The sequence below is a fragment of the Bradyrhizobium niftali genome (assembly GCF_004571025.1).
GTDB classification, from domain to species: Bacteria; Pseudomonadota; Alphaproteobacteria; order Rhizobiales; family Xanthobacteraceae; genus Bradyrhizobium; species Bradyrhizobium niftali.
The window spans coordinates 634388-865073 of the sequence record NZ_SPQT01000001.1; the positions used below are offsets into that span (position 1 = coordinate 634388).

The window sequence follows — 230686 nt, forward strand, 5'->3', positions numbered from 1 at the left end:
CGCCGATGCTGCTGACCCAGGCGGCGCTGGAGGGGATGCGGTCGCGCCGCTTCGGGCGCATCGTGTTCGTCAGCTCGCGCGCCGCGATGGGCGCGGCGACGCGCTCGGCCTATTCGGCCACCAAGGCCGGCGTGCACGGCATGGCGCGGACCTGGGCGCTGGAGCTTGCCGCGAGCGGCATCACCGTGAACGTGGTCGCGCCGGGGCCGATCCTGACCGACAATTTCTGGGGCGTCATTCCCAAGGGCTCCGAGCAGCAGGAGCGGATGGCGCGCAACGTCCCGGTCGGGCGGCTCGGCTCGCGCGAGGATGTCGCGCACGCCATCACCTTCTTCCTCGACGAGCGCTCGGACTTCGTCACCGGCCAGGTGCTCTATGTCTGCGGCGGCACCAGCCTCGTCGGCCTCGGTCCGTAACTCGTCAGATCTGGTTCTGGCGGATGTTCTCGACCATCCTGGCCAGCACGCGCGCGCAGACCTCGATGTCATCAGGATCGATGCCTTCGATCAGCTTGTCGTAGTTGTCCGCCATGACCGGCCAGATCTTGCGCAGCAGTGCCTCGCCGTCCGGCGTCAAACCCACGACGCGGCGGCGCTGGTCTTCCTCCGCGATCTCGCGCTTGACGAGCCCGGACGACACCATGGACTCGACCATGCGGCTCGCCGTCGACTGCTCGGTCACCGCGAGCACGGCGATCTCGTTGACGGTGAGGGTCTTGTAGATGAACAGGACCGACAGTGTCCGGAACACGACATTGTTGACGCCGTGTTCGCTGAGGTCGCGGTTCTGGTCGAGGTTCCAGCGATTGGCGAGCCGGTTGAACAGATACGGGATGTAGGTTTGCAGCTGGTCCCTGGTCCTCGGCGGACCCGACTTCCATCTGCTCTTGGATTCTCTGGCCATTATCTCTTGCGACTTTGCTTCTTGCTCTCGGTACGAAGTTTTGACGAGAGCGATTTCAACACGGACAGGGCGATGTCCAGCTCCTGGGCCGAAACGTTATCGAGCCGTTTGCCGAGATGCTTCTTGTGGACGTCGGCCGCCTTCCTGAACAGCGCTTCGCCCTTCGGCGTCAGACGCACGATGAAAGAGCGCCGGTCCTCGCTCGACATCTCCTTGCTGATGAGGTCGTCGGCGAGAAGACGCTGCACGAGGCCCGAGACATTGCCGCCGGTCACTTTCAGGTTTTGCGACAGCTGCCCGAGCGCAAGTCCGTCCCTGTAGCGATCGAGCAGGGCCAGCACGTCGAATTTTGCGAGCGACAGGCCGAACTCGGAGTTCAGCATCGAATTCAGCGAGGCGAACAGCTCGCCATGCAGCGACAGCAATTGAAGCCAGAGCCGGGTCTCGATCTGCCCAGGGACGGGAACAATGTTCTCTTTGAGTGCTGCCGGCATCGCATGACCATCGAGTACAGAATGTCTCGTCGATTGGGGTGAATTATCGCGGGTCTTTCGCTCCGATTAGCAACCTGAGAATCGTAGTCAAGATTGATCCTGACGTCCTGCGAGGCGAACGGCAATCCAATCCTGCGTCCCGCGCCGATGGAATCATGCAAAAGTCTTGATGGTCTGGATCACGCCGTCGAGCTCCTTGCCGGCGCTGTCCTTGAGCGCGGCCTCGCGAAGGCGGCGCGCCCAGTCGGCGGCATCCTCGCGTCGCTCCACCAGCTTGATCGCCGCCAGCGTCTTGTCGAATTTCGACAGCCCCCGGCTGTGGGTATCGGAATAGCCTTTCACGAGGCGGCGGCATTGCAGGATCTCGACACCCAGCTGGTAGTTGGTGCCGACCGCGTCGGTCGCGGCCTTGAGCCATCCGTCCCGGTGAGCCGTCTCGATGGCGTGACGCAGCGAGCGGCGGCGCAGGCCGCGCAGGCCGCCCACGACATAAAGCGCCAGGAACCACGGCAGCGAGTAGGTCCGCACCCGGCGCCCCCGGTTGACACGGCGATCGAGCCAGCCGAGCAGGCGAGGCTTTCCGCCAAGCCAGCGGCCGAAGCCCGCGGGCAGCACGCCCATGACCTCCTCCATGCGCGGATGCATGAATTCGGTGGTCTGGAGCAGCTGTCCTCCCGACATCTCGAGCTCGGTCTCGATGCGCGCGCGGCGACCGGCGCGCGTCTTGAGGTCGGCGACGCGGATGACGTCGTCATACGTCATGGCGTTGGCGAGGTACTTTGCCGCGGCTTCCGTGAAGGCATAGGCCCGCGCGCCACCGCCGGCGTTCCGGTCGGCCATGTGCAGCGTCTTGAGAATGTCGAGATACTCGGTGCCATAGGCGACGTCCTGGAAGTCGACCACCTTCTTCAGGCCGGCGCGGGCCATGGTGAGCGCGGGCTCGGGGAGCTCCTGCTTCAGTCTTGCGACGAGCGCGGCAAGATCCGGATCGGGCGTTGCGGGAGAGGGGGGATTGCCAGCCTGTTTCGGTTGCGGCGGCGCTGCAACGTCGGCAGCGCCGGTCTTGACCCGGTCGAAGGCGGCCTCGAACGTCTCGACGCTGGCCTTCGCGCCTTTCCCGACCGCACGGATCACGTCGAGATAGCTGTCGCGGCTGAAGGGCAGCACACCGGCTGCCGCGAGCGCGCCGAACATCGCGGCCGAGATGACGCTGCCATGCGCGATCGCCAGTGCGTTGAGGTCGAAGATGATCTCGGTCTTGGCGGCAACCCCGATGGCGCCGGTGACGGCGCCGCCGTCGGCGATGCCGTTGCCGGGCGCGATCTTCTCGCCGATCGCAAAGGACCGGTGGTTTGAGGCGATCAGCGTGGTGCGGTCCGGCGTCACCAGGCCGCGCAGGATGGAGCGGCCGGCCTCCATGAACTCCGCCGCCATCACCACGTCGACGTCGCCGGGCGTCGGCATCAGCGACAGGATCGGCTTGCGGCCGTCGAGCGGCGGCATCGCCTCGATATAGTAGATCGTGGCGCCGGTGCGCTGCGCGACGCCGGGCACCGAGGTCGACTGCGCGACCCAGCCGTGGTTCTCGGCAAGCTGCACGATCCAGTCGGTCAGGACGCCGCCGCCCTGGCCGCCCATCGCGACGATCGCGATCGAGATCGGCCGCTCGGTTGCCTCGCCCGCGGCGGGGAGGGCCAGCCGGATCGTCTCGTCCCTCATGCCAGTGCCTCGAGTGCCGGGCGCCGGCGATCACGCCGCCGTTGCAGCCAGCCGATCACGGCCATGGCGACCCTGGATTTGAAAATGTCCCAGCGGGTCGGATTGTGGATGACGTCGGCGCGGTAGAACGAGGGGCAGAGCACGGCGGCCTCGGCGACCTCGCCGCAATTGCCGCAGCCGACGCAGGTATTGTCGATCGCCGCGACCGGATCGTCGCGCAAGGGATCGTCGAGCTGCTTCACCGACAGCGACGGGCAGCCGGAGAGCCGGATGCAGGCATGGTCGCCGGTGCACACGTCCTCGTCGACGCCGAAGCGCTCCTTGACGATGCGTACCCCGTCCTTGATCGCCTTGTTGATCTGCGGCTTCACCCGGCGCTGCTTGTTCAGCATGCATTCGGAGGACGCGACGATGACCTTGGGGCCTTCGTCCTTGGTCGTCAGCGCTTCCTTCAGCGTGTCGCGCATCTTGCCGACGTCATAGGTGCGGTCGAGCTGACGCACCCACTGGCCGCCGATGCCCTTCACGGCCTTGACGATCGAATTGTTGGTGTCTCGCCGCTTGTTGACCGCGCGCGACGACAGGATGTCCTGACCGCCGGTCGCCGAGGTGTAGAAATTGTCGACGATGACGAACACGCCATCATGCTTGTTGAAGACGGCATTGCCGATGCCGCTCGTCAGTCCGTTGTGCCAGAAGCCGCCGTCGCCCATCACCGCGATCGAGCGCTTGTCGGCCTTGACGTTGAAGGCCGAGGTCGAGGCCGGGCCGAGGCCGAAGCCCATGGTGGTCGCGCCGATGTTGAAGGGCGGCAGGATCGAGAACAAATGGCAGCCGATGTCGGCGGAGACGTGGTGCTGGCCGAGCTCTTCCTCGACCAGCTTCATGGCGGCGAAGATCGGCCGCTCCGGACAGCCGGTGCAGAGCCCCGGCGGGCGCGCCGGCACGACCTGCTTGAGCTTCTCGACCGCGGGGTGATTGAGCACGGGCGCTGCGTCCGGCGCCGGCGGCCGGTTGCCGAGCAGCCGCGGCTCGGTCTTCTCCAGGAACTCCCTGACGCCGCCGAGCAGGACCTGCGCGGTGTAGTCGCCGCCCATCGGCAGCACGTCCTTGCCATGGACACGCGCCTGGATGTCCCTGCGGCGCAGCACCGTGTTGATCGCCTGCTCCAGATATTCCGGCTGGCCCTCCTCGACGATGAGCACGGCATCCTTGTCGACGCAGAATTCCGCGACCTCGGTGTCGATCACGGGGTAGGTGACGTTCATGACGTAGAGCGGGACTTGCGTGTTGCCATAGGCATCCGACAGTCCGAGATATTGCAGCGCGCGGATGACGTTGTTGTACATCCCGCCCTGCATGATGATGCCGACCTTGCCGTGCTTCGGTCCCATCCACTCGTTCAACTTGTTGTCCCGGATGAATCCCATAGCCGCGGGCATCCGCGTCTTGATCTTCTCCTGCTCGTGCTCATAGGCCGCCGGCGGCAGCACGATGCGATTGACGTCGCGCTTGGGATTGTTGAGCGCATCCTTGATGGTATGCGCCGGCTTGACGTTGTCCTTGCAGGCGAAGCTGCCGTGCATGTGACAGGCGCGGACGCGAACTTCGAGCATCACGGGCGTGTTCGAGAATTCGGAGAGCTCGAAGCCCTTCTCGATCAGGTTGACGATGCATTCATGGTCGGGGCGCGGGTCGAGCAGCCACATCTGCGATTTCATCGCGAAGGCGTGGGTCCGCTCCTGCATGATGGAGGAGCCTTCGCCGTAGTCCTCGCCGACGATGATCATGGTGCCGCCGGTGACGCCGCCCGAGGCGAGATTGGCCAGCGCGTCGGAGGCCACGTTGGTGCCGACGGTCGACTTCCACGCCACCGCGCCGCGCAGGGGATACATCACCGAGGCCGACAGCATCGCCGCCGCGGCCGCCTCGTTGGCGGAGCTCTGGAACACGACGCCGAGATCGTCGAGCACGTCCTTGGCGTCGGCGAGCACGTCCATCAGATGCGAGATCGGCGAGCCCTGGTAGCCGCCGACATAGGCGACGCCCGATTGCAGCAGCGCCTTGGTGATGGCGAGAATGCCTTCGCCGCGGAACGTATCGCCGTCGCCGAGCCGGAGATCCTCGACTTCGCGAGCAAAAGACCGTTCAGCCATTGCACCCTCCAGAAATATGCGATAGCATACGTTTACATGTGAAGTAAGTCAACGCCGCGCCATGCTAACACGCTTGCGGACCTCTTCTCCGACAAGGCGGTCATGAGCCGGCGACAGGGTAGGGCCAATGCTGAAGCCGCCTCGCTTTAGAGCTGCCGCCGTCCAGGCTTCACCTGTCTATCTCAACGCCGGCGCGACAGCGACAAGGCGGCTTCACTGGTCCGTGAAGCCGCAGCGAATGGACGATATCGTCGATCTGCGGGTCAATCGGCGTCCGCTGGCGCCGCTTGGCCCGCGCAAACCGGAATGAAAGTTCGGGACGCGTCGCACGGACGACGCCACGAGACAGGACTTGGAGGATAGGATGCGCGAAAACACCGTCGGCCGGGCCAATGTCGAGGACACCCCCGAGCTCAAGGCCTATTACAAGGACCTCGAAAAGTACGAAGCCGGCGCCCTGTGGACGGTCGCCAACAAGATCGAGCCGTGGGCGCCGCAATCGGCATCGGTTCCCGTGCTCTGGCGCTACAACGATCTGCGCGAGCACGTGCTGCGCTCGGTCGAGCTGGTCTCGCCGGAGAAGGCGGGGCGGCGGGTGATCTATCTCAACAATCCCGGCCGCCGCGACGTCTCGGCCGCGGTCGGCTGGCTCTATTCGGGATTGCAGGTGATGCACCCCGGCGAAGTCGCGACCGCGCACGCGCACTCGGCCTCGGCCCTGCGCTTCATCATGGAGGGGGCGGGCGCCTACACCATCGTCGACGGTCACAAGATGACCCTGGGGGCTCGGGATTTCGTGCTCACGCCGAACGGCACCTGGCACGAGCACGGCGTCGAAGGCAATGGCACCGTCTGCATCTGGCAGGATGGCCTCGACATCCCGCTGGTCAATGCGCTGGAGGCGAATTTTTTCGCGGTCCATCCCAAGGTACAGCAGGAAGACTCCGGCTATCCCGTGGACGACATGACCAAGACCTGGGGCAATCCCGGTCTGCGGCCGGCGGATTCGCGATGGTCGAAGGGCTATTCCCCGATGTTCAAATACGAGTGGGAGCCGACCTACGAGTCCTTGCGGAAGTATGCCGCCGCGACCGATGGCTCACCCTATGACGGCATTCTCATGAACTACGTCAACCCGATCACCGGCGGGCACGTGATGCAGACGATCGGCGCCAGCATGCAGCTGCTGCGGCCGGGCGAGAAGACGAAGTCGCATCGGCACACCGGCAGCTTCATCTACCAAGTCGCCAAGGGCCGCGGCTATTCGATCATCGCCGGCAAGCGTTTCGACTGGCAAGAGCGCGACATCTTCTGCGTTCCCTCCTGGGCCTGGCACGAGCACGGCAACGCCTCGGACAGTGAGGACGCCTGCCTGTTCTGCTTCAATGACCTGCCCGTCATCGAGGGCCTCGGCTTCTACCGGGAAGAGGCCTATGGCGACAATGCGGGCCACCAGCCAGTGGCGGCCTGACGTCACCCGCAATTCAACCGAAAGAGCCGGATAGAGATTCGATGCGCCTTGTTACCTACACTTTGGGCTCCAGCGGTGCCCGCCTCGGGGTCCTCGTTGATGGATTGGTCGTGGACGTCGAGCACCTCGGTGCGTCGCAAGGCTTTGCATGGCCGAGCGACATGCTGTCGTTCATCGACAACAGCGTGACACTGTTGCCGGCGCTCAGGGAATGCCTGGACAATACCGATGGACGCTTGCCGGCCGGCTCCGCCGTTCCGGTCGAGGACGTCAAGCTGCAGGCGCCGATCCCGCGTCCGCGAAAGAACATCTTCGGCATCGGGCTGAACTATCGCGCGCATGTCGCGGAATCCGCCAAGAGCCTGGATACCGACAAGGACCTGCCGAAGCAGCCGGTCGTCTTCTCCAAGCCGCCGACCTCGGTGATCGGCCCGGGCGCGGCGATCCAGCACAACGCGAAGATGACGCAGCAGCTCGACTGGGAGGTCGAGCTCGCCGTCATCATCGGCAAGACCGCGACCCGCATCGCGACCGAGAAAGCGATGGAGCACGTCTTCGGCTATTCGGTGATGATCGACATTTCCGCGCGCGACAATCGCCGCGCCGGCCAGTGGATCTTTTCCAAGGGCATGGACACCTATGCACCGTTCGGCCCGTGCATCGTCACCGCGGACGAAATTCCGGATCCGCATGATCTGCGGCTGTGGCTGACCAAGAACGGGGTCATGAAGCAGGACTCCAACACCAAATACATGATCTTCGACATCCCGGTGCTGATATCGGACATTTCGTCGGGCATGACGCTCGAGCCCGGCGACATCATCGCGACCGGAACGCCCGAAGGCGTCGGCGCCGGCATGAGCCCGCAGGAATGGCTGTGGCCGGGCGACGTGGTGGAAGCGGGGGTCGACGGCGTCGGTGTCATCAGGCACCCTGTCGTCGCGATCTGATGACGAATTTCTCGTTCGATCGCGAGCTGAGGTTCGGCGATTGCGATCCCTCGGGCATTGCGTACTTTCCGTCTTATCTGAACATCCTCAACGGCGTCGTCGAAGACTTCTGGGCGGCGGTCGGTTTTCCCTGGCCGGAATTGATCACGGTCCGGAAGATCGGAACGCCCACGGTGCATCTGACCTGCGACTTTTCCCGACCGTCGATGTTCGGCGATCGCCTGACGTTCGGATTGCGCATCGACCGGGTGGGCGGATCGTCGCTCCATCTGGAGCATGTCGTCGCTGGCGTGAATGGCATGCGCTGGCGGGCCCGCCAGGTCCTTGCCGCGACCTCGCTGGTGGATCACCATGCGATCCCATGGCCCGATGACATTCGCGCCGCGCTCACGGCGCACGTGAGCGCGGGCGAGGGCGCTGAGGCAACGCCGGCATGATCTCGCTCTTCATGACGTTCTCCGCTTCCACAGGCGAATGGCGGATTCATCCCGACGAGGTTGCCGCCGTGGCGGAGCTGGTCGGATCGATCCCTGACATGACCGAGGCCCTGCTGTTCACGCCGCTGGAGGAGTCGGTCGATCATCCCTACAAGGCCGACGGCTCAGGCCCCGTGTTTGCGCTTCAACTGCGCTTTCCAGACCTGTTCGCGTGCGAGGCGGCGATGGATCGCAGCGGAATCCTTGCCCGCCTCGCGACGGGTGCAGGCTTGTCAGGCCTTGCCGGCCTGGATGTCACGCACCAGGTGATGCTGACGCGCTCCTTTCCCGTGGACGTCGCGGCGCATCCGGAAGGCGCCAGCGCCCCGTGCAGCTACCTCGTCCACTATCCCGGTCCGGCCGAGGACATGAACGCCTGGAACCTGCACTATCTGGAGCACCATCCATCGATCATGCAAACCTTCCCGGATGTTCGCCAGATCGAGATCTACACCCGCATCGATTGGGTCGACCGGCTGCCGTCGCAGCGGGTCGAGCACATGCAGCGCAACAAGCTGGTGTTCGACAGCCCGCAAGCCCTCGCGCACGCGCTCGGCTCCGACGTGATCAAGCGCATGCGCGCAGACTTCGTCCAGTTCCCGCCTTTCGCAGGCGGCAACAAGCATTTTCCGATGCTGACGCGGGCGGTCAGGCCGAAGGCTTGGAGAACCGGGAGCTAAAAAGTAGGGCGCGAGCGCACAAATTCAGAGTGATCGCCAGATGAATCGAGCTAGTTGCACTCCTCTTGTGGCTGACCGGTGCTAACGGACCCGTGCTTGAACTGTTGATAGGGCACCACCCGGCATCCAGGCTTTACCGGACGGCAGCCCGCACTATTGCAAATCAACTGCCCAGTCGCCTGCGGCCTCGAGGACGAGGCCTCGCTCTTCTTTCTCTCGTCGTCGCGCGGCTTGGCGTCCTCGCGGGTCGCGACGGGCTTCTTATCCTGAACCTTCTCGCACTCATTGTCGCTGTTGACGCGATAGCCCGCGCGGCAGGTGATCTTTACGCAAGCGTCGCCATCAGCCCTGAAGCCGCGGTCGCAGACCAGCGGGCAGACGCGGCCTTGCTTGCTCTTGATGGCATCGAGCACGTCGAAGCTGGCCAACTTGGTGTCGTACATCGTCCCGGCATGCTGGTTGAACAGCGTCAGCGAGCGCTGTGAGGCTGCGTTCCAATCTCCGTCAGCGGCGCCAGTCAGACACCCGACCCGACGGAGTTCTGACTGCACCAGTTTGGCAGTCTCCTGCGGCGAGAGGCTGGGCGCCGATTGCGTTGGGGCAACTGCGGCGACCTTCTGCTCACCCTGATCGCCGTCACGCTGAGCCTTCTCAGTCGCCTGCTTTGCTGCCTGCTCGGAAGCCGCCTTGTCATTCGCGATCTTGTCGGCGAGCGCCTTCTCGGCAGCCTGCTTGTCGGCCAGCGCCTTGGCGACGGCGGCCTCGGCATCCTTCCTGCGCTGCTCGGCTGCGGCAGCCTTGGCTTCCTCGACCTGCTTGGCCTTCTCGGCCGCCAGCCGGGCATCCTCGGCGGCCTTGGCGGCGGCCGCCGCCTTGTCCTGCTCGGCCTTCTTGGCGCGGTCGGATGCCAGCCTTGTCTTCTCCTCCTCGGCCAGCCGCGCCTTCTCAACCGCTGCGGCGCGGGTCTCTTCCGCGGCGATCCGGTTCAACTGCCCCTTGGCCAAGCTGGCGTAGAATCCGTCTGCGTACTTTGCGAGGAATGCGGTCCAGACCTCGCGAGTGCCGATTTGCAGGGCCAGCTCATAGTCGCGACGGACCGCCTCATCGGGGTTCGCCTGTGGTCCCGTCGCAACCGGCTTCGCTACAACCAACGGCACGTCATCGCCGCCGAGCGAGCCGTAGACATAGGGCTCCTGCTTGTTGCCGGTATTTTTCAAGACATCGTCGCGGACGAAGCGGAACGCCTTGCCCAGGTCGAGCCCCGGCGTCGGGAGGCGCTCGACCAAGGCCGCTGCGAACGGACTGTTCTTGGAGTCGCCGTCTGACGCGGTCGATCCCGCCTTCGCCGCGAAAGCAATCATCGTGTTCGGGCTCGTCGGCTCGATCTTGGCGAGGCCGCGCCCGATGGCGCGCGAGGCGATCGTCCGCTTCATCGTCTTGGCAAACGGATTGTCGCGGCAGGCATCGAGAATGATGAGGCGGAGCTTCTTCGCGGGGTCGACCGCGAACAGCGCGCGGTCCAGAGCAATCGTCTCGTCGAGAACGTCGCTATCCCTCTCCAGCGTTGCGTCCGTGGGGATCAGATAGTTGGTGCCATCAAGTTCGATGCCGTGACCGGCGTAATAGATCACGGCGACCTCGGCATCCTTCGTCTTGTCGCCAAAGTCACGCAGTGCCCTGCGCATCTCCGCGACATTGAGGTCGAGCTTGATGTCGACAGCATCGAAACCTGCCTTCTTGAACATGCTGCCGACTAAGGTGGCATCGTTCGCTGGGTTGGTTAGCCGGGCCACGCTCTTGTACGCCGAATTTCCGATCACCAGCGCCACGCGCCGTTCGGCCATCGCCGGTCCGCATCCGAGCCACACGGCAAAAATGATCAAAAGAAAACGAAGCTTGCCCATTTCCGCCCCAAATCAAACGTGAGCAGCGTATTCACAGCCTGCCTAAAGGCAAGGGGAGGGTATGTGAGGTTGGTCACAAAGGCGCGGCGTTGCGGTTCAGGAGCAGCGGCGGAACACACTGAATTGGAATGATTGATCGGTGCCCCAAGGCGTCGCATGAGCGTGCCGCCGGGTCTCAACGAGTTGGAACGCGCTCCCGAGGGTCTGACCGAGGCTCGCAGCATCATACCTCACGACGGGAAGGCCGCTGCATCGTTCAGGTCCGTCGAGCGCAAAGGTGGCAATGATTGCGTGCCCTCCGACTTTCAAGGCCCGTCCGAGACGCGCGACATACGCAGCACGGTCACGCTCCTCGGTCAGGAAATGAAAGGCCGCCCGATCGTGCCAAACATCGTAAGCCTTCGGCGGCTCCCAGGCTGTTGCATCCGCGACGATCCAATGAACCTGTGCGGCGCGGCCCCCAAGGCGGGCTTTCGCGGCCTCGAGTGCGGCCCCGGACAAATCGAGGACGGTTACATCCTCAAAGCCCCGATCGATGAGATTGTCGGCCAGGCGTGAAGCGCCCCCACCGATGTCGATGATGGCCGAAGCGCGAGCCGCGCCAACCCGGGCAATCAACTCGAGCGAAGGAGCCGGTCTTTCCTGAAACCAGCTTACTTCGTTCTCGCCCTTCTTGGTGTAGACGCCTTCCCAATGGGCTTGACGGCTCTCACTCTCCATTGCGTGTTCCTCCGCCCAAGGGTCCGCGATTAGTTCAGAATATGGCAATTCCCCCAATCCTGGACAATAAGCCCACAGCGGCCCTGGACCATTTGCCCGTACCTCCGAAGTGCGAGTGCTTTGCCTCGCCCATGTCACCAACACCATGGGGCAGACGGATGACGACATCGAGAAGGGCGAAGCGGACGGCACACGTGAAGCCTTGGCCGCGCGTGCGAGGCGGCGATGGATCGCAGCGGAATCCTTGCCAGCCTCGCGACGGGTGCCAGGATTGTCAGGCCTCACCGGACTGGATGTCACGCAACAGGCGATGCTGACGCGCTCCTTTCCCGTCGATGTCGCGGCGCATCCGGAAGGCACCACCGCCCCGTGCAGGTACCTCGTCCACTATCCCGGCCCGGAGGAGGACATGAACGCCTGAAACCTGCACTATCTGGAGCACCTCGGTCACCTACGTCCGAACAGTCCCCCCACCACGCCGCCAATCAGTCCGCCGGGACCGCCCCCGCTGTGCTGATGGTGAGCACCTGTGCGACGACGGGTTGGACGATCGTCATCGGATTTGTCGCTGCCGCTGAAGCCGGCATGCGCCGCCGAGGCGGATTCGGTCAGAAGCGCCTGATGCTGCAGCGGATTTAGGAAGCCTGTCCTGGGGTAGCCGCGTGCCGCCTGCCAGCGCGTGATGACGGCGCGGGTCGACCCGTCGAACCGTCCGTTGACCTTGGTGTCGAAACCGAGACCGGTCAGCCGGCGCTGCACGTCGCGACGCTTTTCCTTGTTGAGGCCGATCTGATCTTCGGTTTCCTGAGTTGCCTCGCCGGCAACGATCGTCGGATCGACGGATGCGATCAGCTCGCGGTCGGTCGTGCTCGGACCGGCTGCGGCACCATTTGCACCGACGAGAATTCCCAAGACTGACAATGCGAGGATGAAGACGCGCAATGGCATATCCTTCGCTGATCTTAAGTCTCGCGATGATTTCGCGTTGAACGCCTATCGGTTCAAATGCACCGCTGTGACACTCGAACGTCCAGCGGCGTCCAAATCAAAGGTCGACTCCGGGTTCTGTCGCTGGCAACTGTTACGGGGGGACACTTGTTCCCTGGCGGGCGTTGATTGTTGCACGGCATCGCACCGAGATGGACCGACAGGAAGGACAGGGACATGATCATCGGCTGGACAGGCCGTTCAGTTATTGACGTAGGTCAGGGTTGCGTACCCGGCTCTGTCGCGAAGCAAGGGCGGACTCGCGGACGAACGTTGCAATGCTCGTCCCCCAGACGAGCGCCATGCCGAGCAGCACCCATTTGAAATCCGATTGGATCATGAAGTTGACGGCGGCCATCAACCCGATCGAGAGCCCGCCAGCAACCCCGGCGCCGACCGCAGCCACGGGGCGATGGTCGCGGAAGGACGTCGTGGCCAAGGTGAGCGCGAGCATTCCCGTGGCCGCCACGTAGCCGCCCATCACACGAAAGACGTAGGTCAGCCATGACATGAGTCTGGGCCCGACCGACTGCAATTCGGCCGGGGTGAGGCTCATGTACCGGATGTCCTCCGGCAGCAATGGAGGGCGGAGGAACAGGAAGTAGATGCCGACGCCGACCAACAGGGTGCCGGAGACCGCCAGGAGCATCGAGGATAGATGCCAGCGGTCCCGCGTGTCGCGCATCGTTGCCCCCGGATCAGCACGGCGCCCAACCAGCCAACGACCAGGGTGAGCGCGGCGATGATGGCATCATGCCCCTGTTTTGCCCGACGGGTCAAACGATTTCGAAAAATCAGCAGGCGTTGCGCCGGGCCGTCAAGCCGTTGATTTCGCTATCCCCGGCTACTGTGCATGGGGTTGTTTTTCGACTTTTTGTTGTGCGGCCTGCAAGGGCCGGTCCTAATGTCCGCCGAGATAGGCCGTGATCAGCCTGGGATCGTGGATGAGATCCTTGGCGGGGCCGGACTGCACGATCTCGCCGGTTTCGAGCACGTAGCCGTAGTCGGCCGTCTCCAGCGCGGCGCGGGCGTTCTGCTCCACCAGCAGGATCGACACGCCGAGGTCGCGCAACGACGCGATAGTGCGAAAGATCTCGCGCACGATCAGCGGCGCGAGGCCGAGGCTTGGTTCGTCCAGCATGAGCAGCTTCGGCTTGGCCATCAGCGCGCGCCCGAGCGCGAGCATCTGGCGCTCGCCGCCGGAAAGCGTGCCGGCGGCCTGGCGCTGCCGCTCCTTCAGGCGGGGAAAGCGATCATAGACCTCGTCCAGCGTCTTCTGGACGCCCGAGCGGTCGCGCAGGCTGTAGGAGCCGAGCAGGAGATTGTCGGCGACCGACATGTCGGAGAACAGCTCGCGCTTTTCCGGGACGAGGCATAGCCGCCGCTCGACGCGATCCTCGACGGACATCTTCCCGATGTCATTGCCCTGAAACACCATGCGGCCGCGGGATGCGAGCAGCCCGATGACGGCCATCAGCAGCGTGGTCTTGCCGGCGCCGTTCGGACCGATGACGGTGACGATCTGGCCTTCCTCGACCGACAGCGAGACGTTGCGGACCGCCTCGACATTGTCGTAGCAGACGGTCACGTCCGTCATGGAAAACATCTCGCTCACGCGACGCCTCCAAGATAGGCCTCTTGAACCCGCTCGTCGCTGCGGATCGCGGCGGGAGCGCCTTCGCAGAGCTTGGATCCGAAATCGAGCACCACGATACGGTCGACCAGCGACATCACGAACTCCATGTCGTGCTCGACGATCAGGATGGTCAGGTGATCCGACCGCAGCGATCTGAGCAGCTCCGCAAGCCGCAGCTTCTCCTGGCGGCGAAGGCCGGCCGCCGGCTCGTCCAGCACCAGCAGCGCCGGGTCTGCGGCGAGCGCACGGGCGATCTCCAGGATGCGCTGGTTGCCGAGCGGCAGGTTGCCTGCGAGCTCGAACGGTTTTTCGCCGAGCCCGACGCGCTCGAGCTGCGTCAGCGCCTCGTGCCGCGCGCTGGCTTCCTCGCGCTGGTTGAGACGGAAGGCGCTGGCGAACAGGCCTGTGCTCGTGCGGGCGTAGGTGCCGAGCATGACGTTTTCGAGCAAGCTCATGCGCGGCCGCAGCTTCACATGCTGGAAGGTCCGCGCGATCCCGGCCTTGGCGATGCGGGATTGCGGATCGCGCGTGATCGGGCGTCCCGCGAAGACGATCTCGCCCTTGTTGACCCGGAGCGCGCCGGTCAGGCAGTTGAACATCGTGCTCTTGCCGGCGCCGTTCGGACCGATGACGGCAAGGATCTCGCCGGAGCGTACCTCGAAGCTGACATTGTTGACGGCGACGAGGCCGCCAAACCGGCGCTCGGCGCCGTCGACCTTCAAAAGTAGTTCGCCCGGTGCCGGTTGTGCGCGGCGGGGCAGGGGAGCCGCCGGCTCCGGACGCTCGCGTTTGATCTTCGGTAGAAAGCGCGCAACGAATGGCACGATGCCCTGCCGCGCCCATTGCAGGAACAGGATGAACAGCGCCGAGAAGGCGACGATCTCCAGCTGCCCGGAAGCGCCCTTGGCGATCAGCGGCAGATAATCCTGCACGCTGTTCTTGAGCAAGGTGACGACCGCGGCACCGACGACACCGCCGAGAAGGCTGCCGGCGCCGCCGACCATCGACATCATCAGATATTCGATGCCCATGCCGGCATCGAACGGGCCCGGGCTGATGAAGCGGCTCATATGGGCGTAGAGCCAGCCGGAGAGCGAGGCCAGGAAGGCCGCGATCACGAAGGTCACGAGCTTGATCCGGAAGGCGTTGATGCCGAGGCTCTCGACCAGCGTGTTGCCGCCGCGGAGTGCCCGCATGGCACGGCCGAGCCGGGAGTCCAGTAGATTATATCCGAGCAGGAGGACGGCGGCGACGATGCCCCAGATCAGGAAATAGATCTGCGCGCTCGAGACCAGCGCGAACGATCCGATGCTGATCGGCGGGATCGACGAGATGCCGTTGAAGCGGCCGAGCCCCTCGACATTGCCGAACAGGAAGCCAATCGCGAGGCCCCATGCGACGGTCGAGAGCGACAGGAAATGGCCCTGAAGCCGCAAGGTGACGACGCCGAGGATGGACGCGACGCAGCAGGTCAGCGCCACCCCGAACAGGAGGCCGAGCCACGGGGAGTATCCGTTCAGCGCGGAGACCCACGCGGTCGCATAGGCCGCGACGCCCACGAACGCTGCCTGTCCGAACGATACGATGCCGCCGACGCCCGTGAGCAGGGCAAGGCCAATGGCGACCAGTGAATAGATGCCAATGTAGTTCATCAGCGTGATGCTGAAGGGGCTGAGAACGAAGGGGGCTACCGCCAGGCACGCCAGCGCTACCATTGACACGAGCTGAATTTGGAAGCGCGTCATTCCTCGATCTCCTCCTCGGAATGCAGCGAGGCGAGGGAACGCCAGATCAGGATCGGGATCAGAAGCGAGAACACGATGACATCCTTCAGCGCGCTGCTCTCGAAGGATGCGAAGCTCTCGAGGATGCCGACGCCGACGGCGCCGATCGCCGCGCCGGGATAGCTGGTCATGCCGCCGACGATGGCGCCGACGAAGGCCTTGAGGCCGATCAGGAAGCCGGAATCGTAGAACACGGTGTTCACAGGCGCGATCAGGATGCCGGATACGCCGGCCATCAGCGAGCCCAGCAGGTAGGCGATCGTGCCGGCGCGGGCCGGCCGTATTCCCATCAGGCGGGAGCCGGTCCGGTTCACGGCTGTGGCGCGCAGCGATTTTCCGACCAGCGTGAAGTCGAAGAAGAGATAGAGCAGGCCGCTGAAGACGAGCGCTGCGATCACGATCAGCATGGTCTGGCCCGAGACCAGCACACCGGCGAACTCGGTCGAGAGCGACGTCAGCGGTTCGGTTCTTACGCCTTCAGGTCCGAAGAAGAGCAGGCCGAGGCCGACCAGCGCGAAATGCAGTGCGACCGAGACCGTCAGGAGCAACAGCACCGTTCCGTCCGCGATGGGGCGGAAGACGATCCGGTCCAGAAGCGGGGCGATCGGCGTGATCAGCATCAGCGCGAGCACGAGCCTGACGGCGAGCGGAGGATCGGCGCGCATCGTCACCCAGGCGAGGCCGACCACGGCCAGCGGAAGCGCGAGGTAGAAGAAGAGCGCGCGTGGCAGCAGCCGAAGCTCGCCGGCGCGCATGAGCGAGACGATCTCGATCAGGGTCGCAAGGCAGGCCAGGATGACGACCAGCGCCCCCGTGCCCGGAAAGCGCTTCGCATCGAGGGCCGCCAGCGTCAGCGCGGTGAATGCGGCGATGTCGCCGAAGGGAATGAAGATGACCCGTGTCACCGTGAAGATGAGGACGGTCCCGATCGCCACCAGCGCGTAGACTGCGCCGGTGGCGATCCCGTCGATCGCAAGAATGGCTGCGATATCACTCGTCATTGAGACGCCGTTCCCCCGTTCTGACTGTCTGCCGCCTTCCGACTACGGCGCGTACTTCCAGGCGCCCCCGGTCAGGCGCACCACGACGAGCGCGCGCTCGTCGACGCCGGTCACCGCACCGGGCTTGAAGTTGTAGACGGCATGCACGCCCGGCAGCTCCTTGGTGCTGAGGATCGCGTCCCGCAGCGCCGTGCGGAATTCCGCCGTTCCGGGTTTCGCAGTCTTGAGCGCGCGCTCGGCGGCGTTGGCGAAGATCAGCCAGGCGTCGAAGGAGTAGGCCGAGAAGCCGTCGGTGGTCGGGATGTTATGGGTCTTCTGGTAGACCGCGCGGAAGTCGAGCGCGATCTTCTTGGCGAAGTGCTCGTCGGGAAGCTGCTCGGCGACGATCACGGGACCCGCGGAGACCTGGATGCCGTCGGCCGCCTTGCCGCCGACGTTGACGAAATCCGGATTGACCAGCGCCACGGTGCCGTAGGTGTTGCCCTTGAAGCCGCGCTCGGCGAGGCTGAGCAGAGGCAGCGCGCCTTGCGTCCCGGAGCCGCCGTCCAGCACCGCGTCCGGCCGCGCGGCAAGCACCTTCAGGATCTGCGCGGTGACCGAGGTGTCGGTGCGGGCATAGCGCTCGTTGGTCTGGATCTTGATGTCGCCGGCGGCTTCGGCGGCCTTGGCGCCGTTGTAGACGAGGTCGCCCCACGCGTCCGAGAAGCCGATATAGCCGATGTTCATCTTGCCGTCGCGCTTCATGCGGTCGGCGACGATCTTGACGAGGAGGGAGGCCGGCTGCGGCACCGACACCACCCATTGCTCGGGCGTATCAGGCAGCTTGCCGATCGGCGAGACCGCGATCATCGGCACCTTCAGCTCGCTCGCCACCGCCGCCATGGCGATGGTCGAGGGGGCCGTCGCGGTGCCGATCAGGAGGTCCACCTTCTCTTCTTCCACCAGCTTGCGGGCATTGCGGGTCGCGGCCGACGGGTCGGAGCCGTCGTCGAGCTGGATGAGGCGAACGGTCTCGCCGTTGATGGTCTTCTTGTATTCATAGGCGGCGTTGATGCCGCGCCCGTAGGGGATGCCGATCGACGAGCCGTTGCCGCTGAGCGAGGTGACGAAGCCGATGGTGATGTCGGCCTGCGCCGCCGGGGCTGCGACGATGCCGGCGACAAGTGCAAGTAGGCTCAGAGTCTTGCGCATTTGCGTTCTCCTCCGTTGATGCTGGATAGGAATGCTTTGATGCCGCCGCGCGGGGAGCCCGAACGACGGACGAACCGATTGAAAGCATTGCTGCAGCGCCAAATCATGGGCGCGGCCGACGCGAGTCTGCTCGGCCGGGCGTCAGCAGCCATGATGTTGCTTGCCGCTCGAACAACGGGCCCATCGGCGAATGCGGGCGGGCCTTATCTGAAGCGATGAAAGGTCGTTGGCCCTGCCGCGATGCGCGACCGGCGGTGCTGCTGCTGCCGGCTGTCCGAGCACGGCGACTGTCCACACGATCGAGTCTCTCAAAATCGGTGCCCTGCAACATCATTGTCATGGCCACCGGTCCCTGACCGGCGAGGAATTACTTAAAGCCTAAAGTATTATCGGTGGGGCCGTCAACACGTGTCACGGTGCTGTCAGAAAAAAATGTCGTTGCATACAATTTCGTCAGAGCGCGGCGCTTCTTTGCCATTGGGCCGGACGAAATGGCCGTGCCTGCCCTGTCGTGACGGGGCCCGTCGGCGGCGCCGCCGCGCGCATTTGACGCGTGAATTAGTTTATGATTGAAATATATTCATCGGCAGCCGACGACCGATCCTCCGATCACCGCTTGAGGAGAAGGACGATGCGCATCTTCTGGCAGAGCTTCGTTGATGCGAGCGTGAACGCGCCCTACATGGCGCGGCTGTCGGAATACCTCAACAACATCGCTGCATCGGGCACGACGGTTCATGTCGAGGGCATTACGCCGCCGGACCGGGAGTTCGGGCGGCTCGCGGAATTGCGCTGCGCCGTCCAGGCGATCGACAACGGCATCGCGGCCGAGGAGGGCGGGTTCGACGCCTTCGTGATGGGGCATTTCCAGGATCCCGGACTCTACGAGCTGCGCTCGGCGCTCGACATTCCCGTGATCGGGACCGGCGAGGCGACGTTGCTGGCGGCCTCGCAGCTGGGCCGGCGATTAGGCCTTGTCACGCTCGATCCTGTCTTCGAGGTCTGGCACTATGAGCAGGCCGAGCGTTACGGCCTCGGCGGCCGCGTGGTCCACGTGACTGGTCTTGGCTGCAGGCCGGAGGATTTCGCCGATGCGTTCGCCGGAGACGATGCCGCGCAAGCCCGCATGATCGAGGATTTTGTCGCCTGTGCACGTCCGCTGGTCGAGCGCGGCGCGGATGTCGTGATTCCGGCCGGCGTGCTGCCGGGTCTCCTGATCGGCAGGGAGCATGGCCTGAAGATCGGCCACGCGCCGGTGGTCAACTGTGCGGCCGTGGCGCTGAAGAGTGCCGAGATGTGGGTGCAGCTCCGGAAGCTCAATGGCACCGAGCCCAGCCGGGGGCCGAGCTTCAAGCGGGCCAGCGCCCAGGCGCGCGACGATTTCCGCGCGCTGCTTGCCCGCAACAGCCGCTAGTCCTGGAGAATAATCATGATGGTTCCCGAGAAGATCCTGTACGAGACCGAGGTGACGGCGACCGGAGGTCGGGATGGCAAGGCTGCCAGCGCCGACGGTCTCCTGTCGGTATCGCTGTCCTTGCCGAAATCGATGGGGGGCCCCGGCGGCGAAGGCACCAATCCCGAGCAGCTCTTTGCGGCCGGCTATGCCGCGTGCTTTCTCGGTGCGGTCAAGCTCGTCGCGCGCACCCGCAAGGTTGCGCCAGCCGCCGAGCCATCCGTGACGGCAAAGGTTGCGATGGGGCCGGTTCCGGTCGGATATGCGCTCGCTGTCGAGCTGAAGGTCAATCTGCCCGGTGTCGAGAAATCAGTGGCCGAAGAGGTCGTCGCCGGCGCGCACGAGCGTTGCCCCTATTCGAACGCAACCCGCGGCAATATTGCCGTGAAGCTGACGGTGGTCTGAGGCGGATGAACGAGGCGGGCGGTCGGTGACCAATTCCTTACGCACACCGTACGACGGCGTCGTGATTGCGGCTCCCGTCACGATTCCCTATGTGCGCTACTCCATCGAAAGCGCGCAGTGGTGGATCGGCCGTGCGCTCAGTGCGCTCGTCGCGCAGGCCGGCATCAAAGCCTCCGACATCGACGGCCTGTGCGTCTCCAGCTTCACCATGGGCACCGACAGCGGGATCGGGTTGACGCAGCATTTCGGGCTCTGCGTGCGATGGCTGGATACGATTCCGCTCGGTGGCGCCAGCGCCGTCGCCGGATTGCGAAAGGCGGCGCGCGCGGTTCAGGCTCATGACGCCGACATCGTGGCGTGCGTGGCGGGTGACACCAACCACGTCGATTCCTTCCGGCTGACGCTCGAGAACTTCTCGCGCTTCAACCAGGATGCCGTCTATCCCTACGGCGCGGGTGGCGCCAATGCGAGCTTCGCGCTGATTGCGCGCAACTATATGCGCACCTTCGGCGTCACGCGGGAGGATGTCGGTCGGATCGCGGTCGCACAGCGCGCCAATGCGCTGCGCAATCCGCACGCATTGATGAAGGCGCCGTTGACGCTCGAACAGTATCTCGCGGCCCGGCCGATCTCCGATCCCATCCATCTCTTCGACTGCGTGATGCCCTGCGCCGGCGCGGAAGCGTTCCTAGTCATGCGCGAAGACACCGCGGCATCGCTCGGGCTGCCTGCGGCGCGACTGCTGTCGACGATCGAGCGGCACAACGCCTTTGCCGACGACCCCATGCAGGTGCGCGGCGGCTGGGCGATGGATATCGGCGAGCTCTATGCGATGGCCGGCGTGAAGCCTGACGATCTCGATGTCGTCCAGACCTACGACGACTATCCCGTCATCACGATGATGCAGTTCGAGGATCTCGGCTTCTGCAAGAAGGGGGAGGGGGCCGAGTTCGTGCGCCAGCACGACCTCACCATCGACGGTGACTTTCCGCACAACACCTCGGGCGGACAACTCTCGGCCGGGCAGGCCGGCGCTGCCGGCGCCTATCTCGGCCTCGTCGAAGGACTGCGGCAGGTTCTGGGGACTGCAGGCCCCACCCAGGTCAGGAATGCGAGCCTCGCCTTGGCCTCGGGGTTCGGTATGATCAACTACGATCGCGGTCTCGCCTCGGGCGCCGCGATCTTTGCAGGGCCGTCGCGATGATAGAGCCGATCAAGCCGCCCCGGCGCAAGAACCCGCTGCTGCGGACGCGGCTGCCTGCGTCGCCGCCTAGGCCGCGCAGCAGGACGTCGCATGGGTTCACGCGGGCAGCCGCCGAAGGCCGCTTCATGCTGCAACGCTGCGAGGCTTGCGGTGCCTTTGCCTATCCGGCGCGGGAGGCATGTCCGTCCTGCCTGTCGTCCGGCCTCACCTTCGTCGATGCGCCGCGCCGGGGCATGCTTCTTTCCGAGGCCACGGCGCGCGTGCCGAGCGACGTCTATTTCCGCGAACGGGCGCCCTGGCGCATCGGCCTCGTCAGGATGGACTGCGGTCCGACGATCGTCGCACATCTCCATGCCGACTGCGTGGAGGGCGCGCCGGTTCGCATGTCGCTTCAGCTCGACAAGAGCGGTCAGGCGGTGGCCTTTGCCCATCCCGAGGGGGAGACTCCCAACATGGCAGACGACAAGCAGTGGCGGGAAATGACGGCCGATCCGAAATTCCGGCGCGTGCTCGTGACCAACGGCCGCAGCGTGATCGGCCAGGAAGCCGTCGCCGCCTTGAAGGCCGCGGGCGCCAGGACGGTCTTCGTCGGCGTTGCCGAGCCGTGGCGGCCTTTCGCCGGCGAGAAGCTGCTGCGCGGCCAGGACGGGATCGAGATCGTGACCCTTGACGCGGCCGACGAAAAATCCGCGGCCGATCTCGCCGCCGACATCGGCGGCAAGGTCGATATCCTCGTCAACACGACGGAATATGTGCGGCCGGGCGGCCTGCTCGACCGCAGGGGCACGAGCATCGCACGGGACGAGATCGACCAGGCCTATCTCGGCTTCATCAACCTCGCGCAGGCCTTTGGCCTCGCCATGCGGATGCGGGGTGCCGATGGCATCAACAACAGTGCGGCGTGGGTCAACATTCTCTCGGTCTATGCGCTGTCGAACTGGCCTGCCTTTGGCGCCTACTCGGCCTCGCAAGCGGCGTGCCTGTCGCTCTCGCACTGTCTTCGTGCCGAGCTCAGGCCCGGCGGCGTCAGGGTGATGAATCTGTTCACCGGGCCCGTCGACACCGAATGGTTCCAGACCGTGCCGCCGCCGAAGGTCGCGCCGCGCGCCATCGCGCAGGCGATCGTGTCGGGGCTCAAAGGCGGGCTCGAGGAGATGTATGTCGGGGATGTCGCCGAGGAGATCCGGCAGCGTCTGGCGGCCAATCCGAAAGCGCTCGAGCGCGAGCTCGACAGGTGACATCGAGATTTCAACCAAGCCGGAGGACGTGACGATGCAAGGCAACAATCTCCTGGAGCTGGCGGGTGCGATTTCTTCCGGCGCGGTGCGCGTCGTCGATCTGACCTTCACGCTCAGTCCGGACTTTCCGGTCATCGTGCTGCCGCCGGAGTTCGGCCAGGCGGCGCCGGTCCGCATCCAGGAAATCTCGCGATACGACGGTCGCGGCCCGGCCTGGTACTGGAATAACATTACGTTTGGCGAACACACCGGCACGCATTTCGATGCGCCGATTCACTGGTTCACCGGCAAGAACCTGCCGAACAATGCCGTCGACACGATGCCGGCCAAGGACATGATCGCGCCGGCCTGCGTCATCGATTGCTCCGCGCAGGCGGCCCAGGATCCCGATTTCCTGCTGACCGTCCCGCTCGTCGAAGCCTGGGAAGCCAAGCACGGTCGGATCCCCGAGCGGAATTGGGTGCTGCTCAGGACCGACTGGTCGAAGAAGGGCTGGCGCGACTACTCCAATCTCGGGGACGACGGCGCGCACACGCCGGGCCCGAACCCTGATGTCATGAAGTGGCTGGTGGAGGAGCGCGGCATCATCGGGTTTGGCACCGAGACCATCGGCACGGATGCGGGGCAGGCCGGGCATTTCGAGCCGCCTTATCCCGCGCATCACTTCCTGCACGGCGGGGGTCGCTACGGCCTGCAATGCCTGTGCAACCTGGATCAGCTTCCGGCCACCGGGGCCGTCATCGTGGCCTCGCCGCTGAAGATCCAGAACGGCTCCGGCAGTCCGCTTCGCGTCATCGCGCTGGTCTCGTCGACCTGAAGCGAATCCATGGCGCTTGCCAATCGGAACAAGAAGTCCTCACGAAAGACAGGTGCCATGAACTTGATCAAGAGCCTGCTGGCCTCCACTGCATTGCTTCTTGCCGTCCCTCAGGCCGTCCAAGCCGAGATCCTCGTCGGCTTCGTCACCGGTCTCAGCGGGCCGGTGTCGTCGATTGGAATTCCGAACGGGAAGGGGATCGCGGCGGGCCAAGTCTATCTCGGTGAGATCGGTGGCGAGAAGGTCCGCGTCATCCAGTTGGACGACGGCTCCGATCCGACCGCGTCGGCGCGCAACGCCCGCAAGCTCGTCGAGCAGGAAAAAGTCGATGTCCTCATGGGCACGTCCGGTGCGCCCCAGACGCTCGCGATGGCGACCGCGGCCATCGAGATGAGGATTCCGATGATCGCGGTGTCCCCGATCGCGCCGGTGCCGCCGGGCGAGGGCGGTCCCTGGGTCGTGCAGACGCCGCAACCGACGCCGCTGCTGTTGCAGGGCATCGTCGACAACATGAAGGCGAAGGGATTGAAGAGCGTCGCGTTCATCGGCTTCTCCGACGCGTTAGGTGACCTCTTCTACGATTCCCTGGTGCAGGCCGCCAAGTCGGCGGACATCAAGGTGATCGCCAATGAGCGCTACGCGCGTTCGGACTCTTCGGTCACGGCGCAGGTGCTGCGCGTCGTCGCCGCGCATCCCGATGCGATCATGTTGGGTGGGACGGGAACGCCCGGTGCGCTGCCGGTGATCGCGCTGTCTGAGCGCGGCTACAAGGGGCCGCTCTATGGCAATCACGGCATGATCAGCGCCGATTTCCTTCGTCTTGCCGGCAAGGCCGCCAACGGCATCATCTGCCCGACCGGGCCGGTGACCGCGGCGGAGCAGCTTCCGGCCAGCAATCCGATCCAGAAGGTTGCACTGGATTTCCGCGCGGCCTTCGCGAAGGCGAACGGCGAGGCGCCGACGGATTCATTCTCGTCCTATTCCTTCGACGGCTGGCTGGTCTTCGCCGATGCTGCCAAGCGCGCGATGGCGACCGGCGCCAAGCCCGGTTCGCCGGAATTCCGGACCGCGCTTCGTCAGGCGCTGTTCACGACCAAGGAGGTCGTCGGGACGCAGGGCGTCTACACCTACACGCCGGCGGACCGCCATGGCGTCGACGATCGCTCACGCGTCATGGTCCAGATCGAGGACGGTAAATACAAGCTGTTGCCCTGAGGTCGGAGCATGAGCGTGACGGAGAACGTGACGCCGGCCTGGGCGCGTGCGGTGACGTCGTTTCCGCCGTCGGACCGGATTCTGTCCACCATTCTCACGCGCCAGGCCGAGCGCTATGGCGATCGCACCCTGCTGGTTGCGGGTGAGACGCGCTGGACCTTTGCGCAGACCGCGGCGATCGCGGCCGCGTCGGCCCAGGCGCTCGTCGATGCGGGGATCAAGCCGGGCGATCGGGTCGCGCTGATGTGTTCGAACCGTCCGGAGTTTTTGCAGGTCTATCTCGGCTGCGCATGGCTCGGGGCCATCGCAGTCCCGATCAATACCGCGCTCCGCGGTTTCCAGCTCTCCCACATCTTCCGCAACTCGCGTCCCGCGCTCCTCGTCGTCGAGGCTCAGTTCGTTGTCGCGATCGAGAGTGTCGAGGCGGGTGTCGAGCTGCCGCCCCGGACCTGGATCATCGGGGCTGCCGCCGACGCAATCGACGCCGGGCTTTCCGCGTTACCGTTGCCGGCGCTCGGAGCCGCGGCGCCGGCGGCTGCCGTCCGCCCCGGCGACACCGTTGCGATCCTCTACACATCGGGCACCACGGGGCCTGCAAAGGGTGTGTGCTGTCCGCAGGCGCAGCTGTTCTGGTGGGGCATCTATTCGGCGCGAGCGCTCGGCGTCCGCGAGGGCGATGTGCTGTTCACGACGCTGCCCCTGTTCCACACCAACGCGCTGAATGCGTTCTATCAGGCGCTTCTGAACGGGTGCACCTATGTGCTGGAGCCGAAATTCTCCGCCTCCGGCTTCTGGGCCGCCGCCCAGCGGCACAATGCGACGGTCGGCTATCTGCTCGGCGCGATGGCGTCGATGCTTCTGGCGCAGCCGAAGAATGCGAACGATTCGGCCCATCGTCTGCGCGTTGCGCTTGGCGGCGGCGTGCCGCCGCAAATCCACGGTCCTTTCCTCGCGCGGTTTGGCGTGCCGCTGGTCGACGGCTACGGGTCGACCGAGACAAACTTCGTGTTCGCAGGCACGATCCCGTCCGATCGTCCGGGAACGATGGGCTATCTCGCCGACGGAATCGAGGCGCGGGTCGTCGACGAGAATGATTCAGCACTTCCGGATGGACAGGCCGGGGAACTGCTGCTTCGCGCAAGAGAGCCCTTTGCCTTCGCCGCCGGCTATTTCGGCATGCCGGAGAAGACGGTCGAGGCGTGGCGAAATCTGTGGTTTCACTCGGGCGATCGGGTCGTTCGGGATTCTGACGGACACTATCGCTTCATCGACCGCATGAAGGATTCCATCCGCAGGCGCGGCGAGAACGTATCCTCATGGGAGGTCGAGCAGGCCATCCAGTCCCATCCCGCGGTCGCCGCCTGCGCGATCTACCCGCTGCCGTCGGAATTGGGAGAGGACGAGGTTGCGGCTGCGATCCTGCTGGAACCGGGCCAGTTGCTGGAGCCCGTCGACATCGTCAGGCATTGCGAAGGGCAGATCGCCTATTTCGCCATCCCGCGCTATGTGCGCATTCTGAGCCAGATGCCGTTGACGGAGAACGGCAAGATCAAGAAGGGCGTGCTGCGCGAGGCGGGCGTCACCACGGACACATGGGATCGCGAGGCGGCCGGAGTGAGGTTGCGGCGCTAGAGCATGGTCCGGAAAAGCGCGCAGCAGTTTTCCGAAAAGACCATGCTCAAACGATAACCCAAAGCGCGATGACGATTCATGCCAATCTCATCGCGCTTTAACCGTCGGTCCGCTCAGGGTTTTTGCAGCGCGTCCTTGACGGCGCCCTTGAGTTCGTCGAGCTCGCCGATCAATCCGTCGAACCGGTCCGCCGGGAAATCCGCCAGCAGCTCGGCAAGCCAAGCGCCGTGGCTCTTGGCCATTCGCCTGAAGGCCTTGCGGCCTTCGACCGTCATGCAGACGATCTGCACGCGGCGGTCGAGGTTCGACGGCGTGCGGGTGATGTATCCGTCTTCGACCAGGCGGTCCACGATCGGCGTCAGGTTCCCGGCCGAGACCATCAGGCGCTTGGGCAGCTCTCCCAGCACGAGTCCGCTCGGCTCGCGGTCGAGCTGCGCGAGAACGTCGAAGCGAGGCATCGTGAAATCGAATTCTTCGCGAAACCGGCGCCGCAGCTCCCCCTCGATCAGGGTCGTGCAGGCGAGCAGCCGGAGCCAAACTCGCGTTTGAGCCCTGTACTCGGCCTCTTGATCTGCCCCATTCTTGGCTGAAACAGGCGTGGACTCCTTCGCGAGCGCCAATCGAATCTCCCGGGCTTGGTGGCCTGACGAAAGCTGATGCAGCTTTCGCGGATGCTGGCAAGATAGTTCGTGCCAAAAGTAAATTCAAGGCTGAGCCCGGGGGCCCCGGAATCTGCTCTGCCGTGTAGCCAATTTGATTGTATCTCAAGATCGACGCTGCGGCGCCGGGGGCGCCGCCCGGGCTCCTTGCAGAACCCACCTTGACAAGGCCCGTGCCGACAAATTACTTTATGCTTAAAATAATTCGGGCGAGAGCTCGGCACACGGCGCGGCGCGCGAAAGCGAGGGATCATGCGCATAGTCTGTATCGGCGGCGGCCCGGCGGGTCTCTATCTGGGTCTGCTGATGAAGCGCCAGCATCCGGAGCACGTCATCTCGGTCGTCGAGCGCAACAAGCCCTACGATACGTTCGGCTGGGGGGTCGTGTTCTCCGATGCCATGATGTCCGCGATGCGGCTTGCCGACCCCGAGAGCGCCGCCGAGATCGAGGACGCCTTCAATCACTGGGACGATATCGAGCTCGTCTTCAAGGGCACGCGCCAGCGTACGACCGGCCATGGCTTCATCGGTATCGGGCGCAAGCATCTGCTCAACATCCTTCAGAGGCGCTGCGAGGCGCTGGGTGTCGAGCTCGTCTTCGAGCGCGACGTCGAGTCCGATCTCGAATTTCCCGACGCCGACCTGATCGTCGCCTGCGACGGCGTCAATTCCAGAATCCGCGCCCGCTATTCCGATCAATTCCAGCCCGACATGGTGATCCGGCCGAACCGCTACATCTGGCTCGGCACCAAGAAGGCGTTCGACGCCTTCACGTTCGATTTTCAGAGGACCGAGCACGGCTGGTTCCAGGCGCACATCTACAAGTTCGACGCAGAGACCTCGACCTTCATCGTCGAGACCACGGAAGAGGCCTACAACGCCCACGGGCTTGGCGAGCTCGATCAGCAGGCGTCGATCGATTTCTGCGAAAAGATCTTCGCCGAGACGCTCGATGGCGCGAAGCTCCTCACCAATGCCCGCCATCTGCGCGGCTCGGCCTGGCTCAATTTCAGCCGCCTGATCTGCGGCAAATGGAGCGTGTTCAACGGCAAGTCTCATGTCGTGCTGATGGGAGATGCCGCGCACACCGCGCATTTCGCGATCGGGTCGGGCACCAAGCTCGCGCTCGACGACGCCATCGAGCTCGCCAACCAGTTCGATCGCCATGGTCACGGTCGCGCCGGCATCGAAACCGTGCTCGAGGCCTATGAGGAGGTGCGCCGTGTCGACGTGGCGCGCATCCAGAACGCGGCGCGCAACGCCATGGAATGGTTCGAGGTGGTCGGCCGGCGTTATGCCGACACGCTCGAGCCGCCGCAATTCTTCTATTCGATGCTGACGCGCTCTCAGCGTATCAGCCACGAAAACCTTCGCCTGCGCGACCGCACCTGGCTGGAAGGTTTTGAGCGCTGGTTTGCCGCGCGCTCGGGCATCGCCGTCAAGGACGGCGAGCGGGTGCCGCCGCCGATGCTGACGCCGCACCGCGTGCGCGGCCTTTCGCTCGCGAACCGCATCATGGTGTCGCCGATGGCGATGTATTCGGCCGAAGACGGGCTCATCAACGACTTCCACATCGCTCATCTCGGCGCGCGTGCCATGGGCGGCGCTGCGCTGATCTTTGCCGAGATGACCTGCGTCTCGCCGGATGCGCGGATCACGCCGGGCTGCCTCGGGCTCTGGAACGATGCGCAAGAAGCGCAGTGGCGCCGGCTGGTCGAGCTGGTCCACAGTCTCGGGCACGCCAAGGTCGGAATCCAGCTTGGCCATGCCGGGCGCAAGGGCGCGACCAGAGTGCCCTGGGAAGGGATCGATCAACCACTTGAATCCGGAGAATGGCCTCTGATCTCCGCGTCGGCGTTGCCGTATCTGGCCCACAGCCAGTTGCCGCGGGCGATGGATCGCAGCGACATGGACCGCGTGCGCGACGATTTCGTCGCGGCGACACATCGCGCCGCTGCCGCCGGCGTCGAGTGGCTCGAGCTGCATTGCGCCCACGGTTATCTTCTGTCGAGCTTCCTGTCGCCGCTGACCAACCGGCGCACGGACGAATACGGCGGCAGCCACGAGAACCGCGCGCGCTTTCCGCTGGAGGTGTTCGAGGCGATGCGCGCGGTCTGGCCGTCCGATCGGCCGATGTCGGTGCGTCTGTCCTGCCATGACTGGACCGAAGGCGGCAACATCCCGGCCGATGCGGCGATCTTCGCCGCGATGTTCAAGGAGGCGGGGGCGGACGTGATCGATTGTTCGTCAGGACAGGTCTGGAAGGAGGAGCGGCCGATCTATGGGCGCCTGTTCCAGACGCCGTTCGCCGACCTGATCCGCAACGAGGTCGGCATCGAGACCATCGCAGTCGGCGCGATCTCCGAGGCCGATCACGCCAACTCGATCCTCGCGGCCGGCCGCGCCGACCTCTGCGCCATTGCGCGGCCGCATCTTGCCGACCCGGCCTGGACGTTGCACGAAGCCGCGCGCATCGGCATCACGTCGGTCAGTTGGCCGAAGCAGTATCTGTCCGCCAAGGGGCAATACGAAACCAATCTGGCGCGCGCCGCGGCAGCTAGCGCGCAGTGAGCGGAGGAGGGATCAGATGAGCTCCGTGGCAAAGGTCATCAAGCGGGACTGGCTGGACTGGCCGTTCTTCGAACAACGCCACCACACGATCGGCGAGCGGCTCGACCGCTTCGTGCAGTCGGGGGTTCTCGACACAATCGATCACGGCGATGTCGACGCCGCCTGCCGCAAGCTCGTGCGCGCGATGGGCGAGGCGGGGGTGCTCGATTGCGCGGTTGCGGCGCCCGACGGCGATGCGACGACGATCGATTCCCGCTCGATCTGCCTGTCGCGCGAGTCGCTGGCCTATGCCGATGGCCTCGCCGATTTCGCCTTCGCCATGCAGGGGCTCGGCTCCGGCGCGATCGCGCTCGGCGGTTCGGCTGAGCTGCGCAAGGCCGTGCTGCCGAAGGTTCGCTCCGGCGAATGGCTTGCGGCCTTCGCGCTGTCCGAGAAGGAGGCGGGATCGGACGTCGCGGCGATGTCCTGCACCGCGCGTGCCGACGGCAACGACTACGTCATCGACGGCGAGAAGACCTGGATCTCCAACGGCGGCATTGCCGACGTCTACACGCTGTTTGCGCGAACCGGCGAGGCGCCGGGCGCGCGCGGCATCTCGGCGTTCGTCGTTTTTCCCGATGATCCCGGCTTCGGCATCGCCGACCGCATCGACGTCATCGCGCCGCATCCGCTGGCGACGTTGCGCTTTGCCAATTGCCGGATCCCGGCGGGCCGTCGCCTCGGCGCGCCGGGCGGCGGGTTCAAGCTCGCGATGCAGACGCTGGATATTTTTCGCGCGTCGGTCGCGGCCGCAGCGCTCGGCTTTGCCCGGCGGGCGCTCGACGAGGCGCTGTCGCACGCGCGCAGCCGGCGCATGTTCGGCGCGACGCTGGGAGATCTCCAATTGACCCAGGCCGCGCTCGGCGACATGGCGACCGACACCGACGCCGCCGCGCTCCTGACCTATCGCGCGGCCTGGCGCCGCGATGTCCAGAAGCTTCCGACGACGCGCGAAGCTGCAATGGCGAAGCTGACGGCGACCGAGACCGCCCAGCGCGTCATCGATCGCGCGGTCCAGATGTTCGGCGGACGCGGCGTGCGCAAGGGTGAGGTCGTCGAAAGCCTCTACCGCGAAATCCGGGCGTTGCGCATCTACGAGGGCGCGACCGAGGTGCAGAAACTGATTGTGGCGCGCGATTTACTGAAGTCGCGCTGAGACGATAGAGAGAGACCGATGAGTGTGATGAGACAGCCGGGCGCAGCGGCTCCCGAAATGGCGAACGGTTTGCAGGTACTCCAGCCCGGCGGCTGGCCGCAGCCAAAGGGATATGCGAACGGCATGATGGCCGACGGGCGCCTCGTCGTGACCGGCGGCGTCGTCGGCTGGGACGTTTCAGGCCGGTTTGGCGACGGATTTGTTGCGCAGGTCCGCCAGGCGCTCGAAAACATCGTCGCGATCCTGGCCGAAGGCGGCGCGCGTCCGGATCATCTGGTTCGCCTGACCTGGTATGTCGTGGACATGGACGAATACGTCTCCAATCTCAAGGCGCTCGGCAAAGCCTATCGGGAGGTGATCGGCACCCACTATCCCAGCATGGCGCTCGTTCAGGTCGTGCGTCTTGTCGAGCCGGCAGCGCGCGTCGAGATAGAAGCGACGGCTGTCGTCCCGCGTTGAAGGACTGCGGCCTCGAGTGCCCGTTCGACATGGGCCCGGATCGCATTTCGCGCGTTGTGGATCCAGCCATGCCAGAGTTTCGCTGGGGCAACTCAGCGGCTGGATGTTGACGTCGTCTTCATCCGCTCCCGCAGACGCTGGAACGTCACGTAGAGCGTCGGGACGAGAAAGATGCCGATTGAGCTTGCCGCAAGCATGCCCGCAAATACGGCCGTCCCGACGGCTCTGCGGCTGAGCTCCGCAGCACCGGTTGCAATCACGAGCGGCAGGAGGCCAAGGATGAAGGCGACCGACGTCATCATGACCGCGCGAAAGCGCATATGCGCGCCCTGTATCGCGGCGTCGTCGAGCGCCACGCCCGCTTCGCGTTGCTCCTTGGCAAATTCGACGATCAGAATGCCGTTCTTGGCGGCGAGCGCGATCAGGACCACGAGCCCGATCTGGCCGTAGAGGTCGAGATTGAGGCCGGCGAGCTTGATGCCGATATAGGACCCGAGCACGCCGACGACGACCGACAGCAGCACCGGGATCGGGATCACCGTGCTCTCATAGAGCGCCACCAGGAACAGGTAGGCAAACAGCACCGCGAGCATGAGCACGATGCCGGTCTGGCCGGCGGCCTCTTGCTCCTGATAGGCGGTTCCGGTCCACGCGAAACTGTAGCCCGCAGGCAGCACGGTGTTGGAGATTTCCGCCATTGCGGCCATCGCGGTTCCCGAGGAGATGCCCGGCGACGGGCTGCCGTTTACCGTCACCGAGCGATAATTGTTGTAGCGGGTGATCACCTGAGGCCCGGTCACGATCTTGATCCCGGCGAGCGACCTGATCGGGACCATCTGGCCGGCGCCGTTGCGCAGATAGATCCGCCAGATGTCCGAAATATCGGCGCGATCGAACGCTTCGCCCTGAACGTTGACCTGCCAGGTGCGGCCGAACAGGTTGAAGTTGTTGACATAGATGCCGCCGAGCGTCGCTTGCAAGGCGGTGAAGATGTCGCTGACCGTCACGCCGAGCGCCTGCGCCTTGCGGCGGTCGATGTCGAGATAGACGGACGGATTGGTCGCAGTGAAGGTCGAAAACACACGCGCAAGCCGTGGATCGGCGTTGGCTGCACCGATCAGCGCCCCCGTGACGCTGGAGATCGCGGCCGGGCTCTGTCCTTCCAGCGCCTGAAGCTGGTATTCGAACCCGCCTCCGGTGGAGAGCCCAATGATCGGCGGCAGGTTGAACGGCAACACGTTGGCCTGTCGAATCTGTGCGCCGGCTGCGAAGGTTTGCCGGATCAGCGCCTGCACGGAATCGGCTGCCGCCTTGCGATCGGAAAACGGCTTCAGGCGCGTGACCACCAATGCGCTGTTCGGCTCGGATGCGCCGTCGAGCAGGGAAAAGCCTACGATGGCGAGGACGTGATCGACGGCGGGGATCTGTTTCAGGATATCCTCGATCTGTTGGGTGACCTCGCTGGTTCGCGCCACTGATGCGCCGTCTGGCAGTTGCACCGAGGTGAAGAAGGCGCCCTGGTCTTCCTCAGGGAGGAAACCGGTTGGCGTGATCAGCGACATGCCGAAGATACCGGCGGCAAGAACGGCGACGAGCGGCAGTGAGAGGCCCGCTACGCGCAAAAGCCGGCGGACGCCGCCGCTGTAGCGGTCGCGCAGCCAGTCGACGAAGCCGAGGACGCGCCCCATGATGCCGCGCCTGGGGCCGGTGTGGCGCAAGAACAGCGCGCACAAGGCGGGCGATAGCGTCAGCGCGTTCAACGCCGAGATCATCATCGCGGCGCTGATCGTCACCGCAAACTGGCGAAACAGCGTTCCGGAAATGCCAGGAATGAATGCGATCGGTACGAAGACGGAGAGCAGCACCAGGGTGATCGCGATGATCGGCGCGGTGATCTGGGTCATGGCCTTCTTGCTGGCCTCGGCGGGGGAAAGGCCCGGCTCCTCCTCCATCACCCGCTCGACGTTCTCGACGACGACGATGGCGTCGTCCACCACGATGCCGATGGCGAGCACCATGGCCAGCAGGGACACCGTGTTGGCCGAATAGCCCAGCACCAGCAGGACGGCGAACGTGCCGATCAGGCTCACCGGAACGGCAACGGCCGGGATCACCGTGGCGCGCAGATTGCCGAGGAACAGGTACACCACGATCACGACCAGAATGAAGGCCTCGCCCAGCGTCCGCAAGACCTCCGTGATCGTGTCGCGCACGAAGCTCGTGGAATCGTATTGCACGAGATAGCTCAGGCCGGTGGGGAAACGCAGCGACAGCCGCTGCATCGTCGCCGCCACGGCCTGTGCGGTGGTCATCGCATTGGCGCCCGGCGCCAGATAGATCGCGACCGGCACGGCCGCGCGGCCGTCGATCCGCGCTTCGCTGTCGAGATTTTGCGCACCCATCTCGACACGGGCAACGTCCTTCACGAGCAGTGACGAGCCGTCCGGGTTGGCACGCAGCACGATATTGGCGAATTGCTCGACGGTGGCGAGCCTGCCCAGGGTCTGCACATTGAACTGGAGCTGCTGGTCGTCGCTGATCGGACGTGCTCCGATGCGACCCACAGGTGCCTGGACGCTTTGCGTGCGGATCGCGGCAATGACGTCGGACGGCGTGAGATCGAGGCTGGTGAGCCGCTGCGTATCGAACCAGATCCGCATCGAGTAGTTCATCTTGGCGAACAGGTTCGCCTGGCCGACGCCGGGCGTACTGGCGATCGCATCGAGCACGTTGATGATCGCGTAGTTGGTGATGAACAGCGGATCCTGCTGGCCATTGGCGCTGTAGAGCACCAGGAATTGCAGGATCGACGAGGACCGCTTGTGCACCGTCACCCCCTGCTGCTGCACTTCGGTCGGCAGTTGCGACAGAGCGCTCTGCACGCGGTTGTTGACGTTGACGGTATTGATGTCGGGGTTGGTGCCGAGCGCGAACGAAACCGTCAGCGTGTAGCTGCCGTCATTGGCGCTGGTCGATTTCATGTAGAGCGCGCGATCGACGCCGATGATCTGCGCCTCGAGGGGTTGGGCGACGCTGCTCTCGACCACCTCGGCGGATGCACCGGGGAAGTTGCCGGAGACCGTGACCTGCGGCGGCACGATGTCCGGAAATTGCGCCACCGGAATCTGCATCAACGCCAGCGCGCCGGCGATGGTGATGATGAAGGCGATCACCATCGAAAGCCGCGGACGATCGATGAAGACGGCAGATATCATGGTTTGCGGTCCAGCGGGCGGCTCGTGCCGGAGGCGCCGTGATCCGCTTGCGGAGCCGTGCCGTCTGCGGCAGCCTTCATGCTCGAGAGGATCAGCGGACTTGCCGGTCCCGGCGAAACGGTCTGGCCAGGACGAACGCGCTGCAAGCCCTCCGCGATGACCTTGTCGCCGGCCGCAAGTCCGGCGATCACGGCGGCGATGGTCGTGGTCGATTGTCCGAGCTGGACGCGGCGCTGCTCGGCCTTGTTGTCGGCGCCGACAGCCAGCACATAGTCGCCCTGCTGATCGGAGAGCACAGCGGCGCGCGGGATTGCCAGCACCTCGATCGGTTGGACGCCCTCCAGCACGACGGTGACGAACTCGCCGTCGGTGAGTTCGTGGACGATGACACCAGCCGCCGAAGAAGCCCGCAGGATCGGATTGCCGATCTCCCCGCGTACGGTGATGGTATCGGTGCCCTGGGCGATGGTGTTGTCGACGAAATTCAGCTTGCCGGAGTGGCCGTACATGCGGCCATCGGGCAGTCGCAGCCTGATCACCACCGCGTCCAGGCCGCCTTGTGGTCCGTATCGTTCCCGCAGCTCGAGCCCCTGGCGGAGCGGCACCGGGAAGGTGACATACATCGGGTCCTGGCTGACGATGGTGGCCAGCACGCCCGAGCTCGGACCGACGACGTTGCCTTCCGTCACCGCCGTGCGTCCGATCTTGCCGGCAATCGGCGCGTTGATCATCGTGTAACCGAGATTGATCTGGGAGGCTTGGACCTGGGCTTGCGCGGCGTGCACCTGGGCTTCGAGGCTGAGCTGGTTCGCGATCGCTGCATCGTAGGTGGACTGTTGCCCGGCAGGGCCCCCGAGCAGGGTCCGCGCGCGTTCGGTCGTCAATTTGGCATTTTCGAGCGTTGCCTGGAGCTGCGCGACCTGCGCCTTTTTCGATGCGAGATCCGCTTCGAAGGGACCACGTTCGAGCCGATAGAGCTCATCGCCTTCCTTGATCTCGGCGCCCTCGTCGAACAGGCGCTTGTCCAGAAATGCCGTCACGCGCGCGACGACGTTGACCCGATTGATCGCCTCGATCCGTCCAAGAAATTCGCTGGTCTCGGTGATCGGCCGCCTGGTCGCTTCCACGACGCCGACAGCAGGGGCTCCGGCCGCGGCGGGTTGGGTCCGGGCGGTCCCACCGGCGATGATCGTCAGGAGAGTTGCCGCCAGCAGCCTGATCGGGACGCCAGCAAGGTTCATTGTCCGCTCCTTGCTCCAGACTTGAGAGCCGGGCCGGGTCTGTGCTTCACCAGCGCCTCGTTACTCCCGTCGTGTCCGATCGTTGCGCGCGGGTTCGTCGTAACCCTTGCGACGGCTATAGAACATCAGCGCGATCAGGCCGCAGCCGAACACCAACATCAGGATGACGGCCCCTCCGAGGATGATGTTGCGGTAGAGCGGCATCGATGGAGTTGCCTGCCATACCGACACGCAGAAGGCGGCTGCCACCACGAGAAGAGCTATCAGAGCGGCCCACAGGAGCCATTGATTCGCGTGGCGCACGATCGCCTCCATCGCCCGGGTCGGGGCCTGCATCGCCTTCGTGTCAAATCTGCTGCCAGCGGATTGCGCAAGTTGAGAGGGGCTTCCTAGCGCCACCGCCATCCGCAACGACGACGACCGCGATGCCACCAGCAAACCCATCGGCGCCTGCGCGGCGGTGGGCGGCCCCAGCCTGGACGAGGCGGCGGTCCCCACTGCGCTTGCCAGAGTAGCGGCGGTCGTCCCCAACCGGGGGCAGGGCCCCAGGCGGGAGCGGGCGGTCCCCACCACTGAGCTTGCGTCAGGAGGTCCGACGGCTCGCTGGCCTGGCCAAGATCGTGGGCAATCGGCATCGCTTCCGCAGTCTCAATCAGACGAACTCCGATAGCGCCGATCGCCGCGGCAGCAACGGCATTCTGAGCGAAGCCAAGGAAAGCTCGACGGGTGGGAGTGTCCATCATCATCTTCTCCTTCGTTCGTTACGCAGCTCGCCGCACGGATTGAAGCGCATAAAGCAGCCACGCCAGGCCGTGCGAGATCAGGTCGACGCCAAGCAGGAATCCGAGGGCCCAGACGCTGATGGTCGGAAAGCCGAACAGGATCAGCACGCCCGCGAGCAGTCCGAAGATGCCGGAGATCAGCATCATCCATCCGTTCTGTCGCCAATGGGCGAAGCTCAGCACGCATCGAATGACGCCCGAGGCGAACAGCACCGCGCCGAGGAAATAGGTGAGGATCAGGGCACCGGAAGCCGGCTGGGTGAGCAGCACAAGCCCGAAGGCGAGATAGAGCGCGCCGAGAACAATCTGCCACAGAAAACCGCCCCATCCTTTGGTCCAGAAGGCATGGGCGATCTCGAATGCGCCAGCCGCGATAGCCGTCAGCCCGATCAGCTTGACGCTGATGATCGTCGCGAAGACCACGTCACTGAGAGCCGCGATGCCGGCGACGATCATCACGATGCCAAGGAGAGCGCAGACCCACAGCGGAGGCGAGCCCAGAACCCCGATGTCCGACCGGCTGTCATAGACCGTCATGCCATCCTCCTGATCCGCGCGATGATCGGCACGCTTGGGATGGTAGCTTCGAGCCCGCGCGGTCGACATCCGACGAAACCCTGAGCGACGGGGTGGGAATGTTCGCGTGGGCCCAACCGGACTCCAGCGATCGCGCGTGAAATCGCTGTTGCGAGCTATCGGCTGCCGCGCGGGCCCAGCGTCAGATTGGTGACGCCGGCCGCGAGATTGATCCCGATCGACCGCTCGATCGACAGCGGCTGCAACATCACACTCCTGCGCGAGCCGCCGATCAGGACGTTGGCGCCGAGACCGGGGCCGAATGCGAGGCTGCCGCTCGCGCCGACATAGTTGCCGCGCAGGGTGGCGGACCCGATCCGCGAGTTCTTGGCGAGCACGGCCCAGGACAGGGAGCCTGCACTGGTCACGCCGAGATCAAGGCCAACGCGCCGGATCCGTCCCTCATAGATGAACTGCCTCGGCGGGTTTCTCGCGAAGAATGTGCAGCGCAGTGACTGCGCTGATCCGAGCACAAGCCCGACGCGCGGGGTGCTCAAGCAGAGGAGCCGGCCGACCCTGAACGTTTCGGCGCGCGCGGGCAGGTTGGCGATGCATAGCAGCGCGGATGTGCCGAAGACTGCAACAAGTCGTGTCATTCGCATTCAGGCCTCCACTTGGCTGTTGGTGTCGGAGGGCGCAATCCTCGGTCGGCCGTCCTGGCGGAGCCAGAACGTGATGCCGAGGCCGATCAGCAGCACTGCGCCCAGCAGGAAGAAGAAGACGGACTGCTTCAGCCAGGATATCGCCGGGACGGCGACGCCCATCGCCAGGCCGAGGAACGAGATTTGCAGCGATAACAGGCTGACGCCGGCAAGGAACGTGCCGAGTGCGAGCAACGTCAGCAGGACCAGGCCGGTTGCCGGTGTCGGAAGCAACTGCTGGACGCCCGAGACCAGTATGATGTTCATCGTGACCAGGACGGCAATCCAGTGCAGCGCCTGGGTCCAGATCAATCGGAGCTGGGTCTCTTTGCCCTGGGTTTCCGGCCATTTGGTAACGACGCAGACGACGCAGATGGCAAGCGCCAGGAATTCCCAATAGCCGACGAGAGGCTGGTGGGAGACGTTGGTATAGGCGACCCCTCCGATAGCGAGCACCAGCGCCACGATGTAAGGAAGCTGCTGCCACAGGAAATGAGCCATTCCGGAACGATACGAGGGAGGCTCGGTACCCACGTTTCGTTGTACATCGATCTTGCTCATGGCCGATCCACTCTCGATCTACCGCCGTTGAACGTCTGCTTGAGGTCATCGCCAAGGTAGTCCTCGACGTAGAATCGGATGATCGCGACACGGCCGATCGCGACCAGTGGCATCGCCAGCGCGATGCCCAGGACGCCGAACAGCGCGCCCAGCATGACAATCGCGACCAGCGTCCAGGCAGGAGGGATCTCGACCGCCTGACGCTGGATCAGCGGGCCGATCACATAGCCTTCGACCGACTGGATGATCGTGTAGATCAGGACGGCCCAGATCAGCAGGGAACTGCCGAGCGGCATTGCGACGAGCGCGATCGGAATTGCGGCCACGATGGGTCCGAGATAGGGAATGAAATTGGACAGTCCCGCCTGCAATCCGAGCACGAAAGGACCGGGCAGCCCGATGAGGTAGAGTGCGACCCAGACCCACAGCGTCATGAGGATGATGCGGATGAACTGTCCGACCAGCCACAGCCGCATGACGGTGCCTATCTCGTCCATGACTGCCCTTGTCCGCGTGCGATAGGACTGCTTCACCAGCATGACGAGGCTATCGCGATGGCTGTTCGGATCGAAGGCAAAGAGGATCCCGAGGAACAGGATCACCAGCGCGCCGGTCAGAAGAGTTGAGGCTCCGCCGAGCAGAAATTGAGCGTGGCTGAGAAATCGGCCCTGATCCGAGAACAGCCATTGCGCGAAGTCGCGGCCCCATTCCGGGCCGAGGAGGTCAACGCCATATGACAGGAGATGCTCCTGCAGGACGTCGATCTGGCTGTCCATGACCTTCAGCAGGAGGCGCGTCTGCTCCGGCAGCTTGCCCGCACCCCAGACGATTCCAAACCCCGACAGAGCGGAGAACAGCAACAGGACCAGCGTCAGTCGCCAGGCGCGATTGAGCGGAAGGACCGGCGCCAGAGCCCTCGCGCACGCGTCCAGAAATGCGGCGAACAACACGCCTGCGAAGATGAGCAGGAGACTGGACACCGTCTGCCACGCCAGGAACAGGCAAACGCACGCAGCGAGCAGCGTGAGACCGGTCGCGAGCATGCTGCGTCGTGCGTCGTTCTCCGGCCGGCCGGTGGAATCGTCGCGTAGAACGACCTCGTGGAGCTTCTCCGGTCCTGTCCTGGACTCGCTCATGGATCGGTCCAATCGCTGGAGTCGACGATCGTCTTCTGCACCTAGGTCCGCACGCGCCGGCTGCCATAGTGCGGATGCTTTCCGCCGCGGTGACGCCAGTAACGGTGCTTCGTCGGGTTCGTATTGGTGTTGGGCGCTGCGCTCTTCGGTGCCGGCGCGCCGGCATCTTTTTGGGCAGACACGCCGGTCTCGGTCGGCTGGGCCGGCGACAGGGTTGGACATGCGGAGACCGCCACCAATCCGCCGAGGATCAAGGCGCCACAGATGGCCCGGGTGCTCATATCCGCCTCCATGTAACCAGGGACAAGGACTCAAATCGAGATGGCTCCGGTGGCCAGCGCGTAGACGCCGGCGCATGCGGCGATCGTGATCGCTGCAAAAAGGATGATTTCGAACGGCCTGAAGATCGCTTCCTTGCGCTCGCGCTTTGCGAGTAGGAACAGCACCGTGCCGGGTGCATAGAGGATCGACGACAGCAAGAGAAACTTGGGCCCGCCTGCGTAGATCATGCCGGCCGCGTAAAGTGTCGCGATGGCCGAGCGGATCCAGTCGACGACGCGGGCGTGCTCGCCGGCGTGATAGGCCTCGCTGGTCCAGGCGAGCTTCAGGCCGTACGCCGCAACAAAGAAATATGGGATCAGCGTCATCGCGCTCGTCATCTTCAAGGCAAGCGTGAATGCGTATTCCGCAAACCAGGTGACGAGCAGAAAACTCTGGATGACGCAGTTGGTGAGCCAGAGTGCGCCGGCAGGGACCTTGTGCACGTTCACCGTGGCGAGAAAGGAGGGCATCGTGCGGTGGATCGCGGCGGAATGCAGGATCTCGGCCGCCAACAGCGACCAGGACAAGTAGTTGCCGAGGACCGAGATCAGCAGTGCCACACTGATGAACACGCTGCCCCAGCGGCCGACGACCGCTTCCATCACGCCCGCCATGGATGGTGTCGGTAGATCCGCCAGCTCCGCTCGTGGCAGCACGCCGTACGACAGGAGCGTCACGAGGACGAGGAGGCACAGAACCGTCAGAAAGCCGGCAAGGGTTGCGAATCCGACGTCGGCGCGGCTCCGGGCGTAGCGGGAGTAGACACTCGCGCCTTCAATTCCGACGAACACGAACACCGTCAGCAGCATCGTGCCGCGAACCTGCGCGACCACCTTCGAGACGTCCGGCTGCTCCGTCCCCCAGAAATTCATGGAGAAGAGCGTGCCGTCGAAGGCGATGATGGCGACGACAATGAACAATAGGATCGGGATGATCTTGGCGTAGGTCGCGATCGTATTGAGCGCGGCCGCTCCCGTGATGCCGCGCAGCAGCAGAATGTGCACTCCCCAGAGCAGGACGGTCGCCGAAGCGATCGCCACCGGCGTTGTGCCATCGCCGAAGATCGGGAAAAACTGTCCGAGCGTCGCCTTGATCAAGACGAGGCAGGCGACATCTGCAAGGCAGCAACCGATCCAGTATCCGACCGCCGAAGCAAAGCCGATATAGTCGCCAAATCCGGCCCTGGCATAGGCATAGATGCCGGCATCGAGGTTCGGCTTGCGTTGTGACAAGGTCTGGAACACGAAGGCGAGCATCAGCATGCCCGTGCCCGCGATGGCCCAGGCGATTATCGCTCCGAGCGCGCCCGTGGTCCGTCCGAACGCTGCAGGCAATGCAAAGATACCGGAACCGACCATCGACCCGATCACGAGCGCGATGAGCGCATTCCGGGAGAGCCCTTGATCGGCCTGGCTCGATGGAGGCGCCATGGTGCAAGCTGGCCTTCCAATCGGAGATCGGGCAGGCGCGACAAGCCCTTGCGACGGTGCAGCGCCGGCCACCCCTTGGCAAAGACCTTAGGAGCAGCCCTTCTGCTCGAACATCAGTGATTCTATGTAGAGAGCAGTGGCAGGAAACCAGTAGGCTGGACCTGGTCCGGCCAGCCTCGTCTTTCCTCAGTTGCGACCGGACGAAAGTCCGGGAGCGGTATCGGCCACAAACACGAAGCTCGACCGGACGAATTCCCCGGCCTTGGCAAGCTCTTCTGCAATGCGCCGGGCATGCAGCATCGCCGCGTCCTGGTCAACGTGCTCGCATCCGCTCTCGTCCGGCGAGAGGCCGTACCTGTCGACGATGTGAAAGAAGTAGCGCATGTCGGCCGATTAGGCCGGTAATCGACCCGCTTCCAGTGACAAATGCGTAAGGGTCGTAATCAGAAAGACGAACGCAAGCGGCAGCTCCATCTTGCGATTCTGTAAGGCGGAAAATCGCCGCAAGCTGAAGGGCAGGCGTGCCGAATTTGCAGGCCGAGTAGGGTGATCTTGCCCCCGGGATATCAGGTGATTGTCCGATATCCGTGCGAGGGCAGAGGGATAGGGTTGCTGCCTCCCAACGGCTCCGCGAGGAGGCAAGCGATGTCAAACTACGATCAGAACCTGGCGACCTCTGACGCAATCGCGATGGACGGTGGATTGCGCGGCTACATGCTGCGCATCTACAACTACATGGCCGCCGGCGTCGGCTTGACCGCCGTTGTGGCGTGGCTGACCTACCAGCTCACCGGTCCCGCATTGCTGCAGAGTCCGTTGATGTGGGTCTTCATACTGGCGCCGCTCGCGCTGGTCTTTTTCCTAAGCGCGCGCATCAATACGCTGTCGGCGGCGACGGCGCGGCTCCTGTTCTTCATCTATGCCGCGCTGGTCGGTGTCTCGCTCTCGATACTGCTGCACATCTACACCAGCGCCTCGATCACGCGCGTGTTCTTCATCGCGGCCGCCATGTTCGGGGCGCTCAGCGTGTTCGGCTACACCACAAGGCGTGACCTGTCCGGCCTCGGCACTTTCCTGTTCATGGGCCTGATCGGGGTCATCATTGCGAGCCTGGTGAACCTCTTCCTGCAATCAAGCGGGCTCGACTGGTTGATCTCGATCGTGGGCGTCGGCGTCTTTGCGGGGCTCACGGCCTACGACACCCAGCGGATCAAGGCAATGTACGACAGCGGCGACGATGAAACGTCGGCTGGCCGCAAGTCGGTGATTTCAGCGCTGTCGCTCTATCTCAACTTCATCAACCTGTTCATGATGCTGCTGCGTCTGGCCGGCAGCCGGCGCTGAGCGACCGAACGAAAGGCGGCCCTCAGGCCGCCGGTCGCTCCGCGGCGCTTGCCAGCGCGTCGCGCAGGGCCTGCTCCCTGGTGTCATCCAGGGACGTCTTCAGCACGGTCCCTCCGGCGTCCTTGATCTCCTTCAGGACTTTGTCTGCAGTCATATTCTTGATCAGGACGAACAGCGCGGCATTGCCGGTGTGGAGTGACGCTGACAACTCCTTCATGAAGGAGTCATCGATGCCGAAATCGGACAAGGCGCCGCCGAGCGCGCCGGAGGCCGCGCCGACGGCGACACCGAGGATCGGATTGAGGAAGATCATGCCGATCAGAAGCCCCCAGAAACCGCCGGTCACCGCCCCCATCGACGTCGTATTGACGAGTTGATTGAGTTTGATGCCGCCGGAATCCGTCTTCACGGCGATCACGGCATCGCTGATCGTGATCAGATATTCCTTCTGCAGCTTGAGCAGCCGTTGGCGCACTTCCTCAGCCTTTGCTTCGGATGGATAAACGATCGCCACTAAATCTGACATGAAGACCTCCCGCTGGATCGCACTCCGCCGGCCAAGCCTGGTACGCTGGCGGGACGCGCTGTCAGAGATTAGCCGTCGGTTCACCGGCGCGGCATCGGAGAAAACCCTCAGGCGTCGGGATGATTGTTCCTGATCATGGCGACAGGGAATACCTGGGTCTGACCTGTTCCGATGCATGAGCTCGCGCCTCACGCGGCCACTAGCATCAACACGCTGAACAGCAGCGCCAGCATCAGAAGGCAGGTGCTTGCCGCCGGCCACTCGCAGAGAACACCGTTGCCCCTTTCAACATAGCTACTGAACGCGCAGCAGCCCCGTCGGAATCGATTGAGCATGCCGATTGCGACCTTCCAGCGCACCGAAGACGCAAACGGGTGCGGCCGGGGGCTGAGCAGGATTGCCAGCACCACGCCTCCCAGGACAGGCAACAGCGATTTGGAGAGCGTTCCGAGACCGGAGAGATCGGGCGGCGAAATGTACGGGACCGGCAGATACGGTTCCCAAGGCACGAGGCCGAGCAATAACGAGCAGAGCGCCAGGACGAGCGCCGCCACGTCCCCGAGGCGCGGTGCCGGGCCCGTCAATACAACGGGCTTGTCCGGAGGGGCCAGCGCATGAGCCAGAACCAACAAAACATAGGCGGCAGTGAATACCCCGCCGGCCTGGAGCACGACCGCCCACCACCATTGCTGCCTCTCGGTCGCGGCCTGAAGCAACAGGTCCTTCGCCAGGGATGCGCCACTCGGCTGCACGCCGATCAGCGCGATGCCGGCGAAGGCGAACGCGAGCACGCTCAAGGGCAGGACCCGCGCGATGCCGCCGAGCCCCGTGATGCGATCGTGACCGAGCCCGGCGTAGATCGATCCGGCGGCCATGAACATCGCCGCCTTCGCGGTGGCATGAGAGGCAGCCTGTAGCAGGCCGCCCGCCAGGGCCCCGCCACTCTCCAGGTGGCCCGAGCCATTGAACGCGAGCGGAAACATCAGGAAGAGATACCCGATCTGGGCCAGCGTTGAATATGCGATCAGGAGCTTCAGTCGCTCCTGGCGCAAGGCGAGAACGCTTCCAAACACGATCGCCGCCGCTCCCAGCGCAGCGAGCAGTTGCGTGGCGGCGAAACCGGGCAGCCCGGGCATCACCTGGAACCAGAGCCGCACGATGATGAAGAAAGATCCCTTCACGACGAGGCCAGACAGGATCGCACTGCCGGCAGCTGGCGCGCCCGCGTGGGCCGGCGGCAGCCAGAGATGCAACGGAAAGAGCGCGGTCTTGGCCAGAAGACCTGATGTCATCAATGCCGCCGCGACGAGCGAGGCCGGCTCTGCTCCAATCCGATGCGACAACAGCACGATATCCAGGGTGGCATGGAGACCATAGAGCAGTGCCGTGCCCAGCAAATAGAGCACGGAGCCGAGCAACGCGAAGAGCAGGTACCGTATCGCCGCTCGCAGGGTCTCCGGGCGGCCATCCAGCGAGACCAGCGGCACCGCGGCGAATGTCAGCAATTCCAGGGCAACATAAAGCGTGAAGAGGTCTCCACCGACAAAGATTGCGTTCAGCGCGGCCCAGACCGCCAGCAGCAGGATCCAGAACACGAATGGCGCGCGGGCCTTGGTCGTCGTGACGGAGAATTCAGCACCGGCATAGACGGCGACTGCGGAGATCACGACTGCGGTTGCCGCAAGCATCACGGCCGCCAATCCGTCCACGCGCAGCGCCACCCCCAGCGGCGGCGGCCAGGCGCCGAGCAGGTAAACGAGAGGGCCCGTGCTGTGCGGCACTGCTGCCACAATCGTCACGGTGATCGCCAGCTCCAGCGGGACCATCGCGAATGCGACCAGCCTGACGTATCGGTCGCCCAGGACGAAGGCCAGCAGAACACCCGCGATGGGTATGGCAATCGACAGCACCAGCAGGAAGCCGCTTGGGGTTGTTGCCGCGTCCAGCGCAGGGGCAGGGGGCAGCATCAGCCACCAACCTGATCTGGGTCATCGCCCGGCGAGGCGCGACCGCTCCGCGCCACAGAGGCGCTCGTCTGGAACAGCCGCAGCAACAGTGCAATTGCCAAAGCCGTTGCGGAAAACGCGACGACGACGCCGGTGATCACCAAGGCTTGCGGCACGGGATCGTTGCCCATCCCTGCCGCCGCACCGCGCCGTCCAACGACGCCGAACAGGAGGAATACGCCGCTGCCGAGCAGATTGAAGGCGATGATCTTGCGGAGGGGCTGGGGGTTCGTGATCAGGCCGTAGAGCCCGAGTCCGACGGCGGCAGCAGCGCACAATCCGAACACCGTCACGCCGCTCACGGCTCCGTGCTCCGTTCCGGCGCACCGGCGAGCAGCAGTCCGAGCGTCGCTGCGATCGTCAGGGTCATTGCGATTTCGATGCCAAGTATCAGCGGCTTGGCCAGCGCCGGCGGATAGGACAGGAATGCGGCGCCAAACAGAAGGCCGGCGAGGCCGACGAGCAGGAACAGACCAGGCCCGGCAACGAGGATGAACCGTACCGATCGATGGCTCACGAGCGGCGTGTCCGCCAATCCGGCCATGATGGCCAGCAGCCACATCGACGCGAGAATCGCGCCGCCCTGAAAAGCTCCACCGGGATGGTCGGAGCCGGTCCAGAGGATATAGATCCCGATGACGATGCCAACCGGCGGCAGCAGCCGCGCAAGAAAGGCGAGAACGCCACGTGGATCGGCCTGGTGGCGCGGCCCGGGACGGCCGCCCCACGCGCTGTCAGGCGCAAGCGACCAAACGCCGATGATGGCCAGCAACAGCACGACCTTCTCGAGCATGGTATCCATGGCGCGGAACGCCATGAGCACGTTGGTAACGGGGTTTGACAGGCCCGTCGCCCAGGCATTTGCAACAGCAGCCGGTGCAAGCGTCGGCGCAGGATCGGGTAGCAGCAGGACCACCCCGGCCAGCACCGCAGCCGTCAATACGGACAGCGCTGCGGCGCCGGCTCGCAGCAGTTTGCCTGGCCTTGCGTCTGCCATCATGTCGGCATCCCGCAACCGCGCCGCCGCACCCAGCAGCAAGACGCCACCGAGCCCGCCGCCGATTGCGGCCTCAGTCAGTGCGACGTCGGCAGCATCGAGGCGTACCCAGATGAGTGCCACCAGCAGTCCATAGGCGACGAACCCGACCGTGGCCGAAAACGTCTCGGGCACGACGATCGTCCAGACGCCGAGGGTCAGCACGACCGCGGCAAGAACGATTTCGATGACCGTCTCAATGCTCATCGGTTCAACTGGCCATGGCGCGCCGCGCGCGCAATCAGTTGCGAGACGGTGGCGCCCGCGAGCAGGCCGAGCAGCCAGATACCAACCAGCTTCAGCCCGTCGCGAAGACTCGCTGCCTGCGGGAGCAGTCCGAGCACAACCAGACCGAGGCCGAGATTGTCCGCCTTGGTCAGCGCGTGCAGGCGCGTCAGGGTATCGGGAAAGCGAAGCAGGCCGACCGTGCCGGCCAGAAAAAAGAACGCGCCGGCCGACACTGCCGCAATCGTCATCACGTCGCGTGCGAGGCTCATTCGTCCTCCGTTGATGCGGTTCCATCGGCCGCGAAGCGGGAAAGCCCCTTCTTGACGAACGCGATGGAGGTGAAGGTGGCGAGCAGCGCCAGGGTCAAAGCCACGTCGATCGCTGCGGGTATGCTCGCTGCGGTTCCGAGCAGCAGCAGTGTCGCAATGCCTCCGGTCCCGATCAGTTGCGTCGCCATGACTCGATCAGCGTCGCCAGGGCCACGCAGGATCGACAACAGTCCAAGCGCCAGCATGGCCAGAATGAAGCCGACCGCGACCGTCAGGAACTCAGTCATTGTAAAGCGCTCGAGCCAAGGCCGCCTCCTCCTGATCGAGTTCGGCGATCACGGGCTGATCGACGTCGAGGCAGTGATAGAGGAGTTGCGCCTCCTCCTCTCCGGCCGGCACGGTGCCTGGCAACAGGCTGGTGAGTGTAGCGAACACGTTGCGACGCAGGCCACGCGGAAGGCGGGTTGGATACGCGACGAATCCAGGGCGCAGCGGCAGGCCGGGATCGAGTGCGCGCCTTGCGACGTCCACTCCGGCCACAATGGACTGGTACAGGAACAGAAGCGCCAGTCGGAGGATCGCGCGAGGTGAGCGCCGCGACGTGCCAGGCTCCAGCAAACGCAGGCTCGTCCAGGTTGCCGTCGCGACGGCGATTGTTGCGGCAGGAATGTCATCGAGAGAGGCGCCGGCAAGCACGAGCCAAAGGCAGAGAAACCATGCCGCTCGGGACGCCGCGCTTCGCCAGGACGCCCCGACTCCGACGCCCGTATGCGCGTCCCGTTTTCCCGAGGGCCCTCTCATTCGTCAAGCCGCCGCGCTCGATCGCTTCGTCTGAGCCTGGAACAGTGCGCTCTTGATGAGACCGGCGATATTGGGTGATTGCCTGATCAGGCGTCGGGAATTCCCCAGAGCGCTGTCGGACGGTTGTCACGCCTCGTCAGGTTTTTGCCTGCGTTTTGCGCCGCGCCGTAACAGCGATTGCATCCGGCCGCACCGAGTAGATTTGCCGATGTGTGCGGCCGATCCCCTGGGCAAGAATACCGAGGGGCGATGCCGCGAAATCGCAACCTCGGGAAAGGCTGACCTGCTCGGCAACGTCTCAGGAATTTGAGGAGCTTGGCTATGCGCGGTCGCCGAACGACACCTCGGCAAGCCATCGCACTGACGCTGATGGCAGTTGCATCCGCGTCGATCCTGGCTGCGTGTGATCGTCAGGTGGAAACAACGAAGTCGTCTCCGCGTCCGGTCCGGACCACGACGATCGAGAAGCGTGAGAGCCTGATGCCGCTGACCTTCACGGGGCGCATCGAGGCGGAGGACGAAGTCAGCGTCGCTTTCCGGATCTCCGGGCGTCTGCTTGCGAACGAGGCCAGGCTCGGCGACAGGGTCGAGGCCGGGCAGTTGCTGGCGCAACTGGAGCCCCAGAACGAGCTGAGCACATTGCGGCAGGCGAAGGCTGCTCTTTCCGCTGCACAGGGCCAGTTGACGCAGGCACGCAACCATTACGAGCGCCAGGAGACGCTGTTGGCACAAGGGTGGACCACGCGTGCCAGTTTCGAGGCGGCGACGCAAGCACGACAGACCGCCCAATCGCAGGTCGAGGCGGCGGAGGCGCAATTGAGTTCTGCGCACGATCTCGTCAGTTTCACCGAACTGCGAGCCGACGCGCCGGGCAAGATCACCGCGACGGGGCCGTCGGCCGGCGAGGTCGTTCAGGCCGGACAAATGATCGCGCGGATCGCCAGACAGGACGGCCGCGACGCCATCTTCGATGTTCCTGCTCAGATGGTCAGATCGGCCCCAGCCGACGTGCAGGTCACCGTCAGCCTGACGGATGATCCGAAGATTACGGCGCGAGGCCGCATTCGTCAGATCGCGGCACAAGCCGATCCAGTTACCCGCACCTTCGAGGTCAAGGTCGGCTTAACGGAGCCGCCGGCGGCGATGCGGCTCGGCGCGACCGTCAACGGCCGCGTCGAAACCAGTTCCGGGCCGGTGATCGACATACCGGCAACCGCGTTGACGCGGATCAATCAACAGCCGGCCGTGTGGGTTGTCGATCCATCGACGAACGTCGTATCGGCGCGCAACGTTGACATCCTGCGTTTCGACCAGGCACAGGTCATCGTTTCGCAGGGGTTGGACGCCGGAGAAATCGTCGTCACCGCGGGCGTGCAGGCGCTTCACCCGGGCCAGAAGGTGCGGGTGCTCGGGTCAGAGCCATGACCGGGCTCAATCTCTCCGACTGGGCCCTCAGGCATCGCTCGCTCGTCGTCTATGTGATGATGGTTGCCGTGATCGCCGGGGGACTGGCGTATTTCCGGCTTGGCCGAAACGAGGATCCCTCCTTCATCATCAAGACCATGGTCGTTCAGGCGGCCTGGCCGGGGGCAACGACCGAAGAGACGATGAAGCAGGTGACGGAGCGGCTCGAGCGCCAATTGCAGGAGACGCCCCATTTGGACTTCCTGCGCAGCTTCACCCGGGCGGGTCTCGTCACCATCTTCGTCAACCTGAAAGGAAGTGCGAACGCGAGGCAGGTTTCAGACACCTGGTATGAGGTGAGAAAGAGCATCGGCGACATGCGGCACACCTTGCCTGCCGGGGTCGTCGGTCCGGGCTTCAATGACGACTTCGGCGACACGTTCGGCATCGTCTACGGCTTCACCAGCGACGGCTTCACGCAGCGGGAGTTGCGAGATTACGTCGAGCACATCCGTTCCCGATTGCTTCAGGTCCATGACGTGTCGAAGATCGAGCTCCTGGGTGCGCAGGACGAGGTGATCTTCGTCGAATTCTCCAAGCAGGAACTTGCGACCCTGGGCGTCGATCGGGCGGCTCTGCTCGCCGCGCTGCAATCGCAAAATATCGTCCGCCCGGCGGGCGTGATCCAGACCGGCAAGGAAAGCATCTCCGTGCGGGTGTCAGGCGGTTTTCAGTCGGAGCAGGACATCGCCGGCGTCAATTTCGTCGCGGCAGGACGCACGATTCGCCTGAGCGACATCGCGCAGGTGCGGCGCGGCTACGTGGATCCGCCGCAACCGATGTTCCGGGTCAACGGCCAGCCTGCAATCGGGCTTGCCATCGCGATGCGCGAGGGCGGCGACATTCTTGCGCTCGGCAGAAACGTCAAGAAGGTGATGGCGGAGATCACCGCCGACCTCCCGATCGGAATCGAGCCGATCCTCGTTGCCGATCAGGCACTCGTGGTCGGAGGCGCGATCGGCGAATTCATGACCTCGCTCCTTCAGGCGATCGCCATCATCCTGGTGGTGAGTTTCATCAGCCTCGGAATCCGTCCCGGCCTCATCATCGCGCTTGCCATCCCGTTGACGCTGGCCATCGTGTTTCCGATCATGGAGATCGCTCGCGTCGACATGCAGCGGATATCGCTGGGAGCGCTGATCATCGCGCTCGCACTGCTGGTCGACGATGCGATGACGACCACCGACGCAACGCTCAATCGGCTGGCGCAAGGCGACAGCAAGGTCGACGCGGCGACGTTTGCCTACCGCAGCCATGCCTTTGCCATGCTTGCGGGAACGCTGGTGACGATCGCGGGCTTCATCCCGGTCGGGTTTGCCGCGAGCTCGGCCGGCGAATATACCTTCTCGCTGTTTGCGGTGGTCGCGATCGCACTCCTGGTGTCGTGGCTCGTTGCCGTGGTCTTCACGCCCTTGCTGGGTGTCGTCATTCTTGTCCCGCCGGTGCGGAAGGGCGCTGCCGAGCCCGGCGCGATGTTCCGTTTCTATCGGAGTTTTCTGACGCTGGCGATGCGCGCCAAGTGGCTGACGATCGCGATCTCGCTGGCGCTCTTTGTCGCGTCCGTTCTCGCGCTTCCGTTGATCCCGCAGCAGTTCTTTCCGTCGTCCGATCGGCCCGAATTGCTCGTGGACCTCAGCCTGCCGCAGAACGCATCGATCCATGCGAGCGAGATGGCAGCCTGGCGCCTGGATGCAGCATTGGCCGCCGATCCGGACGTCCGTCATTGGAGCACCAATGTGGGGCGCGGTGCGATCCGCTTTTATCTCCCACTGAGCGTGGAGCTTCCGAACGATTCCTTCACGCAGGCGGTTGTCGTGGCAAAGGACGTCGCGGCGCGCGAGCGCCTACAGGTGCGGTTGGAACGTCGTCTCGCGGAGGAGTTTCCGGCGGCCGTCTCGTCGGTTTCGCCTCTGGGCCTCGGCCCGCCTGTCGGATGGCCGCTGCAATATCGCGTCAGCGGACCTGACGTCGAGCAGGTGCGTGCGATTGCACTCAAGGTTGGACAGATCCTGGCCTCGGATCCCAGGGCCAAGGGCATCAACTTCGACTGGATGGAGCCGGAGCGCCAGCTGCGGATCTACGTCGATCAGGATGAAGCGCGCCGTCTCGGCCTGAGCTCGCAGGCGATATCGAGCGTATTGAACACCGTGATATCTGGCGCAGTCGTCACCCAGGTCCGCGACGACATCTATCTGGTCAACGTGGTGGCCCGGGCAATCGACGAACAGCGCATTTCGCTGTCCAACCTGCGCACGCTCCAGGTGCCGCTACCTGGTGGACAGACGGTGTCGCTCAGCCAGTTTGCGACGTTCGGATATCATCAGGAGCATCCGCTGATCTGGCGACGCGACCGCATCCCGACCCTGACGGTGCGTGCCGATATCGGTGGTGGAACGCTGCCCGATACGATGGTGGATGCTCTGTCGCCCGCGATCGAAACGCTGAGGAAGACGCTTCCCGTGTCCTACAATGTGGCCGTCGGCGGGACCGTGGAAGAGAGCCGGAAATCGCAGGCGTCCGTGCTCGCCGTGGTTCCCATGATGCTGTTCGTCATGTTCACGGTTCTGATGGTCCAGCTGCAGAGCTTTTCGCGACTGGTCATGGTCGTCAGCGTGGCTCCGCTCGGGATGATCGGCGTCGTGGCCGCGCTGTTGCTGTCCGGCAGGCCGATGGGCTTTGTCACCATTCTCGGCGTTCTCGCCTTGCTCGGCATGATCTGCAAAAATGCGGTGATCCTGATCAGCCAGATCGATGCGGAGCGCGCGCACGGCAAGAGCCCATGGGACGCGGCGGTGGATGCCAGCAGCTCCCGTTTCCGTCCCATCATGCTGACGGCGGTGTCGACCGTTCTCGGCATGATCCCGATTGCTCCAACCGTATTCTGGGGGCCGATGGCGGTTGCAATCATGGGCGGCCTGCTGGTCGCGACCGTGCTGACGCTTGTCTTGCTGCCGACATTGTACGTGACCTGGTTCGGGGAGAAGGGACCGGCCATTGCCTCCGCGCCACCGTCGTCGTGAGTGGCTGTTTCCTGCGAGGGAAATCCCGACGCTCGACTAGGTAATCACCCGATATTCCAGGTGTCGCCCAAGGCGCATCGTGCGACCGCCGGCAAAGTCGCTCGGCCGGGATGTTGCGCACCCGCGTGTCGCGAGGTCTTCACATGACTGGGACGCCGTCAATCCAGAAGCTCTCCCTGTTCGCATTGACCGCGATGGTGGTCGGCTCGATGGTCGGCTCGGGGATATTCTCGCTGCCGCGAACTTTCGGCATCGCCACTGGTCCCTTCGGCGCGATCTTCGCCTGGTGCATTGCCGGCGGCGGCATGTACACCCTCGCGCGGGTGTTCCAGGCACTGGCCGAGCGAAAGCCCGAGCTCGATGCCGGCGTCTATGCCTATGCGAAGGAAGGATTTGGCGACTATCCCGGCTTCTTGTCGGCATTCGGATACTGGATCGGCAGCTGCATCGGCAACGTATCCTATTGGGTCCTCATCAAGTCGACCTTGGGCGCCTTCTTTCCGGTCTTTGGGGATGGGAACACGGTCACCGCAATCATCGTCGCCTCGATCGGAATTTGGCTGTTCCACTTCATGATCCTGCGCGGCGTGCAGCAGGCGGCCGCGATCAACACCATCGTCACTGTCGCCAAGATCGTACCGATCCTGGTCTTCATCGTGATCCTGATCGTCTCGTTCAACGCCGACATGTTCCGCGGCAATTTCTGGGGCGGCGTGGGCATGCCGGACAAGGGCCTGTTCGAGCAGATCCGCGCCACCATGCTGGTCACGGTGTTTGTCTTTCTCGGCATCGAGGGCGCCAGCGTCTATTCACGCTACGCCAAGGAGCGCGCGCATGTCGGTGCTGCGACCCTGCTCGGGTTTGCGATCGTCACGAGCCTGATGGTGCTCGTCACCATGCTGCCATATGCCGTGCTGCTCCGCGCCGAGATCGCCGGCATGCGGCAACCGTCCATGGCGACGGTCCTGGAGGCGGTGGTCGGGCATTGGGGCGCGATCTTCGTCAGCATTGGACTTCTGGTTTCGGTGTTGGGGGCCTATCTCGCCTGGTCGCTGATCTGTGCCGAGGTGCTCTCCGCCGCCGGTCGGACCAGGGATATGCCGGCGTTGTTCGGCAAGGAAAATGCGAACAAGGTGCCCGCCGCGGCGCTCTGGCTCACCAATGTGATCGTCCAGCTCTTCGTCATCAGCACCTATTGGTCGCAGGATGCGTTCGCGTTGATGCTCAATCTGACGAGCGTGATGTCACTCATTCCGTTCTTCCTCGTCGCAGCCTACGGGCTCCTGCTCGTCAGGCGGGGCGAGACCTATGAGAAGAGCAGCAGCGAGCGAACGCGCGACACGATTTTTGCCGGCATCGCCGTCATCTACACGCTGTTCCTGATCTATTCGGCCGGAATGAAGTTTCTGCTGCTGTCCTTGATCCTCTACGCGCCCGGCACGGCGCTCTATTTCTGGGCGCGCCTGGAACAGAAGGCGAGGGTCTTCACGGCCGTCGAGTGGGGCATCTTCATCGCGGCCGCCGTCGGCGCTGCTGTCGGGATTCACGGATTGGCCACCGGCTATATCACGATCTAGGCAAGGCAACCCTCAAGGGCAGTCCCATGGCAAAGCAGGCATCGGAATCCAATACTCCCTTTGGCGTTCATTCGGAGGTCGGTCAGCTCCGCAAGGTCATGGTCTGCTCACCCGGCCGCGCCCATCAGCGCCTCACGCCCTCCAATTGCGACACGCTGCTATTTGACGACGTCCTGTGGGTCGAAAACGCCAAGCGCGATCACTTCGATTTCGTGCAGAAGATGCGCGATCGCGGGATCGAAGTCGTCGAGATGCACAACCTGCTGACCGAGACGGTCGCGATCCCCGAGGCCAGGAAGTGGATCCTCGACAACCAGGTTGTTCCCGATCAGGTCGGTCTCGGTCTCGTCGACGAACTCAGGGGCTACCTCGAGAGCCTCACGCCGCGCGAACTGGCCGAAACGTTGATCGGTGGCGTTTCGACCCATGACTTCCCGGACGCCCATGGCGGCGAGATGCTCAAGCTCGTCCGCGAGGCCGCCGGCATGACCGAGTATCTGCTGCCGCCGCTCCCCAACACCCTTTATACGCGGGACACGACATGCTGGATCTACGGCGGGGTCACGCTGAATTCGCTCTATTGGCCGGCGCGGCATGAAGAGCCGATCCTCGCCACCGCCATCTACAGGTTCCATCCGGATTTCGCCGGCAAGGTCAATGTCTGGTGGGGCGATCCGACGCGGGACCACGGTCTCGCGACGCTGGAAGGCGGCGACGTGATGCCGATCGGCAAGGGCAACGTCCTGATCGGGTTGAGCGAGCGCACCTCGCGGCAGGCGATCAGCCAGGTCGCCGCAGCCCTGTTCAGGAAAAAGGCGGCCGAGCGTGTGATCGTGGCTGCGATGCCGAAGCTCCGCGCCGCAATGCATCTGGATACGGTCTTCACGTTCGCCGACCGGGATTGCGTTCTGCTCTATCCCGACATCGTCAACAACATCGCGGCCTTTTCCTACCGGCCGGCCGACAATTCCGCCGGCCTCGAACTGCGCAAGGACGAAAAGCCGTTCGTGGATGTGGTGGCTGAGGCCCTTGGCCTGAAGAAGCTGCGCGTGGTCGAGACCGGCGGCAACGCCTATATGCGCGAGCGGACGCAGTGGGACAGCGGCGCCAATCTGGTTTGCGCGTCCCCGGGCGTGGTGTTTGCCTATGACCGCAATACCTACACCAACACCTTGCTACGCAAGGAAGGGATCGAGGTGATCACCATCGTCGGTGCAGAGCTCGGGCGGGGCCGGGGAGGCGGTCATTGCATGACCTGTCCGATTACCAGGGACGCGGTGGACTACTAGGCGGATCGAGTGGGCTTGGCCGTGAGGCCAGCGCGCGTTCCGCTTTTCTTGGGGCAACGCAACCGATCGGGTCAGATGCAGAGTAAGTTCCCCGGCGTCTGTTCCGCAGCGTCGGGAGCTCCCGTCATTTTACGAAATGGCAATCTGTCGGTTCAATCCCTGATTTAAAATCATATCATTAACACGCCACAATCGCTACCCAATCTGAGGCGATTCCTGGTGTACGCAGAAGCCATCGGGGCATGCCATGCGTGGATCTATCGTTCTGTTACCGGTCGTTGGATTGTTTGGAGCAAGCGCCGCGTGGGCCGCGGATGTTGATCTGACCGAGCTGAAGGCAAGCAGTCCTGTGCCGTATTACTCCGCTCCGTCATGGAGCGTCGTCGGCTCCGTTGCACCGACTTTCACCGACAATGCCTTGTTCAGCCGGGACAACCGCAAATCGGATTTCTACTACGAGCCTGACGTGAGCGTCAGGCTGGACGGGAATCTGACAAATGACCTTTCTTACCGGCTCTACGCTCGCGCCCAATACGAGGCGTTTGCGAGGGAGAAGGATGGCAACGCTGCAGTCGCACGCGTGGGAGCGCGCCTGACGGAGAATTGGGACGGCTGGCGCTTCTCCGCCATCTACGAGAACCGATATGATTTCGACGGTGTCTACCGGGACCTTGCCTTCACCTCGCATGACGTGATGGGCTCGGTGGCGCGGGACTTCCGCATGAATAATGTGACACTCTCGCCGCTGTTGCTTGTGACCTACCGGTTTTCCGACCTCGCGGAAGCTCGCCGCTGGCGCTTCGACGCGTTGCTCGGCATCGAGGTCAAGCTCGATCCGAAATGGTCGATCGTGAGCACGCCGCTGTTCGAAGCCTTCTGGTTCACCGACGGGCTGAACCGGGGGCGGCAGGACCAGATCTACTCGGCGGACCTGGGTGTGAAGTACAATTTTACCAGCAACGTGTCGCTGACGACCAGTGTGGTGTACGAGGCGCGTGCATCGAATGTTGCGGTGCGGCGCTACAGGGACCTCAGGATCGGTCCTCGACTTGACTTCGCTTTTTGAGGGGCCTGCAAGATGATGAAATGCGCGTGGGTGCTGATGGGAGTCGCCGTTGGTCTAGCGGCGCCGTCTGCCGCTGCCGCAGACCCGCGCGATTCTGTGGACCGAAGCCAACGCCTGGATACCGATGCACTCAGGGACGACGTCGGCATTAACCGCCTCCAGGTGCCGTCTCATCCGCTGGTGATCGCGCCGCCTCAACAGCCCTCTCCGAGCGCGAAGGCAGGAAAGAAGAAGAAGTCCAGCGCGAGCGGAACGGGAAGCCGTTAGCGCCTGGTGGTACATGTCGACCGATCTCGATCCGAGAACGATATGCATGATTCTCGGAGCGCGTTGCTTACGTGTCGATAAAGCTGTTGTATGATTTTGTCGCTCGTAAAGGTTGTAGGTGGCACTTTAGCATTTGTTGCATCTCTTTTGAGTCCAGTGCCGAATGGTCTGGCACGAACCGCATTTGGTCCCTTCAGGTCTCCCCTCACGAATTCGAGATTCCAATCTCGCGCTACGACTACTTATGGCGCGATCAACCTAACGGTGTATAATCTGCGGACCCCACGGGCGTCTCTACTCTGATCCAGGGTGATGCCTCGCCTGCGGGGCAGGACGGCGACTCTCGATATCGAGCTTCAATGTCGGGCGTTGCCGCAGCAGAGTGAGCGCGTACCGTGAAGCCTCATAGCTTTCCCGCTCCCGAGCCAATTCGAACCGGCGGCACAGGGTCGTTCCGGCTCGGTTTCGAAGAAGCCAGCGACCGGCTGTACTGGATGTGCTCGGCCGACTTTCTCTTCGTAGTGCGCCCTTCGCCTGGCGGACGCTTCGTCTATGAGGGGATCAATCCGGCCTTCGAGTCGCATCTCGGCATCTCATCCGATGACATCCGGGAGATGGACGTCTCCAGTTGCATGAGCAGGGATGACGCGAGATCCATCTATGAGGCCCTCCGCGCCTGTGTTGCGGAAGGAACGGAAGTGAGGATTCGCCATCGTCTCGCATTTGGCATCCGGCGGCAAAATATGGAGACGACCATCGTTCCCGTTGTGGATCCCGTAACAACTGGCGCGATCCGGCTGATGGGCAGCCATCGTACCATGCGTCATGGTGCATTCGAAGCCGCGACCGAAGGAGTCGATGATGTGCACGTCGGGGCCAATTTGGCGTCCATTCAGGAGGATATCCAACAGCGGATTGCTTCCGATCTCCATGATTCGACATGTCAGCATTTGATTGCCGCGAGTCTCGGTCTCATGCGGCTCCGGCGTAACATCAGCGACCCGGTCGGTGCCGAACGGCTTTGCGATGAGATCGACGCGTCTATCGACGAGGCACTCAGGGAAATCCGTGCCTTTTCCTATCTGCTACACCCCCAGAATCTGACGATCGACAGACTCAAGGCCGCGATCGAGCACTATGCCGATGGATTTGCGGCGCGCACCTCGTTGCGGGTCACGACCAGGATCGTGCCTGACGTCGATAGGCTACCTTACGAAAAGCAACGCGCCTTGCTGCGGATCGTCCAGGAAGCCCTCACGAACATATTCCGCCATGCGCAAGCGACGGAAGTGAGCATCGTTATCGATGCGATCGGCCGTCATTTTCGACTGACGGTCACTGACAATGGGCGGGGGATGCGCGCCGACTACGCGAAGCAAGGCGCGAAAACCATATCCATCGGCGTCGGAATTCCCGCGATGAGGGCACGTCTCGAACAGATCGGAGGGTCATTGGATATCCACTCCGATCCGGCAATACAGCTCTCCGGCACCATCCTGCGCGCGGTGTTTCCGCATGGGCTGACGACGAACAAGCCTGGCCGGCGAAAGGCCGCGGGCTTCGGGAGGGCCCAAGCTGGCACCCACTGAGGCAAGAAGAAGAAGGTTATCGGTGGCGGGTGGAATGGCTGCCGTATAGCGACATTGGAGTGCTCTGCCATGAAACGCTTTCTTATCGCGGATGATCACGAAGCGGTGCGATTGGGCTTGCGAGCGGTGCTCGAACAGCGGGCGGATTGGGAGGTGGTTGCCGAGGCGAACGACGGCAGCAAGGCGCTGACCGCGGCTATCGAAAGCCGGCCGCATGTGGCTATCGTCGACTTCTCCATGCCGCGAATGACGGGAGTGGAGGTTGCGCGGCGGATCAGGGACTATCCGTTGCAGACGGAGGTCTTGATCTTCACGGTGCACAAGTCCGGTCTGCTTGCGCAGCAGGCGTTCGAGGCCGGCGCACGCGCGTTTCTGGCGAAATCGGACGCGAACAGAATGCTGCTGGCGGCCGTCGACGCACTTTTGGTGCATAAGCGGTTCTGCAGCGAAAGCTGTCGGAACGAACTGGATCACGGCGCGGGCAGCGAAGTAGATCGGCGTCGCGGGCTTACGCCACGCGAGCAGCTCGTCGTCAAGCTGGTAGCTGAAGGCTACAGCAACAAGGGCATCAGCGCGATCTTGAACCTCAGCGTCAAGACAACCGAGGCACATCGGGCGGCTGCGATGCGCAAACTGGAGGTGAACTCAACCGCAGGTCTGGTCCGGTATGCCGTTCGCGCGCAGCTGGTTGAGGCATGACAGCGCGTCGGTCCGCGGGATCTCCTTGAAGGCGGCCACGTCGGTACATTCGCCGACGCAGCTCAGGGTTTTGCAGGATGGCGCTTCGAGCCATGATCGGCATGATCGTTCGACCTTGCGGCTGCCGGCCGTCTCCATTGATTGCGGCCGGAAAACGAGAACGACGCCATGAAACGCATCTTGATTGCGGATGATCATGCAGTCGTACGTTCAGGGCTTCGCGCGATTGTCGAAACGCAGTCCAACTGGATCGTCGCCGGCGAGGCGACCAACGGTGAGCAAGCCGTCGGTCTGGCCGTGGAGACGAGCTCGGACATCGTAATCGTCGACTATTCGATGCCACTCATGAACGGGCTGGAGGTCAGCCGCCGGCTCAGGGCACTTGATCTGCGCACGGAAGTGCTGATCCTGACGATGCACGAGGACGAGGAACTGCTGACTGAAGCCGTTCTGGCCGGAGTTCGCGGCTTCTTGTTCAAGTCGGATGCCAAGAAGCACCTGATTTCCGCCATCGAGGCGTTGCTCGACGGCAGGCCCTACTTCACCAGCGCCCTGGTGGAGAAGCTGCTCCACGACTACCAGCTCAACAAGCATGGCAAGTCGGACATGCTGCTAACGTCGCGTGAGCAGAGCGTGGTCCAATTGATTGCGGAAGGGCATACCAACAGATCCATGAGCACCATTTTGAAGCTGAGCGTGAAGACCGTCGAGACCCATCGTGCGTCGGCCATGCGCAAGCTCGGGATGTCGTCGACGGCCGAACTGGTCCGCTATGCCATTCGCAAGAAACTGGTCGCGCCCTGAGAGACCCCGCCGTTGGGATGCGGACGGTGAAGGATCGTTCAAGCTGTCTTCGATCCCTTCCTGCCAGCGCCGACCGGTGGTCTCCGGTGCGGTGCAGGTGGCCTTTTCGCAGACGTTCTGGAGGACGCGGCGCTCTTCTCTCGCTTGCGGCCGGCACGGGAGGCCCGCGCACCGGGCGTCCTCTCCCGATGCAGCAGCTTGCGAAGCATGGAGGGGTCGGCATACCCAACCCTCTCCGCGATCTCGTCGAGGCTGAGCCGCGTTGTCTCCAGAAGCTCCATCGCCTTGTCGATGCGCAACTTCTGGACAAATCTCACCGGCGAAAGCCCGGTGGCGCGCTCACATCGGCGCGCAAACGTGCGTGCACCCAGTCCCACGGCCTTCGCGAGCTCGGAAATTGAAAAGGTCCGATGCAGTCGCGCTCGTGCCCAGCGCTCGGCGCGAGAAACCCGTTCGTCCGCGGCGGCAAGAAAGGATAGCGCCATGTAGCGGGACTGCGACGGCCGCCGGTCCAGCAACAGAAACCGTGCGCAGCTGTCCGCGAGGTCGGGTCCGGCATGGCGCGCAATGATCGAGAGCATGAGGTCCAGTTGAGCCATTGCCGCGCCGGCGGTCGTTACGCTCCCGTCGGTCAGCACCATCGCGTCCGTGTCGAGCATCACTTTCGGAAATAGATTCCGAAAGAGCGGCGCGAGCCACCAGGTCGTGGTTGCACGGCGGGCATCCAGCAGCCCGGCGCTCGCGACCAGAAATACGGCCGAACAGGAGCTGGCAATTTCGGCTCCGGATCGAAAGGCCGCCTGCAGAGCCTTCCTCGCCGTTTCGGCGTCCCGCCGCTGCAATCCTTCGCGAATGAGTTGCTCATCCATCCAGGCCAGGCCGGGGACGATCACCACATCCGCGGGTCTGCTGGCGACTTCCTTCGAGGAAAGCCTTGCGAGCCTCGTGGCCCATCTCGCCCCGGAACCGGAAATTCTGACGTCGAAGCAGGACGGTCGTCCGGCCCTTGCACGAATGCCGTTGGCTACTGCGATCAATTCGAAGGTGATGGCGACGCTGGCCGCAGAGGCGCCTTCCAGGACGAGAATGTCAACGAGCAGCATGGCAAAATAGACCCGATTAATGTCAGTTTTGACACTTGTCGGAATAAATGCCCGGGAAATACCGTCTGTGCAACCTTTTCCGGAGGACAACATGAGCGATGCGCTGCTGAAGCCTGACGATCTATCGGATTTCGACCAGCGGGTCCTCACGTTGGAGGGGGCGACAAAACCGGTCTACATGGCGGGCGGGGGACCGGCCGTCATCGTCATGACCGAGATGCCGGGTATCAGCCCTCACGTCGCGCGTTTCGCTCGCTGGGTTCGCGATGCCGGCTTCCGGGTCTACATGCCTTCGCTGTTTGGAAAGGACGGCGATGTTCCGGACGCCGAGACCGCTGTCGGCGTCTTTCGGCGCGCGTGCGTCAGTGCGGAATTCCGCGCACTTGGCGGCGGATCATCGAGCCCCGTGTCCAACTGGTTGCGGGCGCTCGCCAGGCTGGCCCATGACGAGAGCGGCGGGCCGGGTGTCGGCGCTATCGGCATGTGCTTTACCGGCAACTTCGCGCTGAACATGATGCTGGAGCCGGTGCTGCTGGCTCCTGTCGTCTCCCAGCCGTCGCTCCCGTTGGACGATCCCGGAGGCATCGAGAGCTCCGCCGAGGAACTGGCACAAGTCCGTTCGCGGCTGGAACGAGAAGATCTGACTGTCCTTGCCTACCGGTTTGCGGGCGATTCATTCTGCCGCGCCGAACGGTTTGCGGCCTACCAGGCCGCGCTCGGCGATCGCTTCATTGGTCGCGTCTTGCCCGACACTGCCGCGAATACCGGACCCAAGCCGCCGTTCTTCGAGCAGTTCGTGAAGACGCCCCACAGTGTCGTAACGGTTCATCTTGTCGATGAGGTGGGGCAGCCAACGCTCGCTGCCCGGGACGAGATTCTCGCCTTCTTTCGGAAGCGCCTGAAACCCACATCGTGTTGATGCTTCGGCTGTGGAGGGGCGCACATAACCCGGTGGGGAAGGGTCACTGATGGGCGCAATGGATGTGTGGGCACAGGTCATAACGGAGCGCATGGCCAGGAGGCCATGGCTGGAGCCCCTGATGCGTTGGACGAAAAGCGGGGCAGGGAGGAATGGGTCGGCGGCTGGTGAGTCCTAGGGCTTCGCCGAGGCGTGGCAATCCGAGCCACCATGCCATGCCGGAAGGTCAGTCAGGCGTGAAGGCTGCACTGTAGTCGCGCTTGAGCGCTGGATCCTGCTGTTCTTTTCTCAGGATGCAGTTGCCGACCACCAGCATGTCGAGCTCGTTACCCATGAAACAGCGGAAGGCATCCTCTGGTGTGCAGACGATCGGTTCGCCGCGAACGTTGAAGCTGGTGTTGACCAGCACCGGGCAACCGGTGAGCGCCTTGAAACGAGACAGTAAGCGATGGAAGCGCAAATTGGTGTCGGCGCTCACCGTTTGGATTCGGGCGGAATAGTCGACATGCGTCACGGCGGGGATCGTCGAGCGCACCACGTTGAGCTTGTCGATGCCGAACAATGCTTGCTCGTCCGCGCTCATCATGTGACGCCGGTCACCCCTGACGCCGGCAACCAGGAGCATGTACGGACTGTCGCCGTCGAGCTCGAACCAATCCGCAACGTCCTCGCGCGTGACCGCCGGCGCAAACGGCCGGAAGCTCTCTCGAAACTTCACCTTGAGATTGAGGTTCTTCTGCATCGAGGGCGACCGCGGATCGCCCAGGATCGAGCGTGCGCCGAGCGAGCGCGGGCCGAATTCCATCCTGCCCTGAAACCAGCCGACCGCGAGCTGGTCGGCCAGGGCCGCCGCCGTCGTCTCGATCATTGCATCTTCGCTGAGTGCATCGAAGCGGCCGCCGGCGGCGCGCAGCCGCTGCTCGATCACCTCTTGCGAGAATTCGGGTCCCAGAAAAGCGCCGGACATGCCGTCGCCGGCCGCGATATGGCGCGGTTGTTGTCTGAACTGATGGTAGGCAGCGAGTGCAGCTCCAACTGCACCGCCGGCGTCACCGGCGGCCGGCTGAATCCAGATCGAATCGAATCTGCCGTCATGCAACACCTTGCCGTTGGCGACGCAATTGAGCGCAACGCCGCCGGCAAGACACAGATTGCGTGCGCCGGTCTGAAGCGCAAGGCTGCGGGTCAAGCGAAGTACCGCCTCCTCCAGGACTGCCTGGATGGAGGCTGCGATATCCATGTGGAACGGCGTGAGCAGTTCGTTCGGCGAACGCACCGGCTGCCCAAACAGTTTGGCGAACCGGTCATTGGTCATCGTCAGCCCGGTGCAATAATCGAAATACGACATGTCGAGGCGAAACGAGCCGTCCGCCTTCAGATCGATCAGTGAATCGAGGATGAGCTGCGCGTATTTCGGCTCGCCATAGGGAGCAAGCCCCATCAGCTTGTATTCGCCCGAATTGACCTTGAAGCCGGTGTAGTACGTGAAGGCGGAGTAGAGCAGTCGGGGTTGTTGAAGCAATACATATACCGCGGCGGCATGAGCCAAACGTACCACCGCCAGCTCAGAACGTTATCGCGGAAAACCTGGCCGTTTCCTCCGTTCTTGCGAATGTTGCTGTCCTGCCAATCCCAAATACGCATGCCACGGTTGTCGAACGATACGGGCTCCGATTGCCCGTGAAGTGTTGCGAGTGCGTCGCGCACGGCCGTTGTCGAAAAAATCAGGCGGAATAGCTCTCCAATCTGAAACGATGCTCTTCCGAGCGTCGGCCAACGCGACAGTAGCGCGTCCGAAAGATCGGCGTGCGGGAATCCGCCCGTCAATTCTTGCTTTTGGCCGACTGCGGCGTAGTGCGAATAGCCGTCGCCGTATTCGCCGAGCGCCAATCGGATGCGTGCATCGGGGTTCCTGGACAGATAGTTGGCTTCGTTCCAGCCGTCGGGGAGGAATCCGCCCATTCGCTTTTCGGCACGTCCGGCCGCGAGATAATGGTGATAACCGTTCAGAAAAAGACCTTGCGAGATCTGATATTCGACGTCGCGGTTGACTTGCAGATATCTCGTGTCGCTCCAACCCTCCGGTGTGAAGCCGCCCTCGCGACCTTCCACCTTGCCGGCGGCGAGATAGTGGTGATAGCCGCTGATGAAGGTGCCGCGGGCAATCTCGTTTTTCACGTCGGGATTGACGCGCAGATAGAGCTCTTCGCGCCAGCCGGGCGGGGGCGTGCCGTCCTGCCGGCCTTCGGCGCGCCCGGCGGCAAGATAGTGGTGATAGCCGCTGACAAAGGTGCCCCGCTGAACTGCGGCGGCGACGTCAGGATAGATTCGAAGATACTGCGCCTCATTCCAGTGAGGTGGCGCCGCTCCGTTCTGCCGACCTTCGGTGCGCCCGGCGGCAAGATAGTGGTGATAGCCACTGACGAAGGTGCCTCGCCGAACTTCGGCGGCGACATCCGGATAGAGTCGAAGGTAGAGCGCTTCGTTCCAGTCGGTGGGGGGACTGCCCTCCGCTAACCCGGCTTGGGTGCATTTCTCACGGTCCGCGTCTTTGCAAGCAGGGTCCGTGTCGGCTTCCGTCGGTAGCGCGGGCTGAGCCTGCGTGCGAGCCACTTCCCCGGGCGCAGGCGCCACAACGGAGGCAGGAGGTTTGCCCGCGCCGTGGGGCCGGCGCTTTGCAAGCTCTCCCGTCAGAAAATCGGCGAAGGCCCGAACCCCGTCGCCGGAGAATCGACCCTCCAGATATGTCTGGTCGCGGGGAAAGAAGATGTTGAAGCCGAAGAAATCCAGGCCGATCACGGCTTGCTTGAGCGGTGCAACTGATTGCGCACGGAGAAACGCCAGCATGACCTCATAGCTGGTGGCCGAAGGCAGGCCGAAGTTGAAGACATTCTTGCCGTTCCATCCGGGATGCCGCGGATCGAGCGCGACCTCGGCGCGGGAACTGCCCAATATGACCGCGTCGGGCTTGATCCGCCGCACCTGATACGGCTTCACGGCGGGATCGTGATTTTCGTAGCGCGGCCGCACGACATTGATCCCCGGAATGTCAGGGGTTCCGAACACGTAGTAGGGATCAACCAATACGATGAGCGCGGAGAGGGCGAGCGGAGGTATCGCTACAAATCCAATGAATCCGACGGTAAAGCGTCGAAAGCTGGAGCCGATTGACGATGCGGGATCGGCAGCCTTGCTGGTCGCAGAGACGAGTGCGCTCACCTTGGTCGTGGCTCGCTTGAGTTGATTTCGTAGGTTGAGCGCAACCTATCCAAGGACTCCACGAGGGTCAAATGGGCAGGAACGCGAATAGGAGCAAGCTATCAGCGCGCTGCTCGAGCTTGACGGTTCCGAACTTTCCGGCCGTGCGCCGCAGCAGAGATCTGAATTGCAAACTCGGAGTTGATGGTCGCCCAATCCCGGGGTTTTCGCCCGGCTGCGCGCAAGATGGATACTCATGTTCTCGCCCGAGAGGCAGACGCTGAAATCGGTCGACTGGATGGGCCCAGACGATCATATGCCAGCACGCGATCGGGAATGAGATTGCTCGCCGTCCTGCGGTGATGCCCGCCGCCGCACCAGCGGCTTCTCCGCTCCGCGCGCGGATGCGGCCAAGTAGCCGATGACAGTGCGCGACTTGTCGCGGCTCGGACCCGACGCTATCGACGGGCATCTGTCGTCGAGCGTCTATTTCTCGTCGCTGAATTCGCCGGAGAATGCCGCCTTCATCCATGCCTACGCGCAATCTTTTCCGGATGGACCGGTCTCGTCGGCAGACGCCGAGTCGTCTTGTATCGACCGGCAGACCTTTCGCGCCTGGCTCACGCCACGGATCGGCCGCTCGGCTGCGAACGGGCAGTTCGAGGTGCTGCTGGAATCCCGCGAGCCGATCGCACCCGATCCCTATCTCGTCCAGCCGTCGCCGCGCTTTGCGAGCAGCAGGGTGCCGATCGGCCGCAAATACTTCAATTGCCACCGGCTTGCCGATCTGTCGAATACTGAGCTCGTTATCGACGGGCGCAACTCCGTCGTCCCAGGAGGCTCGTCGGTTTCCCGATACCAACTCCGTCAGCCATTCGCGGACATGGACATTCTTGTGCCGCCAATTGCACGAGGGCAATGTGCCGATCATGGGGCCACGCACCCATGGGCTCTGGCTCGGTTCGACCATCGCACACGAGGTGAAGCTTGCGGTGTGACAGGGGGTTATCTGGACCCCGAACCAGCACGGAAGTTCTGCTGCCGGTGATGGCGCGATCGGACTTGCGAGCCTCTCTGGGACCAGTCAGGATAAGCGCGCTACGGCAAGCAATTCCAAACCGGAAGACGCTGATGCGAACACTCTTTTCATTCTGTGTCGCCCTGGCCTGTTTCTCGGCAGCGATGACCCTGAGCTGCTCCAGCGCGAATGCGGTGTTTTGGCGTGGCCTGACCGCACCAACCGACATTGATTACCACGGCTACACCATCATCAAGGAGCCTCCGCCGAGCCCCTGCCAGTGGATACGGGTCAACGGCTATTACGTCCGCCAATGTGTACGCTAGTAGTTGTCCGTGCTTCATGTGAAGTGCCGGCGATTGGTCATCTTGGTGCTGTCCGCGATCCAAGGTCGGGAATCGCCGGATTCGGCCGATCGATAGAATAGAGCGCACCAACATTGGCGGCTGATTACAGCCCTCAGTCCTCGATTGCGTTCAACTCCTCGGCGCGTTTCTCTGGGGTCGACAACGCTGTGCATCGTCAGGGCCATGATCGCTGAGCGCTTGGGAAGCGCCACCGCGCTGTCGCGCGTCGACCGAACGCAGGCCATTGAGCGAAATGGTTAATTGAGGGAGGAGTACCCCTTTTGCTCCGCATCACCACTCTATGGAGCAAGCGAAACCTTCGGAGCAGACATTATAAATGAATCCAGTTGGCGCTAGGGGTTTTTCGCCAACGAACGTTCCGATGTCTGTCATCTCCAAGGAAGGGATCCTCCTATGTTGACGTATTATATTGAGGCTAAAGAAGCGTTGAAGCGTTTGCGCACGGACCAGGACGGCGTGGTGTCGTTCGAGTACATCATCGTCGCGGTTTGTATCGTTGGCGCAGTGGGTGCTGTGTTCGGTGGCGGTGCTGGTGGTCAGATCGGCGCGGCGCTGACGACCGGGATCACCGCTATCACCACCGCTTTCGCTACAGCCATCGCTGGCTGATACAGCCATCTTGACGCCAGAGGGGGGCAATCCAGGCTGCCCCCCCTCCTGCAAGAGTGCCCCCCACAAAGTTGCCTTCCGCTTTTTTTTGGCGTGCGTTTGATGAATTGGATTGCTCCCACGGCCTCGCTCCTGCAAATCCTGTTGTTGCTCTATGTCGCAACGATCGATGTCGCGACGCGCTTGATCCGAAACGAAATTTGTCTGGCGCTGGCACTTCTCGGGATCGCCACTCAATTGCCCAACTCGATGCAGATTGCCGGGTCGCTGATAACGGCCGCGATCCTCTTCCTGCTGCTGTTTGTCCTATACACGCGCGGTGGAATTGGCGGCGGCGACGTCAAGTTGCTGACTGCGTTGGCGATCGGCTTTCCGCTGACGGGCGTGATTCAGCTGCTGACCGTTACCGCGTTGGCTGGCGGCATTCTCGCCCTGGTGCATCTGCTGATGCGCCTCCTGCCATATCCCAGGCTGGCGCCCGCCGGCTCGTCGCTCGTGCGCCGCGTCTACGCGGTCGAACGGTGGCGACATTTGCGACACGCACCGCTGCCTTACGGGGTGGCCATAGCATGCGGTGGCATTTGGACCATTTTCAGTCGAGGACTTTGACATGTCATCCGCCTTGCGTCTCTCGATCATCACAGTTCTGCTGCTCGCAACCGCCGCGTTCGGGCTTATTGCCTACAACATGAACCTGCCGAAACAGGTTCCGGTAGCGGTCACGGAGCAGGGGCCGGCGCCTCCTTCGACTGTCGGGTACTTTGTTGCAGCACGTCCGCTATCGAGAGGTACATTGGCCCGCGATGAAGATTTCGCAGTACGCTCGGCGCCGCCTGAGCGTCTTCCAGCGGGGGCGATTCTCGAAACGCCCGACGCGAAGGCCGGACTTACCGGCTCTCTGGTTCGCAAGTTCGTCGAGGCTGGCAGTCCAATTACATTGCAGGACGTGTTGCGGCCGCGAGATCGCGGCTTCCTGGCCAGCGTCTTGGCACCGGATAGCCGTGCAATCAGCATCAAGGTTGACGAGGAGTCTGGCGTCTCGGGGCTGATCAGGCCCGGTGATCATGTCGATGTCTTGTTGACCCAAGTATTCGAGAAGGCAGATCCCGCGCGTCGGGCCCTGAGCGAAGTCGTTCTGGGCAACGTTCGAGTCATCGCGATTGATCAGGAGATTGTGCAAGGCGGGCGAACCGTTAGCTCTTTGGCCGGCAAGCAAGCGCAAACCGTGTCGTTGGAGCTTGCGCCAGACCAGGTCAAGAAGATCACAGTCGCAAAGCAGATCGGAACGATCTCGCTGGCCGTACGGGCAGCAGTCGAGCAGTGGGATACGGCGGACACTGGCTCCATGTCCAGCTGCGATGTGTCGCCGGAAATTGCTCGCCAGAATGCAGTTACCGGCCGGACTGCAGCGGTAGTCGTTCATGCTGGCGGTCAGGTCAAGCAATACTCAGTCAGGAAAGACTCAGGCGACGGGGACTCAATGGTCAACTGCGATGGGTCGGAAGTTTCCCGCCGGGGTGCGACGATGGTGGTTCAGGCAGGCAAGTTGCTGGAGAAACGTTGATGAGCGTTAATATTGCAGTCGTCAGTTCACCTGAAGAAGCTACATCTGTTGTAGCCCGCAACCGGATCGTCTGTTTTGTAAATGACGAGCTTAGTGCCGCGGCTCTGCGCAAGGGCCTCGAAGGTAGCAACATATCGATCAAGCGTGGCACGATCCGTAACGCCATACGGATGCTCGAAACCGACACCGATATATCCGCGTTGGTGACGGACATCAGCGGCATCGAAGACCCATTTGCTGAGCTGGGACGGTTGGCCGGCGTCTGCCCGCCCGATGTCCGGGTTGCTCTGGTCGGCGAGAGCAGGGAGATTACGTTCTACCGCGAGCTTATGGATCTTGGCCTGACCGAGTATCTGCCGAAGCCGATCACGCGGGACATGGTGCTGGACCAGCTGCGCCCGAAGCTGCTTGGCGATGTGGCCCACAGTCAGCCCGACCGCGGCGGGCATGTGATCTCGATCTGCGGGGCGCAGGGCGGCGCCGGAGCGACGAGTATCGCCATCAACCTCGCCCTGCAGCTGGCCGAGACCACCAAGGCCAAGGTCGCGCTGCTCGACCTTCACCTGCAAGCCGGCGAAACAGCCGTGATGTTGGGTGTTCGACCTGGGCCAGGGCTCCGTATCGCCTTGGAGAACCCGATGCGGGCGGACACGCTGTTCCTCGAGCGCGCGGCAATTGAGGTCAACGAGCGGGTTTGCCTGATTTCCGCCGATGAGGAGTTGGATGCGCAGCTCGACATCACTGAAGCGGGCGTGAGACACGTGCTCGGTCTGCTCCGCCAACGTTTCAATTACATCGTTGTCGATGTACCGGTCCCATTTCCGCCGTCCATCCATCCGGTGATCACTCTTTCTCGTCACGTGCTGGTGCTGCTGGAAGCCGAGGTGACTGGACTTCGCAATGCTCATGCGCTGCGTACCGCTGTCACCAACATCGCCGGCAAGGATCGGGTCTTTACTCTCCTGAACCGCGCCGATCGCCCGGGCGGCCTCCCCAGGGCCGCGATTGTCAAGGCCTTGGGGGCAGAACCAGACATGGTGGTACCCGATCTCGGGAAGGGGATGACTCAGGCGGTCAATCTCGGAATTCCAGCGCTCAAGCACGTATCGGCACTGCGGCGTCACCTTGCCCCGATTGTACGGGAGATCACAGGGCTCGGCGCCGAGCAGAAGGGACGGCTGAGGAGGCTGCTGGGACTATGAAGACCTTTGGTAGGCGCGACGACGATACGCCAGCTCCCTTGCCGGCAGTGACGCCATTGCCTGCGTCGACGCCGAGCTTGCCTTCATCTGCGCCCAGGCACGCGCCTTCGCCTCAGCGGCCCCTGATGCCGGCCTCGCTCCGCGAGCGAGTCATCGAGCAGATTGATCCGTCGGTTGCCGCAACGGTTTCGCGGGATGTCCTTCGGCGGCAGATCGAGGAAATCATCCATGGAATCGCCAACGAGGAACGACTTGAACTGTCGGGTCGCGAGCAGATTCAGCTAGCGGACGAGATTGCGGACGACATGACCGGCTACGGGCCGCTGCGTCCGCTCCTGCTCGATCAATCGATCAACGATATCATGGTGAACGGTCCGAGCAACGTCTACGTGGAGCGAAGCGGCAGGCTGGAACGAATTGCGGTGCGATTCCGCGACAATGATCACATCGCCTCCGTCGCTCAGAAGATTGCCGCGCAGGTTGGTCGGCGCGTCGACGAATCCAGCCCGATGGTGGACTGTCGCCTGCTGGATGGCAGCCGCGTCAACATCATCCTCCCGCCGCTGGCGATTCATAGTCCGTGCATCTCCATCCGAAAATTTCCAAGCCTTCGTTTGGACATGGCCGGATTGATCGAAAACGGCTCAATGACCGCGGCCATCGGACAATTGCTGGAGGTTGCCGCCCGCTCTCGGCTCAACGTTCTGGTCTCCGGCGGCACCGGTTCCGGTAAGACGACGCTCTTGAATGCGATGAGCCAGTACATCGATCACACCGAGCGCATTGTCACGATCGAGGATGCGGCAGAATTGCAGCTTCAGCAGCCGCACGTGGTCAGCCTGGAGACCCGGCCTCCCAGTCTCGAAGGCACAGGGCAGGTGACACAGCGCGATCTCTTGTGGAATGCGCTACGCATGCGTCCTGACCGGATCGTCGTGGGCGAGGTGCGCGGCGCTGAAGCGTTTGACATGCTGCAGGCGATGAACACCGGCCATGATGGTTCGATCTCCACGGTGCATGCCAACAGCACCCGCGATGCCCTGACCCGTATCGAAAACATGGTGCAGATGGGGCAGGTTAATCTACCGTCGCGCGCCATTCGAACTCAGATCGTGGCAGCGCTGGATCTCATTGTGCAGGTCGAACGCATGCGGGACGGACAGCGCCGTATCGTTCAGATCAGCGAGGTAATCGGGCTGGAGGGGGACGTGATCACCACCAATGACATCGCAGCCTTCGAGTACCAGGACGAGGATGTGCATGGGCGGTTATCGGGCACCTACAGGTGCAACCTTGCGACCCCGAAATTCAAAAGCCGTCTTGTCTATTACGGGCTGGATGGAGCTTGGGCCGAGGCGATGAGGCAAATATGATGCCGGAGTCCGTGATCGTCACTGTTCTGGCGCTCGCGATGTGCGCAGCAGCCGTTGCGTTGTGGCTCGACGCTCGGGAAAGACGCATCGATCGCCGGCTGGCGGTTGCGCTGCCAGCCTCACATCCAGCCAACCTGCTGTCCATTCGCCGCACGGAGACCGGATCCCAGACTCTGTTCCTCCATCGCCTGGTCAATTACAATCCCGCGATACCGAACATTTGGCATCCGACCTATGTGCTGCTTGCCGGTGCGTTCGCAGCGGCAGCAATCCTCTATGCGATTAGCCAGCTCGGATATTCCATTCTCTACGGGGGCGTTGCCGCTGCAATCGCAGCCATCATCGTGATGCGAGGGCTGTTTGGATGGCAGCAACGTCGCGTCGCCCTCCAGCTTTTTCGACAGCTGCCGGATGCGATCCAGCTGGTGACGAGTACGGTTCGATCGGGTTTGCCTGTGCACGAAGCATTCCGCGCGCTGGCGCGCGAAATGCCGCAACCAACAGCTGGGCAGTTTGCCATCGTATGCAACGAAGTGAATCTGGGGAGGCCTCCAGCGGAAGCTGTCGAAGGTGTCTATCGCCGAACGCAAGTGGCAGAGTATGCGATGTTCGCGGTGACACTTGCAGTCCAGTTGAAGTCGGGCGGCAGCTTGGCCGAAACCCTGCAGAACCTGGGAGACACTGTGAGGCAGCGTGTTGCGCTGGCCGCTCGCGCCAAGGCGCTGGCAGGAGAGGTGATCTTTTCCTCACGAGCGCTGACAATCTCGCCCTTGATTGGAGGCGGGGTACTCTACGCGGCCAATCCGCAAACTGTTGATCTCTTGTTCACCGATCCGGTCGGAAACAAGCTGCTCGCTTACGCGGTAGCCTCGGTGCTTGTCGGAGCCTTGGTGATCAGTTGGATGGTCAGAAGGGAAACACAACTATGACTTTTGGCCTCAGTCTGGTGGCCCTCGCATTGGCAGCTGGGACTGCGGCCAGCCTGTTGGTTATCCGCGAGATACACATTCGTACTGTGGACGCACGGGTGGCAAACGCCGTGATGGGCGGCGCTGGCGGGGCAACACCCTTCCAAGACGTGACCGGTTTGTTTTCATGGCTCGGCACGCGGTATCGCCGTTTCTACGCTGAGGAGAATCTGGATCAACTACGAACGATCCTTCAATCGTCAGGTTTCAATCATCGTCGAGCGTTGCCGACCTGGATCGGCGTCAAAGCCGTCGCCATGTTCCTATGCCCAATCATCGCCGCGTGTGTCGCTCAGCTTTTCGCGAAGTCACTGACGGATGTACTGGTCTTCACACTCATGGGCGTGATGGTCGGAATCTTGGGGCCACGATTGATACTGGCGGTGCTGAAGCGGCGGTTTGATGCTGCCATTCGGGTGGGCACGCCGGATATGATCGATTTGCTGGTCGTGTGCAGCGAAGCGGGAATGGGCCTGGAGAGCGGGCTCGCTCGCGTCGCGCAAGAAATGAGCGAGACCAATCCCCCTATGGCCCGGGTCATACACTGCCTTCTTGATGATCTCCGGATACTGCCAAATCGCAGCGAAGCATTCGATAAACTAGGATCTACATCGGATGGGCTTCGCCGATTCGGCACCATGGTCGCTCAAAGCCTGCAATACGGAACGCCGGTGGGCCAGGCGCTGCGGAATATCGCTGTCGACCTCCGGCGAGAACGCATCACAAAGCTTGAAGAAAGAGCACACAAATTGGGCGCCAAGCTGACCATTCCGATGGTGCTGTTCCTGCTTCCAGCCATGTTCGTCGTTTTGGGAGGAAGTCCCATTCTGCACCTCGTGCGTTCGTTCGCCAGCTTCGGTAAGTAGCCATGAGCACGGTTGCCCTGTCGAAAACCTCCTCTTACGACCGCACGATGCAACTGTTCGGCGGCATGTGGTTCATGCTGCTGGCGCTTGGCGTCGCCTTCAGTATTGGATCATCGGCCGATAAACCGTGGCCGTCGCTCCTGTCGAGTGTTTGCCTTGGTACCTTCTACGTGCTCCTGGCGCTATTGACGATGACGCGGTCGCCGGCGAAGGCGCAAGCGGATGGCGTCCTCCCAAGAATAGCGGCGTTCGTCGGCACCTATATGCCATGGACGATCGCCTTCTTCGGCAAGACCGACCAAGCGTTACCGAACCTTGCATCCACCGCTTGCGTGTTGATCGGCATGATCATGATGCTGATCACCATCCGACACCTTGGCAGGTCATTCAGTCTGGTGCCACAGGCACGCAATGTGGTGCAAACGGGTCCGTACCGGTGGATCAAGCACCCGCTCTACCTTGCGGAAGAAATCGCGGTGTTGGGAGTAGTGCTGAGAAACCCGACACCGCTGACAGCGGTCTTGCTCGTCCTGCATATCGGCGTCCAGGTATGCCGAATTCTTTACGAAGAAGACCTGCTTCGGCGCAATTGCCCCGAGTATTCCAGCTACGAGGCATCGCGTTGGAGAGTAGTCCCTTATGTTTGGTGAACGACTATGCGTGGCCGAATTATCATGGACAAGGTTCAAGTCGCTACTGCGCGGACTCGGCGACCAGAAGTGGTAGGTATCGGTCGGGCCAGGCGCGCGCGTGCCAAGGGGTCTTTCGTCGTGGATCAACACGGCGCCGTCGCGTTGGAGAGCATGATCGTCTACATTTTCTTGGTGTCGTTCCTGCTTGTGCCGCTCGCCGACGTAGCCGCCGCAGGCTTCCAGTTCATCTCCGCGTGGTCGGCATTGCGCTCCTACGGGCAGTATGTGCAGTACTATAATCCGCTCGGCCCCGACGGCACGGTGACCTGGGGGCCAGGGCTACAGACAACAGTCGCCGGTCATACGATCGGCAATCTCCGGGTTATATGCGGAGACGCAGGGGCGACCTGCTCGCCGGGCAATCTTGCTTCTCCGAAGTACATTACATTTTCGACAACCATCACCTTGGCTCCGATTGGGGCGCGCGCGCCTTTTTGGAGGTCGGTGCTGTGTCCCACCACTTGTACGTACACGCTGCCTTACTCAGAACGCTTCCAGTAGGTTGTTTCCATGCGTAATCTGCTCCGTTCCCAACGAGGCGCTGCCGCATTCGCAACGGCCATCGCGCTCGTGCCGCTGATCGGAGTGGTCGCGCTCGGGGCCGAGGCCGGATCGTGGTACGTTACCCGCCAGCACGCGCAGAACGCCGCCGACTCGGCGGCTTACTCGGGTGCATTGCGGCTTTCGTGCACGATCGCTGGCGCGACCTGCGACACGCAATCGGTGGACTATCGCGGCAAGGAATTCGCCGCACAGAATGGGTTCTGCAACTCAAGTCCGCAGGACAACACGCCCTATCCAGGGACCACGTGTGTGTCGAGTCTTCCGACCAGAGTCTCGCGGGCCGTGCAGATCGATGTCGGCACCTACACTGCGGGCACGTTCACAACGCCACCTGCAGGCACCGGCAACGCCGTTCGCGCCAGGGTCAGCCAGCAACAACCGGCCTACTTGTCGGCAGTGTTGGGTTTTTTGACCATCAACATCCCCACCCAAGCCATTGCGCTGGTCCAGCTGCCGACCAAGGTGTGCGCCTTGGCGCTTGGGCCTGACTCAGGCGCGCTTAAGCTTGCTGGTAACCTCAGCAACAACGGAACTGGCTGCGCGCTGATGTCGGACACCAGTGTTCAACTTGCCAGCACGCCAACTTTCACCGGTTCGGGATGGGCGGTTTATGGTGCAAGTGGCTGCACCCCCTCAGGCTCCTGCAGCAATGTTAGCGTGCCGCACAATTATTTTATGCCGTACGCTAACAATCCGCTCAGCAAACTGGACACCAAATCGTTCAACAGCAGGACTGGCAATACAAACCCGTCATGCCCCGTTCAGGCGGATGGGTGGAAGCATTGCGCGCCGAATAGCGCGGGGAGTGGCGCTTACGGCAGTTTCACGGTGCAGAACGGGGACAAGTACGTTTTGGACCCGGGAACATATTTCTTCTACAACGCGACCATAAAGGTCACCGGCGGACAATTGAAAGGCACAGGCGTAACGCTCGTATTGCTCGGTGACTCGCAGCTGACCATCAACGGGGGGACTGTTGATCTCTCCGCACCTGCTACGAACAGTTTCTCGTCTGATCTGAATGGAGTCCTGATTGATGATCAGGCTCCGAGCAAGACCAGCAACAAGGTCACTGTAAACGGGAATGGTCTAGTTAGCCTGGGCGGGGCCATGTACTTCCCCAAGGTCGACGTTAGCTGGAACGGAACGACTGCCAGTGCCAATACGACCTGCTCACAAGTGATTGCGAAAACGCTCGACATGAGCGGTGGCGGCTACCTGAGCACGCAAGGGTGTGACCCGGCCACCATCGTTTACACCCAAGTTGTCGCTTTGGTGCAATGATGAGAAAGCTCGACAATCGCGGTATGGCGTCGTTTGAATTCATCCTCGTGTTCGTGCCGCTTTTCACATTGATGTTCGCCATCATCGATCTCGGACGCTATGCCATCACGATGCAGTCCTTGCGGACGCTGGCGAGCGTCGGCGCACGGGCGGTCATGATTAGCTGCTACACGCCTGACGTGGTCCAAAGCCCGCCGCAGTCGCCGGCCGGCTGCACCGGGGATCCCCTGTCCGTGACGGCTAAGCAGAATGCGGCGCCCTTCCTGTATTTCGGCCATCTCACGCCGACACTGACCGTGGGGGCCAGCACCAACAATTTGACCGTTACGGCTTCCCAAGCCGGCTTCACCATGCTGATGCCGATATGGGGCACAGCACTCAATGCGCCGAGCGCGTCCACAAGTATTCCCTTCTAGCGCCGGCATCACCGATGAACACCCGATCAGTCGCTGGCCATGGCGTTACAATGATGCCGGATGCATGGATATGGCAGCATACCTTACGTGTATTGGCCCGGCAGCGCTGCGTGGCCGCGCCGGTCGAGTTGGCTAAGTGCGCGCGCATGGAACTGCGCCAGAGCTATGGAACTCGCCAGACCTATCTGCGCCTGGCCAAGCGAATCTCCAAGCGGGACTCGACGTCGTTCGGCTGCGGGGCGACGACGGGAACTCGTACCCGAGCGGTTGTGCTGCAGGATTGTTCCGAACGGGCAGAGAGAATGATGCTCGCTGGCAACATTGGAAAGTTTTCTTTGCTGCCTGCGGCAATGCGGTAAGCGTCTCTTCTTGCAAGGAGGCTGCATGAGGGACGATGATCTCGGAAACACGAAGTAACGAATTGTAGTGGGACGGAATGTAAGCTCTGCGGCGTGGTGCGCGGAGGGAATTGTTGGGGACATCGAGCACGTAGATTTGCGGGGATAGCCGTGAACCTGCGGCGGGGGGACTCGAATGGGTGGCGCTGGCGTTTCGGGTAAATGGGTAGGGAGGCGTCTCGCCACCGGTGTGATGGCTCTTGGCGCGGCGGTGGCCTTGTTTGGGTCCGCCGACCGCGCGGAGGCTGCAGACCGGCGGGGTTCCTCCAGCGGTGTCTTCGTCAGCGAAATGAACGACGTCCAGCGGGTCAAGGTGGTCGTCAACAAGTCGCGCACCTTCAAGGTTGACACGGCTTTTGCGACGATTGTTGCGGGCTCGCCTGACATCGTCGACGTGAAGTCGCTGAGCGATCACCTGATCTATGTCCAGGGCAAGCAGACCGGCACCACCAACGTCATCCTGTTCGACAGTTCGATGAAGCAGATCGGGATCCTCGACGTCGAGGTCGTGATCGATACCGGCAATCTGCAGCAGAACATCCGGACCAGCATCGGCGGGCAGGGTATTCGCGTCTCGGCCTCCGAGGGTCAGGTGGTGCTCAGCGGAACCGCCGTCGACGCGGTTGCGGCCGAGCGGGCCATGGCAATCGCCACCAGCACCGTCGCCAAAGGAGGCACCGTCGTCAATGCGATGACCGTCGCGGCGCCACAGCAGGTGATGCTGGAGGTGCGCTTCCTTGAGGTCGGTCGAGATGCTGGTCGCGATCTAGGGGTCAATCTTTTTGGTGCTAACGCGAGCGGATCGCGAGGATTTAACACAGGCCTTGGCGCTGGCGGTTCGGCTGGTGCGGTAACCTCAGCCGGACGTATTGCAGCGGACAGGACCGGAACGCCTTTGCAGGATCCTGTGACCGGCGGCCATGTGTCGACTCCGGGTGGCCTTCCCCTGATAGGGACTGCGAGTACTCTGGCTGGAGGCGCCGTGCCTTTCGGTAGCCTGTTGACAAGCGTTTTGAAGCTCAGCAATGGCAGCACGTTGGACGTCTTGATAACTGCACTTGAGACCAAAGGCGTCCTCCGCAGGTTAGCAGAACCGAACCTGATGGCGTTGTCGGGCGATGCGGCGCGCTTCCTGGCCGGCGGTGAATTTCCAGTGCCGGTAGCTTCCACGCCGACTGTGGGCGCGCTTCCCACCGTTACGATCGAGTTCAAGAAGTTCGGTGTTGAGCTCGCCTTTGTGCCCACCGTTCTCTCGCGGGGCGTGATCAACCTTCGTGTCGAGCCCTCGGTCAGTGAACTTGATTTCGCTAACGCGGTGACCATTGCTGGCACGACTATTCCCGCGCTGTCTCGCCGCGACGCGCGCACCACGGTCGAGTTGCGAGACGGCCAGAGCTTTGCCATCGCCGGCCTGCTCCAGACCCGCAACCGCCAGGACGTTTCGCAATTGCCCTGGATCGGCTCGGTACCCGTGCTCGGGACGCTGTTTAGCAGCAAGTCCTACCAGCAGCAGGAAACCGATCTCGTCATCATCGTCACGCCGCGCCTAGTCGCGCCGGCGGCGCCCGGCCAGCAATTGGCCTCGCCGCTCGACTCGCGCCTTCCGGCCAACGACGTCGATTTCTTCCTCAACGGCCAGATGGAAGTCCGCAAGCGCTACGATGACTACGTCAATTCCGGTGGCGACGTGAAGGGCCCGTACGGCCACATCATCGCTCCTGAGCTCAGGACACCCGTTCCGCCCCCGGCCGCCGCTGCCAACCAGCCGGTCGTAAAGACCCTCAACTAGGAGCGAGAGATGACCAAGAGGTATCTGGTTCTGTTCGCGCCTTTGCTGCTCGGGGGATGTTACGGCCTCGCCGGTCATGACGAGGTGGACCGCTACTTCCAGCGTTCCGACACCATCACAATGAGTGCCGGCGATGCCAAGCAGGTCAACGCGGTCACCCATACGATCCATCCCTGGCCGCGAAACGTCGGCGACCGGAGGATCGCATATGACGCTCGGCGCGTGGGCGCCGCGGTCACACGCTATGGCAAAACGCAACAGCCGGTGGATCAGCTTCCCGACATAAGCGATCCGACGAGGCAAATGGGCGTGCGGACGACGCCGACGCAGAACGTCAACATCGAGGGATTGGGGGCAGGTTCGTCAACCGGCGTGTCGGTACCGGTCGGCGGAACTGGCGGAGCACCGAACAGGTAGAGGAGCCAAGGGCTTTAGCTTTGGGAAATTCAACGATGCTATTTCAATGAGTCCGATGAGCCGGGCGGGGACAACAGTTATGCGGCGCATCATCTTAATGCTGATCTATTGCTGCTTGGGGACAGGCCTTGCGGGGTGTGACTACACGCTGAGGGAGGCTGCGATCGTGGCCCCCGTGGATCCGCCGGGCGGGGACCCCGTGCAGGAACCGACCGACGTCAAATATTACCCGTCCGACGAGCCAGTGCGGCTGGGACTGGAGCATTTCAACCGCGGCAGCTACGGGCTATCCCAGCGCTATTTCAAGGACGCCGTCGAGAAATCACCGAAGGACCTGACGGCCTGGATTGGGCTCGCGGCAAGCTATGACCGTCTGCGTCGGTTTGACCTGGCCGATCAGGCCTATGCCCATGCGATTCGGCTGGGGGGCGAGACCGTTCAAATCCTGAATGATCAGGGTTATTCGTACATGCTGCGCGGCAATCTGAGTGCGGCGCGACGGAAGTTTGAGAAGGCTTATTCGCTCGATCCAGGCAACCCGGTCATCGCGAATAACCTCGAGCTTCTCAATGGTAGCCGTCGGTTCATCGAAAGGCCGCCGAATAATCAGCCATAGGTAAGCCGCCTCTCATTAATTGGGCCCGATCACAACATCGGCTTGACGGCTGCCGATGCGGGTAATGACGATGACGCCGTTGCGGATGGTAAATCTCGCGCCGAGTAGTTTGCGGACCTTCTCAGTGATCGGAGAAGGGAACGGGATCGTCTCTCCCGTGACGGGATCGCCGACCTTGATCGACTCAGTTGCGGAGCCCGCAACTGGGGCGGGCTTGATATAGTCGCGGATCAGCTGAATCTCTTCGCGCGATAGGACGAGAACAGCCTGGTCGGGGCGATTTTCGGCCGGCGGCTTGGGTGTCTCGGTGCCTGGCTTGTCACGGGCGTCATTGGCGCTTGCGATCTGATCGAGCCTGGCTACGCGTAGCTTGAGCGCGATGATTTCGCGTTGCAGTGTGGCGATCTCCGCTTTGAGCGCCGTGGCCTGCATCAAGACAATGGTCGCGCAAACGCAACTCACGATGACGAGAACGCTCAGCAACGCGAGCAGCCAGCGCTCGATGTTTCCCATCGACCCTCCGGTTGCCTCGGGGAGTTGATCGCGCTGGAGATGCCTGCGCCAGATGCGGCGTCCACGCTGTATCCAATTCCCAATTGCCGTCACACGTCCGGACTCCTCCTGCCCGGAACCGAAGTGCGTGGACGACAAGGCAGGGGCCCCCTGGGGCGGGTGAATTATGGGCGCACCGTTACCTTGATCGGTGCGTGGCTGCGGCTCTCCGTCCTCGGCGACGTGATCGTCCGCCAGGGGATGAGCGGCGGCGCGCGGATGAGTGCGGGACGGATCATCATCCATCTGGTGATCAAGCCGGCCCGTATCCGTTCTCGATGGAGCCATCTATCAACTTCAGCGGTTGTTCCGCCTGGAGCATCAAATGGGGCGGTTTTGCACGTTTGCGGGCCGACGCCGGATCTGCAAATCATGCCAGCATGGACGTGGGCGTAAACCGTGCCGATAAGCGAGCCCTATGTCAATTGAGGAAAAGGGCAGCAGCATCGCATCGGGATATCCGCAGAAGGTCCCAGTCGCGCCGGCCCCGGGCGCGCGGCCGCGCAGGACGGTTCACCTTACAGACGCCCGACGTCGCCTCATAGAATGCAGCGGCAAATGCGACGCCCAGCGAGTCGATCGATGCCTCGGAATAACTGTCAAAAACCAACCCGAACGGGGCCTCATCTTGAGGTTTGATCCGAGATTGGGAGAATCGGTCTCTGGTTCCGTTTCGCGTTCGCGAACCCGTGAGGAGACTTCATTCGCCCCGCGAAGACGAAACAAATGACATCGGATCGAAACCACTTTCCAGCAACCTCGAAGTCAGGGAAACACATTGCCGGCCTACTGTTTGCGTTCCTTCTAACTCGGAGAGCCAGCAATGCGGTCTCACCAAAACTTAATCGCGCCAGTCATCATTCTGTGCTGCTCGGCTTTGAGCATCGCCACTCTTGTGATGGTCGGAGCGTGGTGACTCCTTGGCTACACATACATGCGTGAAGAATTCACATCTCTTGCTTTTTTGGCGGTTACACTCGTGGGCGTCGCTCTGCTCGGCTCCGGTCTGCTCGCACTGGTAATCGTGGGGTAGAGCGCGGCGTTCTTATGCTTCAGACCCGTCGGATTTCAGTTGCTTGAGTGCGGCACCGATATCGGTGGCCCGGGCCAAGCTGGGATAAATCGCGGCGCTCATTGTAGCGGTTCGACATTCGTCGTCATGGCGCGAGTTGCCGGAGAGTTACGGTCCCCGCACCACTCGTTACTTCGATCGATGGCGGCGAGCTGGCGTATGGGACCGGATCATGGATGCACTGGTCGCCGGTTGTGACGCGGCGGTGCAAAGGATCGACACAAGTTCTTCCGCACCGGCATGAAGCGCCAGAGTTCGACCAGAAAATCCATCATCAGAGCTGGTCTCTCATCGTTTCCGGCGCTGGCCCCGGCGTGCGCGCAAATCCAATAGCTCTCGGCGTCGGGCTCGCGCTTCAACCGCAGGAGGTCTCCGCCGCGCGGCCGCATGACGAGGCCGGTCGGCAAAATTGTACCGTAAAAGAGAAGGCCCATAACGATTGGGTTGGCGGTCCTGTGCAGGAGCAAGCCAAGTTTCGTCCAGAAACGGTTTAGCGGCTGCAACAAAGCCGGACTGCTCCAGGGGACGACGAGAAGCAGCTCCGCGGCGGCCAGAGCCGATGGCCACAGCCGCTCGTGATGCCAGCCGTTCGGGAGGCTTAAGAAAGCGAGCGCCCGGGCATCGCCAAGCCGAAAGTTCGATTCGAACCCGGACTCGGTGTCGCGGACGAACTTTCGCGGATTGCTTGCGGCATCGCAGCTGGCCAAGCCTCCATGGACAATCCAAGCTGCCCCATCAGGTGTCTGGGACCGGGGGCGTTGTCCGTTTGCCCCCTCCCTTTGAGCATCAGGAATCTATTGATCGAAAGCAATCACAGTTCCAAAGTCGATGCATTGAGTCATTTGGAGTTCATTTAGGAGATTTTCAATGAAGCCATGGTTTCGCCTCCTCAGACAGGGGGCGTTGCTCCTCATCACCTGGGGCGCGATTTTCGAGATCGGGCTGCGGCTGCAACAGTATTTTGGGCCTCTGTTCGATTTGGAGATGGCGAGTGTCAATCTGAACTGGGAGTCCAACGTCCTGAACCATAAGCCGGCTCCGGAAAGCCAGAACCTCTGCATTTACGGCGACCTGACTGGCTTCAGCTACCAGAGGCACTATGACGAGAACGGTGTCAGGGTGATCGACGACAAGGCTCTACTTGAGGGGTGTAGGAAGCCGCTTTCGGTCTTGTTTCTCGGCGATTCCTTCATGGAAGGCTATGATGACGAGAACACGCTCCCGTATCACGTTGCAAAATATATCAAGAAGGAACGCGGGGTCTGTCTGAAGACGCACAATGCTGGATATACGTCCTATTCTCCGGCGATCTTCGTGCCCCAGGCGAAGAAGCTGCTGCCTATTGTGCATCCCGATTACATCGTTGTGGACGTGGACGAGACAGATCTCTACGACGACTTCGCACGATATCGTAAGTTGATTGTCCGCAACGAGCGCGGACAGAATGTTGGCGTCAAGGCTTCACCCATCGGACATGCATGCAGCGTCGGTCTGATGGAGGCTCGCGAGCATCCACTGTATCTGATGCGGTTCGCGGCGAAAGGTTGGCTCTCCTTCGTACATATGCCGGCGGTGATCAAGAAAAACCGACCGGATGACCTCGTCCTCTTTGGCTATTCGCAGGACCACGGCGCCGATCTCGAACGGAAATATGCAGAACCGCTCTCGACTTTCCAGCGGAACCTGCAGGAGCTGGCTGACATCCTGAAGGATTACACCGAGGACGGGAGCCGGGTGCTCTTCATCTTTCATCCTCATCTCGAGCACTTGAAGCCCGACGCCGAAGGGCACGTCTGGAACGATCTCGTCAGCTCTACTGTCGAGAAGATGTGCATCGACAATGGCTTTCTTTTCTTCAATGCCACTGAGCCGTTGAGGCGGCGGTTCGGGTCGCGGCCCGAGGAGTTCTATTGGCCGGGCGATATGCATTTTAGCTTTGAGGGGTTGGAAGAATATTCCAATGCAGTCGCAGCTTTCATGGCCTCGGACATGTTCAAGCGAAGGACCAGTGCGCTTGATAAAGGCGACCAATCTCAGACCTCCACAGGGCTCGGCGTACGCTCTGCGGACCAACTGCAATGAAAAGTCCCGGCTCGAAATTCTGTCTGCAGCGGCGCGTTCACGGCGACTTCCATTCAATCGACATCGAACTTGACACCCTGGGCGAGCGGCAGCGTGCGACCATAATTGACCGTGTTGGTGGCGCGGCGCATATAGGCCTTCCAGGCATCCGAGCCGGATTCACGTCCGCCGCCGGTCTCCTTCTCGCCGCCGAATGCGCCGCCGATCTCGGCGCCCGAAGGGCCGATGTTCACGTTGGCGATCCCGCAATCGGAGCCGCGCGCCGACAAGAAGGCTTCGGCCTCGCGCAGATCGTTGGTGAAAATCGACGATGACAGGCCTTGCGGAACGGCATTGTGCAATTCAATCACGGCATCGAAGTCGCGGTACTTGATGACATAGAGGATCGGCGCAAAGGTCTCGCGCTCGACCGAGCCGGTCTGTCCGCCGATCTCGACCAGCGCAGGGCGGACGTAGAAAGCCGCTTCTGCGCCCGCAACATTGACGCGATCGCCGCCGACAATGCCCGCACCCGCGGCCTTGGCTTCGCCGAGGGCCCGCTGCATCGCTTCGTAGGCAAGACCGTCAATGAGGGGGCCGACCAGGTTGCCGGCGAGGGGATTGCCGACCGAAACGGACGCATAAACCTTCTTCAGACGCGGCACGAAGCTGTCATAGACGCTCTCGTGAACGAACAGGCGTCGCAGCGTGGTGCAGCGCTGGCCTGCCGTGCCCATGGCCGCAAAGGCAACGCCGCGCAGCGTCAGGTCGAGATCGGCCGTCGGCGTTACGATCGCCGCGTTGTTGCCGCCGAGCTCCAGAATGGCGCGGGCGAAGCGTTGCGCGAGCTTCGGAGCGACGGCGCGTCCCATGGCGGTCGAACCGGTTGCCGAGACCACGGGGACCCTGGTGTTGTTGACGAGGGTCTCACCGATCTCGCGCCCTCCTATCAGCACGGCGGATAGTCCGTCGGGGGCCGACCCGCCTTCGGCTTTGAAGCGCCTCAGGGCGCGTCCGAACAGCGCGTCGGTCGCCAAGGCGGTGAGGGGCGTTTTTTCCGACGGTTTCCAGACAATGCTATTGCCGCAGACCAGTGCCAGCGCGGCATTCCACGACCAGACCGCAACCGGGAAATTGAACGCCGAGATGATTCCGGTGACGCCGAGCGGATGCCACGTCTCCGCCATGCGGTGCTCGTGTCGTTCGGTGGCGATCGTCAAGCCGTAGAGCTGGCGGGAGAGCCCGACGGCGTAGTCGCAGATGTCAATCATCTCCTGGACTTCGCCAAGGCCTTCGGACTCGATCTTGCCAGCCTCGATGGAAACCAGCCTTCCGAGCGCACGCTTGTTGCTGCGCAGCTCTTCGCCAAGCAGCCGCACCAGTTCGCCGCGTTTTGGAGCAGGGACCAGGCGCCATTGGAGGAAGGCCGCGTGAGCCTTTTCGATGGCCGCGGTCGCACTGTTGGCATCGACCTGCCTGACCTGCGCCACGGTTTCGCCGTTGATCGGGGTTTTCGCGACCAGCGTGCCACCGGTGTAGCTGGCGGGCTCGACACCGAGCTCAACCAGAAGCGCGTCGACCTCGGCCTTGAGCGAGGGGTTTTTGGCATGAGCGGATTGTTTGTCTGACATGAGGGACTCTTTCCGACGGCTCGCGTTGATTTCAGAGGAGGTGGCTGTCAGCGATTGTCTTGAGATGCGTCATGACCGTTCTCCGGCAGCGCGGGCCTTGAAGGCGATCGCCCACCTCATAGAGAGGACAATGGCCCGGCATTTTCAAACGATAGAAGTTCAATAAGTCATTCTGAGGCTGAATGACTAGTGGACGAAATCCAAAATCGCTCGCAGGTGAGTGCAAGCCAGCAGGCCTGACGCCGTCAGGCGGCGACCTTCAGCGGTCTGGTGCCGTTTCCAGGAGAAGCCATTCCCGGAAGGCAACAAGTGGCGGGTGGGATGCCCGGTCGGTCGACCAGACCAGATAGTAGGCCTCGGCGCTTTTCATCGGCAGGTCGAGGGCGCGCACCAGCTTGCCGGCACTCAACTCCTCCTCGATGAGAAATTCGGGAAGCAGCGCGATGCCGAGCCCGGAGATCGCCGCCTGCGATGCGGTGGCGAACTGATCCAGCAGCATGCCGTGGACAGCATGGGCGTCCACGCCGTGGAGCGTGAGCCATTGCTCCCATGCGTCCGGGCGCGTCGTCAAATGCAGGAGAGGGGCCTTCCGGAGATCGCTTGCTTCCTTGAAATCATATTGCCTTCGCAATTCTGGGCTGCAGGCGGGGATCACGGTCTCCGACCGCAGCAAAGCCAGTTCACCCCCTTGCCATTCCGGGCGCCCGAAATGGATCGCCGCGTCGATGGGCTCAAGCCTGAAGTCGAAGCTCGACAACCGCGTGACCAGGTTGATGGTGATGCCGGGATTACCCGCAAGGAATTTGGGCAGCCGCGGCGCCAGCCATCGTGTGCCAAAGGTTGGAAGGATTGCGAGAGTCAGCGTGCCACCGAACGGATTGGCGCGCAGATTGAGCGAAGCCGTGCTGATTTTGCGCAGCGCATCGCGTATCTCGCGGGCGTATGCGTCTCCACCCACGGTCAGGCGGATGGTCTGCCGCTCGCGATGAAAAAGCTCGACCTCGAGCTGCTCCTCCAGCGCCTTGACCTGGCGGCTCACCGCGCTCTGCGTCAGCGATAGCTCCCTGGCCGCGGCTGTGATGCTCCCGGTCCGTGCCGCCGCTTCAAAGGCGGTTAACAGAGGCAGTGAGGGTAGGAAGCGGCGGGGGCCTTGCACGTCATTCTCCAGCCGAATGAGGTCTTGATCAAACATGACTTGGCCCGCCGCAACTGGCAACGCTAGATTACCGCCCGGACCCGCAGTCCTGGTATTCGGCCCCCTGCAGCGGTCGGCATCTCACTTGCCGAATTGGAATGAACCAGTCAACGCGCCTCGGACAACTCGACCCTGCGGGCGGAAACAGACGAGGACGTCGGAGCCGATGCTAGACAACGCCAGATCCCACGGTCTTTGGGAGTTGACCGCGCCACCGGCCCCGGAAACGAGCGGACTGAAGGGATCGATCAGGGTCGACACGGCCATCGTCGGCGGCGGGTATACCGGTCTGTCGGCCGCGCTCCATCTCGCCGAGGCAGGCGCCAATGTCGCGCTGCTCGAGGCGGTGGAGATTGGCTTTGGCGGGGCCGGCCGGAACGTCGGCTTGGTCAATGCCGGCATGTGGGTGATGCCGGACGTCCTTGGCGATGTGCTCGGTGGCGATTACGGTGAGCGTCTTCTCGAATTGCTGGGCGATGCCCCGAAATTGGTGTTCGATCTAATCGAGCGCCACCGCATCGAATGCGAGGTGGAGCGTGCCGGCACGCTCCATTGCGCCGTCGGGCTCAAAGGGTTGAGGGAGCTGGAGCAGCGTGCGGCGCAGTGGAGCCGTCGCAGTGCGCCGGTCGAGTTGCTGAACGCTGCCGACACCGCCGCGAAAATTGGCTCGTCGGCCTATGCAGGATCGTTGTGGGATCGGCGCGCAGGCACGATCCAGCCGCTGGCGTATGCGCGGGGCCTTGCCCGCAGCGCCGTGAATGCCGGCGCGAAGATATTCACCCGCAGCGCGGTTACCTCGGCCGAGCGGGTTGACGGAAAGTGGAAGCTGCAGGCCGCGGGCGGCCACGTCATCGCCGACCGCGTCATCGTGGCGACGGACGCCTACGCGACGGGGCCCTGGTCCGAAGTCAGGACGGAGCAGATCCATCTGCCCTATTTCAACTTCGCCACCCAGCCGTTGTCCGACAACGTTCGCGCATCCATTCTTCCCGAACGGCAAGGCGCCTGGGACACCAATGAGGTGCTGAGTTCGTTTCGCTTCGATCGCGCCGGCCGCCTCGTGTTCGGAAGTTGCGGCGCGCTCCGAGGGACGGGTGCTGCGGTTCATCGATCCTGGGCACGACGGGCGCTCAAGAAGCTTTTCCCGCAAATCGGGGACGTCAGGTTCGAAGCGGAGTGGTACGGCCTGATCGGCATGACCGACGATCACCTGCCGCGCTTCCACAAGCTCGCCGAAAACGTGTTCGGCTTCAGCGGCTACAACGGGCGCGGCATTGCGCCCGGTACGACGTTCGGGCGTTTGCTCGCCCTCTACGCGCTCGGACAACTCGACGAGAAGGACCTGCCGCTTCCGGCATCGACGCCGATCAAGCCCAATTTCCGGAGCGCGAGGACGGCGCTGTACGAGGTCGGGGCGCAGTTCGTCCATCTGATCGAGGCGCGGCTGTAGCCCCGAAATTCAGAAGTGCAACAGAATGATCCTATAGGAAATAAGTTGACGATAGGAAACTTTTGATCAAAGATGGACCCGCGGTCTGGTCCAAACCCGTCTCTCCAAGCTGCGATCCAGACGTCAGCAGGGCAAAGGCATGACGGACGGCGCCGTTTACGCTCTGGAGACTCGCGATCTGAGCCGCGAGTTCGGTGGCTTCTTCGCCGTCAACGGTGTCAACTTCCGCCTTGCCCGCAACAGCATGCACGCCGTGATCGGCCCCAACGGGGCCGGCAAGACCACCCTATTCAACCTACTGACGAAATTCCTTCCGCCTTCAGCCGGCATGATCCTGCACGATGGCCAGGACGTCACCCGCCTCAGCATGCCGGCGATGGCCAAGCGCAGCGTGGTGCGCTCCTTCCAGATCTCCGCAGTCTTCGCCGGATTGACTGTGCGCGAGAATATCGAGCTCGCGCTGCTGCGCGAGCATGGTCTCGCCTGGAATCTGCTCGGCCGGATTGCGCATCATCGTCGCGTGCTGGAGCGCGCCGACGCGTTGCTCGAGCGCTTCGGCCTGACCGACTATGCCGGGACGATGGCGGGCAGTCTTTCCTATGGCCGCAAGCGCGTGCTCGAACTTGCGACGACGCTCGCGCTGGAGCCCAGCGTGCTGCTGCTCGACGAGCCTATGGCAGGGCTCGGTCATGAAGATATCGGGCGGGTGACGCAATTGATCCGAGAGGCCGGCAAGGGCCGTACGGTCTTGCTGGTCGAGCACAACATGAATGTGGTCGCCGAGCTTGCCGACACCATCACGGTGATGGTGCGCGGCGAAGTGCTGGCGCAGGGAAGCTATGCCGAAGTGTCCTCGCGCGCCGACGTGATGGCTGCCTATACGGGGCAGGCACATGAGTGAGAGCCTCGCGGTCTGCGATCTCCAGGCCTGGTACGGCGAGTCCAAAGTCCTGCACGGGATGGATTTCAGTGTCCGCGCCGGGGAAGTGGTGACGCTGCTCGGCCGCAATGGTGCCGGAAAAACCACGACATTGAAGGCGATCATGGGGCTGCTGGACAAGCGCTCGGGCTCGATCGCACTCGATGGCCACGAACTCATCGGTGCCGCACCTTACGACATCGCGCGCAAGGGCATCGCCTTCTGTCCGGAGGAACGCGGCATCTTCGCGAGCCTGAGCGTTCGCGAAAACCTGCTGCTGCCGCCGAAGGTCGCCGCCGGCGGCATGACGGTCGCGCAGATCCTCACGCTGTTTCCCAATCTGAAGGAGCGTCTCGACAGCCAGGGCACCAAGCTGTCCGGCGGCGAGCAGCAGATGCTGGCGCTCGGGCGCATTCTGCACACGGGTGCGCGCATTCTGCTGCTCGACGAGCCGACCGAGGGGCTCGCTCCCATGATCATCCGCCAGATCGGCCGGACGATCACCGAACTGAAGGCGCTCGGCTTCACCATCCTGTTGGTCGAGCAGAATGTCGGCTTCGCCGCCGGCCTGGCCGACCGACACTACATCATGGAGCTCGGGCGTGTCGTCGAGGAAATTCCGGGCGCGGCGTTCGAGGGCCGACTGGGCGCGCTCAAGAGCTATCTCGGACTTTAAAGGGCATCATGACCACGATCCTCGGCGTCCCTTCTGCAGTCCTCTATGGCCAGCTCCTGCTCGGGCTGATCAACGGAGCATTTTACGCCATGCTGAGCCTCGGGCTGGCGGTGATCTTCGGAATGATGAACATCGTGAACTTCGCACATGGTGCGCAGTACATGATCGGCGCGATGGGCGCGTGGCTTCTGCTCAATTATCTCGGCGTCGGCTATTGGTGGGCGCTGATCCTGGCGCCGCTCATCGTCGGTGCGATCAGCATCGTGATCGAGGTGTTACTGCTGCGGCGCCTTTACAAGCTCGACCATCTCTACGGCATGCTCCTCACCTTCGGTCTCGCGCTGATGGTGCAGGGCGCCTTCAGCAACTGGTTCGGATCCTCCGGCCAGCCCTATACGATTCCACAGGCGCTGATGGGTGGCCGCAATCTCGGCTTCATGTTCCTGCCGAACTACCGGGCCTGGGTGATCGTAACCTCTGTCGTGATCTGCCTCGGCACCTGGTACGTCATCGAGCGCACCAAGCTTGGCGCCTACCTGCGAGCCGCAACCGAAAACCCGATGCTGGTACAGGCGTTCGGAATCCGCGTCCCGCGCATGATCACGCTGACCTACGGCGCCGGCGTCGCGCTTGCCGCGCTGGCGGGCGTGCTGGCCGCGCCGGTTTACCAGGTCAGTCCGCTGATGGGCGCAGATCTCTTGATCGTCGTCTTTGCTGTGGTGGTGATCGGCGGCATGGGCTCGATCATGGGCGCGATCGTGACCGGCTTTCTCGTCGGCATCGTCGAAGGCTTGACGAAGGCCTTCTATCCCGAAGCCTCAACGACGGTTGTCTTTGTCGTGATGGCGGTGGTGCTGCTGATCCGTCCAGCGGGGTTGTTCGGCTCGAAGCTCGAGGCGGCGCAGGGCCAACCGCAGTCCGGCCTGTCGGCGACCGCGCCGTCAATGCGTACGCAGACGCTGATCTTCCTGGCACTCGCCTGCTGCCTCGCGGCCGCGCCACTCGTCGTCTATCCCGGCTTCATGATGAAGGCGATGATTTTCGCGCTGTTCGCCTGCGCCTTTAACCTGGTTGCCGGATACGGGCGGCTCGTCTCCTTCGGCCACTCGATGTTCCTGGGCTCGGCCGGCTACGTCTGCGGCCATGCCGCCAAGATCTGGGGGCTATCTCCCGAGCTTGCGATCCTGGCCGGGACTGCGACGGCGGCCATGCTCGGCCTCGTCACCGGCTGGCTCGCTATTCGTCGCAGCGGCATCTACTTCGCGATGGTGACGCTTGCGTTCGCGCAGATGGTCTATTTCGTGGCGCTCCAGGCGCGCTTTACCGGCGGCGAAGACGGGTTGCAGGCCGTTCCACGTGGCATGCTGTTCGGCCTCATCGACCTTTCGCAGCCGGCAAATCTCTACGGCTTCGTGCTGGTGATATTCCTCGGCGGCTTTTTCCTGATCATGCGGCTGGTGGGGTCGCCGTTCGGGCGCGTGTTGAAGGCGATCAGCGATCATGACGTGCGTGCCCAGTCGCTCGGCTTTGAAACCAATCGCTACAAGCTCGTCGCCTTTGTGCTCTCGGCGGCTCTGGCGGGGCTTGCGGGTTCGACCAAGGCGATCGTCAGCCAGCTCGCCAGCCTCACTGACGTGCACTGGTCGATGTCGGGCGAAGTGCTGCTGATGACGTTTCTTGGCGGCGTCGGCACCCTCTATGGCCCGCTGGTCGGCGCCTTCATCGTCGTCGCGATGCAGAACTATCTGGCGGCATTCGGGCAATGGGTCACCGTCATTCACGGCCTGATCTTCGTGCTCTGCGTGCTCGCCTTCCGGCGCGGCATCGTCGGCGAATTGATCGAGCTCTGGCATCGCCTGCGCCGGACACCGCCGGCTGCGTCCGCCGCGCTCCGCGAGGTGGTGGTCGCGCCGCAGGAGTGAGCAGAGACATTTCGAACAGCTTCGCCGTCCGGCGGAGCAGGACAGGACCGGGCCAAACCCGCTCGAGAGAGTGGATCTGACAAGAGGGAATAGATGATGCAACCGACGCCTTCCAAATCCTTGCGCGGGATCGCGGCCGCGCTCTTCCTGGGTTCGTTCGCCGTCGGCGGTCAGGCCACGGCCCAGGTCAGCGACGACGTGGTCAAGATCGGTGTACTGACCGACATGTCCGGCCAGTACTCCGACCTGAATGGGCCGGGCTCGCTCCTGGCGGCGCAGATGGCGGCAGCAGACTTCGGCGGCAAGGTTCTTGGCAAGCCCATCGAGATCATCGGCGCCGATCATCAGCAGAAGGCTGACATCGGCGTCGGCATCGCCCGGCGCTGGATCGAGAACGAGAAGGTCGATGCGATCTCGGACGTCACCAACAGCGCGATTGCGCTCGCGGTGCAGCAGTTGACGCGCGAGACCAACCGCGTCGCGCTGTTCTCGTCGCCGGGGACGACGGATCTGACCGGCAAGCAGTGCTCACCGACCGGCTTTCAGTGGGTCTACGACAACTATTCCAACGCGGTCGGACCGATGAAGGCCCTGATCGACAAGGGCAACGACACCTTCTTCATCATCACCGCCGACTTCGCCTTCGGACATTCGCTCGAGAAGATCGCAAGCGAGGCGATCAAGGCGAGTGGCGGCAAGGTTCTGGGCACCATCCGCCATCCCTTCGGCGCGAACGATCTCTCGGCGTTCCTGCTGCCGGCGCAGGCGTCGAAAGCCAAGGTCATTGTTCTCGCCACCGCCGGCAAGGACATGACGACGGCGATCAAGCAGGCCAATGAGTTCGGTATCATCGCGGGCGGCCAGTCCATCTCCGCGCCGGTCGTGTTCATCACCGACGTCCACGCGATCGGCTTGTCGACCGCGCAGGGGATTTCGTTCATCGAGGGCTTCTATTGGGACCAGAACGACGAGACACGGGCTTTCGCCAAGCGCTTCTTCGAGGTGCGCAATGCCATGCCGACCGCGCCGCAGGCCGGCGTCTATTCTTCGATCCGGCACTATCTCAAGGCGATCCAGGCCGCCGGCACCGATGAAGCCAAGGCCGTGGCTGCCAAGATGCGCGAGCTGCCTGTGGACGACTTCTTCGCCAAGGGCGGCAAGGTGCGCGAGGACGGCCGCATGGTCCACGACATGCTGCTGGTCCAGGTCAAGAAACCTTCCGAATCGAAGCAGCCATGGGACTATTATAATGTCGTGGCGACGGTCTCTGGGGAGCAGGCCTTTCAATCTCTTGCCCAGAGTGAATGCCCGCTCGTAAAGAAATGAGGCAAGTCCCGGCGGTTTCGTGCCGCTGGGCGTCACATACGCAATAAAAGGGAGAGAGCCGCGATGAAGAAGACTGCGACGCGACCGTCGCTGAGGGAGACCGCGGCCGCCGAGATCGTGCCAGCGCGTTTCTCGGCCGACGTCGCGCCGGCCGAGACAAGCGACGATCTCGGTCAGAGGCTGAAGCGCGTACGGATCGAGAAGGGTTGGACCTTGAAAGAGGTGAGCGAGCGCACAGGGGTCGCCCGCTCGACCCTGTCGAAGATCGAGAACGGCCAGATGTCGCCGACCTATGACGTGCTCCAGAAGATCACGCGTGGGGTCGAGCTCGACATCGTCGAGTTGTTCGACCAGCGTCGCCAGAGCGCGCCCTTTGGCCGCCGCAGCGTCACCCGTAGCGGCGAGGGCAAGCCGCATCCGACCGATACTTACGACTACGAAGTGCTGGCGACCGACCTTTCGCAGAAACACATCCTGCCGTTCAAGGCGCGGATCAGGGCGCGCAGCCTGGACGAGTTCCCTGGCTGGGTGCGTCACGAAGGCGAGGAGTTCTTGTGCGTTCTGTCCGGTACCGTCCGGGTGTTCACGGAATTCTATGCTCCCGTCACGCTCGAGGTAGGCGACAGCACCTATTTCGACAGCAAGATGGGCCATGCCATCGTGTCGTTGAGCAAGGAGGATGCCGAAGTCATCTGGATTTGCACCGGCATCAGCGCACTTTCATGATTGGGACGGGATGATACCGATGCTGCGCAGTTACTCCGCTGCCGACGTCCATGCCGCGCTTGCCTTTCCCAAGCTGATCGAAGCATTGCGTGAGGCCTTCAGGCGCGACGGCGAGCCGATGCCGTTGCGGCAGGCCTACGAGGTCGGCGTCGACGGCGCGCCCGCCAGTCTCCTGACGATGCCGGCCTGGGTTCGCGGCGAGGCGCTCGGCGTCAAGCTCGTCACGGTGTTTCCGAAGAACGCCGAGCGCGGTCTCGGAGCGGTGTCCTCGCTCTATTTCCTGCTCGATGGCCAGACCGGCCAGCCGCGCGCCATGATCGACGGCGAAGCCCTGACCAACCGGCGCACTGCGGCCGCCTCGGCGCTGGCATCCGACTATCTGTCGCGCGCCGACAGCCGCACACTGCTTGTCGTCGGAACCGGCCATCTCGCACCTCACCTCGTCGCAGCCCACTGCGCCGTACGTCCGATCGAGAAGGTGCTGGTCTGGGGACGCAATCCTCGGCGCGCGCTGGCCCTGGCCGATACGCTTGTCCGGCGGGGCGTCAACGCAGCCAGTGCGGCCGACCTTGCCGAGGCCTTGCCGCAGGCTGACATCGTCACCTGCGCCACGACGTCGACCGAGCCCTTGGTCAAAGGGGCACTGCTGCGGCCGGGAACCCACGTCGACCTTGTCGGTGCTTTCACACCGCAGATGCGCGAAAGCGACGATGACGCCGTTTTGCGCAGCCGCGTCTTCATCGACACCTATGCCGGAGCACTGGCCGAGGCGGGAGACCTGCTGCAACCCATCGCCGCCGGAAGCTGGAGCGCCGACAGGATTTGCGGCGATCTCCACGAACTGACTAATGGCACGAAGTCGGGTCGCCTTGACCGCAACGAGATCACCCTGTTCAAATCGGTCGGCGCGGCGATCGAGGATCTCACGGCCGCGAGTCTGCTGGCCAATCCGAGTTCCCTCGTGCGGTCTCCCGAGCGAGGGCGCTCGACAACGAAGGCCTGACGATGTCCAAGCAGGAAAAGCCTGGCTTCTGCACGTTGTGCCGCTCCCGCTGCGGCACGCTCAATGTGGTCGAGAATGACAGGCTTGTCGCTGTGCAGCCGAATCCGGCTCATCCAACCGGCAAGGCGTTGTGCCCAAAGGGCAGGGCCGCTCCGGAGATCGCGCACTCGGCCAGGCGCCTGAAGACGCCACTGCGACGCACCGCGCCGAAGGGCGCCCCCGATCCGGGCTTCGTGCCGATTTCCTGGGACGAGGCACTGAGCGAGATCGCCGAACGGCTCGGCCGCTACCGGGAAGAGACCGGGCCGGAATCGGTCGCGTTCGCGGTGACCTCCGGCTCTTCGTCCTCGACATCAGACAGCCTGGACTGGATCCAGCGCTTCGTCCGCGGCTTCGGCAGTCCGAACAACTGCTTCTCCACTGAGATCTGCAACTGGCACAAGGACCACGCCCACGCCTTCACCTTCGGCTGTGGCTTGCCGACGGCGGACTATCGCAATTCCGAACTCATCCTGCTCTGGGGCCACAACCCCGCCAATGTCTGGCTGGCCCAGGCCGAGGCGATCAGCGCCGCGCGGGCGCGCGGCGCCAAGCTTGCGGTGATCGATCCGCGCCTGACCGGCTCGGCGCGCGACGCCGATCTGTGGCTGCGGATCCGCCCCGGCACCGATGCTGCGCTGGCGCTTGGCCTGGCACGCTGGTTGATCGTCAACCGCGCCTATGACGCCGAGTTCGTACGACGCTGGACCAATGCCGCCTTCCTGGTCCGCAACAGCGACGGCTGCTTTTTGCGCGCCGGCGATATCGGGCTCCAGGGCGACGGCTTCCTGGTCTGGGACGAGGCCGCGGGTCGCGCGGCGCTCGCCGCGGACGGACTAGCTGTGGCTGCGCTCGAAGGAAACTTCGAAGTGATCGATCCCGAGGGTCCTATCGCCTGCCGCACCGGTTTCGACCACTATGTCGCGGCGGCCGAGCCTTACGATCCCGCGACGGTCGAGCGTACCACCGGTATTCCGGCGGCGCAGGTCGAGCAACTCGCGGCCACGATCTCGGCTGCGGCATCGGTTTGCTATCACGGCTGGACCGGGCTCGGACAGCATACAAATGCCTCACAGACCGAACGCGCCGTCGCAACGCTCTATGCACTGACCGGCTGCTTCGATGCGCCGGGCGGCAATGTCCGGATGCCCAGCCTTCCGGTGCCCTCGTTGCATTCCATCGCGATGATCCCGCTGGAGACGAGAGCGCGCACGCTCGGCCTCTCGGAGCGCCCGCTCGGCCCGCCTACCGACGGCTGGATCACCTCCAGCGATTTCTATGACGCGGCCCTGACCGGCAAGCCTTACCGCGTGCGCGCGCTGTTCGCGTTCGGCTCCAATCTTCTCGTGTCGCATCCAGCGCCGGAGCGTGGACGGGAGGCGCTGAAGGCGCTCGACTTCCAGGTCCATTGCGATCTGTTCCTGAACCCGACCGCCGAGATGGCCGACATCGTGCTGCCGGTCTCGAGCCCCTGGGAGCACGAGGCGCTGCGCCTGGGCTTCGAGATTTCGCCCGAGGCGCAGGAACTGGTGCAGCTGCGCCCGCAGATGATTCCGCGGCAGGGCGAGGCCCGTTCGGATATGTGGATCGTGTTCCAGCTCGCCAAACGGCTCGGCATGGGCGAGCTGTTCTTCGACGGCGATGTCGAGAAAGGCTTTGAGCATCTGCTTGCGCCGCTCGGCCTCGACCTCGAAGCGCTGCGGGCCAGGCCGGAGGGCATTCGCGTGCCGCTCAAGCATCTCCACCGCAAATATGAGACGACCGGCTTCGCCACCCAGACCGGCAAGGCCGAGCTCTATTCGGAACTCCTGCATCGCCATGGCTACCCTGCGGTACCGCGCTTCATCGAGCCAACCGAGCGTCGTGACGAGGCGTTTCCGCTGACGCTGTTCTCCGCCAATAGCGGCTATTTCTGCCATAGCCAGCATCGGGGCATCAATACGTTGCGTCGCAAGCGCGCGGAGCCGACGGCCGAGATTCATCCTGAACTCGCCCGCCGCAGGCGTATCCAGGAAGGTGACTGGATGCGCGTCAGCAGCCGCATGGGCGCGATCCGGATGCGGGCCATCTTTAACGATGCGCTCGCGCAGGATGTGGTGGCGAGCGATTATGGCTGGTGGCAGCCGGCGCCGGATCTTGGCCTTCCGGGCTATCTTCCGGACGCGACACAGCCTGTCGGTGCGAGTTTCAACGCCATCATCGCTGAAGATGGCCGCGATCCCCTGAGCGGGGCACTGGCGCTGCGCTCTTTTGCCTGCGATGTCGCACCTGAGGAGGGTACGTCCTGGCAGGGCTGGCGGTCATTCGCCGTCGCGGAGCGTCGCGAGGAATGTTCCGATGTGGTTGGGCTCACATTGCGGCCCGTCGACGGTGGCTCGCTTCCCGCTTTCCGGCCGGGCCAGTATGTCAGCGTCCGGATGGGCGGTGCGATCCGATCCTATTCGCTCACCGGAGCCGCGGCCGCGTCACACGAGGCCTACGACATCGGCGTCAGGCACATCGAGGGCGGGCGGGTCTCGACGGCGATCAGGCATGGGCTCGCGCCCGGTGACGTTGTCGAACTACAGTCACCGAAAGGTGGCTTCGTCCTGCCGCTGCGCAACGAATTTCCGGTCGTTCTGATCGCCGGCGGCATCGGCATCACACCATTCCTGTCCTATCTCGAAACGCTGGAGGGAACTAGCGACGAACCGCGTGTGACGCTGCACTATGGCTGCCGGGATAACGAGAGCCGCCCGTTCCAGCATCGGCTCGAGGCGCTGCGGCAGAGGCTTCCGAACCTGACCCTCGTCACACATTTGAGCCAGCCGCGAAGCGGCGATCGCTTTGACCGGCAGGGCCGGTTCACCGTGTCGGATCTCGATCCGGAATTGTTGCACAAGCGTGCGCGCTTCTACATGTGCGCATCCGATGCGATGATGGAAGAGGTGAGCGCGGGTCTGCAGGCGCGTGGCGTGCCTGCATTCGAGATCTTCAGGGAACGTTTCCGTTCGCCCGCGCCATCCGCGCTCGACCGCCTCGTGCCGCGCCGGATTCATTTCGCCCGCTCTGGCCGAACACTGACATGGTCGCCGCAGGTGCCGCTGATTAGCATCCTTGCGACGGCGGAAGGCGCCGGGCTTGCGCTTCCGAGTGGTTGCCGTGTCGGACAATGCGAAAGCTGTGCCGTGCCGATAAAGACCGGCGAGGTTCGTCATTTCGTCGATTGCGCGGATCTGGATGGGGGGCATTGCCTGACATGCCAGGCCGTCCCTCTTTCCGATCTTGTCATCGACGCATAACGGGCAGGCCTCCAAGCGATTTCAAAATCGGAGGTGCCGGGTTTCGAGGCCAAAGCTGACGTTACGCGCACGTTCACCCTCGGCGAATTCAACCGCGAGGTGAGGGAGATCATCTGCGCCATAGCTCGCGGCTCGTGCATCGCAAGCGTGATCACCCATCCAGATCTGATGCGCGCGGACATGCGACTGTTCCGGCGCGAGGTGTGAGGTTTCGGTACACACAGCAGTCGCCGTAATGTTTTCCTACGGGCTACCCCGCTCGACAGCTTCTGGCGCACGGTCAGATAACGGCGTCCAGGAAGAGCCTGCTTGCAATGTTTAGTATCTCGTGGTTTACTAAACAAATCGAGCCTGGCTGAATCCCTAAGAATCCGGGCAGGCGCGAGGAAACGTCCGTTTAGTCGTTCAGCCCGTGAAGGACTGTATCGCTCTGCTCGAAGCATTCGAGCGGGTTGGAGAGTCGCGCCATGTCGATGGCCGGCCCCACTGTGAGGGAAAGCGTTATGAAACAGACAGTGAATGCGCTTCTTACTACTTGCGGAGTTCTCGCATCCGCGCTCGGTGTCGGAGTGGGGACTACTCCTGCGCATGCGCAGGCCAAGACCATTACGCTGTGCTGGGCCGCGTGGGATCCAGCCAACGCCCTGGTCGAATTGTCGAAGGACTTCACCGCCAAGACCGGCGTCGGCATGAAGTTCGAGTTCGTGCCGTGGACCAACTATGCCGACCGCTTCCTGAACGAGCTCAATTCGCATGGCTCGCTGTGCGATCTCATCATCGGGGATTCGCAATGGATCGGGGGCGCCGCCGAGAACGGTCAGTACGTCAAGCTCAACGATTTCTTCAAGAAGGAAGGAATCAGCATGGACGACTACATGCCGGCGACAGTGGTCGGCTATTCCGAGTGGCCGAAGAACAGCCCGAACTATTGGGCGCTGCCCGCCATGGGTGACGCGGTGGGCTGGACCTATCGCAAGGACTGGTTTGCGCGGCCTGAGATTCAGGCGGATTTCAAGGCCAAATACGGCCGCGATCTCGCCGTGCCGAAGACGCTCGATGAACTGCGCGACATCGCAAAATTCTTCCAGGGCCGCGAGATCGACGGCAAGAAGGTCTATGGCGCTTCGATCTATACCGAGCGGGGCTCGGAAGGCATCACCATGGGCGTGTCGAACTACCTCTATGATTACGGCTTCCAATATCAGGATCCGAAGAAGCCGTATTCAATGGACGGGTTCGTCAACTCGCCAGGCGCCGTGAAGGGGCTCGAGGCCTACAAGGAGCTCTACAAGTGCTGCACGCCGCCCGGCGCATCCAACTCCTACATGTCCGAAGGCCTTGATGCGTTCAAGTCGGGGCAAGTCGCGCTGCAGATGAACTTCTTCGCCTTCTTCCCGGGCCTCTACAAGGATCCGAACGTCGGTGGGGACAAGATCGGCTTCTTCAGCAATCCCGCCGGCGCCGCGACCCAGGCAACGCAGCTCGGCGGGCAGGGCATCTCGGTCGTTTCTTATTCCAAGAACCAGGCCGAGGCGCTGCAATATATCAAATGGTTCTCCGGTGGAGATGTGCAGAAGAAGTGGTGGGCGCTGGGCGGCTATTCCTGCGCCAAGTCAGTGTTGAACGATCCGGGCTTCCCGAACAGCGCGCCGTTTGCCGGCGAGTTCTTGAAGTCGATGGGAATGGTCGTCGACTTCTGGGCCGAGCCTTCCTATGCGCAACTCCTGCAAGCCGAACAGAAGCGCGTGCATGACTACGTGGTGGCGGACAAGGGCACCGCGCAGGAAGCGCTCGATGGCCTGGTAAAGGACTGGAAGGCGATCTTCAAAGAAGAAGGCAAGAAGTTCTAGGGCAAACGCCTGGAGCGCACGCCGAGCGCGCTCCAGGCTCTCTTCGGTAGAACCCGCAGGCGTCGCATAGACGGCAATCGCGACGCCAGGATTGACCAAGGCCATGAACGATTTAAGTACCTCGTCGCAGATCACCTACCGGGCCGTCCCGATCCGACCAGGCGTGATACGTCGTATCCGCGGCCTTTCGGACCAGGCGCTCGCATGGCTCTTCATCACACCGACGATCGTGCTGCTGCTGGCGATCAATATCTTCCCGCTGGTATGGACGATCTACCTGTCCTTTACCAACTACCGCGCCAATCGGCCGAACGCGCCGACGCTATGGCTGGGGACCGATTGGTACCAGTCGATCCTGACCGATCCGGATATCTGGGCGGCGATGCAGGTCACGGCGCATTTCGTGGTTTGGACCGTGCTGATCGAGACTGTGCTCGGATTCGGCCTTGCATTCCTGATCGACAAGAAATTCCGTGGCCATGGCCTGTGGACCACGATCATTCTATTGCCGATGATGCTCTCACCCGCGGTTGTCGGCAATTTCTGGACCTTCCTCTATCAGCCGCAGATCGGGCTGTTCAACTACGTGGTCGCCTTCTTCACGGGGCGCGGCGCTTCGTCGTTCCAGATGCTGGGAGACGTGACCCTCAGTCCGTGGGCCATCGTCATCGTCGACGCCTGGATGTGGACGCCTTACGTGATGCTGATTTGCCTGGCGGGGCTGCGGTCCATCCCGGATTACATTTATGAGGCAGCGGAGGTCGACCGCGCGTCGAATTGGCGGCAGTTCTGGTCGATCACGCTGCCGATGGCTCTGCCGTTCATCATGCTCGCGGTGCTCTTTCGCGGGATCGAGAATTTCAAGATGTTCGACATGGTCAATCTCCTGACCGGAGGAGGGCCGGGTTCGACCACGGAGGTCGCTTCGATCACACTGAAGCGCGCAGCCTTTGAGAGCTGGCGAACCGGCTATTCCTCGGCCTTCGCGATCATTCTGTTCGTGACAGTGTTTGGCCTTGCCAACATCTACGTCAAGGCGCTGAACCGGGTGAAAAGCCGATGAGCGCGTCAAACGCAGCCCACTCAGTCGTCGAGCCGTCGACCGGCACTCGCCGCTTTGCCGGCCTGCTCGTCATACTCTATGCCATCATAACGATGGTTCCGCTGATATGGATCGTGCTCACCTCGTTCAAGTCACCTGACGATGCGATCTCCTATCCGCCGAAGGTCTTCTTCAAGCCCTCCCTTGAAGGCTATTGCAACGTCTTCACAACGCGCTCGCGCCAGACCCAGGAGTTTATCCAGACGCTGGGGCCACCGCAGGGGCTTTGTGACAACATCGCGCGCAGCCGCAACATGGTTGTCGCCGGGCCGTCGAACTATGTGCCGCGCTTCATCAACTCGCTGATCATCGCCTTTGGCTCGACGGTGCTTGCCGTCGCGCTCGGTACGCTCTCGGCTTACGGCTTTTCGCGCTTCCGCGTGCCTCTCAAGGACGACCTCCTGTTCTTCATTCTTTCGACCAGAATGATGCCGCCAATCGCGGTCGCGATCCCGATCTACCTGATGTACCGGACCGTCGGGTTATCGGATACCCGTCTCGGGATGATCCTGCTCTACACCTCGGTGAACGTCTCGCTCGCCGTCTGGCTTCTCAAGGGCTTCATCGACGAAATCCCGCGCGAATACGAAGAAGCAGCAATGATCGATGGCTATACGCGCTTCCAGGCTTTCGTGAAGGTGGTTCTCCCGCAGGCAACGACCGGGATTGCCGCAACGGCAATCTTCTGCCTGATTTTTGCCTGGAACGAATACGCCTTTGCGGTCCTCCTGACCTCTGGCAACGCCCAGACCGCGCCCCCTTTCATTCCGATCATCATCGGCGAGGGCGGTCAGGATTGGCCCGCAGTAGCCGCCGGTACGACGATCTTCCTTGTGCCGATCGTCGTGTTCACGGTGCTGCTCCGCAAGCATCTTCTGCGCGGCATTACCTTTGGGGCCGTCCGCAAATGAACCTTGATGTGAACATGTCAACGCCGCACGTCAGCCTGACGAGCAGAATGTTGCGGCGCGGTCCGCTGGAAGCGGTCGCGACGACGATCATTGCCGCAGGCGTGGTCATGCTGATGCAGCCGTTTTCTCTAACGCTTTATTCCTGGTCTTTCGTGGTCACTCTCTTTGGGACGGTGACGTTCACGATCGTCTCGAAGGTCCGGGAGTAGCGCTCGATGGCACAGATCAGGGTCGAAGCGCTCAACAAATCCTTTGGAGAGTTTCACGCAGTCAAGGGCGCGAGCTTTACGGTGGATGACGGACAGTTCCTTTGTCTTCTTGGGCCTTCCGGGTGCGGCAAGACGACAACGCTGCGGATGATTGCAGGGCTGGAATTGCCGACATCCGGAACGATCAGCGTCGACGGTGAGGACGTGACGATGAACCGTGCCTCCGCGCGAGATATCGCCTTCGTCTTTCAGCTATTTGCGCTCTATCCGCATATGAATGTCCGGCGCAATATCGGGTTTCCGCTCAAATGCGAGGGGATTGGAGCTGCGGAGTGCGACCGGCGCGTGGTGGAGGCCGCTCGGATCCTGCGTATCTCCCATCTCCTTGATCGGTCGGTTTCGACCCTCACCGGCGGCGACCGTCAGCGCGTCGCGCTTGGGCGGGCGATCGTCCGCAAGCCGAAGTGCTTCCTGATGGACGAGCCGCTCGGAGCGCTCGATACCGAAATGCGCGAGGCGATGATCCAGGAATTGCGCGCGCTGCATGACCGGCTTGGCGCGACGACGGTTTACGTCACGCATGATCAACTGGAAGCCATGGCAATGGCGGACCTGATTGCGGTGATGAACAACGGCGTGGTCGAGCAGATTGCGAGTCCGCGCGACATTTATGACCGGCCTGTTTCGCTCTTCGTCGCCGACTTCATCGGTTCTCCGGCGATGAATTTCCTGCCGTTTCGCGGCAGCCTGCAAGCCGGGGCGCAGGCGATCCGGCTCGGGGATCGCGAAGTTGCGATACCCACCGCACGCGAGGCGTTGGTGGAGAGCGACCTTGTCCTGGGCGTCAGACCCGAGCATGTGCGTTTTTCCGATAGCGGCGTGGTGCGGGGCGAGATCTATGGGTCGGAATATCTTGGCACGACGCAGATCGTGACGGTGACGACGTCTTACGGCGCTCTCAAGGCACGCTCGCCCGCCAGCATGCCCTTTCAGATTGGGGTGAATGTCGGGCTCGATTTTCGGCCCGATACGTTATCGCTCTTCGACCAGGGGTCGGGACGGGCAATACGCACCGCATTGTACGAGGGAGGCGAGCATGGCTGAAGTCGAGATCGGGGCGGTCTCCAAGGCGTTTGGCAAGACGCAAGCCGTCGTCGATCTGTCTCTCACCATTGGAGACGGCGAATTCGTTGCGTTGCTGGGGCCGACCGGGGCCGGCAAGACGACGACGCTGCGTCTCGTCGCCGGATTAGAGGCGCCCGACAGCGGTTCGGTCCGCATCGACGGACGCGATGTGACCAGTGATGCGCCGGCGGATCGCGACGTCGCCTTCGTATTCCAGCAATATTCGTTGTACCCGCATCTGACCGTGTTCGAGAACATGGCCTTTGCGCTACGCGCGCCGACTCGCCGGCTGCCGGAGGCCGAAATTCGCGCAAAGGTCGGACAGGTTGCGCGTCTTCTTCATATCGAAGCCAAGCTCCACAGCAAGGCGACCCAGTTGTCGGGCGGGCAGATGCAGCGCGTTGCGATTGGCCGCGCTCTGGTGCGCTCGCCCTCGATCTACCTGATGGACGAGCCGCTTTCTTCGCTCGATGCCAAGCTGCGCGGTGAAATGCGCCTGGAGCTTAAGCGCATCCAGATCGATCTCGGCGCGACGATCCTCTACGTCACCCACGATCAAACCGAGGCTATGACCATGGCGTCGCGCATCGGCGTGATGGAGGCCGGGCGATTGATGCAGATCGGAACGCCGCGCGAGATTTACGAGAACCCGGTAAACAGCTATGTCGCTGCCCGGCTCGGCCAGCCGATGATCAACCTGCTGCCGGCCGGTCTGTTTGCGGGGGCTCCGTCGAGCGCCAAGACCATCGGGGCGCGTACCGAGCACCTGGCTATCACGCGCAATGGCGGAGACGTGTCGGCAACCGTTACGCGGGTCGAGCATCTCGGCGACCAGAGTCATTTGCACCTGGATCTCGGTGGCCAACCCGTTGTGACGTTGGCGGAGTCTGAGACCACGTTAGATGTCGGCGACGTGGTGTCACTTCGCCTCAACAAGCCGCTGTTCTTCGACGCGGCCGGCAGGAGGGTCGCAGCATGAGTCTCGATCGGGCCTCCAGGGAAGAGCTGGTGCGAGCGCTTGCGGAAGCGGTGATCCAGCACGCCGACGAGCTGACCGGCCTCGATCAAGCGATCGGTGACGGCGATCATGGGTTGAACATGAAGCGCGGCTTCGAAGCCGTGCTCGCGACATTGCCTGGCCTTGCGGACAAAGCACTGCCGGAAATGCTGAAGTCGATCGGAATGACGCTGGTCATGAAGGTCGGCGGGGCCTCTGGGCCACTGGTCGGGACCTTCTTCATGGAGCTGGGCAAGGCGCTTCCGGAGCAGCCGACACGTGCAGAATTTGTCGCGGCCGCGGATATGGCGATTAACGCCGTGAAGGCACGCGGACGCTCAGAAGCAGGACAGAAGACCCTGCTCGACGTGCTGGTGCCGGTGCAAGCGGTATTGGCCGCGGGTGGCGATGCGCGGGCGATTGCGATGGAGGCAGCGCAGGCGGCCGATCGCACGACGCCGATGCTCGCCATTCGCGGCAGGGCTTCTTTTCTCGGCGAACGTTCGATTGGTCACATGGACCCCGGTTCGCGCTCGGTGTCCCTGTTGATCGGCGCTGCAGCCAAAGTATTGGAGTTCGAGGCAAGGTTATGAACAGTCAAGATCGCGGTAATGTCGGAATTGTCATCGTTTCACATTCGCCCAAGATTGCGGAAGGCGCGGCAGATATGGTGCGTCAGATGGTGGGCAATGCGGTGCCGCTCGCCTGGACCGGCGGCGATGTCGATGGAGGGCTCGGCACGAATGTTGCTGGAATCCTGGAGGCGATCGAGGCGGCGTGGTCCCCATCAGGTGTGGCTGTGCTCGTTGATCTCGGTGGAGCGGAGACAAATTCCGAGATGGCGGTAGAAATGTTAGCCGAAGATCGGAGGGCGCGCGTCGTCGTCTGCAATGCTCCGGTGGTCGAAGGAGCGGTGATTGCAGCGACGGAATCCTCGGGTGGCTCATCGCTCGCAGCCGTCAAGCGTAGCGCGGAGGAATTCTATGCATGATGCCCACGCCAGCCGGGCAGGTGAGACGTCGGTGCCGCTGACCGCCTCGGCGGTTCTCGTCAACAAGGTCGGTCTTCATGCGCGGCCGTCGGTCAAGCTCACGCAGTGTGCGAAGAGGTTTGCCGCAAAGATCGAACTCGCCCTCTCTGGAGACGGGCCTTGGACGGATGCCAAGAGTCCGGTGAAGGTGATGCGTGTAAAAGCTCCGCAGGGGGCGACGCTGCATTTCCGGGTCACCGGACCGGACGGAGAGGTGGCGCTTGCTGCCGTGCTTGCGCTTGTGCATGACGGTTTTGGTGAGGCTTAACAGCAGTGGCAGAGATCCAACTTATCGGCCGTGCCGCATCGCCGGGCCTCGCGTTCGGGCCGGTCGCCGTGCTGACTGCGGCCGTGGCCGGGCGAATGGCGAGCGAGGATCCGGAGCAGGAGGCTGCAGCGCTGCGGTCGGCGATTGAGGGGGCGAGGGCGGAACTCGCCGAGCAGATCAAGACGATTCAGAGTGAGGCGGCAGACATTCTGGAGTTCCAGGCCGCCATGCTGGAGGACGATTCACTAACAGACACGGCATATGAACTTATCGCGATCGGGATCACTGCCGACCATGCCTGGCGCCGGGCACTCGACCTAGAGATCGCCGGCTATCGCGCGGCTGAAGATGAATATTTCCGTGCCCGCGCCGTTGATATCGTTGACATCCGCGATCGCGTGCTTGCGCATCTGGGCGGTGTGGAGGCTGTCGCCGGAATCGCGGGCGGTTCGATTGTTGCGGCTGAAGATATCACGCCTTCGACCTTTCTTGCGACTGACTGGTCGCAAGGCGGCGCGATCGCGCTGGCCAGTGGCTCACCTTCCTCCCATGTCGCGATGTTGGCGCGCGCGCGCGGGGCGCCGATGGTCGTTGGATTAGGTCCGTTGTCGTGGCACGGACAGCCGCCGGTCTTGGCGCTGGTAGACGGCGACGCCGGAAGGGTCATCTTCGATCCGGAGCCGGAGACCATCCGTCTCTTTGAGCTGCGTATGGCGGCTGCGAAGGCCGAACGAACTGTCGCCGAGGCGACCAGCCTTGCGCCTGCCTTCGTCGCCAATGGTCGGCGGATAACGGTTCTGCTCAATGTCGCCGGGCCTGAAGACCTTGCAAACCTTGATCCCGCAATTTGCGACGGCATCGGCCTTGTACGCACGGAATTCCTGTTCGAGGCGGCTCACGGCCTGCCGGACGAGGAAACGCAATACAGGGTCTATCGGGACATTCTCGTCTGGGCTCAAGATAAGCCGGTGACGATCCGGACCTTGGATGCGGGCGGAGACAAGCAGGTTCCCGGTTTGACGGTCGAAGGTGAGAGCAATCCGTTTCTCGGTCTCCGCGGTATCCGCCTCTCGCTCGCGCGGCCGGAGGTGTTTCGCATGCAGCTCCGCGCGCTCTGCCGTGCGGCTGTCCATGGCACGCTGAAAGTGATGTTGCCCATGGTAGCGGTCCCGTCGGAATTGGACCGCGCGAACGAAATGCTTGACGCGGAGTTCACAGCCCTCCAAGCGAAAGGAGTTGCCTGCGCTCGCCCGCCGCTCGGCATTATGGTCGAGGTTCCAGCGGCGGCGCTCTGTGCAGCGGATTTTGGCGCTGCATTCTATTCCATCGGTTCGAACGATCTAACCCAGTACACGATGGCGGCGGCGCGCGACATCGGCGCAGTCGCTGACCTCAATGATACCAGCAATCCAGCTGTGCTGGCTCTGATAGCCGCGACCGTCGAGGCCGGGCTAAAGCGTGGCGTTGAGGTTTCGCTCTGTGGCGACGCCGCGGCCAACACTCACCTGACGGCGGCGCTGCTCGCCACCGGATTGACAACTCTCTCGGTGTCGCCGATTGCCGTCGCACGGCTCAAGGCCGCAATCGCAAAGGTGAGTTCATGAAGGACGATGTCGGCAAGGACACGCCCGGTGACAAGAATGTCGCAGAATACAAGATAATCCTGCGAAAGGTACTCGACAATCGGCCCTCGGGAACGCGCCTGAAGCTTGCGGCGGCGCTGGGCAAGAATCGCTCTTTCGTGAGTCAAATCACGAATCCGGCTTACCTGGTGCCGATCCCGGCGAAGCATGTCACGGTCATCTTCGACGTCTGCCATCCGTCCAGCGCCGAGCGTGCGGCATTTCTCGATGCGTATGGCCGCGCACACCCCGGAAGACTGCGCGCACCCCACCGCGAAGCGCGCACGCGTGTCATTACGGTGACCGTTCCTGAACTTGGTGACGACAAGAAGAATCGTGCGCTCGAGCAGCTCATCGTGGATTTCGCGGCGCAGCTCGCGCGCTTTGCAGAAAGCGTCGGTTAGCCATTGAGTTGAACTTTGGACCGGACTGGGAGAACGTTCATGAAAAAGCTGATCAACAGCGCGGATACGGTGCTCGAAGAAAGCCTTGACGGTCTAGCCGCAGCGCACGCGGATCTGCTTGTGCTCGGCCCCGAGCGCAAATTTGTGCGTCGTCGGACTCTGAAGCCAGGCAAGGTCGCGCTGATTTCGGGAGGCGGTTCGGGACATGAGCCGCTGCACGCGGGCTTTGTCGGCCTCGGCATGCTTGACGCGGCTTGCCCCGGCCAGGTCTTCACCTCGCCGACACCTGACCAGATGATCGAGGCCGCGGAGGCCGTTGATACCGGCGCAGGCGTGCTGTTCATCGTCAAGAACTACGAAGGCGACGTGATGAATTTCACCATGGCAGCCGAGATGGCTGGCCGAGAAGTCGCAAGCGTGGTGACGAACGATGACGTGGCGGTCGAAAAGTCGACCTACACGACCGGTCGTCGCGGTGTCGCTGGAACGTTGATCGTGGAAAAAATGATCGGCGCCGCGGCCGAAACGGGTATGCCCCTTGCCGCGCTCAAGACGCTCGGTGACGACGTCAATCGGCGTACGCGCTCGATGGGGGTCGCACTGCTGCCATGTACAGTGCCAGCGGCCGGACGGCCAAATTTTGTTTTGGCCGACGATGAGATGGAGATGGGCGTCGGCATTCACGGTGAACCTGGCCGTCGCAGGGTGCCGTTGGCTTCCGCGGATGCGATCGCCGCTGAGCTGGTCGAGGCAATTCTGAAGGATCTTGGGCCCAGGAGAGGCAGCGAAGTGCTGCTTCTCGTCAATGGGTTTGGCGCGACGCCTTTGATCGAGCTCTATCTGATGGTCAATGCCGCCAAGCGGATCTTGGATCGCGCAGGAATAGCGGCAACGCGTTTCCTGACCGGTTCCTACGTCACATCGCTAGACATGGCCGGCGTCTCGATCACCGTATCTGTACTCGATAACGACGCCGCTAAATTGTGGGATGCCCCGGTGCATACCGCGGCGCTGCGGTGGGGAGCCTGATATCGGCGTCGTGACGAAGTGGTTTTGTTGCAGGCGAAGGCTCGTCGCTTTCACACCGCCGGGGTCCGCAAGGTCGCGCAGCGGGCTTCGGCGGCGTCCACGCCGACTTCGACGCGAACAGCATGACAGCCGCTCCAAGACAAGTTCGACGCCTTAGATTGGGGCCGCGCCGCGCAAAAGTTATATAGCGAACTGAATGTCGCTCACGAGGAAAAGGTCTGGCAGGAGATCGTTGGGGTAAAGAATAAGGCCCAGGCGGCACTACCAACCCGGATACTAGAACTGGAAGTGCAGCAGGCAAGCCAGCCAGCGGAACAACCACTCGGAGCCAAGGAGCCGACAGCTTGCTCAAGATCGTGATCGGGTTGGCGCTCGATAGCTACAAACATGATCCAAAACTGAGCCGCAGCCGTGCCGCAGGAAATTGCCGACGACCTCGCCAAGCACGGCATTGTCTTGGACGTGGACACCGTGCGGAAGTGGTTGAAGCAAGCAGCGGATTTGCTGCCGGGCGAATAGTTGGCATTAAGTTCCGAGCTATACGCGATGAGGAGGTGCTCTCTCGAAGATCGCGATTGACTCGCTTTTTAGGCCAGATGGAAATCGTGGTAGCTGACCAATGTTCCTGTCGTCTTATCTGCCTCAATCTGGAAGCCGGTGGGATCAAAGCTACCCAACAGAGCAATGTTGGCGGTATGGGATCCGTCGGCGATGCTCAGAGTCCCGCCACTGTTGTCGGCGTTGGGGGTGTAATTCAACGTCGGCGCGTTGGCGAAGTTGAAGTCGAGGAGATCAATATGATCGTCTGCGCTCATCCCGGACACGGTCCCCGAGAAATTGAACGAATCGCCAAGGATGAGGGTTCCGGTTGCGCCTGTCGCAAACGTGGTATTTTCCGCCGAAGCATGAGCAAACTCCAACGTCGCGGTCCCACTGATCAGCGCCGAACCGTTGCCACTGACGTTGCCGTCGATCGTGACGTTGCCGTCGTTGGCCCACAACAGGCCGGTATTGACGACGTCGCTGTGGACCACCAGTCCACCGGTTCCTGTTGCCTCGATCGTGCCGGTGTTGGTTACGGCGTTAGCTCCGGTATCGATGTCGAGTGCATTGGTGCCGGTGGCGATGATCGTGCCTTCGTTGACCAGCACCATCACGCCATCTCCGAGGTGGCCAGCGCCGGAGATCGTGTTGTCCACGTTCGTCAGCATGACGTCCGAGACCGTTCCTGTGATCAGGTTCTGACTGCTATCGGACAGGACGACCTGCCCATGACCCTGGAGCGTGATGCCGTGCTCGATGAGCTCGAGGTCGGTCCCGCTTCCGGTCGAGTTCAACTCAATCGTGCCGGTGTTGTCGATGATGCCGGAGAGCGGCAGGATCGCGCCGTCGCTAATCACCATGTGGCCGGCGTTCTCCGTGACCGGCGTTTGATCGAAGACGAAGTCATCAGCGGTGAGCGACAAGGCGTCGACGCCCTTCAGCGTGATCGACTGACCATCGGCGAGCGTAACCACGGCGTTGCCAGCAGCGTCGTCGGTCATATGCGACTGGATATCGCCGAAATCGGTGAAGTTGGCGTAGCCGATCAGATCGATCTGATCCGACGCCGCTGCAAAGTCATAGATCACGTCGTGGCCGATCGGCTGCGAGAACACGAACAGGTCGTGGCCACTCGAGCCGGTTAGGTTGTCGTCGCCTGACAGCGCGAAGATTGGGGAGCCTTGCGCATAAACTTCAATGTTGTCGGCTACAATTGCGGCACCGGCGCTACCGTCAGCGTTGATCCAGGTCTCCGTCACGTCAAGTACCAACGCACCCGTGTAATTCGAGGGTGAAGTGATTGCGAGCGATGCGATGTGATTGGTCACCACGGTCCAGCTACCATCGCTGTTAACTGCGCCCTCGCTCAATGTCCATCCAGATGGAATACCTGAAACATTAGCGGTGACTGCAACCAAGTGATCTATCGATTGATCCGCAAGAGCTAAGTTGATCGCTTCTCCGGCAATGCCCGCTGGCGTAATTGTAGTGGACCCATTTCCCTTTACGACCGAGACGGTGTCGACATCGGTAAGGCCTCCACCAGAGCCGGAATTTCCGTTGTCGTTCGTTGTAATCGTTAGTGTTCGGGTACTGTTATTTGAACCGCCACTGAATACCATGCCATTCAGGGCGTTATTTATATCGGTGATTGTGCCGGTAAACGTCATCGCTTTTGTGGCGTTGGCACCAGCGTTGAATGCGAGTCCAGTTGTCGTAGCGAGTGTAAGAATACCGGTTGAGCTTTGAGCCGAAGCACCGAGGGATAGTGACACGGTAACGCTGCCGTTTCCGGCGTCCACATCACTAATGCTGATGAGGCTTGCTCCCGAAAAAGTCGCCGTGCCCGATCCATTGCCCGCATTCACCGAAGTAGCGGGAACAGTGTTCACCGGCGCGTCGTTGACTGCGCTGACGGTTTCTGAAAGCGGCACCGTGCCGGACGAGATGTGCGTGGTGCCACCGGTCGCCCCGGTCAGGTTGACGCTTGCCCCGCTGGTGATGGTTTGGCCACTCTCGATCAGGTTAGCGCTCAGCGCGGTAGCTGAACCGTTGTAGTTCGCAGCCGGCACGAAGCGCAGCATATCCGTCGCATTGAGCGTCAGGGCCGCCGATGTCGTCTCGTTGCCCAGCGTTGTCCAGCTGCCGCCGCCATTGGTCGAGTATTGCCAGTTGCCCTTGGTTGCATCAACCGTGTAGCTGCTGATCGCAATGCCCGCGAAGGTGTTGGCGCTCGAACCGCCGCTGACCTGGTCCGCCGTATCCGAGAAATTGCCGCTGAACAGCGAGTTCACTGTAGCCCCCGCTGGGGCCGCCATATCCTCGTTGATCGCCGGCAGGGTCGCACTGCCAGAGGCAATCGGTGCGTCGTTGACTGCCGTGATGGTTTCCGAAAGCGCCACCGTGCCGGACGAGATGTGCGTGCTGCCACCGGTCGCCCCGGTCAGGTTGATGGTTGCCCCGCTGGTGATGGACTGGCCGCTCTCGATCAGGTTAGCGCTCAGCGCGGTAGCCGAGCCGTTGTAGTTCGCAGCCGGCAGGAAGCGCAGCATATCCGACGCATTGAGCGTCAGGGCCGCCGATGTCGTCTCATTGCCCAGGGATGTCCAGCTGCCGCCGCCATTGGTCGAGTACTGCCAGTTGCCCTTGGTCGCATCAACCGTGTAGCTGCTGATCGCAATGCCCGCGAAGGTGTTGGCGCTCGAGCCGCCGCTGACCTGGTCGGTTGCATCCGAGAAGTTGCCGCTAAACAGCGAGGTCACCGTGGCCCCCGCAGGTGTCGCCGTATCCTCGTTGATCGCCGCCAGTGTCGCACTGCCGGACGCAATCGGAGCATCGTTGACTGGATTGATGACGATATTGGCGGTGTCGGTCGCAGTGGAGAACGCAGTCGTGCCGCCATTGGTCGAGGCGTCGACCTTGGTACCGGCCGCGCCACTGGTCTGGTCCCAGGCCCGGAACGTGATGGCGTTGGTGTCCGTGCCGTTAAAGTCAGCGGCCGGTTGGAAGTACAGCCGGGTATTGGCATCCGCCGCCAGCAGCAGCGCCGAGGTGTTCGTCACCGTCCCGACTGCCGTCCAGCTGGTGCCGCCATTGGTGGAGTAGAACCAGCTCCCGTGGGCGGTGTCGGTGGCCGTCAGTGCAAGACCGGTGACTGCGCCGCTGTCCACATCAGTGACGTTGTTCACGCCACCGGACAACGAGACCAGGCTCGACACCAGGGTGCCGACCGCTCCGCTCGGCACTCCCCCGTCCTCGTTCTCCGCCGTCAGCACAGGCGTCTGCGCCGCGTTCAATACCGGCGCGTCGTTGACCGGCGTCACATTGATCGTGTCGGTCACGGCCACGCTGTTGGCGGCCCCGTCATTGGTGATGATGGTGACAGTGCGGGCCAGGCCCGACGGGTTATCACTGGTGTTGAGGTAGGTCACCGAGTCCAGAGCGGTCTGGTAGTTCGCGACGCTGGATGAACCCGTCAAGGTGAGCGTCCCGGTCGCCGCGTTGAACGATCCGGTGATGCCATTCTGGTTGGTAAAGCCCAGCACATCCTGGCCGTTGACGTAATTGCCGGTGATCTGCACCGTCGCCGAGGACAGATTGGCGCTGTCGACGTCGGACACCGTCAGCGCCGGATCGATCGCGGTGGCGGCCTGGTTTTCCGTATAGTTCAGCGTATGACCCACGACGACGACCGGCGCGTCGTTGACCGGCGTCACATTGATCGTGTCGGTCACGGCCAGGCTGTTGGCGGACCCGTCATTGGTGATGATGGTGACCGTGCGGGCCAGGCCCGACGGGTTATCACTGGTGTTGAGGTAGGTCACCGAGTCCAGCGCGGTCTGGTAGTTCGCGACACTGGATGAACCGGTCAAAGTGAGCGTCCCGGTCGCTGCGTTGAACGATCCGGTGATGCCATTCTGGTTGGTAAAGCCCAGCACATCCTGGCCGTTGACGTAATTGCCGGTGATCTGCACCGTCGCCGAGGACAGATTGGCGTTGTCGACGTCGGACACCGTCAGCGCCGGGTCGATCGCGGTGGCGGCCTGGTTTTCCGTGTAGTTCAGCGCATGACCAGCGACGACCACCGGGGCGTCGTTGGTGCCGGTCAGCGTGATCGTCAGCGTTGCACCCGAGGTGGCGCCATGCTCGTCGGTGACGGTGTAGTTCGCCACCACATCGGCCGTGGCGCCCTGTGCCAGGTGCTGGTAGGCCGGATTGCCGGCATCGAGGCTGTAGCTGCCGTCCGGGTTGATCGTCAGGCCGGCGACCGCGCCGGTCTGCGCATAGGTCAGGATGGCGCCGTCATCGACGTCGCTGTCGTTGCTCGCGACGCTGCCGGTGATGGTGCTGTCTTCCAGGCCTGCGTTGGTGTCGGCCACCGCGACCGGGGCGTCGTTGGTGCCGGTCAGGGTGATGGTCAGCGACGCGCCCGAGGTTGCGCCGTGCTCGTCGGTGACGGTGTAGTTCGCCACCACATCGGTGGTCGCGCCCTGCGCCAGGTGCTGGTAGGTCGGATTGCCGGCATCAAAACTGTAGCTGCCGTCGGGGTGCAGCGTCAGGCCGGCGACCGCACCGGTCTGCGCATAGGTCAGGACCGCGCCGTCATCGACGTCGCCGTCGTTGCCCGCGACGGTGCCGGTGATGGTGCTGTCTTCCAGACCTGCGTTGGCGTCGGCCACCGCGACCGGGGCGTCGTTGGTGCCGGTCAGCGTGATGGTCAGCGTTGCACCCGAGGTGGCGCCGTGCTCGTCGGTGACGGTGTAGTTCGCCACCACGTCGGCCGTGGCGCCCTGGGCCAGATGTTGGTAGGCCGCGTTGCCGGCATCGAGGCTGTAGCTGCCGTCCGGGTTCAGCGTGAGGCCGGCGACCGCGCCGGTCTGCGCATAGGTCAGGACCGCGCCGTCATCGATGTCGCTATCGTTGCTTGCGACGGTGCCGGTGATGGTGCTGTCCTCGCTGCCCGCGTTGGTGTCGGCCACCGCGACCGGCGCGTCATTGGTGCCGGTCAGGGTGATGGTCAGCGTTGCACCCGAGGTGGCGCCATGCTCGTCGGTGACGGTGTAGTTCGCCACCACGTCGGTGGTGGCGCCCTGCGCCAGGTGCTGGTAGGTCGGATTGCCGGCATCAAAACTGTAGCTGCCGTTCGGGTTCAGCGTCAGGCCGGCGACCGCCGCATCGAGGCTGTAGCTCAGAGTGGCGCCGTCATCGACGTCGCTGTCGTTGCTCGCGACGGTGCCGGTGATGGTGCTGTCTTCCAGACCTGCGTTGGTATCGGCCACCGCGACCGGCGTATCGTTGGTGCCGGTCAGGGTGATGGTCAGCGACGAGCTCGAGGTTGCGCCGTGCTCGTCGGTGACGGTGTAGTTCGCCACCACATCGGCCGTGGCGCCCTGCGCCAGGTGCTGGTAGGCGGCATGGCCGGCATCAAAACTGTAGCTGCCGTTCGGGTTCAGCGTCAGGCCGGCGACCGCCGCATCGAGGCTGTAGCTCAGAGTGGCGCCGTCATCGACGTCGCTGTCGTTGCTTGCGACGGTGCCGGTGATGGTGCTGTCTTCCAGGCCGCTGTTGGTATCGGCCACCGCGACCGGGGCGTCGTTGGTGCCGGTCAGCGTGATGGTCAGCGTTGCACCCGAGGTTGCGCCGTGCTCGTCGGTGACGGTGTAGTTCGCCACCACGTCGGTGGTGGCGCCCTGCGCCAGGTGCTGGTAGGTCGGATTGCCGGCATCAAAACTGTAGCTGCCGTCGGGGTGCAGCGTCAGGCCGGCGACCGCACCGGTCTGCGCATAGGTCAGGACCGCGCCGTCATCGACGTCGCTGTCGTTGCTCGCGACGGTGCCGGTGATGGTGCTGTCTTCCAGGCCTGCGTTGGCGTCGGCCACCGCGACCGGGGCGTCGTTGGTGCCGGTCAGCGTGATGGTCAGCGTTGCACCCGAGGTGGCGCCGTGCTCGTCGGTGACGGTGTAGTTCGCCACCACGTCGGTGGTGGCGCCCTGGGCCAGATGTTGGTAGGCCGCGTTGCCGGCATCGAGGCTGTAGCTGCCGTCCGGGTTCAGCGTGAGGCCGGCGACCGCGCCGGTCTGCGCATAGGTCAGGACCGCGCCGTCATCGATGTCGCTATCGTTGCCCGCGACCGTGCCGGTGATGGTGCTGTCCTCGCTGCCCGCGTTGGTGTCGGCCACCGCGACCGGCGCGTCATTGGTGCCGGTCAGGGTGATGGTCAGCGTTGCACCCGAGGTGGCGCCGTGCTCGTCGGTGACGGTGTAGTTCGCCACCACGTCGGCGGTGGCGCCCTGGGCCAGATGCTGGTAGGCGGCGTTGGCGGCATCCAGGCTGTAGCTGCCGTCTGCGTTGATCGTCAGGCCGGCGACCGCGCCGGTCTGCGCATAGGTCAGGACCGCGCCGTCATCGACGTCGCTGTCGTTGGCCGCGACGCTGCCGGTGATGGTGCTGTCCTCGCTGCCCGCATTGGTGTCGGCCGCTGCGACCGGCGCGTCATTGGTGCCGGTCAGCGTGATGGTCAGCGTCGAACTCGAGGTGGCGCCATGCTCGTCGGTGACGGTGTAGTTCGCCACCACATCGGCCGTGGCGCCCTGTGCCAGGTGCTGGTAGGCCGGATTGCCGGCATCGAGGCTGTAGCTGCCGTCCGGGTTGATCGTCAGGCCGGCGACCGCGCCGGTCTGCGCATAGGTCAGGATGGCGCCGTCATCGACGTCGCTGTCGTTGCTCGCGACGCTGCCGGTGATGGTGCTGTCTTCCAGGCCCGCGTTGGTGTCGGCCACCGCGACCGGGGCGTCGTTGGTGCCGGTCAGGGTGATGGTCAGCGTTGCACCCGAGGTTGCGCCGTGCTCGTCGGTGACGGTGTAGTTCGCCACCACATCGGCCGTGGCGCCCTGCGCCAGGTGCTGGTAGGCGGCATGGCCGGCATCAAAACTGTAGCTGCCGTTGGGGTTCAGCGTCAGGCCGGCGACCGCCGCATCGAGGCTGTAGCTTAGAGTGGCGCCGTCATCGACGTCGCTGTCGTTGCTCGCGACGGTGCCGGTGATGGTGCTGTCCTCGCTGCCCGCGTTGGTGTCGGCCACCGCGACCGGCGCGTCATTGGTGCCGGTCAGGGTGATGGTCAGCGTCGCGCCCGAGGTTGCGCCGTGCTCGTCGGTGACGGTGTAGTTCGCCACCACATCGGTGGTCGCGCCCTGCGCCAGATGCTGGTAGGCCGGATGGCCGGCATCAAAACTGTAGCTGCCGTTGGGGTTCAGCGTCAGCCCGGCGACCGCCGCATCAAGGCTGTAGCTCAGAGTGGCGCCGTCATCGACGTCGCCGTCGTTGCCCGCGACGGTGCCGGTGATGGTGCTGTCTTCCAGACCTGCGTTGGCGTCGGCCACCGCGACCGGGGCGTCGTTGGTGCCGGTCAGCGTGATGGTCAGCGTTGCACCCGAGGTGGCGCCGTGCTCGTCGGTGACGGTGTAGTTCGCCACCACATCGGCGGTGGCGCCCTGGGCCAGATGCTGGTAGGCGGCGTTGGCGGCATCCAGGCTGTAGCTGCCGTCTGCGTTGATCGTCAGGCCGGCGACCGCGCCGGTCTGCGCATAGGTCAGGACCGCGCCGTCATCGACGTCGCTGTCGTTGGCCGCGACGGTGCCGGTGATGGTGCTGTCCTCGCTGCCCGCATTGGTGTCGGCCGCTGCGACCGGCGCGTCATTGGTGCCGGTCAGCGTGATGGTCAGCGTCGAACTCGAGGTGGCGCCATGCTCGTCGGTGACGGTGTAGTTCGCCACCACATCGGCCGTGGCGCCCTGCGCCAGGTGCTGGTAGGCGGCATGGCCGGCATCAAAACTGTAGCTGCCGTTGGGGTTCAGCGTCAGGCCGGCGACCGCCGCATCGAGGCTGTAGCTTAGAGTGGCGCCGTCATCGACGTCGCTGTCATTGCTTGCGACGGTACCGGTGATGGTGCTGTCCTCGCTGCCCGCATTGGTGTCGGCCACCGCGACCGGGGCGTCGTTGGTGCCGGTCAGGGTGATGGTCAGCGTCGCACCCGAGGTTGCGCCGTGCTCGTCGGTGACGGTGTAGTTCGCCACCACATCGGCCGTGGCGCCCTGCGCCAGGTGCTGGTAGGCGGCATGGCCGGCATCAAAACTGTAGCTGCCGTTGGGGTTCAGCGTCAGGCCGGCGACCGCCGCATCGAGGCTGTAGCTTAGAGTGGCGCCGTCATCGACGTCGCTGTCATTGCCCGCGACCGTGCCGGTGATGGTGCTGTCCTCGCTGCCCGCGTTGGTGTCGGCCACCGCGACCGGCGCGTCGTTGGTGCCGGTCAGGGTGATGGTCAGCGTCGCGCCCGAGGTGGCGCCGTGCTCGTCGGTGACGGTGTAGTTCGCCACCACGTCGGCGGTGGCGCCCTGGGCCAGATGCTGGTAGGCGGCGTTGGCGGCATCCAGGCTGTAGCTGCCGTTGGGGTTCAGCGTCAGGCCGGCGACCGCGCCGGTCTGCGCATAGGTCAGGATCGCCCCGTCATCGACGTCGCTGTCGTTGCTTGCGACGGTGCCGGTGATGGTGCTGTCTTCCAGGCCTGCGTTGGTATCCGCCACCGCGACCGGGGCGTCGTTGGTGCCGGTCAGGGTGATGGTCAGCGTCGCGCCCGAGGTGGCGCCGTGCTCGTCGGTGACGGTGTAGTTCGCCACCACGTCGGCCGTGGCGCCCTGGGCCAGATGCTGGTAGGCGGCGTTGCCGGCATCAAAGCTGTAGCTGCCGTTGGGGTGCAGCGTCAGGCCGGCGACAGCGCTGGTCTGCGCATAGGTCAGGATCGCGCCGTCATCGACGTCGCTGTCATTGCTCGCGACGGTGCCGGTGATGGTGCTGTCCTCGCTGCCGGCATTGGTATCCGCCACCGCGACCGGCGCGTCGTTGGTGCCGGTGATGTCGATCGATACGACCTGGCTGGCGAGGCCGCCATGGTGGTCATCGACCTCGACCGTAAAACTGTCGGCGAGATGCTCACCGGCGGCGAGCGCGTCGACGCCGCCGCTGTCGAGCACGGTGTAATGCCAGGTGCCGTCGGGATCGACGGTGGCGGTGCCGTGAGCGGCGGCGACGCTGACCGAGAGCGTGTGGGTGTCGCTGGTGTCGACGTCGGAGAAGGTGACCTGGCCGGTGGCGGTCTGGGCTGCGGCCGGGAGGTCGTCGCCTTCCGACACGGTGCCGGACTGTGCCGCCGAGGTGATCACCGGCGCATCGTTGGTGCCGACAATCGTCATGGTCACGGTCTGCACCGCGGTGCCGCCGTGGCCGTCCGAGATCGTCACATCGTACTTCTGGGTCAGGGTCTGGCCGGCCTGCAGGTAATCGATGGCGCCGTCGGATACCGAGAAGCTCCAGCCGATCGCGCCGCCATTGCCGGTATCATGGTTGGTGGTATCGAGGGTGAACGTGCCGAGGTAGCCGCCGCCCTGCGGCGCAAACGAGGCGGTGTGGCTGTCGAGCGTGTCGACGTCCGTGAACGCCACCGCGCCGAAGGCGGTATGCGGGCTGTTGGCAACTTCCGCCGCCGACAGATCCGCCCACTCCGTCGCCAGGCCGCTCTGCGCCGCCGAGGTGATCACCGGCGCATCGTTGGTGCCGACAATCGTCATGGTCACGGTCTGCACCGCGGTGCCGCCGTGGCCGTCCGAGATCGTGACGTCGTACTTCTGGGTCAGGGTCTGGCCGGCCTGCAGGTAATCGATGGCGCCGTCGGATACCGAGAAGCTCCAGCCGATCGCGCCGCCATTGCCGGTATCATGGTTGGTGGTATCGAGGGTGAACGTGCCGAGGTAGCCGCCGCCCTGCGGCGCAAACGAGGCGGTGTGGCTGTCGAGCGTGTCGACGTCGGTGAAGGTCACCGCGCCGAAGGCGGTATGCGGGCTGTTGGCAACTTCCGCCGCCGACAGATCCGCCCACTCCGTCGCCAGGCCGCTCTGCGCCGACGAGGTGATCACCGGCGCATCGTTGGTGCCTGTAACTGTGATAGTCAGGTTGGCAATGCTCGAGCCGCCATGATTGTCGGAATTGGTGTAGCTGAAAGTGTCGTAAACCAGCTGGCCTGCCGCTAGTGCCTGCACATTGGCCTGGGCGTTGTTGAGCGTATAGGTGTACGTTCCATCGGAGTTGAGGTGCAGCGTGCCGTAGGTGCCGACCACATCAGAACCGACCTTGGTGGCGGAGCCGTTGACGGCCGTGACGCCATGACTGTCGTGCGTATCGGTGTCGGTATCGTTGATGAGCACGCTGCCGCTGACTGAATTCGACGCGGTGTCTTCCTTCACCGCATTTGTGTCGGCCACGGCTACGGGGCCATCGTTGACCCCGGCAATTCTCACCGTGGCGGTAGCCCAGCTCAGCGTCCCATTGCCAAGCCGGATGGCGTAAATGAATGAATCTGTGAAAAATTCCCCTGCTGACAGGGCAGCGATCTGAGCGCTTAATGCTGACGCGTCATACCCGACTTTTCCATCCGCCGTGATCCAGATTTTGGCGCCATTCAAGCTTGTATCGCTGCTGGTGGCTTCGGCGCGCGCGGTATCCTGGGTCAGCAAATCAGCCGCGCTATAGCCGCTCATGGCGCCGCTGTTATTGATGCCATTGTCGATGGAAAAGAGGGTCTTGGCATTGCCTCCAAGGTCATTTCCCATGACATCGAAAACAACAGGCTGAAGGTTATCTTCCGTCAGCGCAATGGAGACCCCGGCGGCGGTCAGACCACTTGTAAAAACATCGTCCTTCGCTTGCGGTGTATTGGAGAACGAAGTGGTGCTGCCGCCGCCGGTTGTCTGAGTAGCCATGTCTTTGACCTCAAAACTCGTAGAAGATGAATGTTATTTGGGAGCAACCAGAAGACGGGAGAGCAACGTGTCGGATACGGGCGACCTTGAAGCGGCCCAGAACTCTGCAGTCGTGTCTTGACGAGGAGATAGCGAAGGTGCGCCGTCGCTCGGCGAGGACTGCAGATCGGCTGAATCGATCACCGGAGCCGCCGTCGCCCGGGAGGCAATCGCACCTGCCATAGACAGTTCGACCGGAGGATCCGATGGTCGAGATGAACTCGAATTGTCCTTGAGGTGAGAATTAGTTTCGGACCATCTGGTGGCTGGTAGAGACGTCGAGGTGAATAAAGCGCTGCTCACAACACACTCCACTCTGCTGACGCAGAGCAGGTGCAATTGCATTCGAAGAGCAACTCACAGGAGAGCGCCGGCAATGGGCGCCCGTTCAGCGCCTAGGCGCTGCCGCCAGAAGAAACTCTGACCTGTTGTGAAAAGACTCCGACGCCCTCAACTCCTGCCCCGTTCATGCTCGGCCTCCTGACGACCGCGCATGGCTTATGATTTTCCAATAACGTTTCTTGCTTTAGTAACGTCCCTTGAGAGATCGAACCCGACAGTCGCCCGCGGCACAGGATCCTTCGCACGGATGGATCAGCGTAAGAATCCCAGTCCGGGCTGGAAAACGCTGTGCGCATCCCCGCCTCGGCGAGCCGCTCGAAATGTGAGACGAGCAATCGCGTAGCCCCTGCTTCTAGATCGCGATGCTCGCTAGGATTCTCGGTCGGGGCAACGGCCCAAGAGGGGTACTCCGTCGGGACCCCGTATGACTACGGTGCGCATGCTGATCGACCGCACCTGCGGCACATTATCGATGAAATCGCAGATAGCTAATTGGCGCTTTTTGCCGCCCGGGGTCAGCAAGACTAAGTGCCGGCTTCTTGGTCTTGCTCAGTCTAAGCACGGCATCTGGACCCAAGGCTTTCGCCTCCGAGGAGCTGGCCGCGGAGTTCGGCGTGTCACGCGTCACGTTCCGGCAGGCCGTCGAGCTGCTTCAGCCGACGGCGTCATCGAGGCGCAGCGGGGCCACGGCAGGCGCGGTGCGGCAGGACCGATGGCTCAAGGTCGAAACTACGCTGTCGGATCTCGCTGATATGTACCGCGACACTTCGCTGGAGATCGTCAACATCTCGGCGAGCCGCAGCGACGCGCCGGTGTTTCCCGAGAACGGCAACGGCCGACTTCATGCGTCGGCTTCATTCGCCACTCGGTCCGTCGCACCGCGGCCGCACGACGTGTGCACCGGGAGATCAAGAAAAATCTCGTGGTAGCCAACGTGAGCAAGGCATTCTGAAGTGGGTGGATTGGCCGCGGAAAAGTGCCACCTCTCCCACGATGCATTCGTCTAGGTGCGCTGCGATCTATTCGATCAACGATACGGCGTCTTTGGATCGGAGCAGCAGCTTCAAAGCGGCGATTTCCTCTGGCCGAAGAAGCCAGGCGACTACCTTCCAATCTCCTGTCTACTCTTAGCTTTTTGAAGTGGTGCGCGGACATCAATGTCCGCTTTGCCCCACGCGGTTGCGCCCAGCAGCAATGATGCGATAAATCCAGCTTACAGGAGAACCCAGCCTACAGGATCAATCGCGAAGCGCTTTTTTTTGTAGCGCTGATTTCGACGACCCTGAGCCCACCTCGTTCTCCAGTTGTGACGGTTTCAACCGACTCCCACCAGTCACCCAAGGCGTCGATCAACGGCACGAGCTTGTGACCCGCCGGGGTCAGATCATACTCGACCCGTAACGGATATCCGTCAAATTCAGTGCGCACCACGATGCCGGCATCCTCCAATTTACGAAGTTCTAGGGCAAGCATTTTATGCGAGATGGTCGGATTCTTCCGACGCAGGTCGCTGAAACGATTAGTACCCACCTTCAAATAGTAGATCAGAAGTGTGGGCCATCGACCGCTCAGCACCTGCATTACTTCTTCGATGGGGCAGCGTGAGACGAGATTTTTCATCGGCGGCTCTTAGTTACAAAAAGGTGCGTAATTTACTCGCTGGGGCGAGCGGCTAGAGTCGGGTACCGCTGCGCAGCGTGATCATCAGAAAATCACGGAGAATAGATGCATGGACCCAATCTTACTCTACGGCTTCCCGTTGGGAAGTTCCATGGGGCTAGTTGCTGCGCTCGAATGGCTAGGCAAGCCATACCGGTTGTGTCGCGTCGACATGTTCAGCGAAATGCGCGACCCGTCCTACTCCAGGATCAATCCGCGGCATGAGACGCCGGCACTCATTACGGACGAGGGGGACGTTGTGACGGAAACGATGGCGATAGCGGCCTGGCTTGAGGCTAGGGACGTCGAACGGAGCATAAGCTTCGATCCGCTGTCGCGGAGAGCTGATCGGATGCATCAGCTGATGGCGTTCGTGAATACCGGTTTCACTGGCGCATTCAGTCCGCTCTGGATCGCGATAGAAATGAAGACGCCGAATCCGGAAATGCAGTTGGTCTTGCGAGAGGTGGGGCGAAAGCGAGTGATCGAACGCCATGACAAGCTCGAAGGCATGATCGGTGAGAGTAAGTTTCTGCTTGGCGATCGGCCGACGCTGGCGGATGCCTTGCTCATCGGCGTCGCGCGCTGGCTCGACTTCCACGACGTCGCGGACAGACGTGGATGGCCAAAGCTAGCAGCTCTGCGCCAAGGGCTCGAAGCTGATCCTGCTGTGGTCTACGCGACCGTTTTGGAAAAGGGTGACTCCAGCCCAGGAAACGGCGCCTGCGTAGGCCATATCGCCCTGGCAGAAGTCATCGATCGGTTTGGCAAATAACATTCACGAGCGCGGCCTGCCGGCCTTGCCGCAGGACGCGCTCAATCAAGATATGTATCTCTTGGAAGTCAAGACTCCCTATGAATCCACCGAGCCCTGGGATACTTTCAAGATAGTTGCCCGCATTCCTGGCGAGGGGGCCTTTCGCACGGCGTCTGAAGGGGCCTGCGTGCTGAAGAACTAGCTCGTCGATGACCAGCGATGCACTCGGCCGAAGTGAATTGCACGAGTCGGCCCGCGAGGCTCGCGATATCGCTTCCCTCATGCCGCCGCAAACGAACCGGTTGCGCACCTCGAGAAGGGGCCGTAAATTATCACCCGGAGCGATGGGATCTTTGTCTTCGACAGTCATGGACGCAGCGATCTCGAAAGTGCCGCGGGATTGTGGTGTTACGATTCATCCGCAGCACACAAGTTCTCCACTTTAGCCGCGCTGCGAGATGTACTGACCAATATGCTCGAGATGTTCTCGCATCGCATCGCGGGCAAGACGGCCCTTCCGATCCCTGATCGCTTCGAAAATTGTGCGGTGATCTGCCTCAGTCTTCTTGCGTCGGTCCGGCGTCACGGCGAAGACTTCGACCTTATTCCATTCGGTCGATTGCCGCACCTGTAAGATTGCGTGATAGACAAGCTCGACAAAAGCGTCGTGTGCGCTTGGTGCAATCGCTGCATGAAGCTTGCTGTCCCAAAGCGTGGCGACCGGCTCTCCGAACTGTTTCACGAGCGCCTGTCGCATGGCGGCCGCGCAATTCTTCTCCGTGTGCTTGCGCGAAGCTGACCAGCACGCTGGACAAGTCGGAAAAGTGCTCTCGAGAGGAAGAATGCGCTACCGCACCGCGTCGAATTCTCGGCGTGTGGTGCATCATTAAGTAGAGTCCCGACCACTCCTTTGCAGCGGAGTCTAGTCCAGGTGCCTTGCGCGCAGATCTTGAAGGTCCTTTTTCAATGCCAGCAGATCCAGCCCGCGAGGAAAAGTGAGGCGTCCAGAGCGGATCACGAGCCGGACATACGGATACCGTTCTTCGGCAAGCATCGGAGAACTGATCTTGTACTTGTGCCAATCTTCGACGATGTGTGCCTGTTGTTCGACGTTGTATGAGTCCCAGCTATCCCCGGGGGTGTAGTCGTAGCCGGCACCGACCGTCTGCGCCCAGAAGGAGCGCGCCATCGTCCAGTTTGAATCGTTGAACGCCTGCCACACGTGGGTCATTTCATGCACGAAGAGGTCGCAAATGCGACCGAAGTCGTCGCACAAGAGGCCGAAGGTGGGGCTAGGCGATGCCAGGTTACTGAACGCGACATTGCCAAGATTGATGGCATACCGCATGCTCGGCACCATGGGATTGCTTCCTCTAAAGAACGGTCCATCGTTCGTCCACGGTCGCCCGCCTGCTCCCAGGCCATTGGTAATCGCGATTGTCTCCCACGGCGGCAACGTCGGGCCAAAGACGTTGCGCGCGAAATCCCGTTCGCTGACGTCCAGCACCCGCGCGAAGTCGGGTCGGCTTCCTGCACATTCCGGCGGGGTCGGAGCCGCTGGGGTGGGCGCAACCGGTGGAGTGGGCGCAATCGGCGGGGGAGGCGGCGTACCTGGCGGCAGATAGATGAATCCCCCTCGCCATCCACCTTTTCCGCCGGTCGTACCGGAAGAAAACGCAAAATTCTGGCGGTCGGGCGACATCGCGCGGCAGCCTACATACTCGGCCAGGTACCAGTTCACCTGCCGTGTGGCTTGTTGGAAATCGCGCTGTTTGACGAGCTTGATGCCCGGAAAATTGAACTCGATGAGGTCCCAGGGGTCGATGCCGATCCGCTTGGCGAGGGATATCCAGGTCTCGCCTGCCGTCACCGCATGCCGGATTCCTGCTGGCGGTGCATAGCTTTCGACGACAGGCTTCAAGGGCCTTTCCTGGTTCGGCAATGTGAGGCCTCCCCTGCTGGTTCCTGCGGAACTACGCGTTCTCGCCCCCAATATCTTGGGCGCCGCTACCTCGAAGCGGTTCGATAGTTCCATTCATTCGGGCCACGAACTGGCAGTGGCAAATCGAGGAGCCTCATTCGTAGCTTGGAGGCGTAGACACGGAGCAATGTTGATCGAGCAATGTCCGATTTAGCGCCGGCCTTTTGACTTCGAACCGAGCAGATCATGCGTTCCGCTGATGCTCACCGTTCCCGAGCACTCGAAGCCGCCGAAAATTCCGCAAGAGCCGGTGACCGTAACGCGCAAGTCTTTGCGTTGGTACATGTCGACCGAAATGCCCACGCGCGAAAAGTCGTTCGCGCTGTTCGGCAGGATCAGATCGATGTGCTCTGCGGCCCATTGCGGTATATGCTTGTTGCTCTTCCAGAACAGTTCATTGCCGGCGTGATGCACGAAGTTCGGCCCGACCGTAAGCGCACCGTCCACGCCCTCGAACACGAAGCCCGTTTCGTCGATGTGCACGTTCACCCGATCAGGTGCTACGGCGAAATGCAGCGAGGTGATGTCCTGGGGCTGCGGGTCCTTGCCGAATTGCGAGCTGTAGGCGTCGCTCCATTGTCCGCGGTCGCGCCCGAGCCCGAAGCCGTGGCGGCCCGGGAGATCCCGCGTTGAGAGCGGCCTGTCCGACAGCTTTGGGCGCCAGATCTCCCGAAACCCCTTGCCGATCGTTGCCGCCATCGACAGATCGAGGGCCCAATGCGACGCTTTCTCCGGGCTTTGCCCTTCTGCGAAGGCGTCGAATCCGTCCGTCGTCTTGGCAATGCGCAGCTTCTTGATCAGCTCTTCCCAGTCCTTGGGCAAGAAGGTGACGCCGTCGAGCGTGGTCGTCGCGGCAGCGACACCATACTTCTCGAGTTGGTGTCGGATGTAGGGCTTCTCGTCATAAAGGCGCACATCCGGGTTGGGGCCGGCAAAGTAATTCTTCAAATCGATCTGCGGCCGAAGCATGGTCAGTCGCGCCGCGATCTTCCGGTAAGTGTCGGTCGTCGTCGGATCAGTCGTCGTCATGGAACGCCCTCCGAGCCAATCCTCCCCTCAGATTGGTCTCACCCGAACGGGCTCGGGTTCAATGCCGGCTCGTTCGATCAAGCTACCGCCCGGCCCAGGTCATTCGAATTCCTGTCGCGCCAGCACATTGACTGTTTGAACCTGCCGATCGGACACGGCGACCACCATCCGTGGGGTAGTGTGAACAACGAGGACGATCAAATGTCACTGCGGAGCAGGGTGTTAGACGTACTCAATGGCCCGGCGGTCGCACGCATGCGGTTCCGGTTTCCGATCCGCGGCAGCCATGTGACGATTGCGCCGCAAACGTTCCATCACGTTGCCCGGGCGATCCGGTTGGGGCAGGTCACCGTCGCGGCTCCGACCGATCTCGCAGCGGGTGTTGCTGCGCAATATAACGATGTCGCGCGAACCCGAGCCGACGGCACAGCGGTCGCCGCCAATACGCTGGAGGTCGTGTCGGCGACGGGGCGGCTGGATGAGGCCTATATCGTCCACGAAAGCCTGCATGCGGCATACGATCTGTTGCGTACCGGCCTTGATGCCAATGCGGAAGAGGCGTCTGCCTACGTCTGCACGGCGCTCTATTGCCGCATGACAGGCCTGCCGCGCCCTCGCTGGGCCAACGGGCCGATCTACGCCAATGCCGCAGAGGTCGCCCGAACGCTCCTGTCCCAGTATCAGAAGGGCGATCCCGGGATTCCCTGGGTCGGCGAGCATGAATGGAAGATGCTGCGCGCAGGTGTTGGCTTTGATCCGGTCTATACGCGCGGACCAGGCGGTATTCTCACGGGATGGCTCCTCGGCCAGCAATATACCCACGACGGCTAGAGTACCGGGGCCGCATCCGTTTCAGGAAATGGCGGGAGCTTCCAACTCCTGCCGTTCATCGCCAACGGAACCGACGCACTTGAGCGCGTCATGCGACCAGCAGGCCCAGCTTGCCGACCATCGCAAGCGAGCGTTGAACGCTTTCTCGCGTTGACAGCAACAACGGATCGGCAGGCTTCCCGGCACTATCCTTCTGGTCTACCTGGATGGTCGGGCCGAATCTTTCGGTCATTTCGGCCGTGATCTGATCGATAGTCCGCGCACCGTCGAGCAATTGCAGGAAATCCCTGGTCCGGTCGTCCTCCAACTGTACCGTCTGGTGGAGGAGGTTGGTGACGAGCGGACCTGTTTGCGCTTGTCTTCGTGCGAGCAGGCTCGCCTGCGGATGCTCGGAAGCTTCCTTCAACAGAAATGGGCGCGAGAGCAGGAACGAAACCTCGCCGCTGCAAGCCAGGATGAACATTGCCTCCGTCAGCACTTTTTCGTCATCATCCGCGTGTCGGCCGCCCAGCAGCGCGCGGGCGCCATCGAGCAGCTCGCCAAACGACAATGCTCGCGGCCAGGCCCGGCCGAGACATAGATACGCAGCCTTCAAGACCGGATTTGTTACCGTGACCCTGCTGCCGTCCTGGTTCTCGAACTCTACCGTGGAATCGTCAGTCACGCAGGCGTCGGGATGGACCGGGTTGGTCGTGCTCAGCAAATGGAACCTGGTGACGAAATCGAGGTCGATCTGGCGGGATAGCGAAATGCTGTCGTGGCAGAGCAAGGTGCGCCGAAAGCCGTTGCCGTCGATGAAGTCCTGATATTGATCGCGCGCCATGAACTCGCTTTCCGGGAAGCGCTGCAGCGTTGCGCGAACCTCCTCGGAATAGCCGGCAAGATAGCGTCGTGAGAAATCAGCGTCGCCCAGATATTGCAGGCCATGGCGGTTTGCGTCTTCGGCGACCTCATGCAGGAGAAATGCCTCGGCACCATCATCGAGATCGTCGTGAAATAAAAGTTCGTCGGGGGACTTGAGGACGCGGTTGTACTGGTCGCGCATAACTGCGCCGTGCACCGAGTTGGCCTTCGAGCCGTCGCTCAGGAACTTCAAGATCGCGCGGGCCTGTCCTACCTTCTCCTTCATGTCGGTGAGACGGCGGGTGTGATACCGCATCATGTCGCGGACCATGTCGCGAAGATGCGAGAACGGGTGCGCGTTGTAGCTGACGTAGCAGACCCCGCGCGGAGCCAGGTTCTGCTTGAAGATCATCATCATCTTCTCGCGCACCGCCGGCGGCACCCAGGAATACACGCCGTGTGCGATGATGTAGTCGAACTGCCCGAAGCTAGCGTCGACGTTCATGATGTCGCAATGGAGGAGCTTGATATTGCTCAGGCCCAATGTGGCGATATTTCGCTGGCCGCGCTCGATCGTCACGCCGCTCAGGTCGACACCGACGAATTCGCTGTTTGGATATTGAAAGGCCATCGGCAACAGGTTGCCGCCAACGCCGCAGCCAAGCTCGAGCACCCGGCAACGCTCGACCGGAGCCGCCTGCATGCCGTAGACGGCAGCAATGGTAGCGAGATGGTTCGGATGAGTGAGCCCGTAGACGTGGCCGGGGTAGTAGACCTCGTCGTATGGCGTGGGACCGGTGCTCGGGTGGCGATGCTCGGTTTGAATGTTCATCGTCCTCAATTCCACGAATATGCGAACTTGTCGTTCTCGATCGAGACCCGCGCTTGCTTGACTTCTTCCTTGGCAAGCGACTTGCTGAGGAATTCGCGCGACAGCTCCGGGAGGAGGGTGTTGGTGATGATGTTGTCAATCATTCGCCCGCCGGAGTCCGGATCGTTGCAACGTGACACAATGTGCTCCACGACGGCGTCATCGTAGCTGAAGGCCGCGTTATGGTTGTCACGGAGGCGTCGTCCGATCCGGTCGAGCTGCAACCGAGCGATCCCGGCGAGCATTTCGTCGGATAGCGGGAAGTACGGTATCGAGACGATGCGCCCGAGCAGCGCTGCAGGAAACACCTTCAGCAATTCCGGCCTCAGCATCTTGGCGAGCTCTTCGGGCTCGCTGCGATACCTTGGATCTCGCGAGAGGCCCACGATCAGATCGGTGCCGACGTTGGTGGTCAGGATGATCAACGTGTTCTTGAAGTCGATCCGCCGCCCGTTGCCGTCCTCCATGGTTCCCTTGTCGAACACTTGAAAGAAGATCTCGTGGACGTCGGGATGAGCTTTCTCCACCTCGTCGAGCAGAATGACGCTATAGGGCTTGCGCCGGACAGCCTCGGTGAGGCGTCCACCTTCTCCATAGCCCACATAGCCGGGAGGCGCTCCCTTCAAGGTCGAGACGGTGTGCGCCTCCTGGAACTCCGACATGTTAATCGTGATCATGTTCTGCTCGCCACCGTAAAGAGTCTCGGCAAGCGCCAGGGCGGTTTCGGTCTTTCCCACTCCGGACGGACCAGCCAGCATGAACACGCCGATCGGTTTCGACGGGTTGTCAAGCTTCGCGCGGCTGGTCTCAATTCGCTTGGCGATCATCGTCAGCCCATGGGACTGGCCGACGACGCGGCGGTTGAGGATCTCCGGTAGCTTCAGCACGGTTTCGATCTCGTCGCGCATCATCCGGCCGACCGGGATGCCAGTCCAGTCAGAGACAACGGACGCCACCGACTGCTGGTCCACATGGGCATAGACCATCCGCTTTTCCGGATTGATGCTCTCAAGCGTGTCGAACTTGCCGCGCAGCTCCGCGCGCTTGGCAGCCGGATCGTCGCCTTCCTTGGGTTCGGACAGGATCTCCCGAATGCTCCGGATGTCCTTGACGAGCTCCTGCTCTGCGGCCCAATCGGCTTCGAGGTTCGTCAGCTTGTCCTTCAGTGCTGCGATGTCGTTATCGATCACCACGATGCGCTCGTCGTCCTCAATCCCAAGATCGCCGTCGCTGACGAGTGCCGATCTCTCAGCTTCACGGGCGGCAATCGCAACCCGTGCATCCTCGATCAGGGCCGGTGTCGCGCTCTGGCTGATCGCCACGCGTGCCGAGGCGGTGTCAAGCAGGCTGACCGCCTTGTCCGGCAACTGCCGTGAAGGAATGTAGCGGTGGGACAAGTTGACCGCTGCGACGATCGCTGCATCCGAGATGCGAACGCCGTGGTGCTTTTCCATCGGACCGAGAAGTCCGCGCAGCATGATACAGCAGGTCTCCACGTCCGGTTCATCGATCTGGATCGGCTGGAAGCGTCGTGTGAGCGCGGGATCTTTCTCGATATACTGGCGATATTCTGCCCACGTGGTGGCGGCGATCGTGCGCAGCGTGCCACGGGCGAGGGGAGGTTTCAGGAGATTGGCCGCATCACCGGTGCCGGCCGCGCCGCCGGCGCCGATCAGTGTGTGGGCTTCATCGATGAACAGGATGATGGGGGTGGGTGAGCTCTGGACCTCGTCGATCACCGACCTCAAGCGCTGCTCAAACTCGCCCTTCATGGAGGCACCGGCCTGCATCAGGCCGATGTCGAGCGCACAAAGCCTTACACCGCGGAGCGGTGGCGGCACATCGCCGGCGGCGATACGCTGCGCGAAGCCCTCGACAACTGCGGTCTTGCCGACGCCAGCTTCGCCGGTGAGGATTGGATTGTTCTGCCGCCGACGCATCAACACGTCGATCAGTTGGCGGATTTCTTCGTCCCGACCAAGGATCGGATCCATCTCGCCCGATTTGGCCTTGGCGGTGAGATCCTGGGAGAACCGGTCGAGCGGCGTCGTCCCCTTGGGACCCGCTTGAGCCGCGCCTTCCGTGCCGGCGCCGACCAGGCCCGAACCGTCCATCGGCCGCATAGTCTCCTCGTCGGAGCCGGCCCAGACGGCGCGGCGCTCCGCGGCCAGTGCGTCGACGTTGACCTTGGCAAACTCCTGCGAGAGGTTGTTCAGCGTGCGACGAATATCGTTCGATTTCAGGCCCGCCACGAGCAGATGACCGGTGCGGATCTGGGTCTCGCCAAAGAAGAGCGTGGCATAATGCCAGCCCCGATCGAGCAGATCGATGACCGAATTGGCGACGCCCGGCATGTCGGTTTCGTTCTTACGAAAGCCATTGATCACGCCGGCAAGGTCCGACAACAAGCGTGCCCGGTCGAGCTTGTAATGATCGACCGAGAGGCTGAGATCGTTGCGTTCCTGCTGCAGGATATGAAACAGCCAGTGCGCAAGCTCGACGTTGCGATTGCCGGCGCTCTTTGCGTGGCGCAGGGCCTGTATGAAGGCATCATAGCCGGCCCGGTTCAGCTTGCCCGTTACAGCTTCAATGCTGATGTCGGTCACGGCGGCTCCTCCTGCTCAATTCCTCCGCGGATGCTTGCCATCACGCGGAAATCGCTTCGGATTCCATAGCATTAGGCGATCAGCGCGATGGATAGGTTCAAATCGCCGCGGCATTGGCCGCGGCGCTCCGGCGGGCTCTCAATCGTTCGCCGAGCTGAAAGCGGGCATCGCGGCGATATTCTTCCGTTGAAGTCCAGTTCGGCGAGACCCAGGTGGTCCATCCAAGTCGTCCACTCTGTCCCAGCCTGACCGGTACGACCTCTCCTGCAGGAATGGCGAGCTCGACCTCCCATTCCAATTCGTCGCCAATATAGAAGAAAACGGCGTCGGCCAGTGGCGCCGACAGGTTGGGCGTTTCGGTCGGCAGGAATTGTTCGTACTGAGCAAAAGTTCTGACAAAGACCCGAACTCTGATCTTGTCCTCGACGCTGAATACACGCGAGCCGAGAAGGGCGTCCTGGCCGAGCCTCGCATGCGTTCCGCCGAGCCGGCTGCAGTGACTTGGGTCGAATGAGAGCCAGGTGCCGACGAATTCGTCGATCTCGACTTTGACGTCGAACAGTCCTTGCAAGAACCGCGTCAACCGTGATGCACACTTTGCCCTGGGCGCGACCAGTCCAGCGAAGCTGAGCTTCGCCATGTCCGGAACCGCATCGCGATCGGCGAAAACATCGGAGCCCAAGCCGGCGAAGGAGCCGACATAGGCAATGAAGCGATCGTCCGCCGGGCGGTCATGCTGGGCGATCGGGCGCGCGTCGGCCCAGGCACGAAAGAAGAGTTGCAGGAAGCGTCCGTTGAGGAGGTCGAGAAAGCGGGGGAAGGCGTCATCCCGCATCAGCCACCAGCTGAGGCTTTCATCGGTGGTGGCAAGGGGCAGGGCGCCCTGCGGGCCGAGGAGGCCGAGAAATTTGACGAGTATCCTGAGCCGGCCACCCTGGTCGTCCACCGCCGCGAGGTTCGAGGCGGGGAACTCCAGATAAGGCACCTGGCCGAGGTCGACATATTCGTCGCGACGCGCGGCACTGTCGCCGATCCGCGGTCGATCCGGGTTGGCGCGCTCGAACTGGCGCAACGTATGGAAGAAATCGAAGCGCCAGGGCTCGGCCTTCATCTGGTCGATCAGCGTCATAGCGGTCTCCGCGTGCCCATGCGCGGTGGCCACCGCATGATCTCGCCGCGCTCCGGCGTCGAGATGACCGTCTGAGTGAAGGTGTTGAAGCCCGAATAGTCGGCGAAGAAGCGCTCCAGCACTGCCCCGAGCAAGAACACGCCGCTGCCCTCAAATGCCTTCTCGTCGAGCGTAACAGTAATCTCCAGGCCCCGTGCTGCGCCGCTACCCGTGCGCTCGCGCACGCGCCGCACGACAGGTCGGCTTTCTATGCTGCGCACGCCGCGGATCTTGCGCTCCGTGGCGTCGTCGAACTGATCGGCGAACAAGGCCAGCATCTCGCGCAGCGCTCCGGCGTTCTTGCCGCCACCGCGTTCGACGAGGCCAAGATAGTTGAGGCTGAGCATATTGATCAGCCGCCAGCTGACAATCCCACTGTTGGCGATTTCGCTGCGGCTGCGCAGTTGGGCGACCACCGGCTCGCGTGGTGGCGTGGGACCAGCGACGCACATCAGATCAAGGGAGGTATCGTCAAGCAGACGAAAGTCGGCGCCGCCTTGGCCGACCGGTAGGTGCTCGGTGAGATGGCGATTGGAGCAGAGAGCCCGGACGCTCAGTTCGGCGACGGAGCCTTGGCCGCTCAATTCACCGGGCTCGAGCAGTGAGAGGAACATGTCCGTTCCGGTGTAGTCGGAGGAAGAGCCGTATGTCTTCTCTTCCACTGTGCGGCGCCGAGGTAAGCGGCGGACGGTAAAATAAAGCCCGTCGACCGATCCGCTGGTCCGGTCGACGGCGGCCGAATATAGCGGGCGCACGGGCCGTTTATCCTTCTCTGCCGGCAGGTGCGCGTAGACCTCGAGCACCTGGTGCGGTTCGTATTCCAGATAGCGGCTGCGATCTGGCACCACATGGTACTCGTAAGTATTCGACTTGACAGGAATGCGATCGCTCGTTTTCTCGAACAGATTAATCGCCGGTGCAGTATAGAGCCTGAAGGTCTCGGGGCGCACCGAGGCAGCCAGCCGCGAATTGTGTTCATCGAAAGCGAAGACAATATCGATCGATTTGCTGCGCAGTCGCGACATCACGCTGCGTAGTCCCGTCAGGTTTATGCCGAGGAACTTGCGTGGAAACATGAAATATTCTCGCAGCAGCTCCGAGCCGCGAAAGATCCGATTGTCGTTAGGGAACAGAGACTCGTTTTCGTCGAAGCCAATTTGCTGCACGCAATCATGGGGCGCACGAGTCACCACCGGATCGCCGAAGTCGTCGAGATGCCGGAAGTAGACTCCCTTGCAATTCGAGATCAATTGCTCGTAGAGCGCGATGGCGTCGGATTCCGCGCCTGAGAGGTAGATCGGAAGTTCGCTCACGCGGCAGCCTGCGAACCAGGTTTCCGGCTTGGCTCGGGCCTCTGCATCCGGTAGTTCCTCGTCGAGCCGGGCTGCGGTACGATGGGTCAGCGACAGCTTCAGCCCCGCGATGACGTCGCCACCGACCGGGATCCCGAGCGCCTGCAGAGTGCCCGCTGTCGAGAAATACTCTGCGCTGGTGACGTCGAACGGCCAGAGCACGATGTCGCGGCAAAGTCGAAATCGGCAGGAAAGACTTCGTTCTCTCTCGCGGTAGGTCGCGTCGAAATAGGCGCCGCGTACAATCTTCTTGCCGTCGCGCAGCGCCGGGTCGGCGTAGGGTGGCCGCGCCGTGACGAGCATCGCCGATGGTGTGGGCGCAAGATAGTTCGGTACCAGCTGCTCAAGCAGGTTTGCAGTGAATTCCGGGAATTCGTGCTTGAGCTTGAGCTGAACGCGGGCGGCAAGAAACGCGGCGCCTTCCAACAGTCCCGTGATCATCGGGTCCGAGCGGTCCCGGATGAGGCCGCCGAGGCGCTCTGCGATGCCAGGATATTCTTCGGCGAAATCTCCCGCCTGCTCGTACAGCAATGACAGTTCACGATTGTAGAAATCGAGGAATTCGCGATTCATGCTAAAGTCGATTGATTTGGATGTCGCCGCTGTCGAGATCGACGTCGGCGACAAATTCCACGGGGACGTTGAGCGGCTCGGCCTTGAGGTCTGCGTGAACGATGAAGCGCAGCTTCAGCTGCTCAGGACCGACCGAGCCGTCGCGACGGACCCGGATCGTCTTGCGATCGAGTCTTGGCTCGTACGTCGTCAGAGTCTCGCGCAGGGCGTCGGTGAGTTCGTCGTCCGTGACCTCGTCGATCGAACGGTGGGCGATATCGGGGAAGCCGTAGTTCAGGATCGAGGTTCGAACGCTATCCCGCCCGCTCAGATCCAAGGTCGATTCCAGAGCAATGGTATTGAGGAGCGTTTCAAGGTCATGGGAGACCTCCCTCCGCAACAACGTTTCCGAGATCGGAAAGCGGCCTGCGCTGCGCCGCCCGGCAATGATCCGCTCACCGAACTCATCGCGCAGATTGAGCTTCTTGCGCGCATCGCGGGCTTCATGAGCCGAGCGAAAGGCCAGCATCAATGGAGGAGAAAGCCGGTCCCTCTTTGGAGCAATAGTCATTTACGGTCCCCAAGATGGCCGCCCGACTCGCTATTCTATTCCGCGGCGCATCAGCTGGTCTCCAAGATGATGTCGCCTCGACAGGCGGTCGGGCCCACAAAGACGTGCGACCGCAATTGCGTCGCCTGGCGCCGGTTCGCGCTTATCGCAACCGGCGCCAGGTAGGGCCGACAATCAGGCCCATTCCTTGTTGGCGGGAACGTCCCAGCCAAACACCGGCGCAGCTCCAGCGCCGCCTTTTTCCGTCTGGGTCTTGTAGGTCATCTTGACCTTCGCGAAGTTCAGACTCACGTTTTCGGTGAGGCGATCTTCACCGTGCGATCCGCCCGTCGATACGCTGGTGACCAGGATGTGCTTCATCTCGATCTTGAGATACTCCAGCGGATTTTCACCCGCCTTGCGGACGGTGAGGATCGCCGTATCAATGTGCTTGCCGTTCGCGCAGACCTTGAAAAGCTCCGGCGTGGCCTTGTCGACGAAGTGCGTAAAGTGGAGATCCTGGACGCTGACCTTGCCGGCGCCGCCGCCCGAACCGCTGTGGAAAGTGCCTGACTGGCTCTCGCCGAAAGACCAGCTCAAAATATCGATTTCGTCCTTGTGCTTGTCGTCCAGCGACTCGCCCTTGATCGGATCGAGTTTCAAGAAGATGTCGACAGCCATAGCGTAGTCCTCTCAAATTTCTGCGTGGTTACGGTTGCGATGTTGCGGCATCAGGAAGCGGGGCCGGGTAGGCGTGAAACCAGGCTGAGGCCGACGTCCATCGCCTCCAACTGAAAGTGTGGACGAAGAAAGAAGCGCGCGTTGTAATATCCCGGATTCTCCTCGTTTGCGATGACTTCAACCTTCGCAGCGGCCAGTGGCTTGCGCGCTTTCTGAGCTTCTGACGAGAGGGCTGGGTTGGCATCAACGTATTCGTTGATCCAGGTTTGCAGCCAGATCGTCAGCTCATCCTTCTCCTTCATGGATCCGATCTTGTCGCGAACCATGCACTTCAGATAGTGGGCAAAGCGGGACACTGCGAACATGTAAGGTAGTCGTGACGACAAGTTGTCGGACGCGGTGGCATCCACGCCCTTATCGCCGAAGTACTTCTTCGGCTTGTAGAGTGACTGGGCGCCGATGAAGGCGGCCTTGTCGGTGTTCTTGCGATGGATCAGCGGGATGAGGCCCGCCTTTGCAAGTTCGTGCTCGCGGCGATCACTGATGGCGATCTCGGTCGGGCATTTCAGGTCGACGCCGCCGTCATCGGTCGGGAATGTGTGCGTCGGCAGGTTGATGACTTCGCCACCGGACTGCACACCGCGGATGCGCGTGCACCAGCCAAATTCCTTGAAGGCGCGGTTGATGTTGACCGCCATTGCGTAGGCGGCGTTGATCCAGCCGTATTTGTCGCCGGTGTGTCCGTCCGTCTCCTCTTCGAAGGCGAACTCTTCCACGGGCTCCGATTTCGCGCCGTAGGGGAGGCGGCCGAGCGCGCGGGGCATGCACAGGCCGAGATAGCGCGAGTCGTCCTGATCGCGCAGCCCCTTCCATGCGGCATATTCCGGCGTGTCGAACACCTTACCGATGTCGCGAGGGTTGGACAGTTCGGTCCAAGAGTCCATTCCCATCAGCGTCGGCTCGGCGCCGCTGAAGAAGGGAGCGTGCGCGGCGCCGGCGATCTTGCTGAGATCGCGGAGCAACTGTACGTCGGTTGGGAGGTGGCTGAAATAGTAGTCGCCGATCAGGCAGCCGAACGGCTCGCCGCCCAGCTGGCCGAATTCATACTCGTAGATCTGCTTGAACAGGGGACTCTGGTCCCAGCGCGCATCGGGGTAAAGCCGCAGATTCCGATACAACTCGTTCTTGGAGACGTTCATCACCCGGATCTTGAGGTTGGCGTCGGTCTCGGAATTGAAGACGAGGTAGTGGAGGCCGCGCCAAGCACTTTCGATTGCCTGGAACTCAGGTGTATGAAGAATTTCGTTCATTTGCGCGGTCAGCTTCTGGTCGATCCGCGCGATCATCTCCTCGATGGTGTCGAGGACGTCCGACTTGATGACGCTCGTGTCCTTCAACGCCTCTTGAACGAGCGTGGATACCGCGTTTTCGACTTCGGTCGCTGCACGTTCAGTGCGCGGTTTGAAGCTTTGCTTCAGCAGAGTGGCAAACTCGTCAGCTTCGACGGTCTTGACCTGGGTGGTGCTCTCTTTGTGAACAGCTTCTTTTGCCATGATCCCCATTCCTTCCTTAGCTCTCGGTGCCAGGTTCGGTCGACTGGCTTGTCGCGCGTTCCCGAAGCGCCGCCATCAGTTGAGGATCGGCGAGAAGTTTTTTGAGCTGGTCCTCGGCGGCCACCTTGCCATCCATGTAGCGCAACAGGTTGGCGAGTTGTTCGCGCGCCTCGAGCAGCTTGGCAGTAGCCGGCACCTGGCGGGCGACGGCCACCGGCGTGAAGTCTGCCATCTTGTTGAAGCGCAGGTTGACCGAGATCTTTTCGTCGGATCCATCGCTGAGGCGATTGGCGACACGCGCCGTCACGCCGGGCTGGATTGCCGCCATGCGGTTGTCGAAATTGTCCATGTCGAACTCGAGGAACTTGCGCTCCTCGACCTTCGTCTTCTCGACGCCAGGGTTATTGCCGGAGAGGTCGGAGAGGACGCCCATGACGAACGGCAGTTCGATCAGCCGCTCTGCGTCGTAAGGATCTTCGTATGTGATGTGCACGCGTGGTGCGCGGTTTCGCCGAATGAATTTTTGACCGCTGTCTGTAGCCATGGTTCCCTCACTACGAAATCGCATTAGACATCGAAAAAGACATCGAATTTGCGCGACGCAGAGTGGCTAGGGCGCTTCAAGTTGCTGCGGTCGGCAAACATCCTTGTGTCCAGTTAGTGCCCTCGAGCGAAAGCTGGGTTCAATGCGATCTGTCGATTGTTTTAAGGGCTCCCTCAGGAAGAACATCATTCAAAAGGCTGAGGAAATCTCGTTGTGCGAGGTCGCGCGCGCGGTCGACCAAAAAGGGGATGGGGCTGGACGGCTCCGCGGTTCGGAAAAACGACGCCACCTTGGTCAGCAAGCCCAAGGCCTGTGCTCTATTTTCCACTGAAAACACAATATCTTGAGCGCTGTCATCGGTCGTCGATGAGAGCGAGGTTGCGAGCTCGGCCATCCGTTCGATCGACAGGTCGAAGACCTTGTCGCGTCCGATGTTGATCGCGGCGCTCTCCACGTGGGACGGCACCAGCATCCGCATCACTTCAATGAATGATTTGCCGACCATCTCCTGCGCTTGACGCACCAACAACAGTGCCGGGTTGGATGGTTCCATTCGGGCGAAATAATCGGCCGCCGCTGCAAGCGCTGCAGATGCCTGTGCGGATGAAGCCACCACCCCGATCGTGTCTGACGGCACCTGTGTATCGACAGGACCGACATCTTCCGCAGTTTCCGCGATTGCCGTAGGATCCCGCAACGCAACAAGACCCGCAAGCCAGGCAGCCATCCCGTTAACCAAGCCCGAGAGCCTGTCGAGGCTGATCGGTTGCCCCGAGTTCAACTTCTCACGCCAGGTCGCCTTGATGCCCGCGATTTCAGCCGCGACCGCGGAGCACCGCGCGCTGGCTGTCTTGAGAGTGTCGAGATCCGTCTCGCTGACGATGCGCTCGATGGTCGCGAGATCGAGCCCGTCGGCGTCGGCCTCACCGGCGGGAATTTCGCCCTGGGCGATTTGATAGGCACGGTAGTTGAGGTTGCCGTGTCTGCGGTTCTCGATCAGGGGAAGGAACTGGAGCGGGTTGATCACGGTCGGAAACACGTCGATTGCTTCGACCGTGACAGCCCGAAGCGCGTAGTCGCCGTCCTCGCCTCTCGGATGCACCGCTTCCCACTGCTCGCGCAGCAGCAAGTTGGTCGCCTTCAGGCAGCAGAGAAAGCCGTCGAGATCGCGGTTGAGAATTGAAAACTTGGCCAGCAGCAGGTTCAGGCGCAGATCGCGGGTACGAGCAAGAAGAGGCTGTGCGGCGGCAAATTGGCCGGCAAAATCGACTGCCTTTGGATCGAAGCGTCCACGTTCCCCATTGGCATTGACGACCTCGAAGAACGACATTGGCAGCAGGGATTCCGCACCTGCGAAGAAATTCAGATACTGGACGTCTCCGATGGCGTCGAGATCCGGCCCGCAGGGATCGTCAGCGGCAACGGGGTGCGTCAGGGAGGCGACATCAAGCATACGACGATCGTCCATCTGCTCGGTCACGGCCCCGCTGCCGAGCCCGTGGCGACTGCCGGATCGCGGGGCATCCATGATCCTAGTCTATATCCATGGGTCAGATGCCTGCTGGTGTTGGTTCATTCCCGAAGATCATGCCATTTTCGCGTGAACCGGCAAGCTCTTGGAGCCGACTACTTGATGACCGGGGCGGTTCTTTGGACCGCTGTTGTGGAGCGTCCGGACCAGCCCTGGGGCGGACCTGCCGGCACTGCCGGTGGCGGGCAGGATTTCCGTGGTTCTCGCATAACGTCTGATCAGCTCTTCGCAGCGGGTCATTCGATCGAAGGAGGGAGTTTAAGCCCACATGGGCCAGCTTACTCAGGATACCCGCCTCTGCGAACTCAAGACGCCTCTTGGCAAGGACGTTCTGGTTTTTGCCGGATTCGAAGGCTCAGAAGGTCTCAGCGAACTGTTCGAGTATCGCATCGAGTGTCTCAGTGAGGATGCCGACCTCGACTTCGATCGTGCCATCGGTCAGCAGTGTACGCTGACCATAAAGCTGCATGAAAAGGAGCGCGAGTTCAGTGGCATTCTGACAGAGGCCCAATGGCTCGGGGTGAAGAACGACTATTTCAGCTACCGGATCGTGCTGAGGCCCTGGTTATGGCTGTTGTCGCGGACAACTGATTGCCGGATCTTTCAGGACAAGAAGGCGCCCGACATCATCAAGGAGGTATTCAACGAACGTGGCTTCACCGACTATGAATCCAAACTGACCGAAGAGGGTTCCTGTCCGAAGCTCGAATATTGCGTTCAGTACCGCGAGACCGACATGAATTTCGTGTGCCGGCTGATGGAGCAGCACGGCATCTCCTACTTCTTCAAGCATGAGGGCGGCAAACACACGTTGGTGTTGGCGGACTCCAAATCGTCGCACAGCCCGATCAAAGGTCTTGCTACGATTCCCTACATCCCGCTGACGGGTGCCGATCGTCGAGGCGAGCAGCACATCTATGAATGGGTGTCGGAGCGCCGGTTTCGTACCGGCAAGATCGAACTCAACGACTACAACTACCAGAAGCCAAACGCTCAGTTGATCAGCGATGCCAAGGGCTCCGAGCATTACACTCGGTCGGAGATGGAGTATTACGACTATCCCGGGAAGTTCAAGGAAAAGTCCGACGGCGAGCGCTACGCGAAGATCCAGCTCGAGGCGGAGCAGGCGATGGACCGGCGGCGTCGCGGCAATGGTGACGCGGTCAACCTGTTCCCGGGTGGGCTGACGAAGCTCGAAAAGCACTCCAAGGACTCGCAGAACGTGGAATATCTCGTGGTGCGAGCCACGCACTCGTTCTCGATTGAATCTTACCGCACAGGCGGTCCCAGCGACGCCGGGCAACATGTCTATTTCGGCAGCTATGAGTTTCTGCCGAGCGATCGGCCGTTTCGAGCGCTGATGATGACGCCGAAGCCAAGGATCAATGGCATCCAGACCGCCAAGGTGGTGACCAAAGACGACAATTCGAGCGAGGAAATTGACGTTGAATCGCTGGGCGAAATCTATGTCCGATTTTTCTGGGATCGGAAGAAGAAGCGGTCGTGCCGGTTGCGCGTGGCTCAGGTTTGGTCTGGCAAGCGCTGGGGCGGTCAGATCATCCCGCGCGTCGGACAGGAAGTTGTTATCGAATTCCTGGAGGGGGATCCGGACCGGCCCCTGGTGATCGGCACTGTGTATAATGATGAATACAAGCTGCCCTACGATCTGCCCTCGAAGAAGACGATTGCGGGATTGAAGTCGGACTCCACCAAAGGTGGCGGCGGCTTCAACGAGTGGAGCTTCGAGGACAAGAAGGGATCCGAGAAGATCACAGTGCATGCCGAGAAGGACCACGACGTAACGGTCCGCGACACCGAGACGCGGACCATCGGCGAAGCTGCATTTGGCGGCGACACGCGCAACACCACGCTCAAGAACGGCAATGACAAGCTCGATATCCAGTTGGGTGGTCAGCACGTCACTTTGGCCATGGACCAGTCTGTCAACGCAGGCATCAGCATCACGCTCACGGCCAATGCCAACATCACCCTGCAGGTGGGTCCAAGCCAGATCATCCTGACCCCGGCGGGCATCGTCATCAACGCGCCGACGATCGCCATGACGGCGCAGGCCGGCATGGCGCTCGCGGCCGGTGGTCCGCTGGTCGCCCACGGCACTCCAACCCTTGTCGGTTGACGATCATGGGACAGGTTCGGTTCGGCACGGTACAGGATCTGTTTCAGGCCTACCCCTTGGCGCGTTATGATGTCGGCAAAGCCGACGCCGACAAGCCTTCGCTGGACTTCCTTCAGGAGGCCGCCGACACGCGGAATTGGCACCAGGCCGTGTCTTACTGTGCCTATCTGCTTCCCAGGCGCGTGGCGATCGCCTGGGGATGCCGCTCCCTGCGACGGATGTTCGACCATTTCGACGCCTACGACAGCAGGTCGCTGAATGTTGTGGAGACCTGGGTCCGGCAACCGGACGAGCAGTCCCGGAACAAGGCGCTGGCCGTCGGCAATGCCAACGATCCCGAGCAGCCAGCGACATGGCTGGCGCTGGCGGCCGGCTGGTCCGGCGGAAGCGTGGTTCCTCCGGAATTTGCGCCTGTGGAAGCCAAGCCAGATCAGGCCGCACGGGCGGTGCGTGCCGCACTGCTGATTGGCCTCTGCCGGCTCCCCCGTGACTCCCGGGACCAGATAATGACGTCATGCCTGGAGGATGGTATTCAATTGGCACGCGGCGAACCGCGCCCTCCGCGCTAACGAGACGATGTGATGGTGCTTCGCTTTAATATCGAGAACGAACCGAACCTTCCGGACGGCGGACCTGTGTCGTTTACGGTCACCGGCAGGCGCTCGGTCGATATTGGCCGGGATCGTCACCTCGACTGGACGCTGCCAGATCCGGCGCGGACGATTTCCGGAAAGCACTGCGAAGTGCACTTTCGCGACGGCGGCTATTGGCTGCACGACGTCTCGACCAACGGCACCTTTCTCAATGGTGCCGACCAGCGCATGCGGGGGCCGCACCGCTTGCGCGACGGCGACCGACTGACGATCGGCCACTACATCATCGGAGTTTCGCTGGAGGATGAGGCTGGCGGGCGCAGTCCAAACCATGAGGCGCAACCGCACGAACCCTCGGTCCAGCAGCATGCCGATTACGGAGAGCTTTGGACGGCCGATCGTGACGTTCCGCCGCCGATCGATCCGCACCTGTTGAAGAAGCCACGCGAGGCTGCGCGGCCCGTTAATCCGGGGTTCCTGGATTGGGCGGCGAGCGTCCCGGCGCCGGGTGTAGACCCATTTCGACCGTCATCGCCGACGTCTCCGTACCAACCGTCCGTGCAGGACGACGACATGAACTGGGCAGCGGGTCCGGTCACCGCGCCGAAACCGCAAGTCGAGCGCCCCCCAGTCAAGCCGACCCCACGCCGGCCGTCGGTGTGGATCGATGATGAACCAGCCGGTGCACAGCCGCCGGCATCGCCATCACACCAAGAGGTTGCGACGCCGCGCCAGACGCAAGCAGCAGGCGAGGGGCCTGTCACGTCCAAGCCAGTCGGCGGTACCGAGTTCGCGCGACTGGTGGCGCGCGCTGCAGGATTGCCGGACAATTTCTTTGCCAACAAGTCCGACGCCGAACTCGCCGAACAGCTTGGCATCATCTTGCGTATGACCGTGGATAATCTCATGGCGCTGCTGCAAGCGCGAACCCAAGCCAAACAGCTGACCCGCAGCACCAGCCAGACCACCGTCCAAGCTCTCGAAAATAATCCGCTGAAATTCTCGCCGACCGCGGAAGAGGCGATGCGCATTCTCTTTGGGCCGCCGACGCGTAGCTACCTCGACGCACAGCGCGCCTTTGCACAGGGCTTCAGTGATCTCAAATCACATCAGTTGAAGACCTACATGGCGATGCAGCACGCTGTCCATGAGTTGATTGCGGACATAGATCCGACGCTGATGGCGCGCGAGCTCGAGCTTCAGCGTGGCGCAAGCTCCTGGCTCGGCACGAACAAGGGCAAACTCTGGGACGAGTTCTTGACGCGCTGGAAGGCGCATCTTGGCCGCGACAACAGCGCGCCGATCGAAACCTTTATGTTGCACTTCTCGGACTATTACGACCGCGGCGACAAGCCCGGTTCAAAGTAAGCTATCGGCGACCATGCGGTCGCCGACATTTTCTAAGTGGATGTAGGAATGTCTTGGTACAGCAAGGTTTTCTGGTCGGAAGGTCTGTTTCTGCGGCCGCATCATCTGCAGCAGAACGACCGCTACATCGAACACTTGCTGGAAAAGCGCGTTCGCTACACGACACCATACCCCTGGGGCTTTGCCCAGCTGGAGATCGATAAGGATCTTACCGAACAAAGCAAGTTCGCGGTGCGCAATGCGTCCGGCGTCATGCCGGACGGTACGCCGTTCGATATCCCTGCGGACAGCCCAATTCCCGAAGCGATCGATGTGCCGGAGACGGCCGCAGGCCAGATCGTCTGGCTGATGATGCCGGTAGCGGCACCAAACACCCGCGAGGTCGACGAGGACCGCACCGACAGCGCCAGTCGTTATGTTCGTACTTCGGAAACCTTCATTGACTCGACCTCGGCGCTACGCATCGAGGAAGAGATCGACATCGCTTATCCGCGCTTGTCGTTCGAACTGCGCAAGACCAGCAAGCCCGGATACATGGGCATCGGCATCGCGCGCATTCTGGAAGTGCGCGACAAGAACATCCTGTTCGACGACAAGTTCGTGCCGCCGATGCTGGTCTGCGCTGCGCATCCGATCATCGATGGTTGGCTCAACCGCATCATCGGCTGGGTTGAGACCAAACTCGACGAGCTGGCGCGTTACGCGGTCGATCCGTCATCCGGCGGTGGGTTGCAGAGCGTCGACTATCTGGTCCTGCAAGTGCTGAACCGTACCATTCCCGTGCTGACTCATTTCCAACGCTCCGGCAGCGTGCACCCCGAGCGCCTGTACGAGGAATTGCTGAGGTTCGCGGGTGAACTTGCGACTTTTTCCACGGCGGAACGGCGGGCGCGCAACTATCCGGCGTACGATCACGACGATCTCGACAATGTCTTCACACCTTTGGTGAGCGACATCCAGGACTTCTTGAGCGCGCGGCTGGGCCGGCGGGCGATCCGTCTGGAGATCATCGAGCGCGCGCAGAATGCGTTCGTATCGCCGATCCGCGATCGAGCGCTATTCCGAAATGCGACCCTGGTGCTGGAGGTTGCCGCACGGCGGCCGCTCGTGGAGATCCAGAACGATTTCCCGCACCTGTTCAAGGTCGGGCCGAACACCAAGATGAACGAGATCGTGCACGCAAACTTGCCGGGCCTGACCTTGGTGCATTTGCCGACGCCGCCGCCGCATATCCGGGCCATTACGGATCACGTCTATTTCTATCTCGACCGCAAGTCGCCGCTGTGGCCCGAGTTCAGCACGGCGGCCTCGATCGGAATGCACTTCTCCGGCGACTGGCCGGAGCTTGAGCTGTACCTTTGGGCTATCCTGGAAGACAGGCCATGAGCGACAGGGACAAGCCGGTCAATCCTTTCGGTCGGGGCGAACGGACGATCATCCGTCCCAACCCCGGCGGGAAGTTGCCGCCGGCGCCGACCTCTCAGCCTCCGCCGGGCGAGGGGCCTGCAGCTCGTCCGGCCTATTCGCCGTCACCCGTACCTTCTCCCGGCGCGCCAGCGCCACCGTCATCCTTTTCGCCCGTTCCACAGGGCTCGAACTACGCCTCCGCGCCGGCCAGCCATCCAACCGAGGAATGGATCTCGACACCCGCGCAAGGCCAGGTGCCGCAACCCATGCTGCCGGCAGGGCCGCCGTTACGCGTCGACGATCTCGTCGCGCCAAATGCCAATCCAGTGATGCGTGCTGCGGGCCCATTGCTGCAACTGCTCGGTCGGTTGCGGGTGGCGCTCATGCGCGCGTCATTCGCGAGCCTGATGGAGCAGGTCGCAGACGCTATCAAATTCTTTGAGAAGGACATCCGTTCGGCGGGCATTTCCGAGCACCAGGCCAACACAGCGAAATATATCCTGTGTGCCACTGCCGACGATATCGTGCAGCACATCCCAACCGAGGAGCGTCACGTCTGGACGCAATACTCGATGTTGAGCCGGTTTTTCGGCGAGCGTGTCGGCGGCGTCCGTTTCTTTGAGATCCTCGATCATTTGAAGATGGATCCACTGGTCAATTATCCGGTCCTCGAACTTCAGCACGCCTGCCTGGCGCTTGGTTTTCAGGGCATTCACCGGACGTCAGGGGGCGGACTTGCGAACCTGCAGCTGATCCAGCGTAACCTCTATGAATTGCTGCGCCGGGTCCGGCCGAAGACGATGACCGACCTGTCGCCCAACTGGCGCGGGCAGGCGCTGGCGGGGCGCCGGCAGCGTTTGCGTGTTCCGGTCTGGCTCGTGGCGGCCGTCGTCGCCGCGCTGCTGACCGGGTCCTATTTCGTCCTGCGGACGCTACTCGCTGGCCGGGCAGAGAATGCTGCCGAGGTGGCGCTCGCGCTCCATCCGGCCGGCCCGATCGAGCTCAAGCGCCAGGTCGTTGCACCACCGCCGCCGCCTCCGCCTCCGCCGCCACCGGATCGCATCACCCAGTTGCAACGCATCCGCAACGCGCTCGCGAAAGAGAACACAGCCTGTGCCATGACCGCGGACCAGACCCCCAGTTTCATCGTGATCAGGGTCTGCGATCTGGCCTTGTTTGCATCGGGCCAGGCGACCATCCTCGACGGTTTCAAGCCGATCGCACTCCGCGTCGCAGCAACCCTCGACAAGGAGCCGGGACGGATCCGAGTCGTTGGCCATACCGATAGTTCGCCGATCCGCACAGTCCGCTTCCCGACAAATTTCGAGTTGTCCGTCGAGCGCGCCAAGGCGGTTGCCGCGGCACTCAAGCCTGGCTTGACCGATGGTTCGCGCGTCGACGTCGAGGGCAAAGGAGCAGATGCGCCAATCGCCAGCAACACGACACCTGAGGGACGCGCCAAGAACCGGCGCGTCGAGATCTTTATCGAACGCAGCGAATAGGCAGATTCCACCGGGTCAGGTGGTTTGCGACAGGTACGGTTAGATGCTTGCCAAGGACATTCTTCGCATTGTTCTCTACGGAGTCGGGCTCAGCTCGCTCGGAGCGGTGATCTATTTCGCCGGTCCCTTCATTGCGTTCGGCGATTGGCGGCCGCTGGAGAACCATATCGTCCGGCAGATCGCTATTCTGCTGCTCACCACGATCGTGGCAGGCATCGTTGGCCTCAATCTGTTCAAGCGGCGCAAGGGTGCCAAGGAGATTGCCGATGGCATCGCTGGTGCGGACCAGCCCGTCAGCGATGAACCGGTGCTCAAGGAGCGCATGAAGGATGCGCTCGCGACGCTGAAGACCGCCAGCGGCAACAAATCGGGCTTTCTCTACGATCTGCCGTGGTACGTCATCATCGGTCCGCCCGGCGCCGGCAAGACCACGGCGCTGGTCAATTCCGGGCTCAAATTTCCGCTCGCGCGCGGGGCGACGCCCGCGGCGATCGCGGGGGTCGGCGGTACCCGCTACTGCGATTGGTGGTTTACCGAGGAGGCGGTGCTGATCGATACCGCCGGCCGCTACACCACCCAGGACTCCAATAGCAAGGCCGACAAGGACAGCTGGCTGGCGTTCCTGGACATCTTGAAGAAAAGTCGATCACGCCAGCCGATCAACGGCGTCCTTGTCGCCATCAGTATCGAAGACATTCTAACGCTGCCGAAGCAGGAGCTCGCACTTCACGCCGATGCCATCAGGATGCGCCTGCTCGAGCTGCATCAGAGGCTCAAGGTCAGCTTCCCGGTCTACGCGCTATTTACCAAGGCCGATCTCGTTGCCGGCTTCACCGAGTATTTCGCCTATCTCGGGGATGCCGGCCGCCGCCAGGTCTGGGGTGCCACGTTCCAGACCGCCGACAAGACCCAGAATCTGGTGGGGCAGATCCCGGTCGAGTTCGACCGTCTGCTGGAGCGCCTGAGCGAGGAGACGCTCGACCGTCTGCAGGACGAGCCGACGCCCCAGCACCGCGTGCAATTGTTCGGCTTTCCGGCACAGATGGCGCGGCTCAAGCCGCAGATCCACGATTTCCTCAACCTGATCTTCGAGCCGACGCGCTATCACGTTAACGCGAACCTGCGCGGTTTCTACTTTACCTCGGGTACGCAGCAGGGCACGCCGATCGACCAATTGATCGGATCGCTGGCGCGTACGTTCGGCGCTGAGGAGGTCGGTTCCGGATCCTATTCGGGCACGGGCAAGAGCTTTTTCCTCGCCGATCTGATTTCCAAAGTCATCATCGGCGAAGCCGACTGGGTCTCGACCGACCGTGCCGCGGTGCGCCGCGCGCTGATCCTGAAAACCGCGGCCCTGTCATTGATCGGCATGGTCTCGATCGGACTGATCGCGGCCTGGCTGACGAGTTACAAGCGGAACTCCGATTTGATTGAGCAAAGCCTGCAGGCCGATAGCGAGTATGCAGCCGCCGGCGCGCCACTTATCAAACAGACGCTGATTGCTGATCATGATCTAGACAAGGTGCTGCCGCTACTCTACCGGCTGCGCAACGCCCCGGCAGGCTACGGATCGCGCGGCGAGTCGGTGCCTCTGTCGGCTCGCTACGGGCTCAGTCAGCACGCCCGGCTGCTGTCGCCCTCGAAGGCGGCCTATCATACGGCGCTTGAGCGCATGTTCCGACCGCGCCTGCTGTATCGCCTGGAGGAGCAGCTCAATGCGCGAATAAACGAACCTGCCTTCGTCTACGAGGCGCTTAAGGTCTATCTGATGGTCGGCGGCCTGCAGTCGCCGGACCGTGAGTTGATCCGTTCCTGGATGCAACGTGACTGGGCGGACAACCTCTATCCTGGCGCCACCAACGCGGAAGGGCGGCGTCTGCTCGACGAGAACCTCGTGGCAATGTTCGACCTCGAGACCGAACAGCAGCCGCTGGTCGAACTCGACGGCCGGTTGATCAAGCAGGCCCAGAGCTCCTTGGCGCGCCTGAGCGTGTCGCAACGTGCCTACGAGTTTCTGAAATCGGAGGCTCGCGCATCGACCGCTGGCGACTGGATCGCCAGCCGCCATGGCGGACCCGACATGGGTGTCGTGTTCGAAACCACGACGGGGCAGCCTTTGGACGCCGTGCGGGTACCCGAGTTCTTCACGTATAATGGCTTCCATCAGAAATTCGTTGCCCGGCTGTCCGGATTGTCTGAGCGGATGAAGCGGGAGCGATGGGTTTTGGGGGATGCCGGGCAGCAGTCGGCCATCGACCAGCAGTACGATAATCTGGCCGGCGATCTGCTCAGCATCTATTCCAACGATTTCGTGACGACCTGGCGAACGGCGCTCGGGAGCCTGCGCCTGAAGAAGCTGCTCGCCGACAAGCCGAAATATGAGGTGCTGCGGGCGCTTTCGGCGCCGACCTCGCCGATGCGGCAAATTCTGGAATCGGTGCGCGACGAGACGGTGCTAACCAAGGAACGGGCGAAGCCGGCGAGCGCTTCGGCAGCAGCTGCAGCACCGGCGCCAGCACTCTTCACGAATGCCCAGGATGGACCGCCTGGCGCGATGATCGAGGCGCAGTTCAAACCTTACCACGCGGCGCTCGAAGGCGAGAGCACCCGCCGGCCGATCGACTCGACCGTCGCGAACCTGAACGACATCGCGCAGAATCTGACGCTGATCATCGAGAACCCCCAACTGACCGCACAGGCCACAGCTGCGCTTCAGACCCAGGTCGCAGCGCTCCGCAACAATGCCTCGCGCATGCCGCCGCCATTCTCCGACATGCTGCGAGCAGCAGCCGCGGAGTTCGAAGGCAGCATAGCGGCTTCAACCGCCGGGCAAATCCTTCAAACGTTGCGCGATCAGGTCACGCCGGTCTGCCAACAGACCGTGACCAACCGCTACCCGTTTATCCGCAGCAGCAGCCAGGAAGTCCCGCTGGCGGATTTTGCCAAATTGTTCAGTCCGAACGGCGTTATGGACAAGTTCTTCACCCAGTACCTGGCACCTTATGCCGACACGTCGCGATCGGACTGGGTTTGGCGAAAGGAGAGCCCCGTTGGTCGGTCGTTCTCGCCGGATACGCTCAAGCAATTCCAAAATGCGGCCTATATCCGCGACGCCTTCTTCCAGACCGGCGGCGGTGTGCCGGCGGTATCGTTCGCGATCCGGCCGCCTGGGGCAGCCGGGCCAGGCGTGACCGTCAAGACCGAGATCGGCGGCACCACAATTACAAGCCCAACCACACCTGGTCCAGCGACCTCATCCTTGTTCGGCGGTCCGCAACCTACGCCGCCGCAGCAGCCACAGAGCAACTCGCCAACGACCGTCCTATGGCCGGGCCCCGCGCCGCGAACGGCAATTTCAGTCAGCAACGACACCGGCCCGCCATCCGTGCTTGAGCGCATTGGTCCCTGGTCGTTGTTTCGGATGCTGGAGGCGGGCTCGCTAGTGGTGAAAGCGGAAACGGCCAGCGCGACTTTCATCGTCGCCGGGCGCGAGCTCAGCTATCAAATTTCGACTGGATCGTTGCGCAACCCGCTGAACCTGTCAGTGCTGCGTGAATTTCGTTGCCCGACCGGGATATGACCATGCGTTGCGGGTTATTCGGCAAAATCGGCGCGAAGCGCGATTTCATCGCGATCGCAACCCCGCGCAGTTTCCTGGAAGCGTGGGAGCCGTGGGTACAGGCTGCGCTGTCAGCAAGTCGCCACCAGCTTGGCCCAGGATGGCAGCAGGCCTTTCTGACCGCGCCGGTCTGGCGGTTTTGGCTCGGTGCCGCAATCTGCGGAACGACGGTGGCGGGGGCGATTATGCCCTCGCTCGACGGGGTGGGGCGATACTATCCCTTGACCCTGCATGCCGTGACCGGCGAGGCCGTCTCGCTGCCGCCGCCGAGCATTGATCCGCAGGACGAATGGTTCGGGCAAGTGGAGGCGTTCCTGCTTTCGACCCTGGATCGGGCCGCGACCTTCGAGCAGATCTCCGATGGGTTGGAGCGGCTTGCGGTGCCACGACTGCAGGAGACCATCGCCAGCGGTCCGCCGATCACGTCGCTTGGTACTGCGGCAATGGGGAGGCCTTCGGCGGTCGACGCCTTCGCGGGGGCGTTTGCAGCACTTTGCGCCGCCAACCCACAGGTCTACGCCGCGGCTAGCTTCTGGTGGACCGCCGGAGGGGAAGGCTTTCCGCCCATGGCGCTGAGTTGCCGCGGACTACCAGATCCGTTTCACTACATCACGCTGCTGACCGGTGATCCCGGCCTCGCGGCATCCGGGAATAGATGACGCACGATGGTGCATACTCCTTCCTTGTTCGATGTTGGTAGCGTTACCCATGCCGGAAGGGTGCGGGAGCGGAACGAGGATTCATGTTTGGTACGAACCGACGTTGGCCTGTGGGCCGTCGCCGACGGTATGGGTGGTCACGAGGCCGGCGATCTCGCCAGTCGCATTGTAGTGCAGTCGCTTGACGCGATCGGCACGCCAGAATCAGCCGCAGACCTGCTGGCGGAATGCGAGGAGCGGCTATTCAGCGCAAACCAGCAGATACTGGCGCTTAGTCATGAACGACAGGGTGCCACCGTCGGGACTACAGCGGCGGTTCTGCTCGTTCGCGATAGCTACTATGCCTGCATATGGGCGGGTGACAGCCGGGTTTACTTGATCAGTCGCGGCGCAATTAGCCAAGTGTCGCATGATCACAGCGAACTGGAGGAACTGATCGCCGAAGGTGCGCTGTCGCGCGAAGACGTGAATGATTGGCCGAGCAATGCCATTACACGCGCCGTCGGTGTCGCCGATGATCCGGAATTTGAGGTGGTAACAGGCCCGGCCGAGCCGGAGGATGTCTTCGTGATCTGCAGCGATGGCCTGACCAGGCACGTGCGGGACGACGAGATCCTGCAGCACGCGGCTACGCGACGCGCCCAGGCAGCTTGCGATGACATGCTCGCGCTGGCTCTTGATCGTGGCGGGCTTGACAACGTAACGATTGTGATCGTGCGACTGCTGACGCCGCGATCTCAGGAGGCGACAAGATCTCCGCTTAATCGCGAGCCGCAACCATGACCCCGAACGATCCGTTCCGACCGTCCTATCAGGGCGTGCTCCCCGGCACCCGTCTCAACGGCATCTACGAGATCGAAGCGGTGATCGGCGCGGGCGGCATGGGTGAGGTCTACAAATGCCGAGAGATCCAGACTGGATCGCCTGTTGCCGTGAAAATGCTATTGCCCGACATGGTCGATAACGAGGCGGCGCTCGCGCTGTTCCGTCGAGAGGCCGCGGCACTCCACAATCTTCCGCATGACGCGATCGTTCGCTACTTCCTGTTTACGGTGGAGCCGGTGCTGCAGCGACCGTATCTCGCGATGGAGTTCGTGAATGGCCGCTCGCTCTCGAACATGCTCGACGATGGACCGTTGACTTTCGAGGCGCTGATCAAGCTGATGCTGCGCGTCGCATCGGGACTGGAGGCTGCCCATGAGCACGGCATCATCCATCGCGACGTTTCTCCGGACAACATCATTGTTCCGCTCGACGACGTCAGGCGGGCTAAGATCATCGACTTCGGCATAGCCCGGTCGACCCAGATGGGTGACAAGACCATCATCGGCTCGGGCTTCGCTGGCAAGGACAATTACGCATCGCCGGAACAGGTAGGGTTGTACGGCAATGACGTGACTGCGAAATCCGATGTCTACAGCCTCGGTCTTGTATTGTTTCACGCCCTGACCGGACAGAAGCTCGACATGGGTGGCAGCCAGTTTCAACTGGTGGAGAAGCGCCGGCGTGTGCCCGATCTCGGTGCGGTGGATATGCGCATTCGGCCTTTGCTGGAGCGGATGCTGCAGCCTGACCCGGCATTGCGCCCGACCATGGGAGAGGTCGCCAGCTGGAAGCCGACCGGTTTGGTGCAGACGCCAGCCGCACCGTTATATGGCTTCGATCCGCTGCGGCGGCCGGAAGGCGCGGCGCCGGTGCCGCAGGACAGGATGCCGTCGACCGCGCGGAGTCTGCGCGGCCGCTGGCTGGGGGCGGGCGTGGCGGCTCTGTTACTGCTGGTCGGCGGTGGTGGATATGCCTTCTACAAGCTGGTCTGGTCAGCGCCAGGCACCGCGGTCTTGCCGCCACCTCCAAAACTCGCTGGAACAATGGCGCCGCCGAAGGTCGAGCCCGCTGGACCACAGCCCGGGCGCCAAGAGCCGGAGAAGTTGTCCGCGCAGCCGACGGCGACGCCGTCACCGGCACTCGATGGGGCGGGGCGAGCTGAGCGCATCCGCAAATACGTGGCCCAATACTCTGGCGGTGACTGCTTCTTTGTCTTGCCGATTGCCGTGAGCCCAAATGCCGCTGTCATCGAAGGGTTCGGTGCCTCGACTGCCCCATTCGACACCTTCGACAAAGCGTTTCGGCGTGAGCAGGGTTTCGAGGCTTCGATCGGCGTCAGGCAAGTGACCCAGGCGCAATGCCCAGCCGTCAAATTCTTGAGTCAGGTCGGGAGCGATCAGGCGCGAATGCCACGCATCACCCTGTCAGCGACAGAGCTGAAGGGTGGTGAAGCCCTCAATGGGACCATTGAGAACTTTGCCAACCGCGTGGTCGAGCTGCTCATGGTGTCGGATCGCGGCGAAGTCCAGAGCCTGTCCTATCTTCTGAAGCCGGGCATCGACGCGCTTTCGTTTACGCTCCCGACAGCGCGCGCGAGCGGTCCGCAATTGCTGTTGGTCGTGGCGGTTCCGCAGGTTCTGGACTCATTGCGCCAGCCGCGACCGATAGCTGCCGATACGTTCTTCCTCCAGGCGCTGAGCGAGGCTCAGCGCAACAAGGTGACTATCATCGCGGCCGCGCGCTACGTGCTGCTCACCAATTGACCGGCACGCTCAGAATGTCCCGATCACCAGGATTTTCAGGTCGGCATCCGGCTTGAAGTCGTTTGCCGTATATTCAAGCGTGTTTCCGGAAGCAGACGATGCCTTGAGCCGCCCAGGACAGAAGCTCACCAAGCGGTCGTTGCCGCCTGGGTCGATAGTCAGCTTGAACGACCGGATCGGCCCGGCCCAATTCGCGCCGGTCTTGAGCACGTATGATATGCGCCTCTCCTGCAGGTTCGCGCTGTTGGTCTGGTTACTGCCCGCGCGCTTGTCGAGCTCGGCGAGGAACGTATCCTGGACGCAGTACTCTTTCCGGTAACGGGCGACTTGCTGACCCAGTGCGCTGCTGCGGCGTAGGCTCGGGCGCAGGATGGTGTCAGGACTGGAGCCGACGCTCGGCCGGTACTGGTGTTCGACCGTGACGGTGCGCATGGGCGGAAACACCTGCTGGCGTACAGCCGAGGTCTTGATAACCCAGCCTGGCGCATACTGCTGGCGACCGTTGTCGCTCATTCCGGCAGGCATCATAAGTCCGTCGTCCACGAGCCGGGTCCGAGTCGCCGCGGGTAGGTCGCTCACCCGGATCTCGCGGCCACCAATCGGCAGCAGCGGCAGCTTGAGTTCGCGGAGCAGGGCACTGACATCCCTATTGCCAACCATGGCGCGCTGATCGACGGTCAGCGGGGCCGGGCTGCCGTCGACCCTGGTCTCGAAGTCGACGAAGTTGATCGGATCATTTGAAGGCAGTGCAATGTTCTCAGCCTCCGACAGGTCGATGTCGGGCAGCGGAAAGGCAACAGTAAGCGTGACCGGCTTGGCAGTGACGTTGGCGAATTGGTAGCGAACACTGATTCTGTCGAGCCCGATACTAAGGTTCTCGCTCTCCATGGCCACTTCATTGGTGCGTACGAACTGGAGCCCGCCGATCGACAATTCCGCAGCCGAGTCGTTGGCGCGTGCCGGCCAGCCCGTCCCAACCAGCAGCGCGACCATCAAGGCCCGTATCCGGAACGACGGTCGGATGCAGACTCCGTTCGGCAAGCTAGTCTCCATGCGGCGTCGCAACATATGCGGGTTCCATCCGATGCGGGTCAATCGATCGGCTGATAAAGATCGCCCCACTCGGACTTCCAGACCCCGTCTGGATCGCACACCACCAGCGCCAGCTTTACATCGTTTGCCAGCCGGATCGCGCCGCGAAAAGCATCCTGAGCCGGCAATTGCGCGCTGATCTGGTCGGTGGTCAGCCGTCCCCGGCTCGCGGCGGCCGGCAGCACGATTGATCCGCAGGCGCCGTCATTGTCGCGTTTCAGGAGCAGCGTGATCGCGTCGGGCTGAACTTCGCTCACTTTCTCAAATCTATTCCGGGCCATGTTTTGCACCGCAAGCTGAAGAAAATTCGGACTATCACCGTCAAGTGATAGAATTGAACGTGATTGAGATTGCTCACCACTAATTGACGCGCCGCATTAACGGCATCACGGATTAGTCGATCCGACGCTGCGATCGGTTCGGGGTACATTGAGGCGAACATGCTTCGTCCAAATCGTTGGATCTGGGTCTTCATCGTTGGCGCTGGCATTTTCGGAACCAAGGCGCATGCCGACGATACTGTCGTCCGCAGCTTTGCCAGCGGTTTGGCTGCTTCCATGGTCGGCATCGTTCCGGCCAGCGAGGACGTGGAACTCGCGGGACCACAAGCACTCAGCGCCGACGGGCAGGGCAACCTGTTTGTGCTCGATCAGGTCAATGGTCGCATCCTGCAGTTTGACCCGAAACAGCCGAGCTCAGATCCTGACGTCCTCAAGATGCCGAAGGACGTCCAGCCGACCGATCTCGTGGTCCACAACGACGACATCATGGTTTGGGACGGCGGCGTACGGACGCTGAAGGCGGCGCCAGGGCAGTCCACGCGCGGAATCGGTGGCGACGTGATCCAGCTTGAGGAGGTCTCGAGCCGTGGCGCGGACGATCAGCTCGCCGTCTCCGCTTTCGCCCAGATGGGATCGCAGGCGCCCGGCAGCGCGGCCGACTTGCTCGACCAGAATACCCGCGCGGCCATCGTCACGACGACGCGGCAGCCCGACCGGCAATATGTGGCTTCTCGAAGTAAGGGCTCGGTGATCGCCGATATCATTCCGGACAAGGGCAATGCCAGCGTTAGGGTCGAGATCCAGACAATGGTCACCAACGAGACGATCGCACAGCTAAGCCTGCGGGTGCGCAACCAGCTCGGAACGGTGGAGTTTCTTGAGATCGACAACGGCGACCGCTTCTACGTGCTTGCTGAGGACGTTCCGCCATCGGGAAAGAACGCCTCCACGTTCGTCGCACGCTATGCTGCGAACGGCCGTCTCGAAGGAATCTATGAGCTTCCTTTGGAAAATACGCCGCTGACCCGGCGGTTCGTAACTGTTTCGGGCGATGGCGATGTCTATTTCCTGCGGACCAAGCCGGACGGCATCGAAGTGGTTGGCGTCGGCTTCAGGCCTCTGACCAACGCTTCGATTATCGACGTGCGGCCGTCGCGAACGGCAGCCGCGCCGGCACCGCGATCCGACGTCAAATTTGACGCGTCGGCCGCCGTGAGACCGTCCAATCGCCAGCAGGCGATCGAGACCGCGTTTGCGTTCGAGGGCATCCAGTGGAAGCTGACGCAGGCCAACTACGGCAGCGATCCCGACAGCCAATGCAGCGGCTTCAGCCGTGTTCGTCGGCCGTGGTATCTGCAGGGAAAAGTGAACCAGGAGGTGCGCGGCGTACCTTATTGCTGGGGCTGCCACGGATCGCTCGCGAACTTCCGTCAGCGGATCGAGAGCGGAACGCTGGCTGGCAATGTGTGCACTCGCAATGCGCCACGGCCGGATGTTGCTGGCGTCGACTGTTCGGCATTCGTCAGCGCCGCGTGGGGACTTTCCGTCCACTACACGACTGCCGCTATTCCTGCGATCGCAGCCCCCGTGGCAAATCCCTGGGACCTGAGGCCCGGCGATGCGCTGAACAAGCCGGGCTCGCACGTGATGTTGTTCCTGCGGTTCACGCCCGATCGCAAGGCCGAGGTGATGGAATCCTCGACCGGTGGCTGCAACGGCCGCGTCTGCCGCAACGTCTACCCGTTGGCGAGCCTGCTTTCGCGTGGCTACGTTCCGGTCCGCTTTCGGGCGTTCGCGGATGACCAGGCGACGGTCTCAGCGAGCGCCTATCAAGAGGCCGAACCGCAGGCGGGCCGCAAGACGGCAAGCAAAAGGCGCTGAACCCGGTGTGTCGCTGGCGCTACAGAATGGATAGGAAGGATGTCGAGGTGGATCACGATGCGGATGCCCAGGGAACTTGATTGCGGGATCAAGCGGCTATGCGCCACCATCGGGCTCGCTGCGTTGATCGGGCTGATATCCCCGCACGCGCATGCGGCAGGAGGATTGTCGATCAGCAATCCGGACGGGGCGGCGGTGCGCGCGCTCGTGATCGGGATCGATGACTATCAGCACGTGCGGAAATTGAAGGGCGCGGTCGCCGACGCCACTGACATCGTGACCAGCTTGAAGAGCATGGGGGTTGGCGACGTCGTCGTACTGACTAACACACAGGCCGACAGGGCAAGCGTCTTGCGCGAGATCAGTTCACTGGTGGAGCGGACCAAGAACAACGACCTCATCTTTCTGTCGATCGCAGGTCATGGAACCCAGGAGCCGGAGCGCGTCAAGGGCTCGGAGCCGGACGGGATGGAAAACGTGTTCCTGCTGCCAGGCTTTGAAACCACGCCAACCGGGTCCGTTGAGCGTGTTCTGGGCAGTGAGTTCAACCATTTCATCCGGCAGTTCGAGCTTCGCGGAGCGAAGGTGATCTTCGTGGCTGATACCTGCCACGGCGGCGGTATGGTGCGCGATATCGATCCGCGTGCCGCTGAGATGAGCTTCCGGCAGGTCCCGCGTTACACGTTGCTGGTTGACGAACTGAAGCCGGTGTCGGACAGCAACGATCCGAAGTCGGAACTCGATCTTGACCACACGGCGTTCCTGGCTGCGGTGGACCGCTACACCAAGGCGCCGGAAGTCCGCATCCCTGGCATCGATGGCCTGCGCGGGGCTCTCAGCTATGCGGTCGCGCGGGCGGTGGAGGGGAGCGCGGACGTCAATCACGATGGGAAGGTGACGCTCAAGGAGCTCTTCAGCAATGTTCGACAGGTGGTCTATCAGCTCTCGGACCAGCGCCAGAACATCGTGACCATATCATCGCCGCCCCTGACGCCTGATACCGACATCGCCTTCGAATTGACGCGCGGTGTCGTGCTGATTCAGGGGCCGGCCGCGAGAGCGGCCTCCGGCCCGGCCGGATCCGGGGCGCCCGTCGAGGGACAAGCGCCCGCGCCGCCGGCTGTCACGGCCAAGGCACCAAACATTCCCACCCTTGCCGCGGCGGCGACCAAGGAACTTCCGACCGGCGACGCGCCGGCCCCGCTCCGTCTCGCTGCGCCAATCCGGCTGGCGGCGCTCGACGGCAAGACGAACTATTTTGCGAGCGTGGTGCCAAAGGATGTTCCCGTGCAGGCTGTTCAGCCGACGGACAATCCCGACCTGATCTGGGATCCCGTGTCGCACGACGTGATCGCGTGGGGCGACGTAGTCGCCTACGGGATCGACGTTGCCAGCCTGCCGACGGTCGTTGACCGGACAGCGGCAATTCGTGAACTGAAGCGCATTGCGACCCGGTCGCCGCAGATCATGCGCATCTGGCCGGACGATCGCCAACAGCGTGCTGGCCAGACTGTCGAAGTTGATCTGTCTGATGTGGGGTCAAGAGCGGTGTTGCTGTTCAATGTGTCTGGCGATGGCACCATCCAATTGTTGTATCCGGTGGGTTCCGATGCGGCACTGGCCCGATCGGCGAGTTTGCGCCTACCGCTCAGGGTCGGCGAGCCGTTCGGTGCGGAACAGATCGTTGCAGTGACCTCGCAGCAGCGCATGGTCGATCTTGAGACAGTCCTGATGCAGCTCAACCGGCGCCGCGCTTCGGGGCAGGTGATCAAGAGCCTCGAGCGGTACTTGCCTGCGGACGCGCGGATCGCCTCGATCGGCTTCTTCAGTGCTCCCTGACTCTTAGGGAGAGCCGGCCATGCCGTCATCGCAGCCGATCCGCCGGGAGCGACCATGGCTCGCATTCCTGCTGCTGCTGGCGGGTAGCGGAGCTTCGTCCGCAGCACCGTTGCCGTCGGCATCGCTGAATGTCGGCACGACGTATGCACCCTGGCTTTGGCCCGTACAAGCGGCGCGCAGGCAGGCCAATACCGCGAGTGTGTCCCTTCAGATCCTGCCGGGTCAGACCGTCAACCTCGGCGGCAAGGTCACGTTCGGCGTCACCGCGAGGAAGCCGGGATATCTCATTCTCGTCGACGTCGACGCGGAAGGGCGGATGTCCCAGATCTTTCCGACTCCCGAGCTATTGGCGCAGTCGGACGGACGCGACATCAATCTCGTCAAGCCCGGCGTCGAATTTGTCGTTCCAACCCCGGCGGCTCGGCAGCGTGGTTTTGAATATGTCGTCTCACCGCCGACTGGGTCAGCAGTGATGATCGCCATCCTGAGCGAGCGGCGGGTGCAGTTGCTCGATTTGCCGGACTTGCCGCGCAAGCTACAAGATCAGGCCGAGGCGTTGAGCTATCTAACGGCCTGGACCAGTGAGCTGCGCGTGCCGGACAACGGCAGCGGAAAGCTGGTGACGAATAATTGGTCGTTCGACGTCAAATCCTATTCCATCAAGTGAGCCCGGCAAGGCCAAGGCCTGTGAAGGCTAAAGCTTGCTCAGCCGACTGAAGAAGCCGCCCCGGGCGATCATGTAATGAATGTCCTTTGGAAAGGGAAAAGCGCTGCGAACGTTGGAAATCGCGCCCTGAAGGAATTCCCCGTGCTGTGGCGCCGGCTTGTGGCGCAGACTTGGCTGGTCAGCGACCTGCGGTATCATGAAGCGATCCACGTAAGCCGGGTCCAGGTCGTTGACCCTGACCATCTGGCCAAATGCCGGGAACAGGTCGTAATGACCGACCCTTACGCTAAGGTTCTTGAGAGCAGGGCGTTGTGGCTGTGCTTGATTGCCATCGGCCGTCGCCAGCCCGCGCCCGATCAGGTCCAGCTTCACCGATTGCGGGAGAGTTGATGGACCATACACGATCTCGAGCGCGCGGCCGCTCTGTCCAGACAGCCACTGGTACCAGAAGGTCGCATCGTCGGGCCGCGCATTGGCACCGTAGAGGCAGTCAAATCCCCAACAAGCCGTCAGCTTGCCCTGATACTTTCCAAGGCTCCCGACGAGATTGCGCATGCCGTTACCACCGCCGGAGTGGCATGCGATGATGAGCTTGCCGATCTGGAGCTGAGGAATGGACGTCGAGGAGAGACCCAGGAACCTGGCAAGAGCTCCAAGAATCTCTTCGAGATAGCGTTCGCCCCAGTTCGCGGTTGCCAGGTCAGACACGCTGTAGTTTCCGGCAAAGGTGTCGCCAACGGCATATTCGTAGCCCAGGAACGGCGCGATAAGCACCACGTCCTTGCCGGAATCCCGGACTTGTTCGCGCAGTCGCGCTGGATCGTTGCGGAACAGGAACTCATGGTTTTTGACGTAGAAGCCGTGAAGCCAGATCACGACATCGAACTTGGTGGCGGCTGTTGGGTGCTTTGGCGGAAGATAAACCGCCGTCGGCTTCATGCCGGGCGCCTGCCGCTTCGTGAAGAGCGTCACCCCTGGAAAGGCGCTGGCGTCCCTCTGCTCGAGCTCACACGCCACCACGCAGGTCGCTCCGCTTCGGCCAAGTCAGACACAAGGTCGTCGACCGAGCCGAGGCTAGGGTCGGCGGCTCGGCGCACTCGAGATAATCCGGCGTCCCGATAGCTTCCTGACGCCGCCGGCGTAGCATCTCGCCGCGCTAGTTGCAGACCTCGGCATTGGGATTGGCGTAGGGGCCACCTCCGCCGCGATATTCGAGATGGCAGCCGCGCTTGACGGGGCGGCACAAGAGGTCATTGCAGTAGATCTGTCCGCCGGCGCCTGATGCGCTGCGCTTGGCACCATCCGCCTGCGGCTTCGGGCTCGCCTGTCGCGGCGGAACGTCCGCTGTCGGCTGCCGACTCTGGCGGGCCGAACGATCCGCGCGCGACGGACGGTCATCCGTATTGCTCTTGGCAACCGGCTTCTTCCCGCGCTGCTTCTCGCATTCATTGTCGTCGTTGAGGAACGAGCCCTCGGCACAGGTGATTTTGCTGCACTGGTCGCCGTCGGGCCTGTAGCCGCGATCGCAGATCAGCGGGCAGACCCGCGATGGCCTAAGCTTGATCGCGTCAAGAGCATCCAGGCTTGCAAGCTTGACGTCCAGTCTGGTGCCTGCGTGCCGGTTGAAGAGAGCCAACGAGCGCTGTGAGGCCGCATTCCATTGGCCATCGACGGGGCCGGCGAAGCAGCCGACGCGGCTCAATTCGCCTTGTACGGACTTGGCGATATCGGCTCTTGCGATATCGGTCTGGCGCGGCTCGTCGCTCAGTGCCGCAAGCTTGGGCGTCTTGCTGTCCTCACCGGGCGCAGCGGCCGTGGGGTTATCCGCGACGGTACTCTCAGCGGCCGGTTTATTCCCGGAGAGTGCAGCGACGATTGTAGATTCGGATGCAGTCCGTTTCCGTTCCGCCTCGGTGGCCTGCTCCTGCGCCGCTTGCTTCGTCCTCTCGGCGGCAATCCGGGCCTCTTCCGCGGCCTTCAGATCCGCGGCCGCCTTCTCCTGTTCGGCACGCTGGGCGCCCTGGGACATCAGGCGAGCTTGTTGCTGCTCGGCCTGCTGCGCTTTCGCCGTCGCCGCGACGCGTGCGTCCTCGGCCTCGAGCTGATTAAGCTGCAGCTTGGCCAGATTTGAGTAGTATCCGTCGGGATGCTGGGTCAGGAACGCGTTCAGAGCGGGCTTGTTGCGGAGCTGCAAGGCCAATTCGTAATCGCGACGAATTTCCGACTGGGGGTTGGCTGCTTGTATCGGCTCCTCGGCCTTGGCAGCCGGAACAAGTGCAACGTCTTCGCCGCCCAGCGAGCCGTAGACATAGGGCTCCTGTCGGTTGCCTGTGGCTTGCAAGACATCGTCGCGGACGAAGCCGAAAGCCCTGCGCAAGTCGAGCCCCGGCTTTGCAATATACTTCACGAGAGCCGTCGCGTACGGACTATTCTTGCTGTTGCCATCGAGTGCGGTTAGTCCGGCTTTCGCGGCAAACGCGATCAGTGTGTTGGAGACGGCAGGTTCGACCCTGGCCAGCCCGCGGCTGATTGATCGCGAGGCAACTGTGCGCTTCATTGAGTCGGCAAACGGATTGTTGCGGCACGCGTCGACGATCACAACGCGCAGCTGCCTCGCAGGCTCGATCGCCAGCAGGACACGGTCGAGCGAGAATGCTTCGTCATAGATATCCGTGTCACGCTCGAGTCTGGCGTCTGTCGGGATCAGGTAGTTCGTTCCGTCGATCTCGATACCGTGGCCAGCATAGTACACCAAGGCAATGTCGGCATTGCGGGCCTGATCGGCGAATTCTCTCAGGGCCCGCCGCATGTCGGTCGCGGCAAGGTTGAGCCTTGAGTCAACCACGTCGAAACCAGCGCCCTTCAAGGTCGCGGCGATGGCCGCGGCGTCATTGGCCGGGTTTGGAAGCAGTGGGGCGTTTTGATAGCTGGAATTGCCGACCACCAAAGCCACGCGCTTTGTCGCCCAGGCTGGCTGAGAGGCCAGGAACAGCGAAGCGGCGAGAAGAAGACCAACTCGGAGGTGCCTGTACAATCTCATGGCGAACACCCAACCTATGCCCGTAGAATGGTAACGTCGCGAGGACGGCCGCGTAAGAAAAATTCCTGAATTCGTACGCTACTGGCGGCTGCCTATCTGCATACGGTACCGATCTCGAGCCCGATCCATTCCTATGTGTTGTTTTGAAATGCGGAGGCGTTCAAAAGGTGCGGAGGATTATTGCGGCCGGGCGTTGTGCGCCGATTCATGTGGATGATGGGCGCCCGCCAATATTGTGCTATCGTGCGACCTCTGTATAAGATGTTGATGTAAAACAGTTATTGTATTCTTGCTGGCCTGCTCGCGGCAGCGCACCAGAACGCTCTAGCGTGGTTCAAACGAAAGTTCCGCTGACGGCGATCGAGGGGACGTGAAGTCCAAGGACGGGCTCGCGGATCGACGGTCTCGGTCGCAGCTTGCATTCAGGTCAACAGCGCGGAGCAAGGCCGTCAGTTCGGCTTCGGGCAGTGATGGACTTTGCGAAGAATTCGCGTCTATCGAGCCATGGCTTGGCGGCCACGAAGCCGTAGAAGTTCTCCAGGAGCTGATCCTCCGTGAGAGAGGACGTTCTTGTGGCCCTTGTACTCGTAATCTCCCCAAGTGATGACCGTCATTTTCACGTTCCCGCCGGAGCGCTCGATCTTCGAGCGCAGGACGATCCGATGACGAGCTTGAGCCTCATCGAGCCCGACGTCGCCTGATCCGACGCGTCGAGCAAACTGGGGGTCGATCAGCAAACAGACGCGGTAGCCGGCGGCAAATAGCCGGCCCGCCCTGTCTATACTGCCGGTGCCCGACGGTGAAACACGAGATCGGCGTCTTCTTGGATGTCGGTGTAGCCGGCGCGGTGAATCTCCATCGGGGTCATGTCCGCCAGACATTGTTCCTTCGGTAGAGTCGAAATGAACCAGTCCTCCGAATTGCGGAGGACAGCGCGCGGAGATACAATCGCAAATTCCGAACTTCGGAGAAACTAATGCCTATTCCCTTGAGGATTTACATCACGCCATTTGCCGAGAGAGGGGTCGTTGAGCCCAGGCAATGGAGCAGCGACACGGCCAAGAAGGCGCTCGACGTGGTCAATACGATCTGGTCAAAGGCCAAGATCGCGTTCGTGATCAGCGATTGCCTGATGGAGAAGCCGCTCGACATGGCAAAGAGCGCACGCAGCAATGATCAGCGATTGCTGGGTGTTCTAACCTCTCGGCACGATCCGGACAATGCCATCCACATCTACCTCGTCAATTCGATTGAAAATCTGTCCGCTGGCGGAGGCTCATACCCCAATAGCGAACCCGAGCCGGCAAGCTTCGTCCAGTGGTATGGCAATGACCACGCCAATGGACGCGCCTGGGCTCACGAGCTTGGTCATCTGATGAGCCTTGATCACGTCGAGATCGATTATTCCAATGAGAAGCAGGCGGCGCAGCGCGTCAAGAACCTCATGACGATAGGATTGAGCGCCGGCTCCGACTTGACTGGCCAGCAGATCGATGCAGCCAAGGGCTCAAAGCTGGTCAAGCGATTTGGCGGATAAGTCGTCGGTCGATCGCAGAAGTCGTCGCGTCGTCCTGCAGATCGCGCGTCCGCGCGAAACGGTGCGAACGTCCTCTGCGCAAGGCGGTCTCCACTGAATTCAGCCAAACGATTACATTGCGGCAATCGACGTAGTCGTGTGCTCCCGGCCCGACGTCGAGGCGGCCGGACTTACGGCAAGTTCCATCGCGCCAGGCCTCGTAGGCGGAGCCCTTGGCGAGCCCCTTGTCGGAAATCGAAAAGCAATTGAATGACTGCGTTTCGCGCATGGCACCGACAGCCTTAGTCGAGCAAACGACGCCAAGTTCCTGTTCGCGAGAACCTCGTCGCTCCAGTTCAGACGTTTGGCTGCCGTTTCGACAGCGGTTGGGTAAGGGCTTCCAAGTCTAGGGAAGTTCCGCGAAGTCGTCGTGCTGTACGAGTTCCACGCCTATCGCGACTCCTCCTAGGTCGTCGCTGCTCCGATCGCGACAATGATGTCGCGTTGCACAGCGCACACTGCTTCGGCGCCAGATCGAAATGGGAAGAAGATCACAACCTTCGTTGTGGCTGCCGATTTCATGAACTTCTCTTCTCTTGCCCGCACTAAAAACAAGGCGGTCCTGCGCCGTCCGGCCGATCGCCGACGAGTTGCTATCTGTTTACTGCAGGTCGAAGAGACATGTTTCACAAAACTGGTCCGGGCAGGGTTGACGTCGATCTGGATTTTTCAGGAGTGGGGGTTCTGCACGCGCGGCTGTGGAATTTCGATTTCGATGACTTTGCCGGTTACCAGTTTCGGGGCTTGAAGAAGGAGCATTCCGAATTTCTGAAGAGCAAAGTGGTCCCCCTACTCGAGGACGACGCCGGTCAGATCTGGATGACGGGCTCCGCGAGCCGGATCGGTGCGGCCGATTGGAATATGACGACGTCGGCCAACCGCGTGATTACAGTCGCGCGGTCTCTGTCCGAGATGGGCATCCACCCGGAGCAAATGCAGACGCACGCCATCGGCAATACGCAGACGGCAAATCACAGGCTGGACGAAGACAGCGATAGATCGGTGGTCCTTTGGGTGCTCCCGAAGGTCTATTTCGAACCGATCATAAAGCCGGACTTGCCGCGCCCCGTTCCGCCGAAGCCAAAAGTTAGTCGAAATTTCAAGATAGCCATGCTGCTTGAGGTCGACGGTTCGATCTCGTTCGCCGCGAGAGCGGCCATCAAGCGCATCGTGAAGGGCAGGGCTGGAGCCGGAATTGCGTTTGCCAGCGCCTTGTTCTCAATATGGGACACGGAAAACAATTTGAAGTGCACCTACGTCTATGCGGCGGTCGGCCTGGGCTTTGGCTTAAGCCTTCCGAAGACTGGCGGTAGATCGGGTACCCTGCATGGTCCCTGGAATTCGTTTACGACTGAAAAGCCAATCTCCTGTTCGCAGTTCGGCAAGTCGATGCGCTTTACGACTATCGGCATAGGCGGTGTGAGCAAGAACTGGATCCTGCTGGAAACGCCCAAGGGGGTGAAGGACGTCTACTTGAGCATCAGCACCGGCACGACCATAGGCGGCGGCGCGTCGACATACCCAGCCCATCTGAGCGCTTTCGTTCCGCTGGAGAGACCAAAGCCGTTTGGCGGGCCGTGAGTGAACCGGCTCATCGTAACCTTTAGCCCGATATCGGCTCCGCCATGTCGCCGGACACCGTTTCAATGATCACAGCACGCATCCGCAGCGGGCGGATTGAGCATAGGCCAAAAGCCGAAGGTCGGCTCTAGAATGCCCCTCGCAAAAGCGATCGATGATTTGGGTCACCTTCTCACTATAGTCTCGTTGCCAGTGTCCCAACCCGTGCAGAGCGCTCTCCCGACAAGCAATCGAGTTGAGGTGAAGGATGCGCTCCATCGTACACAGCGCGCAATCGTGGAGAGTTGGCAGGTCCGGATCATTGGCAAGAGCCAAGCTCGGAAACACATCCCACCACATATAGCAGACACAGTTTAGTGTCCCCGCATCGGCTTCGCCAAGGTGAAACAAGCTGGGAGTACACCGCGGCTCGAACAATTTCGCAAATAGTTCTGCGACGGACTTCACGCAGCGGACACGGTCTTTGATCGGCACATCAGTTGAACATAGCCATCTGTTATCGCCGCTTGCGCTCGTATTTGCGAGGTAGGTTAAGCCTTGTGCGATTTGGCTGTCGGCAAATCCCTGTAATGCGGTCTCCGGGTCTTCAAACAGTCGCGTGAAATAAGACACAGCTTCTGCTGGTGGCGGGTCCCACCAATCATGTTCGGGATCGAAGTACCAAGGTGATTGCTGAAAGCGGACCTCGCGTCCAAACGAGTGATCCAGCCAATCATCAAACGAGAGCTTTTGCAGGCGCATCATAAAGTCCGCATTCCCGGAGACATGAAGCGCACAATGCTATGCTAGACCCGGAATTAAGCCAACGCGCGACCAATCGATGAGCGAGATCGGTTCTTCACCTTGCCCCAATGGCGGCAGCGGCCCGCTTCATAAGCCCGATCTCGTAGGCATTGACGAACACGCCCTCAGGACGCCGCTCCAGCAGGCGCTCCAGGTTCGCCTTCGGGCGGGGAGGGCGGCCGACCTGTACGGACCGGCGCAGCAGCCTTTGGTTTCGGTGATCCGCGGCGGTCAATGTTGCGCTCCATGTCGCGCGCCCAATCTTCACCATCCTTGCGACGGCGAAAGGTCTCTATTAAGATGATAAGATAAGTCGTTGAAATCGCAAGACTATTGTTTTTATGTGGCGCCCATGATGGATTGGAGCGAAAGTCAAAACGCTTCAATTGGTTAGGTGGCCACGTGTGCACCGAAAGATCAACAGAAATCCAGTCACGACCAATGTGAGCGTATGTTTTCGAGAGCAGGGCCTCCGGTTGTGGCAAGACCATTCCGCGGGTTGACAGCCTTGACTACCGGATGTGGATATTCCGTCGGCGCAATCGCTTTCGACAAGGCCGTTATTGCCGAAGGTCGTTTCGCGGAGATAGCGCACCCTAAAGATTCGAACTGGTGCGAAGTCTTCGTCCATCTTGAGCGCGGTGTCGAAGCAGCCCGGATCCGCGGCTGCGTCGCGGATTATCACGCCTATCGTCCGTCGGGCGCTACGGGAGTCGAGCCGGGTGTTGCGCATCAAAAAAGTATCAGTTGCACACTGAAATCGTGGTGGCGTGCCTAAGTACCGGTCGTTACTCTCCCGGCAAGAGGAAGCGCTGAGCAAAATTCAGCCGATAAGGGAACAGGGGCGGACTATTGCAAACCGCACCGGCCTGAAGGGAGCGGATATGGAACCGGACCTGGAAGTTGTCCAGATACGGCGCGGCGAGTCGTTCAAGGCGTGGTCGCACGGCTACCCATTCCACACGGTCCGCTGGCATTTCCATCCCGAATACGAGCTCCATCAGGTTGTGGCCACCAGCGGACGTTATTTCGTCGGCGACTTTATCGGCGAATTCGAGCCGGGTAATCTCGTGCTCACCGGCCCCAACCTGCCGCATAATTGGGTGAGCGATCTGCCGGCGGAGTGCACTATCCCGCTGCGCGGACGCATCCTTCAGTTCAGCGAAGAATTTATCGGCGATCTGATGAAGGTCATGCCCGAGCTTTCGGGCCTTGCCGCGTTGCTGGAATTCTCCCGGCGCGGCGCGCTTTTCACCCGCAGCACAAGCGACGCGCTCGCCCCACTCATGGAGGAGATCGTGACGGCGAACGGCGTGCGCCGGATCGAGCTGTTCATGATGATATTGGGGATACTTTGCCGCGCCCGAAAGGCGCGCCCGCTCTCCAGCCCAAACTACCTGCCCGACCCGTCTGGTTACATGTCTGCTGGCATGAACAAGGCACTTGCCTTCATCCGGAAGAACCTGACGCAACCTTTCGGTGAAACGGAGCTCGCAGCGATCGCCGGTCAGTCGCAAAGCGCATTTTCGCGCTCGTTCCGCCGGCACACGGGCATGTCACTGGTGCAATACGTCAAACGGCTGCGCATCAATCTCGCCTGCCAGATCTTGATGAGCGACGAGCAGGCTTCCATCACCGACATCTGCTTCGAGGTCGGCTTCAACAATCTCTCCAATTTCAACCGGCAGTTTCTGGCCGAGAAGGGCATGCCGCCTTCGCGCTTCAGACGATTGTTGGCGCACAACATCAATGCGGCTCGCGCGGCCTAGCCGGGGAGGAGCAAAGGAGGAGGACCATTGCGGAAGAATGACGCGGACATGCCGATGGCAGTCCGCGACAGGAATCGTCTGTCCAGGATTCTGCGCGGCTTCGGAGCACCGGCGCTCATTGCGCCGTCGGCGACGGAAGCAGCGAAGGCCTGTCTTCAAAAGATCAATGACGGCACTCTAACACCCAGTTCCGGAAAGGAAATCCGAAATGAAAAAGTTCTCTCCGAAAGATGCGGCCACAATTGCCCTGGCCTTGTCGCTGCTCGGCACAACCGTCATGTTTTCGCAGGCCGCAGAGGTGAAGAACGCAACCGTTGCCTTCCTCATGCCGGACCAGGCCTCCACCCGCTACGAGCAACACGACTATCCGGGCTTTGCGGCAGAGATGAAGAAACTCTGCGACAGTTGCAAGGTGATCTACCAGAACGCCAGCGCAGATGCCGCACGGCAGCAACAGCAGTTCAATTCGGTGATTTCGCAAGGCGCCAAGGTGATCGTGCTCGACCCTGTCGACTCGACCGCCGCGGCCTCCCTGGTCAAGATGGCACAGTCGCAGGGCATCAAGGTCATTGCCTATGACCGGCCGGTTCCCGACGCCAAGGTCGATTTCTACGTCTCCTTCGACAACGAAGCCATCGGGAAGGCCATCTCTGAATCGTTGATCAAACATCTGAAGGCGGCCAAGATCACGGCGAAGGAGGGGGAGGGCGTGCTTGAAATCAATGGATCGCCGACCGATGCCGCTGCCGGACTCATCAAGAAGGGTATCCACGCAGGTCTTGATCAGAGCGGCTATCCAATTCTCGCCGAATATGACACGCCGGACTGGGCGCCGCCGAAGGCGCAGCAATGGGCGAGCGGCCAGATCACCCGCTTCGGCAAGAAGATCCTCGGCGTAGTGGCCGCCAATGACGGCACGGGCGGTGGTGCAATTGCCGCCTTCAAGGCCGCAGGCGTCGATCCGGTACCGCCGGTTACGGGCAACGATGCGACGATTGCCGCGCTTCAGCTCGTCATCGCCGGCGATCAGTACAACACGATTTCCAAACCCAGCGAGATCGTGGCCGCTGCGGCTGCTCAGGCGGCGGTGAAATTCCTCTCCGGCGAGACGCCCAACGCGGAAACCACGCTCTTTAATGCGCCGTCGAAGCTGTTCGTGCCGGCGGTCGTCACCCAGGAAAACCTGAAGGCGGAGATCGTCGACAAGAAGATCCAGACGGCCGATCAGCTCTGTACGGGCCGATATGCCGCCGGTTGCAAGAAACTTGGCATAGCACAGTAACTGCGTCTGTCCCGGCCGCTCCCGGCGGCCGGGATGACCGACCAGAGCACGGGCTTGGAAATGACCACGATCTCGGATGTCGATCACCCGCAGGGCGGACTGCGCAAGCCTGTTCTAAGTCTTCGCGGAATTTCCAAGCATTTCGGCGCTGTGTCCGCCCTTACCGACGTCGATCTCGACGTGCATGCTGGCGAGGTCGTGGCGCTTGTGGGCGATAACGGCGCAGGAAAGTCCACGCTCGTGAAAATTCTTGCCGGCGTGCATCAGCCCACCTCTGGAACGATCGCCTTCGATGGCGAACATGTCGTCCTATCCGATCCGGCCGCGGCGCTCGGTCTCGGTATCGCCACCGTGTTCCAGGACCTGGCGCTCTGCGAGAATCTTGATGTAGTCGCAAATATCTTCCTCGGCCGAGAGCTCAATCCAGTGCGGCTCGACGAGGTTTCCATGGAGCTCCGCGCCTGGACGTTGCTCAGCGAATTGTCGGCGCGGATCCCGAGCGTGCGCGAGCCCGTTGCGTCGCTCTCCGGCGGACAGCGCCAGACCGTGGCGATCGCGCGTTCACTGCTAACCGAGCCGAAGCTCATTCTGCTCGACGAGCCGACCGCCGCACTTGGCGTCGCCCAAACCGCCGAGGTGCTCGACCTCGTCGAGCGCGTTCGCGCCCGCGGCCTCGGCGTCATCATGATCAGCCACAACATGGAGGACGTGCGCGCGGTCGCCGACCGGATCGTGGTGCTGCGCCTAGGCCGCAACAACGGCGAATTCGAACCCGACGCCTCCAACCAGGACCTCGTCACCGCAATTACCGGTGCGGACGAAAACTCGGTCTCGCGCCGCGCCAGCCGGCGCCGCGCCCATCAATCGCCGGAGCAGCGGCGATGACCGGCGACACGCAACGGATTTCGACGGCGCGGCCGCTCGACCGCAGTGACGAGCGGGTCAAGCACACGGACACACTTGGGAACATGTTCAGCGCTTTTGTGGACCGCGTGCGGTCGGGCGACCTCGGCTCGCTGCCGGTGGTCGTCGGGCTTATCGTCATCTGTACGGCATTCGAGAGTCTCAACCCCGTTTTTCTGGCGCCGAACAATCTGGTCAATTTGCTGTTCGATTGTTCGACGGTCGGGGTCATCTCGCTGGGCATCGTCTGTATCCTGATGGTCGGCGAAATCGACCTCTCGGTTGGTTCGGTGAGCGGGTTCTCTTCGGCGCTTATCGGCGTGCTTTGGGTCGGTCAGGATTGGCCGGTGGCCGTCGCGATCGTCACGGCGTTGGTACTGGGCGCCGCCATCGGTGCGCTCTACGCGTTTCTTTTCAATCGTTTGGGGATGCCGAGCTTCGTCTCGACGCTGGCGGGCCTGCTGGCGTGGCTCGGCCTGCAGTTGTATCTGCTCGGTTCTTCAGGCTCGATCAATCTTCCCTACGGATCACCGCTGGTCAATTTCGGGCAGATGCTCGTCATGCCGCCGATCGTATCCTATGTGCTGGCGGCGGCCGCGAGCCTGGTTGTGTTCGTGACCGGCTACCGGACGGCCGCGCGCCGTCGGCAGGCGGGACTATCGGCCAGTTCGTCTGGCCGCATGGTGCTGAAGGCGCTGCTGGTTACAATCGTACTCGAATTCATCGTCTATTATCTCAACCTCGGGCGCGGCGTTCCGTGGATGTTCGGTCTGTTCGTCGGCCTGTGCGTGGTCATGAACTACGCGTTGACGCGGACCAAATGGGGCCGCTCGATGTCTGCGGTCGGCGGCAATCGCGAGGCGGCCCGTCGGGCCGGCATCAACGTTCGCCGGGTCTATTCGACCGCGTTCATGCTGTGCTCCACGCTGGCAGCCGCTGGCGGCATTCTTGCCGCAGCGCGGCTGGCATCTTCCAGCCAGCAGGCCGGGACCGGGGATGTCAACCTCAACGCGATCGCAGCCGCGGTCATCGGCGGCACAAGCCTATTTGGCGGTCGCGGCAGCGCCTATTCTGCACTCCTCGGCATCATCGTTATCCAGTCCATCGCGAGCGGCCTCACGCTGCTCGATCTCTCCTCGTCGCTACGGTACATGATCACGGGCGCGGTACTCGCTATTGCGGTCATCGTCGATTCGCTGGCACGGCGCTCACGCCTGTCCCATGGCCGAGCTTGAATAACTCTCACAAGAAGGACCAGCCGTGGCCCAGGAACTTGCAGGAAAAGTCGCCGCGATCACCGGCGCCGCGTCGGGCATCGGTCTCGAATGCGCCAGAACCTTGATCGGGGCGGGCGCGCGGGTGGTTCTGATCGATCGGGCAGAGGAGGCGCTGAGCAGCGCTAGCGTCGAGCTGGGCGACCAGGCGATTCCTTTACGTATCGACCTCACCGATCCTGAAAGCATGGGAACCATGATGTCGCAGGTCCTGGAGAAGGCAGGTCAACTGGACATCTTCCATGCGAATGCAGGCGCCTATGTCGGCGGCGAGGTGCTTGGCGGCGACCCCGACGCTTGGGACCGTATGCTCAACCTGAACGTCAATGCGCTCTTCCGGTCGATTCATGCGGTGCTGCCGCACATGGTCGAGCGCAAGAGCGGCGACATCATCGTCACCAGTTCGATCGCAGGTCTTGTCCCTGTCGTCTGGGAGCCGATCTATACGGCCTCCAAGCACGCTGTGCAGGCTTTCGTGCATACCGTGCGCCGACAGGTCGCCAAATATGGCTTGCGTGTCGGCGCTGTTGCGCCAGGTCCAGTTGTGACCGCGCTCATCAAAGACTGGCCCAAAGAGAAGATCGAGGAAGAAATGGCGGCCGGCGGCTTGATGCAGCCGGTGGAAGTCGCGCAGGCGGTGCTGTTCATGTTGACGCGTCCGAGAAACGTCACCATCCGCGACCTCGTCATTCTACCGCAGAGCAACGATCTATAGCATCTTCCGATCGGCGATCTGGATGTGGCCTCATGACCAAAGAATTCGCTGACCGCTATTTTCTTGGCGTCGATGTCGGCACGGGCAGCGCAAGGGCCGGAGTGTTCGATCGCTCGGGCAGACTCATTGCGAGTGATCGAGCTCCTGTTGCACTTTGGCAGGAGGCCGGAGATATCGTCGAGCAGTCGAGCGAGGATATCTGGCATGCCGTATGCCGCAGCGTGCGTGGCGCGGTGGGGCAGGCCGGCATCGCGCCGGATAGCATCGCCGGCATCGGCTTTGATGCGACCTGCTCGCTGGTGGTGCTGGGCGCGGGGGGCGAGCCGCTGCCCGTCGGCCCGTCCGGCGATCCTGCTCGCAACGTCATCGTCTGGATGGATCACCGTGCAGCCGAGCAGGCCCGCCGGATCAACCAGACAGGCGAGAAAGTCCTTGAGTATGTCGGCGGGGCCATCTCACCCGAGATGGAGACACCAAAACTGTTGTGGCTCGCCGAAAACATGCCCGACACGTTTTCCCGTGCGTGGCAGTTCATGGACTTGACTGACTTTCTGACTTGGCGTGCGACTGGGAGCCTGTCTCGCTCCATTTGTACCGTGACGTGCAAGTGGACCTATTTGGGCCACGAAAACCGCTGGGATGGCAACTTTTTCCGGTCGGTTGGCCTCGGTGTGCTAGCGGACGAGCAGTTCCGCAGGATCGGCACCGAGATCGTACCCGGCGGAACAAGACTGGCGGCGGGTCTGACCGCGGAGGCAGCGGCTGATGTCGGTCTCACGGCCGGAATGCCCGTTGCCGCAGGCCTCATCGATGCACACGCCGGCGGGGTTGGTACGGTGGGCGCACGTGGTACGGCCGGCACGGTGCTCACGCGCATGGCGTATGTCTTCGGAACGTCCGCCTGTACCATGTCAACCACGACGCAACCGTCCTTCGTTCCCGGTGTTTGGGGACCCTATTTCTCTGCCATGGTGCCGGGGCTTTGGCTCAATGAAGGTGGGCAGTCGGCCGCCGGCGCTGCGATTGAGCATCTGTTGCAGATGCATCCGCATTCCACGCAGGCGACACATGCTGCACGTCAGAAGCAGCAGACGCTTGCCGATTGGCTTGCCGCGGAAGTCGAATCACGCGGCGGTGCCGACATGATTCCGGAATTGGTCGGCGAGCTTCATGTTGTCCCCGAATTCCTCGGCAATCGCGCGCCATTCGCGGATCCTGACGCGCGTGCACTGATTGCCGGGCTTGATATGCGCGCGGATCTAGAGAGCCTACTGGCGCTTTACCTTGCCGGATTGTGCGGTCTCGGTTACGGGGCCCGGCAGATCGTTCGGGCCCAGCAGGAAAAGGGCATCGCGGTTGATACGATCGTGGTCAGCGGCGGCGCCGCAAAGAGTCGCCTCGTGCGACAGGTGCTCGCTGATACGACGGGTTTGACGGTCGCCGCGTCGGCATCTCCGGAGGCCGTCCTTCTCGGCTCCGCGATGCTTGGATCAGTTGCTTCGGGTGTCCATGCCAGTCTCGGCGAGGCGATGCAGGCGATGTCGGTCTTAGGGGAAATTCATCAGCCCCAGGCGACTTTGGAAGACTGGACCGATCGGCGCTTCGGAGCCTTTGAGGCCCTGCAGAAAGTCGGCCGGGCCATTAGAGGCGCTTCTTAACTCCCTTCACCAACTCGGCCACGTCCAAAGCATGGTCATGCCGCGCTACCACCTGGCGCGGGACCGCTCCGCCCGCCGCGACCAGCATTCACGTCGCGGGAAAATGCGCCGATTTCCGACTGCCTATCGTAGCGGATGACTCCCCTTTCATCATCGAGACACATATGTCATGATAGAAATACAAATGTATAAGTCGCCTTCAGGGAGGGCTGTCCATGGGTAGGAAAGTCGCATTCATTGCAGCCTTGTTCGGCGCGTTGGCATTGGTCGGTCCGGCACAAGCGCGGGTCGAGGTGCAGTGGTGGCACGCCATGAGCGGCGTCCTCGCCGACCGGCTCAATGAGCTCGTCGAGAAGTTCAACACGTCGCAGGACAAGTACACCGTCGTCGCGGTCGCCAAGGGCAACTACGATGAGGTGACCAACGGGGTGATCGCCGCCTACCGCGCGAAGCGGCCGCCGGAAATGGTGCAGATCGCCGAGCGCGGTTACATGACGATGCTGCTCTCGGGGGCGGTTGTTCCCGTGCAGGACCTGATAGAGCAGAAGGGTTACAAGGTCGACTTTTCGGATTTCATCAAGCCGGTGGCAAGCTTCTGGAGCTACAAGGGGCGGATGTCGGCGATGCCCTTCAACTCGTCGACGCCGATCTTTTGGTACAACAAGGACCACTTCCAGAAGGCCGGCTTCGACAAGCCGGCCGACACCTGGCAGGAGCTGGAGAGCCAGCTTTACACCATCAAGTCCAAGGGGATCAGCGAATGCGGCACGGTGCTGCCGGGCGACTTCTACTGGAGCCTCCTCGAGAACTACAGCGCCATCAACAACCAGCCTTACGGCACGCTTGCAAACGGTTTTGACGGGCTCGGCACCGAGTTCGTCTACAACAAGACGAAGGTGGTCTCGCAAGTCGCTCGGTTGAAGAAGTGGCTCGACGACGGCGTGATGCAGATCGCAGGCCAGGGCTTCAGTCCGGAACAGTTGTTCACGTCGGGACGATGCTCGACGTTCGTCAATTCGACCGCATCGCACGGCAATATCGAACGCAACGCGACCGTCAATTGGAGCGCCACCTTCCTGCCGCACGAGAGCGACATCAATTCGCCTCTCAACAGCACCATCGGCGGCGGAGCCATCTGGGTCATGAGGGGCCACACCCAGGAGCGGTATGACGCCGTCGCGGCCTTTCTGAACTTCCTCGCCCAGCCGGAGACCCAGGTGTGGTGGCATGGCGCGACCGGCTACGTTCCCGCTACCAATCGTGCCTATGCGCTTGCGCGGGAGCGTGGCTACTACAAGGATCACCCAACCAGAGAGATTGCCGTTCTACAGCTTTCACGTGGCACGCCGAACGAGAACTCGCGCGGCTTCCGCTTCGGCAATTTCGTGCAGACGATGCTGGCCCAGCGCCAGGAGGTGGAGGCAGTCTTTGCCGGCCAGAAACAGCCGCAGCAGGCGATGGATGATGCGGTCAAGCGGGGCAACGAGATCTTGCGGCAGTTCGAAAAGCTCAATGCCGGGAAGACACTGGAAACCGAGCGTCCATGACGTTGCGCCTGTCCATCCCGTGGCGTGATACGCGCGCACCCGTGCTTCAGAGAAGGCACGGGGGCCATCAGTCCAAGGCCGGGACGGGCGCGGCGGCCGGCGGATCCCGAACGTCGGGAAAGGTGCGTCGCCGCGAGCAAGAGGCCGGCCTTAAGCGAGCCAATTTCGGCGACGGCCCCGGCCTGCCGACGCTGCTGTTGCTGCCGCAATTGCTGATCCTGCTGTTCTTCTTCTTCATCCCGTCGCTGCGGGCGCTGATGCAATCCGTCTTGCTCAGCGATCCCTTTGGGACCAACGTCCAGTTCGTGTGGTTCGACAATTTCAAGACGCTGCTTGCGAGTAGCGATTACCGCCAGTCGATTACGGTGACGTTCTGGTTCACGGTGGCGCAGAACGTGCTCACGCTGGGCAGCGCGCTTGTCCTCGCCTTTGCCACTGACAGGATTGTGCGCGGCCGTTCGGCCTATCGCACCATCATCCTGTTGCCCTATGCAATTGCGCCCGCGATCGCTGGCATCCTGTGGGCTTTCCTGTTTAATCCGGCGGTCGGCCCGCTCGCGCAGGTGCTGCACTGGGTCGGCATTGCATGGGACCCCAACCTCAATCCGACTGACGCGTTGATCCTGGTGACGCTCGCCGCGTCGTGGAAGCACGTCTGCTACGATTATATCTTTTTGGTCGTGGGGTTGCTCGCGGTACCGGTGTCGCTGATGGAGGCTGCCGCGGTGGATGGCGCCGGTCCGATCCGCCGCTTCGTCTCGATCGCGCTGCCGATGCTCGGGCCCACCGTATTCTTCCTCACGGTGATGAACTTCATATATGGCTTCTTCGAGACCTTCGCCATCATCGACGCGGTCACCAAAGGCGGCCCCGCCGGTGCAACCAACATTCTGGTTTACAAGGTCTTCGTGGATGGCTTCGTCAATCTCGACCTCGGCTCTTCGGCCGCGCAATCGGTTCTTTTGATGAGCTTCGCGCTGATCTGCACGCTGCTGCAATTCCGCTACTTCGACCGCAAGGTCAATTACGGAGTCTAGCCGAATGGTGGAGCGCTCGCCGATCCTCAACATGGTCTGTCACGCGATCCTGATTGCCGGCGCGCTGACGGTCTGCGTACCCCTTTATTTTGCGTTCGTGGCGGGCTCGCTCACCGTGACCGAGGTGCAGAAGGTGCCGTTACCATGGCTCCCTGGAAACCAGTTTTTCGACAACCTGCAACTTGCCTGGAGCAAGGGCAATTTCAGCCGCACCTTCGCCAATTCGATCGTCGTGGCGCTCGGTATCACGGCCGGCAAGATCGTGGTGTCGCTGCTCTCGGCCTTCGCCATCACTTACTTTCGCTTCCGCTACAGGATGCTCGCATTCTGGCTCATCTTCGTCTCGTTGATGCTGCCGATCGAGGTCCGGATCGTGCCGACCTTCGAAGCCGTGGCCAATGCGGCGTTGCCGCTGCAATCGCTCGCCGACATTCTGCATCTGGCGGATCTGTGGGGCTGGATCAGCGGCCACGACGTCGCGATCACGCTCGAATGGAACATGGTCAACACCTATCCCGGGCTGATCCTGCCACTGATCGCCTCGGCGACCGCCACGTTCCTTTTTCGCCAGTTCTTCCTGACGGTCCCGGACGAGCTGTGCGAGGCGGCGAAGCTGGACGGCGCATCGCCGCTGCATTTCTTCTGGAGCATCCTGTTGCCGTTGTCCGTGCCGAACATGGTGGCACTCGCCATCATCCTGTTCCTGTTCGGGTGGAATCAATATCTCTGGCCGCTCCTCTTTACGACCGACAAGGATATGGCAACGGCCGTCATTGCACTGAAGGGCCTGATCCCCCGCTCCGACAGCGAGCCGGCCTGGAATATCGCCATGAGCGGCGCGCTCCTCACAATGTTGCCGCCGGCGCTGGTCGTCCTGCTCTTGCAGCGCTGGTTCATCAAGGGTCTTATCGACAGCAGCAAATAGGGTTCGATCATGGTTTTCATCGCCGGGCATCGCGGCGCGCGCAATCTTTGGCCGGAGAACAGCCTTACGGGCTTCCGCAATCTGTGCGAGGAGGGCGTCGATGCGGTCGAGTTCGACGTCCACCAGAGCGCGGATGGCGGGCTTGTCGTGATCCATGATCCGCTGCTCGACCGCACCACCTTGGATAGCGGCCCGGTTGGCGAGCGCAGCCTGAGACGGTTGACGGCAACGCGCCTTCGCGATGCCGGCGACGAATGCATTCCGACCCTCGGCGAGGTGCTCGGCGTGTTGAGCGAAACGACGCTTGAGCTCCACATCGAGATCAAGACCGATGCGCTCGGCAATTGCTATGCGGGCCTCGAAGCGCGGCTGATCGACGAGATCAAGCGCCGGGGGCTGGAGAGGCGTGCAATCATCACCTGCTTCGTGCCCGGCGTGATCACGACCGTGCGCCGGCTCTGGCCGGAGGCGCAGGTGCTTGCCTCGCTCGACCGCCGTTCGGCGGAGATGATGGGCGGAATCGCGTCCGCGCTGGCACAATTTGCCGCCATTCCCGGCTGCATTGTCGCGGTCGAAAAATCGCTCCTGGGGCTCACATTGCCGCTGGCCCTTCAAGTGCTCGGATCCAAGCGTCTCGGTGCATGGGTGACCAATGAGCCGGAGGATATCGCCTACTGGCTTGCCCAACCGGTGCGGCAGATCACCACCGATCGGCCTGATCTCGCTGTGAGCATTCGGCGCAAGCTTGAAACCGGGCCGGCGCATTCATGATTCCCCGCCGCCGCTTTCTCCTGGGATCGCTGGCGAGCGCCGCGTTGGCGGCGCCCGCCGGGTTCGTGCGCGGAGCGCCACTCTCCTTCAGCGCCGATCCTTTCGCGCTCGGTGTTGCGTCCGGGTGTCCGCGGCCGGATCGCGTCATCCTGTGGACCCGCCTTGCGCCACAACCTCTCGACAGCGGCGGCATGGGCGACGCTGCGGTGGATGTCGAATGGCAGGTCGCCGATGACGAGGCCTTCTCGCGGATCGCCTCCAGCGGCGTCGTGCGGACGACAGCAGAGCTTGCGCATTCCGTGCATGTCGAGGCGACGGGATTGCGGCCCGATCGCGTCTACTGGTATCGCTTCCGCGCCGGTCCGGCGCTTAGCCCGGTGGGACGCACCCGAACCGCGCCGGCCGAGTCCGCGCGCCCGTTCCGTTTTGCCTTCGCATCCTGCCAGCAATACGAGCAGGGCTATTTTGCCGCCTACCGCGACATGGCCGCGCGCGATCTCGATCTTGTCGTTCATCTCGGTGATTACATCTATGAGAAATCCTGGGGATCGCACCACGTCCGCCAGCACGGCGTCGGCATCCCGACGACGCTCGAGGAATTCCGCAACCGCTACGCGCTCTACAAGAGCGATCCCGACCTGCAAGCCGCGCACGCCGCCTTTCCCTGGCTATCAGTCTGGGACGACCACGAGGTGATGGACGACTATGCCAATGATCGCTCCTACACGGTGGGTGACACCGCGCGGTTCCTGAAGATCCGCGCCGCGGCCTATCAAGCCTATTACGAGCACATGCCGCTTCCGCTCTCGGCTCGTCCACGCGGCGCGCACGCCACGATCTACGAACACTATCGCTTTGGCGACGTGCTTGACGTACTGCTGCTCGACGACCGGCAATATCGCTCGGCATCGGCTTGTGTCGGAAGCGGACGCCCGACCTGGGTGAATGACTGTGCAGGCCGAACCGACGAAACGCGGACGATGCTGGGCGAGAGACAGGAGCAATGGCTTGGGGCGCGCCTGCGCGACTGCCGTGGTCGCTGGACGATCGTCGCGCAGCAGACCTTGATGGCACAGGACAAGCGGGAAGGGGATGATGGCGCGCACTTCTGGATGGACGGCTGGGACGGCTACCCCAACGCCCGCCGTCGTCTCCTTGATTCGCTCGTTGCGCATCGCCGCAACCCGATCGTGATCGGCGGCGACCGTCACGCTTTCTTTACCGCCGATCTGAAGCAGGACTTTGCCCGGCCTGATGGCCCGACCATTGCGACCGAGTTCGTCGGCACCTCCATCACTTCGGACGGGCCGAGCGAGAGCAGTGTGCGCAAGGCATTGGCGGAGAATCCGCATCTCGTCTATGCGCGCGGCGACAGGCGCGGATATGCGACCGTCGAGCTCGACGCCCGGCATTGCACAGTGGGTTTCGAGGCGCTCGATGACGTCAGGGACGCCAGGAGCGCCGTGCGCCGGCTGACGACATTTGTGGTCGAGGACGGCGCGCCGGGGGCGAAGGCGGCATGACGAACGACCGCACGGCCTCGCATTTGACGAATGATGAAGGATCGCCTCAAATGATCCGACGTCTGACCATGCTTTAGGCCGCTGCGAGGGGCTGCGCCGTGACTGATCAAACCATCCTGCGGGTGGCCTGGCTCTACTACATGGAGAATCTGACCCAGGCCGAGATCGGCGAGCGGCTGGGCCTGACCCGCGCCCGCGTCAACCGCATGCTGTCGGACGCCCGGCAGACCGGCATCGTCAATATCCGCCTTAACTCCGCCTTTGCGAGCTGCACAGAGCTGGAGCACCGGTTGCGTCGGGAATGCGGCCTCGAGGACGCGGTCGTCATCCCGAGCCCAGAGAATCCGGAGCAGGTCGGAAGCCTGATCGGGATGGCGGCCGGAGCGTATCTGTCGAAAGTCCTCGAACAGAAGCGCCCGCGCATCATCGGTATCGGCTGGGGCGCGACTCTGCGCGAGACCATCCGTTACGTCACGCCGGCGGACTATCCCGATCTCTCCATAGTCTCGATGATGGGCGGGCTGTCGCGCGGACTCGAGCTCAACACCTTCGAAATCGCGGGCGAGCTCGCGCGTCGGCTGCACGCCCAGTGCAGCTATCTGGCCGCGCCCATTTTTGCCAGCAGCCGGCGCTCGCGCGATACTTTCCTGGCCCAGGAGGTCTATCAGGAGGTGCTGAACAGCGTCGAGCGGATCGATCTTGCGCTATTGAGCATGGGAGATCTGACGCCGCGCTCGCTGCTGGTGCGGCACGGGCTGCCGCCGGACGTACGTGCGGAGCATTTGCGGGCCGGAGGCGCCGTCGGCGACGTGCTCGCACAATTTCTCGATAGGTCCGGCCGGCCCATCGATCACGGTATCAACAGCCGTGCCATCGCGCTGCCGCTCGAGAAGTTGGCGCGCGTGCCGACCTCGATGCTGATCGCCGGCGGTCTCAACAAGGCGCCGATCATTGCCGCGGTGCTGCGCGGCCGGATCGGCAAGGTGCTGGTGACGGACGAGAACGCCGCCATCGCCGCGCTAAAACTTATCGACAAGCAGAAATAGCTGCTTTTTTTGCAAACGAACATTGGACCCGCGCTTTCGACGCTGATGCCGGCGTGACCGCCCACCTGCGCCCCAGAGCGCGCAAAAGCATTTGTCACGTCAATCTTACATATGTAATGTAGCCAAAATAATTGCTCAGAGAGGGATGGCGTCGACATGCGCGCTGCGGTGCTTCAGGACATTCGCGATATCCGCATCCTCGATATCCCCGAACCGAGGCCGGTCGCGGAGGACGATCTCATCGTTCGCGTAAAGGCTGTCGGCGTTTGCGGCAGCGACTTGCATTCCTACCTCGAGGGCGGAACGACCGGCCCGACGCGGGTCAGGCCGTTCGTCCTGGGCCATGAATTCTCGGGTGTCCTCACGCCGGATTCGGCGCGCAAAGCGGGGCTATCAGCCGATGCGCTGGTAGCGGTCGACCCTTCCATTCCGTGCGGCCATTGTGAATGGTGCCACCGCGGTCACAGCAATCTCTGCCCCAACGTGAAGTTCCTCGGTTATGCGCCACACAACGGCGCCATGGCCGAATTCGTCTGCGTGCCCAGATCCGCCGTGCATTTGGTGCCCGACAGCATCGATCCGGCCGGTGCAGCGATCCTGGAAACGCTCGGGGTCGCGATCCATGCCATGGATCTGGCGCGTCCGCGACTTCTGGAAACCGTGGCGGTGCTTGGGTGCGGGCCGGTGGGATTGTTGCTCGTGCAACTCGCGCGGCTCGCCGGTGCCGGAAAGATCATCGCGATTGACCCGGTCGAGCAGCGTACCGCGATGGCGTGCGACCTCGGCGCGGATGTGGCGTGCCGCAGCTACGCCGGGGTTGGGGACGTCACCGAAGGCCGCGGCGTCGATCTGGTGATCGAGGCGACCGACTCCTCGCACGGCTTCGAGCATGCGGCGCGCTGTGCCCGTATCGGTGGCCGGGTCGTACTCGTCGGCATTCCCGAGAACAACCAGTACATCCTGAGCGGCGCCGAGTCGCGCCGAAAGGGCTTGTCGATCAAATTTTCACGCCGCATGCCGGAGGTTTACCCGCGGGCCATTGCGCTTGCGCAAACCGGTCGGGTCAAGCTCGCGCCGCTGGCCACGCATCGCTTCTCACTCGACCAGACGCCTGCCGCGTTCGAGCAACAGGTCGCGCGACGAGATGGAATCATCAAGGCGATCATTTGCCCCTAGATTGAGCGCGATCTTGCAAGTGCTTGCCAGATTGACCGCGGCCTCGCGCTACATTCGCGACAACTGTTTCCCAGTATCCGTCCGGTGAAGGCCGCCTTGCCGAATGAGGCGTGTTGTTGAGAACTGTCCTTATGGACAGTGATAGGCGCAGTGCCCAAGTCGAACGGCTTGAGGTGGTGGACACGGGCCGGCGGCGGCGCTGGTCCGAGGACGAGAAGCTCAAGATCGTCCTGGAGAGCTTACAGGCGCCGCGCCAGGTCGCGGCAACTGCGCGGCGGTATGGCGTTTCGCGCTCATTGCTGCTGCGATGGCGACGGTCGTTTCGGCCTGAGCCGAAGGATGCCGCCCATCAAGCGGGCTTCGTGCCGGCAATGGTGGTCGCGGAATCGGGGCCGACGTCTGGTCCGGTCGGGCCGGCCGGCATCGGCGCGATCGAGATCGAGTTTGCGGCGGGGGCTCGGATGCGGATCACGGGTACGGTCGACGCGGCGACGCTGAAGGCCGCCGTGGCGGCGCTGGCGGATGGACGCCTACGGTGATTCCCATTGCGTCGGGCGTGCGGGTGTGGATTGCGACCGGCCACACCGACATGCGTCGCGGCATGAACTCGCTAGGCTTGCTGGTGCAGGAAGCCTTCAAACGAGACCCGCACGGCGGCGACCTCTATGTGTTCCGTGGCAAAAGCGGCAAGCTGATCAAGATCCTTTGGCACGATGGACTGGGCATGTCGCTTTATGCCAAGCGGCTGGAGCGCGGCCGCTTCCTGTGGCCATCGTCGGCTGATGGCGTCGTGACAATCACCCCAGCCCAGCTTGGCTACCTGCTGGAGGGCATCGACTGGCGGATGCCGCAACATACCTGGCGACCGGAGGCGGCGGGCTGATCGCTGGGATTTGAATCGGTGGCGCGATCAGCGGTTCGGACAGAGACCGCGTCTTGTGATTCTCTGGTCGGCGATGGGCGCTGATGATTCTCTTCCCGACGATGTGACTACGCTGCAGGCGATGCTGCGCGCCGAGCGAGCGGCCCGGTTGGCCGCAGAAGCCGAGGCCCAGGCGGGGACCTTGCTGATCGAGAAGCTCAAACTCACGATCAAGAAGCTCCGGCACGAGCAGTTCGGACAGTCCTCCGAGCGAGGCGCATTGCTGGACCAGCTCGAGCTACAGCTCGCCGACCTGGAGGAGAACGCGGCGCAATCTGAGACCGCGGCACAGATGGCAGCCGAGAAGATTGCGGTGCCATCGTTCGAGCGCCGCAAGCCAGCCCGCCGGCCGCTGCCGGAGCATTTGCCGCGGGAGCGCATTGTCTATCCGGTAGCTGCGACTTGCCCATGCTGCGGCGACAGCCGATTGCGCAAAATTGGCGAGGACGTGACCGAGACGCTAGAGCTCGTTCCGCGCCAGTGGAAGGTGATCCAGCACGTGCGCGAGAAGCTCGTCTGCCGAGCCTGCGAAGCGATCACCCAGCCGCCGGCTCCCTCACATCCGATTGCGCGCGGGCGTGCAGGGCCCAAGCTGCTGGCCCATGTTCTGTTTGCCAAGTACGGCCTGCACCTGCCGCTCCATCGTCAGAGCGACGTCTACCAGCGTGAAGGCATCGACCTCGACGTATCGACGCTCGCGGACTGGGTAGGTGCCTCCGCAGCAAGCCTGATGCCTTTGGTCGATGCGATCCGGAGCCACGTCTTCGCAGCCGAGCGCATCCACGCCGATGACACCACGGTGCCAGTCCTGGCCAAGGGCAAGACCCGGACCGGCCGGCTCTGGACCTACGTGCGCGACGACCGTCCGTTTGCCGGTCCAGATCCGCCGGCGGCCGTGTTCTTCTACTCGCCCGATCGTGGCGGTGCGCATCCGGAGCAGCATCTGGCGGGCTATGCCGGACTGATGCAGGCCGACGCCTACGCCGGCTTTGGCAGGCTCTACGAGGCCAATCGCAAGGGCGGCCCGATCATCGAGGCCGCCTGCTGGGCGCACGGCAGGCGCAAGTTCTTTGATCTCGCGCGGCTCAGCAAGGCACCGATCGCGGCCGAGGCGGTGAAGCGCGTCGATGTTCTGTTCGCCATTGAGCGCGAGATCGCCGGTCTTACTGCGCAGGAGCGTTTGCGTGTGCGCCAGGAGCGTAGTCGCCCCCTGATCGGCGAGCTGGAGGCGTGGTTGCGCGAGCAGCGCGCCAAGCTCTCCAGGAACAACGACACGACCAAGGCGATCAATTACTGCCTCAGCCGCTGGGATGCATTTAGCCGCTTCCTAGATGACGGACGGCTTTGCATGTCCAACAATGCTGCTGAGCGTGAGCTACGGGCGGTCGCCATCGGGCGAAAAAATTGGACCTTCGCCGGGTCCGATGAGGGCGGCCGGCGTGCTGCTGCCATCTACAGCCTCATCGCCACCGCAAAGCTCAATGACATCGACCCGCTGGCTTGGCTTGCCGACGTGCTGGCGCGCCTACCGGATCACTCTGCCAAGCGCATTGACGAACTGCTGCCTTGGAATTGGCACGCTCAAAGCGTCGCTCACGCAGCTTGAGCGCCATCAGCCTTCCCGAAAGCGGCCTAGCCGGGGGCCTTCGCCGGATGCGTACGTTTCCCAGGCAAGACGGCCGTTAATTTTCTTGAGCCTATCGGTGCCTCCGGGCGCGCTTGGAAAAGAACGCCAGGCACCGCCTGTCGATTCAAAAAAGGCCTGAGTGGCAGATCGTGCGGCCTTTGCAAGCTCGGAAAGCGAAATTCGAGTTTTGGACACCCGCAATTTTGCCTTCTCGAACATGCTGTTCCGGGCTCTGCGCCCAAAGCCGTAGATTGAGGCGCGTGCACCGAAAGACCAGGAAAACCGTTAGCGGACCAATGCCAGCTACGGGCTTCGGCGGAGTCGGTTCGGCCGACCGGCTGATCCGGCCCAGCAACTGGCGGTTAGTCGGGCCCGCGCCGGCGGGCGAGCATCGTATGCAACGTTGCATCTGGCCGGCGCGCGCCCATCGCCACAGTTTTGGTACAATTTCCGCCGTGCTACTTTCCCGCGCCTGTCGTCAAGCCACTCACAATATAGCGCTCAAGAAAGATGCCGACCAGGACGAGCGGGGCGATTGCCGCCGTCGACAGCGCCGCCATCGACCACCAGTTGATGCCTTGCGAGCCGGTTTGGCTCGCCACGATCACCGGCAGCGTCTTCGCATCCGTGCTGGTGAGGAGGGCCGCGAAGAAGTATTCATTCCAGCACAGCACCAGCGACAGGATGAAAGCGGCGACCATCCCGGGCACAGCAAGCGGCAGGATGATGCGTAGGAACGCACCCCAGGTCGACAGTCCATCGACGAAGGCGGCTTCATCGAGCTCGATCGGGATCGCGTTGAACTGGTCGCGCATGATCCAGATGACGATGGGCAGGACCGAGAGCGTATAGAGCAGGATCAGGCCGAAGCGGGTGTCGAGCAGCGCGAGCGCCTTGTAGAGCACCAGGAAGGGCAGGGCGAGCACGACCGGCGGCAGGATCAGTTGCGACATGAAGAAGAACAGGATGTCGTCGTTGCGCATCCAGGCGAATTTGTAGCGGAAGCGGCTGAGGCCATAGGCGGCGAGCGAACCGAGGATCAACGCGAGCAGGGACGCGCCAACCGAGGTGATGATGCTATTGACGAACCGGCTCGTGAACTCCGCGCGGGCGGTCGAGGTGCCGAACAGCGTGTCTGGCGACAGCCCGAGCGAGCGCCATCCCTTCCAGTCCGGCTGGAAATCGACCCATGGGATCAGATGCGCCTGCGTGACGTCGACTGCCGATTTGAACGACGTCGTCACCGTCCAGTAAATCGGGAACAGGCAAATAAACGTCCAGAACAGGAGCGCGGCATAGATCAGCGCGCGGCCAAGCATCCGCTTGGCGCGCGGGACGGCGGGATGCCGCCGGACGCGCTTCAATGCCAATGTCGACACGCGCGTGAACTCCCTGGTTCTAGATGACTTTCTGCGTCCAACGCTTGGACAAGCGCAGGAGCAGCGTCAGGAGGACGATGATCAGCGCCAGATAGACCATGGCAAGTGCCGTGCCGTATCCTACATTGGAGCGGTCGCGGTACACGCGATAGATGAAACTCGACACGGTGTCGGTGGCGCCCCCGGGCCCGCCGGCCGTTACGTTGATCACGATATCGGCAAGCTTCAGCTTGAAGATGATGCGGATGATGAGGACGGTGATGCTGACCGGCAGCATGATCGGAAACGTGACGTGCCGGAACGACTGCCAGCCGTTGGCGCCATCGACCTTGGCGGCCTCCTGTACCTCCCGCGGCATAGCCTGGAGGCCGGCGAGCAGGATGATCATGATGAAAGGGATCGACACCCAGGCGTCCATCGCCTGGATGCTCAAGCGCGCCATCCAAGGCGAAGCGAAGAACGCAGGGTTCTCCCATCCGAGATAGCGCGCCAGCGTCGCAGCGGGCCCGAAGCGAAATTCGAGGAGCGACTTGCCGATCATCCAGCTCACCGCGACCGGGCTCAGCATCATCGGCAGCAGGAACACGATGCGGAAGAATTTTCGCGCGCGGATCTCGGCGCTGAGCAGGAGCGCGAGGCCGAACGCGATCGCGTACTCACCGAGGACCGCGACCGCGTAGAAGCACATGTTGCCCAGCGCGTTCCAGTAATAGGTGTCGTTGAACATCCCGACGAGATTGTCGAAGCCGCTGAAACGCGGGCCTTCGACCGAGCTGAGATTCCAGTCGAGCGAGGCGATATAGATCCCGAAAATGGTCGGGAAGATCACCACTGCAATGGTGAAGAACACCGCCGGTAGCAGGAACAGCGCGCGCTGGCCGCGCTCGCCGCGGATCAGCACTTGGGCGATGGCGAAGGCGACGGCCCAGATGAGATAGGCGATGAGGATCGGTCGCCAATCGGAGAACCCGGCCGCGGTCGCACCGGTCGTGTGCAGGATCTGGACGAGGAGCACGAGCAGGAAGCCGAGCGACGCCAGCGCGACAAGCGCGCGGCCGACGGTTTTCCGCCTGGCCGGCGCGCGTGCTACCGCGGGCTGGTGGTGCAGGTCGTCGGTCACGGGAGCTGAATTCTGCATGGCAATCGAACTCTGCTGATCCTGAATGACCGGCCGGCCGCCGGGCAAGTTTTCGGCTGGCACCGCGAGAGCGCCGCCAGCCGAGGGTCTTCGTGATGCTCATGCGGCTACACGCCAAGCGAAGCCTTGTAGAGTCCGATCTGCCGCTCGCGGCCGATCTGGTCGGTCAGCTTCTCCCAGGCGGCGGCGATGTTGTTAGCGCCGGTCTGTGCGTCGACCTTGCCGGCAAAAATCTTCGTCAGCTCATCCTCCGCGATGCTGTAGTACTGGAAGATGCCGGGGATACGCGGCTCGACCGCCCGGTTCGGATGATTGTAGGAGCCAAGCTGCGAGTTGAGGTAGGAGGTGATATATTTGCGGTCATAACCCGCGGCCACCCATTCGTCGAACTGGAAGTGGCTGGTGCGGTGGGCCTGAAAGCCCGACGGATACATCACCATCCACAGCGACAGATCCTTGCCGCCGAGATGCGCAGCCGCGCTCCAGGCGGCCTTGTGCTTCTTCTCGTCGCCATTGACCCTGGCCATCACATAGACGCCCCAGCCGAGATAGGCGCAGTTCGGCGCGTGGTTCGGACCGCTGGCGAGCTTGTCCCACTGTCCGGTCTTGGAATTATAGACATCGTCCGATCCCGGCAGGATGTCGAAGCCGACGATATCGCCGATGACCGAGGTGTCGCTCGCCTTGGCGACCTGGCCGATGTCGCCCCACCAGGGGATCATCGAGCCGACGCCGGCGAGAAATTGTTGAAAGCCGGTGGTGTTCGGATCGGCGTTGAGCTGGTCGGCCGGCTCGAACGGCAGCGCGTCAATGACGTCCTGGATAGCGCGCACCCAGGCCGGATTGTTGATGCGCGGCTTCATCGTGTCGATGTCGAACAGCCAGGCCTTGTCGTCGGGATGTTTGGCGTAGGCAGAGGCTCGGCTGCCGAGGAAATAGAAGCCGAAGCCGCCCCAGGGCTTTGGCGCATCGAGATAGCCGAATGCGTTCTGGTTCTTGATCTTCTTGCCTTTGAGGAACTTTGTCACCGCTTGGACCTGCTGCCAGGTTTTCGGTACGCCCCATTCGCCCGTGTTACCGGCGTCCTTCCAGGCCTTGGCAAGGGCTGCGTCGGAGAAGACGTCGGTGCGGTAGTTGAAGTTGTGGCAGTCGCCGTCGATGGTGACGCGATAGGTCTTGCCGTTCCAGGTTCCGACCGGCGGCTTCAGATAGTCGACATAGTCATCGATATCGATTTGCTTTTTGACCCAGTCCGGCATCTCCGATGCGAGGCCTTTGCCACAGACATCGCCCTCGAACGGCGCGCCCATCTCGAGGATGTCGAAATCGACCGTGCTCGTCGCGATCGCCTGCTGAAGCCGTGGGTTGTAGTCGGCTTGAGCGAGATCGATCCAGGAGATTTTCGCGCCTGTATAAGCCTCCCACGGCTTGAGGAAGCCGCGGAACAGGAGATTATGCAGGTTCTGATTGTTGAGTCCCATGAACGAGAGCTCGACGCCCTTGAATTCACCTTCCTTGATGCTCGCCTTGGTCGGGCCGAGGCAGAGTTCACCGACCTTCTGCCAGTCGGCGTCCGTGGGTGCGCCCTTGCCGACACCCGGAACTTGCGTGATCTGCGCGCGTAGGTTGGCCTGCGCCAATGCGAGCTCCGAGAACGTGCCGAGTGCGCCGCTGGTGCCGAGTGCAGCGGCGCTCGCCGCGCCTCTTAGCACCGTTCGCCGGTTCGGCTGGAATGCGGAATGCTGATCGTGATCGTGCTGTTTCACCGCGATACCCTCCCGTTTTTTTACCTTCTTTGCGTGACCTTCTTTCGTGAAGTCCACTTCGCCCATGCACCTCGATGACGTGACATTCGGCGGACTTTCGCGTCCTGGCGATGGTGGCAGAGGCCGGTTCGAGTATGCAACGGCACATATCAAAGTCAACGAATGCGCGTGAACTTGAGGCCGAGCGTGCCGTCGATGCGTGAATGATGAGCGCAGTCCTCGCAATGCCGCGCTGCAAGATGACGGAGGCCGCGCAGCGCCGATCGCCGTCGCGGTGACCGTGAATGAGCAGGTTCCGCGAGCGCGACATCATCTCGACGTCGTATTTGTGTCAGACGCTTCGTGTAGCCGCGTCGTCCAGACGGTTTGAGGTGTTCACCTCAAGCCACATCAGGCGGGATGACGCCCTTCTTGAAGATGAAGCAACCATAGAAGCGCCGCTCTCCGGTCTGGATCACGCAATAGGATCTCTTCGCAAGCTCGTAGAATGCAAAGCGCTCGACTGAGGCCATCGGAAAAGACCGGCCCTGCGCCGCATCGAGCGCGGCTTGGACCTCGCTCTGCACAGGCGGAATTTCGTTAGGCTGGCCGACGATCTCCATACGGGATGCCGGCTTGTCCACGAAGCTGTCGAGCGGCAGCACCGACAGGATCGCGCGCGCGGCGTGGCTTGCGGTGACGTTGTCGATGCGCAACAGTCGCCCCAGCACAGTCTGACGCGCGACCGCGTCGGCCGGAAAGTTCGTGTCACAGAGCACGAGATCGTCGCCATGCCCCATGGACCGCAGTGCATAGAGAACATCGGCATTCAAAAGCGGATCGATCGATTTCAGCATGCGGCGTCTCCCTTGACGAGCTCTGGCTTCTTGGATTGATTGACTATCCAACGTTGCGGAGCCGTGGTCCATATATGTGCGCAGCTGTGCGGCCGCTCAATTGGGTCGCTCCGGCGCACTGGACGTTCCCGAAACGGACGAAATCGTCTCGGGATTGCTTGACAAGCTAACTGAAAGGGGACTGGCGAGGCCTGGCCTTGTCGGCCCCTTTTTATTCCGGTGGAGATGGGGGCTCGGCCGGAACGTTGTGGACTGGATGTTGGATATTATCGAGCGCCGCAACGTCCCTGAGTCAGGCTTTCAACGCCGTTGATTTTCACATCCATGAGCTGGCAGTGGAGGATCCAGATGTGATCCACCGTTTGCAACGCCATTGTCGCGCCGGAACGTGGCGCGGATGGCGGATTTGAAGCCAGCCGCGAAGCGGCGACCGCTTTGACCTGCAGGGCCGGTTCACCGTGTCGGATATCGATCCGGAACTGTTGCACAAGCGTGCGCGCTTCTACATGTGCGCATCCGATGCGATGATGGAAGAGGTGAGCGCGGGTCTCCAGGCATGTGGCGTGCCTGCATTCGAGATCTTCAGGGAACGTTTCCGTTCGCCCGCGCCATCCGCGCTCGACGGCCTCGCGCCGCACCGGATTCATTTCGCTCGCTTGGCCGAACACTGACATGGTCGCCGCAGGTGCCGCTGATTAGCATCCATGCGAGGGCAGAAGGCGTCGGGCTTGCGCTTCCGAGTGGTTGCCGTGTCGGACAATGCGAAAGCTGTTCCGTGCCGATAAAGACCGGCGAGGTTCGTCATTTCGTCGATTGCGCGGATCTGGATGGGGGCATTGCCTGACATGCCAGGCCGTCCTCTTTTCGATCTTGTCATCGACGCATAACGGGGGGAGCGGAAGCCGGGTCCACCAGACCAGGGTTCAGTCGCCTCTTGCGCGCGTAATAATACGCGATTTCATCCGCTCTTCGGCAAAGCGGACGTTGATGCGGGGCGTTAGATTTGGCTGCCTCCCGCTGGCTGGACCTAGCTCAAACTTCCTTGATGGATTGGAGCGGGAGTTCAAGGTTTTCAATCGGTTAGAGGTCGGCGTGTGCACGACGTGTGCACCGGGAGATCAAGAAAAATCCTGTTACGGCTAGAATGCGCAACCATTTGACGTTGACGCAAAACCGTCGACGGCAGGCTGAACGGCACAGATCGATTTGCCTTTGGCTGTAGGCCTTTTCGCAATCAACGAGGCGCCTTTGGCTTCGGTTGTCTCTATTCCAAAAAACAGAATAATGCTGTGTCGGGCGAACGGCCTTCGCTGCCGGCTTTCTTCCAATGAGTGTGGGATCCAAATCTCGTTGAGGGCACCGTAGTCCTTCTACCTGCAGCAAGAATGACGTAGGAAGTGGCAGGGAAGAGGATTTGAAATGGCAAAGCAGACCGTGAAGAAGCCGCCTGTACTCAAGGGCGTGTCGGCGGCCGAACGAGCACTAGCAGTATTGACGGCATTTCGTCGGGGCGATGGGGCTTTGAGCCTGGCCGAGTTGGCGGAGCGGACCGGGCTGGTCAAAAGCACCATCCTGCGGCTCGCTCTGTCGCTGCAACAATACCGGTTGCTGGCACGCCTTCCGGACGGCTCTTACCGTCTTGATGCGGAGACCTTGCGTCTCGGTACCGCCTATCAGCAGGCGTTCCGCCTGGCCGATCATGTCATGCCCGTGCTCGAGCAACTCGCTGCAAGCACCGGCGAGACGACGTCGTTCTACGTTCGCAATGGCGAAGAACGGTTATGTCTTTTCCGGGTAGAGAGTTCGAACCGAATCCGGATGACCGTGCAGCCGGGTGATAGCCGTCCCATGGACAAGTCCGCCATCGCCCAAACGCTCCGCCGGTACGAGTCCGGACCGCCTGGACCGGACGACGAACTGCCATTGTTCACGTCCGGCGTCACGGATCCTCATGCCGCCGCTCTCGCCATGCCTGTCTTCGGCATTGGCGACTCCCTGGTCGGCGCGCTCGCGATCTCCGGGCCCGTCAGTCGGCTCACCACGGCGCGGGCGGAGCAAATCAAGGATGCATTGGTTGAGGCCGCAAGCAAGCTGACCGCGGCATGCGGGGGAACCTCGTCCTCCGACACCCCAAAGCGCGCGCGCAAGCGGAGCAGTGCGGCGGTCTAAAACGAAACGTCGTTTCGTTTTAACTTGCGGCATCGACCTTCGGGGGCTTATAAGCCTCTCCATAACAACGAAGGCGAGGACGAACGACGTGGCAGCAGCATTGCTCACGCGGAGGACAGTCCTGGCTGGGCTGGCCGCATCCGCTTTGCCCGGGATTGCGCCGGCGCAAGCGCAGGAAGTGCGCTGGTCGAGCGGGTCAGAGAAGCCGCATTTCGTACCGCCCGCCGGTGCCACCGATTGCCACTTCCACACCTACGACAAGACCTATCCCATCGCGAAAAGCGCGACACTGCTGCCTGACGACACCTTGCCCGACGATTACCGTGCTTTGCAACGCCGGATCGGTACAACGCGGGGCGTGATCATCCAGCCTTCTACCTACGGCACCGACAATCGGCTGCAGATCGCGTCACGACAGGCGCTCGGCGCGGAGAATTTTCGGGTGGTCGCGGTGGTGGCCGAGGACATATCGGAAGCCGAGCTGCGGCGGCTCGACGAACAGGGCGTCCGCGGCGTCCGCTTCAATCTCGGTTTTCCCGGCGTGCTGACGGTGAACTCGCTTCCGACGCTTGCGCCGCGGCTTGCCGATCTCGGCTGGCACTGTCAGATCAACATGCGTCCCAAGCAGATCGAGGACAACGCGGATCTGCTGGCTTCATTGCCTGGGCGGCTGGTGTTTGATCATCTGGCCCAGGTGCCGCAGCCGGCTGGTGTCGAGAGCGCGCCCTACAAGATCATTCGCGGTTTGCTCGATCGCGGCAAGACCTGGGTGAAGCTGTCCGGTCCCTATGTATCGAGCAAGCAGGGCGCCCCGGACTACGCTGACGCAGCTGCCGTTGCAGCAGCCTACGTCAAGGCAGCGCCCGAGCGGCTGGTGTGGGGCAGCGACTGGCCGCATCCTTCCGAGCCGAAGGACCACAAGCCGGATGACGCGCGCCTGTTCGACCTGTTCGCCCAATGCGCGGGAGACGCCGCCGCATTCAAGCGTATCCTGGTCGATAACCCTGCCGAGTTCTATGGTTTTCCAAAGGTCGCACCATGACGTTCTTCAATCCGCCGCGCCGGATCGAGACCACCATCTTTACGCGGCTTCCGGATCAATTCCGAAAGCCGCGCCGCACCGCCTGGGCGGATGCCAACCAGGGTGGACGTGAGATCGACTGCTTCCTCGAAGGGCCGTCCTTCGATCGGCAAGGCCGGCTGTACATCACCGACATTCCCTATGGACGCATCTTCCGTGTCAGCGCCGAGGGCGCATGGGAGCTCGTGTCCGAGTACGATGGATGGCCGAACGGGCTGAAGATTCACCGCGACGGGCGAGTGTTCATCACCGATTACAAGCGCGGGATCATGCTGCTCGATCCGTCCAGCGGCACCGTGACGCCGTTCCTGGAGACGGCCGCCAGCGAGAGCTTCAAGGGCGTCAACGATCTGGTCTTCGCGCCGTCGGGTAATCTCTATTTCACCGATCAGGGCCAGACCGGGATGCACGATCCCACGGGCCGGGTCTGGAAACTCACGTCCGACGGCCGGCTAACCTGCCTGATCAACACGATCCCGAGTCCGAACGGAATTGTTGTCGATCAGGAGGAGAGTTTTCTGCTCGTCGCGGTGACGCGTGCCAACCAGATCTGGCGCGTGCCGCTGCCAGCGAGCGGTCTCACCACAAAGGTCGGCATCTTCTCGCATCTGCATGGCGGTCCAGGCGGTCCCGATGGCTTGGCGCTGGATAACGGCGGCAACCTCCTGGTCTGTCATACCGGCTTCGGCTCGATATGGCGGCTGTCGCCCGCGGCTGAGCCGCTCGACCGCATCGTCTCCTGTGCCGGTGTGGGGACGACCAATCTTGCCTTTGGCGGACCGGAACGAAAAAGCCTTTTCATCACCGAAAGCCGTACCGGGACGCTGCTGCGTGCCGAGCTCGAAACGCCGGGCCTGCCGATATTCTCGCACGCTGATTGATCACCTGCCGCGCAGACAGGCCAGCAACGCCTCTGCCGGATGGAGCAGAGGTTGGTCATCCATGATCTTGACCTGCGACCGGCAGGAATAGCCAGTGGCAAGCAGGCGACCGCTCCGCGCCCATTTGTTGACCTGCGGTCCCCAGCTCATTCCGTAGATCTGCTCGGATGTGGCGCGATGCTCGGCCTCGTGGCCATAGGTCCCGGCCATTCCGCAGCATCCCGAAGGCAGGATGCGCAGGTCGGCGCCCGCTGCCGCGAATGCCGCCTGCCAATTCCGGAGGCTCGGCAAAGCGAGCGATCGCTCAGAGCAGTGCGGCAGCAGCAAATATTCGGCGCCGGCGCCTGTCTTCGGGATGGCATCGCAGCGACGCGCCAGCCATTCCTGAAGCAGGAACACGGGCGGTGGCCGATCCGCATCAGCCAACATGCCGTATTCCGAGCGGTAGGTCAGTGTCATGGATGCATCCACCCCGACCAGTTCGACGCCGGAGGCGGCCAGGTCGCGTAGCATGCCGGAGTTGCGGGATGCCGCGCGGGCGAAGGCGCCGAGAAAGCCGTGAACGTGCAGCGGCTTTCCGTTTGGACGGAACGGCGCGATGAAAGGCCTGAAGCCGATCGCCTGGATGAGGTCCAGCACCGCGAGCACGATACGCGGCTCATACCAGCTCGTGAAGGCGTCCTGGACCAGCACCACGCTGCGCGCGCGCTGCTCGACCGTGAGTGCCGCCAGTAGTTCGGGCGTTGCGACCGCAATCCCGCGCGCCGCCAATTCTCGCCCTATCGATACTTGGGCGAATTTCGGGGTGTGCACCAGCCCGATCGCCCGCATCGCCGCGCGGCCCGGCGGGCTGTCGATCGCCAGATTGTATAGCCACCGCATCTTGCCGAGCGCGGGCAGCATCGACTCTAGCGAGCCGACCAAGTGGTCGCGCAACGGTCGCAGATAGCGGCCGTGGTAGACCTCGAGAAACTTCGCGCGGAAGGTCGGCACGTCAACCTTGATCGGGCACTGCCCGCTGCAGGATTTGCAGGCGAGGCATCCATCCATCGCCTCCTTCACCGCGTGCGAGAAATCCGGCTCGCGAGCCAAGCTGTTGCGCAACTTCGCGGGAAAGTGCCGCCAGGCGGAGCCGCGCCGCAGCACTGCGGCTTCGCTTTCCGGATCGACGCCGAGTGCAGCCAGTTGCCGCAACCATTCGCGGATGAGCGAGGCGCGGCCCTTCGGCGAATGCCGGCGATCGCGCGTTGCCTTGTAGGAGGGGCACATCGCTTCGTCCGAATCCCAGGAGAAGCATGCACCATTGCCGTTGCAGTGGAGCGCTTCGTCATACGCTGCACGGACGGACGTGGGGATCGTTCGGTCGAGCTGGCCGCGCGTGGTCAGCCCGTCGATCGTCAGCAACTGCCCGTCCTCGGGCGCAGCGATCTTCCCGGGGTTGAGCTGGTTTCGAGGGTCGAACGCAGCCTTGATCGACTGGAGGATCGGGTACAGCGGTCCGAAGAAGCGCGGCGAGAATTCCGAGCGCACGCCCTTGCCGTGCTCGCCCCACAGCAGCCCGCCATATTTCCTGGTGATCCGGACGACCTCTTCGGTGATCTCCCGGATAAGCCGCTCCTGGGCGGGGTCCTTCATGTCGATCGCCGGGCGGACGTGCAGCACGCCGGCATCGACATGGCCAAACATGCCGTAGACCAGCCCGCGCGCGTCGAGCAGCGCGCGGAACTCGGCGATGTAATTGGCCAGGTGCTCGGGAGGCACGGTGGTGTCCTCCACGAAGGGGATCGGCCGTTTGTCACCTTGCATGTTGCCGAGGAGGCCGACCGATTTCTTGCGCATATTCCAGATCGCGTTCACCTCGGTCTCACCGCGTGCCACGCTAAATCCGCGACGACCGCGCGATGCGTCGGCTGATACAAGCGCTTCCGTTATCCGATGAACCGGGCTCTCGACCTCCTGCTCGGTATCGCCGACGAACTCGACAAGGTTCACGCCCATGGCGCGCTGTCCGTCGTCTTCGGGGAAGTACTGCCGGACCGAGTCCCAGACCACATCGTCTTGCGCGAGGCCCAGCACCCTGGAATCGACGGTTTCGATCGACGCCGCGCCGAACTGGATCAACTCCTGCGCGTCACGCAAGGCCGCATCGAAACTGCCATAGCGTACGTTGACCAGCGCGCTGTGTTTGGGGATCGGCACCACGTTCAGCTTGGCTTCCGCAATCAGCGCGAGCGTGCCTTCACTGCCGCAGAGGATCGAGTTCAGGTTGAAGCGGCCGCGATCATCGCGAATGTGAGCGAGGTCGTAGCCGGACAGGCACCGGTTCAGCTTCGGGAAATGGGCTGCGATCAGGTCCGCCTGCTCGCACTGGATCGCATCGACCAACCTATGTACCGCGCCGACAAGGTCGGTTCGCTGCTGGATTTGCCGCAGCTCCTCGTCTTCGAGCGGGCGCGATGTCCAGACAGTACCGTCCAGCAACACGGTCGTCAGCTCCAGCACATGGTCGCGCGTCTTGCCGTAGAGGCAGGAACCCTGGCCGCTGGCGTCGGTGCTGATCATGCCGCCGATCGTGGCGCGATTGGAGGTGGAGAGTTCCGGCGGAAAGAACAGGCCGTGTTCGGCCAGCGCGGCATTGAGCTGATCCTTCACCACGCCGGCCTGCACGCGTACCCAGCGCTCGGCCGGATTTATCTCGAGGATCCCGTTCATGTGGCGCGAGACGTCTACCACGAGACCTTCCGTCAGCGACTGGCCGTTGGTGCCGGTGCCGCCGCCGCGAGGAGCGAACACGATGTCCTTGAAGCGCGGCTCGGCAACGATGCGGGTGATGCGCACCAGGTCGTCGACACGGCGCGGAAACACCACAAGCTGGGGAAGCAACTGATAGATCGAATTGTCGGTCGCCGAGACGATCCGGTCGCCAAAGGCCGGTGCCAAATCTCCTTCGAATCCGCGCAGCCGAAGTTCCGCAGCCAGTTCGCCATGCAGCGGAGCAGGGGCCCGCATGTCGGAAACGCGTGGCAGCATCCAGTTCCTCCCGGTTTCTAACTGACGGCCAGCACTCCACTTTTTCATGGAAGCGCCTCGGATCGGGCGACGCAAGCGCTCCAGCGCAGCCTTACAAAAATGAAACGACGTTTCAAAATAAATTGCAACGCCGTTCTATTTTTGTTAAGGAGCCGCACGGCCGGGGAAACACGGCCCTGGAGGAAACCAATGGCCAGTGTCACCGCCGCGTCAGCCGGCGCGAGCTTCACGCCCGAGCAGGAGAAGATCCTCTCGAAAGTGCTGTGGCGGATCGTTCCGTTTCTGTTGCTCTGCTACATCGTCGCCTATCTCGACCGGGTGAACGTCGGCATCGCCAGCCTGACGATGAACGGCGACCTCGGTCTCTCGCCGTCAGCGTTCGGCTGGAGTGCCGGGCTGTTCTTCTTCGGCTATTTCCTGGCGGAAGTGCCGAGCAACCTCGTCTTGCAGGCGATCGGTGCCCGCAAGTGGATCGCGCGCATCTTGATCACCTGGGGCCTGATCTCGGCGGCGACCGCATTCGTGGTCGGTCCTGTGAGCTTCGGCGTGATGCGTTTCCTGCTGGGGCTCGGCGAGGCCGGCTTCACGCCGGGCGTATTCCTCTATTTCACCTATTGGTTCCCAGCACGCGTCCGAGGCAGGGCGACGGCGGCATTTTTGCTCGGCATCCCGATCGCGAACATTGTTGGCGCGCCGATCTCAAGTTCACTGCTCGCCCTTGACGGCCTGGGCGGCCTGCATGGCTGGCAGTGGCTGCTGATCCTTGAGGGGCTGCCGGCAACGCTGCTTGGCTTCGTGTGCTTCTGCACGCTCACCGACAAGCCAGAGCAGGCCAAGTGGTTGAGCGAGGAGGAGCGGCGCTGGCTGGTCGAGGTGCTGGCTTCGGAGCGGGCGGCAGTCGCCGCCGAGCACTCATCCCGTCTCAGGGACGCCTTCATCAATTGGCGCGTCCTTGTCTGCGCCGCCGTCAACTTCTGCGCCATCATCGGTTCTGTCGGCCTCGGCCTGTGGATGCCGCAGATCATCAAGGGCCTCGGCTTCGGTGTCGTTGCCGTCGGCTTTGTCGCCGCCATCCCCTACGTCTGCGGCGCCATCGCGATGATGCTGTGGGCTCGCCTGTCGGACAAGGGGGGCGAACGAAGCCGGTTCGTGGCCAGCGCATTGCTCTTGGGCGCGGTGTCGTTGGTGGCCTGCAGCTACGCGACGTCCTCGGCGCTCACCTCGGTTGTCGCGCTCTGCGGCGCCGTGATCGGCATCATGTGTTACCAGTCCACTTTCTGGCCGATCCCGTCGAGCTTTCTCACCGGCAGCGCTGCCGCCGGCGGCCTGGCGATGATCGTCTCTATCGGCAATCTCGGTGGCTTCGTCGGCCCGTATCTCATCGGTGTGATCAAGCAGTCGACCGACAGCTTCTCATGGGCCCTGATCTCGGTGGCCGCATTTCTCACCTTGGCCGCCATCCTGATCCGGGTGGTTGGCGTCAGCCTGCAACGACAGGCCGGGCCAGCGGACGGCCGCACCGGTCCGGTCGCAACCCTCTCGAAAGGAATCTGAAGATGAGCGACAAACAGCAGTTCCGTCTCGGTCTGGTCGGTTATGGCGAGATCGGCAGCACGCTGGGCAAAGGTCTCCGCGGCGCCGGCCTGCAGCAGATCTTCTGCTACGACAAGTATGCCTTCGACGGTCCCTACGCCGATCTGATCCAAGACCGCGCCAAGGCGGCTGGCGTCACGCTGGTCAAGTCCAATCAGGAACTGGCGGATGCAGCCGAACTGATCTTCAGCGTCACGCCCGGCTCCGCGTCGCTCGAAAGCGCGGCTGCGTTTGCACCCGTGCTCGATGGTCGCCACACCTTCCTCGACTTCGCCTCGGCCACGCCGAAGGTGAAATACGGCGTGGCCGAGCGGCTCGCCAAGACCGGCGCCACGCTCGGGGACGGCTCCATCATGGGGACGCCGAAGAACGGCTACGCGATGCACATGATGTCGAGCGGTCCCGCGGGACAGCGTGTCGTCGACCTGCTTGTGCCCTGGGGCATGAGCATCGAATTCGCCGGCCAGAAGCTTGGCACGGCTTCGGGCATCAAGATTCTTCGTTCCGTCCTGATCAAGGGGATCGAGGCGCTGATCGATGAGACGTTGCTGGCAGCCCGGTCCTATGGGCTGGACGACACCGTGCTGGCTTCTGCTTCGAAGACGCTCACGCGTCCGTTCATGGACACCGTTGAGAGCCTGACTCCCTCTGGTGTCATCCACGCCAAGCGGCGGACCGAAGAGGTCGAGATGGCCGCCGAGGCGGTCGAGGATGCCGGGATCGAGCCGCTGATGGCGCGCGCGACGGTGGCGCGGCTGCGCTGGAAGGAGAGCCTCGGCCTGAAGGAGCATTTCAAGGGCGTCGTTCCCGACAACTACAAGGTCGCCATCGACGCGATCGTGGCCAAGATGCAGGCCGGAGCGAAGGCGGCCGAATAAGGCCAAGCCAACAGAACAACAACAGGAAACCAACAGGGAGAGAGACGTGACGGCCGCTCGAACGGAAATTGACCAGTTGGAGAAGGCGACGATGCGCAGGGTCATCCTGCGTCTCGTGCCATTCCTGATGATCTGCTACTTCTTCGCGCTGCTCGATCGCGTGAACGTCGGCTTCGCTGCATTGCAGATGAACAAGGATCTGGGACTTACGCCCGCGATGTTCGGCTTTGCCGCCAGCCTGTTCTTCGTCTCCTATTTCCTGGTGGAAGTGCCGAGCAATTTGGCGCTGCAGAAGGTCGGTGCCCGGCGCTGGATCGCGCGCATCATGATCACCTGGGGATTGGTGACCGCGTGCATGGCGTTTGTCGTTGGGCCGTACTCGCTCTATGCGATGCGATTCATCCTCGGCGCGGCGGAAGCTGGCTTCTTTCCCGGCGCAATCCTCTATCTGACCTATTGGCTGCCGACGCAGTATCGCGCGCGCATCCTGGCGACGTTCACGGTTTCGATCCCGCTTGCCACCTTTCTGGGCTCGCCGCTTTCGGTCGGTCTGCTTGAACTTGATGGTGTGCTTGGTCTGCGCGGCTGGCAATGGCTGTTCATCCTGGAAGGGCTGCCAACCGTGCTGCTGGGTCTCGCATGCCTGTTCGTTCTGACGGACAAGCCGGCACAGGCGTCTTGGTTGACCATGGAGCAGCGGGAATGGCTGGCCGGACGCATGGAGGCAGAGGCCGCCGCGCGCAAACCGGTCGGACATCTCTCGCTCTGGCAGCTTGCCACCAACAAGTATTTCCTCGTCATGGCCCTGGTCTGCTCCGGCGCCTCCGCCACCGGCAGCGTGCTGTCGGTCTGGCAACCGCAGTTGTTGAAGTCGTTCGGTCTCTCGAACCTGCAGACCGGCTTTGTCAACGCGATCCCCTACGGCATCGCGACCGTGCTGATGGTCTTGTGGGGGCGTCATTCGGACAAGACCGGTGAACGCCGCTGGCACACGGCCGTTCCGCTCGTGCTCGCCGCCGGCGGTTTCACTGCATTGGGTATGACAGGAACCGCGGTCGTGCCGACGATCGTCATGGTCACGTGCTGTCTCGTCGGCGCGTATGCCTTCAAGGGGCCATTCTGGGCGCTTTCGGCAAGCTGGCTTTCGGCGAGCACGCTCGCGGCCGGCCTCGCCGGGATCAACGCGATTGCCAATCTGATCGGCGGCGGCCTGATGGTGAATGTGGTTGGCGTGGTCAAGGAACAGACGGGCAGCTTCGTGCTCGGGATGTTGCCGCTTGCACTGCTCTGCGCCGTGGCCGCGGTCTGCGTCCTGGTGCTTGGACGTAGCGCCGCACGCGCGACGGACATGGTGGCGGTGAAGCCATGAGCGCGCGCAGCAAGCTGTCGAAACACACCATCACCCGACGCGGCGTCCTCGCCGGGATGCTGGCTTGGAGCAGCGGCGCGTTGGCCGTCGGCGTTGAGCAGGCGGTCCCCAACAGCATCGGATCGGCGCCGCCGCGTTTGGACGTGCCGGCCAACTCGTGCGACTGCCATCATCACATCTACGATGAACGGTTTCCTGTCTCACCGCATTGGCGCCAGGGCTTTCCGCCCGGCGCGACCGTCGCCGACTATCGGCTGCTGCAGCGGCGGCTCGGCACCACCAGGTGTGTAGTGGTGCAGCCATCGACCTATGGCATCGACAACCGCTGTCTTGTGGACGCGCTGGGGCAGCTAGGCTCTGCCGCGCGGGGTGTCGCCGTCGTCGACACCGACGTCAAGGATGCGGAACTGCGGATGCTGACGGACGCAGGCGTCCGTGCGATCCGAGTCAATTTCGTTTCTCCGCAGAGCTGGGGAAGGACGACACCGGAGATGCTGGCCACGCTCGCAAAGCGGGTGACCCCCTTTGGCTGGCACGTGCAAATCCTGATGACGGGCGATCAGATCGTCACCCATGAAAGCGTGATCCGTTCGCTTTCCACCAAAGTGGTGATCGACCATCTCGGACGCATCCCGCAGCCGGACGGCCTCAAGCATCCGGCGTTCGCCGCGGTCTGTCGCATGCTGGACGAGGGGCGCACGTGGGTGAAGGTGACCGAGCCCTATGAGGATAGCAAGCTCGGTCCGCCCTACGCAGATTCCAGCGAAGTGGCGCGGGCCTATGTTCAGGCCGCGCCGCAACGCATTTTGTGGGGCACCGACTGGCCGCATCCCACCCAGCGCGGCACCAAGCCGGACGATGCCTTGTTGCTCGATCTCCTTGCAGACTGGGCGCCGGACGAAAAAACGCGCCGGCGCATCCTGGTCGAAAATCCCGCCGAACTGTTCGGCTTCTAGGGCTTTCGGCAAGCAGCGAGAACGCAACAGCTTCATCACAACATCGAGAGGGATCAACGCATGTCCGCAGGATTTAGAATTCTGAAGCGGCAAAGAAAAGTAGCTACCGATATCGTCGAACGCTTTGCCCACCTGCCGGTCGCAAATGTCAGCGACAGCATGTTCCGGATGACGGCCGCAGGCGCGCGGGTTCGACCTATTCATCAGACCGGCGGGATGGCGGGCGTGGCGCTCACCGTCAAGACACGGCCAGGCGACAACCTGATGATCCATAAGGCGATGGCAATCGCCGAACCCGGCGATGTCATCGTTGTCGATGCAGGGGGCGATCTTACCAATGCGCTGATTGGCGAAATGATGCTCACGCGAATCATCAAGAGTAGACTTGCGGGCGTTGTTATCGATGGTGCGGTTCGGGACGCCGGCTTTATCCGCGGCCAGAATTTTCCCGTTTTTGCCGCCGGCGTGACCCATCGCGGACCTTACAAGAACGGGCCCGGCGAGATTAATGTTCCGATCGCGATTGATGGCATGGTGATCGAGCCAGGCGATCTTATTATCGGCGACGACGACGGCCTTCTCTGCGTAGGGTTCGACGATGTGGACGAGGTATTAAAGGCTGCCACGGCTAAGTACGAGGCGGAGCAGAAGCAGATCGGGAACATAAACGCTGGCACGCACGATTCCTCTTGGGTGGACAAGGCGCTGCGCGAGCTGAATTGCGAAGGCCTTGATTGAACGTCGGATTCGCGAGTAGCGCGACGTGCTTCCGAAAGCGGGGCGATTTTGAGCTGGTCCGCGTTGCCGCAATTTGGCTCGAGCTAGCTCAAACTTCCTCATGATGGATTGGAACGACAGTTGAATTCTTTCAACTAGTTGGAAGGCGGCGTGTGCACTAAGAGATCAAGAGAGATCATATGACAACCAATGTGAGTGAGCAGGTCTTCTAAAATGGATAGGCCGCACCGCTCGGCGGATCCGCACGGAAAAACTTCGGGGCGGCGCGAGCACCGACGAGCAGCATCTGTTGTCGGAGACGGGGAGCATCACCCGTTCGCTGCGCCATCACGCAGCTCCACTCATCCAACTAAGAGCGAAAAATTCTCGCCGCGTGGCTTGGTAGCGGACCCCGCTATGCTTTCCCGCTATTTCCTACGCCAGCCTGCGCTTGGTACGACTTTCTATGCTCGTCGGTTGCGCGTCGACGCTTTGGCTTGTGGCGAGCTATCTATGGGGCGGCTCGGCGAGTGTTTGGCCAAAATGGCGAGGGAATGATAAGCGATACGCCGATGCTTGTAGGTATTAGCCGGCATGTAAAATGTGGAAGCGTCTCCAAATCGCCGCCTGCTTTCCATCGTCGGCGTACAAAGCAACGAGCATTTGACTACACCGCCAGACGCCTCTGCTCCGGCGCACTGGCGTCCATGGCCATCGGCTTCGGGACTTCTTCCTCGTTGTGCTCGTGTAGCAGGTCGAGCAGGCGCTTGCGCATCAACATGCCGGGGCGATCGGACGGCATGTGCTTCTCGATCTTGCGGCCCATGTCGACGATCGCGTCCGGGTCGGTCGATTCCAGGATGTCGCGATCTTCTGCGATAATGGCGGCATCCCAATCGATCAGTTCCTGCGTCGAGCAGTCCGCTTCGGTGTCGTTGCGGAACAGGAGCTGCACCACCTGAATCTTGCCGTCGGCGATCGGCGTTGCGCAGTTGAAGATGATATGCCGGATGCCGGAGGGATACTCCATGTCGAGCCGGCGGCAGAACGGCATGAACCATTTGTTGCGCATGTGTCGCTTTGTATAGGGCTCGGTTGTGCCAGAGATCTTCGCCGCGATCGGAGGGTTCTTTACGGTGATGAGGGTTTCCGCCTCGAAGCCGTAATCGGTCTCGACAATCTCGTATTTCTCCGGTCGCGGTTGGTCGATGTCGCCGAACGTGTTTTTGTGCACGAAGGCGAAGTGGGCGTTGTCGAACGAGTTCTCCATCAGCCGCAGTGCCGCCGTGTTCCAGGTGTCGTAGAACTGGAAGATGCGGCGATAGGCGGGATCGCCGTCCTCTGGAATGTCGGGAATGTCGTGCAGCGGCTCGTCCAGCGCAACCCAGACATAGCCGTAGCGAGTTTTCGTGCGGAACGCGCGCGCCCGGGCGTCGGGGATCGGTTGCTCGAACGGAAACTGCGGGATCATCACCAGCATGCCGTCGCGGTCGTACTCCCAGCCGTGATAGCCGCAAACGATGTTGCCGTTGCGGCACCAGCCCTTGGAGAGTTTTGCGGTGCGATGGCAGCAGCGATCCTCCAGTGCCGCGGGTTCGCCCTTGGCATCTAGAAACAGCACGATCGGCTCACCGAGCAGCGTGAACGGCTGCGGCCCGCTCTCGAGTTGTTCGATCGGCATAATCGCGTACCAGAAGCGGCGAAGCACCGGTTGCTTGGTGGCCAGCATGAGGTGTCTCCCAAAAGCTCAGACCGCGATGCGTGTCACGACGCGCGCCGCGTCGGATCGAAGTCGTGCAAGGTCGAGGCCGGGGATGGCGCCGTCGTCAACGACGGTCCGCCCGCCAATCAGCAGATGGCGCACACGAGCGCCACCGCAAGTCACCGGCGCGACTAGGAGATCATGCATGCCGAAGTGGCGCGGCTGGTCGAGATCAAACACGGCGATGTCCGCCTGCTGGCCCGGCGCAAGCGTGCCGACATGCGGCAGGCCCAGCACCCGCGCGCCGCCGGCCGTGGCCCAGTGCACCACGTTTTCGGCGGTGATGGCATTCGCGCCCTTCACCGCGCGATGGGTGTGCCAGGCGCTGTGCATCTCGCAGACCATGTCGGCTGCCTCGTTCGAGGCCGCACCGTCGACGCCCAGCGACACGGCGCCGCCGAGCGCCGCGAGGGCGTCGGCCGGCGCGACACCGGAGCCGAGCCGGCAGTTCGACTGCGGGCAGTGCGCCATGCCGGTGCCGGTGTCGGCGAGAATCTTCACCTCGTCATGGTCGAGATGTACCATGTGCGCGTACCAGATATCGGGGCCGAGCCAGTCGTGGTCGGCGAGCCAGTGCACCGGGCGTTTGCCATGCACCGACATGCAAAAGTCGACATAGTCCGATGTCTCCGACAGGTGGCTGTGCAGCCGCAGCTTCATGCGCCGCGAGGCGGCAATCACTTCTCGAAGTTCACCCGGGTCGAGTGACCAGGTCGGCGTGGTCGGCGCCATCGCAACCTTGGTGAGACCGGCGGGAGAGGGATCATGAAAACGCTGGGCGCAGGCTTCGACCGAGGCCAGCATGCGTTCGAGCGGTTCAACCGGCGTCCGTGCTCCGTCGTCGCCGACGACGTGGCTCGTCTTGGTGCCGCCGCCGCGGCATAGCACCAGGCGCAGCCCGAGGTTGCGGGCGACTTCGAAGATCACCGCCGCCGGATCGAAACGGTAGGTATCGCTGAACAGGTAGTGGTGATCGGCCACGGTCGTGGTGCCGGACAGCAGCAGCTCGGTAAGGCCGATCCGGGCCGCGACCGCCAACGCCTCCTCGTCGATCTTTGACCAGTATGCATAGGGCACGGACCGCAGCCAGCCGGCGAGCGGCTGATTGATGCCGGCCTGCACCCCCTTCAGCACGCTCTGGAATAGATGGTGGTGGGTTGAGATCAATCCGGGATAGATCACGCAACCAGAGACATCCAGCCTCCGTTCGCCGGTCTCCGGCGTAAGCGCGCCGATCGCCATGATGACACCGTCGCGGATCCGGATCGATCCCTGCGCGCGCATCGCCTCGCCGGGAAGGCCGGTGAAAATCCCCTCGGCATTCTCGATCAGCAATGCGCTCATGCTTCGGCTCCGAGCTCGCTCTCGTGCCAGTTCGACAGTGCAAGCTTGGACAGTCCCACCATCGCGCCGAACAGCAACACGCCGGTAACGGTGATCAGGAACAGTGCGGCAAACATCCTGGGAATGTCCAGCTGGAATCCGGCATCGAGAATCTCGTAGGCAAGTCCTGATGAGCGGCCGCCGGTGCCGGCGACGAACTCGGCGACCACGGCGCCGATCAGCGCGAGCCCGGAGGAAATGCGCAGCCCGCCGAAGAAGTACGGTAGAGCGCCGGGAATCCGCAGCCGCACCAGGGTTTTCAATCGGCTGGCACGGTTCATGCGGAAATAGCTGGCGAGCCCGGGATCGACGCTGCGCAGGCCCAGCGTGGTGTTGGAGATGATGGGGAACAGCGCCACCAGCGTCGCGCATACGGTAAGTGAGAGTTGCGTGTTCTTCACCAGGATGATGATCAGCGGCGCGATCGCTACGATCGGCGTCACCTGCAGCAGCACTGCATAGGGAAACAGGCTGACCTCGATGGCGCGGCTTTGCACGAACATGAAGGCGATCAGCGTCCCCAGCACAACGGCAGCGGCGAATGCCTGTAGGGTGATGCGTAAGGTGATCAGCAGTGCGCGCAGAAGCGATGGACCATTCTTGATCAGACTGGCGAAGATGTCGCTCGGTTTCGGAAACAGATAGACCGGGATCGAGCCGAGGCGACAGCCGATTTCCCAGACCGCGAGCAGCACCACGCCGACCGCGAGCGGCGCCGCGATCCGTACGAAAGTCTCCGATTGCAACAGCGGCTTCATGGCGTGGCTCCCGATGCCGACGGCAACGACGCTTCGGCGAGCCAGGTCGACAGTTCGCGGCAATAGGCGGCAAACCGGGCGCTGTCGCGGAAATCCTGGCCGCGTGGTTGCGGTTCATCGATGGTCATGGTGCGGAAGATGCGGCCTGGGTTCGCGGCGAGCACCACGATCCGGGTCGACAGGAACACGGCTTCATAGATCGAGTGGGTGACAAACACCGTGGTGAGCTTGCGTTCCCACCACAACTTGATCAGATCGTCATCAAGCTTGTTGCGGGTGAATTCATCGAGCGCGCCGAATGGCTCGTCCATCAACAGCAGGTTCGGGTCGGTGGCGAGCGCGCGGGCGATCGACACCCGCATCTTCATGCCGCCGGAGAGCTGGCGCGGGTAATGCCGCGCAAAAGCCGAGAGGCCGACCCGGGCGATGGCGTCGCTAACCCGCGGATCGGCCTTGCCGCGTGGCACGTCGGCGAGGTCGAGCGGCAACCGCACATTGGTGTCGACCCGCGCCCAGGGCATCAGGGTCGGCTCCTGGAATACGAAGGCGAGGCCGCGGCCGTCCTGGCCGACCTGTCCGGAATCGCCGCGCCACCACAAAATGCGACCGTCCGACGGCTGGATCAGATTGGCGATCAGCTTGAGCAGCGTGCTTTTGCCGCAACCGGACGGGCCGATCAGCGTTAGGAATTCACCCTCGGCGATCGTGAGGTCGATCGGTGCCAGGGCACGGGTGCCGTTGGCGAAGATCTTTTCCGCGGACAGCACTTCGACCGCCGGCGGACGATCGGCTGCGCGGCGCGCGATGTGCGCGTCCAGGGGGTCGCTGGGCAAGGGAGCATTCATGACAGACTTCTTTGCGGGGTAATCATCACCGGACCGCTGCAAGCTTCGCGCCTGCGCGCCGTGAGCTAGAATCCGATCTTCAGATCCTTGACAAAGCGATCGGTGAACGCCTTTTGCCATTCGGTCTTTGGATCGAGCAGGTTGGCGGCGACCAGGAAGTCATAGGTCTGCTTCCATCGCGCAGCCGTCATGATGCCGATTCCGCTTGTGGCGGCGTCGCCGCCGTCGAGCGCTTTGGTCTGCTTCAGCTTGTCGATCGCGTATGCGATCTGGGCGTCGGTCATTTTCGGGTTGTCGACCTTGATCAGGGCGTTGGCCGGTTCCGGGTTTTTGAGATAGTCACGCCAGCCCTCGAGCGATGCCTTGACGAAACGCGCCACCAGGTCGGGGTTCCCGGCGAGCATCTTCTCGGTGGTCACGATCGCCGAACCGTAGGGCGGATAGCCACCGTCGGCGAACAGGAAGAATTTTGCCTTGGCGCCCTGCTGCTGCGCCTGGAACGGTTCGGACGAGAGATAGGCCTGCTGCGACACCGTGGGGTCGGCAAAGAACGGTTGCAGATTGAAAGTGTAGGCGTGGATCTGGTCGTCGGTGTAGCCGTATTTGGCGCGCAGCCACGGCCAGAACGTGGTCCGCGACGAACCGGAGATCAGGATCGGCTTGCCTTTCAAGGCGGCGAGATCTGCCACGTCGTCATGGGCCATGATGCCTTGCAGATCGAACTGGAACGAGGACGCAACCGTCACCAGCGGCAGTCCCTTTTCGCGGCCCTTCAGCACCTGGATGTCGTAGCCCATCAGGAAGTCGGTCTCGCCGGCCAGCAGGAGCTGCGATCCGTTCACCTGCGGTCCACCCATCTTGATGGTGACGTCGAGCCCGGCCTTCTCGTAAAGCCCGGTCGCCTTGGCCTGGTAGAAGCCGCCATGCTCGGCCTGGGCGAACCAGCTGGTCAGAAATGTCACCTTGTCGGCGGCGGTCGACGGGGCGACGAAGCCAAGGCAGGCCGCGGTGGCGAGCAGGGCGCGGGACACGATGGTCATGACGGCGTTCATGGCAACCTCGGTGTGATCTCGATCGGATGGAATTCCTATGGAAGGCGGAATCCCGGCGGCAGCGTTCCCGGCACCGCAAAAGATGCACGCACCGTCTGTCATCCGGAAGCATTTTGATTCGAGGCATATGTTGCCTTTTAGGCAACGCATAAAAAGCGGTGTCACGCCTCGGCACGCACCATTGTCAACGGCTCCGCGATGTCATAGTCGGACATCATGGTCGTACGCGCCGCAACCGCGCGGTGCGGCGTGAAGGGAATCGAACATGGACAAGCCGCGCCGCCGCGTCTGGTGGGACGAATACGCTTCGCGTGAATTCGAAAGCCTCGATCCGGACAGCACCATCGCCATCCTGCCGATCGCCGCCATCGAGCAGCACGGGCCGCATCTGCCGGTTGGCGTCGATGCGGCGATCAATCGTGGCATGCTCGAGACGTTGATCGATCGTCTGCCCGATGATCTCGACATTCGGATCCTGCCGATCCAGCAGGTCGGAAAATCCAACGAGCATCTGCGGATGCCCGGCACCCTGACCTTGCCGGCGGCGACGCTGATCGAGGCTTGGACAGAGCTCGGATTGTCGGTCGCGCGCGCCGGCGTGCGGAAGCTCGTGATCGTCAACTCGCACGGCGGCAATGACGAGGTGATGGGCATCGTCGCGCGCGAACTGCGGGTGCGCGCCGACATGCTGGTGGTCAAGTCTGCCTGGTCGCGGCTCGGCAAGCCGGCCGGCCTTTACAGCGAGCGCGAGCTGAAATTCGGCATTCACGGCGGTGACGTCGAGACCTCGCTGATGCTGCATTTCCGCCCGGAACTGGTCGACATGGCGCGCGCGCAGGACTTCCGGTCTGTTGCCGAGGACGACGAAGCGGCCTTCGACCATCTCAGGCCGACCGGATTCATTGCCTATGCCTGGATCGCCGGCGACCTCAATCCCGACGGCGCGGTCGGCGAAGCGCACAAGGCCACCGCCGACAAGGGCCGTCTCACCGCCGAGCACGCCTCGGGAGAATTCATCAAGCTGCTGTACGACGTGAAGGCGGCGAAGCTGCCGCGCTGATCAACTGCGCTCGAATAGCTGCCGGATCAGGGTCGTGATCCGGCCGGTCGGCGAGCCCAGCGCGAGCATGACCGAGAAGTGGTCGGCGCCGGGAATTTCCTCATAGCTCACCGGCAATCCGTTGACGGCGCGGTGCGCGGCCATGTCGGCCGTCTGCTGGCGCAGCATCGGCAGTTCGGCCGCGCCGACCACCAGAGCCAGCGGTGTCGCGGGGCCGCTTGAGAGCAGCAGCGGCGAATTGCGCCGCGACGTCGCTTCGTCAAGCTTGAGCTTGACGTTGAGAAAGCTGTGGCGGACAGGTTCGAGATCGAAGATGCCGCTGATCGCAATGCCCGCCTTTACGCGCGGATGCGACAGCGCGATCGTCGCCAGATGTCCACCTGCCGACCAGCCTGAGACGACAATGCGGCTGGGGTCGCCACCGAGGGCGGGAAGCTGGTCGACCAGGGCGTCGAGAGCCCGATGGATTTCGGCAACGATCTCGTCCATGGTCGCCTCCGGCGCCAGAGTGTAGCCGATCAGCGCGACATTGATGCCGTGAGCCATCGGTCCCTCAGCGAACCAGGTGACGGTCTCCTTCGAGCGCATCTGCCAGTAGCCGCCGTGGATCAGCACCAGCGTCGGGCCGCCGTCGGTGGCCTTGAGGAAATCGGTCCGATTACGGTCGCGTGGACCGTATCTCAGGTCGAGATGCGCGGAATGCTTGTTCCGCATGGCGGCGGAGCGCTGCTCCCAACTCGCGACAAGCTCGGCGCTGCCCGGGACGGCAGCGCTGTTGTTGAGCCCGAGGTCGCGCTGCTCCTGACTCATCGATCGCCAGTTCGTCTCGCCAAATATCGTTCCCATCGTGACGTCCCAGTTACCGCTCCGCCACGAAGCTGCGCATCTTGCCGGGATTGAGCAGGCCGTAGGGATCGACCTCATGTTTGAAGCCGAGCTGATCGACATCGACGCGCTTGTAGCGGCTGCCGTCCTCGACGGTGTACACGTGCGGATTGGCGATATGGACCTCGTGCGCCTCGTGCAGGCGGATGATCTCGTTCAGCCGCTCCGCGTCGCTGTACCGTACCACCGGCAGTCCGCTACAGGTCAGCTGGCCGTTGAAACGGATGAATTCGAGATGCTGCAACACCTCGTCGGGAAACATTGTGCGCATCTCCTCAACCTTTTGCAGCAGCCGGTCATGGGGGTACAGGCATTGCAGATAGGTCACCGTGCGATCGCTCTTGAGCACCTGCAGGGTGGTATGATTCCAGGTGTATTCGTATAGCGGCACCTTGCCGGGGCCTTCGTCGGTCGGCATCTCCAGGGTGATGGTGCCGCGATCGCCGAGCAGTTCTCGGAAGTCTCCCAGCGAGCGCTCGGCGATCATTGCGATCAGAATACTCTTGCCCTCGGGACAGCAGGATTTCAGCGCACCAAAATAGGACGGCAGCGGCCATGTGATGGGCGCCAGCAGCTTCTTGACGATGCCGTCGGAAAGCGCCGCAGTATGGCCGAATTCGACCGCGGTCAGGAAATCGTCGAAAGCGACCACCACATCGATCCATGGCTGTGCCAGCGCCAGCGGCATTTCGAGCGCGGTGATGATGCCCGTGGTGCCGTAGGCACGGTTGATCTTCTGCGCCGCGTCGTTGCGCAGTTCGATGATGCGGGGCTCCGGCTCCATGGTGACGATGCGCGCGGCGAGGATATTGCCGGGTTCGCGCAAGCCGCCATAGGTTATCGAGCCGATGCCGCCGGATCCGCCGGCGACGAAACCGCCAATGGTCGCGGTGCGCTTGGTGGAGGGATGCATCCGCAGCTCATAGCCGGATGGCCGTGTCGCGGCGTCGATCGCATTCATTTTGGCGCCGGCGCCGACGCGGATCTGTCCGGGTCTGATCCATTCGATCGTGTCGAGCGCGGTGACGTCGAGCAGCACGCCGCCGGCGAGCGGTACGGCTTGGCCATAATTGCCGGTGCCGCCGGCCCGCACCGTCAGTGGCACGCGATGGCGTACGCAGGCCGCGGCGACGCGAACGATATCGGCCTCGTTGCGCGGCGCGACGATCAGATCGGCCGACTTGTCGTTGAGCTGATCGTTGAGGATCGGGCTGTACCAGAAGAAATCGCGCGAGCGCCGGCGCACGATTGTGGGATCAGTGACGACCGGGATATCGCCGAGATCGGCGAGCAGCGGTGCCAGTCTGTCCGTGGATGGGTGACGGTTGGATGCGTCAAAGGGCGTAAGATCGTTCATGGCGCGTTTACCTCGGCAATCGCGGCCCGCTTGCCGGCGAGGGCAGCGGTGAGGACGGAAGACTCCAGCACGAAGCCGAAGCATTGGTTTACGTTGTAGACGGTCGCAGCCATGCAGTAGTCCGGTGAGGTGGTGGCTGCGCAGTCGCGCAGCAGCATGCAGTCGTATCCGTGGAAGTTGGCGTCCTGCAGCGTGCAGAGCACGCATTGGTCGGCATTGACTCCGGCGAACAAGAGCGTCGTGACATTGAGGTTGCGCAGGATGCTATCGAGCTCGGTGTCCTGGAATCCTGACATGCGATATTTGGCGACATGAATGTCGGTGGGCTCGACGGTCAGCTCCTTGACAATCGAAGCCGACCAGCTGCCGCGTTCCAGCACCCGCGCGCCGGAGCCCGGCAACCGGTCACCGAGGCCGACACCTGTGCCGGACGGCTTGTAGACATGCAGCAGAGCCGGGCTCAGGTTGAGCCGATCGGGCCGGTTGCCCCAGTTGAGCCAGATCACCGGCACGTCGAGACTGCGCAGCACCGGCAACAGCCGTTGCAGCGGTGCGATCGGTGCGCGTGCCGGCGTCACGTCGACACCGATGTGGGCAAGCCAGCCATCAGGATGGCAGAAGTCGTTCTGCATGTCGACGACAATGATGGCGGTGCGCGCGAGATCGAAGGTCACGAGCTTGGCGCCGGCATCGATTGTCACCGGCTGCGGCACGACCGGCGGCCGGATAAGGTTTGCCTGGGTCGCCGAGACCGACCAGCGGTTGCGCGTGCTGGCGCCGAGCGGCCGGAGATCATCGACCGGTTGGAGGCGGGTGTTGCTCATCGTTGATCCGCCACGTCGCGTCCCCGCAGCACAGCGATGTCGTCGGCCTCGACCTCGACCGGTTCGCCGCCGCGTATCAATTCGGCAAAGCCTTCGTTCGGTGTCATCACCGTCAGGCAATACAGCTTGCCGGCGCCGGTGTTCTCGATCACGTGCTCGGAGCCGGGATGCAGCAGCAGCGAGTCGCCCTTTCGGATCGGCAGCGTTTTGCCGTCGCAGCGCGCGACGCCCTCGCCGTGCAGCACATGGAAGAATTCGTGCGCCGCCGCATGTTCGTTGGGCGGCGTCGCGCCGCCCGGCCGGAAGATCTCGATGACGAAGATGTTGTCGATCCGGTCGCTCTCATGATCGAACAGCATCACGAAATAGTTGGTGTCCGTCGGAGAGATGCGGAAGGCCTTGGACCGAGCGAGGTTTTCGACGCTGAACGCCATGAAGGAGGCTCCTGATTGTGGCCGGTTCGACGGTGCGGACGTACGCGTAACGAGCCACGATGGATTCAGCACGCCGGAAGGCTTGCACAAAAGCGCTTTATTTCGCAAACACTGTTGCCTTTTAGGCAACGTCACAGCATCCTCCGGAGCGAGGCTCTTTTTCAAGCAGGAGCAAGGGAATGCTGCATAGCCGCCTGTTGACCTATGTGGACGAGGTGGCGCGCACCGGATCGATCCGCAAGGCGGCGAGCCATCTTAACGTCGCGGCCTCCGCCATCAGTCGCCAGATTCTTGCGCTTGAGACCGAACTCGGCACGCCGATTTTTCAACGGCTGCCGCGCAAGCTGATTCTGACTGCCGCGGGTGAGGTACTGGTTGGCCACATTCGCCAGACCCTGAAGGAATTGACCCGCGCCCAGGGCAAGATCGAGGAACTGAAAGGTTTGCGCCGGGGCGAGATCACGGTGGCGATGATGAGCGGTCTCGCCTCGAACCTCGTGCCCGGCACCGTCAAGCAGTTCCGTGTTTCCAATCCCCGGGTGCGGCTCTGCCTGACGCTGCTGACCACGGGCGAGGACATTCAATCCGCGGTCGCCAGCGGCGAGGCCGACCTCGGCATCGGCTTCGATTTCACCCGCGGCAGTCATCTGAAGGTGCTGGCCCGTGCCGCCGGCAAACTCGGCGCGGTGATGGCGCCGAGCCATCCGCTCGCCAAGCGCAACCAGATCCGGCTCGGCGACTGCGTCGACTATCCGCTCGTGATCGCCGACGGGTCGACCGTGATCCGGCCTTACCTCGATTCAGCATTTGCAAAAGCTTCGCTGGAACCGCTGCCGATCATCGAAACCAACGCCATCGAGATCATGCGCCACGCCGCCATTCTTGATAATGGCATCACCTTTCTTACGCCGTTCGACATCGAGTTCGAGCGGCGCGTCGGCCGCCTGGTTTACGTGCCGGTGCGTGAGTTGGCGCACGAGACGCAGACGCTCATGCTGATCGGCCACGAGCGCGGGACGAGCGCGATCGCCAGCGTGCTCGCGGAGATGCTGAAGGCGATGATGCGTGAGGCCGCGGCGTGAGCGACCGGGGCGTCGCCCGCAGTCATTGCAGGGCGGGTCGCAGCCGCTTCGCGCTCGATGCGATATGAAGACCGGAACGGTCATCGTGGCAAACATTTCACGAATCATGCCGCGTTCGACCGATGATCTGCATGCTTTCAGAGAGCCACAGGCGCTCACCCGCAGCAGATTGGACATGATTTGCTAGAGCTAGCTCAAACTTCCCCATGATGGATGAGCGAGAGCTCAGGATTTTAAAACAGTTAGACGACGCCGTGTGCACCACGTGTGCACCGGGAGATCAAGAAAAATCTCATCACAGCCAATGTGAGAAGGCCTTCTGAAGTGGGTAGGAGTCGCCCCAGGTGGGGACGTGCACGTCTCTGGGCCGTGCGTTGCTTAGACCTGAAACACTTGCCGCGGCGAGCGCGTCAGACATTCATGCCCGGTCTCAGTGACGAGCACTGTCTCGCTGATCGCGATGCCGTCGGCGGAGACATACATGTGGAACACCATGCCTACTCCAGCGTCCAATGGGCCGTGGGCAGGAAGATGCGCGAGAAGTCGCTGGTGCGCGGGCCATGGAGCGGATAGCAGCCGAGCGAATAGCCGGTGATGTTGGGTAGTCGGGCCGCAGGCCATCGGCGAGCATCGCCTTTCGCGCCAGAGCATCGAGGTCGGCGGCGTTGGCTCCAGGCTTGATCGCTTCGAACTGCCGGTCCTGGATATCGATAAGCCGTCGAGCGAGATGCGACCGGCGCGGGTCGATTTCTCCGATCACCGCCGAGCGCTGTAGCCGTCGATATAGGGCAACAGCTCCATATGCAGGATATCGCCCTTGGCCAGCGGCTGCTTGGTCAGTCCGCCATGCAAGAACGCGTTGCCGACGCCAGCGGTAATGATCCCGGCGCGTGCGGCGTCCGCGCCTTCCTGCATGAAGACTTGATAGACGGCCGCTGCCGCGTCGCGGCGCGATCGGCCTTCGCCGGAGGCTTTCAGAGCTGCATCGATGCCGAGGTCGCCGATCGCGGCAGCGCGCCGGAGCACGGCGATCTCCCTCGTGCTCTTCCTGGCGCGTAGCTCGGCCATCACGCCGGAGAAGTCGACAAAGCGCGCGTCTGGCAGTTGCGCCGAGAGCTGCTTGAAGCGGGAGCGCGGCATGCAATTGGAATCCTCATCGAGCCCGACGCGGCCTGTCGCATAGCCAAGGCTACGGATGGTGTCGGCGAGCACCCGGATCGGGACTTCCCAATCGGCGAAGGCAACGGAGCGCGACAGCCACGAGCTCTCGGTGAACGGGCCAAGGTCGACGGCGCGAAGTATCATGATCGGCTCGCCATCGCGCGGGAGGAGGCAGGCCCGGTACATGTTCTCCGAGATCAAGAAGCCGGTGACCTAGGCGAGGAACTCGCTCTGGTCGATGACGAGGACATCGAGTTCGCGGGCGGCCATCCGCTCGCGCACGCGCTTGATGCGCGCCTCATATTCGTCGATCGGAAACAACATCGTCATTCATCCTTCGCGGGATCGGGTGCGCGCGCTTCGGCGCCCACTATCCGCAAATCTCCAGAATAGCCAGCATGTAGATGCGGATCATGTCGATGAAGTCGACGATATCGACCCGCTCGTCGGGCATGGTGTTGTAGCGGCCGCCGGGGCCGCAGACGATGCCTTCCATCCCGCCGAAATAGTGCAGATGACCGGCATCAGTCCCATAGAAGCAACTCGGGGTAACGGCGCCTGTCGGCTGCTCTTCGCCGCGTACCGCGCGATAGGCGCGGTTGACGGCCTCGACGATCAGGCTCGTACGCGCCACCTCGAAAGGCGGCATGGTCGGCACGCCGGAGCGGTCCTCCGACATGATCTCGGCCTCGAGGCCAGGGAACCGTGCTTCAAGCGCGTCGAGCTCGCGACGCATGTCGGCCATCGCGCCGGCCTCGGTCTGGCCTGGCGCATAGCGGCCCGAGCCCTTGATCCGCACGAAATCAGCGACCTGGGGCGTGCGCCATTCATGCAGCTCGCGGCCGAGCGCGCCGTGGACGACGCCGACATGGACGCGGTTGATCCGCTCATGCTCCGGCGAAAGGGCGCCCGAGAATTTCATCGCATTGAGGCGCGGAATGACGTCACACGCGGCCGTGATCGCATCGATCGCCTCTTCGCGCTTGGACAAATGACGGGTATTGCCGGTCAACTCGATGATGAACATGAAGGCGGCCGCATGCATCGTCATGGCCTTCAGATCGGTCGGCTCGGAGTTGATGAAATAGTCGGCGCGAAGTCCCTGCTCGACCAGCGAGTAGGTGCCGACGCCGCCCTGCAGCTCGCCCACCACGTAGGTGAGGATGACGTCACCCCTGAGTTTGACGCCGGCGTCGATCAGCGTCTTGACCGCGCAGAAGTAGGCGGCGTCGCCGGCCTTCATGTTGGAAACGCCGATGCCGTAGATGAAGGCGTCGTCGACCTTGCCTGCCCAGGGGTCGACGGTCCAGCCCTCGGTCACCGGGTTGGTGTCGAGATGGCCGTTGAACATCAGGCTCGTGCCGCCGCCCGCACCCTTCCAGCGGCCGACGGCGTTGACCCGGCCCTCCTTGCCGAAGGGCGCAAGCTCGGTCTCCAGCCCGATCTCACGCATGCGACCTGCCATGAAGGCTGCGAGCTGCTTCTCGCCGTCCGATTTGGAGTAGCTCTTGTGCTGCACCATGCGTGACAAGAGGTCGAGGGCGGCGGGCACATCGATTCGGGCGAGAAGTGCGTTGTGATCCATGGGGGAAGTCCTTGTCGTCAGCCGACTGGCACGGGCGAGGCGGCCATCAGTTCGCGGGTATAGGGATGGACGTGGTCTGCGTCGAAATCCTCGACCGGCAGCAGGTCGACCATCTCGCCTCGGCGCATCACCGCGATGCGGTGGGCAATTTGACGGATGAGGTTGAGATCGTGGGTGATGAAGAGAAAGGCGGTTCCGGTTTCCTCGCGCAGCGCCAGCAGCAATTCGATGATCTGTGCCTGCACGGAGACGTCCAGCGGCGCCGTGATCTCGTCGCAGATCACGAGTTTCGGCCGTGCGGCGAAGGCACGCGCGATGGCGATGCGCTGCTTCTCGCCGCCTGAAAGCTGATGGGGCCAGCGGTTGGCGTAGGATGCGGGCAGGCGCACCTGTTCGAGCAGGCGGGGAATATTCGCAAGATGGCCGCCGTAGAGCTTGAGAGGACGCGACAGGATCTCGTCGATCCTGTGACGCGGATTGAGCGAGGCATCGGGATGCTGGAAGATGATCTGTACGTCGCGGCGGTAAGCGGCGTTCATGTCGCGCATGCGGTGGATCTCGTGCGCGTCGAAGGTGATCTTGCCCGAGAAGCGTGCGAGCCCGGTAAGGGCGCGCGCCATTGAAGACTTGCCAGAGCCGGACTCGCCGACAAGACCGAGGATCTCGCCGCCACGAACCTCGAGCCCGATCTTTTTCGTAGCCGGCGGCGGCGCGTCGCGAAACAGTCTGCCGCTGCCATATCGGACTTCGATGTCGGAGGCCGCGAGAACGACCTGGTCACCCGGCTTGTCATGGACAAGACGGCGTTCCGGTCTGGGCACGGCGTCTACAAGTGCGCGCGTGTTAGCATGTCGCGGCGCACGGAAGATGTCGGCCGCCGGCGCCTGCTCGACCAGGCGGCCGCGCTCCAGGACCGCGACCCGGTCCGCGACCCGCGTCACAAGCGCAAGATCGTGAGAAATATAGAGCGCGGCGACGCCCGTCTCCCGGCGTAGTCGCGCGAACAGTGCGAGGATGCGTGCGCCCGTGATCACGTCGAGTGCCGTGGTCGGCTCGTCGAACAGGATGACGTCGGGACGGCAGCCGAAGGCGGTGGCAATGATGACGCGCTGTTTTTCTCCGCCGGAGATCTCGTGGGGGTAGCGCCGCATGATTGCAGCAGGATTGTTGAGATCGACGTGGCCAAGCAGATTGACGGCGAGCGAACTGGCGTCGCGCTGCTTGAGGCCGCGGTGCTGGATCAGGGCTTCCGTGATTTGACGACCGATGGTGAGCGTCGGGTTGAGTGAGGTCGAGGGATCCTGAAACACCATGCCGAGCCGGCGGCCACGTATCCTGGTGAGCTCGCCTGGGCTCAATCGTTGCAGGTCGATGTCGCCGAGACGCAACGACCCGGCAACTTCACGGGCATTTTCCGGCAAATGGCGCATCAGCGCCCAGGCGAGCGAGCTCTTGCCGGAGCCGGACTCTCCGACCAGGCCCAGCACCTCGCCTGGTCCGATCTCCAGCGAAATGTCGTGCAGCACACGTACCGGGCCAGCGGACGAGATGTAGTCGAGCGTATAATTCTGGATCGAAAGTACGGGGGTCACCGCTCGTCCTTCGGGTTGAGGGCGTCGCGAAGACCATCGCCGACCAGGTTGAAGGCAATCGCGGTGAGTGCAATCGCGGCCGAGGGCGCGATCAATCCCCACGGTGCCTGATGCATGTGTTGGCGCGCGTCCGCCACCATGAGGCCCCATTCGGATGCGGGCGGTTGGGCGCCGACGCCGAGAAAGCTCAGCGTCGCGAACAGCATGACGGCGAAGGACACGCGGATGGTGGATTCGATCACGATCGGCGCCATGACGTTCGGCAACATCTCGCGGAAGATGATCCAAGGCGCTCCCTCGCCACGCGCGATGGCCGCCTTGACATAGTCCTGATTGCGTACGTTGAGCGCGGCCGAGCGGGTCACCCGCGCCATGCCCGGCGCAAAGGCCACCGCGATGGCAATGACGGCATTGCCGGCGCCGTTGCCGAGCGTTGAGACCAGCAACAGGGCCATCAGAAGGCCGGGGATCGCCATCACGGCGTCGATCGTGCGCATGATGGCCTCGTCGGTTCGTCCGCCGAGATAGGCAGAGCCAACGCCGATGGTCGCTCCGGCTGCGCTGCCGACGAAGGTGGCGATGAAAGCGAGCGGCACGGTCGAACGCGCGCCGACCATCAGGCGGCTCAGGATGTCGCGGCCGAATTGATCGGCGCCAAGCCAGTTCTGCCAGCCGGGTGCGCGAAACCGGCCAAGAAAATCAATCTTCTCCGGCGCATAGGGCGCCAATGCGGGCCCGAACAGGCAGGCGGCCGCGATCAGCGCCAGCAGCACGATTCCGACGAAACCTTGTGGCTTTCGCATCAGGCGGATGAACAGCTCAGTCATAGCGGATCCGCGGGTCGAGAAACGCATAGGCCATGTCGGCGAGCGTGTTGGTGACGGCATAGGTCGCGGCCATGATCAACGCGCCCGCCTGGATCGAGGGCAGGTCGCGCGTGGTGATGGCGACCATCAGCGCGCGCCCGATGCCGGGAATGGCGAAGATCTCCTCGATCACGATGATCCCGCCGAGCAAATAGCCGACGTCGAGCGCGATGATGGTGACGACCGGCAACAGCGCGTTGCGCAGGGCGTGACGAAACACCACGGTGCGTTCCGGCAGGCCCTTCAGGCGCGCGGCCCGGATATAGTCCGATTTCAGCACGTCGAGCGTCTCGGAGCGCATCATGCGCATGACATGCGCGACGAGGATCAACGAGACAGTGAGCACCGGCAGCGCCAGATGACGGATGCCGTCGCCGAAATCCTCCAGTGGAGAGACGTAGCCGGTCGCCGGCAACCAATGCCATGTATCGGCCAGCAACAGGGCAAGTAGCGTCGCAGTGACGAATTCCGGCAGCGAGACCCCGAGATAGGCAATCAGGCTGACGCCCGTGTCGGTGAGCCTGCCTTGCCGCAGCGCCGCGACCACGCCGAGCGGCACGGCAATGGCCAGCGTGACCAGGATGGCTGATACGGCCAGCAGCAGCGAGCGCGACAGCGCCGCCAGCATTTCCGGGCCGACGGGCAGGCTCGTGCGCATCGAGATGCCGAAATCGCCGGTGAAGACGTGGCGGGCCCAGCGACCATATTGCAGCCAGGCTGGATCGCCGAGCCCCAGCCTTGTCCTGAGCGCGGCCAGCACTTCGGGCGTCGCGTTTTCCCCGAGCAGCGACTGGGCGGCGTCGGCCGGCAGGATCTGCGTGATGGCGAACACCAGCATCGAGACCACGATGACGGTGTAGACCATCAGCATCAAACGGCGCGCAAACCAGGCCAGCGACACCGAGCGCCTCCGGCGTCAGGCGCGCTTCGGCGCGCCGGCGCCGAGCGAGGCCATGTCGAGGCGGAACACCGAGCCGCGTGGATGGAGAGCGTATCCTTCGACGTAGGACCGTTGTGCCGCGAGCAGGTCGAAGAATGCCGAAATCACCGAGGGGACCTCGGCGTTCATCATGTCCTGAGCCTTGGCGTAGAGTGCCGTGCGTTTCGCTTCGTCGGTCTCGACGCGGGCTGCATTGATGACCGCGTCGAAGTCCGCGTTGTTCCAGTGGGTCTCGTTCCAGGCCGCGTCGGATGTGTAGAGCAGCTTGAAGACGGCGTCGGCGGTCGGCTGCATGTTGTAGAAGCCGACGTAGAAGTTGCCTTTCTTCCAGACCTGGTCGAGATAGGTGGCATGCGGCATGGTCTGCACGTTGATGCGGAAGCCCGCCGCGGCCGCCATCTCGCGAACGGCGACGCCGAGCTGCGTGCGGGTTGACGGCCTGTCGGACGCGACCAGCGTCAAATCGATGCCGTTGGGATAGCCTGCGTCGGCCAGCAGCTTCTTCGCCGTGGCGATGTCGGGCTTCTTCAGCGGAATGTTCTTGTAGAAGTGGTAGGCGGAGCTCAACGGCGTGTCGTTGCCTGGCGTGCCGTAGCCGCCGGCGACGAAGCCGACGGTTGCCTCGCGATCCACCACCAAGGCCAAGGCCTGGCGGACGCGCACGTCGTTGAACGGCTTCTGGTCGCATCCGAGGTTGATGTTCAGGAACTGGCCGGATGGGGTGCGCAGCGCCTTGACGCCATCGGCCTTGGCGAGGCGCTCATATTCGCCCGGCGCGGTCGTGAGCAACAGATCGATTTCACCGGAGATCATTGCGGACGCTTCGGCGGTGCGGTCCGGATAGACCAGCAGCTCGATCCGGTCGAGGTAGGGCCGCGCCGGATCATAATAAGCGGGGTTGCGTTCGACGACGATCCGGCGGTCGGGCTCGTACGACGCCAGCTTGAATGGGCCGGTGCCGTTGGCGGTAGTCGAAAGGCTCGCGAGGTCGCCGGCGATGACCTTGGCCGGAACGATACGCGCGTTGAGATAGGTGAGTGCCACTGGCAGGTCGGCATAGGCGCCTGCGAGCGTGAACTTGACGGTCAGCGGATCGACCGCGGCGACCTCCTTGATCGGGCCGACATTGGTGCGGCCGGGGGAAGCGGTCTTCGGATCGAGGATCGCGTTGATGGTGGCTACGACGTCGTCGGCGGTCAGCGGCGAACCGTCATGAAACGTCACGCCCGGGCGCAGCTTGAAGGTCCACTCGGTCAGCGTCGCGTTGGGCTCCCAGGACATCGCGAGGTCCGGCTCGACTGTCATGTCCGGCTTCAGCCGGGTGAGGTTGGAGTAGAGCAGTTCGGTGACGAGATATTCCGGGTTCACGCGCGCCAGCATCGGATGGATGACCGATGCGGCCTGGTCGACCGACATCCGGAGCACGCCGCCGCGCTTCGGGGCTTCGGCGAGGGCGATCCTGGGCAGACCGGCGAGGCTGATCGCGGTTCCCGCAAGGAAAAGACGGCGCGTGACGGACAGCATGGATGCGTGCTCCTTGAGCTAGCGGACGGCAGGTGTTTCGGGAGACAGATCGGAACGAAATTCGGCTGAAAGATAGGCAAGGACCGATTTCGCCAGCGCGACGATGTCGGCGCGCGTGGTAAATTCGCCGGGAGCGTGAATGCGGCTTTCCGGCCGGCCGAGGCCGGTCAACAGGATCTCCTGCATTCCGGTCCGTTGTACCCAGCCGAAATCAGAACAGCCCGTCGCACCCCAGTTGGCGAAATCGTCCGGTGCGTATCCGAACCCGGCCGACAGCGCCTCCTGCCAGCGCGGCCAGTGCGGGCCTGTCGGATCGGATGTCGGCATGAGGTGGCCGGCGAGAACGACGTCGACGTCGGCCCCGGGAGCCGCCGCAAATATGGCGTTCTCGATTGTGGCACGCGCGGCCTGAAAGTCTTCTTCAGGAGCATAGCGCCGACAGACGAGAATTTCAAAGAGCGATGGAGTCTGGCCGCCGCATTGGCCGCCATGGGCTGCGGAAATATCAAGCTGGGCTGCGAGCGGATGCGTCGCATGCGGCGGCGCGGGCAGGGCGGACGTCCGCGCGGCGATATCTGGTTTCAATGCTGCGAGCGCATTGAGGATCGGCAGTGCGACCTCGATGGCGTTGGCGTTTGAACCGGCGGCTCTGGCTTGGCTTGCGTGAACCGTCTTGCCGCGCACGCGCACCAGCAGCGTGAAGAGACCAAAGCAGCCGGCCCAGATGCGCGGCGCTGCGGCACCGTTGAAGTTCAGAATGTGGCCTTCGAGCAAACCCTGCTCCGCCAGATAACGCACGCCGGGATAGAGTCCGGCTTCTTCGTCGGTGCAAAGCAGCAGCATCGGGTCGTAGCCGAGTGGAACACCGATCGTGTCGGCGGCGCGCAGCGCGAGCAGCACGGCCGCGATGGTGCCTTTCATGTCGGCGGCGCCGAGGCCGATCAGGCGATCGTCGTCGCGCGTCAACTGGAACGGATCGGTGGTCCACCCGGGCGCTGCCGGTACGGTGTCGACGTGAAAATACAGCCCGAGCACCGGTTTGTCCGAGCGGCGGCGCGCGATGAGATTGGTTCTGCGCCCTTGCGCCGGGCCGCCCGCCACCCACCACAAATGCTCGGGGACTTCGACGCGTTGGCAGTCCAGGCCGAGTGTTGCAACGGCGATCTCCATCAATCCGGCAAACGCTTCATATCCCGCGCCGGGCGGGAAACTCGTGTCGATCGCCACCATCCGAGCAAGATCGTCGATCGCACGCTCGACCGTGCGCTCGATTTCGGCGAAACCGTCGGTCAGCGTCGGGCTGGCCTGTCCAGGGCCTTGCGGTGGAGAAAACATTTGCGGCGGCTCATTTCTATATTCTATAAAGAAATATGCAAAGCCGATTGCTGTCAATTCCGAAGAATGAGGCAGGCGTGACCGGTAAACAGGCAAAAGCAGCGGCGAGCGACCAATCCAGCCTACCGGTTCCGTTGTACGAGCACGTCAAGCGGCAGATCGCCGAGGCGATCCTGGTGGGCGAACTGTCGCCGGGCACGGTGCTTCCCGGTGAAGTTGCACTTGCCGCGCGATACGGGGTTGCAGTCGGCACCATCCGCCGGGCGCTCGCGGACCTGACGGCCGACGGCATGCTGGTTCGCCGGCGCAAGACCGGGACGGTCGTGACCGGCCGCGCGCCACAACATAGTCTGCGCTTTTTCTTCCAGTATTTCCGACTTCATGGAGAAGACGGCGGGCTCCAGCGCTCCGTGCCCGAAGTCTTGTCCGTGATGTTGCGGCCGGCCGATGCAGAGGAGGCCATCCTCTTCACGGAAGTCGTTGGTGAGCCGCTGCTCTGTCTTCATCGCGTCCGACGTGTTGGCCGCGTGCCGGTGATGCATTCGCGAATACGGATCGTTGCGCGCCGAGTGCCCGATTTCCCACATGCGCCGGCAAGCGTGCCGGCGCTGCTCTACCTCCATCTGCTCGACGCCTATGGCATTCGCATCGCGGCGATACGCGAGAAGCTCATGGCAGAGCTCGCCGACAAGGAGGATCGGCGTCTACTTGCGCTGGCTTCGCCGAACGCCGTTCTGGTGATCCGCGAGGAAGCGTACGATCAAGCCGGTGCGCTTGCGATCCTGAGCGAGCACCGCGCCACGACTGCGCATCATCACTACGTGAACGAGATCCGCTAATCTGTTTCGAGCGGTTGCTACGCGGGCGGCAGATTTGACACGGCCGCCCTGCTGAGATCATCAAGCAATCCGCGCGACGTTCCGCCGGGTCTGTCGAACATCGAGCGCAGAAGCCGATCACCGATGCGGGTTGTGACGCACGGACTAGAGATAGCATCCGCTTGTGCCAATCAGATCTCAAATGTTAATTCGCAGCGAATGTCGGTATCGGTGGTTGTGTCTCCCCGAGCTGAACCAATTTGCCGTTTTCTCTCGCCGCTCGAACGCGAGCGTTTATTTGACTTTCTCCGACGACGCTTCCTTACGTTAGCTCGAATTGGCCCATGATGGATTGGAGCGAGAACTCTGGAGTTTTAATCGGTTAAGAGGCGGCGTATGCACGACGTGTGCACCGGGAGATCAAGAAAAATCTTCCGACATCCAACGTGAGCGAATTTTCCGAAGTGGTCGGGGCGGTCGCGGGGCGCCGCTTCGTCGGCCACGCATTCGCGCAGCTACACCTACGGCTTGTTCGATCAGTGATGCAGCGTCCTGGGATCGGAGCAGCTGACTCTTAATCAGCGGGTCCCAGGTTCGAGCCCTGGTGCGCCCACCAAATAAATCAAACACTTAGCGGTTTGATCAAGCGGCAAAACCAGCGCCGTTTACACCACCGTTTACAGTTTTGTTCTCGCTTCGAGCTTCAGCACCGCTGCTTCTGCGAGCTGAATGTCGCGACCGAGATAGTGTGCATCGAGAATAGCCTCGACGTCCTTCAACGAGTGTCCTGTGACGGCCGCGATCTGCGGCACGCTGGCGCCTGCGATCGCAAGCCGAACCACCGCTGTGCCTCGTAGGTCATGAAAGGTCAGGCCGTCGATGCCAGCGCGCTCGCAAGCCTTTCCCCAAGACGTCCGAAAGCCATCGGAGGTCCAGGGGCGGCCCAGTGTGTTCGTCAGGATAAGCGGGCCCTGGCGGCTCGTCGCATCAAGCAGGGCCCGCAGAGGCGCGCCAGCGGGCATTGCAACCCTGCGACCACCTTTCGATTGGCGAAGACGAATGTAAGGGCTCTCGTAGGCCGACCAGGGGAGGCGCAAAAGGTCCCCCTGCCGTTGCCCGCTCCATAGAGCCAAGATCAGCGCCAGCTGGATCTCGCTGGAGGCGACCGCTAGGACCGCGGCGATGTCTTGCTCCGTCCAGATCTTATCCTTGCGGTCTGCTACGTAGAGGCGGCCGCCGCGTTCGCATGGGTTGGTCGCGATGATGCCGCGGTCCTTCGCGAACGACATGACACGCGCCAGCGTCGTCCAGGCGTAGTCGGCCTTACGTGGCGTCTCAGCGAACGAGTCGCGCCAGGTCTTGAATTCACCACGCACGCGGCGGTCGGCCAGAGCTGCCACCGGTAGGTCGCCAAACGCGTCTTCGATCAGCTTAATATAGGCGAGGTACGCGCGGCGCGTCGAGGCCGCTAGGCCAGTGAATTCTGGTGCGGCCTTGTACTGCGCGATGATCGTCATGAACGTGCCTGCGCGTGGTTGGCGAAGGCTTGTGTGCGCGTCGTGATACTCTCGAACGAACTCGGGGGTATTCGTCCAGCCAAATGCCTCCTGAAGCGTCAGATGTAGCCGATCAAGGCGCAGAGTGACGGGTACGACAAGGCGACGCATCACCTCTGGTTTCACGTCCTTGAGGGTCACCTTGATCCGGACCGCGGTCGTGTTCAGGCTCATGCCGCCAGCCTCGGATCGTGTGCATGCATCGTGTAGATCGACGCCCAAGGGAGCAGTTCGTCCAGTCGCGCCGCAGGCCAACCATTGACGAGCTTGGCGAGAACATCAGCGAGCCAGTGCTCGGCACTGACGCCATTGAGCTTACAGGTCTCGATTAACGAAGCCAGAACTGCCCAATTCTCGGCGCCATCGTCGCAACCGGCAAAAAGGGAGTTCTTGGCGTTGAGCTTGATCGGCCGCATCGCACGCTCGACAGCATTCGTGTCCATCTCGATGCGCCCGTCATCAAGGTAGAGCGTCAGGCCGTCCCGATGACGCAGCGCGTAACGCAAGGTCTTCGCCGTGTCGCTCTTTTGTGCAAGGTAATCAAGCTTGGCCTCAAACCACTGCTTCAAGGCTGTAGCCAGAGGTCGGGCATGCGCCTGCCTGCCAGCACGGCGCTCGGCATCCGATCGGCCGCGGAGCGCTTTCTTGACCGCGTAAAGTTGGGCGATGCGCTCAAGAGCCTCGCGGGCAACCGGAGCTGGCGCCGGAGCAGCCTCGCGCTCGATCTTCACAAACTGGCGCCTCAGATGCGACCAGCAGAAGGCGAGCGTCCCGGACAAGGCGTCCGCACGCGTCTCTCGGGTCATGGTCTTGTAAGCCTGATAGCCGTCGCAGTGGATGATGCCGCGATAGCCCTCGAGCAGCCTCAAGCCATGAACGGCCCCACGGCCCGGTGCATAGGCGTAAACCACGCCAGGTGGGTCAGGTCCGGCCCAGGGCCTGTCATCGCGTGACAGCGCCCAGAAGTAGCCGGTTTTGGTCCTGCCGCGCCCCGGATCCAGCACCGGCGCCGGGGTCTCATCGACACAGAGCTTCGAAGAGGCGAGCAGAAGCTGGCGCACACGATGCCAAAAGGGCTTCAATTCCTGGGCGGCGTAGCCGACCCAGAAGGCGAGCGTGGAACGGTCGATGGCGATACCGTGGGTCGCCAGCATCTGCGCCTGACGATAGAGCGGCAAATGCCAATGATACTTGGCGTCAATTACATGCGCGACGAGACGCTCGGTCGGCAATCCCCCCTTGATCAATCGCTCGGGCGCAGCATGCTGGAGGACGACGCCGTGACAGGCGCGGCAGGCTAGTTTGGGGCGGCGGGTGACGATGACGCGATACTGCGCCGGTACGACGTCCAGCCTCTGGCTCTCATCGTGACCGATCTCAGAAAGGACGCCTGCGCAGCACGGGCAGCAGGTTGCAGCGGGCATCAGGGTCTCGATGATGCGCGGCAAATGCTCCGGCAGCTGACCACGGTTGGCTTTGCGCTCGGCCGTCCTCTTCTCGCAGGTTCTGGGATTGGCGCGATCCTCGGCTGCTTCGAGGGCCGCGACGGCCTCTTCCGATGTCCTCCAGAACAAGCTGCAGCTGATCAGCGTCCAGCTTTTCCGAGGATCGACCAAACTGCGCATCCTTCGCAAGGTTGAGCAACCGCTCGAGCCTGGCGCAGCGATCCAGCAGAGCCGCGGCAAAGACACGCAACTCGGCCGGATCGCTCGGCAGCTCATCAGGCAAATCACTCATTGGCCCGAGTCTGCCATGCTTCGCGCATCGATGCAGCGAAGATTTTATGTCCTACAAAACTGCTTTCGGCTGCGGGATTCGAGGCGCGTGCATCCGCGTCCAATCCATGCCGGCCAGAAGCGCGGACAGCTGGGCGGCATTCATCCGCATCACACCGGCCACGATGGGAGGCCATTTGAAGCCGCTGCCATCGAGCCGCTTCCAATACATCACAAGGCCGCTGCCATCCCAGACGACTATCTTCACCCGATCAGCGCGCTTCGCACGGAACACCACCGCCACGCCCTTCATCGGATCATGGCCCAGCGTCTCCTGCGCCATCAGCGCCCCAAGCCCTCCGCACCTTTTCTGAAGTCCACAGGTTGCGTCGCCACGTAAATCGTAAGGCTCGTGGGCGGCGTCAGCATGAACGTGTCCGTCGAAGCGCCAAGAACACATCACTCAACACAGCAAGGCCAGGCGTCCCTCGCACCTCCACTCGTGCCCCCTGGAGTTCAACCGTCACAATGGCTGCTTCCGGCGACCCGGCAGGCTCTGCGAACGCCGGTAGCGCCGATTCCGACAGCACCGGCACAGGACGCGCAACTTTGGCGGCTCATCGGACAGGGCAGGGTCCTTAAGGCAGCGCCGGCCAGGATTGGCAATCCGCCAGCCGCGTCGGGCACTCAAACTGCGTTCGCGCGTCGACAGCTGCAAGTGTGAAGCAGTTCACATGACCATTGCCCGGACTGCGATTACGATTGCAAGGGTATAACGTATCGCCCCGGCGGAATTGTGAAGTAAGTCTTTGGGGGCTGTCGATGGACACAGATATTTTCAAATCGACGACGCGACGTGAGTCGCCGGATCGCTATTTCCAGCTTGTCTCCTGGGTGAAGCGCTGCGTCAAGGCCCAGCGCCTCCAGCTCCGCACGCTGCTTTACCGAGTGCAGTGCCATTTCCTCTGTCAGCTCGGTCTCTTCAAGTTCGTCTTCAGCATCATGCGACTTTTTCGACCGGTATTCATCTTCCGCAAAGTCCTCATCGTCACGCGGGCCTGCGAGGTGCGGGAAGTCCTCGGTCGCTTCGACGACTTCACGCTCGGAGAGTCCATCGTGCCGGGAATGCCGTGGGGCGATTTCCTCATGACCGCGGATTGGCGTCAGCAGCATGCGCAGGAGCGCGCGTGGCTTCAGAGCGCTGTTGGCGTGACCGCCGACTCGGTGAGACTCAGGGCAATCATTAGCCAACGATGCCAGCTGCAGATCGCGGCAGCAAAGGGTGAGATTGACGTCGTCTCCGACTTGCTTGAGCCGGTAGTCGTCGATATCGCCGACAAATATTTTGGTGTTCCTCCCCTTGGGGGAAGTGTGAAAAGCATGGCTGATGCGATGCGCGATCTCGCGGGCATCATTATGGTCAAGCCGCCGATCGACTCGAAGCCATGGCTCCGCTCCCGCGGCAACATCGCGAAAATCACCGAACAGGTAGTAAATGAGATCGCTGCCGTGTCGTCACCGGCGGGATCGCCTGTGGTCGCTCCAGGTGACCTTCTCACCCGCTTCGTTCACCGGTTAGGCACTCCCGGCGCGCCGCTCTGGTTCGACGAAGACTGGATACGGCGCTACCTGACTGGCCTGCTTGCGACGGGCGGAGCGACGATCGTCCGGGCGGCTGCCTCGGCAATCGATCAGATCCTTGCGCACCCGGACGCCTTGCAGGAGGCCCGGAACGTTGCGATCGCGCTGACTGATGCCGAAACTCGCGGTGACAAACAACGTGCGGATGCGCTTCGCACTACACTCCGGCACTTCGTCTATGAGGCGCTCCGCTTCCGGCCGATGCTGCCCCTGCTCCTCCGGGATACGCCGCGCGATACGGTGATCGCATACGGCACGAAGAAGTCCCGATGCGTGCGCGCTGGAACGAGGGTTCTCGCGCCTCCCCTGTCGGCCATGTTCGATCAGGAGGCGGTCCCCGACCCGTCGCGCTTCGATGCGACGCGACAGTTCGAGCAATATCTGCACTTCGGCTTTGGAGCGCGCGAGTGCTTCGGTCGATACATCGCCGAAATTGCCCTGCTGGAGGTTTTCAGGGCGGTGCTGCTGCTAAAGGGGCTCACGCGAAAGAGTGACGCCAAAGGTCAGCTCAGCTTCGATGGACCGGTGGCTTCTGGGCTCGTTGTCGAGTTCAAGAGCAACGAGTTCAAGAGCGATCGGCAACCCGGATAGCGCCCATGGCAAATTATGTCACTATTATCACGCCGATAAAAAGCTCGCTGGCAGGGCAATGTCGTGACTATCTCCGGCGCCATGCCGAACCGCAAGCCGGGATGCAATGCACGGGGGATTTTCCGTTCGACCGCATCTCAACTCTCCACTTTGCCAGCTGCGTCATACTTGAGGAGACAGGCGATTTCGCGCCAAGCCTCGTATTCGAGGCAGCCTTCGATGGCTCGAAAGAGGATTTCATTTCGGACCTGCTGCGTGTGGCCGGCAACGGTATCCACGAGCTCTACCAGCACTGCGAAGGCTACCCTGCTTCCGGTCGCATCTCTCCCGAGCTCGCAAAGGAATATCTGATCAGTCACGACGCGGGAGCCCACATCTACTTCTCCGGCAGCCCCGGCCGCACCGTCGGGGAAATCAGGGGTGAAAGTCGGGTCCGCTCCGAGATAGTCGACCATTTCGTCAAGCCGCAACGTCTTGCCGCCACCGCACCACGTCTGTATGGACTCTTTGCGCAGCTGCGCAGCTTCATGACCGACGACGCAAGCCGCCGCTGGGCTAATCAACCTGCTCCGGTGCCATGGGAAGTGAAATGCCGGAAACTGACCGTCGTAGCGGCAGGGATTGCGGCCGTGGTCCTGGCCTGCCTGATCGGCGCTGGTTGCGACTGGCTGGCGTTGAAATATTTCGGCTGTCCGCCGCTGCTGGAATCGATCCGGACCGCGTTCAAAGTGGTGGATGGCTACAGCAGAGGCACTCTCATCGACCTGTTTCCGAACTCCCCGCTTGAATTGCCGTCTGAGGTGTTTCTCCCTATCGGACTTGCCGTCATCTGGCTCGCGGTCCGTGCAGTCGAACTCCTTTTCACCAGCTGGAGCAAACACCCGCGCGATCAATTCTTCGCCCGCCGCGTTCCGCTGCACATCCTGATCATCTTGCGTTATGGCGTGCTCGTCCTGTTCGCAGGTGCGGTACTGCTGGCGCTCCTTCCCCACATGGGGGCGTTGCTGGATGCGACCACGCTCTCGACGTGGGTTGTGCATGTGGTCCTTGCCTTCGTCCTCTTCCTGTTGCTCGTCGCGCTGCTCTGCCTGCAATACTTCGCGACATGCCTGAAGATCATGGTGGAAGTGAAGCAGCTCAACGGCCGGCAGGAAAACTGGCGACGCTGGCGGCTCGACGTCGTCCGGTTTCTGATGGTATTCGTGCTCGCCTGCGGCGCCCTCATCGTCAGCCGGTACTTGTGGCCAATCATGCCCAGGCACGATGCCGAACGGGTGATCTACTGGGGATTATTGATTGCGGCCTACGCCGTGGTCGGCGTCATTGTCTTGTATGGGCTCGGCGTCGCGCTTCTGTTGGTCGCGCGCCGGCGTGAGCGGAAGGACAAGGAGCAATTTGAGGAGCCCGCAAACCTCGTCGCGAGATCCGCCCAAAACGCCAAAAAGTACGCTCGGGAAGAAGGCGGCAATAACCGCTTCCAAAACCATTTGGCAAGCCTCACTCTGGTGAAGCCGGGCTTCGTCCATGGTCTTGCGTTGCGCGCCACGCTGTTCTTCATCAATCTCCTGTCCCGCTTCTGGTTCAATGTCGGCGCGCTGGGCGATATCCCGACCATCCTCTCGGCCCGGTGGCTGCTGATTGATAGCGGTCGACGGCTGCTGTTTCTCGACAATTATGGAGGCGCCTGGGACAGCTACCTGAACGAGTTCATCGACATGGCCGCAGTGAAGGGACTGAACGCGATCTGGACCAACACCTATGTCGAAGACCAGGCGGGTAAGCGCTACAGCTTCCCCGGAACGCGGTTCTATTTCTGGAGCGGGGCTCAAGCCGAACAGCCCTTCAAGGCTTACGTCCGGGAGAGCCAGATCGAGACGATCATGTGGTACAGCGCCTATCCCACGCTGAGCGTGGTGAACATCAATACCAGCACGGCTATTCGACAATCGCTGTCCCAGCGGCTGGCTCCCACCGGAGTCGACGCAGTCGTTCAAAACCTTTGAGTGGGGATGATCATGGGCAAAAAGGTCGAGGTGGAATGGACGGATGTGCAAGGCATCGTCCTCAGCGGCTACGGAGATCTAAGGCGCTCGGCCTATTTGTTGTGGCGCTTCCAATCCGGTGATCTCCAGCGCAACAAAAACTGGCTATCGGCCCTGCTGACGAGGCGGTTGACTCCATCCCAGCCTGGGCCCAGCAGCAAGACGCAACCCGCCAGGAACCTGGCGCTGACGCCGTCGGGCCTACGCCGTCTCGGCGTCGAGCAGGCCTCGCTCAACTCCTTCTCGTTCGAATTCCTCGAAGGAATGGCTCCCGAGCGAGCCCCGGGCGCGCCGATCCCTCGCCGGACAAACGTCCTCGGCGACCTCGGACACAGCTCGCCCGAGAAGTGGAATTGGGGCGGCTGGAATGAGCAAACCCGCGACATCGACGGGCTCCTCATGCTGTTCGCGGTTGAGGCGGAAATCGATCAGCTGATCCAGGACGAGCTGAATGCACTGGCCGGCATTGCAGACGGCAAACCAATGGTCCTGAGGGGGCAACTCTTCGACCAGGAGATAGAGCACTTCGGCTTCGAGGACGGATTTTCCCAGCCGAAGATCGAGGGCCGACCCAACAAAAGCAAAGGCCATTCCCGGATGGCGAAATCCGAGATCAAGCTGGGGGCCGAGGTCAAGGCAGGCGAATTCCTGCTCGGCTACGAGAATGAGCGTAAAGCCAGTGTGATCCCCAAGGGGCAGGACCGGGATATCAGGCGGAACGGCACCTATCTCGTGTTTCGTCAGCTCGAACAGGACGTCCCCGCTTTCAACTCCTTTGTTTGCGCTGTAGGCCAACAAATCGGCGAGACCGGAGACTGGGTCGCCGCACGCCTGCTCGGCCGGTGGAAGAACGGCGACCCGTTGATCCCCGAGAAACCCAACGGAAACGAGGAAGATGCGAAAAACAACTTCCTGTACCACTACGAGGACCGTTCCGGCCTGAAGTGCCCGATCGGAGCCCACATCCGGCGCGCAAATCCGCGCGACTCCCTCGGACCCGATCCGGAAACAGCGCTGCATCTTTCAAAAATGCATCGCATCATCCGGCGCGGCCGGCCATATGGCGAGAGATGGCAGCCGAATGGTGCAAATGGCCATGGAGACAGAGCCGAGAGGGGAATGCTGTTCATTGCCCTGAACGCTGATATTGCCGGGCAATTCGAGATGATCCAGCACTCATGGATCAACAACCGTCATCTCAACGGTCTTTACACCGGAACGGATCCCATCAGTCACTTCCCTGATGGAGAAGCAATCACGATCCAGAACCGGCCGGCCAACTTCCGCGTCAACCGTCCAAAACCGTTCGTCACGGTTCGCGGCGGAGCTTATTTCTTCCTGCCGGGACTTCGGGCGTTGCGCGATATCGCCGCGGCCAAATGACCTCGGGCGATGTCGCGCCGGATTCAGGTGGCGGGCGAGGTGCGGGCGGCCTCGAGGGCAGGACGACATCGGTCTATCAACGGCCGCATGTCGCACTTTGTTGCGATCGCGAGAGCCCGCTCGAGGTAGGACTGGGCCTCCGCCCGGTCGCCTTTGGCCAATGAGGCCTCACCCAGAAGTTGCAGCGCATGGGCTTGTTGCGGAGGTTCGCCGCGCTCTTCGGCCAGCGCCAGGGCGCGCTTGCCCGAAATGCGTGCTTGCGCGAGGTCGCCCACGGCCAGGAAAGCACGCCCCTGCACCACGAACAGCCAACCCCAGCCGAAGGCATTTTCGCCGAGCGGCACGTCCAGCCGTTCCGGCTTGGACAGAATCTCGGCGGCAGCCCTTGTATCGCCCAACGCGAGACACGCTTCTCCCATTCGCGCCGCGAGGATAGGGTACATCTGCACGATGCCACGCTCGAGGCAGATTTGCCAGCACTCCCGCAGGATCGACAAGGCTTCCGCTTGCCGGCCCTGGGCAATCCTGAGCCGGCCCAGCACATGCGATATATTCGCACGCGAATAGAAATGATCCTCGGCTCTCCTCATGGCTTCGGTCGCCATGATTTCGGCCCGCTCCGTTTCCCCGATTTCGACCAGGGAATCGGCCAGGAAAGTACGAAGCACGACGCTCGGATAGGCGGCCCACCCGGCTCGCCGCGCATCAAGCTCCGGACTTTCGAACGCGAAGCACCTTTCGTGTATCTCGATCGACTTTCTGAACGCACCGGTTTCGTGAAGAACCATCCCGATCTGGTGCAGTGACGCAAACATGAGAGCAGGATCGGCGATCCGCTGCGCGACCTCGTTGGCCGCTTTGGCTGCTTCCATTGCGCTGTTGTGCTCTCCAATGCGCCACAGGGCAGTTGCGAGCTGACAATTGACGGCGGCATTGCGTATTGGATCGCTCGAGGGGTCCTCCAACTCCCGCGCCTCGCGCAGCACGTCGGCAATCAGCCGATGCTTGCCAAGGGGCTCCAGCGCAATGATAACGATCAGGCGGAAATCGATTTCGGCCTTGGTTTTCGCGGCCGAATCCGGCCAATGCGACAAGGTCTCCA

General features: G+C 62.5%; 195 protein-coding genes and 5 pseudogenes (2 of these 200 cut by a window edge). 116 read left to right on the plus strand and 84 right to left on the minus strand.

The window, feature by feature from the left end:
- On the plus strand, positions 1 to 416 hold the 3' portion of the coding sequence (locus E4K65_RS02795) for an SDR family NAD(P)-dependent oxidoreductase (RefSeq protein ID WP_135172807.1). 313 nt of this gene lie to the left of the window's left edge; 416 of the gene's 729 nt are visible here — the last part of the coding sequence; its start codon lies off the left edge, out of view; its stop codon occupies positions 414 to 416.
- A 4-nt stretch (positions 417 to 420) separates the two neighbouring features.
- On the opposite strand, the gene E4K65_RS02800 is transcribed toward E4K65_RS02795, so the two are convergent.
- The 4 genes from E4K65_RS02800 to E4K65_RS02815 all read right to left on the minus strand — a co-directional run bounded on the left by E4K65_RS02800 (position 421) and on the right by E4K65_RS02815 (position 5272).
- Positions 421 to 903, minus strand: coding sequence for a MarR family winged helix-turn-helix transcriptional regulator (locus E4K65_RS02800; RefSeq protein ID WP_027548879.1), 483 nt, complete (start codon positions 901 to 903; stop codon positions 421 to 423).
- Positions 903 to 1397, minus strand: a complete 495-nt coding sequence (locus E4K65_RS02805; protein WP_135172808.1) for a MarR family winged helix-turn-helix transcriptional regulator — start codon at positions 1395 to 1397, stop codon at positions 903 to 905. The genes E4K65_RS02800 and E4K65_RS02805 overlap by 1 nt, the downstream gene beginning before the upstream one ends.
- A gap of 153 nt (positions 1398 to 1550) precedes the next feature.
- On the minus strand, positions 1551 to 3116 hold the full coding sequence (locus E4K65_RS02810) for an indolepyruvate oxidoreductase subunit beta family protein (protein ID WP_135172809.1): 1566 nt from the start codon (positions 3114 to 3116) through the stop codon (positions 1551 to 1553).
- The gene (locus E4K65_RS02815; RefSeq protein WP_135172810.1) at positions 3113 to 5272 is read right to left on the minus strand and encodes a thiamine pyrophosphate-dependent enzyme; all 2160 of its coding nucleotides are present in this window, start codon (positions 5270 to 5272) and stop codon (positions 3113 to 3115) included. Before E4K65_RS02815 ends, E4K65_RS02810 begins: the two co-directional genes overlap by 4 nt.
- A 364-nt stretch (positions 5273 to 5636) precedes the next feature.
- On the opposite strand from E4K65_RS02815, the gene E4K65_RS02825 reads away from it, so the two are divergent.
- Genes E4K65_RS02825 through E4K65_RS02840 form a run of 4 tightly spaced genes read left to right on the plus strand, consistent with a single transcriptional unit; the run spans position 5637 to position 8849 of the window.
- Positions 5637 to 6743 (plus strand): cupin domain-containing protein, encoded by a 1107-nt coding sequence (locus E4K65_RS02825; RefSeq protein WP_135172811.1) that lies wholly within the window; start codon positions 5637 to 5639, stop codon positions 6741 to 6743.
- 41 nt (positions 6744 to 6784) lie between these two features.
- Entirely contained in the window at positions 6785 to 7693 is a 909-nt protein-coding gene (locus E4K65_RS02830; protein ID WP_135172812.1) for a fumarylacetoacetate hydrolase family protein, read from the plus strand.
- Complete coding sequence (locus E4K65_RS02835; protein ID WP_135172813.1) at positions 7693 to 8130, plus strand: acyl-CoA thioesterase; 438 nt, start codon at positions 7693 to 7695, stop codon at positions 8128 to 8130. Before E4K65_RS02830 ends, E4K65_RS02835 begins: the two co-directional genes overlap by 1 nt.
- Complete coding sequence (locus E4K65_RS02840; RefSeq protein WP_135172814.1) at positions 8127 to 8849, plus strand: hypothetical protein; 723 nt, start codon at positions 8127 to 8129, stop codon at positions 8847 to 8849. The genes E4K65_RS02835 and E4K65_RS02840 overlap by 4 nt, the downstream gene beginning before the upstream one ends.
- Before the next feature lie 50 nt (positions 8850 to 8899).
- Here E4K65_RS02840 and E4K65_RS02845 read toward each other — a convergent pair whose 3' ends face one another.
- Positions 8900 to 10753 carry a caspase family protein gene (locus E4K65_RS02845; protein WP_135172815.1) on the minus strand — a complete coding sequence of 618 codons (1854 nt, stop codon included), beginning with the start codon at positions 10751 to 10753 and terminating at the stop codon, positions 8900 to 8902.
- A 96-nt stretch (positions 10754 to 10849) separates the two neighbouring features.
- Positions 10850 to 11473: a class I SAM-dependent methyltransferase gene (locus E4K65_RS02850; RefSeq protein ID WP_135172816.1), complete on the minus strand. Its 624-nt coding sequence runs from the start codon at positions 11471 to 11473 to the stop codon at positions 10850 to 10852.
- A 115-nt stretch (positions 11474 to 11588) separates the two neighbouring features.
- Here E4K65_RS02850 and E4K65_RS02860 point away from each other — a divergent pair, with 115 nt between their 5' ends.
- Positions 11589 to 11894: a hypothetical protein gene (locus E4K65_RS02860; protein ID WP_235885436.1), complete on the plus strand. Its 306-nt coding sequence runs from the start codon at positions 11589 to 11591 to the stop codon at positions 11892 to 11894.
- 26 nt (positions 11895 to 11920) lie between these two features.
- On the opposite strand, the gene E4K65_RS02865 is transcribed toward E4K65_RS02860, so the two are convergent.
- The 6 genes from E4K65_RS02865 to E4K65_RS02890 all read right to left on the minus strand — a co-directional run bounded on the left by E4K65_RS02865 (position 11921) and on the right by E4K65_RS02890 (position 18072).
- Complete coding sequence (locus E4K65_RS02865) at positions 11921 to 12415, minus strand: peptidoglycan-binding domain-containing protein (RefSeq protein WP_167770472.1); 495 nt, start codon at positions 12413 to 12415, stop codon at positions 11921 to 11923.
- 250 nt (positions 12416 to 12665) lie between these two features.
- Positions 12666 to 13145 carry a hypothetical protein gene (locus E4K65_RS02870; protein WP_167770473.1) on the minus strand — a complete coding sequence of 160 codons (480 nt, stop codon included), beginning with the start codon at positions 13143 to 13145 and terminating at the stop codon, positions 12666 to 12668.
- A gap of 216 nt (positions 13146 to 13361) precedes the next feature.
- Complete coding sequence (locus E4K65_RS02875) at positions 13362 to 14075, minus strand: ABC transporter ATP-binding protein (protein WP_135172818.1); 714 nt, start codon at positions 14073 to 14075, stop codon at positions 13362 to 13364.
- Positions 14072 to 15841 carry a branched-chain amino acid ABC transporter ATP-binding protein/permease gene (locus E4K65_RS02880; RefSeq protein ID WP_135172819.1) on the minus strand — a complete coding sequence of 590 codons (1770 nt, stop codon included), beginning with the start codon at positions 15839 to 15841 and terminating at the stop codon, positions 14072 to 14074. The genes E4K65_RS02875 and E4K65_RS02880 overlap by 4 nt, the downstream gene beginning before the upstream one ends.
- Entirely contained in the window at positions 15838 to 16881 is a 1044-nt protein-coding gene (locus E4K65_RS02885) for a branched-chain amino acid ABC transporter permease (protein ID WP_135172820.1), read from the minus strand. The genes E4K65_RS02880 and E4K65_RS02885 overlap by 4 nt, the downstream gene beginning before the upstream one ends.
- Positions 16882 to 16923: 42 nt before the next feature.
- A complete protein-coding gene (locus E4K65_RS02890; RefSeq protein WP_135172821.1) occupies positions 16924 to 18072 on the minus strand; it encodes an ABC transporter substrate-binding protein in 1149 nt (382 codons plus the stop codon).
- Between the two features lie 631 nt (positions 18073 to 18703).
- On the opposite strand from E4K65_RS02890, the gene E4K65_RS02895 reads away from it, so the two are divergent.
- The 7 genes from E4K65_RS02895 to E4K65_RS02925 are packed head-to-tail and all read left to right on the plus strand — an operon-like array spanning position 18704 to position 26036.
- Positions 18704 to 19486 carry an aspartate/glutamate racemase family protein gene (locus E4K65_RS02895; RefSeq protein WP_167770474.1) on the plus strand — a complete coding sequence of 261 codons (783 nt, stop codon included), beginning with the start codon at positions 18704 to 18706 and terminating at the stop codon, positions 19484 to 19486.
- Positions 19487 to 19501: 15 nt separating this feature from the next.
- Entirely contained in the window at positions 19502 to 19930 is a 429-nt protein-coding gene (locus E4K65_RS02900; protein ID WP_135172823.1) for an organic hydroperoxide resistance protein, read from the plus strand.
- 25 nt (positions 19931 to 19955) lie between these two features.
- Positions 19956 to 21134 (plus strand): thiolase family protein, encoded by a 1179-nt coding sequence (locus E4K65_RS02905; RefSeq protein WP_135172824.1) that lies wholly within the window; start codon positions 19956 to 19958, stop codon positions 21132 to 21134.
- Positions 21131 to 22372 (plus strand): SDR family NAD(P)-dependent oxidoreductase, encoded by a 1242-nt coding sequence (locus E4K65_RS02910; protein ID WP_135172825.1) that lies wholly within the window; start codon positions 21131 to 21133, stop codon positions 22370 to 22372. Before E4K65_RS02905 ends, E4K65_RS02910 begins: the two co-directional genes overlap by 4 nt.
- A 34-nt stretch (positions 22373 to 22406) precedes the next feature.
- On the plus strand, positions 22407 to 23189 hold the full coding sequence (locus E4K65_RS02915; RefSeq protein ID WP_167770475.1) for a cyclase family protein: 783 nt from the start codon (positions 22407 to 22409) through the stop codon (positions 23187 to 23189).
- Between the two features lie 57 nt (positions 23190 to 23246).
- Positions 23247 to 24404 (plus strand): ABC transporter substrate-binding protein, encoded by a 1158-nt coding sequence (locus tag E4K65_RS02920; RefSeq protein ID WP_027548857.1) that lies wholly within the window; start codon positions 23247 to 23249, stop codon positions 24402 to 24404.
- A 9-nt stretch (positions 24405 to 24413) separates the two neighbouring features.
- Entirely contained in the window at positions 24414 to 26036 is a 1623-nt protein-coding gene (locus E4K65_RS02925; protein ID WP_135172827.1) for an ATP-dependent acyl-CoA ligase, read from the plus strand.
- A 113-nt stretch (positions 26037 to 26149) separates the two neighbouring features.
- On the opposite strand, the gene E4K65_RS02930 is transcribed toward E4K65_RS02925, so the two are convergent.
- Positions 26150 to 26656 (minus strand): MarR family winged helix-turn-helix transcriptional regulator, encoded by a 507-nt coding sequence (locus E4K65_RS02930; protein WP_027548855.1) that lies wholly within the window; start codon positions 26654 to 26656, stop codon positions 26150 to 26152.
- Positions 26657 to 26947: 291 nt separating this feature from the next.
- Here E4K65_RS02930 and E4K65_RS02940 point away from each other — a divergent pair, with 291 nt between their 5' ends.
- The 3 genes from E4K65_RS02940 to E4K65_RS02950 are packed head-to-tail and all read left to right on the plus strand — an operon-like array spanning position 26948 to position 30920.
- Positions 26948 to 29266 (plus strand): bifunctional salicylyl-CoA 5-hydroxylase/oxidoreductase, encoded by a 2319-nt coding sequence (locus E4K65_RS02940; RefSeq protein ID WP_135172828.1) that lies wholly within the window; start codon positions 26948 to 26950, stop codon positions 29264 to 29266.
- 16 nt (positions 29267 to 29282) lie between these two features.
- The gene (locus tag E4K65_RS02945; RefSeq protein ID WP_135172829.1) at positions 29283 to 30461 is read left to right on the plus strand and encodes an acyl-CoA dehydrogenase family protein; all 1179 of its coding nucleotides are present in this window, start codon (positions 29283 to 29285) and stop codon (positions 30459 to 30461) included.
- An 18-nt stretch (positions 30462 to 30479) separates the two neighbouring features.
- Positions 30480 to 30920, plus strand: coding sequence for a RidA family protein (locus E4K65_RS02950; RefSeq protein WP_135172830.1), 441 nt, complete (start codon positions 30480 to 30482; stop codon positions 30918 to 30920).
- A 92-nt stretch (positions 30921 to 31012) separates the two neighbouring features.
- On the opposite strand, the gene E4K65_RS02955 is transcribed toward E4K65_RS02950, so the two are convergent.
- The 11 genes from E4K65_RS02955 to E4K65_RS03005 all read right to left on the minus strand — a co-directional run bounded on the left by E4K65_RS02955 (position 31013) and on the right by E4K65_RS03005 (position 41207).
- Complete coding sequence (locus E4K65_RS02955; protein ID WP_135172831.1) at positions 31013 to 34135, minus strand: efflux RND transporter permease subunit; 3123 nt, start codon at positions 34133 to 34135, stop codon at positions 31013 to 31015.
- Entirely contained in the window at positions 34132 to 35376 is a 1245-nt protein-coding gene (locus E4K65_RS02960) for an efflux RND transporter periplasmic adaptor subunit (RefSeq protein WP_135172832.1), read from the minus strand. Before E4K65_RS02960 ends, E4K65_RS02955 begins: the two co-directional genes overlap by 4 nt.
- A 60-nt stretch (positions 35377 to 35436) precedes the next feature.
- On the minus strand, positions 35437 to 35820 hold the full coding sequence (locus E4K65_RS02965; RefSeq protein WP_235885438.1) for a hypothetical protein: 384 nt from the start codon (positions 35818 to 35820) through the stop codon (positions 35437 to 35439).
- Positions 35766 to 36122, minus strand: coding sequence for a twin-arginine translocation signal domain-containing protein (locus E4K65_RS49935; RefSeq protein WP_135172834.1), 357 nt, complete (start codon positions 36120 to 36122; stop codon positions 35766 to 35768). Before E4K65_RS49935 ends, E4K65_RS02965 begins: the two co-directional genes overlap by 55 nt.
- A 15-nt stretch (positions 36123 to 36137) precedes the next feature.
- Positions 36138 to 36695 carry an HdeD family acid-resistance protein gene (locus E4K65_RS02975; RefSeq protein ID WP_167770477.1) on the minus strand — a complete coding sequence of 186 codons (558 nt, stop codon included), beginning with the start codon at positions 36693 to 36695 and terminating at the stop codon, positions 36138 to 36140.
- Positions 36696 to 36850: 155 nt separating this feature from the next.
- Complete coding sequence (locus tag E4K65_RS02980) at positions 36851 to 37336, minus strand: DUF992 domain-containing protein (protein ID WP_027548848.1); 486 nt, start codon at positions 37334 to 37336, stop codon at positions 36851 to 36853.
- Positions 37337 to 37936, minus strand: coding sequence for a hypothetical protein (locus E4K65_RS02985; protein ID WP_135172836.1), 600 nt, complete (start codon positions 37934 to 37936; stop codon positions 37337 to 37339).
- Positions 37933 to 39072 (minus strand): AI-2E family transporter, encoded by a 1140-nt coding sequence (locus E4K65_RS02990; RefSeq protein WP_135172837.1) that lies wholly within the window; start codon positions 39070 to 39072, stop codon positions 37933 to 37935. The genes E4K65_RS02985 and E4K65_RS02990 overlap by 4 nt, the downstream gene beginning before the upstream one ends.
- 41 nt (positions 39073 to 39113) lie before the next feature.
- Entirely contained in the window at positions 39114 to 39353 is a 240-nt protein-coding gene (locus tag E4K65_RS02995; RefSeq protein ID WP_135172838.1) for a hypothetical protein, read from the minus strand.
- Positions 39354 to 39383: 30 nt separating this feature from the next.
- Positions 39384 to 40823, minus strand: coding sequence for a basic amino acid/polyamine antiporter (locus tag E4K65_RS03000; protein WP_135172839.1), 1440 nt, complete (start codon positions 40821 to 40823; stop codon positions 39384 to 39386).
- A 186-nt stretch (positions 40824 to 41009) separates the two neighbouring features.
- Complete coding sequence (locus E4K65_RS03005) at positions 41010 to 41207, minus strand: DUF6894 family protein (RefSeq protein WP_135172840.1); 198 nt, start codon at positions 41205 to 41207, stop codon at positions 41010 to 41012.
- A gap of 261 nt (positions 41208 to 41468) precedes the next feature.
- Between E4K65_RS03005 and E4K65_RS03010 the strand changes: the two genes are divergently transcribed.
- Positions 41469 to 42167, plus strand: coding sequence for a Bax inhibitor-1/YccA family protein (locus E4K65_RS03010; protein ID WP_135172841.1), 699 nt, complete (start codon positions 41469 to 41471; stop codon positions 42165 to 42167).
- Between the two features lie 22 nt (positions 42168 to 42189).
- Here E4K65_RS03010 and E4K65_RS03015 read toward each other — a convergent pair whose 3' ends face one another.
- From E4K65_RS03015 to E4K65_RS03045, 7 genes are all read right to left on the minus strand, one after another.
- Entirely contained in the window at positions 42190 to 42693 is a 504-nt protein-coding gene (locus E4K65_RS03015) for a DUF1269 domain-containing protein (RefSeq protein ID WP_027548841.1), read from the minus strand.
- Between the two features lie 188 nt (positions 42694 to 42881).
- Entirely contained in the window at positions 42882 to 44660 is a 1779-nt protein-coding gene (locus E4K65_RS03020) for a complex I subunit 5 family protein (RefSeq protein WP_135172842.1), read from the minus strand.
- The gene (locus E4K65_RS03025) at positions 44660 to 45001 is read right to left on the minus strand and encodes an NADH-quinone oxidoreductase subunit K (protein ID WP_135172843.1); all 342 of its coding nucleotides are present in this window, start codon (positions 44999 to 45001) and stop codon (positions 44660 to 44662) included. The genes E4K65_RS03020 and E4K65_RS03025 overlap by 1 nt, the downstream gene beginning before the upstream one ends.
- Complete coding sequence (locus E4K65_RS03030; RefSeq protein WP_135172844.1) at positions 44998 to 45942, minus strand: MnhB domain-containing protein; 945 nt, start codon at positions 45940 to 45942, stop codon at positions 44998 to 45000. Before E4K65_RS03030 ends, E4K65_RS03025 begins: the two co-directional genes overlap by 4 nt.
- Complete coding sequence (locus E4K65_RS03035) at positions 45939 to 46232, minus strand: monovalent cation/H(+) antiporter subunit G (protein WP_135172845.1); 294 nt, start codon at positions 46230 to 46232, stop codon at positions 45939 to 45941. The genes E4K65_RS03030 and E4K65_RS03035 overlap by 4 nt, the downstream gene beginning before the upstream one ends.
- Positions 46229 to 46519 carry an MrpF/PhaF family protein gene (locus E4K65_RS03040; protein WP_027548836.1) on the minus strand — a complete coding sequence of 97 codons (291 nt, stop codon included), beginning with the start codon at positions 46517 to 46519 and terminating at the stop codon, positions 46229 to 46231. Before E4K65_RS03040 ends, E4K65_RS03035 begins: the two co-directional genes overlap by 4 nt.
- Positions 46512 to 47033 (minus strand): Na+/H+ antiporter subunit E, encoded by a 522-nt coding sequence (locus tag E4K65_RS03045; protein ID WP_135172846.1) that lies wholly within the window; start codon positions 47031 to 47033, stop codon positions 46512 to 46514. The genes E4K65_RS03040 and E4K65_RS03045 overlap by 8 nt, the downstream gene beginning before the upstream one ends.
- A 321-nt stretch (positions 47034 to 47354) precedes the next feature.
- Here E4K65_RS03045 and E4K65_RS03050 point away from each other — a divergent pair, with 321 nt between their 5' ends.
- The 8 genes from E4K65_RS03050 to E4K65_RS03085 all read left to right on the plus strand — a co-directional run bounded on the left by E4K65_RS03050 (position 47355) and on the right by E4K65_RS03085 (position 58808).
- Positions 47355 to 48458, plus strand: a complete 1104-nt coding sequence (locus E4K65_RS03050) for an efflux RND transporter periplasmic adaptor subunit (protein ID WP_135172847.1) — start codon at positions 47355 to 47357, stop codon at positions 48456 to 48458.
- A complete protein-coding gene (locus E4K65_RS03055) occupies positions 48455 to 51517 on the plus strand; it encodes an efflux RND transporter permease subunit (protein ID WP_135172848.1) in 3063 nt (1020 codons plus the stop codon). Before E4K65_RS03050 ends, E4K65_RS03055 begins: the two co-directional genes overlap by 4 nt.
- A 143-nt stretch (positions 51518 to 51660) precedes the next feature.
- Positions 51661 to 53094: a basic amino acid/polyamine antiporter gene (locus tag E4K65_RS03060; RefSeq protein WP_135172849.1), complete on the plus strand. Its 1434-nt coding sequence runs from the start codon at positions 51661 to 51663 to the stop codon at positions 53092 to 53094.
- A gap of 26 nt (positions 53095 to 53120) precedes the next feature.
- Positions 53121 to 54383, plus strand: a complete 1263-nt coding sequence (arcA, locus tag E4K65_RS03065) for an arginine deiminase (protein WP_135172850.1) — start codon at positions 53121 to 53123, stop codon at positions 54381 to 54383.
- A 247-nt stretch (positions 54384 to 54630) separates the two neighbouring features.
- The gene (locus E4K65_RS03070) at positions 54631 to 55449 is read left to right on the plus strand and encodes an outer membrane beta-barrel protein (protein ID WP_135172851.1); all 819 of its coding nucleotides are present in this window, start codon (positions 54631 to 54633) and stop codon (positions 55447 to 55449) included.
- 662 nt (positions 55450 to 56111) lie between these two features.
- On the plus strand, positions 56112 to 57305 hold the full coding sequence (locus E4K65_RS03075; protein WP_135172852.1) for a sensor histidine kinase: 1194 nt from the start codon (positions 56112 to 56114) through the stop codon (positions 57303 to 57305).
- Positions 57306 to 57374: 69 nt separating this feature from the next.
- Positions 57375 to 58004, plus strand: coding sequence for a response regulator (locus E4K65_RS03080; protein WP_167770478.1), 630 nt, complete (start codon positions 57375 to 57377; stop codon positions 58002 to 58004).
- Positions 58005 to 58172: 168 nt separating this feature from the next.
- A complete protein-coding gene (locus E4K65_RS03085; RefSeq protein ID WP_135172854.1) occupies positions 58173 to 58808 on the plus strand; it encodes a response regulator in 636 nt (211 codons plus the stop codon).
- A gap of 38 nt (positions 58809 to 58846) precedes the next feature.
- On the opposite strand, the gene E4K65_RS03090 is transcribed toward E4K65_RS03085, so the two are convergent.
- Positions 58847 to 59911: a GlxA family transcriptional regulator gene (locus E4K65_RS03090; RefSeq protein ID WP_209312023.1), complete on the minus strand. Its 1065-nt coding sequence runs from the start codon at positions 59909 to 59911 to the stop codon at positions 58847 to 58849.
- 91 nt (positions 59912 to 60002) lie between these two features.
- Here E4K65_RS03090 and E4K65_RS03095 point away from each other — a divergent pair, with 91 nt between their 5' ends.
- On the plus strand, positions 60003 to 60830 hold the full coding sequence (locus E4K65_RS03095; RefSeq protein WP_135172856.1) for a dienelactone hydrolase family protein: 828 nt from the start codon (positions 60003 to 60005) through the stop codon (positions 60828 to 60830).
- Between the two features lie 226 nt (positions 60831 to 61056).
- Here the strand turns inward: E4K65_RS03095 and E4K65_RS03105 are convergent.
- Both E4K65_RS03105 and E4K65_RS03110 read right to left on the minus strand, forming a co-directional pair.
- Positions 61057 to 62334: pseudogene (locus E4K65_RS03105) on the minus strand (carbamoyltransferase family protein); the annotation flags it as partial.
- The gene (locus E4K65_RS03110) at positions 62271 to 64049 is read right to left on the minus strand and encodes a hypothetical protein (RefSeq protein WP_135172857.1); all 1779 of its coding nucleotides are present in this window, start codon (positions 64047 to 64049) and stop codon (positions 62271 to 62273) included. The pseudogene E4K65_RS03105 and the gene E4K65_RS03110, both read right to left, overlap by 64 nt.
- Before the next feature lie 412 nt (positions 64050 to 64461).
- On the opposite strand from E4K65_RS03110, the pseudogene E4K65_RS49940 reads away from it, so the two are divergent.
- From E4K65_RS49940 to E4K65_RS03195, 16 genes and pseudogenes are all read left to right on the plus strand, one after another.
- Positions 64462 to 64776 (plus strand): annotated as a pseudogene (locus E4K65_RS49940) (transporter substrate-binding protein); the annotation flags it as partial.
- A 1031-nt stretch (positions 64777 to 65807) separates the two neighbouring features.
- Positions 65808 to 66023 carry a hypothetical protein gene (locus E4K65_RS03125; RefSeq protein ID WP_025576376.1) on the plus strand — a complete coding sequence of 72 codons (216 nt, stop codon included), beginning with the start codon at positions 65808 to 65810 and terminating at the stop codon, positions 66021 to 66023.
- Positions 66024 to 66125: 102 nt separating this feature from the next.
- Positions 66126 to 66632 carry an A24 family peptidase gene (locus E4K65_RS03130; protein ID WP_167770479.1) on the plus strand — a complete coding sequence of 169 codons (507 nt, stop codon included), beginning with the start codon at positions 66126 to 66128 and terminating at the stop codon, positions 66630 to 66632.
- Position 66633: 1 nt separating this feature from the next.
- On the plus strand, positions 66634 to 67587 hold the full coding sequence (cpaB, locus tag E4K65_RS03135; RefSeq protein WP_025576373.1) for a Flp pilus assembly protein CpaB: 954 nt from the start codon (positions 66634 to 66636) through the stop codon (positions 67585 to 67587).
- Complete coding sequence (locus E4K65_RS03140) at positions 67587 to 68789, plus strand: CpaE/TadZ family protein (RefSeq protein WP_135172861.1); 1203 nt, start codon at positions 67587 to 67589, stop codon at positions 68787 to 68789. The genes cpaB and E4K65_RS03140 overlap by 1 nt, the downstream gene beginning before the upstream one ends.
- Positions 68786 to 70162, plus strand: a complete 1377-nt coding sequence (locus tag E4K65_RS03145) for a TadA family conjugal transfer-associated ATPase (protein WP_135172862.1) — start codon at positions 68786 to 68788, stop codon at positions 70160 to 70162. Before E4K65_RS03140 ends, E4K65_RS03145 begins: the two co-directional genes overlap by 4 nt.
- The gene (locus E4K65_RS03150; protein WP_167770480.1) at positions 70159 to 71091 is read left to right on the plus strand and encodes a type II secretion system F family protein; all 933 of its coding nucleotides are present in this window, start codon (positions 70159 to 70161) and stop codon (positions 71089 to 71091) included. Before E4K65_RS03145 ends, E4K65_RS03150 begins: the two co-directional genes overlap by 4 nt.
- Positions 71088 to 71996, plus strand: coding sequence for a type II secretion system F family protein (locus E4K65_RS03155; RefSeq protein ID WP_135172864.1), 909 nt, complete (start codon positions 71088 to 71090; stop codon positions 71994 to 71996). Before E4K65_RS03150 ends, E4K65_RS03155 begins: the two co-directional genes overlap by 4 nt.
- A 2-nt stretch (positions 71997 to 71998) precedes the next feature.
- A complete protein-coding gene (locus E4K65_RS03160) occupies positions 71999 to 72646 on the plus strand; it encodes a methyltransferase family protein (RefSeq protein ID WP_135172865.1) in 648 nt (215 codons plus the stop codon).
- Between the two features lie 153 nt (positions 72647 to 72799).
- Complete coding sequence (locus E4K65_RS03165) at positions 72800 to 73189, plus strand: hypothetical protein (protein ID WP_135172866.1); 390 nt, start codon at positions 72800 to 72802, stop codon at positions 73187 to 73189.
- Between the two features lie 9 nt (positions 73190 to 73198).
- On the plus strand, positions 73199 to 74536 hold the full coding sequence (locus tag E4K65_RS03170; protein ID WP_135172867.1) for a pilus assembly protein TadG-related protein: 1338 nt from the start codon (positions 73199 to 73201) through the stop codon (positions 74534 to 74536).
- Positions 74533 to 74952, plus strand: coding sequence for a TadE family protein (locus tag E4K65_RS03175; protein ID WP_135172868.1), 420 nt, complete (start codon positions 74533 to 74535; stop codon positions 74950 to 74952). Before E4K65_RS03170 ends, E4K65_RS03175 begins: the two co-directional genes overlap by 4 nt.
- Positions 74953 to 75002: 50 nt before the next feature.
- Positions 75003 to 75311, plus strand: coding sequence for a hypothetical protein (locus E4K65_RS03180; RefSeq protein ID WP_135172869.1), 309 nt, complete (start codon positions 75003 to 75005; stop codon positions 75309 to 75311).
- A gap of 175 nt (positions 75312 to 75486) precedes the next feature.
- A complete protein-coding gene (locus E4K65_RS03185) occupies positions 75487 to 77139 on the plus strand; it encodes a type II and III secretion system protein family protein (protein ID WP_135172870.1) in 1653 nt (550 codons plus the stop codon).
- Positions 77140 to 77148: 9 nt separating this feature from the next.
- Positions 77149 to 77556 (plus strand): hypothetical protein, encoded by a 408-nt coding sequence (locus E4K65_RS03190; protein WP_135172871.1) that lies wholly within the window; start codon positions 77149 to 77151, stop codon positions 77554 to 77556.
- Between the two features lie 79 nt (positions 77557 to 77635).
- Positions 77636 to 78172, plus strand: a complete 537-nt coding sequence (locus E4K65_RS03195) for a tetratricopeptide repeat protein (RefSeq protein WP_235885443.1) — start codon at positions 77636 to 77638, stop codon at positions 78170 to 78172.
- A 15-nt stretch (positions 78173 to 78187) separates the two neighbouring features.
- On the opposite strand, the gene E4K65_RS48430 is transcribed toward E4K65_RS03195, so the two are convergent.
- Positions 78188 to 78685, minus strand: coding sequence for a hypothetical protein (locus E4K65_RS48430; RefSeq protein WP_235885444.1), 498 nt, complete (start codon positions 78683 to 78685; stop codon positions 78188 to 78190).
- Positions 78686 to 79866: 1181 nt separating this feature from the next.
- Between E4K65_RS48430 and E4K65_RS48435 the strand changes: the two are divergent.
- A pseudogene (locus E4K65_RS48435) lies at positions 79867 to 80022 on the plus strand (transposase); the annotation flags it as partial.
- On the opposite strand, the gene E4K65_RS03215 reads toward E4K65_RS48435, so the two are convergent.
- Entirely contained in the window at positions 79967 to 80503 is a 537-nt protein-coding gene (locus tag E4K65_RS03215; protein ID WP_235885445.1) for a hypothetical protein, read from the minus strand. The pseudogene E4K65_RS48435 and the gene E4K65_RS03215 sit on opposite strands and share 56 nt — an antisense overlap.
- A 160-nt stretch (positions 80504 to 80663) precedes the next feature.
- Here E4K65_RS03215 and E4K65_RS03220 point away from each other — a divergent pair, with 160 nt between their 5' ends.
- Positions 80664 to 81878, plus strand: a complete 1215-nt coding sequence (locus E4K65_RS03220; RefSeq protein WP_135172873.1) for an SGNH/GDSL hydrolase family protein — start codon at positions 80664 to 80666, stop codon at positions 81876 to 81878.
- 53 nt (positions 81879 to 81931) lie between these two features.
- Here E4K65_RS03220 and amaB read toward each other — a convergent pair whose 3' ends face one another.
- A complete protein-coding gene (amaB, locus tag E4K65_RS03225; RefSeq protein WP_135172874.1) occupies positions 81932 to 83488 on the minus strand; it encodes an L-piperidine-6-carboxylate dehydrogenase in 1557 nt (518 codons plus the stop codon).
- Between the two features lie 259 nt (positions 83489 to 83747).
- A complete protein-coding gene (locus tag E4K65_RS03230; RefSeq protein WP_209312024.1) occupies positions 83748 to 84680 on the minus strand; it encodes a LysR family transcriptional regulator in 933 nt (310 codons plus the stop codon).
- A gap of 169 nt (positions 84681 to 84849) precedes the next feature.
- Between E4K65_RS03230 and E4K65_RS03235 the strand changes: the two genes are divergently transcribed.
- From E4K65_RS03235 to dhaK, 22 genes and pseudogenes are all read left to right on the plus strand, one after another.
- Complete coding sequence (locus E4K65_RS03235) at positions 84850 to 86133, plus strand: NAD(P)/FAD-dependent oxidoreductase (protein WP_135172875.1); 1284 nt, start codon at positions 84850 to 84852, stop codon at positions 86131 to 86133.
- A gap of 139 nt (positions 86134 to 86272) precedes the next feature.
- Positions 86273 to 87034, plus strand: a complete 762-nt coding sequence (locus E4K65_RS03240) for an ABC transporter ATP-binding protein (RefSeq protein WP_135172876.1) — start codon at positions 86273 to 86275, stop codon at positions 87032 to 87034.
- Positions 87027 to 87728, plus strand: coding sequence for an ABC transporter ATP-binding protein (locus E4K65_RS03245; protein ID WP_135172877.1), 702 nt, complete (start codon positions 87027 to 87029; stop codon positions 87726 to 87728). Before E4K65_RS03240 ends, E4K65_RS03245 begins: the two co-directional genes overlap by 8 nt.
- Positions 87729 to 87736: 8 nt before the next feature.
- Positions 87737 to 88612 (plus strand): annotated as a pseudogene (locus E4K65_RS49700) (branched-chain amino acid ABC transporter permease); the annotation flags it as partial.
- A 141-nt stretch (positions 88613 to 88753) separates the two neighbouring features.
- Entirely contained in the window at positions 88754 to 89650 is an 897-nt protein-coding gene (locus tag E4K65_RS49705; RefSeq protein ID WP_347340943.1) for a branched-chain amino acid ABC transporter permease, read from the plus strand.
- A gap of 96 nt (positions 89651 to 89746) precedes the next feature.
- Complete coding sequence (locus tag E4K65_RS03255; protein WP_135173198.1) at positions 89747 to 90976, plus strand: ABC transporter substrate-binding protein; 1230 nt, start codon at positions 89747 to 89749, stop codon at positions 90974 to 90976.
- A gap of 63 nt (positions 90977 to 91039) precedes the next feature.
- Positions 91040 to 91702, plus strand: coding sequence for a helix-turn-helix domain-containing protein (locus E4K65_RS03260; protein WP_135172879.1), 663 nt, complete (start codon positions 91040 to 91042; stop codon positions 91700 to 91702).
- Positions 91703 to 91721: 19 nt separating this feature from the next.
- Complete coding sequence (lhpI, locus tag E4K65_RS03265) at positions 91722 to 92705, plus strand: bifunctional Delta(1)-pyrroline-2-carboxylate/Delta(1)-piperideine-2-carboxylate reductase (protein WP_347340937.1); 984 nt, start codon at positions 91722 to 91724, stop codon at positions 92703 to 92705.
- Positions 92706 to 92707: 2 nt separating this feature from the next.
- A complete protein-coding gene (locus tag E4K65_RS03270; RefSeq protein WP_135172880.1) occupies positions 92708 to 96025 on the plus strand; it encodes a molybdopterin-dependent oxidoreductase in 3318 nt (1105 codons plus the stop codon).
- 33 nt (positions 96026 to 96058) lie between these two features.
- Positions 96059 to 96232, plus strand: coding sequence for a hypothetical protein (locus E4K65_RS46890; protein WP_167770402.1), 174 nt, complete (start codon positions 96059 to 96061; stop codon positions 96230 to 96232).
- 296 nt (positions 96233 to 96528) lie between these two features.
- A complete protein-coding gene (locus E4K65_RS03280; RefSeq protein WP_135172882.1) occupies positions 96529 to 97875 on the plus strand; it encodes an ABC transporter substrate-binding protein in 1347 nt (448 codons plus the stop codon).
- A 103-nt stretch (positions 97876 to 97978) separates the two neighbouring features.
- The gene (locus tag E4K65_RS03285) at positions 97979 to 98938 is read left to right on the plus strand and encodes a carbohydrate ABC transporter permease (protein ID WP_014492573.1); all 960 of its coding nucleotides are present in this window, start codon (positions 97979 to 97981) and stop codon (positions 98936 to 98938) included.
- A complete protein-coding gene (locus E4K65_RS03290; RefSeq protein ID WP_027548772.1) occupies positions 98935 to 99888 on the plus strand; it encodes a carbohydrate ABC transporter permease in 954 nt (317 codons plus the stop codon). Before E4K65_RS03285 ends, E4K65_RS03290 begins: the two co-directional genes overlap by 4 nt.
- On the plus strand, positions 99885 to 100097 hold the full coding sequence (locus E4K65_RS03295) for a hypothetical protein (protein ID WP_135172883.1): 213 nt from the start codon (positions 99885 to 99887) through the stop codon (positions 100095 to 100097). Before E4K65_RS03290 ends, E4K65_RS03295 begins: the two co-directional genes overlap by 4 nt.
- 6 nt (positions 100098 to 100103) lie before the next feature.
- Positions 100104 to 101201: an ABC transporter ATP-binding protein gene (locus tag E4K65_RS03300; protein ID WP_135172884.1), complete on the plus strand. Its 1098-nt coding sequence runs from the start codon at positions 100104 to 100106 to the stop codon at positions 101199 to 101201.
- Entirely contained in the window at positions 101194 to 102201 is a 1008-nt protein-coding gene (locus tag E4K65_RS03305) for an ABC transporter ATP-binding protein (protein ID WP_135172885.1), read from the plus strand. The genes E4K65_RS03300 and E4K65_RS03305 overlap by 8 nt, the downstream gene beginning before the upstream one ends.
- A complete protein-coding gene (gene dhaL / locus E4K65_RS03310; protein WP_135172886.1) occupies positions 102198 to 102812 on the plus strand; it encodes a dihydroxyacetone kinase subunit DhaL in 615 nt (204 codons plus the stop codon). Before E4K65_RS03305 ends, dhaL begins: the two co-directional genes overlap by 4 nt.
- Entirely contained in the window at positions 102809 to 103210 is a 402-nt protein-coding gene (gene dhaM, locus E4K65_RS03315; protein ID WP_027548767.1) for a dihydroxyacetone kinase phosphoryl donor subunit DhaM, read from the plus strand. The genes dhaL and dhaM overlap by 4 nt, the downstream gene beginning before the upstream one ends.
- Positions 103203 to 103517: an HPr family phosphocarrier protein gene (locus tag E4K65_RS03320; protein WP_027548766.1), complete on the plus strand. Its 315-nt coding sequence runs from the start codon at positions 103203 to 103205 to the stop codon at positions 103515 to 103517. The genes dhaM and E4K65_RS03320 overlap by 8 nt, the downstream gene beginning before the upstream one ends.
- A gap of 5 nt (positions 103518 to 103522) precedes the next feature.
- Positions 103523 to 105121 (plus strand): phosphoenolpyruvate--protein phosphotransferase, encoded by a 1599-nt coding sequence (ptsP, locus tag E4K65_RS03325; protein WP_135172887.1) that lies wholly within the window; start codon positions 103523 to 103525, stop codon positions 105119 to 105121.
- Positions 105118 to 105543 (plus strand): hypothetical protein, encoded by a 426-nt coding sequence (locus tag E4K65_RS03330; protein WP_027548764.1) that lies wholly within the window; start codon positions 105118 to 105120, stop codon positions 105541 to 105543. Before ptsP ends, E4K65_RS03330 begins: the two co-directional genes overlap by 4 nt.
- A gap of 39 nt (positions 105544 to 105582) precedes the next feature.
- Positions 105583 to 106572, plus strand: coding sequence for a dihydroxyacetone kinase subunit DhaK (dhaK, locus tag E4K65_RS03335; RefSeq protein WP_135172888.1), 990 nt, complete (start codon positions 105583 to 105585; stop codon positions 106570 to 106572).
- Between the two features lie 587 nt (positions 106573 to 107159).
- On the opposite strand, the gene E4K65_RS03340 is transcribed toward dhaK, so the two are convergent.
- Entirely contained in the window at positions 107160 to 117923 is a 10764-nt protein-coding gene (locus E4K65_RS03340) for a cadherin-like domain-containing protein (RefSeq protein ID WP_167770482.1), read from the minus strand.
- Between the two features lie 995 nt (positions 117924 to 118918).
- Between E4K65_RS03340 and E4K65_RS03345 the strand changes: the two genes are divergently transcribed.
- Positions 118919 to 119233: a hypothetical protein gene (locus tag E4K65_RS03345; RefSeq protein WP_235885447.1), complete on the plus strand. Its 315-nt coding sequence runs from the start codon at positions 118919 to 118921 to the stop codon at positions 119231 to 119233.
- 301 nt (positions 119234 to 119534) lie between these two features.
- Here the strand turns inward: E4K65_RS03345 and E4K65_RS03350 are convergent, their stop codons facing one another.
- A complete protein-coding gene (locus tag E4K65_RS03350; RefSeq protein ID WP_135172889.1) occupies positions 119535 to 119924 on the minus strand; it encodes a winged helix-turn-helix transcriptional regulator in 390 nt (129 codons plus the stop codon).
- 109 nt (positions 119925 to 120033) lie between these two features.
- On the opposite strand from E4K65_RS03350, the gene E4K65_RS03355 reads away from it, so the two are divergent.
- The gene (locus E4K65_RS03355; RefSeq protein ID WP_135172890.1) at positions 120034 to 120738 is read left to right on the plus strand and encodes a glutathione S-transferase family protein; all 705 of its coding nucleotides are present in this window, start codon (positions 120034 to 120036) and stop codon (positions 120736 to 120738) included.
- Positions 120728 to 120922, plus strand: a complete 195-nt coding sequence (locus E4K65_RS03360; RefSeq protein ID WP_135172891.1) for a hypothetical protein — start codon at positions 120728 to 120730, stop codon at positions 120920 to 120922. Before E4K65_RS03355 ends, E4K65_RS03360 begins: the two co-directional genes overlap by 11 nt.
- Before the next feature lie 240 nt (positions 120923 to 121162).
- Here the strand turns inward: E4K65_RS03360 and E4K65_RS03365 are convergent, their stop codons facing one another.
- The 3 genes from E4K65_RS03365 to E4K65_RS03375 all read right to left on the minus strand — a co-directional run bounded on the left by E4K65_RS03365 (position 121163) and on the right by E4K65_RS03375 (position 123730).
- Positions 121163 to 121477, minus strand: a complete 315-nt coding sequence (locus tag E4K65_RS03365; RefSeq protein WP_135172892.1) for an FCD domain-containing protein — start codon at positions 121475 to 121477, stop codon at positions 121163 to 121165.
- Positions 121478 to 121642: 165 nt separating this feature from the next.
- Positions 121643 to 122641, minus strand: a complete 999-nt coding sequence (locus tag E4K65_RS03370) for a hypothetical protein (protein ID WP_235885448.1) — start codon at positions 122639 to 122641, stop codon at positions 121643 to 121645.
- 210 nt (positions 122642 to 122851) lie between these two features.
- Positions 122852 to 123730: a hypothetical protein gene (locus E4K65_RS03375; RefSeq protein ID WP_167770483.1), complete on the minus strand. Its 879-nt coding sequence runs from the start codon at positions 123728 to 123730 to the stop codon at positions 122852 to 122854.
- 255 nt (positions 123731 to 123985) lie between these two features.
- Here E4K65_RS03375 and E4K65_RS03380 point away from each other — a divergent pair, with 255 nt between their 5' ends.
- A complete protein-coding gene (locus E4K65_RS03380) occupies positions 123986 to 124561 on the plus strand; it encodes a hypothetical protein (RefSeq protein ID WP_025576462.1) in 576 nt (191 codons plus the stop codon).
- Positions 124562 to 124649: 88 nt separating this feature from the next.
- Here the strand turns inward: E4K65_RS03380 and E4K65_RS03385 are convergent, their stop codons facing one another.
- The 9 genes from E4K65_RS03385 to E4K65_RS03425 all read right to left on the minus strand — a co-directional run bounded on the left by E4K65_RS03385 (position 124650) and on the right by E4K65_RS03425 (position 136734).
- Positions 124650 to 126236: a class I SAM-dependent methyltransferase gene (locus E4K65_RS03385; protein ID WP_167770484.1), complete on the minus strand. Its 1587-nt coding sequence runs from the start codon at positions 126234 to 126236 to the stop codon at positions 124650 to 124652.
- Positions 126237 to 126241: 5 nt separating this feature from the next.
- Complete coding sequence (gene tssH / locus E4K65_RS03390) at positions 126242 to 128881, minus strand: type VI secretion system ATPase TssH (RefSeq protein ID WP_135172894.1); 2640 nt, start codon at positions 128879 to 128881, stop codon at positions 126242 to 126244.
- A 97-nt stretch (positions 128882 to 128978) separates the two neighbouring features.
- Positions 128979 to 130043 carry a type VI secretion system baseplate subunit TssG gene (gene tssG, locus E4K65_RS03395; protein ID WP_135172895.1) on the minus strand — a complete coding sequence of 355 codons (1065 nt, stop codon included), beginning with the start codon at positions 130041 to 130043 and terminating at the stop codon, positions 128979 to 128981.
- A complete protein-coding gene (gene tssF / locus E4K65_RS03400) occupies positions 130007 to 131974 on the minus strand; it encodes a type VI secretion system baseplate subunit TssF (RefSeq protein WP_135172896.1) in 1968 nt (655 codons plus the stop codon). The genes tssG and tssF overlap by 37 nt, the downstream gene beginning before the upstream one ends.
- Position 131975: 1 nt before the next feature.
- Complete coding sequence (gene tssE, locus E4K65_RS03405; protein ID WP_135172897.1) at positions 131976 to 132524, minus strand: type VI secretion system baseplate subunit TssE; 549 nt, start codon at positions 132522 to 132524, stop codon at positions 131976 to 131978.
- A 174-nt stretch (positions 132525 to 132698) separates the two neighbouring features.
- Positions 132699 to 133184 carry an Hcp family type VI secretion system effector gene (locus tag E4K65_RS03410; protein ID WP_011086373.1) on the minus strand — a complete coding sequence of 162 codons (486 nt, stop codon included), beginning with the start codon at positions 133182 to 133184 and terminating at the stop codon, positions 132699 to 132701.
- 50 nt (positions 133185 to 133234) lie between these two features.
- A complete protein-coding gene (gene tssC / locus E4K65_RS03415; protein ID WP_167770485.1) occupies positions 133235 to 134737 on the minus strand; it encodes a type VI secretion system contractile sheath large subunit in 1503 nt (500 codons plus the stop codon).
- 16 nt (positions 134738 to 134753) lie between these two features.
- Entirely contained in the window at positions 134754 to 135281 is a 528-nt protein-coding gene (tssB, locus tag E4K65_RS03420; RefSeq protein WP_027548753.1) for a type VI secretion system contractile sheath small subunit, read from the minus strand.
- Between the two features lie 139 nt (positions 135282 to 135420).
- On the minus strand, positions 135421 to 136734 hold the full coding sequence (locus E4K65_RS03425) for a type VI secretion system protein TssA (RefSeq protein ID WP_167770540.1): 1314 nt from the start codon (positions 136732 to 136734) through the stop codon (positions 135421 to 135423).
- Between the two features lie 346 nt (positions 136735 to 137080).
- Between E4K65_RS03425 and E4K65_RS03430 the strand changes: the two genes are divergently transcribed.
- The 9 genes from E4K65_RS03430 (at position 137081) to E4K65_RS03470 (ending at position 150685) form a co-directional block, all read left to right on the plus strand.
- The gene (locus tag E4K65_RS03430; protein ID WP_135172900.1) at positions 137081 to 138949 is read left to right on the plus strand and encodes a type VI secretion system Vgr family protein; all 1869 of its coding nucleotides are present in this window, start codon (positions 137081 to 137083) and stop codon (positions 138947 to 138949) included.
- Positions 138950 to 138954: 5 nt separating this feature from the next.
- Entirely contained in the window at positions 138955 to 139518 is a 564-nt protein-coding gene (locus E4K65_RS03435; RefSeq protein ID WP_135172901.1) for a DUF6931 family protein, read from the plus strand.
- A 12-nt stretch (positions 139519 to 139530) separates the two neighbouring features.
- The gene (gene tagH, locus E4K65_RS03440) at positions 139531 to 140910 is read left to right on the plus strand and encodes a type VI secretion system-associated FHA domain protein TagH (RefSeq protein WP_167770486.1); all 1380 of its coding nucleotides are present in this window, start codon (positions 139531 to 139533) and stop codon (positions 140908 to 140910) included.
- Between the two features lie 48 nt (positions 140911 to 140958).
- Positions 140959 to 142296, plus strand: coding sequence for a type VI secretion system baseplate subunit TssK (tssK, locus tag E4K65_RS03445; RefSeq protein WP_167770487.1), 1338 nt, complete (start codon positions 140959 to 140961; stop codon positions 142294 to 142296).
- 287 nt (positions 142297 to 142583) lie between these two features.
- Positions 142584 to 143819: a type VI secretion system protein TssL, long form gene (gene tssL / locus E4K65_RS03450; RefSeq protein WP_283813804.1), complete on the plus strand. Its 1236-nt coding sequence runs from the start codon at positions 142584 to 142586 to the stop codon at positions 143817 to 143819.
- A 43-nt stretch (positions 143820 to 143862) separates the two neighbouring features.
- The gene (gene tssM / locus E4K65_RS03455) at positions 143863 to 147399 is read left to right on the plus strand and encodes a type VI secretion system membrane subunit TssM (protein WP_135172905.1); all 3537 of its coding nucleotides are present in this window, start codon (positions 143863 to 143865) and stop codon (positions 147397 to 147399) included.
- Positions 147396 to 148097, plus strand: a complete 702-nt coding sequence (tagF, locus tag E4K65_RS03460) for a type VI secretion system-associated protein TagF (RefSeq protein WP_135172906.1) — start codon at positions 147396 to 147398, stop codon at positions 148095 to 148097. The genes tssM and tagF overlap by 4 nt, the downstream gene beginning before the upstream one ends.
- Before the next feature lie 6 nt (positions 148098 to 148103).
- Positions 148104 to 148880 carry a PP2C family protein-serine/threonine phosphatase gene (locus tag E4K65_RS03465; RefSeq protein WP_135172907.1) on the plus strand — a complete coding sequence of 259 codons (777 nt, stop codon included), beginning with the start codon at positions 148104 to 148106 and terminating at the stop codon, positions 148878 to 148880.
- Complete coding sequence (locus tag E4K65_RS03470; RefSeq protein ID WP_135172908.1) at positions 148877 to 150685, plus strand: serine/threonine-protein kinase; 1809 nt, start codon at positions 148877 to 148879, stop codon at positions 150683 to 150685. The genes E4K65_RS03465 and E4K65_RS03470 overlap by 4 nt, the downstream gene beginning before the upstream one ends.
- A 9-nt stretch (positions 150686 to 150694) precedes the next feature.
- On the opposite strand, the gene E4K65_RS03475 is transcribed toward E4K65_RS03470, so the two are convergent.
- Positions 150695 to 151678 carry a DUF4424 domain-containing protein gene (locus tag E4K65_RS03475; RefSeq protein WP_167770541.1) on the minus strand — a complete coding sequence of 328 codons (984 nt, stop codon included), beginning with the start codon at positions 151676 to 151678 and terminating at the stop codon, positions 150695 to 150697.
- A gap of 98 nt (positions 151679 to 151776) precedes the next feature.
- Positions 151777 to 152034: a hypothetical protein gene (locus tag E4K65_RS03480; RefSeq protein ID WP_235885450.1), complete on the minus strand. Its 258-nt coding sequence runs from the start codon at positions 152032 to 152034 to the stop codon at positions 151777 to 151779.
- Between the two features lie 183 nt (positions 152035 to 152217).
- On the opposite strand from E4K65_RS03480, the gene E4K65_RS03485 reads away from it, so the two are divergent.
- Genes E4K65_RS03485 through E4K65_RS03495 form a run of 3 tightly spaced genes read left to right on the plus strand, consistent with a single transcriptional unit; the run spans position 152218 to position 156445 of the window.
- The gene (locus tag E4K65_RS03485; RefSeq protein ID WP_135172911.1) at positions 152218 to 153939 is read left to right on the plus strand and encodes an NHL repeat-containing protein; all 1722 of its coding nucleotides are present in this window, start codon (positions 152218 to 152220) and stop codon (positions 153937 to 153939) included.
- A 39-nt stretch (positions 153940 to 153978) separates the two neighbouring features.
- On the plus strand, positions 153979 to 155778 hold the full coding sequence (locus E4K65_RS03490) for a caspase family protein (RefSeq protein WP_135172912.1): 1800 nt from the start codon (positions 153979 to 153981) through the stop codon (positions 155776 to 155778).
- Between the two features lie 19 nt (positions 155779 to 155797).
- On the plus strand, positions 155798 to 156445 hold the full coding sequence (locus E4K65_RS03495; protein WP_011086390.1) for a DUF4384 domain-containing protein: 648 nt from the start codon (positions 155798 to 155800) through the stop codon (positions 156443 to 156445).
- Positions 156446 to 156472: 27 nt separating this feature from the next.
- On the opposite strand, the gene E4K65_RS03500 is transcribed toward E4K65_RS03495, so the two are convergent.
- Positions 156473 to 157384, minus strand: a complete 912-nt coding sequence (locus tag E4K65_RS03500) for a hypothetical protein (RefSeq protein WP_235885451.1) — start codon at positions 157382 to 157384, stop codon at positions 156473 to 156475.
- Between the two features lie 217 nt (positions 157385 to 157601).
- A complete protein-coding gene (locus E4K65_RS03505) occupies positions 157602 to 159485 on the minus strand; it encodes a caspase family protein (RefSeq protein WP_283813805.1) in 1884 nt (627 codons plus the stop codon).
- A gap of 1132 nt (positions 159486 to 160617) precedes the next feature.
- On the opposite strand from E4K65_RS03505, the gene E4K65_RS03510 reads away from it, so the two are divergent.
- The gene (locus E4K65_RS03510) at positions 160618 to 161022 is read left to right on the plus strand and encodes a hypothetical protein (RefSeq protein ID WP_235885452.1); all 405 of its coding nucleotides are present in this window, start codon (positions 160618 to 160620) and stop codon (positions 161020 to 161022) included.
- Here the strand turns inward: E4K65_RS03510 and E4K65_RS03515 are convergent.
- On the minus strand, positions 161003 to 161290 hold the full coding sequence (locus E4K65_RS03515; RefSeq protein WP_135172915.1) for a hypothetical protein: 288 nt from the start codon (positions 161288 to 161290) through the stop codon (positions 161003 to 161005). The genes E4K65_RS03510 and E4K65_RS03515 overlap by 20 nt on opposite strands.
- 392 nt (positions 161291 to 161682) lie before the next feature.
- On the opposite strand from E4K65_RS03515, the gene E4K65_RS03520 reads away from it, so the two are divergent.
- A complete protein-coding gene (locus E4K65_RS03520; protein WP_135172916.1) occupies positions 161683 to 162642 on the plus strand; it encodes an OmpA family protein in 960 nt (319 codons plus the stop codon).
- 69 nt (positions 162643 to 162711) lie between these two features.
- On the opposite strand, the gene E4K65_RS03525 is transcribed toward E4K65_RS03520, so the two are convergent.
- On the minus strand, positions 162712 to 163386 hold the full coding sequence (locus tag E4K65_RS03525) for a hypothetical protein (RefSeq protein WP_135172917.1): 675 nt from the start codon (positions 163384 to 163386) through the stop codon (positions 162712 to 162714).
- 94 nt (positions 163387 to 163480) lie between these two features.
- Positions 163481 to 163660: a hypothetical protein gene (locus E4K65_RS46895; protein ID WP_167770490.1), complete on the minus strand. Its 180-nt coding sequence runs from the start codon at positions 163658 to 163660 to the stop codon at positions 163481 to 163483.
- 649 nt (positions 163661 to 164309) lie between these two features.
- On the opposite strand from E4K65_RS46895, the gene E4K65_RS03535 reads away from it, so the two are divergent.
- The 16 genes from E4K65_RS03535 to tnpC (E4K65_RS03610) all read left to right on the plus strand — a co-directional run bounded on the left by E4K65_RS03535 (position 164310) and on the right by tnpC (E4K65_RS03610) (position 181579).
- Positions 164310 to 165194 carry an AraC family transcriptional regulator gene (locus tag E4K65_RS03535; RefSeq protein WP_135172919.1) on the plus strand — a complete coding sequence of 295 codons (885 nt, stop codon included), beginning with the start codon at positions 164310 to 164312 and terminating at the stop codon, positions 165192 to 165194.
- 208 nt (positions 165195 to 165402) lie between these two features.
- Entirely contained in the window at positions 165403 to 166476 is a 1074-nt protein-coding gene (locus E4K65_RS03540; RefSeq protein ID WP_135172920.1) for an ABC transporter substrate-binding protein, read from the plus strand.
- 60 nt (positions 166477 to 166536) lie between these two features.
- On the plus strand, positions 166537 to 167361 hold the full coding sequence (locus E4K65_RS03545; RefSeq protein ID WP_135173203.1) for an ATP-binding cassette domain-containing protein: 825 nt from the start codon (positions 166537 to 166539) through the stop codon (positions 167359 to 167361).
- Entirely contained in the window at positions 167358 to 168614 is a 1257-nt protein-coding gene (locus tag E4K65_RS03550; protein WP_135172921.1) for a sugar ABC transporter permease, read from the plus strand. The genes E4K65_RS03545 and E4K65_RS03550 overlap by 4 nt, the downstream gene beginning before the upstream one ends.
- A 25-nt stretch (positions 168615 to 168639) precedes the next feature.
- Entirely contained in the window at positions 168640 to 169368 is a 729-nt protein-coding gene (locus E4K65_RS03555; RefSeq protein ID WP_092191293.1) for an SDR family oxidoreductase, read from the plus strand.
- 32 nt (positions 169369 to 169400) lie between these two features.
- Positions 169401 to 171026, plus strand: a complete 1626-nt coding sequence (locus E4K65_RS03560) for an FGGY-family carbohydrate kinase (protein WP_135172922.1) — start codon at positions 169401 to 169403, stop codon at positions 171024 to 171026.
- Between the two features lie 215 nt (positions 171027 to 171241).
- Entirely contained in the window at positions 171242 to 172573 is a 1332-nt protein-coding gene (locus E4K65_RS03565; RefSeq protein ID WP_084302198.1) for an extracellular solute-binding protein, read from the plus strand.
- Entirely contained in the window at positions 172570 to 173610 is a 1041-nt protein-coding gene (locus E4K65_RS03570; protein ID WP_135172923.1) for an ABC transporter permease subunit, read from the plus strand. Before E4K65_RS03565 ends, E4K65_RS03570 begins: the two co-directional genes overlap by 4 nt.
- Before the next feature lie 4 nt (positions 173611 to 173614).
- Positions 173615 to 174535 carry an ABC transporter permease subunit gene (locus E4K65_RS03575; RefSeq protein WP_135172924.1) on the plus strand — a complete coding sequence of 307 codons (921 nt, stop codon included), beginning with the start codon at positions 173615 to 173617 and terminating at the stop codon, positions 174533 to 174535.
- Between the two features lie 9 nt (positions 174536 to 174544).
- Positions 174545 to 175306 (plus strand): glycerophosphodiester phosphodiesterase family protein, encoded by a 762-nt coding sequence (locus E4K65_RS03580; RefSeq protein ID WP_135172925.1) that lies wholly within the window; start codon positions 174545 to 174547, stop codon positions 175304 to 175306.
- Complete coding sequence (locus E4K65_RS03585; RefSeq protein WP_135172926.1) at positions 175303 to 176829, plus strand: alkaline phosphatase D family protein; 1527 nt, start codon at positions 175303 to 175305, stop codon at positions 176827 to 176829. The genes E4K65_RS03580 and E4K65_RS03585 overlap by 4 nt, the downstream gene beginning before the upstream one ends.
- A 98-nt stretch (positions 176830 to 176927) precedes the next feature.
- The gene (locus tag E4K65_RS03590) at positions 176928 to 177875 is read left to right on the plus strand and encodes a sugar-binding transcriptional regulator (RefSeq protein WP_209312025.1); all 948 of its coding nucleotides are present in this window, start codon (positions 176928 to 176930) and stop codon (positions 177873 to 177875) included.
- A gap of 156 nt (positions 177876 to 178031) precedes the next feature.
- Positions 178032 to 179051 carry a zinc-dependent alcohol dehydrogenase gene (locus tag E4K65_RS03595; protein WP_135172927.1) on the plus strand — a complete coding sequence of 340 codons (1020 nt, stop codon included), beginning with the start codon at positions 178032 to 178034 and terminating at the stop codon, positions 179049 to 179051.
- Between the two features lie 131 nt (positions 179052 to 179182).
- Positions 179183 to 179590, plus strand: coding sequence for an IS66-like element accessory protein TnpA (tnpA, locus tag E4K65_RS03600; protein ID WP_135172928.1), 408 nt, complete (start codon positions 179183 to 179185; stop codon positions 179588 to 179590).
- Positions 179587 to 179934 carry an IS66 family insertion sequence element accessory protein TnpB gene (tnpB, locus tag E4K65_RS03605; RefSeq protein ID WP_135172929.1) on the plus strand — a complete coding sequence of 116 codons (348 nt, stop codon included), beginning with the start codon at positions 179587 to 179589 and terminating at the stop codon, positions 179932 to 179934. The genes tnpA and tnpB (E4K65_RS03605) overlap by 4 nt, the downstream gene beginning before the upstream one ends.
- Before the next feature lie 73 nt (positions 179935 to 180007).
- On the plus strand, positions 180008 to 181579 hold the full coding sequence (gene tnpC / locus E4K65_RS03610; RefSeq protein ID WP_135173205.1) for an IS66 family transposase: 1572 nt from the start codon (positions 180008 to 180010) through the stop codon (positions 181577 to 181579).
- Positions 181580 to 182058: 479 nt separating this feature from the next.
- Here tnpC (E4K65_RS03610) and E4K65_RS03615 read toward each other — a convergent pair whose 3' ends face one another.
- The 4 genes from E4K65_RS03615 to E4K65_RS03630 all read right to left on the minus strand — a co-directional run bounded on the left by E4K65_RS03615 (position 182059) and on the right by E4K65_RS03630 (position 186719).
- The gene (locus E4K65_RS03615; RefSeq protein ID WP_135173206.1) at positions 182059 to 182919 is read right to left on the minus strand and encodes a carbohydrate ABC transporter permease; all 861 of its coding nucleotides are present in this window, start codon (positions 182917 to 182919) and stop codon (positions 182059 to 182061) included.
- A 79-nt stretch (positions 182920 to 182998) separates the two neighbouring features.
- Entirely contained in the window at positions 182999 to 184117 is a 1119-nt protein-coding gene (locus E4K65_RS03620) for a carbohydrate ABC transporter permease (protein ID WP_135172930.1), read from the minus strand.
- Between the two features lie 107 nt (positions 184118 to 184224).
- Entirely contained in the window at positions 184225 to 185883 is a 1659-nt protein-coding gene (locus tag E4K65_RS03625) for a type 2 periplasmic-binding domain-containing protein (RefSeq protein ID WP_027544853.1), read from the minus strand.
- A gap of 380 nt (positions 185884 to 186263) precedes the next feature.
- Positions 186264 to 186719: an RbsD/FucU family protein gene (locus E4K65_RS03630; protein WP_027544854.1), complete on the minus strand. Its 456-nt coding sequence runs from the start codon at positions 186717 to 186719 to the stop codon at positions 186264 to 186266.
- Positions 186720 to 187177: 458 nt separating this feature from the next.
- On the opposite strand from E4K65_RS03630, the gene E4K65_RS46900 reads away from it, so the two are divergent.
- The 5 genes from E4K65_RS46900 to E4K65_RS03650 all read left to right on the plus strand — a co-directional run bounded on the left by E4K65_RS46900 (position 187178) and on the right by E4K65_RS03650 (position 190850).
- Positions 187178 to 187390 carry a hypothetical protein gene (locus E4K65_RS46900; RefSeq protein ID WP_167770491.1) on the plus strand — a complete coding sequence of 71 codons (213 nt, stop codon included), beginning with the start codon at positions 187178 to 187180 and terminating at the stop codon, positions 187388 to 187390.
- A 14-nt stretch (positions 187391 to 187404) separates the two neighbouring features.
- A complete protein-coding gene (locus E4K65_RS46905; protein WP_167770492.1) occupies positions 187405 to 187563 on the plus strand; it encodes a 2Fe-2S iron-sulfur cluster-binding protein in 159 nt (52 codons plus the stop codon).
- Positions 187564 to 188138: 575 nt separating this feature from the next.
- Positions 188139 to 188888: an IclR family transcriptional regulator gene (locus E4K65_RS03640; RefSeq protein ID WP_135172933.1), complete on the plus strand. Its 750-nt coding sequence runs from the start codon at positions 188139 to 188141 to the stop codon at positions 188886 to 188888.
- Positions 188875 to 189930, plus strand: coding sequence for an amidohydrolase family protein (locus tag E4K65_RS03645; protein WP_347340938.1), 1056 nt, complete (start codon positions 188875 to 188877; stop codon positions 189928 to 189930). The genes E4K65_RS03640 and E4K65_RS03645 overlap by 14 nt, the downstream gene beginning before the upstream one ends.
- Positions 189927 to 190850 carry an SMP-30/gluconolactonase/LRE family protein gene (locus E4K65_RS03650; protein WP_135172934.1) on the plus strand — a complete coding sequence of 308 codons (924 nt, stop codon included), beginning with the start codon at positions 189927 to 189929 and terminating at the stop codon, positions 190848 to 190850. Before E4K65_RS03645 ends, E4K65_RS03650 begins: the two co-directional genes overlap by 4 nt.
- Here the strand turns inward: E4K65_RS03650 and ydiJ are convergent, their stop codons facing one another.
- Positions 190851 to 193880 carry a D-2-hydroxyglutarate dehydrogenase YdiJ gene (ydiJ, locus tag E4K65_RS03655; protein ID WP_135172935.1) on the minus strand — a complete coding sequence of 1010 codons (3030 nt, stop codon included), beginning with the start codon at positions 193878 to 193880 and terminating at the stop codon, positions 190851 to 190853.
- Between the two features lie 189 nt (positions 193881 to 194069).
- Between ydiJ and E4K65_RS03660 the strand changes: the two genes are divergently transcribed.
- Genes E4K65_RS03660 through E4K65_RS03680 form a run of 5 tightly spaced genes read left to right on the plus strand, consistent with a single transcriptional unit; the run spans position 194070 to position 199414 of the window.
- The gene (locus tag E4K65_RS03660) at positions 194070 to 195434 is read left to right on the plus strand and encodes an MFS transporter (RefSeq protein WP_167770493.1); all 1365 of its coding nucleotides are present in this window, start codon (positions 194070 to 194072) and stop codon (positions 195432 to 195434) included.
- Positions 195435 to 195436: 2 nt separating this feature from the next.
- Positions 195437 to 196351, plus strand: coding sequence for an NAD(P)-dependent oxidoreductase (locus E4K65_RS03665; RefSeq protein WP_135172937.1), 915 nt, complete (start codon positions 195437 to 195439; stop codon positions 196349 to 196351).
- A gap of 46 nt (positions 196352 to 196397) precedes the next feature.
- Positions 196398 to 197720, plus strand: a complete 1323-nt coding sequence (locus E4K65_RS03670) for an MFS transporter (protein WP_135172938.1) — start codon at positions 196398 to 196400, stop codon at positions 197718 to 197720.
- Positions 197717 to 198676, plus strand: a complete 960-nt coding sequence (locus E4K65_RS03675; protein ID WP_167770494.1) for an amidohydrolase family protein — start codon at positions 197717 to 197719, stop codon at positions 198674 to 198676. The genes E4K65_RS03670 and E4K65_RS03675 overlap by 4 nt, the downstream gene beginning before the upstream one ends.
- A gap of 60 nt (positions 198677 to 198736) precedes the next feature.
- Entirely contained in the window at positions 198737 to 199414 is a 678-nt protein-coding gene (locus E4K65_RS03680; protein WP_135172939.1) for an RraA family protein, read from the plus strand.
- A 646-nt stretch (positions 199415 to 200060) separates the two neighbouring features.
- On the opposite strand, the gene E4K65_RS03685 is transcribed toward E4K65_RS03680, so the two are convergent.
- From E4K65_RS03685 to E4K65_RS03705, 5 genes are all read right to left on the minus strand, one after another.
- The gene (locus E4K65_RS03685; RefSeq protein WP_135172940.1) at positions 200061 to 201122 is read right to left on the minus strand and encodes an aromatic ring-hydroxylating dioxygenase subunit alpha; all 1062 of its coding nucleotides are present in this window, start codon (positions 201120 to 201122) and stop codon (positions 200061 to 200063) included.
- Between the two features lie 18 nt (positions 201123 to 201140).
- Positions 201141 to 202499 carry an amidohydrolase family protein gene (locus E4K65_RS03690; protein WP_135172941.1) on the minus strand — a complete coding sequence of 453 codons (1359 nt, stop codon included), beginning with the start codon at positions 202497 to 202499 and terminating at the stop codon, positions 201141 to 201143.
- Entirely contained in the window at positions 202496 to 203296 is an 801-nt protein-coding gene (locus tag E4K65_RS03695; RefSeq protein WP_135172942.1) for an ABC transporter permease, read from the minus strand. Before E4K65_RS03695 ends, E4K65_RS03690 begins: the two co-directional genes overlap by 4 nt.
- Positions 203293 to 204141: an ABC transporter ATP-binding protein gene (locus E4K65_RS03700; RefSeq protein ID WP_135172943.1), complete on the minus strand. Its 849-nt coding sequence runs from the start codon at positions 204139 to 204141 to the stop codon at positions 203293 to 203295. Before E4K65_RS03700 ends, E4K65_RS03695 begins: the two co-directional genes overlap by 4 nt.
- A 65-nt stretch (positions 204142 to 204206) precedes the next feature.
- Positions 204207 to 205193, minus strand: coding sequence for an ABC transporter substrate-binding protein (locus E4K65_RS03705; protein WP_135172944.1), 987 nt, complete (start codon positions 205191 to 205193; stop codon positions 204207 to 204209).
- A 265-nt stretch (positions 205194 to 205458) separates the two neighbouring features.
- Here E4K65_RS03705 and E4K65_RS03710 point away from each other — a divergent pair, with 265 nt between their 5' ends.
- Positions 205459 to 206253: a creatininase family protein gene (locus E4K65_RS03710; RefSeq protein ID WP_135172945.1), complete on the plus strand. Its 795-nt coding sequence runs from the start codon at positions 205459 to 205461 to the stop codon at positions 206251 to 206253.
- Here the strand turns inward: E4K65_RS03710 and E4K65_RS03715 are convergent, their stop codons facing one another.
- Genes E4K65_RS03715 through E4K65_RS03730 form a run of 4 tightly spaced genes read right to left on the minus strand, consistent with a single transcriptional unit; the run spans position 206254 to position 209753 of the window.
- Positions 206254 to 207099: an alpha/beta hydrolase gene (locus tag E4K65_RS03715; protein WP_135172946.1), complete on the minus strand. Its 846-nt coding sequence runs from the start codon at positions 207097 to 207099 to the stop codon at positions 206254 to 206256.
- Between the two features lie 13 nt (positions 207100 to 207112).
- Positions 207113 to 208495, minus strand: coding sequence for an FAD-binding oxidoreductase (locus E4K65_RS03720; protein ID WP_135172947.1), 1383 nt, complete (start codon positions 208493 to 208495; stop codon positions 207113 to 207115).
- On the minus strand, positions 208492 to 209319 hold the full coding sequence (locus tag E4K65_RS03725) for a cysteine hydrolase family protein (RefSeq protein ID WP_135172948.1): 828 nt from the start codon (positions 209317 to 209319) through the stop codon (positions 208492 to 208494). Before E4K65_RS03725 ends, E4K65_RS03720 begins: the two co-directional genes overlap by 4 nt.
- Positions 209316 to 209753 (minus strand): cupin domain-containing protein, encoded by a 438-nt coding sequence (locus E4K65_RS03730; RefSeq protein ID WP_135172949.1) that lies wholly within the window; start codon positions 209751 to 209753, stop codon positions 209316 to 209318. The genes E4K65_RS03725 and E4K65_RS03730 overlap by 4 nt, the downstream gene beginning before the upstream one ends.
- A gap of 179 nt (positions 209754 to 209932) precedes the next feature.
- Here E4K65_RS03730 and E4K65_RS03735 point away from each other — a divergent pair, with 179 nt between their 5' ends.
- Positions 209933 to 210835: a LysR family transcriptional regulator gene (locus tag E4K65_RS03735; protein WP_135172950.1), complete on the plus strand. Its 903-nt coding sequence runs from the start codon at positions 209933 to 209935 to the stop codon at positions 210833 to 210835.
- A gap of 756 nt (positions 210836 to 211591) precedes the next feature.
- Here the strand turns inward: E4K65_RS03735 and E4K65_RS48440 are convergent.
- The 7 genes from E4K65_RS48440 to E4K65_RS03770 all read right to left on the minus strand — a co-directional run bounded on the left by E4K65_RS48440 (position 211592) and on the right by E4K65_RS03770 (position 219838).
- Positions 211592 to 212197, minus strand: coding sequence for an aminopeptidase P family N-terminal domain-containing protein (locus E4K65_RS48440; RefSeq protein ID WP_283813806.1), 606 nt, complete (start codon positions 212195 to 212197; stop codon positions 211592 to 211594).
- 169 nt (positions 212198 to 212366) lie between these two features.
- Positions 212367 to 213581 carry a M20 family metallopeptidase gene (locus E4K65_RS03745; protein WP_135172951.1) on the minus strand — a complete coding sequence of 405 codons (1215 nt, stop codon included), beginning with the start codon at positions 213579 to 213581 and terminating at the stop codon, positions 212367 to 212369.
- Positions 213582 to 213598: 17 nt separating this feature from the next.
- Complete coding sequence (locus tag E4K65_RS03750) at positions 213599 to 215173, minus strand: ATP-binding cassette domain-containing protein (protein ID WP_167770403.1); 1575 nt, start codon at positions 215171 to 215173, stop codon at positions 213599 to 213601.
- Positions 215170 to 216000, minus strand: coding sequence for an ABC transporter permease (locus tag E4K65_RS03755; RefSeq protein ID WP_167770495.1), 831 nt, complete (start codon positions 215998 to 216000; stop codon positions 215170 to 215172). Before E4K65_RS03755 ends, E4K65_RS03750 begins: the two co-directional genes overlap by 4 nt.
- Positions 215993 to 216940, minus strand: a complete 948-nt coding sequence (locus tag E4K65_RS03760; RefSeq protein ID WP_135172954.1) for an ABC transporter permease — start codon at positions 216938 to 216940, stop codon at positions 215993 to 215995. The genes E4K65_RS03755 and E4K65_RS03760 overlap by 8 nt, the downstream gene beginning before the upstream one ends.
- 15 nt (positions 216941 to 216955) lie before the next feature.
- Complete coding sequence (locus E4K65_RS03765) at positions 216956 to 218503, minus strand: ABC transporter substrate-binding protein (RefSeq protein WP_135172955.1); 1548 nt, start codon at positions 218501 to 218503, stop codon at positions 216956 to 216958.
- An 18-nt stretch (positions 218504 to 218521) separates the two neighbouring features.
- Positions 218522 to 219838, minus strand: coding sequence for a M20 family metallopeptidase (locus tag E4K65_RS03770; RefSeq protein ID WP_135172956.1), 1317 nt, complete (start codon positions 219836 to 219838; stop codon positions 218522 to 218524).
- A gap of 47 nt (positions 219839 to 219885) precedes the next feature.
- Here E4K65_RS03770 and E4K65_RS03775 point away from each other — a divergent pair, with 47 nt between their 5' ends.
- A complete protein-coding gene (locus E4K65_RS03775; protein WP_235885453.1) occupies positions 219886 to 220677 on the plus strand; it encodes a GntR family transcriptional regulator in 792 nt (263 codons plus the stop codon).
- Positions 220678 to 221333: 656 nt separating this feature from the next.
- Here the strand turns inward: E4K65_RS03775 and E4K65_RS03785 are convergent.
- The 3 genes and pseudogenes from E4K65_RS03785 to tnpB (E4K65_RS03795) all read right to left on the minus strand — a co-directional run bounded on the left by E4K65_RS03785 (position 221334) and on the right by tnpB (E4K65_RS03795) (position 224387).
- Entirely contained in the window at positions 221334 to 222386 is a 1053-nt protein-coding gene (locus E4K65_RS03785) for a tyrosine-type recombinase/integrase (RefSeq protein WP_135172957.1), read from the minus strand.
- Positions 222383 to 223949, minus strand: a pseudogene (tnpC, locus tag E4K65_RS03790) (IS66 family transposase). The gene E4K65_RS03785 and the pseudogene tnpC (E4K65_RS03790) overlap by 4 nt, the downstream one beginning before the upstream one ends.
- 51 nt (positions 223950 to 224000) lie before the next feature.
- Positions 224001 to 224387 (minus strand): IS66 family insertion sequence element accessory protein TnpB, encoded by a 387-nt coding sequence (tnpB, locus tag E4K65_RS03795; protein WP_430649020.1) that lies wholly within the window; start codon positions 224385 to 224387, stop codon positions 224001 to 224003.
- A gap of 362 nt (positions 224388 to 224749) precedes the next feature.
- On the opposite strand from tnpB (E4K65_RS03795), the gene E4K65_RS03800 reads away from it, so the two are divergent.
- Genes E4K65_RS03800 through E4K65_RS03810 form a run of 3 tightly spaced genes read left to right on the plus strand, consistent with a single transcriptional unit; the run spans position 224750 to position 229584 of the window.
- Entirely contained in the window at positions 224750 to 226159 is a 1410-nt protein-coding gene (locus tag E4K65_RS03800; protein WP_135172958.1) for a cytochrome P450, read from the plus strand.
- 5 nt (positions 226160 to 226164) lie between these two features.
- Positions 226165 to 228162 carry a hypothetical protein gene (locus E4K65_RS03805; protein WP_135172959.1) on the plus strand — a complete coding sequence of 666 codons (1998 nt, stop codon included), beginning with the start codon at positions 226165 to 226167 and terminating at the stop codon, positions 228160 to 228162.
- A 12-nt stretch (positions 228163 to 228174) separates the two neighbouring features.
- Positions 228175 to 229584: a Dyp-type peroxidase gene (locus tag E4K65_RS03810; protein ID WP_135172960.1), complete on the plus strand. Its 1410-nt coding sequence runs from the start codon at positions 228175 to 228177 to the stop codon at positions 229582 to 229584.
- Between the two features lie 23 nt (positions 229585 to 229607).
- Here the strand turns inward: E4K65_RS03810 and E4K65_RS03815 are convergent, their stop codons facing one another.
- On the minus strand, positions 229608 to 230686 hold the 3' end of the coding sequence (locus E4K65_RS03815) for an adenylate/guanylate cyclase domain-containing protein (RefSeq protein WP_235885455.1). It continues 2110 nt past the right edge of the window; the window shows 1079 of its 3189 coding nt (coding positions 2111–3189); its start codon lies beyond the right edge, outside the window — the gene reads right to left on this strand; its stop codon occupies positions 229608 to 229610.

Excerpts from the sequence above, each read along its gene's own strand:
- E4K65_RS02825 (WP_135172811.1), top strand. The coding sequence starts at position 5,637 with ATGCGCGAAAACACCGTCGGCCGGGCCAATGTCGAGGACACCCCCGAG.
- E4K65_RS03070 (WP_135172851.1), top strand. The coding sequence starts at position 54,631 with ATGCGTGGATCTATCGTTCTGTTACCGGTCGTTGGATTGTTTGGAGCA.
- tssE (WP_135172897.1), bottom strand. The coding sequence starts at position 132,524 with ATGACTATTGCTCCAAAGAGGGACCGGCTTTCTCCTCCATTGATGCTG.
- tssF (WP_135172896.1), bottom strand. The coding sequence starts at position 131,974 with ATGAATCGCGAATTCCTCGATTTCTACAATCGTGAACTGTCATTGCTG.
- E4K65_RS03050 (WP_135172847.1), top strand. The coding sequence starts at position 47,355 with ATGCGCGGTCGCCGAACGACACCTCGGCAAGCCATCGCACTGACGCTG.
- E4K65_RS02910 (WP_135172825.1), top strand. The coding sequence starts at position 21,131 with ATGATAGAGCCGATCAAGCCGCCCCGGCGCAAGAACCCGCTGCTGCGG.
- E4K65_RS03810 (WP_135172960.1), top strand. The coding sequence starts at position 228,175 with ATGGGCAAAAAGGTCGAGGTGGAATGGACGGATGTGCAAGGCATCGTC.
- E4K65_RS03485 (WP_135172911.1), top strand. The coding sequence starts at position 152,218 with ATGCTTCGTCCAAATCGTTGGATCTGGGTCTTCATCGTTGGCGCTGGC.
- E4K65_RS03305 (WP_135172885.1), top strand. The coding sequence starts at position 101,194 with ATGGCTGAAGTCGAGATCGGGGCGGTCTCCAAGGCGTTTGGCAAGACG.
- E4K65_RS02885 (WP_135172820.1), bottom strand. The coding sequence starts at position 16,881 with ATGACGAGTGATATCGCAGCCATTCTTGCGATCGACGGGATCGCCACC.
- E4K65_RS02810 (WP_135172809.1), bottom strand. The coding sequence starts at position 3,116 with ATGAGGGACGAGACGATCCGGCTGGCCCTCCCCGCCGCGGGCGAGGCA.
- E4K65_RS03805 (WP_135172959.1), top strand. The coding sequence starts at position 226,165 with ATGGCAAATTATGTCACTATTATCACGCCGATAAAAAGCTCGCTGGCA.
- E4K65_RS03385 (WP_167770484.1), bottom strand. The coding sequence starts at position 126,236 with ATGAACATTCAAACCGAGCATCGCCACCCGAGCACCGGTCCCACGCCA.
- E4K65_RS02995 (WP_135172838.1), bottom strand. The coding sequence starts at position 39,353 with ATGAGCACCCGGGCCATCTGTGGCGCCTTGATCCTCGGCGGATTGGTG.
- E4K65_RS02960 (WP_135172832.1), bottom strand. The coding sequence starts at position 35,376 with ATGAACCTTGCTGGCGTCCCGATCAGGCTGCTGGCGGCAACTCTCCTG.
- E4K65_RS03060 (WP_135172849.1), top strand. The coding sequence starts at position 51,661 with ATGACTGGGACGCCGTCAATCCAGAAGCTCTCCCTGTTCGCATTGACC.
- E4K65_RS03165 (WP_135172866.1), top strand. The coding sequence starts at position 72,800 with ATGATCGTCTACATTTTCTTGGTGTCGTTCCTGCTTGTGCCGCTCGCC.
- E4K65_RS03630 (WP_027544854.1), bottom strand. The coding sequence starts at position 186,719 with ATGCTGAAATCGATCGATCCGCTTTTGAATGCCGATGTTCTCTATGCA.
- E4K65_RS03270 (WP_135172880.1), top strand. The coding sequence starts at position 92,708 with ATGTCCAAGCAGGAAAAGCCTGGCTTCTGCACGTTGTGCCGCTCCCGC.
- E4K65_RS03615 (WP_135173206.1), bottom strand. The coding sequence starts at position 182,919 with ATGCTTGGCCGCGCGCTGATCTATGCCGCGCTCCTGTTCTGGACGTTT.
- tagF (WP_135172906.1), top strand. The coding sequence starts at position 147,396 with ATGACCATGCGTTGCGGGTTATTCGGCAAAATCGGCGCGAAGCGCGAT.
- tnpC (WP_135173205.1), top strand. The coding sequence starts at position 180,008 with ATGGGCGCTGATGATTCTCTTCCCGACGATGTGACTACGCTGCAGGCG.
- E4K65_RS03240 (WP_135172876.1), top strand. The coding sequence starts at position 86,273 with ATGACGGACGGCGCCGTTTACGCTCTGGAGACTCGCGATCTGAGCCGC.
- arcA (WP_135172850.1), top strand. The coding sequence starts at position 53,121 with ATGGCAAAGCAGGCATCGGAATCCAATACTCCCTTTGGCGTTCATTCG.
- E4K65_RS03690 (WP_135172941.1), bottom strand. The coding sequence starts at position 202,499 with ATGAGCGCATTGCTGATCGAGAATGCCGAGGGGATTTTCACCGGCCTT.
- E4K65_RS02815 (WP_135172810.1), bottom strand. The coding sequence starts at position 5,272 with ATGGCTGAACGGTCTTTTGCTCGCGAAGTCGAGGATCTCCGGCTCGGC.
- E4K65_RS03525 (WP_135172917.1), bottom strand. The coding sequence starts at position 163,386 with ATGATGCGCCTGCAAAAGCTCTCGTTTGATGATTGGCTGGATCACTCG.
- E4K65_RS03685 (WP_135172940.1), bottom strand. The coding sequence starts at position 201,122 with ATGCTGGCCACCAAGCAACCGGTGCTTCGCCGCTTCTGGTACGCGATT.
- E4K65_RS03230 (WP_209312024.1), bottom strand. The coding sequence starts at position 84,680 with ATGTTTGATCAAGACCTCATTCGGCTGGAGAATGACGTGCAAGGCCCC.
- E4K65_RS03010 (WP_135172841.1), top strand. The coding sequence starts at position 41,469 with ATGTCAAACTACGATCAGAACCTGGCGACCTCTGACGCAATCGCGATG.
- E4K65_RS03435 (WP_135172901.1), top strand. The coding sequence starts at position 138,955 with ATGGGACAGGTTCGGTTCGGCACGGTACAGGATCTGTTTCAGGCCTAC.
- E4K65_RS02990 (WP_135172837.1), bottom strand. The coding sequence starts at position 39,072 with ATGAGCGAGTCCAGGACAGGACCGGAGAAGCTCCACGAGGTCGTTCTA.
- tnpB (WP_430649020.1), bottom strand. The coding sequence starts at position 224,387 with ATGTGTTCTTGGCGCTTCGACGGACACGTTCATGCTGACGCCGCCCAC.
- E4K65_RS02895 (WP_167770474.1), top strand. The coding sequence starts at position 18,704 with ATGCGCATCTTCTGGCAGAGCTTCGTTGATGCGAGCGTGAACGCGCCC.
- E4K65_RS03500 (WP_235885451.1), bottom strand. The coding sequence starts at position 157,384 with ATGAAGCCGACGGCGGTTTATCTTCCGCCAAAGCACCCAACAGCCGCC.
- tssC (WP_167770485.1), bottom strand. The coding sequence starts at position 134,737 with ATGGCAAAAGAAGCTGTTCACAAAGAGAGCACCACCCAGGTCAAGACC.
- E4K65_RS02925 (WP_135172827.1), top strand. The coding sequence starts at position 24,414 with ATGAGCGTGACGGAGAACGTGACGCCGGCCTGGGCGCGTGCGGTGACG.
- E4K65_RS03340 (WP_167770482.1), bottom strand. The coding sequence starts at position 117,923 with ATGGCTACTCAGACAACCGGCGGCGGCAGCACCACTTCGTTCTCCAAT.
- E4K65_RS03130 (WP_167770479.1), top strand. The coding sequence starts at position 66,126 with ATGAATTGGATTGCTCCCACGGCCTCGCTCCTGCAAATCCTGTTGTTG.
- E4K65_RS03785 (WP_135172957.1), bottom strand. The coding sequence starts at position 222,386 with ATGAGCCTGAACACGACCGCGGTCCGGATCAAGGTGACCCTCAAGGAC.
- E4K65_RS03000 (WP_135172839.1), bottom strand. The coding sequence starts at position 40,823 with ATGGCGCCTCCATCGAGCCAGGCCGATCAAGGGCTCTCCCGGAATGCG.
- E4K65_RS03295 (WP_135172883.1), top strand. The coding sequence starts at position 99,885 with ATGAACCTTGATGTGAACATGTCAACGCCGCACGTCAGCCTGACGAGC.
- E4K65_RS03580 (WP_135172925.1), top strand. The coding sequence starts at position 174,545 with ATGGTTTTCATCGCCGGGCATCGCGGCGCGCGCAATCTTTGGCCGGAG.
- E4K65_RS03150 (WP_167770480.1), top strand. The coding sequence starts at position 70,159 with ATGATGCCGGAGTCCGTGATCGTCACTGTTCTGGCGCTCGCGATGTGC.
- E4K65_RS03280 (WP_135172882.1), top strand. The coding sequence starts at position 96,529 with ATGAAACAGACAGTGAATGCGCTTCTTACTACTTGCGGAGTTCTCGCA.
- E4K65_RS03575 (WP_135172924.1), top strand. The coding sequence starts at position 173,615 with ATGGTGGAGCGCTCGCCGATCCTCAACATGGTCTGTCACGCGATCCTG.
- dhaL (WP_135172886.1), top strand. The coding sequence starts at position 102,198 with ATGAGTCTCGATCGGGCCTCCAGGGAAGAGCTGGTGCGAGCGCTTGCG.
- E4K65_RS02840 (WP_135172814.1), top strand. The coding sequence starts at position 8,127 with ATGATCTCGCTCTTCATGACGTTCTCCGCTTCCACAGGCGAATGGCGG.
- E4K65_RS03365 (WP_135172892.1), bottom strand. The coding sequence starts at position 121,477 with ATGCGACAGGCGCTCGTGAAACAGTTCGGAGAGCCGGTCGCCACGCTT.
- E4K65_RS49935 (WP_135172834.1), bottom strand. The coding sequence starts at position 36,122 with ATGATGATGGACACTCCCACCCGTCGAGCTTTCCTTGGCTTCGCTCAG.
- amaB (WP_135172874.1), bottom strand. The coding sequence starts at position 83,488 with ATGTCAGACAAACAATCCGCTCATGCCAAAAACCCCTCGCTCAAGGCC.
- E4K65_RS03695 (WP_135172942.1), bottom strand. The coding sequence starts at position 203,296 with ATGAAGCCGCTGTTGCAATCGGAGACTTTCGTACGGATCGCGGCGCCG.
- E4K65_RS03585 (WP_135172926.1), top strand. The coding sequence starts at position 175,303 with ATGATTCCCCGCCGCCGCTTTCTCCTGGGATCGCTGGCGAGCGCCGCG.
- E4K65_RS03170 (WP_135172867.1), top strand. The coding sequence starts at position 73,199 with ATGCGTAATCTGCTCCGTTCCCAACGAGGCGCTGCCGCATTCGCAACG.
- E4K65_RS03015 (WP_027548841.1), bottom strand. The coding sequence starts at position 42,693 with ATGTCAGATTTAGTGGCGATCGTTTATCCATCCGAAGCAAAGGCTGAG.
- E4K65_RS02940 (WP_135172828.1), top strand. The coding sequence starts at position 26,948 with ATGCGCATAGTCTGTATCGGCGGCGGCCCGGCGGGTCTCTATCTGGGT.
- E4K65_RS03430 (WP_135172900.1), top strand. The coding sequence starts at position 137,081 with ATGGGCCAGCTTACTCAGGATACCCGCCTCTGCGAACTCAAGACGCCT.
- E4K65_RS03245 (WP_135172877.1), top strand. The coding sequence starts at position 87,027 with ATGAGTGAGAGCCTCGCGGTCTGCGATCTCCAGGCCTGGTACGGCGAG.
- E4K65_RS03145 (WP_135172862.1), top strand. The coding sequence starts at position 68,786 with ATGAAGACCTTTGGTAGGCGCGACGACGATACGCCAGCTCCCTTGCCG.
- E4K65_RS03085 (WP_135172854.1), top strand. The coding sequence starts at position 58,173 with ATGAAACGCATCTTGATTGCGGATGATCATGCAGTCGTACGTTCAGGG.
- E4K65_RS02805 (WP_135172808.1), bottom strand. The coding sequence starts at position 1,397 with ATGCCGGCAGCACTCAAAGAGAACATTGTTCCCGTCCCTGGGCAGATC.
- tssB (WP_027548753.1), bottom strand. The coding sequence starts at position 135,281 with ATGGCTACAGACAGCGGTCAAAAATTCATTCGGCGAAACCGCGCACCA.
- E4K65_RS02945 (WP_135172829.1), top strand. The coding sequence starts at position 29,283 with ATGAGCTCCGTGGCAAAGGTCATCAAGCGGGACTGGCTGGACTGGCCG.
- E4K65_RS03725 (WP_135172948.1), bottom strand. The coding sequence starts at position 209,319 with ATGAGCAACACCCGCCTCCAACCGGTCGATGATCTCCGGCCGCTCGGC.
- E4K65_RS03300 (WP_135172884.1), top strand. The coding sequence starts at position 100,104 with ATGGCACAGATCAGGGTCGAAGCGCTCAACAAATCCTTTGGAGAGTTT.
- E4K65_RS03235 (WP_135172875.1), top strand. The coding sequence starts at position 84,850 with ATGCTAGACAACGCCAGATCCCACGGTCTTTGGGAGTTGACCGCGCCA.
- E4K65_RS03665 (WP_135172937.1), top strand. The coding sequence starts at position 195,437 with ATGAGCGACAAACAGCAGTTCCGTCTCGGTCTGGTCGGTTATGGCGAG.
- E4K65_RS02835 (WP_135172813.1), top strand. The coding sequence starts at position 7,693 with ATGACGAATTTCTCGTTCGATCGCGAGCTGAGGTTCGGCGATTGCGAT.
- E4K65_RS03140 (WP_135172861.1), top strand. The coding sequence starts at position 67,587 with ATGAGCGTTAATATTGCAGTCGTCAGTTCACCTGAAGAAGCTACATCT.
- E4K65_RS03660 (WP_167770493.1), top strand. The coding sequence starts at position 194,070 with ATGGCCAGTGTCACCGCCGCGTCAGCCGGCGCGAGCTTCACGCCCGAG.
- E4K65_RS03545 (WP_135173203.1), top strand. The coding sequence starts at position 166,537 with ATGACCACGATCTCGGATGTCGATCACCCGCAGGGCGGACTGCGCAAG.
- E4K65_RS03330 (WP_027548764.1), top strand. The coding sequence starts at position 105,118 with ATGAAGGACGATGTCGGCAAGGACACGCCCGGTGACAAGAATGTCGCA.
- E4K65_RS02915 (WP_167770475.1), top strand. The coding sequence starts at position 22,407 with ATGCAAGGCAACAATCTCCTGGAGCTGGCGGGTGCGATTTCTTCCGGC.
- E4K65_RS03355 (WP_135172890.1), top strand. The coding sequence starts at position 120,034 with ATGGACCCAATCTTACTCTACGGCTTCCCGTTGGGAAGTTCCATGGGG.
- ydiJ (WP_135172935.1), bottom strand. The coding sequence starts at position 193,880 with ATGCTGCCACGCGTTTCCGACATGCGGGCCCCTGCTCCGCTGCATGGC.
- E4K65_RS03260 (WP_135172879.1), top strand. The coding sequence starts at position 91,040 with ATGAAGAAGACTGCGACGCGACCGTCGCTGAGGGAGACCGCGGCCGCC.
- E4K65_RS03535 (WP_135172919.1), top strand. The coding sequence starts at position 164,310 with ATGGAACCGGACCTGGAAGTTGTCCAGATACGGCGCGGCGAGTCGTTC.
- E4K65_RS03715 (WP_135172946.1), bottom strand. The coding sequence starts at position 207,099 with ATGGGAACGATATTTGGCGAGACGAACTGGCGATCGATGAGTCAGGAG.
- E4K65_RS02920 (WP_027548857.1), top strand. The coding sequence starts at position 23,247 with ATGAACTTGATCAAGAGCCTGCTGGCCTCCACTGCATTGCTTCTTGCC.
- E4K65_RS03160 (WP_135172865.1), top strand. The coding sequence starts at position 71,999 with ATGAGCACGGTTGCCCTGTCGAAAACCTCCTCTTACGACCGCACGATG.
- E4K65_RS03510 (WP_235885452.1), top strand. The coding sequence starts at position 160,618 with ATGGAGAAGCCGCTCGACATGGCAAAGAGCGCACGCAGCAATGATCAG.
- E4K65_RS02975 (WP_167770477.1), bottom strand. The coding sequence starts at position 36,695 with ATGACGGTCTATGACAGCCGGTCGGACATCGGGGTTCTGGGCTCGCCT.
- E4K65_RS03020 (WP_135172842.1), bottom strand. The coding sequence starts at position 44,660 with ATGCTGCCCCCTGCCCCTGCGCTGGACGCGGCAACAACCCCAAGCGGC.
- tssK (WP_167770487.1), top strand. The coding sequence starts at position 140,959 with ATGTCTTGGTACAGCAAGGTTTTCTGGTCGGAAGGTCTGTTTCTGCGG.
- E4K65_RS03175 (WP_135172868.1), top strand. The coding sequence starts at position 74,533 with ATGATGAGAAAGCTCGACAATCGCGGTATGGCGTCGTTTGAATTCATC.
- E4K65_RS03800 (WP_135172958.1), top strand. The coding sequence starts at position 224,750 with ATGGACACAGATATTTTCAAATCGACGACGCGACGTGAGTCGCCGGAT.
- E4K65_RS03540 (WP_135172920.1), top strand. The coding sequence starts at position 165,403 with ATGAAAAAGTTCTCTCCGAAAGATGCGGCCACAATTGCCCTGGCCTTG.
- E4K65_RS03090 (WP_209312023.1), bottom strand. The coding sequence starts at position 59,911 with ATGCTGCTCGTTGACATTCTCGTCCTGGAAGGCGCCTCTGCGGCCAGC.
- E4K65_RS03770 (WP_135172956.1), bottom strand. The coding sequence starts at position 219,838 with ATGTTTTCTCCACCGCAAGGCCCTGGACAGGCCAGCCCGACGCTGACC.
- E4K65_RS03720 (WP_135172947.1), bottom strand. The coding sequence starts at position 208,495 with ATGAACGATCTTACGCCCTTTGACGCATCCAACCGTCACCCATCCACG.
- E4K65_RS03125 (WP_025576376.1), top strand. The coding sequence starts at position 65,808 with ATGTTGACGTATTATATTGAGGCTAAAGAAGCGTTGAAGCGTTTGCGC.
- tagH (WP_167770486.1), top strand. The coding sequence starts at position 139,531 with ATGGTGCTTCGCTTTAATATCGAGAACGAACCGAACCTTCCGGACGGC.
- E4K65_RS03520 (WP_135172916.1), top strand. The coding sequence starts at position 161,683 with ATGTTTCACAAAACTGGTCCGGGCAGGGTTGACGTCGATCTGGATTTT.
- E4K65_RS03735 (WP_135172950.1), top strand. The coding sequence starts at position 209,933 with ATGCTGCATAGCCGCCTGTTGACCTATGTGGACGAGGTGGCGCGCACC.
- E4K65_RS03640 (WP_135172933.1), top strand. The coding sequence starts at position 188,139 with ATGGCAAAGCAGACCGTGAAGAAGCCGCCTGTACTCAAGGGCGTGTCG.
- E4K65_RS03650 (WP_135172934.1), top strand. The coding sequence starts at position 189,927 with ATGACGTTCTTCAATCCGCCGCGCCGGATCGAGACCACCATCTTTACG.
- E4K65_RS03035 (WP_135172845.1), bottom strand. The coding sequence starts at position 46,232 with ATGAGCCTCGCACGCGACGTGATGACGATTGCGGCAGTGTCGGCCGGC.
- E4K65_RS02980 (WP_027548848.1), bottom strand. The coding sequence starts at position 37,336 with ATGCGAATGACACGACTTGTTGCAGTCTTCGGCACATCCGCGCTGCTA.
- E4K65_RS03550 (WP_135172921.1), top strand. The coding sequence starts at position 167,358 with ATGACCGGCGACACGCAACGGATTTCGACGGCGCGGCCGCTCGACCGC.
- tnpA (WP_135172928.1), top strand. The coding sequence starts at position 179,183 with ATGGACAGTGATAGGCGCAGTGCCCAAGTCGAACGGCTTGAGGTGGTG.
- E4K65_RS03515 (WP_135172915.1), bottom strand. The coding sequence starts at position 161,290 with ATGCGCGAAACGCAGTCATTCAATTGCTTTTCGATTTCCGACAAGGGG.
- lhpI (WP_347340937.1), top strand. The coding sequence starts at position 91,722 with ATGCTGCGCAGTTACTCCGCTGCCGACGTCCATGCCGCGCTTGCCTTT.
- E4K65_RS03195 (WP_235885443.1), top strand. The coding sequence starts at position 77,636 with ATGCGGCGCATCATCTTAATGCTGATCTATTGCTGCTTGGGGACAGGC.
- E4K65_RS02950 (WP_135172830.1), top strand. The coding sequence starts at position 30,480 with ATGAGTGTGATGAGACAGCCGGGCGCAGCGGCTCCCGAAATGGCGAAC.
- E4K65_RS03155 (WP_135172864.1), top strand. The coding sequence starts at position 71,088 with ATGACTTTTGGCCTCAGTCTGGTGGCCCTCGCATTGGCAGCTGGGACT.
- E4K65_RS03680 (WP_135172939.1), top strand. The coding sequence starts at position 198,737 with ATGTCCGCAGGATTTAGAATTCTGAAGCGGCAAAGAAAAGTAGCTACC.
- E4K65_RS03255 (WP_135173198.1), top strand. The coding sequence starts at position 89,747 with ATGCAACCGACGCCTTCCAAATCCTTGCGCGGGATCGCGGCCGCGCTC.
- E4K65_RS03495 (WP_011086390.1), top strand. The coding sequence starts at position 155,798 with ATGCCGTCATCGCAGCCGATCCGCCGGGAGCGACCATGGCTCGCATTC.
- E4K65_RS03220 (WP_135172873.1), top strand. The coding sequence starts at position 80,664 with ATGAAGCCATGGTTTCGCCTCCTCAGACAGGGGGCGTTGCTCCTCATC.
- E4K65_RS49705 (WP_347340943.1), top strand. The coding sequence starts at position 88,754 with ATGAAGGCGATGATTTTCGCGCTGTTCGCCTGCGCCTTTAACCTGGTT.
- E4K65_RS03190 (WP_135172871.1), top strand. The coding sequence starts at position 77,149 with ATGACCAAGAGGTATCTGGTTCTGTTCGCGCCTTTGCTGCTCGGGGGA.
- E4K65_RS03755 (WP_167770495.1), bottom strand. The coding sequence starts at position 216,000 with ATGACTGAGCTGTTCATCCGCCTGATGCGAAAGCCACAAGGTTTCGTC.
- E4K65_RS03410 (WP_011086373.1), bottom strand. The coding sequence starts at position 133,184 with ATGGCTGTCGACATCTTCTTGAAACTCGATCCGATCAAGGGCGAGTCG.
- E4K65_RS03350 (WP_135172889.1), bottom strand. The coding sequence starts at position 119,924 with ATGAAAAATCTCGTCTCACGCTGCCCCATCGAAGAAGTAATGCAGGTG.
- E4K65_RS03730 (WP_135172949.1), bottom strand. The coding sequence starts at position 209,753 with ATGGCGTTCAGCGTCGAAAACCTCGCTCGGTCCAAGGCCTTCCGCATC.
- E4K65_RS02845 (WP_135172815.1), bottom strand. The coding sequence starts at position 10,753 with ATGGGCAAGCTTCGTTTTCTTTTGATCATTTTTGCCGTGTGGCTCGGA.
- cpaB (WP_025576373.1), top strand. The coding sequence starts at position 66,634 with ATGTCATCCGCCTTGCGTCTCTCGATCATCACAGTTCTGCTGCTCGCA.
- E4K65_RS03595 (WP_135172927.1), top strand. The coding sequence starts at position 178,032 with ATGCGCGCTGCGGTGCTTCAGGACATTCGCGATATCCGCATCCTCGAT.
- E4K65_RS03490 (WP_135172912.1), top strand. The coding sequence starts at position 153,979 with ATGTCGAGGTGGATCACGATGCGGATGCCCAGGGAACTTGATTGCGGG.
- dhaK (WP_135172888.1), top strand. The coding sequence starts at position 105,583 with ATGAAAAAGCTGATCAACAGCGCGGATACGGTGCTCGAAGAAAGCCTT.
- E4K65_RS03425 (WP_167770540.1), bottom strand. The coding sequence starts at position 136,734 with ATGCTTGATGTCGCCTCCCTGACGCACCCCGTTGCCGCTGACGATCCC.
- E4K65_RS02850 (WP_135172816.1), bottom strand. The coding sequence starts at position 11,473 with ATGGAGAGTGAGAGCCGTCAAGCCCATTGGGAAGGCGTCTACACCAAG.
- E4K65_RS03005 (WP_135172840.1), bottom strand. The coding sequence starts at position 41,207 with ATGCGCTACTTCTTTCACATCGTCGACAGGTACGGCCTCTCGCCGGAC.
- E4K65_RS02880 (WP_135172819.1), bottom strand. The coding sequence starts at position 15,841 with ATGACGCGCTTCCAAATTCAGCTCGTGTCAATGGTAGCGCTGGCGTGC.
- E4K65_RS03570 (WP_135172923.1), top strand. The coding sequence starts at position 172,570 with ATGACGTTGCGCCTGTCCATCCCGTGGCGTGATACGCGCGCACCCGTG.
- tssM (WP_135172905.1), top strand. The coding sequence starts at position 143,863 with ATGCTTGCCAAGGACATTCTTCGCATTGTTCTCTACGGAGTCGGGCTC.
- E4K65_RS03080 (WP_167770478.1), top strand. The coding sequence starts at position 57,375 with ATGAAACGCTTTCTTATCGCGGATGATCACGAAGCGGTGCGATTGGGC.
- E4K65_RS03710 (WP_135172945.1), top strand. The coding sequence starts at position 205,459 with ATGGACAAGCCGCGCCGCCGCGTCTGGTGGGACGAATACGCTTCGCGT.
- E4K65_RS03620 (WP_135172930.1), bottom strand. The coding sequence starts at position 184,117 with ATGCAGAATTCAGCTCCCGTGACCGACGACCTGCACCACCAGCCCGCG.
- E4K65_RS03700 (WP_135172943.1), bottom strand. The coding sequence starts at position 204,141 with ATGAATGCTCCCTTGCCCAGCGACCCCCTGGACGCGCACATCGCGCGC.
- E4K65_RS03745 (WP_135172951.1), bottom strand. The coding sequence starts at position 213,581 with ATGGATCACAACGCACTTCTCGCCCGAATCGATGTGCCCGCCGCCCTC.
- E4K65_RS03705 (WP_135172944.1), bottom strand. The coding sequence starts at position 205,193 with ATGAACGCCGTCATGACCATCGTGTCCCGCGCCCTGCTCGCCACCGCG.
- tssL (WP_283813804.1), top strand. The coding sequence starts at position 142,584 with ATGCTGCCGGCAGGGCCGCCGTTACGCGTCGACGATCTCGTCGCGCCA.
- E4K65_RS03375 (WP_167770483.1), bottom strand. The coding sequence starts at position 123,730 with ATGACGACGACTGATCCGACGACGACCGACACTTACCGGAAGATCGCG.
- E4K65_RS03560 (WP_135172922.1), top strand. The coding sequence starts at position 169,401 with ATGACCAAAGAATTCGCTGACCGCTATTTTCTTGGCGTCGATGTCGGC.
- E4K65_RS03505 (WP_283813805.1), bottom strand. The coding sequence starts at position 159,485 with ATGAGATTGTACAGGCACCTCCGAGTTGGTCTTCTTCTCGCCGCTTCG.
- E4K65_RS02800 (WP_027548879.1), bottom strand. The coding sequence starts at position 903 with ATGGCCAGAGAATCCAAGAGCAGATGGAAGTCGGGTCCGCCGAGGACC.
- E4K65_RS03380 (WP_025576462.1), top strand. The coding sequence starts at position 123,986 with ATGCGGTTCCGGTTTCCGATCCGCGGCAGCCATGTGACGATTGCGCCG.
- E4K65_RS02985 (WP_135172836.1), bottom strand. The coding sequence starts at position 37,936 with ATGAGCAAGATCGATGTACAACGAAACGTGGGTACCGAGCCTCCCTCG.
- E4K65_RS02870 (WP_167770473.1), bottom strand. The coding sequence starts at position 13,145 with ATGCGCGACACGCGGGACCGCTGGCATCTATCCTCGATGCTCCTGGCG.
- E4K65_RS03040 (WP_027548836.1), bottom strand. The coding sequence starts at position 46,519 with ATGACTGAGTTCCTGACGGTCGCGGTCGGCTTCATTCTGGCCATGCTG.
- E4K65_RS03095 (WP_135172856.1), top strand. The coding sequence starts at position 60,003 with ATGAGCGATGCGCTGCTGAAGCCTGACGATCTATCGGATTTCGACCAG.
- E4K65_RS48430 (WP_235885444.1), bottom strand. The coding sequence starts at position 78,685 with ATGGGAAACATCGAGCGCTGGCTGCTCGCGTTGCTGAGCGTTCTCGTC.
- E4K65_RS02830 (WP_135172812.1), top strand. The coding sequence starts at position 6,785 with ATGCGCCTTGTTACCTACACTTTGGGCTCCAGCGGTGCCCGCCTCGGG.
- E4K65_RS03475 (WP_167770541.1), bottom strand. The coding sequence starts at position 151,678 with ATGGTCGCGCTGCTGGTTGGGACGGGCTGGCCGGCACGCGCCAACGAC.
- E4K65_RS03465 (WP_135172907.1), top strand. The coding sequence starts at position 148,104 with ATGGTGCATACTCCTTCCTTGTTCGATGTTGGTAGCGTTACCCATGCC.
- E4K65_RS02900 (WP_135172823.1), top strand. The coding sequence starts at position 19,502 with ATGATGGTTCCCGAGAAGATCCTGTACGAGACCGAGGTGACGGCGACC.
- E4K65_RS03030 (WP_135172844.1), bottom strand. The coding sequence starts at position 45,942 with ATGAGCATTGAGACGGTCATCGAAATCGTTCTTGCCGCGGTCGTGCTG.
- E4K65_RS03180 (WP_135172869.1), top strand. The coding sequence starts at position 75,003 with ATGATGCCGGATGCATGGATATGGCAGCATACCTTACGTGTATTGGCC.
- E4K65_RS03045 (WP_135172846.1), bottom strand. The coding sequence starts at position 47,033 with ATGAGAGGGCCCTCGGGAAAACGGGACGCGCATACGGGCGTCGGAGTC.
- E4K65_RS03765 (WP_135172955.1), bottom strand. The coding sequence starts at position 218,503 with ATGCTGTCCGTCACGCGCCGTCTTTTCCTTGCGGGAACCGCGATCAGC.
- E4K65_RS03285 (WP_014492573.1), top strand. The coding sequence starts at position 97,979 with ATGAACGATTTAAGTACCTCGTCGCAGATCACCTACCGGGCCGTCCCG.
- E4K65_RS03675 (WP_167770494.1), top strand. The coding sequence starts at position 197,717 with ATGAGCGCGCGCAGCAAGCTGTCGAAACACACCATCACCCGACGCGGC.
- E4K65_RS03185 (WP_135172870.1), top strand. The coding sequence starts at position 75,487 with ATGGGTGGCGCTGGCGTTTCGGGTAAATGGGTAGGGAGGCGTCTCGCC.
- E4K65_RS03565 (WP_084302198.1), top strand. The coding sequence starts at position 171,242 with ATGGGTAGGAAAGTCGCATTCATTGCAGCCTTGTTCGGCGCGTTGGCA.
- dhaM (WP_027548767.1), top strand. The coding sequence starts at position 102,809 with ATGAACAGTCAAGATCGCGGTAATGTCGGAATTGTCATCGTTTCACAT.
- E4K65_RS02955 (WP_135172831.1), bottom strand. The coding sequence starts at position 34,135 with ATGATATCTGCCGTCTTCATCGATCGTCCGCGGCTTTCGATGGTGATC.
- E4K65_RS02965 (WP_235885438.1), bottom strand. The coding sequence starts at position 35,820 with ATGGGTTTGCTGGTGGCATCGCGGTCGTCGTCGTTGCGGATGGCGGTG.
- E4K65_RS02890 (WP_135172821.1), bottom strand. The coding sequence starts at position 18,072 with ATGCGCAAGACTCTGAGCCTACTTGCACTTGTCGCCGGCATCGTCGCA.
- E4K65_RS03470 (WP_135172908.1), top strand. The coding sequence starts at position 148,877 with ATGACCCCGAACGATCCGTTCCGACCGTCCTATCAGGGCGTGCTCCCC.
- E4K65_RS03290 (WP_027548772.1), top strand. The coding sequence starts at position 98,935 with ATGAGCGCGTCAAACGCAGCCCACTCAGTCGTCGAGCCGTCGACCGGC.
- E4K65_RS03320 (WP_027548766.1), top strand. The coding sequence starts at position 103,203 with ATGCATGATGCCCACGCCAGCCGGGCAGGTGAGACGTCGGTGCCGCTG.
- E4K65_RS03055 (WP_135172848.1), top strand. The coding sequence starts at position 48,455 with ATGACCGGGCTCAATCTCTCCGACTGGGCCCTCAGGCATCGCTCGCTC.